Below are 227736 nucleotides of genomic sequence, written 5' to 3'. Positions count from 1 at the left end.
GATCGGTACGCGGGTTTCGGGGCTGATCACGCGCAAATTCGGCATGAAGGAGCTTCCGGAAGGCCAGCTCACGCTGTCGTTGCGTGGGTCTGCCGGGCAGTCGCTGGGCGCATTCGGCGTGCAGGGACTCAAGATCGAAGTCGAGGGCGATGCCAACGACTATGTCGGCAAGGGGCTTTCGGGGGCGACAATCGTTGTCCGCAAGTCACCGGCGGCGCAGTGGGCGTCCGAGCAGAGCGCGATCATCGGCAATACGGTTCTGTACGGAGCGACGGCGGGGACGCTGTTTGCGGCCGGGCAGGCGGGTGAGCGCTTTGCAGTGCGAAACTCGGGTGCGACGGCGGTGGTCGAAGGCTGTGGCTCGAATGGCTGCGAATACATGACTGGCGGGACGGTCGTGATCCTTGGGGAGACGGGCGACAATTTTGGTGCCGGTTTCACGGGGGGCATGGCTTATGTGCTGGACGTGAAGGGGCGGTTCGAGGCGCAGATCAACCCCGATACGGTGATCTGGAGCCGTGTGCAGGCTGGCAGCCGCTGGGATCAGGAGCTTCGGGCGCTGGTTGAGCGGCATGTGGCGGAGACCGGCAGCACCTATGCCGAGGATCTGCTGCATTGCTGGGAGCGGACGCTGGAGCGCTTCTGGCACGTCGTGCCGCGCGATTATGCGCGGATCATCGGCTATGTTCAGGAAGATCTGTCCCAGCTTTCGGCCTGAAGACGGGAGTAAGGAAGATAGTTGATACTTCAGGTGATCTGACGTTGACCTGTGATGAGATGGCTTCGTTGAGGAGTTATCTCATCGCAACGGTTTTTGAATTTTCTAATAGTATTGAAATATCAATACTGGGAATGTTCGGCGCAAATGAAATATTATTAATGGCAAATAAGGTATATTCTTTTATGATGGGAGATAAAAAAGAATATACGAATATATTCTCTAATGATGATTATAAAATAATAAGTAGTTGTATTTTTCATGGAGAGATGGCTCTCGGCATTTACTTAACCTACAAAAAATACATCGACTATGAAACCTGTGATTTTGAAATCACAAAAGATAAAATTCACAATTATATTCTTGAATATCGGAAAAATTCCGGCTTCTGACCTGATTAAGTTAGAGACTGAACGGGACGGATTTTCAGGCAGGGGCGCTCCACGAAGCGCCATGACAGGATCGCGCCACCGATCGTGGTGAGGAGCGTGAAGATCACGGCATGTCTGCGGCCGAGGCCGTAGCGGGCCTGAAGGTCGCCAGCCATCATCACCAGCGGGAGATGGCACAGATAAAGCCCGTAGCTGTGGGTGCTGAGGCTGCGGACCGCCGGGCCGATCAGGGGCGGCAGGGTTCGCAGGCGCATCATCGCGGGCATGCAGAGTGCGTAGCCGAAGCCCACGACATCGAAAATCGCCATGGTCTGAAAATGGTGTGTCCAGAGCGGGATGGGCAAAAGGTCTGCCAGCCATGTCGTCAGGACAATCCCCGTGCCGATGAGGGCCAGTGGGATGTGCAGGCGGGAAACGGTTTTCGCGTATCGGGTGAGGCACGTAGCAGTAATGCCCCATGCAATCGAGTCGAAACGGCAGGGAACGATCTTGCTGGTGACCTCGTCCCAGTTGACGTCTGCGGGCAGAGATAGCCGCCAGCAGAGCGGCACGATGAAGAAGGCTGCAAGCGTGCTTCCAAAGGCCAGGGCCGGTTTGACGCGGCAGGCGAGAAGGGTGAGCAGCAGGGCGGGGAAGGTGATGTAGAACCATTCCTCCACGCAGAGTGACCATGTGACGCCATACCAGTTCGAGACCATGGGCCAGCCGAGATTTTGCGTCAGGGTCAGGAACCAGGGCAGGACGCGGCGGGCTTCGTCCCAGACCACGCCATAGGGGCCGAAATAAGCGAGCGGGATCAGCAGGACGAACAGCCAGACATAATAGGCCGGGAGGGTTCGCATCCATCGGCGGATAAGGAAAATGCCCCAGCCTTTCAGGGAGGTTCCGCGTTCCAGCAGGTCCAGCATGATCGTGCCGATCAGGAAGCCGCTGAGGACGAAGAACAGCATCACGCCGTAGAAGCCCAGCACCGCAAGATGGAACGGGAGTGCGCGGTGCCACCAGTCCAGAAACAGGCTACCGTCGTGGCAGATCAGAACATCGAGAATGGCGACCGAGCGCACCAGATCGGGGCCTGCGATTCGCTCCCGAAGATTTTCAAAGGATGTCAGGCGCTCATATGCCTGGGGGGGGTATTTCTGCATGAAGTGGCGGAAGATCCGGGGTTGCGGGCTGTGTTGCGGTTGGGCGGCGGTTTTACACTACGGATTTGTCATCAACATCCCGTTTGACGGCGGGGATTGTGGCTCTAAGGTCAGGGTATGACCATGCTCTTTTCTGCCGCTGACGGCACGCCCAATTCGTCCTCCGGGGAGCAGATGCCGCCCCGCTGGGACCTCTCCGATCTCTATGCTTCGCCGGAAGATCCGGTGCTGGCGGCGGATTTTGATCGCTGGGCGGGGGAGGCGCGCCGTTTCTGTGAGACGTATAAGGGGCGTCTGGACAGTCTGAGTGGTGTGGAGCTCGCGGCAGCTTTCGCGGACTATGAAGCGATTGAAGAGGGCCTAGGCAAGATCGGGTCGTTCTCCAGCCTTGGCTTTGCGGCGCATACGACCGATCCGGTCTGGGGGCGGTTCGCGCAGGGTGTGCAGGAGCGGATGACGGAGGTGGCCTCCGACCTGATGTTCTTCACGCTGGAGCTGAACCGGATCGCGGACGAGGATCTGGCACAGATCTGCGAAGCGCCGGAAATGCGCAAATGGGATGCGTATCTGCGGGATCTGCGGATGTACCGGCCCTATCAGCTTTCTGATGAGGTCGAGCAGGTGCTGATGGACAAGTCGGTGACGGGGCGAAATGCCTGGAACCGGCTGTTCGATGAAACCATGGCGACGCTGAGCGTCACGATCGACGGTGAGGAAAAGCCGCTCGGTGAGGCGTTCAACCTGCTGACGAATGCGGACCGTGCCAAGCGTGAGGCTGCGGCGCAGCAGATCAGTGCGGTTCTGGGTGAGAACTCGCGCCTGCTGACGATGATTACCAACACGCTCGCCAAGGACAAGGCGATCGGGGACAAGCTGCGGAGTTATCAGCGCCCGACGAGTTCGCGCAATCTGGCGAACATGGTTGAGGACGAGGTCGTTGATGCGCTGGTGGGCGCAGTGGATGAGGCCTATCCGCGACTGGCACACCGGTATTATGCGCTCAAGGCCAAGTGGCTCGGGCTTGAGAAGCTGGAGCACTGGGACCGCAATGCGCCGTTGCCGGGTGTCGAGGTGCGGAAGATCGACTGGGAACAGGGCAAGGAGATTGTGCGCACGGCCTATGCCGGGTTTGATCCGGGTCTGGGCGAGATCGTGAACCGGTTCCTGACGCATCCTTGGATTGATGCGGCACCCGTGGCGGGCAAGTCTTCGGGGGCGTTCTCGCATTCCTGCGTGCCGTCAGTGCATCCCTACATCCTGATGAACTATCGCGGGCAGCCGCGGGATGTCATGACGCTGGCGCATGAGCTGGGACATGGCGTGCATCAGACGCTGGCGGGGCAGAAGCAGGGCTATCTGAACGCCGATACGCCGCTCACGCTGGCGGAGACGGCGTCGGTGTTTGGCGAGATGCTGACGTTCCAGTCATTGCTGGATGCGGAGAGCGATCCGAAGCGCCGTCGTCACATGCTGGCGGCGAAGGTCGAGGATATGCTGAACACGGTTGTCCGGCAGATCGCATTCTATCAGTTTGAAGTGAAGGTTCATGACGAGCGGGCGAAGGGTGAGCTTTCGCCAGAGCGTCTGGGAGAAATCTGGCGGGAGGTTCAGGTGCGGAGTCTGGGGCCCGTGTTCCACTTCACGCCGGATTATGACCTCTACTGGTCGTATATTCCGCATTTCGTGCATTCCCCATTCTATGTTTATGCGTATGCTTTCGGGGACTGTCTGGTGAACGCGCTTTATGGTGTTTATCAGGAAAAGCCTGAGGGTTTTGCTGCGAAATACCGCACCATGCTCGAAGCGGGCGGGACGCTGCGACACAAGGAACTGCTCGCGCCGTTCGGACTTGATGCGACAGATCCGGGTTTCTGGCGTAAAGGACTGGATGTGATCTCGGGGCTGATTGATCAGCTCGAGCAGGAGGACTGAGGAGCATCATGGCGAGGGATCTCGACAACACCGGCCTTATGGGGGAACTGCGTCGCATGGCGCGGACTTCCGGCGCGGTCGGCGGTATTGCGGCGCGGATGGCGGGCAACCGTCTGGGCTTCAAGACGGACAAGGGCGTTCATGCAGAGGGCCTGAAGTCGGCGTTGGGAAACCTCAAGGGCCCGCTGATGAAGGCGGCCCAGCTTCTCTCCACTATCCCGGGTGCGCTTCCGGATGAATATGCGGAAGAACTGGCGCATCTGCAGTCCAACGCCCCGCCGATGGGCTGGAGCTTTGTGCGCCGTCGGATGCAGGCGGAGCTTGGGGCGGGGTGGGAAAAGCATTTCCGCTCCTTCAGCCATGAAGCCGTGGCGGCAGCGTCGCTCGGACAGGTGCACCGGGCGCGTCTGGTCGATGGGCGCGAGGTGGCGTGCAAATTGCAGTATCCGGATATGCAGGCTGCTGTGGATTCGGATCTGCGGCAGTTCCGGGCGGCTTTGGGCATTTACAAGCAGTTCGAGACGACGATCCGGCAGGATGAGGTTTATACAGAACTCGCGGACCGACTGCGCGAAGAGCTGGATTACCGGCGGGAAGCGAGCCATTTGCGGCTGTATCGGGACATGCTTTCCGAGACGTCCGAGGTGACGGTTCCGGCGCCGGTGGAGGAACTGTCCACCGGACGGCTGCTGACGATGGATTGGGTGAGCGGCCGAAGCATGCGGGCCGTTCTGGGCGAAAACCTGCCGCTGGAAGATCGCAACGCGATGGCCACGGCACTGTTCAAGGCCTGGTACACGCCGGTCTATCGCTATGGTGTCATTCACGGTGATCCGCATATGGGCAACTTCACCGTGCGGGACGACTATGGTCTGAACCTGCTGGATTTCGGAGCTGTGCGGATCTTCTCGCCGCGTTTTGTGGAGGGGATCATTGATCTGTTCACGGCCCTGCGTGAGAATAACGAGGAAATGGCCTTCCATGCCTACAGCAAGTGGGGCTTCGTCGGAATCTCGCGTGAGACGGCGGGTATTCTGAATGAATGGGCACGCTTCTTCTATCGTCCGCTGATGACGGACCGGGTTTGCTCCATGCAGGAGAGCAACGATCCGGCGGAAGCGCGTCAGGTTCTGGAGAAGGTCTATGACGGGCTCAAGCGCACGGGAGGTGTGAAACTGCCGCGTGAGTTTGTGCTGATGGACCGCTCCGCGATCGGACTGGGCAGCGCGTTCCTGCGCCTGGAGGCGCGGCTGAACTGGCACAATATGTTCGAGGAACTGATCGAGGGCTTCGATGTGAATGTGCTGGCAGCGCGGCAGAAAGAGGCTCTGGCGAAGGCGAAGGTGCCTCCGGCGCTGTCTTCGCTCTGAGGCAAAACGGCCCACCTTCCTGCTGTTCAGATGGTGCTGAGGAGCAGGCTGGTTTCTGAGTTGAGAATGCCATCCGTCATGCGGACGTCGCGCAGAACGCGGTCGAAGTTCTGAAGTGTATCTGTGCGGATTTCGGCGATCAGGTCCCACGCGCCGTTCGTCGTGTGAAGGGCGTGAAGCTCGGGGATGGCGCGCAGGGAGCGGATAACCGCCGTCGTGGATTTTCCAGCGACTTCGATCAGCATGATGGCGCGGATTTCGTCGTGATGTTCGCGCGCTCGGACTGTGAAGCCCAGAATGGCACCACTTTGCAGCAGGCGATCCAGCCGTGATTGTATGGTCGCACGGGACACGCCCGCGATGGTGGCGAGTTTTGCGACGGGCGCGCGGCCATCTTCTCGCAGGACGGCAATCAGTTTGCGGTCGAGATCATCGAAAATATGCATCTGACATTATGATATTTCAGAATTGACGATCTGTCATAAGAATCCTGAAAGACTGTACAGATTGTGCATTCAAACCGCTTATTCGTGACGGCACCATTTTCCTGTAGCAGCAAGCAGGAGAGATCATGGTCCAGTATGTCGGTGTCGGGAACCTCATCAGTCTGGTGCGTGCGGTCGGGGTAGAAACCTTTTTGAGCGAACTTGCCGGGTTTATCGAAAACGATTTCCGGCGCTGGCCGGAATTTGACAAGACGCCGCGTGTGGCCAGCCATTCTGCCGAAGGCGTGATCGAACTGATGCCGACCGCTGATGCTGCGCTTTATGGCTTCAAATACGTCAACGGGCATCCCGGAAATACGCGGCAGGGTCTCCAGACCGTGACGGCATTCGGGGTGCTGTCGGATGTGGCGTCGGGGTATCCCCTGCTGCTGTCGGAAATGACGCTGCTGACGGCCCTGCGGACTGCGGCGACGTCTGCGCTGGCTGCGCGCTATCTTGCACGCCCCGACAGCAGAGTGATGGCGATGATCGGACTGGGCGCGCAATCCGAGTTTCAGGCGACGGCGTTCAGGGTGCTGCTGGGGATCACACATGTGCGGGTGTATGATGTCGATCCGGCTGCAGCTGAAAAATTCTGCCAGAACATGGCGGAAAGCGGGCTGGAAATTCTGGTGGCGCGGAGCAGTCAGGAGGCGGTGCTGGGCGCAGATGTGATTACCACCGTGACGGCCGACAAGCTGAAGGCGACCATCCTGTCAGACAACATGATTGGCGCCGGTGTTCATATCAACGCCGTGGGAGGCGACTGTCCTGGCAAGACGGAGCTTCAGGCAGATATTCTCAGGCGCGGGCGTGTTTTCGTGGAATATCCTGAACAGACGCGCATCGAAGGCGAGATCCAGCAGATGCCGGAAGATTTTCCGGTGACGGAGCTGTGGCAGGTCATCACCGGAGAGGCGGAGGGGCGTCGGTCTGGTCAGGAGATCACGATTTTTGATTCGGTCGGCTTTGCTACGGAAGATTTTTCGGCGCTGCGATATCTGCGCGACAAGGTTCAGGGAACCGGATTCTATACGGAGATCGACCTTGTGGCCGAACCGGAAGATCCCCGGAACCTGTTTGGTCTTTTGCAGCAAAACTGAATTTTTCTGGTCCATGGGAATACAGTGATGACGTCTTTCTCAATTCAGGCCCCCAGAGCGGTTGTCATGATCCGGCCACATCATTTCCACCCCAATCCGGAGACGGAAGGGGACAATCTGTTCCAGACCCGTGATGGCACCCGGACGGGTGTAGAGATTGCGGAGCAGGCTTATGCCGAGGTCAGCCGGGCTGCGGAAAGCCTCGAAAAGGCGGGGGTTCAGGTTCATCTGTTTGAGGATGAGGGCCGGGAGACGCCTGATTCCGTGTTTCCGAACAACTGGTTCTCGACGCATGCGGGCGGTCACGTCGCCATTTATCCGATGTTTTCACCGAACCGGCGGCGGGAGCGGCGTTCAGATGTGATTGAGATGCTGAAGCAGCAGTATCGCGTTCAGGATGTCATTGATTATTCAGGGCTGGAGCAGGATGGCCTGTCGCTGGAAGGAACGGGGGCCATGGTTCTCGATCATATCAGCCGGATTGCGTATGCGGCGAAGTCCAACCGGACCAACGAAGTGGCCATGGAGCGCTTTTGCACGCATTTCAATTTCGAGCCGATCGTTTTCGATGCCGCAGATGAGGGCGGACGACTCATTTACCACACCAATGTCCTGATGTGTGTGGGAACGGAGTTTGCGCTGATCGGCCTGGAGACGATCGGTAATCCCGTCCGCCGTCGGGAGGTGCATGACAGGCTTGCAGAGAATGGTCGGGAGATCGTTGATCTTTCCCTTGGGCAGATCAACGATTTTGCAGGAAATGCTCTGGAGCTTTCGGGCGCCGGAGGGCGCGTTCTGGCGTTGTCACGCCGCGCCCTGACGGCGCTCCGGCCACAGCAGATCCGGGCGATCGAACGTTCGGCCACGCTTCTGCCGCTCGACGTACCGACCATTGAACTGGCCGGTGGGTCTGTGCGCTGCATGATGGCGGGCATTCATCTGACCCGGCGCCCCTGAGGGAAGGGTCTTGAGGAAAATCAGAAGATTTCCTTGATGAGATCGTTGCCGATGCTGAATCCGGCACCGGCTTCGACAGAGCGGGCGAAGCCGGAATTGAGAATGTTCGAGATGAAGTTGTTGTCGGGCACGGACTGCACCGGCTGGACGGGGATCTGCTGCGTCGGAGCCTGATAGGGGTTTTGTGTGCCGTAATCGGGCTGCGCGTTGGCGAGGGCCGCGTGGAGCTGTTGCAGGAGGTTCGTGACCTGCTGCTGTTCAGCCTGAAAGGCGAGGGCGAGTTCGCGCAGGTCGAGAGACCATTCGCGGGCCTGCATGTCACCGGTCTGGGCAGCAACCTGCATCTTGGAGCCGAGAGCCTGAAGCGCCTGCGCGGATTGCTGGGCCTGCTGCTGGAGCTGGGTGTAGGTCTGCTCGATCGTCTGGACGTCCATGACGGTTTTTCCTTCAAAGAGACATGGCTGTTGATACCGCCGGGCTGCGAGTCTCTCCATCCCTTTCAGCAATAAAATGTCATAAAGATACGTAGGCGGAATGCTGTCCGTCCGGATGTGTGTGCAGATGCCTCTTGCCCTGTGTCACGGGGTTTCCCATCTTGCGATGATGGCCACAAAACCGACCTCTTCCGTGCGCAATGCCGCATCCATGCCCCTGACGCAGTTTCTTCCCGAGAGGCAGCCCGTCAAACCCAAGACGCGTAAACTCGTCGTCAAGTCGGACTATGATCCGGCAGGCGATCAGCCGACAGCGATTGCGGAGCTTGTGCAGGGCGTTGAGGGCGGCGAGCGGGATCAGGTTCTGCTGGGCGTTACGGGGTCTGGTAAGACGTTCAGCATGGCGAAGGTGATCGAGGCAACGCAGAAGCCGACGCTTATCCTCGCGCCAAACAAGACGCTGGCGGCGCAGCTTTACGGGGAGATGAAGCAGTTCTTTCCGGACAATGCGGTCGAGTATTTCGTGTCCTACTACGATTACTACCAGCCGGAGGCGTATGTGCCACGGTCGGACACGTATATCGAGAAGGACAGCCAGATCAACGAGCAGATCGACCGGATGCGCCATGCCGCCACACAGGCGCTGCTGGAGCGTAATGACGTCATCATCGTTGCATCAGTCTCCTGCATTTACGGTATCGGGTCGGTCGAGACATATTCGAAAATGGTGGTGCGGCTTGAGGTCGGCGGGTCCATTGACCGGGAACGGCTGATCAAGGCGCTGGTGGAGTTGCAGTACCGGCGCAATGACGCGGCGTTCGAGCGCGGGACGTTCCGCGTGCGGGGTGAGCAGATCGACATCTTCCCGGTGCAGAACGAGGACCGGGCCTGGCGTGTGTCGCTGTTTGGCGATGAGATCGACCAGATTGTCGAATTTGATCCGCTGACGGGTAACAAGACGGCGGATCTGGCGGAAATCAGCGTCTATGCGAACTCGCATTACGTGACGCCTCGTCCCACGCTCAATCAGGCGATGATCGGGATCAAGAACGAGCTTCGCGGGCGGCTGACGCAGTTTACCGAAGAGGGCAAACTGCTGGAGGCGGAACGTCTGTCGCAGCGGACCACGTTCGATCTGGAAATGATCGAGACGACGGGTGCGTGCAAGGGGATCGAGAACTACTCGCGCTATCTGTCGGGGCGTGGCCCCGGTGATCCGCCGCCGACGTTGTTTGAATATCTGCCGGAAGATGCGCTGCTGATCGTGGATGAAAGTCATGTCACGGTGCCGCAGATTGGCGGGATGGAGCGGGGGGACAGGGCGCGTAAAAGCGTGCTTTCGGATTACGGGTTCCGTCTGCCGTCCTGCATCGACAACCGTCCGCTGGCATTTGGGGAGTGGAATGCCTTCCGGCCACAGTCGATTTTTGTCTCCGCGACGCCTGGTCCCTGGGAAATGGAGCAAACGGGCGGTGTGTTTGCCGAGCAGATCATTCGTCCGACGGGGCTGATTGATCCGGTGACGGATGTGCGCCCGGTTGAGGGGCAGGTGGATGATCTGCTGCACGAATGTCGGGATGCGATCAGCAAGGGCGGCCGTGTGCTGGTCACGACGCTGACCAAGCGGATGGCCGAGGATCTGACGGATTATCTGGGCGAAGCGGGCGTCAAAGTCCGGTATCTGCACTCGGATGTGGATACGCTGGAGCGGATTGAAATCATCCGCGATCTGCGACTTGGGGCCTTCGATGTGCTGGTGGGAATCAACCTGCTGCGTGAGGGGCTGGATATTCCGGAATGTTCGGTCGTGGCCATTCTCGATGCGGACAAGGAAGGGTTCCTGCGGTCCAAAACTTCGCTGATCCAGACGATCGGGCGTGCGGCGCGTAACGTCGATGGGCGTGTGCTGCTTTATGCGGACAAGATGACGGACAGTCTGAAATACGCGATCGAGGAGACGGCGCGACGTCGGGCCAAGCAGACGGAATGGAACGAGGCGCACGGGATTACGCCGATGACGGTGCGCTCGAAGATTGGCGATGCGCTGTCGTCGGTGTTCGAGCAGGATTATGTGACCGTGGCGCCGGATGGCTCTGGCGATACGGAACAGTTCGTCGGCAAATCGTTGCCTGCTACGATTCAGGATCTGGAAAAGCGGATGCGGGAGGCCGCGGCCAATCTGGACTTCGAGCAGGCAGCCCGGTTGCGTGACGAGGTCAAGCGCCTGGAAGCTATTGATATGGGGCTTGAGCCGCCGCCGATTGCCAACTCGACCGCTGGAAGACCTGGTGCGCGTAAGGCTCCGAAGACGCCTGTGCCTTTGGGGCCGGGTGGGGGCGGGTATGATCCGGCCAAGAAGAAACGCGGTCGGGGAGGCCGCTGATATGGCTGAAAAGACGCCGCTTTCGCATTATCTGTCGCCGAAAGGTGCGGCGGTGATGCGCGCTGAACTGAAGGAACTCGCGCAGAAGGAACGGCCGCGCATTGTGGAGATCGTGTCCTGGGCGGCGAGTAATGGGGACCGTTCGGAGAACGCGGATTATCAGTATGGCAAACGCAGGCTGCGGGAAATCGACCGGCGGATGCGGTTTCTGGGCAAGCGTCTGGAAAATGCGGTGATCGTCGATCCCGCCGGTCAGACGACGCGGGACCGCGTGTTTTTTGGCGCGACCGTGACATATGTGGACGAGGATGACGTCGAGCATACGGTAACGATCCTTGGCGTGGACGAGTCCGATCTGGCGCGCGGCGAGGTCAGTCTGGTCTCGCCGGTGGCGCGGGCACTGATGCGGACGCGCGTGGGCGATGTTGCGATGTTGCAGACGCCGCGCGGGCCGGTTGAGATCGAGATTTTGAAGATTGTCTATCCCATGGCGGTGGCGGCGGCTTGATTGCTCATGGCAGGAGCGTGCGGTCGCGCAGGCGTTCGGCTGTTTCCCAGAGTGCCGTGCGGTTGGAGTCCCAGGTCAGGTGCTGGCGGGCGTCTTCGTAAGAAAACCAGCCACAGGTTGTGTGTTCGGCGGAAAGAGACAGGGTTTGACCCGTGGCATCGGCTGCGAAGCAGTGTTCCGGGATAGCGTAGAGCCGCGGTGACCATGTGGCGCGGGCTGCAAAATGGCTGACCGGGATGGTGGCGCTGGCCTGTAGCGGAAAAAGGGGTGTGTCGGCCGAGAGGCCGCTTTCTTCCTGCATTTCGCGTCTGGCGGCTTGCAGGGGTGTTTCGCCGTCGTCACCGCCGCCTGCGATGGGTTGCCAGTCCCCGGAATCGCTGCGGCGGAAGAGGGCGTATTCGGTGCCGCGATCGGTTTTGCGGAACGGCAGGACGAGAACCTGAAACGGAGCGCGACGTGGGGTAGTCATTTAGGAAACTCCGGGGTGCGGGATTTTGAAAAACCGGGTCATGCGGTTACAGAGGACTGGACCACTCCCCTTTCTCCCTGCCGGAGTTTTCCGATGTCCCGTTCTCTTCGTGTTGCTGTTCAGATGGACCCGCTGGAGTACGTCAATATTGATGGCGACTCCACGTTTGCGATGATGCTCGAAGCGCAGGCGCGCGGCTATGAGCTGTGGGTCTATCCGGTGACGACGCTGAGCCTTGTCGAAGGGCAGGGTCAGGGTGGCCGTGTGCAGGCACGGGCGCGACGGGTCGAGGTGCGGCGCGAGCGTGGCAATCACGCGACGTTTGGTGAAGAGCAGGTGCTGGATCTGGGGCAGACGGATGTGATCCTGATGCGTCAGGATCCACCGTTCGACATGGGATATATCACGGCGACGCATATGCTTGAGCACGTGCATGGTGTGGGCGAAGGTCGCTCGCTGGTGGTGAACGATCCGGTGGCTGTGCGCAATGCGCCGGAAAAGCTTCTGGTGACGCATTTTCCGCATCTGATGCCGCCTACACTTGTGACATGGGATACGCGCGAAATTCTGGCGTTCCGTGAGAAGTATCAGGACATTATCGTCAAGCCGCTGTTCGGCAATGGCGGTGCGGGGATTTTCCGGATCAAGCCGGATGATGAGAATCTGGGGGCGCTGCTGGAGATGCACTTCGCACGTTCGCGTGAGCCGCTCATGATTCAGCGTTATGAGCCGGCCGTGCGTCAGGGCGACAAGCGCATCATTCTGGTGGATGGCGAGGCCATCGGTGCGATTAACCGGGTGCCGGCAACGGGAGAAGCGCGCTCGAACATGCATGTTGGAGGCAGGGCCATGAGCGTCGAACTGACGGCGCGTGATCGGGAGATCTGTGAGTCGATCGGGCCCTATCTGCGCGAACATGGCCTGATTTTCACCGGGATCGACGTGATCGGGAACTGGCTGACGGAAATCAATGTCACGTCGCCAACGGGTTTGCAGGAACTGGATCGTTTTGACGGAATCAACAGTGCGGGGTTGATCTGGGATGCGATCGAAAGACGCGTTCTGGCCTGAGGGAAAGTTGTAATGGGCTGCCCGGAAGGGCGGCCTGTCAGGGCGTATCCTCGTCTGAAGAAGGCATGTGGGCGAACGATGTCCGGGGTTCATCCGGAGCAAGTTCTTTTATTTCGGGAGTGCTTTCCCGGCCGAAACGATTACCGAACCAGTCCTGAAGAGGTATGCGGAAATACAGGAAATAGACGGCGCCCCAGGCGCCCAAAGTGACCGCAACAAGGAAATAGATCAGCACGTTTGTTCTCCTGAGCCCGTTTTGAGGCATGGGTTTGAAACGTCATGCACACTGCGTGTCTTGCCAGATGCCTATCGGGGAGGGCAAGAAGGTGCGAATTGAACATGTTCCGGATAGCTCTGGCCTGTGAAGGCCGGGCGGACAAAGAAGGTCGCATATCACAATGTCCTCAACCCTTTCCCCGCGTTCGGCACTGGACGCGGAAGCCGTCAAAACGGCTTATCGTCGTTGGGCCCGTGTTTATGATACTGTTTTTGGCGGTATCTCGGGTTACGGGCGCAAGAGAGCAGTGGCTGCAGTCAATGCCCTGCCAGGAGAAAGGGTTCTGGAGGTCGGCGTCGGGACGGGGCTGGCTCTGCCGGCTTATTCCCAGAGCAAGCGCATCACGGGAATCGATCTTTCCGAAGACATGCTGGAGCGTGCACGGATGCGGGTGCTTCAGGAGCATCTGACGAACGTGGACGATCTGCTGGAAATGGATGCGGAAGCCACGACGTTCGAAGACGACAGTTTCGACATTGCGGTGGCGATGTTTGTGGCTTCCGTTGTTCCGCATCCTGACCGCCTGCTGGCCGAGCTCAAGCGTGTTGTGAAGCCCGGTGGACATATCCTGTTCGTCAATCATTTTCTGGCAACCGGTGGCGTGCGTCTGTCTGTTGAGCGTGGAATGGCGCGGGCATCGCGTTCGCTGGGCTGGCATCCGGATTTCGCCATTGAGTCGCTTCTGCCGCCGGAAGATCTGCGTCGTGCCACGCTGACCCCGGTTCCTCCTGCAGGGCTGTTTACACTCGTGACATTGCCGCAATGCGAGAGTAAAAGCGACGCAGCAGCCCTGGTCGCCTGATCGGCGTTTGGTTCCGCACGTGTGTCGGCGCCGAGTATTCCGACGCTCGCTGCGGTATTCCTAGTTCAGGGACCGACTACGCGATCATGACTTATCAGGCCGTCGATACTGCTCCGGATACTGCCTCGGCCCGCTCCGGCCGCCGAGTCGGAACATCCTTCATTCTGCTGGCCTTGTTTGCGGGCCTGCTGGGTGGGTCGCTGGCCCTGCCAATTCTTCAGACACACCCCACGAGCGGGCAGGCCTTCTGCCACGGTATTCTCATGACGTTCTTCGTCATGTGTCCTGCGGCGCTTGGTGGTTTCGGGCAGTGGCTTCTGCCAGTCGCCCTCGGGACCGACCAGACGGTGCTCCGGGGGCTGACACTGGCCGGTTTCGGTTTTCTGTCAGCTGGTGTGGTTCTGTTACCGGTTCTGCCATTTGTAGCACTGCTGCTCTGGTCGGTCGGTATTCTGGCGGTAGCGATTGATGTTATCACTACCTGCCTTGAAGGGCGCACCTGCCGCTTCCGGGACATGCCGCCGCTGGCCTGGTCGCTTTTGGCCACAGCGTGCAGCGTTGTGCTGGTCGCGCCTGTTCTGGCTGCTGTCGTCACGCGCGGCATGATGGACGGACTGACCACCGACGTCCTGATTGAGACGCTCCATCTGCCTGAAATGGCACTGATGCTGACCCCGGCACTCGGGCTGGTCACGTCGGCGCTGCTCTCGCGTACGGTTCGTGGCGGAATGTCTTGGACGGTTGCGCCTTACGTGTTCGGTGTGATGGGGATTGGCGGACCTCTGTTCTGGATGGACGGGTTGTATGGCTCTCTGGCGTCCGGAGTGGGGGCCAGCCTTGTCCTGATGACGCAGATCGTGCCGTCAGTGGTGCTGATTGGAGCGCTGTGCCGGGATGTGTGGCAGCAGAAGCGCGATCTGGATGGCGCCGCGCTGTGGGCGATTGGCAGCATTCTTCTCTTCGCTGCGGGTTGGCTGTCTGATGGGTTGCCCGGGCATTCCGGCGATCATACGGCCGTGGCGTTTGGCGGGATCATGGCGTTGTGTGGCGGGTTCTATGCCTGGGTCGAGAGGCTTCTCCCCGGTCGTGTTCCTGTTTTGCTGAGCCGGGTTCATGCGGGTCTCATGCTGGGGGGGGCGTTCTGTTCGATCGTACCGGGCGTGATGATCTATGGTGAGATTTTGATGGGTGTCAGCCTGTTGGCCTTTGGGCTGGTGGGGCTGTTTCTGTTGAGGGAGACCGGGCGTGCCCGGGTCTCGGCATGAGCGATACGGCGACACCTCTGGCCCCTTCGGGGGTTTTTTCCATTCCGGGGAAGGATGGTGATCCCTCCCTGCGTGAATGGCTGGCGCTTCTCAAGCCGCGCGTGATTTCGCTGGTGGTGTTTACGGGCGCTGCGGGTATGGCCGTGGCGCCGCGCTGGCCGTCCATTCCCATCGGGCTGATTACCATTCTGTGCATCTGCATCGGGGCTGGTGCCGCTGGTGCGATCAACATGTGGTATGACCGCGACATTGACGCGATTATGAAGCGGACGGTCGTACGCCCCATCCCCGACGGTCGGATGCCAGAGCAGGCGGCGCTGGTTTATGGTGTCGTGCTCTCGGTTCTGTCCGTGATTGTGCTGTGGCTGGCGACGAATGCGCTGGCGGCCGGGATCCTGGCGTTCTCGATTTTCTTCTACAGCGTCATTTACACGATGTGGCTCAAGCGAAGCACGCCGCAGAACATCGTGATTGGTGGGGCTGCGGGGGCGTTTCCGCCGATGATCGGCTGGGCTGCAACCATGAATTCCATGGACGTGCTGCCGGTGGCGATGTTTGCGATCGTGTTCCTGTGGACGCCGCCGCATTTCTGGTCTCTGTCGCTCTATGCGTGCAAGGATTACGGCAAAGCGGGCATACCGATGCTGCCGGTCGTGAAGGGTGCACGCCATACGCGCTGGCAGATCCTGATCTACACGTTCATTCTTGCGGCAGTGTCGCTGGTGCCGAGCTTCGTGCATGAAGTCGGGCTGACCTATACGGTTGTGACCAGCCTGCTGGATCTGGGCTTCATTCTGTGTGCGTTCCGGGTTCTGACGGACCAGCAGGATGCGGAAGGGGTGAGCCTGACGAAGGACAAGCCGGCGCGGTTCGCGTTCCGCTATTCGCTCGCTTATCTGTTCCTGCTGTTCTGCGGGCTTCTGGTTGACCGGGTGCTGATCGGATGAGCATGACCACTGATATTGATCTGGCTCGTAAACGGCGACTGAGTCGGATTACGGGGATTGTTGGCGGCGTGGTGCTGCTGGCCGTCATCTTTTATGTGATTACTCTGACGCGGCTTTAAGAAGCGTTCAGGCAATAAAAAAGGCCCGGGGGTTTCCCGGGCCTTTTTCTGTTTTGGGGTTTGTCAGCCAGCCTGCTGGATGGCGGAGAGGATCCAGTTGCCGCGGCCGTCGGCGCGGACGAAGGTCCAGAGTTCGGTCACGGTGACGGGCTCGGTGGAACTGCCGTCGATGACGTTGCCCATGGAGTCCGTGGTGACGTCCGTCATGGAGTAGCGCATGGCGACGGTTGCGTAGGTGAGGTTACCTTCGCGCCAGGCTTCGGAGAGGTCTCCGCGCTGGAACTGGACGTTGGACACGATGTTCCGTGCGCCACGGCTCGCCAGATCGGAAAGCTGGGCGTTGAAATAGCCCGTCATTTCCGGAGTGGCCATGTTGGAGAGCGCGCGCATGTTCTGTGCGCTCCAGGCGGCCTGGATGTCGAGCAGGAGCCTCTGGAAGCTCGTGTAGTCGTCGTTGGTAAGCGTCACGGGGGTGCTGCCGCCATTATTGCCGAAAGGCGGTGCCGCGCCAGCAGATGACGGCATGCCCATCGGGCTTCCGCTCATCTGGTTCTGGCGGCGGTTGCCGAACATGCGAAGCACGAACGCGATCAGGCCACCGATGATAAGGACCTGAAACAGGAAGCCAAAGAAGGACGTGCCGCCTGTCATGCCGCCCATCATGCCGTGACCGCTCAGCAGACCGAAGAGGCCCGCGCCCAGAAAGCCACCTGCGAAGCCGCTCAGGAACGGATGGCGGACAGGGTAGGAGGGCCTGTATGCCGGAGCGCCGTAACTGGGCATAGGACGGGCCGGAGAGGCATAGCCGGGTGCGCCGTAATTGGGCGACGGACGCGGGGTGGCCGACTGGTCCATCGGGCGGGCCCAGCCGGGCGTGATGGATGTGCGCGGGGGCGCGCTCCAGGTGTGGGAGCCACGGCTTCCGATGGAGCTGCCGCCGCCTGGCCGTGCGTCTGCGGTTCCGAGGACGCAGAGAAAGGCAAAGGCGATCGGGAGAAGTCGAAAATTACGCATCAAAGTCCTGCAATGTTCATGCCGTCGATCCGGATACTCGGAGCATTAACGCTCTGCCGGAACATTAGATCACTGCCCGGAATCATGCGGGCAAACATGTCTTTCAGGTTGCCTGCCACCGTGAGTTCGGCGACGGGCTCGGCGATCTCGCCGTTGCGGATCATGAAGCCCGAAGCGCCACGGCTGTAATCGCCAGTCAGCATGTTGACCGATGAACCCATGAGTTCGGTGATCAGAATCCCTTCAATAATATTGGAACGCAGGGCCTCGGAAGAAAGGGTTCCGGCTGCAAGATGAAGGTTTGTCACACTCGGGGAAGGCGGCGAGGCGACGCCGCGGCTGGCGCGGCCGTTCGTGGGCATGTTGAGCTGGCGGCCGCTGCGGGAGTCGAGCAGCCAGGTCTGGAGGACGCCGTTTGCGATCAGATCCAGCGGAAGAGCAGCACAGCCTTCGGCGTCGAAGGGGCGGGATGCCGCGCCCCGGATGCGGCGCGGATCGTCATGCACGGTCAGGCCCGAGGAGAGGATCTGCTTGCCGAGGCTGTCCTTGAGGAAAGATGTGCCCCGTGCGATGGCCGCACCGTTGATGGCGCCGACCAGATGGCCGAGCAGAGATGCGGAGACGCGCGGGTCATAAATGACGCTGTAAGTGCCGGTGCGGGGGCGGCCGGGATTGATGCGTGCCAGCACCCGCTCGGCGGCTTCACGACCGATAATGTCCGCGCTTTCGAGGTCTTCGAGATGCACGGCGCTGCGATAGGCGTAGTCGCGCTGCATCGTGGCACCTTCGCCGGCGAGGACGCTGGCGCTGGTGGAGTGTGCGGTGCGGCTGTAGGCGCCGAAGAAGCCTGCCGAGGTGCCGAGTGCGACCGAGGTGCGGCCGTGACCGGCGGAGGCGCCGTTGGTGTTGGTGATGCCTTCAAAGGACAGGGCGGTATCCTCGGCTTCGCGGGCGCGGGCGAGCAGGTCGTCCATGCTTGGGGCGGAGCTGCATTCGATGTCCAGTCCGGCGGCGTCGAAACGGCCCTGAAGGGCGGCTTCGGCGAGGCCGGCATACTGGTCTTCGGGGATGACGAGAGCCATGGCGCAGGCCTGTTCGGCGAGACGGTCGAATTCGGCCTCGTTCAGAACGCTGGTCGAAACCGTCGCTGCGCGTTTGCCGCGAAAGACACGTAGTCCGAGGGCGACGCTTTCGGAGCGCTCGATACCTTCGGGGACGCCCTTGCGGACGAGCGCGGATTCGGACTCGTCGCGGACAAGAATGGCATCCGCATGGTCTGCGCCGTGGCGGCGGGCTGCGGCGAGGAGGGCTTCGACGGGCGTTGTGGTCATGCGGCGAGCCTTGCTGTGATGTCCTCCAGGGAGGGCATGTTGCCGACGGGGCCGATGGCGGTGAAGGTCGGCGTGCCGGAGAAAATGGTGCGGGCGACGCGCAGGATGTCGTCTTCCGTCACCGCATCAATCTTGCCGACCGTTTCGGCCGTGGGGATCGGGCGGTTATGGACCTGGATCTGGCGGGCGAGCTGTTCGCAGCGGCTGCCGGTGCTTTCCAGCGACATCAGGAGTGAGGATTTGAGCTGGGCGCGGGCGCGGGAGAGTTCCGCTTCGCTCAGGCCATCCTGAAGGCGCTTGAGTTCGTCGATCATGACGGGGACGAGTTCGGCAGCCTGCTCCTCGCCTGTGCCAGCATAGAGGCCGAACAGGCCGCTGTCGCTGAAGGGGGAGGCGAAGGAATAGACGCTGTAGACCAGACCGCGGCGCTCACGGATTTCCTGGAACAGGCGCGAAGACATGCCGCCGCCGAGGAGCGTCGAGAGAATCATGACCGCGTAATGGTCAGGATGCATGTAGCTAACGGACGGGAAGCCCATGACGAGATGGGCCTGATCCAGTTCGCGGGTTGTGCGAAGTTCGCCGCCTTCATAGGCCGCGCCGCGGGGACGGGGTGTCTGATGGGAGGGAAGGTCGCGGAAATGCTCCTTCACCAGATCCACGACGTCCTGATGGTGCAGGTTTCCGGCGGCGGCGATGGTGATGTTGTGGGTCGTGTAGTGCTCGCGCATGTAGGACATGAGCGTGTCGCGCGTCATGGTCGAGACGAGGTCTTCCGAGCCCAGCGTGGGGCGGCCCATGGGCTGTTCGGGGAAGGCGCGTTCCTGGAACTGGTCGAAGATGATGTCGTCCGGGGTGTCGTTGGCCTGACCGATTTCCTGAAGAATCACGCCACGTTCGCGCTCGATTTCGGCGTCCAGAAACGTGCTGTGGGTCAGGATGTCGCCGATGATGTCCACGCCGAGGGCGAGGTCGTTCTTCAGCAGCTTGACGTAATAGGCTGTGGTTTCGCGGGCGGTATAGGCGTTGATATAGCCGCCAACATTCTCGATGTCTTCGGCGATCTGCGCCGCTGAGCGGCGTTCGGTGCCCTTGAAGGCCATGTGTTCGAGGAAGTGGGAAACGCCGTTATTGGCGGCAGTCTCGTCGCGCGTGCCGATGGAGACATAGGCTCCGAAAGACACGGTTTCAACACGGTCCATTCGTTCGGTGATGATGGTCAGGCCGTTATCGAGTCTGGTGACTTCAATCGTATCGGGCATGAGGTTCCGTAATGTCGAAGGAAGGCAGGCTTCCCGGATGGGAAGCCTGTGTTTTTCTGAAGATCAGGCGCGCTTGATGTGGGCGCGAACGGCGTCCTGAAGGCCTGCAATCTGGCTGTCCATGCATTCGTAACGCTCGGTGCGTTCGAACAAGTCTGACAGATGCGGCGGGAGTTTGGGGTGGATGCCGGTGGCGGCAATCACGGCATCCGGGAACTTGGCGGGATGGGCCGTGGCGGCCGCGACCATGGGGGTGCCGGGTTCCTGGAAGCGCCTGCCGACGGCGAGGCCGATCGCAGTGTGCGGGTCCGCGAGATAGAGGCTCTCGTTGTAGAACAGGCGCATGGCTTCGCTGTTCTGCTCGTCGGTGAGGGTCATGCCCTCGAAGACGTCCTTCATGCGGGTCCAGGCGTCATGCGGGACGGCCATGCGGCCGGTCTCGCGGAATTCGCGCATGATGGCGGCGCAGCGTGTGGCGTTGCGGTCCAGCAATTCGAATAGCAGACGCTCGAAATTGGACGAGACTTGGATGTCCATCGACGGTGACAGGCTGGGCTCGACCGTACGCACGCTCATATCATTGTCGATGACGAAGCGCGTGAGGATGTCGTTGCGGTTGGAGCCTATGCAGAGCTTTTTGATAGGTAGGCCCATCTGCTTTGCAGCCCAGGCAGCGAGGACGTTGCCGAAATTGCCGGTCGGGACCGAGAAGGAGACTTCGCGGTCCGGCGCGCCGAGGGCGAGGGCTGCGCGGACGTAATACGGGATCTGGGCTGCGATGCGGGCCCAGTTGATAGAATTGACGGCAGAGAGCGAGACTTCGTCACGGAAGGCATGGTCAGCGAACATCGCCTTGACCAGATCCTGACAGGTGTCGAAATCGCCTTCGACGGCAATGTTGAGGATGTTGTCATCCTGAACGGTCGTCATCTGGCGGCGCTGAACGTCCGAGGTGCGGCCCTTGGGGTGCAGGATGACGACGGAGAGGCGTTCGCGGCCACGGCAGGCCTCGATGGCGGCCGAGCCAGTGTCGCCGGAAGTCGCGCCGACGATCGTGACATGGCGGTTGCGCTGGGTCAGGACGTGATCGAACAGGCGGCCGAGCATCTGCATCGCCATGTCTTTGAAGGCGAGCGTCGGGCCGTGGAACAGCTCGAGGGAGTAGAGATCCTGCTCGACTTCGATCAGGGGGACCACGGCGGCATGGTCGAAACCGGCATAGGCATCGCGGGTCATGTCGCGAAGAGTGTCGACGTCGATAGCGCCTTCGGTGAAGAGGGCGATGACTTCGGCGGCGAGGTCCGGATAGGAGAGCGTGCGCCACTCGCGCAGGGTCTGCGGGCTGATCTTCGGCCAGCTCTCCGGCATGTAGAGACCACCATCTCCCGCAAGGCCGGCGAGAAGGATGTCAGAAAAGTTCGGGGCGTCGGCGGTCAGCTCGCCGCGGGTCGATCGGTAGCGCATAAGGAAATTTATATCACGTCCTGTCAGGGCAAGGCGATGCGAAGAATGTGCGTTGTGCCATCTTCCGTGGCCAGCACGGCCATCTGGTGACTGTCGGGAACCGCGGGGGCGCCTGCGTCATAGAGGCGCGGGTCCCGGAGGATCCGCAGGGGAATCCGGTCACTGCCGAATTTCAGGATGCTGCCGACAGTAATGTCGGACAGGTAAAATATGTTGTCCGGGGTCAGGGTTTCCCCGCCAATGCTGGGGGTAGTCCGCCATTCGGTGATGCCGTCAAGCTGCTCGACGGGGGTGAAATCCGTATCGGTCAGCAGGGCGGTGTCAATGCGGGACATCGGGCCGCAGGCGGGCTGATAGAACAGCCACTGACCTTTTGTGTCCAGAAGCAGAAAGCGCACATTGCCACCAGCCATGGGGCGTCCGTCTGGTCCCATCCGGGGCTCGCTGGCACGCAGGAGCGGATGGCGACCGATAAGGGACATGTCATACGACAGGAAGCGCTTTGCGGTGCCAGTCTTGAGGTCAGCGACGACGAGGGCGGGCTTGCCTTCATCGGCCAGATAGGCCTGCGCGCCGTGAATCTGGAGCGCGACAAGATTGCTGCCCGTAACTGTAGCGCCTGTCAGTGCGAGGCGAGACTGGGCCGCTCCATCCATGGACATGCGGATGAGCGTGGGCATTTTTTCTGTCGAAAGCCCCCAGAGATCATTGCCTGATACCGTGAGGGACACCAGAGGCTCAGTGGGAACGTCGGGACCTGACAGGGGAGTCGAGGTGTTGGTGGCATCGATCCGGACGGGATGTCCACTGCTATCGAGGGCCAGATAAGTTCCGTTTTTGCCGGCTAAAAGTGTTGTGCTTCGAAGGCCGGGAAGTGCCGCGTCGGCTGTGATGGACGCCTGAGCGGGAGAGTCCTGCCAGGGGTGATCCGCTCTGGCGGGGGAGGCCGTGCAGGCCAGTGCCACCAGGCCTGTTAGGGCGGCGGCGTGCAGAAGACGGGTTTTCATAAGACTGACATTGCCTTGCCAGAGCTGTTTGGCAAGGATGAAGTGGACTCAGGAGTTCGCGTCGGTTTTCTGTTTGAGGGTTTTCTGAGGGGCTGGAACGGGCCCCTGGCCGTCAGCGATGGGGCTCTTTATCGGTCCAGCTGCGTTGCTGAGGGCGGACGGTGCAGGCTTCGGATTGGAAAGCCATGGAGAGAGTTCCTGTTCGATCGGGAACAGGACGGCGGCATGCATGAGCAGGGCGGCTTCGACAGTCAGGCATTCGATTGACCAGCGATTGTCGGGCATGCGGGAGATATAGTGTCCGGAAGCTGTGCGGCGCACTTCAATAGGAAATGTACGGGTGGTCATTCCCTGCCGGACAGTCGCGTACACCAAGCCCGGCACAGGGCCAGTTCGTTGCTCAAGATGCATTGCTGAAAAACCTCTGCTTCTGTCTCGGACTTACGATTTTGACCAAAGAACCGTGAAAACTTCGTTAACACCATCTTTGTGGATTTTTAGGATTTTTTGGAGCACGAAAAGTTGATGACTATGCCGTTTGCCCCTGATCCCACTGAATCCGCCTTCGCCTGTTTCGATGCAGGAGATCTTTCGGGGGCTGAGGATGCCTTTCGTGCCATTCTGGCGATGGAGCCGGGACAGGCAGATGCTTTGCACGGCATGGCATGTCTTGCCCGCGTCCGAGGGCAGAGTGGCATGGCAATTGCACTGGTGGGACGGGCCCTACAGAAGCCGGCTGTGTCTTCCGATCGCAAGGCGCGGATGCATATGACGCTGGGATTGGCCCTTTCCGAGCAGGGACATCTCGAGGCAGCACGGGCGGCATTGCATGTATCCGCGCTGTTGCAGCCTGCCGATCCGCGAGCCCATGCCGCTCTGGCGGAGGTGTGTGTCGGGCTGGGGCGTCGTGGGCAGGCGCGTGAGGCTTTGCAGAACGCGGCGGCTCTGCTGGCGGATGAAAGTAATGTGAGAACCCGAATCGGGGAACTTTTTCTGGATGACGGTCTGGTAGAGCTGGCTGTCGGAGAGTTTCGATGGGTTGTGCGTCACAGGCCTCGTGACGGAGCAGCACTGGCAAATCTGGGGGCGGCACTTTTTGCCGGGAATGCGTTTGATGAGGCGCACGGGGTTCTGGTGCGGGCCTGCGAACTCGGAGCCGGGACTGCGGAGACGCTCAACAGTCTGGGGCTCGTGGAGATGGCGCGGGGCGAACTTGCGGCGGCGGCCGAAACATTGCGGCGGGCGCTGGAGTTGCGGCCTTTGGATGCCCGGATTGCGAATAATCTCGGCACGATCCTGATGGAAATCGGAAGGGAAGACGATGCTGCAACTCTCTTCCGGACGATCATGGGGCGTGAAACGGGAGAGGAAGCCGAGCGGGCACGTTTTAACCGGGCAACCATTCTGCTGGGCCAGGGGCAGTTTGCGGAAGGCTGGCAGGACTTCGAGAGTCGCCGAACGATTCTGGGGCTGGTTTCGGAAAACCCGCAATGGAATGGCTCAGCGGGAGAGGACCCCGTTGCCATTGTAGGGGAGCAGGGACTGGGCGATGAGGTGCAGTTTCTACGCTTTCTGCAGCAGGCAGCGCGGCTTCGGCTGTTGCGTCTGCGGTTTCGGACAGCGGAACTGGCGGGATTGATGCCCGGGCTGGATCAGGACCGGATTTTGCCGCCCGAAGGGCCTGTAGCGGCGGAGATTAGTCTGCTGAGCCTGCCGAATGTTCTGGGGCTGGGGGAAATGCCTTCAGCCGAGCCGTATCTCGCGGTTAGGGAGACACCTGAAGCAGACCGGGTTGGGGTCTGCTGGTCGGGAAATCCGTCTTACCGGTTTGATCGCAGACGTTCGGTTCCGGTGGGATGTCTGGAGATATTGCGGCAGGTTTCAGGCGCCCGCTTTGTGGCACTTCAGCCTGGTGATGCGCCGGACTGGATGGAGCGGGTGTCTCTTAAGACGCCGCTGGATCTGGCGCGGGAAGTGGGGCTGTGCGCACTGGTCATCAGTGTGGATACGCTGGTGGCGCATATGGCGGGCGCACTGGGGCGGCCGCTCTGGCTGCTCAATCGGGAAGGGGGCGACTGGCGCTGGAAAGACGTAGACTGGTACCGGGATGTCCATCAGTTTCGTCCGCCCGCCGGAGCAGATGTTTCCAAAGGGTGGACGGTTGTTCTTCAGGAGGTTGCGGTGGCGCTTACTTTGCGGGGGCAGGAACCGGAGGGCTCGTGAGAGAAGCCAGCAGGGTTTCGCGCAGGCGGGCGAGACGGATCGGATCGGTGATTTTCAAGCCCAGCAGATCCCGAACATAGAACACATCGACGGCGCGCATGCCGTAGGTCGTGATATGGGCCGAGGAAATCTGGAGAGACTGGCTGCTGAGGGTTGATGTGATGTCGTGCAGCAGGCCGGGGCGGTCGCGTCCGTTGACTTCAATGACGGTGTGACGGTCCGAGGCCGTGTTGTCGATGACAACGCGGGGCGGAACGTGAATTGCGCGCATCCGGCGCGAGGTGCTGTGGTGGCTGGCGTCCTCGATACCTTTGCGGATGTCGAGGCGGCCCGAAAGCGCCTGTTCCACGAGATGGTTGAGGCGACCCAGTTGGTGAGGTTCCTCGAAGGAGCAGCCTTCGCCGTCCTGCACCCAGAAGGTGTCGAGCGCCATGCCGTCGCTCAGTGTGTGGATGCGGGCATCCACGATGGAGGCGCCTGCGACGGCGAGGGCACCGGCGATCTGGGAAAACAGGCCCGGATGGTCGGCGCAGAGAACGGTGAGTTCGGTGACGCCGCGTTCGGGGATCGGGAAGGCTTCGACCGTGACGGGGGAACGGTAGCGGTCCGAATCGTGGACCATGCGGGCATGGCGCATTTGAGTGTCGGTGTCGAAGCCGAGCCAGTAGCTCGGATAGCCGAGGTCCAGAAAGCGGTCGATGCTGCTTTCGGGCAAGGTGCCGGTGAGGCCATCCCGGGCCAGGTCTCGGGCGTGGTTGACGCGGCTGTCGCGTTCGGTGGCGGCCAGTCCGCCTTCCAGCACCTCGGCGACACGGGAGAAAAGCTCGCGGAGCAGGGTGGCTTTCCAGGCGTTCCAGACCTTCGGGCTGACGGCGCGCATATCGGCGATGGTCAGGAGAAGGAGGAGACGCAGGCGTTCGGGGGACTGGATGGTGTCGGCGAGGTCCAGGATCGTGCGGGGATCGTCGATGTCGCGTGTAAAGGCGGTCTGAGACAGCAGGAGATGATGCAGGACCAGCCAGGAGACGGTATCGGTTTCTTCGGGATCAAGGCCAAGCTGCGGGCAGATCGTGAGCGCGAGGTCGGCGCCGATTTCGGAATGGTCGCCGCCGCGTCCCTTGCCGATGTCGTGCAGCAGGACGGCGACGTAAAGCGCACGTCGGGACCGCAGGTCGCTGGCCAGCGTGTAGGCCAGGGGGATCTCGTCCGCCATGCGACCGGCTTCGATCTGGCCCATCATGCGCACGGCTTCGACGATGTGCTCGTCAACCGTATAGATATGATAGCTGTCGAACTGCATCTGCCCGACAACGCGGGACCAGTCCGGCAGGAGACGGCCGAGAAGGCCGGTTTCGTTCAGGATCGGGAGCCAGAACGGAACAGCTTTGGTTTCGTCTGCACTTGGCTCGCAGAGCAGATCCAGAAAGATTTTCGCGGTTTCGGGATCATCACGCAGGGCGACGGCATGGCGTTCGTTGCGGATGATCTGCTGCATCGCGATGGGATGCAGGGGTAGGTCGTGGCGCCGCCCGCAGTCCAGCAGGCGAAACATTTCGCGGGGCTGGGACGCAAAGGTGACAGGCTCGATCGGACAGATGCGCCCGGCGATCGTCTGGAATTCTTCAGGTCCGGTAACGATTTTGGGTGGCTCGCCGGTCGTCTGGTCCTGAAGATGCATCAGAACGACGGGTTGCAGCACGCTGGTAAGACGCATGACGTCGCGTGCGGTCAGAAAATAATGCCGCATGAAGCGCTCAACACCACGCTGACGGCCGTGTGTTGCATAGCCCATACGACCGCCGATGACGGGCTGGACGTCGAAGGTCAGGCGTTCTTCGGCGCGGCCGGTGATGTAGTGCAGGTGCAGGCGGACGGTCCACAGGAAGTCCCATGAGCGACGGGCACGGTGTGCTTCGCGTTCCGTCAGCAGACCGAAGGACGCGAAGGAGGGGGTCTGGGGTGCTTCGGCGGGTGCTCCGTTGCGGTCCGGTGTCGAGACGGCGCAGCCGAGGGCCGCACGGCCCATCCAGTTCAGGGTTTGCAGATCCCGCAGGCCGCCGCGGCCTTCCTTGATGTTGGGCTCGACCATGTAGGGGTTGTCGCCGAAGCGGCGGTGACGCTGCTCGCGTTCGCCGATCTTGCCCATGACGAATTCGCACAGGCGGTCGTTCTGAAGGTCTGCGCCCAGGGCGCAGCGCAGGTTTCGCGCCAGTGTGCGGTCCCCGTGGAGGAAGCGCAGGTCCAGCAGGGCGGTGCGGATCGTCAGATCGGTATCGGCGTCGCGGACGCATTCGGCGATGGAGCGCGTGGCGTGGCCAACGCGCAGGCCGAGATCCCACAGGGCGTAGAGAATAAACTCGATCCGGGCCGTCATGGCCGCGGAGGGATCGCCGGGGATCAGGAACAGGATGTCGATATCGCTGAAGGGGGCAAGCAGGCCCGCACCATAGCCGCCGGTGGCACAGAGACACAGGGATTCTTGAGGGGACGAGGCGGGGGATTCGTGTTTGCTGGCCGCGAGGTCGGCCAGTGCGCAGACCATGTCGTCGGCCTGACGGGCAAGAGCGCGGGCAGCATCGATTCCCGAAACCCTGCGCTTTTCGAACTGGTAACGGACTGAGGCGTTTCCGCTGCCCAGATGCCGCCGAAGGATGGAAAGCACGGCCTCGCGGCTCGTCTGCCCCTGTTCCGCGGCCGTATCGAGAGCGCTCTGCAGGGAGGAGGCCGGGTCATACGGGAGGGGGGCGGTTCGGTCAGACAGGGGCTTATCCGTATCGTCAGCGAAGGAAAGAGGGAGAGTTTCGCCCCAGAAAGAGTTTTCTTTCAAGTGCCGTTTCCTGAGGCAAGGCGTTTCAGATTGTATAACGCATCCAGCGCGTCCCGTGGAGAGAGATCATCGGGGTTCATGGCGTGTATTGCGTCTTCCAGCGGGGTAGGGGCGATGGGCGCGGCGGGAGCGGGCGACGCTGGTTCCGCAACCGCTTCAAACAGGGGCAGGGAGGAGCGGGAATCGGCCTGTTCGCGCTCGAACTGGGTCAGCAGGCGGCTGGCGCGGCTGATAACGGAGGCGGGGATTCCCGCCAGTTTTGCAACATGCAGGCCCCAACTCTTGCGAGCGGCACCGGGGCGGACTTCGTGCTGGAAGATGACCTCGCCGCGCCACTCTTTCACGGCCATCGTGTAAGGCGCCAGGCGGGGAAGGAACTCGGTCAGCGCGCCGAGTTCATGGAAGTGTGTTGCAAAGATTGTCCGTGAGCCAAGCTGTGTGTGAAGGGCTTCGAGCGTGGCCCATGCGATGGACAGACCGTCGAGGGTTGCGGTGCCTCGTCCGATCTCGTCCACGACCACGAGAGATTTTGGACCAGCCTGATTGAGAATCGCTGCGGTCTCGGTCATTTCGACCATGAAGGTCGAGCGTCCCCGGGCGAGGTCGTCCGCGCCGCCGACGCGGGAGAACAGTCGGTCCACAACGCCGATCTGGGCGGATTTTGCCGGAACGGGAAGGCCCGCCTGAGCGAGAATGACGGCGAGTGCGGTCTGTCGCAGGAAGGTGGATTTGCCCGCCATGTTCGGGCCTGTGAGCAGCATGGCGCGGTGTTCGGGCGGCAGGGCGCAGTCATTGGGAATGAAACGGGCATCCGCACTTCCCGATTCGGCTAGGGCGGCTTCGACGACCGGGTGTCGGCAGGCGACGAGGCTGAAATCCGTGCCGTCCGTGACGGTGGGACGGCACCATGAGCCGCCTTCTGCGAGCAGGCCGCAGGAGCGCAACACGTCGGCGAGGGCGAGGAACTCCGCCACCTCATCAAGGGCCGGGGTTTGGAGAATGCGGGCGCAGAGTTCGGCGAAAATGCGGCGTTCCAGCGCAGATGCTCTGTCGGCGGCTTCGAGGATCGCGCGATCCAGACCGGCAAGCTCTTCGGTCGAGAAGCGGGCGAGGCTGGCCGTGCCCTGCCGGAAAGACAGTTCGGGATTGTCGCGCAGTTTCGTGCCGGCAGCAGACGGGACTTCGATGACGTAGCCGAGTTGCGCGTGGTGTTTGATCTTGAGGTTCGAGAGGCCGAATTTTTCGGACAGTTCGCCCTGCATGGCGGCGATGATGCGGCGGCTTTCGTCACGCAGGCCGCGATAACGGTCCAGTTCCGCGTTGTAGCCGGGGGCGATGAAGCCGCCGTCTTCGATGCGGGCGGGAAGGGTTTCAGCGACGGCGGCCTGAAGCTGTTCCAGCAGGGTGTCAGCGCGTCCATACAGACCAGCGGTGAGCGTGCGGATCAGCGTGGGTGTGTTCGGGTCGCAGGCGGGCTGGAACAGGGCGGTGATGTCGTTGGCGGCGATCAGCGTGTCGCGGATGGCGGCGAGATCGCGCGGCTGTCCACGTCCGGCGGAGATGCGGCCCAAGGAACGGGCAGGATCGGGCGTGCGACGCAGAATGTCGCCGAGTGCGCTGGGCAGGCCGGGGATGGATTGCAGCCAGAGCCAGCCGTTCTGGCGATCCGTGATGGCGGTGGCGTCCGTCAGCGGAGAGGCCAGCCACTGTGCGAGGAGGCGGGAGCCTGCAGCCGTGGCAGTGCGGGTGACGGCACCGAGGAGGCTGTGTTTCGTCTCGCCGTCGCGGGTGCGGAGGATGTCGAGGCTGGCGCGGGTAGCGGGGTCGATGCCCAGAACGCCGTCCGTGCCCTGCGGAATGGGGCGGGAGAGGCGCGGGAGCGCTCCGGCCTGACTGCGCTGGACGTAGTTCAGCGCGATGGCGCAGGCAACGGCCTGTTCGGGCGGGAAGTCTCCGAGGGCATCGATCTGGGCGACGCCATAGGCGCGGGCGACGAGAGTACGGGCGCTGTCGAGCGTGGGCGGGACGGCGATGGGGGCCAGCCGGTTCACATAGTCGGGCGCGATGAGGTCGGGCTCGGACAGGATTTCGGCAGGGTCGAGCCGTGCCATCAGCTCCGGCAGGGCGGCATCGCTGACCGAAGCTGTTTCGAAAGCGCCGGTGGAGATGTCGATCCAGGCCGCGCCGATCGTTTTTGCGCGTTTTTCCGGGCTGCGGGCGAGGGCGAACAGGAGATTGGCGCGTCCGGCTTCGAGCAGTTCGTCTTCGGTCAGGGTGCCGGGGGTGACGACGCGGACGATGGCGCGGGAGAGCGGGCCTTTGAGGGGTTTTTCGCCCTTTTTCGGGGGTGCCTGCGTCTGTTCGGCGACGGCGACGCGAAAGCCGCGCCGGATCAGCCGGGACAGATAGGCCGGGGCGGCCGCGACCGGGACGCCGCACATGGGGATCGGCTCGCCCTGATGCGTGCCGCGGGCCGTGAGCGCGATGTCGAGCGCCATGGCGGCCGCCTGTGCATCGGCGAAGAACAGCTCGTAGAAGTCGCCCATACGGAAAAACAGCAGGGCGTCGGGTTCGCGGTGTTTGAGATCGAACCACTGTGCCATCGCGGGGCTGGCGTTTTCGGCGGTAGGCAGGGGCATGAAGGTGCCGATGGGTCCGGTCTCCGGGTTGTCAGGTCGGGGAAGGGGAAAGGAGTGCTTTGGCAATAACGCCTTCCTGCCGGTGTGTGAACCGGCAGGGCGGGGTCAGCGGGTGCGTCTGCGGTTCAGGCGTGACTGGAAAGCCACGGCGACGTCGCGCAGGCGCACCACCTTCAGCGCGTCGAGCGTTATGACATAGACCAGCATGCCAAAGACGATCAGGGCCATCAGCATGCCAAAGCGCCAGGCGCCTTGCCAGAACGGCAGGCCAGGCGCTGCGAGTTTTTCTGATGCTGCCACCCAGAGCGCCATCATGACGGCGGCGCCCGTAATCCGCAGGGCGCGGCCTTTGAGGAGCGGATCTGCGATGAAGAGGCCGCGCCGGTGCAGGATCACGACGAGCAGCGTGCAATTGACTAAAGCGGCGATCGTGCTGGCCAGCGGCGGTCCGATATGGCCAAGCGGGCGGTAGAGCAGGAGGTTCATGATGAGGTTTAGCCCCAGCGTGAAGAAGCCGATCCGTACGGGGGTGACGGTGTCGCCTTCCGCGAAGAAGGCCGGAGAGAGAACCTTGATGAGGACGAAAGCGGGCAGTCCGAGCGCATAGGCCTGAAGGCACTGACCGGAAAGGATGGCATCCGCGACGGTGAAATGGCCGTAGCTGAAAAGGGCGGCCATGATGGGGGAGGCAAGAACCATCATGCCGATCATGGCCGGCAGCGTCAGGAGCAGCGTATAGTCGATGGCGCGGTTGACGCTGGAATGGACGGCAGCGCGGTCGTTGTTCGCGATATGGCGGGTCAGGAGCGGCAGCAGGGCCGTCCCGGCGGCCGAGCCCAGAACGCCGAGGGGAAGCTGGTTGATGCGGTCCGCGAAATACAGGATCGACGGCGTTCCGACCGGGAGCTTGGTTGCGATGATCATGTCCACGGTCAGGTTGATCTGGGTGACGCCGGAGCCGACGAGGGCCGGTCCCATGCGGCGCATCAGGGCGCGCATGTCCGCGGACAGGCTCGGCCATGTCAGATGGGGCGCCATACCCGCGCGGTGGGCGGCCCAGTACAGCGCGCCGAACTGCACGACACCGGAGAGCGTGACGCCCCAGGCACTGACGACGGCGGTGTTGTGCCAGACCAGTGCGCCGAGGAGGATCGCCGCGATGCCGATGATGTTAAAAGTGACATAGGCTGCTGCTGCTGCGGTGAATCGTCCGAGGCCGTTGAGAATGCCAGAGACGAGGGCGGCGCCGCAGATCAGCATCATGTAGGGGAAAGTGATTCGTGACAGATGCACCGCGGTTTCGAAACGGGTGCCGCTGAGGCCCCAACCGACGAAGCTTACGACCAGAGGCATGAAGATTTCGGCCAGAACGGTCAGCAGGGCCAGCCAGAGCATCAGCCCGGACAGGGCCTGCCCCGCGAAACGCAAAGCGGGCTGGGGGCCTTTTGTTTCGTACCGCTCGGTGAACATCGGGACGAAAGCGGCGTTGAACGCCCCTTCGCCGAAGAGGCGCCGGAACATGTTGGGCAGCCGAAGCGCGATCAGGTAGGCGTCCTGAACGGGGCCAGCACCCAGGAACGCGGCGAGAATCTGGTCACGAACGAGGCCGAGGACACGCGAAAGCATGGTCCAGCTGCCGACTGTCAGGAAATTGCGAAGCATTTCCTGATCCTAGCCTATCATTCAGCGCCGCGACATATGCTCCGTGACAGGAAAAACACGCCGTGGCGGATTGGCTTCAGCGCAGGATCGTTTCGCGGTTGTACGGGGTCGTGGTGGTGCGCTGCGACTGGCCCATGCTGGGGCGGACCGCGGCGAGACCGATGCAGAGAAGCGTGACTTCCAGCATCAGCATGGCACTGGCCCAGAAAATGCCGGACAGGCCGAGGAATGTCGTGACGTGATGCGCCACGGCCGGGGTCAGCGCACCGAGGGCGGCGACCACCAGAAGGGGCAGGATCGGACGGAGTAGTGAGTCCTTCATAACGAATCTCCTGTCACATTTCTGACTTGAACTGTGACGGATTTCGATACGGGTATTCAAGGAAAAAAGACGCACCTCCGCATCTCTCCTGCGTGAGGGCGACGCGTCAGTTGCTCAGGATGACCTTGCGGATGGCTTCCTCGACCCGGTTTGAGGCGGGTTTGACCAGTGGGGTGAACCAGTTGGTGAGCTTGCCGTCGCGGTCGATCAGATATTTGTAGAAATTCCAGCGCGGGCGGGCGAGGAACCCTCCCTGTTTATCAAGCCATTGAAAAAGCGGTGTGATTCCGGAGCCGCGGACATGCTGTTTGGCGGCCATGGGAAAGGAGACGCCGTAGTTGCGGTAACAGAAAGTCTTGATGTCTTCCGCGGAACCGGGTTCCTGCTCGCCAAAATCATTGGAGGGAACGCCGATGACCATCAGGCCGTCGGAGGTGTCGCGACCATAGCGGGACCAGACATGCTGGAGGTCTTCATACTGCGGGGTAAAGCCGCATTTGGAGGCTGTGTTGACGATCAGCAGCGGTCGTCCGCGATAGGCCGAAAGGTCGATCGTATCGCCGGACAGGCCGGGGAGGCTGAAATCATAGGCACAGGTCATGGGGTGTTTCCCTATCAGTCGGGCGGCATTCTAGCGGCTTGAGCCCGTGCAGGCGAGAGAGGAGGGGTGGACAGAACGTGACATGATGGACAGGTTCAGGTCGTTTCAGGTTCAGTTCTACCTGTTTTTGTGAGGAGTTTGCCTGAGTGATCCTGCGCGTCCTTTTCGGCATGGCCGGTCTTCTGTTTCTGGGGGCGCTTCTGTCTACCAACCGCCGGGCCATCGACTGGGCTCTGGTGGGGCGGGCCCTGCTGTTGCAGGTGCTGATTGCGGCGGTCGTGCTGTGGGTGCCGGCGGGCGCGCAGGGATTGCACGTTGTCTCGGATGCGGTGACGAAGGTTCTGTCCTTCGGGGATGTGGGCAGTGCGTTTCTGTTTGGTGGTCTCGTCGGGCCGAAAATGGACGCGTTGTTCGGCAATGAGGGGTTCGTTTTTGCGCTGAAGGTGTTGCCGGAAATCGTTTATGTGGCTGCACTTCTGGGGCTTTTGCAGCACTGGGGCGTATTGCAGTTCCTCTCGAAGCTGATTGGCGGGGCGCTCTCACGGGTTCTGGGAACAACGGGGCTGGAATCATTTGCGGCGGTGCTGACGATTTTTCTGGGGCAGAGCGAAATTCCGATCGCGCTTCAGACCTGTCTGGCGGAAATGTCGGAAGGGGAGCTGGCGACGGTTCTGTGCAGCGGAACATCCTCCATCGCGGGGTCCGTGCTGGCGGGGTATGCGTCGCTGGGGGTGCCGATGGAAAACCTTCTGGCGGCGTCCTTCATGGCGATTCCGGGCGGGTTGCTGTTTTCGCGCATCCTGTTTCCGGGGCCACGCCGGTCTGATGCGCAGATTGCAGGCGCAGATCACGGGCATCACAGCATGTTCGAGGCCATTGCCGATGGTGCGATGAATGGTGCCAAGATCGCTGTGGCGGTGGGGTCCGTGCTGATTGCGTTTGTGGGGCTGATTGCGCTGGCGAACGGGCTTCTTGGTGCGGTCGGGCTGTCGCTGTCCTGGATGCTGGGGATGGTGTTTGCGCCGTTTGCCTGGCTTCTGGGCGTGCCCTGGAATGAATGCATCGTGGCCGGTGGACTGCTCGGGCAGAAGATCGCGTTTAATGAGTTCGTGGCCTATGTGAACCTGTCCCCATTGATCCACGCCCATGCGCTGTCCCAGCGGACAATCACGATCCTGTCTTTTGCGCTGTGCGGCTTTGCGAATATCTCGACGATCGGGATTTTGATCGGCGCATTCGGAAGTGCGGAGCCGCGCCGGCGGACGGATGTGGCCTCCCTTGCGGTCCGAGCGGTAGTAGCCGGAACGTTGTCCAATGCGATGAGTGCGGTGATTGCGGGGCTGTTCGTCTGATTTTTGGCGGATCACGAATCTCTGATCACGGGATAGGCTGGTTTCGGGTAAGATGCGAATAATTATCATCTGATTTTTAAAAGACTGTGAGCTCACCATGTGTCGTTCCGGATTTCTGACCCTTCTTCTGGCCTCCGTGATGGCCATTCCTGCGCTGGCCAGCGCTGCGGACAGTGTTTCGGGAGAACTGAAAGGGACGGATGGCACGTCTCATGGGATCGTGACGGTAACCGGGGCACCGAAGGGGGTTTTGTTGCGCCTTCAGGTGCAGGGGCTGACGCCCGGCTGGCACGGGATTCACTTCCATGAAAAAGGGAGCTGTGCGGCTCCGAAATTCACCAGTGCGGGCGCGCACGTCCATACAGTGACGCCTGTTGTACATGGTTTGCTGAAGGCGGATGCGAATGATGCCGGCGACCTTCCTAACCTGTATGTAGGAGCCGACGGGACAGCGACGGTGGAGCTTTATTCCACCTTGGTATCACTGAAAGGCGACCACGGTTTGCCCGCGCTGATGGACGCGGATGGAGCATCTGTGGTGGTTCATGCCAAGCCGGATGACTATCAGACCCAGCCGATCGGTGGTTCGGGAGACCGGGTGGCCTGCGCCGTTCTGCACTGAGGCGTCGTCATTATTCCCGGGTCGGGGGGCGGTCCAGCAGAAGGTGGCGCGCTTCCTCGATCGAGACACCCTCGTTGAGAAGTCGGGTCACGGTCTCGATGATCGGCACCCGCACGTTGTGTCTGCGGGCGAGGGCGAGCATGGCGGGGGCCGTCAGAACGCCTTCCGCCACAGTTGTGCGTGAGGCGAGAATGTCCGCGAGCGGGCGGCCTTCGCCGAGTTCCAGCCCCACACTGTAGTTGCGCGAGCCGCGTCCCGTGCAGGTCAGGATGAGGTCGCCCATGCCTGCGAGGCCCGCAAGCGTGCTGGCACGGCCGCCTGTAGCTTCGGCGAGGCGGCCGATTTCGGCAACGGCGCGGGTGATGAGAGCGGCGCGGGCGTTTTCGCCCAGGCCTGCACCGATCGTGATCCCTGCGCCGATGGCAATGACGTTCTTTGCAGCCCCTGCAAGCTGGACGCCCGCGGCGTCATCACTGGCGTAGAGTCGGAACGTTGAGGTGTTGAGCAGGGCTGTGAGAGACTGCGCGAGCACGAGGTCCGCGCAGGCAAGCGTTGCGGCGGCGGGAAGTCTTTTGGCGATTTCAATGGCAAAATTCGGTCCGGAGAGGACGCCTGTCGGACGGTTCGGCATGGTTTCAGCCAGAACGTCGAGCGGCAGGAGGGAGGTGGTCTGTTCCAGTCCCTTGCAGCAGGTCACGACTGGAACTGTGGGATCGAGGATGGACTGAAGACGCGTGGAGACGTCGCGGGCGGTCTGGACCGGGGTGACGAGCAGGGCGACGTCAGCACTACGGGGAAAGTCTCCGGTGATGATGACGTTTTCGGGCAGGATGATGTCTGGCAGGCGCGGGAGAGTGCGGGTTTCGGGCACGACGGGATTGCGCATCCAGAGTGTCACGTCCGCGCCGGTCGCTGCGGTGGCGCAGGCCAGCGCTGTGCCCCAGGCTCCGGCGCCGATGACGGCGATATGCGGACGTGTGGTCATGATTATTCTTCCGCCAGTCGTTCGATGTTGATCTGGATGCCTTCGGCGTCAGGGGAACGCAGGCCGGTGGCGAGAGCTTGCAGGATATTGCTGGCCTCGTCCTCAAAACCGAACGGGGCGTTAACGACCAGCAGGCCGCAGCCGTTCAGACGGGACGGATCAACGGGCGGCCGCAGCAGGAATTCGCAGGCGAGCATGTCCTGAATGCCTGCGTCCTGAAGCGCCGTGTAGAAGGTACGGACGGGGGTGCGGTGCTTGATCGGGTACCAGACGGCAACGATCCCGGCGCGGAAACGGTTGCGGATCAGGGCAATGGCATCGGCGCAGCGGGCGAAATCGTCCGTTTTTTCAAATGGCGGGTCGATGAGCACGAGGCCGCGCTTGAAGTCCTTGGGCGGCAGGAGCGCGCGGAGAGCTTCGTAGCCGTCACGGTGATGAACAGCGGCCTGCGGATCGGCGTGAAAGAGGCGACGCAGGGGGCGGACGTCTTCGGGGTGCAGTTCGCAGGCGATGAGCTGGTCCTGCGGGCGGAGTTCGGCGCGGGCGAAAGCGGGGGAGCCGGGGTAGCGGTGCCGCTCCTGCACGTTGGGTCGCACGGCGTCGAGATAATCCGCAAGGGCGGCCGCAGGTGGGCTGTTGAGGAGCTGACCGATGCCTGCACGCCATTCGCCGGTTTTTTCGGCTTCTTCAGAAGACAGGTCGTAGCGACCGCATCCGGCATGAGTGTCGAGGACGACGAAACCTGCGGGTTTGCGCTTGAGCGCCTTGATGAGTGCGAGAAGCAAAGCGTGCTTCATGCAGTCGGCGAAGTTTCCGGCGTGGTAGATGTGGCGGTAGTTCAAGAGACGTGTTCCGGGATGGCGGGAGTGCGTTCTGAGAGGGGCCAGCGGGGGCGGGCGGCAGTGTCGATTTCGTTGGGGGTCTCGCCCGCATGGAGGCGTTCGAGGGCGGCCCAGGCGACCATGACCGCATTGTCCGTACACAGGCGCAAAGGCGGGGCGAAGAAGGGGATGCCGTGGTCGGCGGCGACCTGTTCGAGGGCGTGACGGAGGGTTTTGTTGGCGGCGACACCGCCTGCGACGACGAGGGCCGTGGCGTTCGGGCTGAGGGTCAGGGCATGTTCGGCACGGTCGGCCATGACGTCTGCGACGGCGCGCTGGAAGGAGGCGGCGACATCTGCTGCGAACTGACGCGGAAGGGCGTCGCGGCTGCCGGTCGGGTCCTGTGTGTCGATCAGACGGCTGACGGCGGTTTTAAGGCCCGAGAACGAGAAATCGCAGCCCTCGCGGCCCTTGAGGGGGCGCGGGAGCGCATACGCGTCGTCCTGCCCTTCGGTGGCAAGTTTTTCCAATGCGGGGCCGCCGGGCCACCCCAGGCCAAGCATTTTGGCGACCTTGTCGAAGGCTTCTCCGGCGGCATCGTCGATTGTGCCACCAAGGCGCACATATCGGCCCGTTTCCTCGACCGAGACGCACTGGCAGTGGCCGCCCGAGACCAGCATCGTCAGGTAGGGGAAGTGCAGGTCTGCACCAAGGCTGGGGAGGCGCGGGGTGAGGATGTGGGCCTCGATATGGTTCACAGCCACAAAGGGGCGGTGCAGCGCCATGGCCAGTCCCTTGGCATAGGAGCTGCCGACAATTAGGCCGCCGATCAGGCCCGGGCCGGTTGTGCCCGCGAAGATGTCGATGTCGGCCAGCGTCAGGGAGGCTTTTTTCAGGACTTCCGACACGAGTGTCGGTAGCGCATCCAGATGCGCGCGGGCCGCGATTTCCGGAACGACGCCGCCGAGAATGGCATGGTCGGTCTGGGACAGCACGCCTTCAGCCAGGATCGTGCCATCATAAGCGAGGATGGCGCAGGCCGTATCGTCGCAGGAGGTTTCGATCGCGAGAAGGGGGCGCACGGATGTGGAGGGGCGTGTGGCGGGGGCTGGCATGGCTCTTATTATGGCCGAGTCTGTCATATCATGACAGTCCCGTGTGAATGGGCTAAAGCTGCCGTTCATGAATGCTCCCGTCCTGCCTTCCGATGCGCTCCAGCGAGTTGCCGCGGAAGCCGTCCGCCGATCCCATGCCGCTGCGCCGCCGACTGGCCGCAAGCTTCCTCTTCGTGTTGGGTCGCGGGCGTCTCCGCTGGCGCTGGTCCAGACGCGCAATTTCCTGACGCGTCTGACGCGGTTCTGTCCGGTCCTGCGCGACATGGGCGCATTTCAGGAATACCAGATCAGCACCGAGGGCGATCGTAATCAGGCGCAGCGCCTGGCAGAAATCGGCGGTAAGGGTCTCTTTGCCAAGGAAATCCACGAAGCGCTGGTGGCCGGGCGGATTGATTTCGCGGTGCATAGCCTCAAGGATCTGGAAACCAATCTGCCGCCGGGTCTCGTGCTGGCGTGTACGCTCAAGCGCGAGGATGCGCGCGATGCGCTGATCCTGCGGGACCGGACCGTAACCATTGATCCGGAGCGCCCCTATGACTGTCTGCCTGAAGGGGCGCTGATCGGATGTGCGTCCGTGCGGCGTCAGGCGCAGATGCTGCATGTGCGACCGGATCTGCGGTTTGGTCTGCTGCGCGGGAACGTGCAGACGCGTCTGGACAAGTTGCGGGCCGGAGCGTGCGACGCGACGCTGCTGGCGCTGGCCGGGCTGCGCCGTCTGGGCATGGAGGACCGTGTGGATGTGGTTTTCGAGCCGCATCAGATGCTGCCGGCTTCGGGGCAGGGCATTGTGGGCGTAACGGTTCGTGAGAGTGATCTGGAACTGCGCGAACTGCTGTCTGCGATCGAAGATCCGGAAGCACGGGCAGTTTCGACGGCTGAGCGCGCACTTCTGGCGGAGCTTGACGGCTCCTGCCGGACGCCGATCGGAGGCTATGCCCGGATCGAGAAGGGCGTGCTGAAGCTGACGGGCATGATTGCAAGCGAGGACGGGACGTTCCTGTTGCAGCGTGACATCGAAGGGGCGCCGCTTGAAGCTGCCCGTTTGGGCACTGAGCTTGCTGACGAACTGCGTCGCGATACGCCGTCCAACATTTTTGAAGACATGAGGCGTCCCTGACGCTTCCACCTGACCGCATCGTTCTGGTGACCCGGCCGGAGCCCGGACTGTCCGCCACCATGGAGCAGGTCCAGGCGCTGGGCTGGCAGGCGGTGGCGTGTCCGATGCTGGACATTACGCCACTGGCGGCAGTGGCTCCGGAAAATTTCCGTGCGGTTCTGGTAACCAGTGCAAATGCGCTGCCTGCGCTGCGGGACTGGCCGAGAGACCGGCTTGTGGTTGCAGTGGGTGCGCAGACGGCTGCGCGGGCCCGTCAGGCCGGGTTCGTGAATGTCGAGGCGGCTGAAGGAGATGCGCGGGCGCTGGCCGTATTCTGTCGGGCGCGCGGCATTACAGGCGTAGATGTGCTTCTGGCCAGTGGCGAAGGCTATGGCGTGGAGCTGGCGCGGGATCTGGGCGTGCAACGCGTCGAAGTCTACGCGGCCTGCAAGCGCGAGGCTCTGGCTACAGAAGCAGCTCAGGCGCTACAGGGCGGGCGAGTCGAGGCTGTTCTGCTGTATTCGGGGAAGACGGCGGAAGCGTTTCGGGAAGCGCTTGGAGCCGAAGACGTGACGGCGCTGTCGGCCGTGCGGGCGCTCTGTCTGTCAGAGGCCATTGCCGCGCGCCTGAACCACGGGGAATGGCGCGCGGTAACGTGGCCCGATCCGCTGGAGCAGCTCGGGCCGGCAGTGTGATCAGGCTTCGCCGGCGGGTTCCGGGAACTGCTGGGCGCGCTTGGCCTGCCACAGGGCAACGAAGTCGATCGGCTGGAGCACGACGGGCGGGAAGCCGCCGTCACGCGTGACATCGCTGACGATGGCGCGGACATACGGGAAGATCAGGCGCGGGACTTCGACCAGCAGGATCGGCTCGACCAGTTCCTGCGGCGGGTTGGTCAGCGTCACGACAGCGGCATAAGTCAGTTCAGCAATGAACACAGTGCGACCGGCCTGTCCACCTTCCTGTGCGGGCGGCTCGGCGGCTTCGGCGCGGACGGCCAGAGCGACTTCATAGACAGCCTGGTCTTCTTCCAGACGATTGGCCTGGACGTCGATGTTCACGGAAATCTGCGGGGCAGAGCGCAGCGTTGCAAAAATGGACGCGCCAGCCGGAACTTCGAAGGAAAGATCCTTCGTATATTGCAGGTTGATGGCGAGCGGCATTGCCGGCACGTTTTCCTGACCCATCACGGTGTTGTCGGCGGTGTTCTCTGACATGCGGTCTCCGGTTCCGCAGGGGCGAACCCCATGGCGGACATCGATTGAAACGATTGCGATCCCTCGGCGGTAGCATGATGTCTGCTGAACGCCAAGATACGCTTCTGGCCGACAGATGGTTGAGATCAGAGGGATTGCACCCTATCTGTAGGGCAACGGATCTTTAACCGGACACTTCGAAGTCCGGACAGTGAGAAACAGAGCTTCATGTCTTCTGACGACATTCATCTCCCCGCTGGCCTCATGGCACATGCTGGCCATTCTTTCCCCTGGGACCTCGTGGTCCTGTTCGTGCTCGCCGTCGTGCTGGGCGTGAGGCTGTACCGTGTGCTCGGCCGTCGCGTCGGAATGCAGGGCGTGCGACAGGAACGTCCGGGCGGTGGCCGTTTCGGGTTTGGCCCGCAGAAGGGCGGGGCTCCTGATACGGCACGTCCGGGTGCGCCGCCGCCACTGCCGGGGCAGACTTCGGCCACAGGGGGCAACGGTGTGTTCGCTCCTGCCGCCGCGCCGGAAGTCGAGTATGAAATTCCTGCGCCCGTGACCCGCGTCGGGGGTGTCCTGGCCGATATTGCGGGGGCATTTCCCGGTTTTTCGCCTTCAGGTTTCCTGAAAGATGCGGAAGATACGTTCCGGCAGGTGGTTCCGGCCTTTGCAGCCGGTGATCGGTCTGCGCTGGAGAAACTGCTGACGCCAGCCGCTCTGGACGGTTTTTCGGCGGCCATCGACGCGCGGACGCAGGCTGGTGAAACGCAGCGGAGCGATCTCCGCGGCGTTGAGAGCTTGTCTATTCTGGATGCGATGCTGGTGTCTGCGGAAGATGGCGTGCGGACGGGCCGAATCGAAGTCCGGGTCGTGTCGCGTCAGGTAAATATCCTGACCGATCGTCAGGGAGAGCCTGTGCTCGGGACCGAAGCCGTTACCGAATTCCATGATCTGTGGCTGTTCGAGCGCGTGGTCGGACAGTCCGATGCGCGGTGGCGCCTTGCGGCATCCTGCCCCGCCTGATCGTTTTTCGAGTTCTTTTCTGTTCGAGTTTTCTGCCTGTCCGATGAAAAAACTGCTGACCCTGATGACGCTCGGCGTGCTGTGTGGCTGTACGCAGCCGGAGGCGCCATCATCATTTTCGCTTTCTCCCGTGGGATATGATTCGCTTGCCGGATGGGGGCAGGAGGATTTTGCATCGCTGATGCCGCTGCTTCGGGAGGAGTGCCACCGGCTGACGCAGTTGCCGCCCGAAACGCTGCTCGGTGGAAGTGATGCCATCACTTATGGCCGTCATCCCGCTGACTGGGGCAATGCCTGCACGGCGCTGGCTACGGCAACGGATGCAAAGACGTATCTGGAGACGTGGTTCCAGCCATACGAGACCGGCACTCAGGCCTTCTATACCGGTTATTTCGAGCCGCAGATTCCTGCCTCCCTGACACGCGGCGGTGAGTATCAGACGCCGGTCTATGGCCGTCCGCATGATCTCGTCCGGGCGAAGGCGACCAATGGCCAGATGGTCAGCGGTCGCTGGGTGAACGGACAGTTTGAGCCCTATTACGACCGGGCCGCGATTGATGGCGGTGCGCTGGAAGGGCAGGGGCTCGAAATCGCCTGGCTAAAAAATCCGATAGATCTGTCGTTTTTGCAGATCCAGGGCTCGGGGCGGTTGATCCTGCCGGATGGCGGGCAGGTGCGTGTGAGCTATGACGGACGCAACGGACAGGCCTATGTGCCGCTGGGGCGTGTGCTTGTACAGCAGGGCGAACTGCCTGCGGATGGTGTCAGCATGGACAGCATCCGGAACTGGCTGGAGACACATCCGGACCAGATGATGTCCGTGCTTGAGCGCAATCCGAATTATGTTTTTTTCCGTCGCGACGACGGCAATCTGGCGCAGGGGCCGAAGGGGGCGTTCGGAATGTCGCTGACGGCCGGGCGCTCGGTGGCGGTTGACCGGTCTCTGGTGCCGTTTGCGATGCCGCTCTGGGTTGAGACGAAGCTGCCTTATGGCGCGGGGCAGCCCGCGACCTGGGATCATCTGGTGTTCGCACAGGATATCGGAACGGATATCAAGGGTGCAGGACGTGCCGATCTGTTCACCGGGTGGGGCGCGAGTGCACAGTCCATCGCCGGGAACCTGCATGAGCATGGCCGAATGGTACTGTTTCTGCCGCGACCGCCTGCGGAATCTGCCGCGCAATGATCCGCAGTCGCCGGGAAAAACTCGGTGTTCACACGCTGATCCGGGGGGACTGTACGACGGTCCTCAAACGGATGCCGTCGCAGAGCGTGGATGTGGTGGTAACGTCGCCGCCCTATAATCTGGGGGTGTCATACCGGACGTATCAGGACCGCCTGCCCGAAGATGCGTATCTGGACTGGCTGGAGGATGTCTGCACCAGTCTGTGTCGGGTGATGAGGGATGACGGGTCGTTTTTCCTGAACATTGCGGGATCGTCGTCCCAGCCCTGGCTGCCGTTCGAGCTGATGACGCGGTTGCGCAAGCTGTTCGTGCTTCAGAACCACATCACCTGGATCAAGTCGATTTCGGTTGGCGAGATTACGTACGGGCATTTCAAACCGCTGAATTCGGCGCGCTTCGTCAACCGCAATCATGAGCATGTGTTCCATCTGACCAAGACGGGAAACGTGCCGGTGCAGCGGCTGGATGCAGGTGTGCCGTTTACGGACAAGAGCAACATCGTCCGGCGTCAGCACATTACGGACCGGCGGTGTCGCGGCGATACATGGTTCATTCCTTACGAGACCGTGCGCAGCCGCAAGGAAAAGTTCAGCCATCCGGGCACGTTCCCGGTGGCGTTGCCCGAAGCCTGCATCCGGCTGCACGGGCTGCGGCCGGGCGGCGTGCTGCTGGACCCGTTCATGGGGTCGGGAACAACGCTGGTGGCGGCGGAGCGGATGGGCTGTGTGGGGATCGGGATTGATACCGACACATCTTATGTGAACGTCGCTCGCAAGAGGGTGCGGGCTGCGATTGATCATGAGGACGAAGATTAATCGACAACACCTGTTTTTCTGACAGGTTCAATCACTTTGACTTTGCGTGTCACTTTTCGACATTATCACGGCACCGTGATCATGAGGAGAAAAGTGGTGCGTTCCAGCACGATTACAAAGGGAATTGCCGGTCTGGTGGCGCTGGGCGTTGTCGCCTGGGGCGGGACTGTCACATATCTCGAGCATTTCGATCATGCTGGAGCACCGCAGCTTCCTGCGAGCAGCCCGACGCGACAGGACCCGACGGCCATGGCGGCGTTCGCGGCTCTGCGCGAAGTGCGATGCGATTACTGCCACACGCAGAATGCGAACCTGCCGTTCTATTTCAGCCTGCCGCTGGCCAACCAGATCATGAAGCGCGATCTGGTGCAGGGGCAGCGTCATTTTGAATATGCACCGGTTCTGGCCGCGTTGCAGGACGGCAAGCCGCCTTCGGTCGAGCAGCTTTCGCGTATCGAGGAAGTCATCACGCAGAACCGCATGCCGCCGGCTGCCTATCTGCTGATGCACCCGCATGCGCATCTGAACGAGAAACAGCGTGTGGACATCCTGAAATGGGTGCGTGAGCAGCGTGAGCGTTATTATGCGACGCCGGGTGTGGCGGCGCAGTTCCGTGGCGAGCCGATCCAGCCAATTCCCGAGAGTGTGGGCGTGGACTGGAAAAAGGCCGAACTCGGCCGGGCGCTGTTCTTCGACAAGGGATTGTCGGGCGACGGAGCGCTCAACTGCGCAAGCTGTCATGGTCTGAACAAGGGGGGCGTAGACAACCTGACGACTGCAACGGGTATTGGTGGACAGAAGGGGCCGATCAATGTTCCGACCGTCTATAATTCCGTGTTCAGCATGGCGCAGTTCTGGAACGGCCGCGCGAAGGATCTGGCGGAACAGGCGGCGGGTCCGGTCATGAACCCGCTTGAAATGGGCTCGCATGACTGGGCGACGGTGGCCGAGCATGTTCGGAGCACGCCGGGCTATGCCGGGCAGTTCGAGGCGGCTTTTGGCTCCGACCAGATCGACAAAGACACGATCACGGGCGCGATTGCAGAATATGAAAAGACGCTGATCACGCCGGACAGCCGCTTCGACCTGTATCTGAAGGGCGATCAGAAGGCAATTACGGCGCAGGAAAAGCGCGGTTACGAGCGCTTCAAGGAAATCGGCTGCTCAGGCTGCCATAGCGGCATTGCCGTGGGTGGGGACGCTTACGAAATTCTTGGTCTGGAAGGACCGTATTTCGAGAACCGTCACACGAAGCTGACGGCTGCGGACGAAGGACGTCTGGCTGTGACGCATGCGGAAGGCGATCGGGCGCGGTTCAAGGTTCCGAACCTGCGCAATGTCGAGCTGACAGGTCCGTGGCTGCATGATGGCTCGGCCACTACGCTGGAGCAGGTTGTACGTGAGATGGCCCGTTACGAGACGCCGGATACGGATATTGCCGATCAGGATGTCGCGGATATCGTGGCGTTCCTCAAGACCCTGACAGGCAAGTACGAAGGCATTCCGTTGAAGGATGTGCCAGCCGACCAGCCCTTACAGGCTCCGGCACCAGCTTCGAACTGAAGCTCTCGGAAAGTTCAGAAATGAAAACGGCCCCGGATCATCCGGGGCCGTTTTTTTGAGCGGTATTTGGGAGGCCTTATTGCGGAACGGGGTTGCACTGCGGCGGGACAGGCTGACCGGTCATGACTTCGTTGGTGAAGATCGCGGAATCGGCCAAAGAGCCGTTGACCGTCTCACTGTGGTTCAGACCCTTGTAGAGATGCGCCTGAACAAGCGATCCGGCAGCGCAGGCGGCTTTAACCAGCCCGAGCTGAAGTGCAGGCGGGACGTCACGGTCTTCTGTGCCCGTCCCGGTGAAGAGGGGCTGGGCCAGCTTGAGGGTTGGGAACTCCATACCCTTCAGAGCCGGGCTGATGGCCTTGAGAAAGGTCGGCTGGAGCGTGTTGTGCAATGTCAGGCCAGCGGCCTGCGTCTGCTGGGACAGGGATGTCAGGCATTCATGCGCCGCCTTGCGATAGAAGGGCAGCGCCTTGGGGGTGAAGGCTTCTTCGGGACGGAAATGCGGGTCGTGTCCTGCCAGTCCGGTGGCAAGGTAGAGGACGTAATCGACGAGCGGGCTGTAGCCTGCGTCGGGATGGGCGGCATTTTTGAGCAGATCCCCGAGAAGTTCGGGGGTGACGTAAGGGGCTCCCGTGGCCACGGTGCCGCGAATGTCCAGTTCGGGGGCGTAGGTCGGAGCATAGGCCGCCGTGGCCACGGCGGCGCCTCCGCCCTGTGACTGACCGACGATCATGATCTTGTTTTGCAGACCCTGCACGTTAGTCAGTGCAGCGCGGACACTGTCGAGGACGCTGTAGGCTTCGACGCGGGTGTCCAGATAGGCATGGGTGCCGGGACCACCCAGGCCCTGATAATCCGTGGCGACGATGGCGAAACCGCGCTTCATCCATGTCGTGAGATAGGTGCTGTTGCGATCGCTATAGGGATTGAGAGATGGTGCACAGCTGTCGTCCACGCCAACAGTGCCGTGTGCCCAGGCGACGATCGGCCAGCCGTCCTTGGGAGCAGGGCCGGGGGGAAGGATGATTTCGGCGGTGACGGGAACGAGGCCCTTGCCGGTAATGCCGTTCGTTGAGAGATAGGTGATGCGCAGGGCGCGTCCGGCGTCCGGAAGGCCGAGGGCTGCAGCGAGCGGCGCCGAAGCGGTGATTGTTCCGGGCTTCTGGACCCCTGAGGGTGCTGCGGCATGGGCTGCACTGGCGAGAGTGCCGATGCAGAGTGCCGTGCTGGCGAGAAGAGGGGCGAATTTACGTAAAAGAGGCAGGGGCATGAAAAATCCTAGGTCGGTCCTGGGCCGGTCTGGCGTTGCAGCCGAGACTGACGGCATGGTCCTTAACGTCAAGTGAATTTAAAATGGCGCGTTCTGGCACGAATGCGTCTGAAATGCTTCGGACAGGCTAATCATCCTGTGCAAGGCGGCGGTCGGCAGCCCTGTCGATCTGTTCACGCTCTTCCGCTGTGAGCAGGCCGCGTTCGTATTCCTGTGTGGCGCGGGCCTTGGCGTTACTGGCACGGGCACGGGTGTCGATGGGGTAGGCCCGTTTTTCAGGCAGGGCGAAGGCGCTGTCAGGAAGGCTGTCGCGCTCTTGCTGTGTCAGATGGCTCATGGGCCTGTTCTTTCCATAAATGGAACCTTGCCTGTGAACGCATCAGCGGGGGTAAAGTCCCGAAAGAACATTGTTCAATGGTGGTGGAAGCCGTTACATGCTCGGGGCCTGAATTTGCCTGATGGACATGGGCGGCCGGACAGGAAGTGAGGGCAGTGTGGCGAAGCGGGATCTGAGGGAGGAAGAGGCGACGCTGTGGCGGATGGTTGTCCGTGATATCAGGCCGTTGCGCTCTCCGCGTTCTCCGCGTCGCGTGGGTCTTGTGACGAAAGTCGAATCTCCTGCACCCGCTGCGGAGCTGCCGCGCTCCCTGCCTGTGGTGACGGGGCGGTCTTTCGTGCCGGTGCAATCCGCGAAGCCGAAGTCCCGTCCTGCGGAGTTGTCGGTCGGCGTACGGGCGCCGGGGCTGGATGATACGAGCTGGAAGCGTCTGTCACGCGGGCAGATGAAGGTTGATGCGCGGCTCGATCTGCATGGATACGTCGTGCAGGAGGCGTTTGAGCGGCTGTATGATTTCATGCAGCGCGCACGGGTGCGGAACTGGCGCTGTGTGGAGGTTGTGACGGGGCTCGGAAGCGGGGAGACGAGCGGCCTGATCCGCCGTGAACTTCCGTTGTGGCTCCAGCGTGGGGATCTGCGGTCCATGGTTCTGGCCGTCGTGCACCCCCATGCGGCCAATCATGGGTCGGTTCGCATCCTGCTGAAAACGCGCCGCCGCTGAGACTGTCAGAGGTGACGGGTTTCCTGTCCTTCGCGCCAGCGCGGCGTATTGACGGCGAGCCAGCGGCGCAGGGCCAGCGTGGCTCCCAGATCGGGAACGGCGCGTGAGAGGAACGGAGCGGCGTTGTCGCCCGTGACCAGCTTGAAATGATGCGTTTCGGCCCAGCGTCTGACGCCGGCATCCGCAGTGGCAGCCGTACAGGCATGGTTCCACTGTGTGACGATTTCCGGAGGCGTCAGCATGGGCAATGCGATGGCCATGGCAGTGTCGGCTGCTGCGGAGACGGCCTGCCAGGCGTGATAGAACGGGCCTTCGGGGGGGCGGTGACGGGCCTGCTGATAGGCTTCCATGAAAATGGGGATGGTCGTCGAATGCGTGTCGGTCAGGTCGCCGGTGGAATAGATCGCGCTCGTCCCTTCGGGCAGGTTGGCGAGCACATCATCCAGCGGTCGGTCGAGCGTGTATGGAGAAATCTGCACAGCATCGACGGTGCCTTCGTGCAGGGCGGTCAGGGCCTTTGACGAATCGACATAGCCGGGCACGGGAATGGGGCGCAGGCCCAGAAGAGAAAGGCCCATCAGCGCGTTGAGTTCCGGGCCCCCGATGCGGGAGACGGCGAGGCGGACAGGATGGTCGTGGAAGAACCCCGTCAGGCGGCTGCGCAGGGTTTTGTGCAGTTCGGCGCGGGCGATGACGACGGTCGTGGTGGATGCCACGAGGACCGGAGTCCAGCGTCCGAAGTCGTAGTGAACACGGGAATCGCCCGTCAGGGAGGCCAGAAGGGTAGCGCCCGGAAAAGCCAGGGCAGTGTTACCGTCGGGCGCACTGTTGGCGTCGAACAGGTTTGCGGCGCGAACGCCATCCTGCCCGATATCGGGGGTCAGTTCGAGAGGCGTCGCCAGATCCAGCGCGTGGGAGATGGCACCACTGGCGAGTTCTGCGAACTGACCGGGGATGGAGGCGAGCGTGCCGCCCAGAAGGAGCTGAACATCCGTCAGAGTCCCGGCGCGGGCCGGAAGGGTCAGGAAGGGAGCGGCTCCACCAAGGGCCGCCAGCCCCTTCAGCGCTGCACGTCGGGTCAGTCTCACGGCCAGCGCACTTCCGGCGGCATGCTCATGAGAATGGATTCGGTGTTGCCGCCCGTCTTGAGGCCGAACAGTGTGCCGCGGTCGTGAAGAAGGTTGAACTCCACATAGCGGCCGCGCCGGATGAGCTGGGCGTCACGGTCGGCTTCGGTCCAGGGCGTGAACATGCGGCGGCGTACGACAGCGGGGTACGCGTCGTGAAACGCCATGCCGACGTCCTTCGTGAAGGCGAAGTCGAGAGTTTCATCGCCAGTGAAGAACTGGTCGTAGAAGATTCCGCCCAGACCGCGTGGTTCGTTGCGGTGGTGCAGGTGGAAGTAGCGGTCACACCACTCTTTGAAGCGGGGATAGTGCTCCGGATCGTGGCGGTTGCAAGCGTCTTCGAAGGATTTGTGAAAATAATCCGCGTCAGACCGGGCTTCCGCACTGTCGGGGAACATGGGCGTGATGTCGCCACCACCGCCGAACCAGCCCTTCGTCGTGATGATCATGCGCGTGTTGAAATGCGCGGCGCTCACATGCGGGTTGCAGGGATGGGCGACGAGGGAGACGCCGGTTGCGAAAAAACGCGGGTCTTCATCGGCGCCAGGAATGTTCTTGCGGAACTCGGGGGAGAATTCGCCCCAGACGGTTGAAACGTTGACGCCGACTTTCTCGAACACGCGACCACGCATGACGGACATGACGCCGCCGCCGCCTTCGGGGCGGTTCCAGACGGTGCGTTCAAAGCGGCCGGGGGCGGTGCGGTCGCGCAGGACCTGCGAACCGCCTTCGGCTGCTTCGTCTTCGAGTTTTTCGTATGACGCGCAGATGCGGTCACGGAGGGTTTCGAACCAGGCTTTGGCGTCCTGCTTGAGGGCGTCGTGAGGTACGTCTGGACGAACGGTTTCGGCGAAACCGGGGCTGATCTGGTCCATTTTTTCTTCCCCCGTCTATACAGGACAAAACTTCGTTACGCGCAGTGTCCTAGCAAATCACGCCGTCGCCGAACAGTTGGCTGTTGCATGACGGACGCTCATTGGTGGCGGCCATCCGTGGCGGGACGATGGCGCAAAGACATTTTCATTTCGTAAAAACGTCGGGTTTTTATGAAAATGTTTCTCCGGAGGCAGGAGGGGACGTGCGTTGCGGGCAAGGCTTGCGCGCGGGGCGTTCTCGTGGTCCAGAACGGGCAGAGCGGATTAACCAACAGTCAGGAACAGACATGTCTTCGGAACAGGAAATCCAGCCCGTCATCGGTGTGATCGGTGGTTCGGGGCTGTATGATATCGACGGACTCGAAAACAAGGAATGGCGCCGGGTTGAAACGCCCTGGGGCGAGCCGTCCGACGAACTGCTGTTCGGGACGTTCGAGGGCGTGCAGTGCGTATTCCTGCCGCGTCACGGGCGGGGTCATCCCATTCCGCCGTCACGCCTGAATTTCCGCGCCAATATCGATGCGCTCAAGCGCGCTGGCGTGACGGATATTCTGTCACTTTCGGCTGTGGGTTCGCTCAAGGAAGAGCTGCCGCCGGGACATTTCGTGCTGGTGGACCAGTTCATTGACCGCAGCTTCGCACGTGAGAAGAGCTTCTTCGACACGGGCTGCGTGGCGCATGTCGGCATGGCGGACCCGGTTTCGGCACGCGTGCTGGATGTGGTGCAAGATGAAGCAGCTACGCTTGGTATTCCGTTCACACGGGGCGGGACGTATCTGGTGATGGAGGGGCCACAGTTCTCCACGCGTGCCGAGAGCGAGCTGTACCGGTCCTGGGGCTGTTCGGTTGTGGGCATGACGAACATGCCGGAAGCCAAGCTCGCACGCGAAGCGGAGATGAACTACGCGACCGTTGCAATGGTCACGGATTTCGACTGCTGGCACACCGAACATGACAGCGTGACAGTTGAGGCTGTCGTGAAGGTCATGACGGGGAATGCCGAAAATGCGCGCCGTCTTGTGAAGGCGGTCATTCCGGTGCTGGGCAAGAAGCGCGCTGTGGATCTGACGGCCGAGCGGGCGCTGGATCATGCGATCATTACGGCTCCGGCTGCACGCGATCCGAAGCTTGTGGCCAAGCTCGATGCTGTTGCCGGGCGTGTTCTGAAGCAGGGCTGAGGCTCTGCTGAACGCCGCGCCTGCGTGAAGCGGGCGCGGCGGATGTCATGGATCAGTCGAAATTATGGTTCGGGTCTGCGTTCAGGTCGATGCCTGCACGGGCATCGTCGATTTCAACGCCGTCCAGTTCTACCGGCGGCAGATCCTTGACCGGGGTGCCCTGCGGCACGCCTTTGATGGCGATCAGGTCGGCGGCTTTTTCGAGATAGCCTTCGGGGCCGCAGTCCGGTTTGCCATCGGCTTCCCACAGAAGACGCGCTTCGTGACGGATCGCGGCATCGTGCTTGGGGTCGTCTTTGAGCGGGTTGGTGCTCATCTTGAAACTCCTGTCTGATCCGGTGCGGTATTCGCCGGGCCTGTCGTCATTATAGACCCCTTCCACGGTTTTGCGACAGTCTGTGTCACCGTGTCGGGGGTGCGCTTCAGGCGAGATGTGTTTTCAGAAATTCGACGCTGCGGGACCAGGCGAGATCACGGGCGTCGCGGTTAAAGCTCGGGCGCTCGGGGCAGCCGAAACCGTGACCAGCGTCGTCGTAGACATATTCCTCGATCTCGGGACGGGTATCGCGGATCTTCTGGATTTCGGTATGCGGGATGGAGGAATCTTCGCCGCCGAAATGCAGTTCGACCGGACAATGCGGTGCGGTTTCGACATGGTTTCCGATGCTGCCGCCATACCAGCTGACGGCGGCGTCCACGTCCCGGGTCCGGGTCGCCGTCAGCCAGGCCAGAAGCCCACCCCAGCAGAAGCCGATGATCCCGACTTTTTCGTGTCCTGCATCGCGCAGGGCTTTCGCGCAGGCGGCGATGTCGGCGAGCGTCTTTTCTGACGGGATCTGGCTGCGGAGTTCAAGACCTTCCGTCACGCCGGCCTGTGAGTAAGGCAGAACGACGTTGGGTTTTGCCCGGTCGAAAACCGCTGGAGCGATGACGTGGAAACCCTCGGCCGCGAAGTCGTTGCAGACATTGCGGATATGGTCGGTGAGGCCGAAAATCTCCTGTAAAACAATAAGGGCGAGGGGCGACTCCGCCGAGCCGGATTCCCAGGCACCGAAGCTGTGGCCGTCCGTAGCCGTCAGCTTGACCATCTGGCCTGTCATGGGGGTTTTCTTGTCCGTTGGGCTGTGTTTCATGTCTGTATATCCAGTCCTGTCATGCCCGAAAGGCCATGAGCCATGAGCGACGTCATCAATCTCCGCCGGGAACGCAAACGCCGCAAGGGTGCCGAGGATGCAAAGGTCGCGGATGCGAACCGGCGTCTTTACGGGCGCACCAAAGGGCAGAAACTGGCGGAAAACATGGAAAAACAGCGGCTGAAAAGCCTGCTGGACGGACGGAAACTTTCTTCCGGAGCAGCCGGAGACAGCAGCGGAAAACCTTGACGGAAACGGGTTGGACGCCTATGTCTTTGGCACTCTCCATGTGAGAGTGCCAAATGCACTGCAGTCATTGAGTGCAGCAACCCGGTCATGCTGCTTTTTACAAGGGTGTGACCAATATATGGAGCGATCCATGACGAAGTTTCGTCCCCTTCACGACCGCGTGGTGGTCCGTCGCCTGACGGGCGAAGAGAAGACCGCCGGCGGCATCATCATTCCTGACACCGCCAAGGACAAGCCGACCGAAGGCGAAGTCGTTTCCGTCGGCCCGGGTGCCCGCAACGAGCAGGGCCAGATCGTGGCTCTGGACGTCAAGGCTGGTGACAAGGTGCTGTTCGGCAAGTGGTCCGGCACCGAGGTCAAGATCGACGGCGAAGAGCTGCTGATCATGAAAGAGAGCGACATCATGGGTGTGATCGGCTGATCAGCCGTCCCCGTTTCCTCTCGTAAAAACCTCATTCAGGAGTAAGAATTATGGCTGCCAAGGACGTAAAGTTCGGCGCTGATGCCCGCGAGCGTATGCTGCGCGGCGTTGATATCCTCGCAAATGCCGTCAAGGTGACGCTCGGCCCGAAGGGTCGTAACGTTGTTCTCGACAAGAGCTTTGGCGCACCGCGCATCACCAAGGACGGTGTGTCGGTTGCCAAGGAAATCGAACTGGCTGACAAGTTCGAGAACATGGGCGCCCAGATGGTCCGTGAAGTGGCGTCCAAGACGAATGACATCGCAGGCGACGGCACCACGACTGCAACCGTACTGGCCCAGTCCATCATCCGTGAGGGCGCCAAGGCTGTTGCCGCTGGCATGAACCCGATGGATCTCAAGCGCGGCATCGACAAGGCTGTTGGCGTCGTCGTTGAAGAGCTGAAGAACAACACGAAGAAGATCACGTCTCCGGAAGAGATCGCCCAGGTCGGAACGATTTCTGCCAACGGCGAGAGCGAAATCGGCGAAATGATTGCTTCTGCTATGCAGAAGGTTGGTTCCGAGGGCGTCATCACGGTGGAAGAGGCCAAGGGCCTGCACACCGAGCTCGACGTTGTCGAGGGTATGCAGTTCGACCGCGGCTACATCTCCCCGTACTTCGTGACGAACCCGGAGAAGATGACGGCTGATCTCGACAGCCCGTACATCCTGATCCACGAAAAGAAGCTGTCTTCGCTTCAGCCGATGCTGCCGCTTCTCGAGAGCGTTGTGCAGTCCGGCCGTCCGCTGGTGATCATCGCCGAAGACGTCGATGGTGAAGCCCTTGCCACGCTGGTCGTGAACAAGCTGCGTGGTGGCCTGAAGATCGCTGCCGTCAAGGCTCCGGGCTTCGGTGACCGTCGCAAGGCCATGCTGGAAGACATTGCCATCCTGACGGGCGGCCAGGTAATTTCCGAAGACATCGGAATCAAGCTGGAATCCGTCACGCTCGAAATGCTGGGTCGCGCCAAGAAGATCCACATCGAGAAGGAAAACACCACGATCGTTGAGGGCGCTGGCAACAGCGACGACATCAAGGGCCGTTGCAACCAGATCCGTGCGCAGGTCGAGGAAACGACGTCTGACTACGATCGCGAGAAGCTCCAGGAGCGTCTGGCAAAGCTGGCTGGTGGCGTTGCTGTCATCCGCGTCGGTGGCAGCACCGAGGTCGAGGTGAAGGAGCGCAAGGATCGCGTTGACGATGCCCTGCACGCAACCCGCGCTGCCGTTGAAGAAGGCATCGTTCCGGGTGGTGGCACGGCTCTGGCCCGCGCATCGTCCGCTCTGAAGGGTCTGACCTTCGACAACGATGACCAGCGCGTCGGTGGCGAGATCGTTCGCAAGGCTCTGCAGTCTCCGCTGCGCCAGATCGCTTTCAACGCCGGTGAAGACGGCGCTGTCATCGCTGGCAAGGTGCTCGAGAACGACAGCTATGTCTTCGGTTTCGATGCCCAGAAGGGTGAGTACAAGGACCTGGTTGCAGCCGGCATCATCGACCCGACGAAGGTTGTGCGTACGGCCCTGCAGGATGCCGCTTCGGTTGGTGGTCTGCTGATCACGACGGAAGCCATGGTTGCTGAACGCCCTGAGAAGAAGGCTCCGGCCGGCGCTCCGGGTGGCATGGGCGGCATGGGCGACATGGACTTCTGATCGAAGTCCGGTCCGTCTCCTGTCTCTTCCACGGAAGAGGCGGGAATGTCCTGACATGTTGCAAAAAAGCTTCTGGCCTGCGGGTCAGGGGCTTTTTAAATAACTATTTAGTTGCTGAATCAAAACGAAAAACCCGGGCTGGGTATAACTGTTGCATTTATCACACGTGTTGCATTCAAGTTCCCTCTGCAAGCATGGCAGGTATGTATTTTTCGTGACAGTAACGCTCCGAGATCTTTAGAGAGGGGACAACATTCTTTTGAAGGATCTTGTTCTTTGATGAGCACATCTCGTCGCCACCTGTTGCTGTGTGCATCAATTCTCGGAGTTGGGACCCTGTCCGGGACGGCTTTCGCCGCTTCCACGTCACAGCCGGAGCACCGTTCCCACAAGGCTGTGCATCACAAGGCCACCACTTCGACGGCTGCGGCCAAGACTGCAAAGCCTGCTGTTGCCGCTCCGGTTGCTGCCTCGTCCGTCGCCGTGCCGGTTGCCACGACGGCCCCGGCTTTCTCCAGCCGTCGTCGCGCTGAAGTTCTTGAAGCGCAGGGTGTCTCGGGTGGCAGCGAGCGCATGGTTGTTACGGGATCGGCTCTGGCCTCTTCCAACAACCAGAATGCCAACCCTGTTCAGATCGTGACTGCAAAGCAGATCCAGCAGACTGGTGCGACGACGCTTAGCGACTTCTTCGCGCGTATTCCGTCCATCGGTGGAACGGGTACGAACAACTCTGAAACCAACGGTACGGGCGGCGCCTCCTGCACCGATATCCGTAACCTTGGTTCGAACCGCGTACTTGTCCTGATCGACGGCAAGCGTGCGACGCTGAACGGTCAGACGAACTGTATCGATCTGAACGCCCTGCCGGTCCAGCAGATCGCCAGTGTCGAAATCCTGAAAGATGGTGGTTCCGAGCTTTACGGCGCCGATGCCGTCTCGGGCGTCATCAACATCAAGATGCGTCATGACTTGTCGGACGGTAACATCACCATCCGCGGTGGCATCACCGGTCATGGTGATAACGACACGGGTATGATCTCGGCCTATAAGGGCTGGAACTTCGATCATGACAAGGGTAACCTGACGCTGTTCGGTCAGTATATGACGCAGGGCGGCGTCCTGCAGCGTAATCGCGGCTGGGCTAACCCGGTGCAGCTGACGGATAATCCGGTAGGTTCAGGTGGTGAAACCTTCGGGTCCGGCTACTCTAATTATACGCATGTCCAGAACAGCACAACGAACCTGAATGCTGCTGTGGCACCGGATGGCAAGACAGTGAGCACTTGGGGTGCGAGCAATCGTTACCCGTATGGTGAGCACCAGAGCCTGATCAACCAGCTCCAGAACTCCAGCCTCTCGGGTGATTTCCACTACCAGTTCAACCGTCATGCCAATCTGTATTCCAATGTGATGTATTCACATCGGACCAGCTCCAGCTACATGGCAGCCGAGCCGTTTGACGGTTCTGTTCCTCCCAGCACGTTGCCGTCCGTGCTCACGGTGCCGGCGAATGATCCGAACAATCCGTTTGGTCAGGATGTCGATATCACGAAGCGTCTGACGGAGCTCGGTGACCGCCGTGATGAGAACGCTACCGATACTGTTACCGCCAAGGTGGGCGTGAACGGTGCGATCGCTTATGGCTGGGATTACGACGTGTCGTATACCTACGGTTCCAATATGTCGACGGACCATCTGGAGAATGTTGGGTCGTACACGAACCTGCTGAACGCCTATGGTCTGCAGCAGGTTGATCCGTCCAACTCGGCCAGTGCCCTGGTCTATAATCCGTCGGTCTGCCCGTCCTTCGGGTGCAGCAATCCGTTCGGAACGATGGGCAAGCAGGCAGCTTCCTACGTTAACTACAACACGAATACTCATTCGCATTACCAGCTTCGTGACTGGAACCTGCGCATCAACAACAACCATGTAACGACGATGCCCTGGAAGGGCGGCGGCGATCTGGGAATGGCGTTTGGTTTCGAACATCGTGGCGAACAGCTGACCAACACGCCTGACGAGCTGATCAGCAGCGGGCAGAGCCTGACCAACACGGTTCTTCCGACCAGCGGCGGCTTTGACGTGACGGAAGGTTATGCGGAAGCCAAGGCAACACTGCTGAAGAACGTTTTCCTTGCCAAGGATCTGACGATCGACGCGCAGGGTCGTGCGTCGGGCTACAGCACGACGTCTGATACGGCGAAGAACTGGAAGGCGTCCATCAACTGGGCTCCGACGCAGGACATCCGTTTCCGTGGTACGATCGGTACGTCCTATCGCCAGCCGAACGTCTATGAGCTGTATGGCGGTCAGTCGCTTAGCTACAACCTTGCCAACGATCCCTGTGACTCGGCTCAGGTTGGAACTTATGGAGCGGCTTCGGCAACGGTTGCAGCAACCTGCGCCAAGCAGGGGATCAACACCTCCACGTTCCATCAGTCTGGTACAGGTCAGGTTCCGACGCTGGGTGGTGGTAATGCGCATCTGGCACCTGAGATCGGGCGGACCTACACGTTCGGTACGATCATCACGCCGCGCTGGATCCCGAATCTCTCCATTTCCGGTGAGTTCTGGCACTACTCGGTCAACCACACGATCAGCGCGCTTCCGACGCAGTACATTCTGGATGGTTGCTACACGGGGACCAACTCCTCGCTTTGCAATACTGTGAACCGCCTGGCAAATGGTCAGATCAACACGGTTTCTGCGACGAACCAGAACACTGGCGCGCTGCATGAGAGCGGCGTCGATTTCGACTTCGACTATCATATCCGTGTTGCGCGTCACGACATCCTGTCAGTATCCAACAACTTCCAGTACCTGCTGAACTACACGCAGCAGCTGGTTCCGGGTGGGGCATTCACAAACTACACCGGCGCCCTGCTGTATGCTGGTGGTCCGAACAATGCCAATGCGTCCTATGGCATTCCGCGCGTTCGTGATTATGCGACGTTCGGCTGGACCCATGGTGCATTTACGGCGACTTACATGATGCAGTTCATCGGTGGGATGCGTTGGAACGACCAGTCCGAGTTCCTGACCTCCGCCACAGCGGGTCGTTACAAGACGCCGATGATGATCGAACAGGATCTGACGCTCGCATACCGCTGGAAGAAGTGGAACTTCGAGAGCGGCATCAACAATATCACCAACAAGAAGCCCCCTTTCGTAGCCAGCGGTGTGGATAACAGCGCCGGTGCGACCTATGGCAGCTTCTATCAGGGACGTTATTTCTTCCTGCAGGCAGGCATGAACTTCTGATCCTGTCAGTCTAAGTGACGCCCAGGACCTCTGGTCCTAAAAGGCCCCCGGTCATTGCGACCGGGGGCTTTTTTTTATGTGAACTTTTCGAAAGCGGAATTTCCTGATTGACGCGGCATGAAACCTGTCGAAGTGTAACAGGAATGTCGAAGAGGGGCTCATGACCGGGACGATCGATGACCTTGCGGCACTGATCCGGGAAGCGGAAGGCGGCCGGGAGCGGTTTTTGGAGAAGTTCGCCGCGTTTTGTGAGCAGGCCTTTCCACGGCAGGCAACCGTGACGCGCAGGGCACGAGGATGGCTGAAGCGAACGGTCGAGATCGAGGATCTTTCCCTCAGGTTTGAAACGCGGGTTTTCGTGCTCCGGCGAGACGGGGCCGGGGTCGTGGCCGAAATTGCCCACGAGGTGCGGGGCGTGATCATCAGCCGCAAGGCGGTTCCGGTCCGGGACTGGATTACGCAGTTGCGTCAGAAAATCCATGAGGCCGGGCTGGCCGTTTCCGGCGAAGGGCATGCGGCTGCGGAGTTGACGGATTTCCGGCCATGATGCGCCTGTTTCCGTGGTCTTCCAGTTCAAAGAAAGAGACTGAGGCACGGGCGTTTCACGAACTTGATGGCCGGGTGCGCCCTCTGGTGCGTCTGGGATCGGTGCGGCAGGCACTTCTGACGCCGTCCATGGCCATTGCGCCGCTGGGGAATGTTCATGCCGAAACCTGGTGGAAGTCCGGGATGGGCTGGCAGGGCGTGCATGAAGCCGGGTGGCGGACGGCGACGGACAGGATTCGCGAACAGGCGCGGGCGCTTGGTGCGGATGCGGTTCTAAACCTGCGGTACCGGCTTGAGCATCATGGCGGCGCGCTGGGGTTCATGCTGCATGGCGAGGCCGTACGGGTGCCACAGCTTGAACGCCTGGGTGTGCTGCCCTGTATGCCGTGGAATGCGGCGACGCTGGATGTGGCGCTCTCGGCGGGGATCGTGCCGGTGAGCTATGGCGTCGGGACGTGGGAAGAGGTCCGGTATACGGGGCTTCTGGAAGGTTTTTTCGATGCGATGAGCATTGGGGAGAGCACGCTTCTGACGCAGGCGAAGCGGGACGCGCGGGATGCGGCGACACAGAGCCTGCGGAACGATCCGATGTGTCAGAACTGGGATGGCGCACTGGGGCATGATGAGACGGTTGGACTGGTTGTTCGGTCGGAGAGGGGTGTTGTGCGGTCGATCCAGATCCGGGCGGCTGTGAGTATCCTCGGGTATCGGCGGATTGGTGGGCACGGTGCGGTTTCGCCCGCCATGGTCTGCGGGCTGGAGGATATTGTGCGGACCGGCATGCAGCACCGCCCCCTGTTCGCTGGAGTCTCCAACCGGATTGAAGTTGAGGACGAGGCGGGGGAAGGGCGCGTTGAAGCGGCCGTTCTCGGGCTTGAGGTCGGCGGTGAAGTCGTCAGCGAAGTCGCCGAGGGGCTTGGTGGCCTGTTTGACGGATTAAATGATCTTTTCTGAGGCGCTTTTTTAGCGGTCTCGTGTTCTTTTGGATTTTGCAGCGGGATTCCCATGGGCATCTTTGATCAGGTTCCGGGTTTTGACAGTCTTCCTCCGGGTTGGGGTGGGAGCGGTGCTTCCGAACCCGCGCAGGGTGGTGAAATGCCGCCTGTGAGGGCTGCTGGCGGGCGGGTTGCGACGTCGGATTTCAGCGTGCGCGAACTGCTGGTTGTCGAGCAGGCCGGGTTCCGGGCGCTGGGATTGTGTCTGGGGAACAGCATCTGGAAGGTGCAGGCCAATACGCAGTTCCGCAACACGTCCTATGAACTGACGGATCTGACGGGGGCCATGTATGGCGCGCGTGAGAAAGCGGTCGAAATCATGCGCGAAGAGGCCGAGCAGCTTGGCGCGGACGGGATCGTGGGGACGCGGCTGGAGATTTCGCAGCTTGCGGATAGCGGGATGCTGGAGTTCCGGGCGTTCGGAACAGCCATCGTGCATGCCGAGGGACATCCGGGATATCGGCGTCCGGACGGACGACCGTTCACGTCTGATCTGTCAGGGCAGGATTTTGCGTTGGCGCTGCGGTCCGGGCGGCGGCCGCTGGATCTGGTTCTGGGCTGTTGCGTACAGCATATTCCGCGCCGGAGCCTGATGACGACGCTCAAGCAGGCTATGCAGTGCGTGGAACTCGATCTGTTTACGCAGGCCTATTACACGGCGCGCGAGCACGCGATGGAGCGGATGTCGGCCCATGCGGCGGAGGTCGGGGCCAATGAGATCATCGGGACGACGTTGCGTGAGGAATCGCATGTCTGGGGCGACCATATCGTGGAGTTTCTGGCTATCGGAACGGCCATGTATGACACTGGAAAGCCGGACCCGAATTTCCGTATCGACCCCACCTTCACCCTGACGCTGGATGACTGACATGAGTGCTGACGAGACCAGACCTCTGGATCTGAGCGACCTCTATGCCGACGAGCCTGCGCCCGCTCCTGTGAAGGTTGAGGCTCCGGCTGCCACTGGGGCTGTGCCTGCGGTGCTGGAGCCGATGCCAGCTTTTCCGCGGCTGGTGGAGATCAGTCGTCTGCCGGCGGATATGGTTGAAGAGGCGCATCGACGAGCCGGGACGATTGATTTTGCGGATCTGAATACACTTCTGTCGCATGGCATGGGTGCGCTGGGGGAGCTGGCGAAGGTTTCGGACCGGATGCTTGCGGGGCGGACGCTGGGTGAAAGCGATGCGGTCGGAGAAATCGCGGCAGGTGTTCTGGATGGTGTGAAAATCCTGCGGATCGGCGATCTGCAGAAGCTGGCGCGGGGCGAAGGTGGGGCTCCGGGTGGGTTTCTGGCGAAAATGGGTGGACTGCTGGGTGGCGCAAAAGATGCGCTCGGCGGTTTTGCCGAGAACCGCAAGAAGTTCAATGCTCTGATGGATCAGCAGGAAGCCAAGGCACGGGTCACGATTGCGGATCTCAAACGGAACATCACGTCGTTCGAGGATATGTATCAGGCGCTCCGGCATGGCGTGCGGGAGCTGAATATCGACATCGCGGCCGGCCAGCTTGCGCTGGAAGAGGGCGAGCGGAAAGTCGAGGCATTGCGGCAGCACGCAATGGAAACGCAGGACCCTGTGGATGCTGCCGAGGTCCTGGAACTGCGCGGGCGTCTGGCGAATTTCTCAGGGCATCTGAGCGAGCAGCGTGAAGGGCTGATGCGGGCTGCCCTGACCATTCCGATGATCAAGAGCACGCGTGAGGCGGCGGAGGCGCGGATTATGGCGCTGCATTCGGCGCTGACGAAGACCATTCCCAATCTGAAGGCGGCCTGTGCGGTGGCGGTGGGGCAGGTGGACAACCGCAATGCCGCCACCGCGCGTGATGCGCTGAATGAGGCGGACCGCAAGATCCTTGGGCTTGTGGCCGATGGTGCGCTGGATGCGGCGCGGACGACGGCTGCGAGCCGGGGTGTGGATCCGCGGCAGATGGAGGCGCTGGCGCAGGCAGCGGACAAGGTCACTCAGGCTCTGGGCGAAATGGCGCAGAACGACAGGCTCGCGGCCGAGCGGGCACAGGAGCAGGAAAAGGAATTGCACCAACTCCGGGACCGTCTGGCAACCAGCATGCGCAGCTTAGCGCAGCAGTCGGTTCAGCCCTGAAGGAGGGGCGGTTCGTTTTCCTGTTCCTCGGGGCGCAGGAAACGGGCGATGTCTTCCAGTGCTTCGGCCAGTGGCATGCGCCGGACCTCCACGCCGTCGGGGAAGGCGGAGAGCAGACGTGAGGGCATGCGGCGGTCCAGCATGACGAACACGCCGCGATCGCTGCCCTGACGGATCAAGCGCCCGAAGGCTTGGCGCAGGCGCATGCGGGTGATGCGGTCGTCGTAATCGCCGGGGTGGCCTTCGGAGAGCAGACGGCGGCGTTCGCGGTGCAGGATGTCGGGGCGGGGCCAAGGGGTCTTTTCGAACACCACCATGCGCAGGGCCTCACCGGGAACGTCCACGCCGTCGCGCATCGCGTCCGTTCCCAGCAGGCAGCTATGGGTTTCGGTGCGGAAGACGTCCACGAGGGTGGCGTTGTCCATGGCATCGACATGCTGGGCGTAGAGCGGGAAGCCCTGTGTTTCCAGCGGTTCGTGGATGCGGCGATGGACTTCGCGCAGGCGGCGGATGGCTGTGAAGAGGCCCAGCGCGCCGCCGCCTGCGGTTTCGAACAGGGCCCGGAAGGCATGGGCCAGTGACGGGATTTCGCCCGAGACATCCGAGATGACATAGGCGCGCGTCTGCGTGGCATAGTCGAACGGACTCATGACCGAAGCGCGGATGGGCGGCTTGAGGAAATGGGTGGCGCCCAGACGTAATTCTGCTGCGTGCCAGCTTGCTTCGTTCTGGGCGTCTCCATGGCCGGTCTGGTCGCGCAGAGTAGCGGACGTCATGAGCAGGCCGTGCGCGGGTGTCTGGATGGTCGAGACGAAGGGAATGGTCGGGTCCAGCCAGTGCCGGTACAGGCCGATGTCATGATCCCCTTGCGTGGCGCGGGTGCGGGGTAGGCGTTCGGTGCGGATGAAGTCCACGAAAGTGGGGGTGACGTCCGGTTCGGGAGGCGTCTGAAGCGCGTCCAGCATGCCGATCCAGCCGGACAGGCGGCTGATGGCGCGGCGGTGCAGGGTGCGGATCATGGCCTCGATGCGCTGGCGCGTCGGTGCGTCCATTTCCGCGTCGTCCTCGACCTGTGCGGCGAGGCGGTCAGTTAGAAGTTTCAGCGGATCGCGCAGGCGCGACAGGGCGCGGCTGAGGGTTTTGGAGGCGTTGGCGACGTCATCATTAACAGGGTGCAGGTCGCATTCCGCCGAAATATAGCCGTCGCGGCTGTCCTTGGTCTGTCTCGCGCGGAGCTGGTGATCCAAGGCGCGGAGGAAGACTTCGGACGGGTTTTCCGGTGCGGGTTCCTCGGGGATCAATAGAGCTGGCGTGCTCGGTGAGGGGATCAGACCGGGGTCTTCGTCAGCGGGGCTCTCGGGGCGCAGGCGCGTGCTCCAGCCGGGGGCGGGCAGGCTCCTTGCGGCCTGAAGTGCCGCGTGCAGCGGCGTGTCGATCATGGGCAGGCGTTCCAGCAGATCGTCCAGCCGGCGTTGCAGGCCACGGGCGCGGGAGCGGCTGCCCTCGGCACCGAGCAGCCAGCGCCGGAGTTCAGCGGCTTCGAGGCCCGAGAGGGCCGTGGCGAAGGCGCTGTCTGCTGCGTCGGGGATATGGTGACCTTCATCGAAGACGTAGCGCGTGGGCGTCGTGTCCTCGTCAGGCAGGCCGGGCGGGGCGAGTGCGGCCCAAGCGGCCTGTGAAAGGACGAGGGCGTGGTTGGCGACGACCAGATCGGCCTGACGGGCGCGGCGGATTCCGTGTTCGACGAAGCAGGTCTGATAATGCGGGCAGGCGGCGTGGATGCATTCGCCGCGTCGGTCGGCGATGCCAAAAAGCGTCCCATGCCCGAAGAGTTCGCCGAACCACCCGGGAAGATCGCCGCCCATGAGATCCCCGTCGCGGCTGGCCTCCGCCCAGCGGGCGAGCAGGGCCATCGGGAGGAGCGTTGAGTAACCGTCAGGGCCACGGGAACTGGCGACGTTGAGCAGGTCTTCCATGTTCAGCAGGCACAGATAGTTTTCCCGGCCTTTGCGGACGACGACTTTCTCCCGAAGAATCTTTTCACCCGGATAGAGACGGCGGAGTTCCTGTTCGATCTGGCGCTGGAGATGGCGGGTATAGGTGCTGATCCAGACGGCGCCGTCATTCTGCTCGGCCCAGAGGCTGGCGGGCGCGATATAGCCGAGTGTCTTGCCCGTGCCGGTTCCGGCTTCGGCGAGGACGACATTGGGGGAGCCAATGCTTTCGCGCGGCTCGAAAGCGGCCGTGGCGACAGAGGCGAAATCGGCCTGACCGGGGCGGATTTCGGCGTTTTCTCCAAGGATCTCACGCAGGCGCTGGCGGGCGGCGTTGGGTGAGACGGGCTGGCTTCCGGGCGCGGGACGCGGGGCGGTTTCTTCCCAGCGCGGCAGGCGCTTCCAGATGCGGATGGCTTCGTAAGGGTGGGCGCCCGTGGTGTCCCGCGGCGTTCCGAGAATGTCCGTGACCTCGCCGCTCCAGGCCCATCCGGCGCGGGTCAGAGGGACCATCAGGGCGCGCAGGCGGGTGCCTTCGGGCGTTTCGGACTTGTGGCGCAGTTCGTCGAGCAGGGTTTCGCACAGGATGGGGAGGAGGTCCGCGCCGATGGTTCCGGGCGGTTCAATTCCGAGGGCAAGGGCCAGTCCGCGCGGGGTAGGGGCGACGGTCGTGGCAGGGCGGACGAACAGGAACAGGTCCAGCAGGTCGAACCACGGTACGGGCTGGGACAGCGGGGAGAGGTCCAGCGCGCGAAGTGCAGCGGGGCCGTGAACAAGAAGAGGCGGGGGAAGCTGTGTGAGGCGCTCGCGCGTTTCTTCTGCCGTCAGGTCCAGCAACTCGCCATCCGGCGTCAGAAGGGACGACAGGCCACGACGGGCGACGAGGGCCGGAGCGTCGAAAGGCGACAGGAAGGTGGGGGCGCTGGGCATTGCGGCCAGTGTAGCGGGTAGGGAAAAATCCGGCGAGGATGTTTTGTGTTTTTTGCGAACGGAACGTGAAAGCTGGCTATCTGCAAGGAGTTAGAAAGCGTGGAAAAGTTATTGAAATATTTCGTAATACAATGGACGCCTCTGAGTGAAACCGCAATGTGTCGTATTGCTTGACCGGGAAGAGGTGTCTCCCTACCTTTTCCTGTAATCATGCAGAAATCCAAGACACCTATCGCCCCGTCCCTCTCTCCTGACGCGCCGCTTCCGAAAGCATGGCCGTTCGAAGAGGCGCGAAAAATCACTGCGCGCCTGGATGCGCGCGCGTCTGACGCTGCCGGAGAGGCTTCAGAACAGGCTCCGGCCCTTCTGGAAACGGGCTATGGCCCCTCGGGCCTGCCGCATATCGGCACGTTTGGCGAAGTGGCCCGTACGACCTGGGTCCGTCAGGCCTATGAGGCACTGACAGGCCGTCCGACGCGTCTGCTGGCATTTTCTGACGACATGGATGCTCTGCGCAAGGTGCCGACCAATGTGCCGCAGCAGGAGCTTCTGACGAAGCATATTGGCCTGCCGCTGACACGGGTTCCCGATCCGTTTGGCGAATATGACAGCTTTGCCGCGCATAATAACGCGCGTCTTCGCCAGTTCCTCGACAGTTTCGGTTTTGAATACGAGTTTGCGTCCGCCACGCAGTACTACACGAACGGTACGTTCGATGCGGCGCTGCGCCGTATGCTTGAAGTCCATGATGAAGTCGTGGCGACCATTATTCCGACGCTTGGTCCGGAGCGCCGCGCGACCTATTCGCCGGTTCTGCCGATCCATCCCGAAACCGGTCAGGTCATGCAGGTGCCGATCATCAAGGTTGATCCGGATGCCGGGACCGTCGTCTGGAAGGACGAGGCTGGCAAGACGTTCGAAACGTCCGTTCTGGGCGGTCAAGCCAAGATGCAGTGGAAGGCCGACTGGGCCATGCGCTGGTATGCTCTGGGCGTGGATTATGAAATGTCCGGCAAGGATCTGATCGACAGTGTGAAGCTGTCCTCGAAGATCTGCCGTATTTTGGGCAAGGAACCGCCTGCGGGTCTGACCTATGAGCTGTTCCTCGATGCGCAGGGACAGAAGATCAGCAAGTCCAAGGGCAATGGCCTGTCGGTTGAGGAATGGCTGCGTTACGGCACGCCGGAAAGTCTGGGGCAGTACATGTTCCAACAGCCGACGCGGGCCAAGCGCCTGTTCTTCGATGTCATTCCGCGCGCGACGGATGATTACCTGACGCTCGTGCAGAAAGCCGAGACGCAGGAAGGGCCGGATCTGCTGGCCAATCCTGTCTGGTTCATTCACGGTGGGACGATCCGTCCGGAAGACACCAGCCCAGTATCGTACACGGCGCTGCTGAACCTTGCGAACGTCGCCAATGCCGACAAGCCCGAGACGCTGTGGAAGTTCCTGCGCCGCTATGATCCGACGCTGTCGCCCGAGACGCATCCGTATGTGGATCGGCTGGTGCGCTGTGCGCTGACGTATTTCCAGGAGCAGGTTTACCCGAACAAGACCTATCGCGCGCCGACCGAGACCGAGCGCAAGGGGCTCGTGGATCTTGCGGACGAACTGGCAAAGCTCGCGCCGGAAACGCCGCCGGGCGACGTGCAGGATGTCGTGTTTGAAGTCGGAAAGCGCTATTTCGAGAAATCCGAGCTGCGGTCGTGGTTCGGGTGCCTGTATGAGGTTCTGCTGGGGCAGGCCGAAGGGCCGCGTTTCGGGATTTTCGCCTCCCTGTTCGGGCTGCCGGAAACGGTTGGCCTGATTAGGGAAGCTCTCGCGCGGCCTGTTGAAGAGCCTGTACAGGGCTGAGCCGTGGGCGCGCCCAAAGATAAAAGACCGGGGGACAAGAGGCTGGAACTCCGGTCGCCGGACGCCCAGCCCCCGTCTGTGAAAGACGCGGTATGCGCAGCGGTAGAGACGGATCCTGTAGACTGCGGGTGTGAGGACGCCAGCCTGTCGAAACGACGCTGGCAGGTTCTCCTGTCGCGCGCGCCGGCTCTTGTGGGGCTGGTTCTGCTGGTGGCGGCTGTGGTCGTCATCTGGCGGGAACTGCGACATCTTTCGCTGCATGACATCACCACGAGCCTGAGCGCCATTCCGGATTCCGCTCTGCTGGCCGGTGGGGCGGCGACGGTTTTGTCGTATTTCATCCTGTCCTTCTATGACCGGCTGGCGTGTCTGCATGTTCGGGCAGACGTGTCGTATCAGCGCTCCGCCTTTGCGGCGTTTTGCTCCTATGTGCTGTCCCACAACCTGGGTTGTGCGGCGATTTCAGGTGCGGCGGTGCGCTTCCGGCTTTACCGGAGCTGGGGTGTGGCGCCGGGTGCAATCGCGCAGATTATTGCTTTCTGCTCCGCGACCTATCTGCTCGGCACGATGGCGTTAATTGGGGGAATCCTGATTATCGAGCCGCACGCGGTGCCAGTTCTGATGCATCTGCCGACGTTTCTGCTGAGATTTGTTGGGCTCGGGCTGTGGGGCGTACTTCTGGCCTATGTGCTGGTGTCACGCGTTCGGCGGCATGTCCGTGTCTGGAAATACGAGATCGAGCTTCCGGGACCAGGGATTGCAATTGCTCAGATCGCGGTCAGTGCAGCGGACATGGCGGCAACGGCGCTCATTGCGTATTGCGTGCTGCCGCCTCTGCCGCCGGAAGCTCATTTTGGGTTCGGGACCTTTCTGGCGATCTATCTTGCGTCTTACACGGCCGGCCTGATGGCGAGCGTTCCGGGGGGGCTGGGCGTTTTTGATGGGGCCATGTTGCTGGCGTTGCAGGCTTATCTGCCGACGTCGCAGATCATGGGCGCGATCCTCGTGTTCCGACTTTTCTATTACATTATCCCCCTTCTGATTGCGGGGTTGATGTTCGCGGGGCATGAACTGTTCCTGCGGGGAGAGCAGGCTCTGGTCTCGGCCGGACAGACGCCGCGCAGGGTCAGGCCCAGTCAGGTCATTCGGGAATCGGAAGCAGATTTTTCGGTGGCGGTGGCGACGAGCGTGCAGGCTGTCGTCGGACTTCTGCTGCTGCTGTATGCGCTGGTGGCCGACCTGCCGCCTCTGCAGACGTCCTTCTGGGCAGCGGTGTCACAGATTGCAGATCTTCTGCTGACGGTGGTTGGCGTCGGGCTTGCGGCGCTCTCCTGGGGGCTGTCACAGCGTGTGGCATTGGCCTGGAAATTTTCCCTCGGGATGCTGGGGGCGGCGGTTCTGCTGCTGATCCTGCGTCATGCACCGTGGGAAGGACCGGTTGTCATAGCGCTCGTGATGCTGCTGCTGTTGCCGTTCCGGAACTGCTATTATCGCCGGGCACATCTTCTGACTGCCCCGCTGACGCCTGCTACGCTAGCGCCACTCTCGCTGTGGGGACTGGGGCTCATGGGGGTGGGCTGGGTTGCGGTGCAGCGGCATCTGGGGCCGATCTGGTGGCGCTCCATGATCTATGATGCCCATACGGCTGTCGGGCGCTGGTTTCTGGGTTTTTCGGCCTTGTGCGGATTCTACGTTCTGTGGCGCGGAATGCGCCGGACGCGGATCCGCTTCGAAGCCTGGACGGCCGAAAACGCCTGCCGCTACCACAGCCTGGCCCATGCGCTCCCTCAACTGGGCGCACGCCGTCCGACAGGGTTGCTGTTGGATGAAGCTGGGCGTGCGGCCATCCCGTTCCTGCGGACGGGGCAGTTCATTATCGGGCTGGGCGATCCCGCGGGCTCCGAACGGAACTGTGTGGCTGCCATCTGGCGACTGCGGGATCTGGCGTTGCAGGAAGGCTGCAAGCTCGCTTTCATACAGGTTGGCCAGTCTTTGATGGCCGTTTATAACGATCTGGGACTGACGGTCTGTCCAGACAGGACAGCCGGGACGGTATGCTGTTTTTCCGAGGATTATCGGATGCTGCGGGCTTTTTTGAAGGGTGAGGAACGGCTGGCACGCAAGCGCCAGCCTCAGGCTGTATCGGGGCTGACAGGCTCATGAGCATGACGCCCGGGCTGGGGAATACGCTCAGCAGCTGGCTGATTGCTTTTCCGGCGCTGTTCTCGATCATCAATCCGCTTGGAGCCTCGCTGATTTTCGCGCAGGCCACGGAAGGGCGTGAGCGCCGCGAAGTCGTTGAACTCGCGCGTCAGGTGGCGCTGAATTCTCTGGGCATCATGCTGGTGTCCATCTGGTTCGGAAGCTGGATTCTCGGGTTTTTCGGCATTTCGATCAATGCCCTGCGAATCACCGGCGGCCTTGTGGTGGCGTCCCGTGCCTGGGTGATGCTGTTGCAGCCCGAAACGTCCGAAGCCCGCAAGGAGAAACAGGCGCTTCAGGGCGGCCGGACCGTAACGACGCCGGATCTGCGGGAGCGGGCGTTTTTTCCGCTGGCAATGCCGTTTACGGTGGGGCCGGGCAGCATTTCCGTCGCCATTGCCCTGAGTTCGTCAACGCCGCCCCATATGCCGACGGCGGACTATTATCTCGGTGTGTCCGCTGCGGCCACGACCATGGCTGTCGTGGTGGCCATCGTTTATGCCTACGCCGAACGTGTTGTGGCGATGCTGGGTGTGACGGGCGCGCGGATTGTCAGCCGTCTCGCTGCCCTGATCCTGCTCGCAATCGGGGTGCAGATCCTCGCATCCGGCGTCGAAGGTTTTCTGATCGAGGCGCTGAAGCAGGCGAAAGCGGCCTGAGGGTCAGCGCTCCGCAAGGACGGCATGGACTCGTTCTCGCAGGGCGGGGATGACCTCCTGCTGAAACCACGGCGCTTTCTTTTCCCACACGCCGGTTCGCCATGACGGATGGGGCAGGGGGAAATATTCGGGCAGATAATTCCTGAAATTCCTGACACGTTCCGTGACCGAACCACGTCCCAGAACATGGTTCTGGGAATAGCTGCCCACAAGAAGGGTCAGGCGAACATCAGGCAGGAGCGACAGAATACGCTGGCGCCACAGGGGAGCACATTCGGGGCGCGGCGGTTTGTCGCCGCCCTGAGGCAGGCGCCCGGGATAGCAGAGGCCCATTGGCAAAATCGCGACGTGCCGGGTGTCGTAAAAAATGTCTTCCGGGATATCGAGCCAGCTTCTGAGGCGATTTCCGGAGGGGTCGAAAAACGATTTGCCTGCGATATGGGCCTTGGTGCCCGGTGCCTGACTTGCGATCAGGATTCTGGACGTTGCGGAGGCGTGGATCAGAGGGCGTGCGCCCAGAGGGAGGTGAGCCTCACAGACACGGCAGGCACGGACTTCCCCAAGAAGCGCGTCAAGGCGCTCCTCTGGGGAGAGAGCGGGTCGGGTCATTCTTCCTCGGGGATCAGGGGCATTTCCGGCTGCCAGGCATATTCAGCTCTCGGAATATAGACATGCTCTCCAAGGCTACGTAGGCTTTCAAAAAGCGTAACGTGCTCTACGGACATCGGTTTGCTGCGGAAGAGATTGTGTCGCTGCACCCACTGGATGGCGTCCGCCCGCTGGCTGGATGAGAAATGCCCCAGCGTGACAGCTGGCTGAAAGCGCCGTTTCGCGGGAGGGCATCCAGCCCGGCGAAGGACGCTTTCGACTTGGGACTGGAGCGTCTCAAGTTGTGGAGTGCGTTCGACCCCGATCAAAAGGCTGTCGGCATTGAGCCCCTCGCGGATGTCGGCCTGTGCGAGCGACAGATCGAATGGCTTCCAGGCCAGGCGGGAGAGAGCCAGGTCAATCTCCTCCAATCGGTGCCTGTCCGTGATTTCTCCGATGAAGCGGAGGGTGATGTGATGGTTTTGTGCAGGAACCCATTGCACGCCAGGCATGGAACCGCGCATCAGCGCAAGCGTTTCCCGGATGTCGACAGGAAGGTCGAGTGCGACAAAAAGTCTCAAGAGGTGCGTTTCCCATGAAAAATAAGTAAGGGATGGCGGAGTATTCTTGACCCCTCCGGCAAAACTCCCACATTCAGGTGGAGTGTACGGACGGCCCTCCCTGGTTCGTCAAGCGCCCTTTTCAGAAGGGCATCTCATTGGAAAAGGTGTCATGGCTTTTAATTCCAACTTCAGCAGAGCCGGTGTGCAGGCCGGAGCCGGCAGCCTTGATGCCGGACTTCGCGCTTATATGTGCAGGGTCTTCAACTGGATGGCGCTTGGTCTGGTGATCACGGGAGTGGTCGCCTATGGCGTCGCACAGACTTCCCTTCGCGCCCTGTTTTTCCATCTGGCAGAAACGCCGAACGGCGCGCTTGTCCTGCGGCCGACCCTTCTGGGTGGCATCAGCATCTTTGCGCCGCTTGTTTTCGTGATGGTTCTGTCTTTTGGCGTCAACCGTCTGTCCCGTCCTGCCGTGCAGGGAATTTTCCTGCTGTTCAGTGCCGCAATGGGCGCCAGCATGGCCAGCATTCTGCTGAGCTATACGGGTGTTTCCGTAGCCCGGACGTTCTTTGTGACGGCCATTACATTCGCCGGAATGTCGCTGTGGGGATACACGACCGGCGCCAATCTCGCTCGACTCGGTTCGTTCCTGTTCATGGGGCTGATCGGTATCGTTCTGGCCTCGGTGGTGAACATTTTCCTGCACAGTTCGCCGCTGGCCATGCTGGTTTCAGTAATAGGTGTGGGTCTTTTCACCCTGCTTGCGGCCTATGATACGCAGCGGATCAAGATCACGTACCAGCAGTACATGGCCTATGCTGGTCCAGACGAAGTAGCGAAGCTGAGCGTTTATGATGCGCTGACGATGTATCTCAATTTCGTGAACCTGTTTCAGTTTCTTATCCAGTTCATGGGTGTTCGTTCAGGTAACAGTGACTGACAGTACTGTCCGGACGATACTGGGCATCGGGAAAGGGGCGGCAGTTGATGCCGCCCCTTTCTGCTTTTTGGACCAATAAAGTCTTGAATTATTTTCGCGAATTCTAAAGAGACTTACATTAAAAATCTGTAATTTTATGGATTAATGAAAGTCTTAATTAGATCAAATGTGGCGAAAAACAGCCATTTCAACCTGAGAGTCATGTGGAGGAAAGGCTCACGAAATCCGTGATAAGCCTTGTCTTTGAGGCGATTCAGGCAGAAAAAACCTGAGGAACCGGGACAGCCGTGTCCCATGCTGAATGAACTTCAGGATCGGATCTTTGATCCGGTTCCTGACGTCAGGATACGAACGAGAAAGGTAGCAGACTATGGCAGCGTTCGGCGGCACTGATGCGGACCTTATCGTGTCAAACCGTTTCCCGGCGACTACTGCAAGCCGGAACGGATGATGAAAGCAGGACCGATGAAAAAACTCTGGCGATATCTCCCAGCGTTGCCGGCGCTGATGCTATCGGGTTGTACGGTTGATCTGCTTCAGCCGCGCGGCCCGGTCGCAGAAATGAACCGCGATGTCATGGTGGCGGAATTCGTCATCATGATGCTCGTTGTGGTTCCCACCTGCGTCGCGACGCTTTATTTTGCGTGGAAGTATCGTGCTTCCAACAAAGAGGCCGAATACCTCCCGACCTGGGATCATTCGACCGCAATTGAATATGTCATCTGGGGTGTTCCTGCCATTCTGATCGCCTTCCTTGGCGCCATCAGCTGGTGGAGTACGCATGCCTATGACCCGTACCGCCCGCTTCAGACGGATGACAATGTCAAGCCGCTGAACGTTCAGGTGGTTTCTCTCGACTGGAAGTGGCTGTTCATCTATCCGGACCTGGGGATCGCAACGATCAACCAGCTGGATGTGCCGACGAACACGCCGCTCGACTTCCAGATTACGTCTGATTCCGTCATGACGTCGTTCTTCATCCCCCGTCTGGGCTCGATGATCTACGCCATGCCGGGTCAGCAGACGCAGCTGCATCTGATTGCAAGCGCACCGGGGGATTACCTTGGTGAAGCATCGCAGTTCAGCGGTCGCGGTTTCTCGGATATGAAGTTCCGTACTCTCGCCATGGACCCCGCTCAGTTCAACGACTGGGTCGAGAAAGTGAAGAGCGGAAGCGAAAATCTCGACGATACCACATACCCGAAATATGCTGCACCGCAGGAAGCTGCACCGGTACAGTATTTCGCGCATGTCCAGCCGGATCTCTTCGACGGCATCGTAGCCAAGTATAACAATGGCATGGTGGTGGACAAGACGACGGGCAAGGTCATGCACATGCAGTCCGTTCTCAACGCTGCACCGTCCGACACTGGCATGAAGGAATAACCGACAGATGCTCGGAAAACTCTCCTTTTCAGCCATACCGTTGGATGTGCCGATTCTTGTCGGTACATTCCTTGGTGTTGCTGTTATCGGTCTCGCCGTACTGGGTGCTGTCACCTATTATGGCAAATGGGGCTATCTCTGGCGTGAATGGCTGACGACTGTCGACCACAAGCGTCTTGCTGTGATGTACGTCATTCTGGCGATCGTCATGCTGTTCCGTGGTTTTGCGGACGCCATCATGATGCGGACCCAGCTTGCGCTGGCCTATAATGGTAACCCCGGTTATCTGCCGCCGCATCACTACGACCAGGTCTTCTCCGCTCACGGCACCATCATGATCTTCTTCATGGCGATGGCGTTCATGACGGGCCTGATGAACCTGGTGGTTCCCCTTCAGATCGGTGCACGTGACGTGGCGTTCCCGTTCCTGAACTCGCTCAGCTTCTATATGACGCTGGTCGGAGCCCTGCTGATCAACATCTCGCTGTTCATCGGTGAGTTTGCACAGTGCGGCTGGCTGGTTTACCCGCCTCTGTCCGAGATGCAGTTCAGCCCGGGTGTCGGCGTTGACTACTATATCTGGGCTGTTCAGATCTCCGGTGTCGGTACGTTGCTGACAGGCGTGAACTTCTTCACGACCATTGTCAAAATGCGTGCGCCTGGCATGGGCTGGATGCAGATGCCGGTGTTCACCTGGACTGCGTTCTGCACGACCGTGCTGATCATGGTGTCCTTCCCGGTTCTGACGGTAACGCTGGCTCTGCTCAGCCTTGACCGTTACCTCGGCATGCACTTCTTCACGAATGATGCCGGCGGCAACGTCATGCTCTACCTCAGCATGATCTGGACCTGGGGCCATCCGGAAGTTTACATCCTCGTCATTCCGGCGTTCGGTGTGTTCTCCGAGGTCACGGCAACGTTCTCCCAGAAGCCGCTCTTCGGCTACAAGACGATGGTGTACGCCACGTGCTCCATCATGGTGCTCTCCTTCGTCGTGTGGGTGCATCACTTCTTCACCATGGGTGCCGGTGCCAACGTCAATACCTTCTTCGGTATCATGACGATGATCATCGCCGTCCCGACGGGTGTGAAGATCTTCAACTGGCTGTTCACGATGTATAAGGGCCGCGTGGAATTCACGGCTCCGATGTACTGGACGCTGGGCTTCATGATCACCTTCTCCATCGGTGGTATGACCGGTGTCATGATGGCCATGCCGGCTGCTGACTGGATCCTGCACAACTCCCTGTTCCTGATCGCCCACTTCCACAACGTCATCATCGGCGGCGTGTATTTCGGTTACATCGCGGGCATGGGCTTCTGGTTCCCGAAGGCTTTCGGCTTCAAGCTGAACGAAGCCTGGGGCAAGCGCGCTTTCTGGTGCTGGTTCGTCGGCTTCTATCTGGCCTTCGTCCCGCTCTATATCCTCGGTCTCGAGGGCATGACGCGTCGTATGAACCACTACGACAATCCCGACTGGTATCCGTGGATGCTGGTTGCTGAAGCCGGTGCAATCGTTATCGCCTGCGGTATCGTCTGCCAGCTGACGCAGCTCTACGTGTCCATCCGTGACCGTAACCTGCCCGAGAACCTTGATCTGACGGGTGATCCGTGGAACGGCCGTACGCTGGAGTGGTCCATTTCCTCTCCGCCGCCGGCTTACAACTTCGCGGTCATTCCTGACATTCATGGTCTCGACACGTTCCACACCGAGAAGCAGCTGGGTCTGAAGGCTCACGGCAAGCCGCTGGCTCCGATCCACATGCCGAAGAACACATCTGCTGGTGTCTTCATCGGTCTGTTCAGCTTCATCCTCGGTTTCGCTTCGATCTGGTACATCTGGTGGCTTGCTGCCATCGGCCTGATCGGTATCGTTGCAACCATGATCCTGCGCAGCGCAAACCGCGACGTCGACTACTACGTCCCGGTGAGCGAAATCGAGCACAACGAGGAAGTCTATTCTCGTCGTATCGCTGCGGCGCAGGCAGCAGAGTAAGAGGGGGGCATAAGACTTATGGCTCACGAAGCAACAATGTCGCCTCTGGCACACGCCGACGATCACGGCGGGGAACATCATCACGAGACCCCCAACGTGTTCGGCTTCTGGCTCTACCTGATGACGGACTGCGTCCTGTTCGGGTCGATCTTCGCTGCCTTTGCGGTCCTCCGGAACCAGTACGCCGGTGGCCCGTCGGGCAAGGAACTGTTCGACCTGACGAACGTGGGGATCGAGACGGCTATCCTGCTGTTCTCGTCCATCACGTACGGCTTTGCCTCGCTGAACGCGCTGGCGAAGAACAAGACGATGGTTCTGGTCTGGCTTGCCGTCACGTTTGTGCTCGGCGCTTCCTTCGTCGGTCTGGAGGTGAACGAGTTCACCTCCATGATCGCAGAAGGCAATGGTCCTGACCGTTCTGCATTCCTCTCCGCGTTCTTCACGCTGGTGGGAACGCATGGTCTGCACGTCACCTGCGGCCTGATCTGGATGGTCGTTCTGATGGTGCAGATGATGGGTCCGCAGGATCTGTCCGAGCGTATGATGAACAAGTTGGCCTGCCTCAGCCTGTTCTGGCACTTCCTCGACATCGTCTGGATCTGTGTCTTCTCGTTCGTCTATCTCGCAGGAGTGATGTAATGGCTCAGGCACATACAGCCCACGATGGTAGCCACGGCTCCTATTCGGCTTATCTGATCGGCTTCGTTCTGGCCGTGATCCTGACGGTGGCATCTTTTGCCGCCGTCATGACCCACGCCCTGTCTCCAGGGATGGCGCTGGCCGCACTGACGGTTCTTGCCGTCGTGCAGATCGTCGTCCACCTGGTGTTCTTCCTTCACCTGAACACCAGCAGCGAGCAGAGCTGGAACCTGATGTGCTTCATCTTTGCTGCGGCATCGGTGATCGTCATCATCGGCGGCACGATCTTCATCATGCATGACACTGCGATCAACATGATGTCCCGCTAAGGTTTCTTTCGAAATCTTGTGGGAAGGGCTGGCGGGAGAAATCCTGCCAGCCCTTTTTTGTGCTTTGTGTCGCTCCGGGGGCGTGGCTTCCATCCGGGCAGCAGGCATAAAAAAAACCCGGTCTCGTGAAAGACCGGGTGGGGTACGTCGGTTGTGTCGGAGGAAAATCAGCTCTGATGCGGTGCTTCGGACAGCATCGCAGCTTTGCCCGGCTTGTCTTTCCAATCTTCCGCATCTGGCATGGCGTCGATCTTGCGGGTCATGTTCGGCCATTGCGTCGAATATTTCGCATTGACTTCGATCCACGGTGCGGCGCGGTTGTCGCTGTCGGGGAAGATGGCTTCGGCCGGGCATTCCGGCTCACATACGCCGCAGTCGATGCATTCGTCCGGATTGATGACAAGGAAGTTCTCACCTGCGTAGAAGCAGTCTACGGGGCAGACTTCCACGCAATCCGTGAACTTGCAGCGAATGCAGTTTTCTGTGACCACATAGGTCATTGACGTCTCCGATCGTCTTGCTGGTCCGGCATCCGGCCGGTTTCATCCGAGCGGGATGATATGCGAAGGTTTGGCGTCAGACGCAAGCATCCTCAGCCGTCTTCTGTGATGACTTCATAAAGAAGTGCGGCTTCTTTTGCCGGACCGCGGCGTTCACCAAGATCCAAGACGCGCCACACGCGCACTTCTCCGCCAGAAACTGCGGGAAAAGTCAATATGTCCCCGATGTGAAGCCTGGCATGGGGCTTGCTGGTAGGCTGCCGGTTGATGCGGATGCGGCCTTTTCCGACGATGGCCGCGCAAAGCGGCCGTGTCTTGGCGATGCGGGCATAATAGAGCCACTGGTCCAGCCGCTGATAAGGCTCGCTCACGGACGGACTTTTTCCCTGAGGATGGCAAGGGCCGCGAAGGGGTTGTCAGTCCTCGGTGGGGAGGGGCGTCTGGGAGCAAAGCCATGTTGTGCGGATCTGGGGCGGCGTGAGGCGCGGGTCTTGCGGTCGTGGAGGATCATGAGAGGGCGCGGCGGACCGGAATGGCTTGGAGACGGGGTTTCTGCCGGTTGATGTGCGATTCCCAGACCTTTCAGGACGGCCGGCAGGGTGTCGGCCTTTACGCCAAGCCGCGAGGCCAGATCGGATGGCGCCGTATGGTCTCGGCGGAGTGTAAGCTGGTGCAGTTCCGCGATGCAGCGTTCTGCGATGTCGAGACGCAGGCCTGTATCCCCGGCGCGGATCCAGCCGAATTGACCCCCGATGTCAGACCAGGGAAGAGAGACGCGACCGGGGGCCGTCGGGCGGTGTGGAGTCTGCTGGTGCAGCGCATGTAGCAGTCCAAGAAGGTCCAGAGACCGCGTCCGGAACAGGGCGGGGCAGAAGATCGAGAAGCGTCCGATCTCGACCCCGCCTTTACGCAGTTTCCCGCGCAGGGCGGGGGAAAGCGCATGGTCCTCAGGCAGGGTCTCGGTGATGCCGCCATCATCCATGAGGCGGTGGAGGATGGCACGCAGTCCGGGTTCGCGTTCAGCGAGGGCCTGGGCGCGATAAAGAGCTTTGAGGTCCGTCTGGATGAGATGCACCACGAAAGCCAGAAGGCGGGTTTCGACGTGGCCTTTCTGGACAGTATCAGTGAACTCGGCGGGGAAAAGCTGGATGGCGGGACGGAGCAGGGAGGAACCTGCGCTGAGTCGGCCCAGAGGGATTTCGTCCCAGAAAATATGTCCCGTCGTGGCGTCCAGTCTGAGAGCGGTGTCCGGTGCGTCCTGCAGAAGGCGGATGCGGCGGGGGATTTCGTGGATGAGGGCTTTGCGACCGGCGCGCAGGATCATCTGACGGTCCGGGCCCGAGGCCACATCCGTGTCCAGCGTGAAGCCCCTGATACGTCCGATACTGTGACCTTCGACGAGAACTTCGCCATCGGGTTTCACGGCAGACAGCAGCGTGCGGTCGCCGTCGCTGTCGAGGCGGCGCAGAAGCGTGGTGGCGCGACGGTCTACAAAGCGGGCGGTAAGGCGTTCGTGCAGAGCGTCGGAAAGCTGGTCTTCGACTTCACGGGCGCGTTCCTGCCACATCGCGGAATGGCGGCTCCATTCTGTACGGGCGGCGACATAGGAGCAGACCCGCACACCGGTCAGGCGGTGCATGAGGGTGTCGATATCGCCTTCGGTTTTGGCCAGCCCACGGATATGGCCTTCCATCCAGTTGGCGGGAATGGACCCTTCCTTGACCAGATGGATATAGAGGCGCGCGCAGAGCCGGGTGTGGCTGTCATCGCCGAGCTTGCGAAAGTCGGGGATCTGGCAGACGTCCCAGAGCAGGGTTGTAGCGCGCTTGCCTCGGGCCATCTCGCGGACATCCGGGTCGAGCATCAGGGATTCGAGGGTGGTGACGTCCGAGGCCACGCGGCCTGCGGTCAGGCCGCGCAGCGGTGGCGGCCGGGTCAGGCTTTTGAGCAGGTTGGCCGGGTTGGTGAAGTCGAGTTCGTGGTTGCGCCAGTAGAGGCGCTGGATCGGATCGAAGCGGTGCTGTTCGACAGCTTCGACGAGGGCGCTGGACATCGGCGGACAGTCGGCTGTGGTGCCGAAGGTGCCGTCTTTCATGCCGCGTCCGGCGCGCCCGGCGATCTGGGCAATTTCCTGCGGGAACAGCGGGCGCGGCACAGTGCCGTCGAATTTGCTGAGTTGCGCCAGGGCGACGTGATCGACGTCCATGTTCAGACCCATGCCGATGGCATCGGTTGCGACGAGATAATCCACATCGCGGTTCTGATAGAGTTCGACCTGAGCGTTGCGGGTGCGGGGGCTAAGTTGGCCCATGATAACCGCACAGCCGCCACGGCGTCTGCGGATCACTTCAGCCAGCGCATAGACTTCGCTCATGGAGAAGGCGACGATGGCCGAACGTGGAGGCAGACGGGAGAGTTTCGTGTGTCCGGTGCTGGCCAGGCTCGAGAGACGGGTGCGGATGTCGATTTCGATGCCGGGCACGAGCCTCTGAAGCAGCGGGCGAATGGTCTCGGCGCCGAGGAACAGCGTCTCGACCGTGCCACGCGCGTGGAGCAGCCGGTCCGTGAAGACGTGGCCGCGGTCCGGGTCCGAGGCGAGCTGGATTTCGTCGATGGCGATGAACTCGGCCTTGCGGTCCAGCGGCATGGCTTCGACGGTACAGGAAAACCAGCGCGCGCCGGGAGGCACGATTTTTTCCTCGCCCGTAATGAGGGCGACGTGGCGCTCGCCCTTGATTTTCACGAGCCGCTCGTAGTTTTCCCGGGCCAGAAGGCGTAGGGGAAAGCCAATGATGCCGGACGCATGGGCCATCATGCGCGTCAGGGCATAATGGGTCTTGCCGGTATTGGTGGGGCCGAGGGCAGCACGGATGCTGGCTGGCATGGTATGGTCGCTGGACGAGGTTCCGTGGAATGCACCCTTCATGTCTGAATGGTCGGGTGCCTGCGGGGCAAAAGCAAGCATCTGAAGCCCTTCCGACGGATCTTTCTCGGGTGGGGCAGGTCTTTGAGGAAGAAAATCTCATGAATCCGCATTCCCAGCTTCCCTTCGTGACCTCTGCCGAAGCACCTTCGGCGCGTCTGGTTCATCTCGTGGCCTGTGAAGACCAAGCAGCGGTCATGACTCTTCTCGGAGAGCATGCTGCGTTTCTGCAGGAGCAGGGATTTTCGGCGAAAGACGGTGCTTTCACGCTGCTGCCGGATGAGGGCGGTGTCGGTGCTGCGCTTCTGTGTGTGGCCTCCGTACGGTCGAACGATCCGGATGCTTTCGGTATCCTGGGAACAGCACTGCCGGAAGGAGACTGGACGGTCGTGTTGCACGGGCTGGAGGCGCTTGCACTGGAGAGCGCGCTGCTCGGTTTCTGCATGGGGGCGTATCGGTTCGGTCTTGGTGAGGCAAAGCCACGCGCGACGCGGATGGTTGTTCCGGACGATGCGACGCGGCTTGTGGCGTTGTCGAAGGCCGTGTGGTTCGGACGCGATCTGATCAACATGCCGGCGAATCTTCTGGGGCCGCGCGAGCTTGCCGAGATGGCGGGCAAGGCGCTGGTGCATCGGGGGGCAAGTGTCAGCCTGCTCGAAGGAGACGATCTGCGCCGTGCGTATCCGTGTCTGGCAGAGGTGGGCGAAGGGTCCGAACGCAAGCCTGTTGTGGCCGTGGCACGGTGGAAAGCACGTGAGGGCGCGCCACGGATTTCCCTTATCGGCAAAGGCGTATGTTTCGACACCGGGGGATACGATCTCAAGGGCGCGGCGGGCATGCTTCGGATGAAGAAGGACATGGGGGGGGCGGCGCTGATGCTGGCCGTGATGTGCGCGGCGATCGACGTGGGGCTGGATGTGGATCTGGAGCTGCGTCTGGGGTGTGTGGAGAACAGCGTGTCCGGTCATGCCATGCGGCCGGGGGATGTTCTGAAGACGCGCAGCGGCAAAACGGTCGAAATTGGCAACACGGATGCGGAGGGGCGGCTGGTGTTGTGTGATCTCATAACGGAAGCGTCCGAAAACCGTCCGGATGTCATTCTGGATGCTGCAACCCTGACGGGTGCTGCGCGCGTAGCACTCGGTCCGGATGTGCCGGCATTGTTCAGTAATGACGATGAACTGGCCTCACTCATTCTCGAATCGGGAAAAACGATGGCCGATGTAATGTGGAGAATGCCGCTCTGGCATGGTTATGATGCATGGCTCGATAGTAAAATTGCCGACTTCGGAAACGTGACGTCAAAACCCATGGCCGGGGCGATCACAGCGGCACTTTATCTTCAGAAATTCGTGCCGGAGGGCCAGAAATGGGCGCATATCGACACTTATGCGTGGAATGACGGAGGGCGCCCGGGCCGTCCTGAAGGGGGAGAAGTGCTCGGTCTTCGGGCGATTCTGGAAACATTGTCACGAATTCATAATAATTCCTGAGCTTTCATGAAGCGTTTCACTCTGGGAACAGTGTGGCGGTGCGGAGGGCGGCTGAAAGATTAGGGTGTCAAATGCGTTTCAATGAGGCATATGCCCCTTATCGTTTCGATGCAGAGTCATCGTCTACTGGAATGTTTTGGAACCCGTATGCTTGCGTATGCGTTTCGAATCACCATCTGAGTGCAACTGACGTCTCTCCCTGGAAGGAGAGACAGAGACAATTTCATGTTGGCCCCCGTGCCGCCCCTCCCTGTTATGGGATCGGACAACAGGGGTCGAACTGTTTAGGAGAGAGATCATGCCCCAGGCTACCAATGATCAGATGCTCAATCTTCTGTGCGACACCATCGTTTCCATGGTCCGCCGCGACGGTCCCGACCTGTCGGCACGCCAGCTTGCCGTGTTCCTGACCTGCTATCTGCGCGACGGCGCCCACACGGTTCGTGGTCTGGCCCTTGAGCTCAAGGTTTCCAAACCCGCCATTACCCGCGCACTCGACCGTCTGGGTGAGCTGGATCTGGCCCGCCGCAAGGTCGATCCCCTGGACCGTCGTTCGGTTCTCGTACAGCGCACGCTGAAGGGCTCCACCTTCCTGCGCGAAATGCGTGCCGTCATGACGGAAGCCTCCGGCACCCGTTCGACGCGCACGGAACGCGCTTCGGCTTCCGTCGAGCGCCTGAGCAGCCGCCGCGCCGGCTGAACGATCTGCTGATTACCAGCGATCCTGCACGCGGGTTCTGGCCCGCGTGCAGATATATCCTGTCCACAGGATCTGTGGCAGGGCGATCATCACGATGGTTATGATGATCTGACCTGTGGCGAATGCCGCAGCGCCCCAAAGGGCAAACCCCCAATGAAAAAGACTGACGAGCGCCACGGGTAATCCCGAGCGAATGGCTAGTTGATAGAGATGGCCGCGATGAGCCTGTGCCAGTCTGTCGCCGGCGCGCGCGCGGCGTAGCAGCGTGAAGGTCACGTCCCACAGCACGCCCGAAAGCAGAGCGATCACGAGGACACCCCCACCTGCGCGAAAGCCTGTCATGCCCCCCCAGGCAATGGCGAGACCGATAGGCTGGCTGCCGACATCGCCCATGAAGATCCGGGCCTTTGGAAAATTATAGGGCAGAAAACCCAGCAGGCAGATGGCGAGCAACATGAACGTGGCGGGCATGATGCCGGCACCGGCCAGGAACAGGGCCGAGATGGCCATGACACCGGAAGCGAGACCGTTAATTCCGTCAATGAAATTCAGGGCATTCGTAATGAAGACGGTGGCGAGCACGAAGGGCACCAGCGTCCATAACGGACTATGCGTGCCGTAAATTGCTCCGAAGGCTGCGGCGATTGCGGCCAGAAACTGGGCTGCAAGTTTGTAGCGGGCGGGGAAGGGCCGCATGTCGTCGAGCCAAGACACAGCGCCGAGCACGATCATGCCGATCAGTAATCCAGTAATGGCAGGAATGATGGATGCCGGGGCATGGGCTGCGCGCAGGGCAGGGATCAGGCAGAGGACGAAGGCTCCGACAATGCCGATGCCGCCGCCTTTGGGCGTGGGCCGCGTATGGGAACTCCGCTCTACGGGATGGTCCAGAACGCCTGCGCGGATCATGAGCAGGATCAGGATATTGCACAGGACGACCGCGGCGGCGCAGGGGAGCGTAAGGCCGCTGTTAATGTTGTGGAAAGAAAAGGGCATCGAACGACTTTATGGGAGAGCGGCTTTTGGCGCTATAAGGAGCAGGTGATATCTGCTGATCCTACAGGCCCCGCCTCTCCGGCCTCAATGCCCCCCTCGGCGCCTTCTTTCAAGCCGCCTGCCGCATCGACCTCGCATACGTCGATGCGGGCGCGGCGCATTGCGCTCAATGTGGCGCTGGACGGAGTCGTCTCTGCCGCGGCGGCGCCTGTTGCGCGCTGGCTGGCGGATCCGGCCGGGGGATGGCTGCATCCGCTGTGGTTTATTGCCGGTGGTGGGATCACCCTTCTGGTGGGCGGGTTGCCGTTCCGTGTTCCGCAACAGTACTGGCGTTTCTCGGGTGTGGCGGACCTGTTCAACATTGCCTGTGCCTCGGTTCTGAGTGCGCTGCTGTTTGCGGGGCTGTTACACGTGGCGGGCTATCCGCTGCCGACGCCGACTTTCCCGATTATCCATGCGCTGGTCCTGCTGGTGTTTCTCGGCTCCGTCCGCATGATGTGGCGTCTGGCGGCGCGTCGTAAAAGCACGGCGCTGGCCAGTCAGCGCATCCTGCTGCTGGGCGCGGATCATGAAGCCGATCTGTTCATCAGGGCGATGGAGCGCGACAGCGAGAACAGTCGCAGTGTGGTGGGGATCCTGACCGGCGGTTCCCAGCAGGCCGGGCGGCGTATCCATGACTGCCCCATTCTTGGAACAATCAGCGAAACGCCCGCCATTCTGGAGCGGCTGTTTGCTGCGGGAAAGCTGCCGGATGCACTGGTTCTGACCGCGAGCGAAATCAAGGGGCGTGAACTGGCGCGAATTCTTGAAGCGGCGCGGGTCTATGACATCGACGTTCAGCGCACGCCGTCTCTGACAGCCTTGCAGCCGGCGGACCGGGTAGAGCTTCGGCCCATCGCAATCGAGGATCTGCTGAACCGTCCGCCCGTTGCGCTCGATTCGCAGGGTATGGCGCGGTTGATCTGCGGGCGCGTCATTGCCGTGACCGGGGCTGGCGGCAGCATTGGCTCCGAACTGGCACGGCAGATTGCATCGTTCCAGCCTGCTGTGCTTTTGCTGATCGAGAGCAGCGAATATGCGCTGTGGCAGATCAATCTGGATATTTCCGAGCGCTTTGGTGACGTGGCACGCCATCAGATCGTGGCGGATGTGCGCGACCGGCGACGCATGGCAGAGATTTTTGGAAAATACCGACCGCAGATCGTGTTTCATGCGGCGGCCCTCAAGCATGTGCCCATTGTCGAGGACAATCCGGTCGAGGGGGTCCTGACGAATGTGATCGGCACACGGATCGTTGCAGACGAGGCCGACCGGGCGGGCGCGCAGGCGATGGTCATGATTTCCACCGACAAGGCGGTCAATCCGTCCAGTCTGATGGGGGCCAGTAAACGCTGTGCGGAGGTGTATGGACAGGCGCTCGATATGCGGGCGCGGGCCGGGCAGGGCGGCATGCGGTGCGTGACCGTGCGGTTTGGCAATGTGCTGGGGTCTACAGGATCGGTTGTCCCGCTGTTCAGGCGGCAGCTTGAACATGGTGGGCCGCTGACGGTCACGCATCCGGACATGACGCGCTATTTCATGACAGTGCCGGAGGCCGTGGGGCTTGTGTTGCAGGCGGCCGTGCGTGGAACGCATGAGCGTGCGGAACATGACGCGACGGACCGGCGTCTCAAGCAGGGCGGGATTTTCGTGCTCGATATGGGCGATCCGGTGCGGATCATGGATCTGGCCTTCCAGATGATCCGGCTGGCGGGCTTGCGCCCCGAGACCGATATCGAGATCCGCTTCACGGGGCTGCGTCCGGGTGAAAAGCTGTTCGAGGAACTGTTCCACGGACGCGAGGCGCCGGTTCCGACCGACGCGCCCGGTCTGCGGATAGCCTCCCCGCGGACGGTCGATTTCAGAGTGGCGAGACTTGCGATGGACGAGCTGGAAATGGCCTGCCGCGCAAACGATCTGGGCGCGATCATGACGATCCTGTACAGGCTGGTTCCTGAATTTCTTCATAACCGTGACGGCGGACTGCCGGTCGCGGTCTCCCATCCCGATCCGGAGATGATAGCGCCATGACACGGCAGATTGCTTTTCTCGACCTCCCCGCCCAGCAGGCGCGCCTCGGTGGCAGCATCCAGAAGCGTGTGGATGCCGTCATGGCGCATTGCCGCTTCGTGCTTGGCCCGGAGGTTCAGGAACTGGAGCAGCGTCTGGCAGAATTCGGCGGAGCGAAACATGCGATTGGCGTGTCATCCGGGACCGATGCGCTGCTGATGGTGCTGATGGCCGAGGAAATCGGGCCGGGTGATGCGGTTTTCCTGCCGGCCTTCACCTATACGGCGACGGCGGAAGTCGTTCTGCTGTTGGGTGGGACGCCGGTTTTCGTGGATGTCGATCCGCAGACCTTCCAGATCAGTCTTGAATCGCTGAAAGCCCGGCTTGAGGCGGTCCGTCAGGCGGAGGATCTGGAGCCGCGTGTCGTGATCGGGGTGGACCTGTTCGGGCAACCTGCGCCGTGGGACGACCTGAAAGCCTGGACTGCGCAGGAGGGCCTGACGCTGGTGGCCGATTGTGCACAGTCTTTTGGGGCGACATATCATGGCCGCCGTCTGGGACATGAGGCGAAGGCGACCACATTGTCTTTCTTCCCGTCCAAGCCGCTGGGCGGTTATGGAGACGGTGGAGCGATTTTGACGGACGACGACGGTCTGGCGGCGCTGTATCATTCCCTTCGCACGCATGGCGAAGGCCGGACGCGCTATGAAGTCGAGCGGATCGGGATCAACGGGCGGCTGGATACGCTTCAGGCGGCTGTGCTTCTGGCAAAGCTTGATGTGTTTGACGGGGAGCTGAAACGCCGGGACGCGATTGCCACGGCCTACGATGCCGGAATGCCTGCAGGGATTGTATCGCCCGTGCGGGTGCCGGACAGCGAGAGTGCCTGGGCGATCTATACGATTCTGCTGCCGGATGCGGCAAAGCGGGATTCGCTCCAGGCGTTGCTGAAGAACGCAGGCGTTCCGACCGCCATTTATTATCCGAAGCCGCTACATCATCAGCCGGCCTATGCACCGCATCATGACGGAGCCGTGCTGCCAGTGGCCGAAGGGCTTGGCGCACGCGTTCTGGCGCTTCCCATCCATCCCGAACTGACGGACGATGACGTCCGCCACATCATTGCAGCCCTCAATCACTGGGCAGGAGAACAGGCGTGAGACGCGAGCAGAAACTTCTTCTGGTTTTCGGGGCGCTGGTCCTCATTCCCGTGGGCATTGTCTGGTTCGTGACATGGCCGCTGCTGCATGCCTGGAAGTTTCCACAGGTAACTGCGGGCCAGATGAGCGCGCCCATCAGCCGTAATCTGACGGCTGATGAGGTTCAGAAGGTCAATCTGTGGCTTCAGTCCCATGAGACGGCATGGGGCCCGTCGGGCGAGCGTCCGCCAGCGCCGGGACAGGTCATTCTTGAAATGGCTACGGCGCAGGGGCAGCCCGTGATTGTTTCCATCTGGAAGCAGAAGAAGCAGGACGATATCGTCGGCGTCCAGCTCGAGAAAAACGGTCCGTACCGGATGAATGCCTTCCCTGATGCGCAGCTTATGGCGTTACAGCCTGATGGCGCGCGGCCGCAATAATGAATGCCTGAACGTCCGGGCTGAAAGGCAGCTTTCGCTCGGACGTTTCCCAGTTGCTCCGCTCCAGATACATCCGGTTTGCCTTGCCCCAGAGTTCCGGGCCTGTCGCATCCTGAAGTGGTTTCTGGAGAATCTTCCAGTTTGCCAGCAGGGCCGCCGCTTCGTCGCTGGCTGGAGAGACATTCCGGCTCAGGGCGTCTTCGCATTGACCGATGAGCGTCTCCCACTGTTCAGCGTATTCCGTACGATTTTCCAGCGGGAAATGGCTGTTGGCCATGCTCTGCCAGCGCTGCTGTTCATCAGACGTGAAATACTGGTTCAACACGTCTTTCATGGAGGTGGGTGTCATATGATCCTGTCCTTTGCTGATGAGGGCGCAGAAAGACTTCAGATCCAGGACAGTCTCTCCTGAAATCGTAGCGCAGGCGGCCTTCATCTGGCCGATAACGGCGTCGAGTTCGGTACGCCGGGCTTCGAGAACGCGGAGCTGTGCCTGTAGCAGTCTCTCTGCATCGAGAGGTCCACGAGAAAGGGACGCAATTTCCCTCAGCGTGTAACCGGCCCGTTTCAGGAGCAGGATGTGCGTCAGGGTCCCGATATCGGTTGCTTCATAGGCGCGGCGACCATTTTCCGCGCGCTGCGGGCGAAGCAGTCCGGCTGCCTCGAAGTGCCGCAAAGCGCGGGGGGTGACGCCAGTCGCCGCCGCAAGTTCACCAATTGTCAGGGTTCGTACGTTCATCATCATGCTCCTGACGTCACATCAAGGATGATGACGTTACGTCAGGAGCAAGCGGAAATTTACTTCTGCTGTTTTTCTTCTTCTTCCGTGACTTCGCCGACGTCACGACGGGTCTGGTTTTCGTCCTCCAGCGGGGCCGTGGCCTTGTCGCCCATCGCCAGAAGGGCCGCGGTGATGGGGGAGGCAAGGATCAGGCCGGGAGCACCAAGGATGGAGCCGAAAACCGTCTGCGAAAGGATGGCCATTGCAGGCGGCATATGCACGGCGCGGCGCTGGATCAGCGGGGCAAGGACGTTGCCCTCGAAAAACTGGATCACACAATACAAAATGGCGACGAACAGGCCCTCATGCGTGCCGAGCGACAGGCCCAGCAGGATGGCGGGCACAGCGCCAAGAATGGCGCCGATATAGGGTATGAAATTGCAAAGACCCGCCACGACGCCGAGCGCCAGTGCGAGGGGCACGCCGATCAGTGACAGGCCAATGCCCGAGAGCATGCCGACTACAAGCATGTCCAGCGCCTGTCCGGCAGTCCAGGCCCAGAGGGTGGCCCCGGCGGTCAGCATCAGTTCGCGCGCGGCAGGACGGTGCTGCGTTGGGACGAGGCGGATCATCCCGTCGATATAGACAGCCGGGCTGAGGGCGAAATACAGGCCAGCGATCAAAATAACCAGCAGCGTTCCGATGATGCCGAAGACACTGCTGAGAAGACCTGTGACCGAGCCCGCAAGTCCTGATCCCAGGGAGCCGAGGCCTCCCGTTCCGGGGGCGTTTCCGCCGAGGGATGCTGGCAGGTGATCAAGAACCATCTGTCCGATCGTGGAGCCGGAAAGATGGGCGCGCAGTTCACCAGACTGGGTAATCAGCGCCTGTTTGAGGCGAATGAACTGGTCACTGATGGAAGGACCGCTGCTCCAGCCAAGGCCGATCATCGCAATGAGGATTACGACGGTCACGAGAGCGACCGCGCCCTGATATGGAATGATGGGAACGTGCCGCCGGAGCATGCGAGCCAGCCCGTGTAGAACTACGGCTACGAGAGCGGAGGCAAAAATCACAGCCAGAACGTCGCCGATCAGCCAGATGGCGAGCAGCATCAGGGTCAGAGCCAGTGTGATCCGCATCAGCCCGGCAATTTTGGACAGCTCCCGCGCGCGGGGTTCCGTTTCGCTGCGTTCTGCCGGATCGGAAAAAGAGATGCGCATGGGGTGTCAGTCCTGGGGTCAGTCGTTGGCAACTGGCTTATGGGGAGAGGGAAGGAGGGTCAATGGCTCCTTCCGATCATGTACTGTGTGGGAGACCCGTAAACGCTCAGGCGGTTGCGTCTTCCAGTTCGGCCTGCGCTTCAAGCCAGCTTTCCTCAACGGTTTCGAGTGTGGCGTTGAGCGCGGCCAGATGGACATTCAGGGACGTCAGTTCCGCAGCGTCGCCGGACTGGTAGAGAGCTGGATCAGCCAGTCGGGCCTCGATCTTTTTCTTTTCGCCGGAGAGCTGGGTCATTTTCGCTTCGGCATCGCGGATTTTCCGCCGCAGTGGGGCGAGGGCGCGGGTCTGTTCCTTGCGGTCGATGCGTTTCTGGGCAGAGGGTGTGTTGCCATCCGCAGAGGCTGTGGTGGTTTTACTGCGTTCGGCCATCTCGGCGCGGGCCTTGCGGGCGCGTTCGAGAAGCCAGGCACGGTATTCGGCCATGTCGCCGTCAAAAGGAGAGATCGTACCATCTTCGACCAGCCAGAAACGGTCGGCGACGGATTCCACGAGATGGCTGTCATGGCTGATAAGGACGACAGCGCCTTCGAAAGCAGAGAGCGCGCGGATCAGGGCGTCGCGGGCGTCGAGATCGAGATGGTTGGTCGGCTCATCGAGGATCAGCAGATGCGGGGCCTCGCGGGTGGAAAGGGCGAGCAGCAGACGGGCCTTTTCGCCGCCCGAAAGTTCTCCGACCTTTGTTTCTGCACGGTTTTCATCAAGGCCGAACCGGGCAAGTTGCGCGCGGACGGCGGGAGGAAGCGCGTCCGGCATGGCACGGCTCATATGTTCGATAGGCGTGTCGGTCAGGACAAGTTCGTCGCTCTGGTGCTGGGCGAAATAGCCGATTTTCAGTTTGGGCGAATGATTGTAGGTGCCCGACATGGGCTCCAGCCGACCAGCCAGAAGTTTGGCGAAGGTGGATTTGCCGCGGCCGTTCTGGCCGAGCAGGGCAATTCGGTCTTCCATGTCCAGACGCTGGTTTAACCCCTTGAGCACGACGCGCCCGTCATATCCGAGGCTGACATTGTTCAGGCTCAGCATTGGCGGCGGCAAAGGCTGCGGTTCAGGGAAAGAAAAGCGGGTGGGTGTGTCTTCCACGACGCTGTCGATCTGCGGCAGACGCTCGAGGGCCTTCAGACGGGCTTGTGCCTGTTTGGCTTTGGTGGCCTTGGCGCGGAAACGGTCCAGGAAGGATTGCATATGCGCGCGCTGGGCGGCGATGCGTTCGGCCGCGCGGTTCTGCTGAAGCGCCTGTTCCGTGCGAATGCGGACGAAATTGTCGTAGCCGCCCGGGGTGACGCTGATTTTCTGATGATCGAGATGGGCGATGGCATCCACGGTGTTATCGAGCAGGGAGCGGTCATGGCTGACGATGACCGCCGCACCGGAGAACTTCGCGAGCCAAGATTCCAGCCAGAGCGTGGCTTCAATATCGAGATGGTTGGTCGGTTCGTCGAGCAGCAGGAGGTCGGGGTTCAGGAAGAGCGCCGTAGCCAGCGAAACGCGCATCCGCCAGCCGCCCGAAAAATCCGAAACTGCCCGATTCTGCGCGTCCTGATCGAAGCCAAGGCCGGACAGGATGGCACCGGCGCGGGCGGGCGCAGTGTAGGCATTGATGGCGATGAGGCGCTCGTGGACGTCCGCGATGCGAACCGGATCAGTCGCGGTTTCGGCTTCCGAGAGCAGGCGTGTGCGTTCAAGGTCGCCTTCGAGGACCGTATCGAGAATGGACGTGCTGCCGGAGGGTGTTTCCTGTTTGACGCGGCCCATCGTGGCGCGGGCAGCGAGGGTGATGGTGCCGCCATCGGGCGCGAAATCACCGGCGATCGCCGCCAGAAGGGTGGATTTTCCGGCGCCGTTCCTGCCGATCAGGCCGATCTTGCGCCCCGGGTCCACACTGAGGGACGCATTGTCCAGCAGGGAGCGGCCCGCGATGCGGAGGGTCAGGTCGGTGATGGTGAGCAGGCTCACGGGCGCCTCGATCAGTCGGAAGAAAAGAAACAGGTCGGTTAAAATACTGCGACAGACCTATCAGGAACGATGAATTTGCTCTAGTGGAACGGCGGTATTGACCCGCTGGTCCAGCGAGGACCGGTCCTAACAGGAGAAGAAAGATGGCTCTTGAGCGCACGCTTTCCATCATCAAGCCCGACGCCACCAAGCGTAACCTGACCGGCAAGATCAATGCCGTGTTCGAAGACGCTGGCCTGCGTATCGTTGCCCAGAAGCGCATCCACCTGACCGAGAAGCAGGCTGGTGCTTTCTATGCGGTCCACAAGGAGCGTCCGTTCTACGGCAGCCTCGTGTCCTCCATGATTGCCGAGCCGGTTGTCGTGCAGGTTCTTCAGGGTGAAGGCGCTGTCGCCAAGAACCGCGAAGTCATGGGCGCCACCAACCCGGCCGACGCTGCTGAAGGCACCGTTCGCAAGCTGTTCGCCGAGAGCATCGAAGCTAACTCCGTGCACGGCTCCGACAGCCTCGAGAACGCGAAGAACGAGATCTCCTTCTTCTTCGCCGAGACGGAAATCCTGCCGTAATTTTCACGGCAGGCTCATTCTGTTTTATGAAAAGGCGCGGACTTCGGTCCGCGCCTTTTTTTGTCCCGGGAAGCTGAACGTCTTTTACTTCGCAAAAACGTCGCAGATCATTTCCAGTACGTCCGGGTAAAGAATGTGTTCCTGTTCCAGAACGCGGGCAGCGAGCGTTTCGGGGGTATCGGTTTCGAGGACGGGCACGCTGGCTTGTCCGAGGATAGGGCCTTCGTCCACGCCGGATGTTACCAGATGGACTGTGCAGCCATGTTCTTTTGCGCCAGCCTTGATGGCGGCTTCATGGGTGTGCAGGCCAGGGAATGCGGGCAGGAGGCTCGGATGGATGTTGAGCATCCTGTCTTCCCACGCATTGACCAGCCAGGGTGTCAGGACGCGCATATAGCCTGCGAGGACGACCAGCATGGCGCCGGAGGCTTGAAGTGCTGCGTCGACTTCGCGTTCGTGGGCTTCGCGGTCCTTGCCGAAAGGCTTGTGATCGATGACGAGGGTTTTCAGTCCCGCCTTTTCGGCGACTTCAAGGCCGGGCGCATCGGGACGGTTGCTGAGAACCAGCACGATTTCGGCGGGGTAGTCCGGCCGGGCGCAAGCCTCGATCAGGGCGCGCATGTTGCTGCCACGACCGCTGATGAGGACCGCGACGGGGACTTTTTCGGCCTTTTTGGCAGGGGTTTTGACAGGAGCTCGGGACTTGTTGCGGGAGTGCGGCTTCTTCATGCGAAGGAGACCGGCGTAGTCAGGGTGTAGGCGTCGTCGGAGCGGACGATCTGACCCATGAGGAAGCCGGTTTCGCCGCGTGCATCCAGTTCGGCCATGACCGTTTCGGGTTCGGACGTGACGAGCACCATACCGATGCCGCAGTTGAAGACGCGAAGCATTTCATCAGCGGGCACGTTGCCGGTTTTGGCCAGCCAGCGGAATACGGACGGAACAACCCATGCGGAGCCGTCAATGCGGACGCCAAGGCCTTCAGGCAGGACGCGGGGAAGGTTGCCGGGTAGACCGCCCCCAGTGATGTGGGCGCAGCCGTTCAGCAGGCCCTTTGCGTGCAGGTCGAGAATCGTGCGGACGTAGAGTTTCGTGGGCGTCAGCAGGGCTTCGGCGAGGGTGTGCCCTTCGGCGAAGGGGGCGGGGGCGTTCCAGCCGAGGCCCGAACGGCGCACGACTTCGCGGACCAGCGAGAAGCCGTTGGAGTGAACGCCGGAAGAGGGCAGGCCGATCAGCGTATCCCCTTCGGCGATGTTGGCGGGGAGCAGGCTGTTGCGCTCGGCAGCACCCACGCTGAAGCCGGCGAGGTCGTAATGGCCGGGGGCGTACATGCCGGGCATTTCAGCCGTTTCGCCGCCGACCAGGGCGCAGCCGGACTCGGCGCAGCCCTTGGCGATGCCCTTCACGACCGTAGCAGCGGCCTCGACAGAGAGCTTTCCGGTGGCGAGATAGTCCAGAAAGAACAGCGGGGTAGCGCCTTGTACGACGAGGTCGTTGACGCACATGGCGACGAGGTCGATCCCCACATCATCATGCTTGCCCGCCTCGATGGCGACCATCAGCTTCGTGCCGACGCCATCGGTGCAGCTGACGAGGACGGGATCGGTGAAGCCTGCGGCCTTCAGATCGAACAGGGCGCCGAAACCGCCGAGACCGCCCATGGTGCCGGGACGGTTCGTAGCCTTGGCTGCTGGCTTGATTGCATCGACCAGCGCATCGCCTGCGGCAATGTCCACGCCGGCCTGTGCGTAGCTTGCGCCGCCAGTTGTGCTGTGGCTCGTGCCCTGGCTCGATCCGGGGGCGATGTCAGGCTGATCGGTCATGGTCGAAGGTTCCCGCTGGTTGACGTGACGCCGTTCTAGAGCATCCTGCGCGCTGGCGGAACGCCTGTTTGACGGCGATACGGCATGAAAAAGGGGGCTGCGATGACGAAACGGGATGTGGGCGGGGCTTCCGGAAGGCCCGCGGCCACCCAGATGGCGTTTCCGCTACGCCGGGTGACGGCGATGACATCAGATCGTTTCATCAATGGTCCTTCGAATGTGGCGGCACGGGCATGGCTTGCGCGCAGTCAGTGGCCGGATGGGCGTTTGTGGCTCTGGGGGCCTTCAGGAACGGGAAAGACGCATCTCCTGACGGCCTGGGCGCATGAACATGACGCTACGGTACTGGATGCCCGGCTGTTCTCTAGGTCCTCTGCGGGAGGACGGATCCGGGTGCAGGGAAATCTTGCGATCGACAATGCCGATTCGCCGGGAGACGAGGCGACCATGCTTCACCTGCTCAATGATGCGTTGTCCCAGGGAGACCGGGTTCTGATGGCGGGGCGGCTGCCGCCGTCTCGCAGTCATTTCATGCTGCCCGATCTGGCCAGCCGTCTGCGGGCGACCGCTACGACTGCGACGGGTGAGCCCGAGGACGATCTGCGGGCGACGCTGCTGCTGTCGCTGCTGGCGGACCGGCAGCTTGTCGTGTCGCACTCGGTGACGGAGTGGCTGTGGCGCCATCTCCCGCGGACGGGAAACGCGCTGGTTTCGGCTGTGGAGCGGCTGGACGAGGCGGCGCTGGTGCGCAAGCAGCCCATTACGAGGGCGCTGGCGCTCGAGATGCTGCCGGATCTGCTGACGCCTGAGGAATAGGTGTCACGAACGTGACACAAAAACTCCGTTTGACATGCCTATCCCGTGGCATGACCCTTGAGGCGATTTGTAAATCCGTGTGTTCCGGAAGGCCCCATTGTGACGACTGAAGATTCCCGGCCCGTGCCGCGCCGCCGCTCCCCCCGCAAGCCTCGCAGTGCAGTGACCCCGGCCCAGAACCGCAGCCGTCGCCGACAGACCCCCGCTGTCCGGGCGGAAGATTACGCGCACATGTCGACATCGCCTGAACGCTTCCTGAACCGGGAACTGTCGTGGCTGGATTTCAACGAACGCGTCATTGACGAAGCTGAGAACGTCCGCAATCCGCTTCTGGAGCGGGTGCGGTTCCTGTCGATCAGCTCCAGCAATCTGGACGAGTTCTATTCCGTCCGTGTGGCCGGGCTTGTGGGACAGGTGCGTGAAGGCATGGTCGTGCGCAGCCCGGACGGGTTGACGCCTATCCAGCAGCTTGCGCAGGTGCGGCAGAAGGCGCGGCATCTCCTGGCAGAGCAGCAGCGCGTCTGGCATGTGCTGGAAGGGGAACTGAAGGACGCGGGGATCGTCATCCTGCCAACCGACTCGCTGGATGAGACGGATCTGGCGCAGTTGTCCACGCTGTTCGACGAGCGGGTCTTCCCGGTGCTGACGCCGATGGCGGTCGACCCGTCCCATCCGCTGCCCTTCATTCCGAATATGGGTCTGGCGCTGCATCTGCGTCTGAAGGATGCGGCCTCTTCGGCACATGTGATGGATGGGCTGATCCTGCTTCCTGCGCAGGTTCCGCGTTTTCTGCGCCTCCCGGCCCGTTTGAAGGAAGGGCAGGAGACGCCCGACCAGATCCGCTTCGTACTGCTTGAAGATCTCATCACACTGTTTGCCGGGCGTCTGTTCCCGGGGCTTGTGATCGGGGCGGCGGGTGTGCTGCGCGTAATCCGCGATACGGATGTGGAGTTTGAAGACGAGGCCGAGGATCTGGTCCGGTCTTATGAAACAGCGCTGAAGCAGCGTCGGCGCGGCGTGTGCATCCACCTCGCACTCGATCGCAAGCTGCCGGACACGCTGGGTCGCGAGATGGGCGAAGAGCTTGGCGTGGGCGAAGAGGACGTGGTCGTTCTGCCGTGTTTCGTCGGCGTGACGGACCTCAAGCAGCTGATCGTGGATGACCGGCCGGATCTGGTATTCCCGCCTTATACGCCACGCTTTCCCGAACGGGTTCTGGACTATGACGGCGACTGTTTCGCAGCGATCCGGGCGAAGGACATGCTGGTCCATCATCCGTTCGAGAGCTTCGACGTGGTGGTGCAGTTCCTGCGTCAGGCGGCGCTGGACCCGAACGTGTTGGCGATCAAGCAGACACTTTATCGGACGTCCCGTGACAGCCCGATCGTGCATGCGCTGATCGAAGCGGCAGAGGCTGGAAAATCAGTCACGGCCATGGTCGAACTGCGGGCGCGGTTTGACGAGGAAGCCAATATCCGCCTGTCCCGCGCGCTTGAAGCGGCGGGCGTGCAGGTCGTGTTCGGCTTCGCGCATCTCAAAACGCATGCCAAGCTGAGCCTTGTGGTCCGTCGCGAGAACGGCTCGCTCCGGTCCTATGCGCATTTCGGGACGGGCAATTACCATCCGATTACGGCGCGGATCTATACGGACCTGTCGTTCTTCACCTGTGACCCGAAGCTGGCCTCGGATTCGGCGCGTCTGTTCAACTACATGACGGGCTATGCCATCCCCGCGAAAATGGATGCGCTGGCCTTCTCGCCCATCACCATCCGCTCCACGCTGCAACAGCTCATCCAGGACGAGATCGACCACGTCAAGGAAGGGCGTCCGGGGCGGATCTGGCTGAAGATGAACAGCCTGGTGGACGCCGAACTGATCGACAAGCTCTATGAAGCTTCACAGGCCGGGGTGAAGATCATCGGGATCATTCGCGGAATCTGCTGTCTGCGGCCGGGTGTGCCGGGGCTTTCGGACAATATCGAAATCAAGTCGATTGTCGGGCGTTTTCTGGAGCATGCGCGGGTTTTCGCATTCGGAAACGGCCACCGGATGCCGTCCGCCAAGGCAAAAGTTTTCATTTCTTCGGCAGACTGGATGGTGCGGAACATGGACTGGAGGGTAGAAGCCATGGTGCCCATCACGAACCCGACGGTCCATGCGCAGATTCTTGGTCAGATCATGACGATGAACATCAAGGACAACCTTCAGAGCTGGACGCTCACGAGGGACGGCTACTGGCATCGGGTTTCGCCAGGCGCACATCCGTTCTCCGCCCACGAATACTTCATGAACAATCCGTCCCTGTCCGGCCGAGGCTCGGCCGCGCGGGAGAAGGTCCTTCCGGAGGCACACCGCCCCCGTGAGCGGCCCGACAGGATTCTGGAAGACTGACCTTCATGTCCTCATCTGCACAGCGTTCCGCCATTGTCGATCTTGGGTCCAACTCGGTCCGGCTGGTCGTTTTCGAGGGGGTGACGCGCAACCCCCTTCCGATCTTCAACGAGAAGGTCACGCTCAAGCTGGGGCGTGGACTGGATACGACGGGGCGCCTCAACGAAGAAGGTGTGACGCTGGCGATGGACGTGCTGGGACGGTTCCATACCGTTGCCCGCGCGATGGGGGCGGAGCCGTTTCAGGTTCTCGCAACCGCTGCCGTCCGGGATGCGACCAACGGGCCCGATTTCGTTGACGCCATCCGCGCACGGATGCCGGGCGTGCCGATCCGGGTTCTGGAAGGAACGGAAGAAGCCGATTACGCGGCTCGTGGCGTTCTGTGCGGTCTGCCGGAAGCAAACGGGCTGGTTGCGGATATTGGCGGGGGGTCGCTGGAACTTATCCATGTCGCGGACGGCCAGTATTTCGAGGCCGTGACGACCAAGCTGGGTGTGATCCGTCTGCATGACCGTGCCAAAGGCAGCATTGAGCGGGCGGCAGAAATCGCGGATGAACTTCTGGCGGAGGTGAACTGGCTGCCAGGCATGACGGGGCGGCCGCTTTACCTGGTCGGGGGCGCGTTCCGTGCGCTGGCGCGGCTTCAGATCGCGCGGACGCAGTATCCGCTGAATCTTGTGCATCTGTTTACCCTCTCGGAAGGGGAAGCGCGGGAAATGGCGGACTGGGTTATCACGTCCCCGCGCCGGACCCTTGAGAAAATGCCGGGTGCCCCGCGCAAGCGTCTGGCGGATGCGCCGTTTGCGGCGGTCGTGCTGCGCTGTCTGATGGAGCGTGTCCGTCCGTCCAAGGTCGTCTTCAGCGTCGATGGGCTGCGTGAAGGCTGGTACATGCGCCATGTGGCGTCTTCGGTTGCGGAGCTCGATCCAATGACGGATCTGGCGACGGAGATGGCCAATCGCCTCGCCCGCAGCGCTTCACTGGCTGAGCCGCTGGTGAGCTGGACGGCACCGCTGTTCCGCGACGAGACGCGGACCCAGAAGCGTCTGCGCGAACTGGCGTGCATGCTCTCCGATATCGGCTCCTACGATCATCCGGAATATCGGGTCGAACAGACCTATCGACGTGTAATGTATGGTCACGGCGTGGGTTTCGATCACAGTGCACGGGCCTTTATCGGGCTGACGCTCGCCGTGCGGTATGAAGTCTCGATGGACTCACCCCTTATTGAACCCTCCCGGCAGCTTCTGTCGCGTTCGGAGATCGAACGGGCGGTGAGGCTGGGCCTTGCGCTTCGGCTGGCCTATACACTCTGCGCGGGGACGAAAGTCCTTCTGGATGAGTGCAGGCTTCTCGTGGAAGACGGAACACTCGTGCTGGTTCTGGGCGCACGCAGCGTCCGGGCGGCGGGCAGTGCGGTCCGTCGTCGCTTCGAGAGGCTGGCGGCTGCAATGCAGCTTGAATGTCAGGTTAGGGAAGAATGATTTTGCGGGATTACGGAACGGCGGCCAGGTTTGGTCTGGTTGCGGCGGCAGTGGTTTTCGGACTGTCGGGCTGCGGAAAATCCCATGACCGGGGCGCGCTTTGGAAAGTCGTTCACGCGCGCTGCGCCGTGGATGCGGATCACAAGCCCTGCACGGTTTATGACGAGAAGGACGGCTATGCCCTTCTCAAGGATCAGACCGGGCGCGGCCAGTATCTGGTGATCCCGACGCAGAAGGTTCCCGGCGTTGAAGATCCCGTTCTGCTGAAGCCGGAAACGCCGAATTATTTCGCGGAGGCCTGGGGGCAGCGTGCCCATGTGGCGCAGTCCTACGGGTTCGAGATCCCTGACTCGCATATGTCGATGGCCATCAATTCGCGTCCGGGGCGCACGCAGGACCAGTTGCACATCCATCTGGACTGTCTGACGTCCTATGCCCGTGCCGAGCTCGACAAGAACATGATTACCGAGGCCTGGTCTCCGGTTTCGCTATACGGGCATCCCTATCGGGCGCGGATCGTGACATCACTGGATCCGTCACCGTTCCGGGTGATTGCCGCTGATGACATGTCCATCCACACGCTCGTCATCACGCCGGCAAAGCATGGCGGGTTCATCTTGCTCGATGACATGGCGCATGTCCTCGATCATGGATCGGGCGAAGAGCTTCAGGATCATGAATGTCATCTCGATGATCCGCACCACAAGGCCATGATCATGGATGGCATGGACATGGGCCAGCACCCCAACGGCATGATGTAAAACAGCTTTGGGTTGTTCCGGGATTCCGGGTGTGGCAGGGTTCGACCAATCTCGAACAATTGACATTCCCGGAGACCGGTCTTGAAACTGGCAGCGAAATCGTCCCCAAATTGGCCACTGCTTTCGCTCGCTGTTGGCGCCTTCGCCATCGGCACAACAGAATTTACACCGATGGGCCTGCTGCCCGTCATCGCGCATGGTCTCCAGGTCAGTGTGCCCAAGGCCGGTGGGCTGGTGACGGCCTATGCGGTGGGAGTGATGCTCGGGGCGCCGGTCATTACGCTCCTGATGGCGCGTTTCCGGCGCAAACTGGCCCTGATCCTGCTGATGGGCCTGTATGTGGCCGGAAATCTGCTGTCCGCGGTTTCCGGTAGTTATGAACTGCTTTTTGCCTCACGTGTCCTGACCAGTCTGGCCCATGGGGCGTTTTTCGGCCTTGGGGCCGTGGAGGCGTCTCTGTCTGTCGCGCCGTCCCGCCGGGCGAGTGCGGTGGCGTCCATGTTCATGGGACTCACGATCGCGAACATCATCGGCGTTCCGGCGATGACATGGCTTGGGTTGAATTTCGGCTGGCACAGTGCGTTTGGGGTGACGGCCATGCTGGGACTGGTGACCATGCTGGCCGTGCAGTTCGCCCTGCCGCAGCGTGAGATTGGTCCGGCGCCGGAGGTCGGGCGTGAACTGCGGGTTCTCGTGAAGGGCAATGTGCTTCTGGCCCTTCTGACGACGGCGATCGGCGCCGGGGCAATGTTCGTGCTCTACACCTATATCGCGCCGATTCTTGAACACATTACCCATGCCAGCCCGACCATCATTACTCTGGCGCTGATGCTGACCGGGGTGGGGTTCTCCATCGGGAACGCCATAGGCGGCCGGAGTGCAGACCGCTCTCTGGATGGGAGTCTGCTGATCTTTTTCCCCATCCTCGGCGTGATCATGCTGATCTTTCCGTGGATGGCGCAGAGCGTGCCAGGCGCGCTGTTCGCGTCACTGCTCTGGGGCGCCGCGACCTTCGCGCTCATGCCCGCGCTTCAGATGCGGGTCATGCAGGCCGCGCATGATGCGCCTGCGCTGGCGTCGTCCATGAATATCGGGGCGTTCAACCTTGGCAATGCAATCGGTGCCGCTCTGGGAGGGATCGCGCTGTCTATGGGGTTGGGCTATGGCGGTGTGTCCGTCATTGGTACGGCTCTGGCGCTGGTCGGGGTCGGGCTTGTTCTTGTGTCACGAAAGGTGGCTCCTCCATGATCCGTTCCCTCCTGCTCGCCACCAGCCTGTTTGTTGCGCCCCTCTCGGCGCTGGCCGCACAGCCTGCGAATGTTGGCGATGCCATTATGGCCGCCAGCGCCTATCACGACAGCGGCGATTACCAGCGCGACTTCGACGCCGTGGTTTCCCAGGCGCGCCTGTGGATCAACGAGACGGCGCCCAAGACGCGTCATCCTGCAATTGTGCTGGATATCGACGAGACCACGCTGTCCAACTGGGACGAGATCCGCGCCGATGATTTCGGGTATATTCCGGCGGGTCCGTGCGACGCTCTGCCCAAAGGGCCGTGTGGGGCCATTGCCTGGGAAAAGAGTGGCCGCGCGCCGGCCTTTGCGTCCATGCGGGCGCTGATTGAAGATGCACAGGCGCATCATGTTTCGGTCTTTTTCGTGACGGGGCGTCATGAAGATGAGCGGGATGCAACCGAGCACAACCTGCATCTGGCGGGAATCCGGCACTGGGACGGTCTGTATCTGCGTCCGATGACGTCTCACGGATATGCTGCGCTTTACAAGGCGCCGACCCGTGAGAGAATCGAGCGCAAGGGCTATACGATCATTGCAAGCCTCGGGGATCAGCCGTCCGATCTGAGCGGTGGTTTTGCGAAAAAGACTTTCCTGCTGCCGAATCCGTTCTATCGTATTCCGTAACACTATGTAATTTCGGAAACGGAAGACGGTATGCGCCCTCATTCAGTTCTTGCACTCCTTCTTGCCGGAATCTGGAGCGGGGCGGCTTATGCGGCTCCCACGCCTGTTGAAAAAGCGCGTCTGTTGTGGTCGGGTCCGGAAGGGCGTATCGACGCGCGGGCCTGTCAGGTCCCGGCGGGAAAACCGCAGTCGTTCTGTATCGTTTGGACCGGCAAGGCCGCCCCTGTTTCTGAAAACATTGAAGGGGCTCCCGGATCCATCGCGACTCTCTGGCGGCGGACGGCGCTGGCACCGGAGCCGGAATCCATCCCGGATCTGCTGTTTTATGTGAACTGGGACGGATCCGGACTATGCGGTGAATATGTCGCGTTACGGTTTGCGCAACTTCCGCATTTCCAGAAGCTCAGTGACTGCCGGCAACCTGAATATCCACCACAGGGTGCGCCTGCGACCGGGCCGTTCGGTTTCTGGCTGTCGATTCCTGTGATGATGCCGTTTGGAGCTTCGAATTCCGAGAGCGTATCCACGCCGGTTCCCGTGATCTGGCACAATGGAACATTCGCGCTGGATGAGGCAAGGCTGAAGCAGGACGCCTTGTCCATGGTTTCCCAAGCGTTCCAGGGGGCATCCATCGGGAATGAAACCGGAGCATTCCTGTGGGAGGTCCGGCATCATTTTCCCGGGCAGGGTCTGCCCACCACGACACAGATCATGCTGGATCTGATCTTCAAAGGGCATGCCGACCAGGCGCAGGAACTATTGCATAACAGTACCAATCCGCATTTCGATGCATCCCTCTACTGGAGTGATCTGTGCGCAATTCTGGTGGCAGATCCCAACTGGAAGATTTTGATGCACGGGGTTTTACCCGGTGCTGCACAGGTTGAGGCGGCGGCACAGACAGGAAAAAAGCTGCGTGACACATCGGCCTATGTTCACGACCTGTAAAAGCGGGATCTGAAAAAGCCCGGTGCCATAACGGCGCCGGGCTTTTTTGTCTCAGAACGATTTGAGAAGCCGTTCCAGATAGTCCAGTTCACTTTGTGGTCGCGTGCGGTCGGAGGCGCGGCGGCGGAGTTCGCGCTCGATGTCGCGGGCGCGGTCCCGGGCGCTTTTGTCCGGGATATGAGCGTCCGAATCCTTGCCCTTGTCGCCTTCACCCAGTTTGCGGCCCAGCGGATCCTGATCCTTCTGGTCCTCGTCGTCGCCGTCTTCATCGCCCGCCTGCGGCTGGTCACCATCATCGCCCTGCTGTCCCTTTGCGCCGTGCTGGGGTTTTCCGGAACCGCCTGCGCCATCGGAGGGAATGAAACTCAGGCTGCCGCCACCCTGTCCACCCTTGCCGGAACCGCCGGATTTCTGGTTCTGGCGCATCTGCTTTCCGGCTTCGGACAGGTCGGCCAGAACTTTCTGTTCGGCTGTCTGGGCGTCGGCGTCCTTGCGGTCCGCAAGGGCTTCGCGGGCGCTTTGCATATCCGTTTTCGCCTTGTCGAAGGCTGTGGCGGGCTTGCCGGTCAGATCCTTGACGCGATGGCTCAGGATATCGTTCACACGCTGCAGCGCACGTTGCAGGGCGTGGTCCGAGCGGCGTCCGTCGGACTGGGCCGCGACCGTGGCCGGATCGACCGGAGCGGGCGGTTTGTCGGCAGGCTGGTCCATGCCGGCAGGTGGCTGCATGCCAAGCTGGCGGAGCAGGTCTGCCGTCGACATCTGGCTGACATCGGGGGGATTGCCGTCATCGGGCGGTGCTGCGGCCTTACGGGCGGCGGAAAGGCGGGACTGTGTGTGGTCGAGCAGCGTCGTTTCGCGATGGACGAGATCATGCAGGGCGGCGCGCTGCGCCTGCGCTTCGGCCTGTGCTTTCATCTGGGCGGCGAGGGCCTTGAGGTCCTCGGGGCGCGCCTGACGCATGCGTTCGGCCATGTCTTCCATCTGCTGGAGACGCCGGAGGGCTTCGTCGCCATGCCCCTGATTGGCTTCGGACTGAAGGCGTCGCATTTCGTCGGAGAACGGATCGGCCGAGCTGGTGCCGGATTGTGGCATCATGATCCCGCTCTGGGCGGCTCGCGAGAACAGGAGTTGCATCCGGCGGTTCAGGGCATCTTTGAGGGCCTGTGTGCGGCGCTGGAGTTCTTCCTGTTCAGGAAGGGTATGACCCTTTTCTCCCAGATCGCGCATGTGGTCGAGCTGCTGCTGTACACCCTGTTGTGCGGCACGGACTTCGGCTGCGGCATCCGCGATTTCGGGACCGTCACGGCGCAGATCGTCCAGATAGAGCGCAAGTGCCCAGAGGTCGCCCGGGACGCGATCCGCAGAGCCTTGCGGGGCATCTTTGCGAAGAGAGGCGATTTCCAGCCCCAGCGCTGCGAGGATCGCGCGTTCGTCGGTTGTCTGTGTCAGGAGCGCGAGTTCGTCTGAGGCTTTTGAGGCGCGTTCCTGCCCAAGCATGAGGCGGCGGCGCAAAGCCACGAGGGCGCGGGCCAGCGGGTCTGTGAATTTGCGGGCTCCGATCTGGAATTTGACGGGATCGCTGCGGCTTTCGCGCCCCGAAACGCTTTTGGCATGTAAACGGCCTTCGACGTCCATTCCCGCAAAAGGATCGGAGGAGAGATCCGGCGTGGCGATCCCTTTTGCGTCTTTGGGATGACCGTCGAGGGGGATCGGAACGCGCAGGATCCGGCCGCGGGAGAGACCGGGCAGATGGATTTCGGCTTCCAGAGATTCGACACCGTAGGTCTGATGGATGAGCCAGGGCAGGCCAGTGCGCCAGTCGTCTTTCTGGGGGCCGGGTTTGCCGTCCCATGTGACGGTCGGGGGTAGGTCGGGTTCCACGGTCACACGCCATGCGCCGAGAGTACGGCCGCGAACGACGATGCGGACAGTTCCAGATTGTTGAAGCGTGCCGTGGCTGTTCCAGCTTCCCGCATCCAGCCGGCTCTGTGCGGGAGAGGCGATGCCGGACAGCGCGGGTTTGCCGTGAGCGCCGGTGATGGTGGCGTTCAGGATCGAACCCTGCGGCACATCAAGCGTGGTGCGGCCTGTTGAAGACAGGAAAATAGGCGCGCCAGGCGCATAAGACGGTCGGTCGATCCAGGCCTGAAGGGTCGGCAGCGGAACGCTGTCATCGTCCACGCCGGGGACTAGTCCGGCGTACAGACGCGACGGCGTGTGTGTACTCGCCAGCAGCGCGGCACCGATCAGGGCCAGAGGGACGGCGATAAGGCCAATGCGGTCCTGCAGGCTGGTCTCGGGATGCGGAAGACCGACGCGGAGTGTTCCGAGCGAGGCTGTAACGCGCTCGACATGGCGCGCCCAGATGGCGGACTGTTCGCCGTTTCCGGCAAAAGCCGGGCGGTCGGTCAGGCTGAGCAGTGGCTGGCGGGCGAGACGGGAATCGTGCTCGATCCTGCGGTCTGCTGCCGGGATGCCCACGGGGGCAACACGGCGCAGGCCGGTGACGGTCAGCCAGAGAGCCGCGCCGAGCACACCGATTTCGAGCAGCGCATGCAACCAGTCAGGCAGGGACTGTGGGATGCGTGCGAGGCATGCCAGACCGTAGAATGCGACCAGAAGCAGCGGCCAGCGCAGGGGCTCCCAGGCACGTTCCCACCACAAGACACGCTGGGCCCTGCGACGCAGGGTTTTGAGATGGAGGGCCGGGTTTGGCTCAGCCATGGTCATTCCTGGCTGCTGTCAGCCATTCGGGGACGGTTTCAGCAGCGATCAGATCCGCAACACTCTGGCGCTGGCGGATGATGTCCCATTTCCCATTGTCGATCAGGACCTGCGCTGCAAAGGGGCGGGAATTATAGGTAGAACTCATGACCGCGCCGTAAGCTCCGGTATCGAGCAGGGCGATCAGATCGCCGCGCTTCGTGTCCGCCGGGAGCGCACGGTCGCGGGCGAAGATGTCGCTGCTTTCGCAGACCGGCCCGACGATGTCCCAGAGCTTTGTTGGGCTGGTCAGCCCATTCGGGGCGACGGGCATGATGCCGTGCCAGGATTCGTACAGGGACGGCCGTGCGAGATCGTTCATAGCGGCATCGAGCACGACGAAGTCGGGGTTGCCAGCCTTGGTTTCAATGACGCGGGTTAGCAGGAGACCTGTCGGTGCAGAAAGCCAGCGGCCAGGTTCAATACTGAGGCGGACGTCAAGATCCCCCAGCGTCTCGGCAATAACGCCCGCGAGCATGTCGGGCGAGGGAGCGATTTCGTCACGATAGCGGATACCAAGGCCACCGCCACAGTCCACGGCTTCGACGGTGTGACCGGCAGCGCGGATTTCGCGGACCATGTCGGCAAGCCGCATATAGCCTTCCCGGAAAGGTCCAGCGGTGAGCATCTGGCTGCCCAGATGAACAGCGAGGCCAACGAGCCGGACATTCTTCAGGCGGGCCGCTTCACCATATAACGCCACGGCGCGGCGGTGTTCGATGCCGAACTTGTCTCCGGCGCGGCCCGTGGAAATCTTGTCATGGGTATCGGCGTCCACGTCCGGATTGACCCGGAGGGCCGCGCGGGCGACGCGACCGCAGGCCCGGGCGATCTCGTCGAGGCGATACAGTTCCTCGACGCTCTCGACGTTGACCTGTGCGATGTCGTGCTCGATGGCAGCCCGCAATTCAGCATCGGATTTTCCAACGCCGGAGAACACGATCCCGGAGGGCTGGATTCCGGCATGAAGCGCACGCTGCATTTCTCCGCCGCTGACGATATCCACGCCATAGCCGCACTGCCGCAGGATGGTCAGAGTCGCCTGATGGTCCTGCGACTTCATGGCGAAATGCAGGTTGACCGGAAGGTTCCGGGCCTCAAACGCAGCCCGGAGCGCTTTTGCGCGATGTCGCAGCGTTTCTGCCCCCGTGATCCAGCACGGCGTGCCGACGGCCGCCGCAATGACGTGCAGGGGCACGCCTTCGAACAGGAGGCCGTCCCGTGCGTCCATCGTCAGGGAAGGGCGGGTGTCCAGCATGTCGCGGAAGGACGGGTCAGTGGCGGGATCGGAGGGAAGCGGTGCACTCATGATGGTGATACCGTATCGCTCTTGGAAGCATGTTCCAAGCTGAACCCGCAGGGGATAGTATCACCGGCATGATACAGGAACTGATCCGCGAGGCCCTTGAGGCCCGTTCGCGTGCCTATGCACCCTATTCGCGCTTTCAGGTCGGCGCGGCCTTACGCTGTGAGGGTGTTGTGCATTCCGGCTGTAATGTCGAGAACGCCGCCTATCCGCTGGGAACATGTGCGGAAGCCGGTGCAATTGCCTCCATGGTCAGGGCTGGGGGCCGGCGTATTGAGGAAATCGTGGTCGTGGGCGGCGATGCGCCGTGTACGCCGTGTGGCGGGTGCCGTCAGAAACTGCGGGAGTTCGGTTTGCCGGATCTGCGGGTGCATATGATATCTCCGAAAGGAGACGTGCTTCTGACCCGGACGCTGGCCGAGCTGCTGCCTGATGCGTTTGGCCCGGATCATCTGGGATGAAAGGCGCCACCGCGCTGCTGATGTTCTGGCTGTACGGCACAGGCGCACTGGCGGCTCCGGCCGTGGCCCTGCCGGGACTCGGATCGGACAGCCATCGCAGCGTGGTGGATGTGAATACGGCGCCCTGGAAGATTCTGGGGCGCGTCCAGACGTCACTGGGGGGCCGATGCACGGGATTCGCCGTGGCGCCGACCGTGATGGTCACGGCGGCGCATTGTTTGTGGCTGTCTGCAACGCGGCATTATATCCCGCCTGCAGATGTTCACGTGCTGATGGGGTATCTGCTTGGGCAATACCGGCTTCATGCCCATGTGACACATTTTGTTATTGCGCCCGGTTATGACCCAGAAAATGAGGGCGGTACGGCGTCCGACGATCGTGCCACGCTGGTGCTGGACCGGAAGGTGATCGCGCCTGCCGACCTTGTTCCTTACGGCGTAGCACAGACGGGGGCGGCTGCGATGCTGGTCGGATATCCTCAGGATCGGCCGGAAGTTCCGTACGGGGATATAGCCTGTCAGATCAACGGGTTGGCAGTGAATGGACTGATTCATCACGACTGTGCGGCAACGCGCGGAGACAGCGGCGGCCCCCTGCTGGCGCGTCAGCCTGACGGGGAGTGGGGGATTGTGGGAATTGATGTTCTGGCGACGCCGGAACGGGGTGGATTTGCTGCGCCTTTACCGCATTGATGTCTGGCGCAGTTCAAGGGTTGCGAGACGTGGGCGCATGTCAGAAAAAATTCACTGATGCAAACATGGGCCCCATTGCCGCGTTGACCAGAAGACGACACCATAAAGGTGTTAAAGGTTTTTTAATCCCGGAAAGTGATTGCCATGTATGTCATGTCCATGAAGGGAGCATCATCCAGTGTCGTTCCGCAGGGAAACGCGCAGGGGGAAAGTAAAAAAAACGGCAGGAAGCATGTTCTTGTTGTCGAAGATCAGGCGCTGCTGCGATTCCTCGCTGCGGACATGCTGGAAGAGGCAGGTTACGAGACATCGCTAGCGGCGGATGCTGACGAAGCACTGGCTGTTCTCGAGCGGCGCCCGGACATCTGCACGATTTTTTCCGACGTTAATATGCCCGGTGACATGGATGGCGTGGATCTTGCGCGCGTGATTCGCGAGCAGCACCCCGATATTGGCCTTGTTCTGACATCAGGAACCCGGATTCAGGAACTCGGAGAGTTGCCGGGCGGCACAATGTTTCTGGCCAAGCCCTATGAATGGGACGAGGTCTATCGCTGCCTTGAGCGTGTTCGCCACTGAAACGTCAATGAATTGTCACGGGGAAAAGCAATGTGGTGCACCCGAAAGGACTTGAACCTCTAACCCCCAGATTCGTAGTCTGGTGCTCTATCCAGTTGAGCTACGGGTGCGGACACATTGTATAAAGTCTTCATCAGGAGAAGACTGGTGCACCCGAAAGGACTTGAACCTCTAACCCCCAGATTCGTAGTCTGGTGCTCTATCCAGTTGAGCTACGGGTGCGCTGTGAGGCGGGGTTTTACAGAGGCTTAGCTGACCTGACAACCCCGCTTTCGAAAAAATTTCAGTTTCGCGTCATGGTGATATGGGCGCGGCACGACGGTGAGCCGAAAATGCCGCCGATCGCCTGCCCGACAGGGTAGCCGTTGAACACGACGGCTGTGGGATGGTGGTCCAGATCCGTCATGGCGAGTTCTGCATGATAATGCTGGCTGCCGGGCGTGTAGGTGCCGTGAAGAACCTGCGAGCCATCCGCCGGTGTGAACAGGATCTCCCTGCCTCTTATGCGAAGGGTCGAAGAACGCCCGGTCGGACAGGTGCCCTGATCCGTGACGAGGGCACCAACCCATGAGCCCGTCGGATCCTTGCCCGGGTCGGGCGTACCCGCGCAGGCGGCGAGCAGGGCCGTGGCGGAGATGGCAAAAAGTGCTGGCAGGCGCATGTTGTTCCTGTTCGATGTTGCAGAATGGATGACGCAGACGACACAACACCTTATAGGAGAGCCTCAAAAGGCACCATGAAACCGGAACGCGAGGCCATGACATTGACCCAGCAGGACGCCAGCACCGTCGAAAAGCTCGACGAAACTCTTCACGAAGACCGTATCCTCATTCTGGATTTCGGCAGTCAGGTAACGCAGCTTATTGCACGCCGTGTCCGCGAGAGCGGTGTGTACTGCGAAATCTGGCCATACACGGCGACCGAGGAAAAGATCCGCGCTTTCAATCCGCGCGGCATTATCCTGTCCGGCAGCCCGGCCAGCGTCCATGACGAGAATGCGCCTCCGATTCCGGATGTTGTTTTTGCGCTCAACCGCCCTGTGCTGGGGATCTGCTACGGCCAGCAGGCGATGTGCCAGAAGCTGGGCGGCAAGGTCGAAAATCACGAGCACCGCGAATTCGGTCGCGCCTATATCGACATTGCCGAGGACTGCTCGCTGTTCCGGGGTGTCTGGGCGCGCGGCAAGCGTGAGCAGGTCTGGATGAGCCACGGCGACCGCGTGACGCAGCTTCCGCCGGGCTTCCGTGCCGTCGCCCATTCCGAAGGCGCGCCGTTCGCGATCATCGCGGATGAGGGACGTCGTCTGTACGGAGTGCAGTTTCATCCGGAAGTCGTGCATACGCCGCATGGTGCAGCCCTGATCCGCAACTTCACGCATAATGTTGCGGGTTGCAGTGGCAGCTGGACGATGGCCGGTTTCCGCGATCTGGAAATCGCGCGTATCCGCAAGCAGGTTGGCTCTGGCCGGGTGATCTGTGGTCTGTCGGGTGGTGTGGACAGCTCTGTTGCGGCCAAGTTGATCCATGATGCAATTGGCGATCAGCTCACCTGCATTTTCGTCGATCCGGGCATCATGCGCACGGGCGAAGCGGACGAGGTCGTCAAGACGTTCCGGGGCCGCTTCAATATCCGTCTTGTGCATCGTGATGCGTCAGAGCTGTTCCTGCGCGAACTGGCTGGTGTGACGGACCCGGAAACCAAGCGCAAGACGATTGGCCGTCTGTTCATCGAGGTCTTCGAGGAAGAAGCTGCGAAGCTGGGTGGTGCGCAGTTCCTGGCACAGGGCACGCTGTATCCGGATGTGATCGAGAGCGTGAGCTTCTCGGGTGGTCCGTCCGTGACCATCAAGTCCCATCACAATGTGGGCGGTCTGCCGGACCGCATGAACATGGAACTGGTCGAACCGCTGCGGGAGCTGTTCAAGGATGAGGTTCGCATGCTGGGCCGCGAGCTCGGGATTCCCGAGAGCATCGTGGGACGGCATCCGTTCCCGGGGCCGGGACTGGCGATCCGTATTCCGGGTGATGTGACGAAAGAAAAGCTCGACCTGCTGCGCAAGGTGGATGTGATCTACCTTGAGGAAATCCGCCGCGCCGGGCTTTACGATGCGATCTGGCAGGCTTTTGCGGTTCTGCTGCCAGTTCGAACAGTCGGTGTCATGGGCGATGGCCGGACCTACGATCAGGCCTGTGCCCTGCGTGCCGTGACCAGCACGGATGGTATGACGGCGGAAGTCTATCCGTTCGACTTCGCATTCCTGAACCGTGTTGCAGGTCGTATTGTCAACGAAGTGCGCGGCATCAACCGCGTGACCTACGACATCACGTCCAAGCCGCCCGGTACGATCGAGTGGGAATGATCTCACGTTCGGTCGCGGTTGACGCCATCCGGATCTGACCTACTGAAAACCCCGCAGTGATGCGGGGTTTTTTTGTGGTGCTTGCCGGGCGGTGCGGCGCAGTCGGGCTTGTGGACTTGCCCGTCTTTGCGGGGAGTGACAGGGTGGTTACATCTGAAAACAGGAGACTTGCGATGTCGATCCGGTTCATTTCCTCTTCCGCCCCTCTGCTTCTTGCCGCTCTGGCCGTGATGCCGCTGGGGATGGCTCCGCAGGCTATGGCGGCTGATACGGCTGAAAAGCCCTGCGAAACTGATCTGTGCCGGAGTGTGCGTCAGTCCTGGGCTGCGGTCCGTCATGACACGTCCGATGCAGCGCAGTGGACGAAGAAACAGAGCGTCAAGGGCTGGGACGCTACCAAGGATGGCGTTTCCGATGCGGCGCGCTGGACTGGCAAGGAAAGCAAAAAAGGTTGGAAGGCCACGAAGAACGGTACCAAGGACGCGGTGCACGACACCGGTGTCTGGACGAAAAAGGCCGTTCACGATCTTGATCCGGGACAGCCCGCCAAGGCCCCTGAGGCGAAAAGCCCGGCAGCAGGCGAGTAAAAATGCTTGCCTGACAGACTGGATCTGTCGCTCGTCCATGAAAAAGGCCTGTCCCTTACGGGGCAGGCCTTTTCTGGTTTTTTAGGATGAAAGGCTTATTCCGCGTGGTGACGGTGACCGGTCAGTTCCGTGGTGAGCTGGGCGCGGGCTTCTCCGTCCGGGAATTTTTCCGTGTGAAGATTGATATAGCTCCGCCCGGCCTGAACGTCCTTGACCTGATCGGGCGTAAGCTGGAGCGTGCCGGTCATGCGGGTGGTGTAGGGGCCGTTGATCGGGGCTAGAACACCGGCATCCTCATCCGCCGCCGCTGGGCCATGAAGATGGGCAGCCGTGACGGGGCCGGACAGACCATTGTCCTCGAAGCGATAGGTCAGGGTGTTCTTCGTGGTGTCCAGCATGGCGGATGCCGAACCCTTGATCGGAGCCGTGGCGCCGTGTTCGCCTTTGAACGGGCCGAAAAGATGCAGGGTTTCGGCGGAAGCCGGAAGAGCAGTGACGGAAAGGCCGAGGGCCAGCGTCGTCAGCAGAAGTCCTGTGCGCATGGAAGTCCATCCTTGCAGAAGCTGGCCAGAAATTGACCAGAACTTGGACTGACTGAACGTCTGCTCAGGTTTCGAGTTCGGTATTCCAGTACAGATAATCGCGCCAGCTTTCGTGAAGATAATGAGGCGGGAAGGTCCGGCCATTTTCCTGAAGGCGGCGGCTGCTGGGCTGGACCGGCTTGCGGTGTGGGTGCATGCCGAGCTCGCTTGGCAGTTTTGAGCCCTTGAGCAGGTTGCAGGGGCTGCACGCGGTGACAACATTCTCCCATGTCGTGCGCCCACCGCGGGCACGGGGGATGACGTGATCGAAGGTCAACTCATGCGTGGGCAATCGGTCATGGCAGTACTGACACGAAAAATTGTCCCGCAGGAAGACGTTGAAGCGCGTAAAGGCGGGTTTGCGGGCGGTGGGGATGTAGTCCTTCAGGGCGATAACGCTGGGCAGGCGCATGCTCTGGCTGGGGGAATGGACGACGGCATCTTCATATTCGGAAAGGACCGAGACGCGGTCGAGGAAGACGGCTTTGACGGCTTCCTGCCAGGACCAGAGCGAGAGCGGGAAATAGGACAGCGGACGGAAATCCGCGTTCAGGACAAGAGCCGGAAAATGCTGACCGCTGACGGACACCACACGCATCCTTTCTGCAAGGACGACACATGCGGGATTAGGCGCCGAATGAAAACGGGACAAACAGCGGGAAAACACGTGTCGTCGGCTTCTTTGAGGAAATTATTCCAGTAAACTGCGCGGACCGCAAGCAAACGCTGGTGACACATTCATGACGCCTCCCGCTACGACACGATTTGCGCCGAGTCCTACGGGGTTTCTGCATCTGGGACATGTGGTGTCAGGGCTCTATTCGCGGATCATGGCGGGTGAGGGCGGAAGGTTCCTGATCCGTATCGAGGATATTGATACGACGCGCTGTACGCCGGAGCTGACAGCGGCGCTGCGGGAGGATCTGGAATGGCTTGGACTGTCGTCAGATGAGCCGGTGCGGCGTCAGTCCAGACATTTGCCTGAATATCAGGTCGTTTTGAAGACTCTGCGGGAGCGGGGGCTGCTCTATCCGTGTTTCTGTACGCGACGGGAGATTGCCGAGGCCGCGACGCAGACCGCGCCGGATGGAAGCCTCGTTTATCCGGGGATGTGTCGGCACGGGCCAGTTCATGCGGGTCGGGAGCCGGGCTGGCGCCTCGATATGGCGCGCGCGCTGGAGGTGTTGCAGGGCGTGCCGGGTTGGCATGAGATCGGGCATGGCCGCGTTGCCGGAAAGGCCAATGCGTTCGGCGATATCGTTCTGGCGCGGCGGGATACGGGTGTGTCTTATCATCTGTGCGTGACGCATGACGATGCGCTTGAGGGCGTGACGACCGTCACGCGGGGGCGGGATCTGTATGAGGCGACGTCAGTTCAGCGGGTGTTGCAGGACCTGATGGGGTGGCCGGAACCGACTTATGCGCATCACGCGCTCATTCTCGATTCAGAGGGACACAAACTGTCCAAACGGGATGGCGCGGAAGGAGTGCGGGTTCTGCGGCAGGGAGGCTGGAGGGCCCGGCAGGTGCGGGAGCATCCGCTGGTGCGGCAGGCTCTGGAGGCGAGCCTGCCGACAGGCGCTTATTCCGGCGGATAAGTGCCCGGATAGGTGATGTCCTGCGCGGGGCCGGGGGCGTGCGGGGCGCCTTTTTTGCCGCAGGCGGTCAGGCTGAGAGCCATGACGGCCATGCTGACGAGCAGCAGTGTTTTCACGCGGTTTCTCCAAGTTTTGCGAGCCACGCTTCGGCCTGATGCTTCACATTGGCTGGCGCGGTGCCGCCTTCGCTGGTGCGGGAGGCCAGAGACGCTTCGACGGTCAGGACATCGAAGACGCCCTTGTTGATCTGTGGTTCGACGGACTGCATCTCTTCGAGCGACAGATCGGCCAGATCGCAGCCTTTCTGTTCCGCCATGCCGACCAGACGGCCGGTGACGTGATGGGCGGTGCGGAAGGGGACGCGCAGTTCGCGGACCAGCCAGTCGGCGAGGTCCGTGGCGGTGGAGAAGCCCATGCCCGCGACCTCGCGCATCCGTGGTGCGTTGGCTTTCAGGTCCCGGATCATGCCGTCCATGGCCGCCAGCGAGAGCGTCATGGCCTCGGTCGCGTCGAAGACAGGTTCCTTGTCTTCCTGCGTGTCCTTAGCATAGGCGAGGGGCAGGCCCTTCATGACTGTGAGCAGGCCTACGAAATCGCCCATGATGCGGCCGATTTTGGCGCGCACCAGTTCGGCGGCGTCCGGGTTGCGCTTCTGCGGCATGATGGACGAGCCGGTCGTGAAGGCATCGGACAGGGTGACGAAACCGAAGGGGGCGGAGGCCCACATCACGATTTCCTCGGCCAGACGCGACAGGTGCATGGCCTGAAGCGACAGGGCGGAGAGGAATTCGAGCGCGAAGTCACGGTCTGACACGGCATCGAGGGAATTGGCGGTCGGGCGGTCGAAATCCAGCGCTGCGGCGGTCATGCGGCGGTCGATCGGGAAGGACGTACCGGCAAGGGCGGCCGAACCGAGCGGACATTCGTTCAGACGGGCGCGGGCATCGCGCAGGCGACCGCGGTCCCGCGACAGCATCTCGACATAGGCCAGAAGATGGTGGCCGAACGTGACCGGCTGGGCGACCTGAAGATGGGTAAAGCCCGGCATCGGCGTTGCGGCATGCTCCAGCGCACGGGTGGCGAGGGAGCGCATCAGGGCGGCGGTCTGGTCCTGAAGGCCGTCGATGGCGTCACGCACCCAGAGGCGGAAATCGGTGGCGACCTGATCGTTGCGCGAGCGTGCCGTGTGCAGACGTTTGCCAGCCTCGCCGATGCGCTCGGACAGGCGGGCCTCGATGTTCATGTGAATGTCTTCGAGGGCGGGGGAGAACTCGAAGCGGCCTTCGCCGATTTCCTGCGCGATGTCGCCAAGGCCCTGACGGATTTCGGCCAGTTCGGTCTCGGTCAGCAGGCCGACTTTCTGAAGCATGGCGGCATGGGCGAGGGAGCCGCGGATGTCCTGTCGCCACAGGATTTTGTCAAATCCGATGGAAGCGTTGATCTCACCCATGATGGCGGCCGGTCCTGAGGCAAAGCGGCCACCCCATTGCGGATTGGCGGCTGTGCCTTCAAAGGACATGGCGGCATCTGATTGTGTGTCGACAGGAGCGTTTTTCATGATAACCGTAAACAGATGATTCGGAAGCAGATCGACCGGCGAACCCTTCTTGGAGGAGCGGCCAGCCTAGCTGCGGCAGCCTCCCTCTGCAATTGCGGGCTGGGGAATTCCGCCAAGGCGGCGGACGGGGTGCAGCCTGTGCTCCCCTCGCTTACGCCCGGCGCGCCTCGGCTGGAGCCCGTAAATTTCCAGCTCAAGGGGCCCGATGGTACGACGCTGGCGCTTTCCTCGCTGAGGGGACGCCCCTTCATTCTGCATCTGTGGGCGACGTGGTGTCCGCCGTGCAGGCTGGAACTTCCGGCGCTGAATGCGTTCCTTGAGAAAACGGGATCCAGCATTCCTGTCATTCCGGTCGCCGTGGCGAGTCCGCTGCCGAAGGTGATGATCTTTCTGGCGCAGGGTAATCTGCCGCATATCGCGCCCTGGACGCTGGGGCAGCACGAGTTTTCCCAATGGTTCACATCCGGCGAGCCGAGCCTTCCCATGACCTGCGTGATTGATGCGCAGGGACGGCTGCGCGCCAGCGTTGAAGGGGACATGGCGTGGGGCGCGCCGGACAGTCAGGCGTCCTTTGAAAAGATCCTCTCGGGCCTTCAGCCATCCAAACCCGCGTGAAGGCAGGGCTGGTCAGCCGGCGGAACGTTGTTGCTGGCACGGCTGGCCTTGCCATTCTTGTTGGTGTGGGGGCCGCGAAGCTGGCGGGGACGGTCGTGCGTCGCGGCATGCCGGTTGGTCGGCTGATGCCGGGGCAGGCGATGTCGGAGCCCGTTACCCTTGGACTGTCGGGCCCTGAAGGTTCGCAGTCCACACTTGCCTCGCGACGGGGAGTGCCTTTCCTGCTCCATGTCTGGGCGACGTGGTGTCCGCCCTGCCGCCATGAACTTCCGGCTCTGGCGGCGTTCACTCGGGCATGGGGGCCGGATTGTCCTGTTGTTCCGGTTGCGGTTTCAAGCGGATCACCAGACGACGTCCATGCGTTCCTGAGCCGTAATGGTATCGTGGGCTTGCCCGCATGGACGGTGGACGGGATCGCTTTGAAGGCCTGGTATGGGGCCGCGGAGCTTGCCATCCCCGTAACATTCCTGATTGATGGTAAAGGGCGCATTCGCGCGACGGCGGCGGGTCCGCTGGACTGGGGGGCTTCCGGTGCCGCGGATGCGCTTCGCCGGGTGCTTGCCGCCACGATCGTCTGAGCCGCGATGGGACAGACCTGTTTGTAATGAAAGAACGGATTTCCAACATGACTTTTCCCCTGACACGCCGTCATCTCCTGGGCGGAGCCGGTGCCCTTCTGGTTTCGGGACGGGCCATCGCTGCAACGGCTGCAAAGGAAGAGGCCGGAAAGGGGCTGGCTTTCGAGCCGAACTCTTTCGGTAAGCTGGCCGCGCCGAAAGTGTTGCCGCCACTGAGCGTGAAGAACGAGCAGGATCAGGACGTGCCTCTGTCGCACTGGTACGGCAAACCGTTCATCCTGCATTTCTGGGCGACATGGTGCCCGCCCTGCATCCGTGAACTGCCTTCGGTGAACGCGACGGCCAAGGCGCTGGGCGCCGAAGGGCCGCAGATCGTCGCCGTGGCTGTGCGTGGAAGCACGATTCCCAAGGTCAGGGCATTTTATGACAGCCACGGGATCGACGCCCTGCCGCTTCTGGTCGATCCGCTGTCAGCCGTGATGATGGAGACGGCGGATCAAACCGCGCTGATCCAGTCGGTCCGGCAGGTGCGTCCCGATGATCTGAAGAGCCTGAAACCGGATGTCATGTCCCTGCATGGCGTACCCCGGTCGCTGATCCTGAATGCGAAAGGCGAGGTTGTGGCGGAATCCATCGGGAACATGGACTGGTCTGCGGACGCCGTGAGGCATACTGTGCAGGCTCTGGCTGGATAGTAAGAGTAAAGTCCTGATGTCTGCTCCCCTTCTTGGTGCCAATGACCCGGTGCCCTTCCTTCTTTTCCCGGAAAAGATGCCGTCCCCGTTCGTGCTCGTGAGCGATCACGCAGGGCGGGCGGTTCCGGATGCGCTGGGGGATATGGGGGTACGGACCGAGGACTGGGAGCGGCACATCGCCTGGGACATCGGCATTGTCGGCGTGGGGCGCGTGCTGCACGAAATGCTGGGCGCGGCGTTGATCGAGCAGGTCTATTCGAGGCTCGTGATCGACTGTAACCGCGCGCCCGGCCACCCGACGTCGATGCCGCTCGTAAGTGACGGCACGGCGGTTCCCGTCAACCAGGCGGCGCAGGAGGCGTGCCGGGCGAAGCGGGAGCGGGAGATCCTGCATCCGTATCATGACACGATCGCGGAAGTCCTGACCGAGCGCGACCCGCGTCCGACAGCGCTGATCGCGCTTCACAGTTTTACACCGCAGATGAACGGGAAAGATCGCCCCTGGCAGATCGGCATTCTGCACAATTCGGACAGCCGCATGGCGTCGATCGCGCTGGACCTGCTGCGAGAAGACAGTGCGCTGTGCGTGGGCGATAATGAGCCTTACGTCCTGACTGATACGTCCGACTACACGGTGCCGCGCCATGCGGAGGCCGGTGGTCTGCCTTATCTTGAAATTGAAATCCGGCAGGATCTGATCGCGGAAAAGACCGGACAGCGGGAGTGGGCCGAGCGTCTGGCGGTCCTTCTGCCGAAAGTCTGGGAAAGGCTGGCGGCATGATTGACGGGCATACGAAACTCGCAGGCGTCATGGGCTGGCCCGTCGAACATTCGCGCTCTCCACTGATGCACAATCACTGGTGCCGGGTGAATGGCGTGAACGGCGTCTATGTGCCGCTGCCGACGCGGCCGGAAGGCTTCGATCAGGCGTTGCGCGGACTGGCAGCGGCGGGTTTTCAGGGCGTGAATGTCACGATTCCGCACAAGGAAGCCGCGATGCGCGCCTGTGACGAACTCACTCCGACCGCGAAACGGGCTGGAGCGGTGAATACGATCTGTTTTGTGGCGGGACGCATCATCGGCGACTGTACGGACGGGACGGGATTTTGCGACAATCTGAGCGCGCATGATGTCGCGATTGGTGGCCGCGCCCTGATCCTCGGCGCGGGTGGGGCGGCGCGGGCCGTGGCGGCAGCGTTGCTGGACCGGGGCTGCGAAGTTGTGATTGCGAACCGGACGCTGGAACGGGCCGAGGCTCTGGTCGAAGCGCTTGGTGGCGGTGAGGCCGTGGCCTGGTACGACTGGCCGTCTCTGCTGTCGGGCTGTTCGCTTCTGGTGAACGCCACGTCCATGGGGATGGGCGGGAAACCCGGAATGGATTGGGATTCTGCCCTTCGGGAGGCTGCACCCGGACTATGTGTGACCGATATCGTCTACACGCCGCGCGAGACGCCGCTTCTGTTGGCCGCTCAGGCGCGCGGACTGCGGACGGTGGATGGTCTGGGGATGCTCGTTCATCAGGCTCGGGCGGGTTTTCGGGCGTGGTTCGGTGTTGATCCTGAGGCAGACCGGACGACGTTCGACCTTCTGGCGGCGAGCCTGCGCTAGAGCGTGCGGATTATTGGCCTGACGGGCGGGATGGCGGCCGGGAAAAGTACGGTTGCGACACTGTTCCGCAGGGCCGGGGTGCCGGTTTTTGATGCGGATGCGTGTGTCCGGGTGCTTCAGGGCGAAGAGGGGAAGGCGCTCCCTCTGATTGAAAAAACATTTCCGGGCACGGTGGCTGACGGACATCTGGATCGGGTGGCCCTGCGGGAGGTCGTCAGGGCGCGCCCTGACGCGCTTAAGCGTCTCGAAGCCATCATGCATCCGCTGGTGCGGACTGAACGGGAGCATTTTCTGAAGCAGTGCCGGGCGCGGAAAGAGCGGTTCTGCGTGCTGGATATTCCGCTGCTCATGGAAATCGGGGAAGATCGGCGCTGCGATCTGGTCGTGGTTGCGCAAGCCCCTATGAATACACGGCTTGCGCGTATCCGACAGCGCGGGCGCAGTGGTGGCCGCATGAGCGTGGCGGATGCGAAAGGACTGCTGGCCCGTCAGATAAATGACCATGAACGCAGACGCCGGGCCGACATCGTGATACGAACCGGCCTGTCACGTGGACACGCCGCCCGGCAGGTCCATGCCCTGCTGCACCGGCTTCGTGAGGCGTCATGAAACGATCCATCCTGTTCGATACGGAAACCACGGGATTTGACCCGGATATGGGCGACCGCATCATCGAGATCGCGGCTCTCGAACTGATCGACGACCTGCCGACGGGGGAGGTCTATCATGTGCTGATCCATCCCGAGCGTGATATCCCGCCCGAAGCGACCAAGGTGCATGGGTTCCGGATCGAGGATCTGGAGGGAAAGCCGAAATTTTCCGAGGTTGCGGACGGTTTTCTGGAGTTCATTGGAGACAGCCCGATGATCGCCCATAATGCCCGCTTCGATTTCAAGTTCGTCAATGCCGAACTGAAGGCCTGTGGGCGCGAGCCGCTCGACTACGCCAGCCGGGCCATCGACACGGTGGAAATGGCGCGGAAGAAGTATCCGGGCCTTCCGGCAAGCCTGGATGCGCTGTGTCGCCGTTTCGGCATCGACTTGTCCCAGCGCGGCACCCATAACGCGCTGCTGGACTGCAAACTTCTGGCGGAAGTGTATGTCGAGCTGATGGGGGGGCGACAGCGTGGGCTTGGTCTGGCAGGTCCGTCCCGCAGTCGCAGCATGACGGACGGGATCAACGCGCTGGCCAGCCGGCTTCCACGGAAAATGGCCCCGCCGACCGCGGAAGAGCTTCAGGTGCATGAGGCGTTCGTGAACACCATCAAGGACGCGGTGTGGCATCGCGAATGATGCGGATCCTGTTCATTACGTCCAACCGTCTGGGCGATGCGGTGATTTCCACGGGCGTGCTGGATGCGTTGCAGAAGCGTTATCCGGCGGCGATGTTCACAGTGGTCTGTGGCCCTGTGGCGGCGGGGCTTTTTGAAGCGGACCCGCGATGCGAGCGCATCATTACCATGGAAAAGCGCCGCCATGACCGGCACTGGATTGATCTGTGGCGGGACTGTTTTAGGACGCGATGGTTCATGGTTGTGGATCTGCGGGGGTCGCTGATCGGGCTGACACTGCGGGCACGGCGTCGGATCATCGTGCGGGGTGGCCGTCGGCCCGGCCGACGGATCGAGCAGCTTGGGGAAGCACTCGGCTATCGCCGCACGCCCATGCCGCGTGTCTGGACGTCCAGGGCGCAACGGGCGAATGCGGCTGTGGCATTGCCCGAAGGGCGCTGGCTGGCGCTGGGGCCGACGGCGAACTGGGATGGCAAGATCTGGCCACCCGAGCGGTTCGTGGCGCTGGCGCAGGCCTTACGGTCGGAAAACCTGCGTCCCGTCGTGTTTTATGGGCCCGGTGAGGATGAGCGGGCGCGGGCGGAGCCGGTGTTGAAGGGGCTTCCCGATGCGCTGGATCTGGGCGGCAATCATACACTGGGTGATGTGGCGGCGCTTCTTCAGCGTTGCGCGCTGTTTGTGGGCAATGATTCCGGCCTGATGCATCTGGCTGCGGCCGCGGGCACGCCGACGCTGGGACTGTTCGGGCCGTCACGGGCATCGGAATACGCGCCGGCCGGTCGTCTGGCACGGTTCGTGGAAGCGCCGGGGCCGGAAGGTCATGCGCCCATGACGGGGCTGGATGTGGCGCAGGTTCTGAAGACCGCGACGGACATCCTGAATGAAAAAAACGTGTTTGCTCCGAACCTTGGAGCAGACTGACTTGATGCCCTGTCGGTCATGGCCGATAGAAGAAGGATGATTTCTGCATCGTCCAACGAAGACCGGGGTCGTGTGGCCCATGTGATGGCGGGGGCCCCAAGAGGGGGCGCAGAGCTGTTCTTCGAGCGCCTGACCATGGCCCAGATGCGGGACGGGCGCGCCGTTCAGGCCCTCATCCGTCAGGATGAAGGAAGGTGTGGACGGCTGGAGGAAGCCGGGGTTGATACCCGGACATTCCGGTTTGGCGGTCTGCTGGATCTGCGGACCCGACCGGGGCTGCGGCGCAGCCTGAATGCATTCAGGCCAGATATCGTGGTGGCGTGGATGAGCCGGGCGGCGCGTCTGGTACCCTCGGGGCCGTGGCAGATGGCCGGGCGCCTGGGCGGATATTACGACCTGTCGAACTATCGCCGCTGCGATCATCTGATCGGCAATACGCGGGGTCTGGCGGACTGGATGAAAACGCAGGGCTGGGCTGCCGATCGGGTGCATCATCTGCCAAATTTCGCGACGGATTTTTCGGACGTGGCGCCGCAACGGCCCGGTTTTCTGCCGCAGGGTGTGCCGTTTGTACTCGCTCTGGGCCGTCTGCATGAAAACAAGGCCTTTGATGTGCTGATCCGGGCGATGACGCATCTGTCGGGTGTGCATCTCGTGATCGCGGGTGAGGGGCCGGAGCGTGGCGCACTTGAGGCGCTGGCGAAAGCAGCGGGTGTTGCGGAGCGTGTGCATCTTCCCGGCTGGATCGGGCAGAGTGGCCCGTGGCTGCGGGCCTGTGATGTTCTGGTCTGCCCGTCCCGCATCGAGCCACTGGGCAATGTTGTGATCGAGGCGCTCTCCGCCGGAGTGCCGGTCGTGGCAAGCCGTATTCAGGGCCCGCAGGAAATTCTTGAAGGCACGCAGGACGGACTCTTGGCAACCGTTGAAGACGAAAAGGACCTTGCCGCGCAGATCGGCAGTGTTCTGGAAAGCTCCGTACTAGCCCAGAAACTTGCCGCGAACGGTCGGACGCGGTTCGAGCGGGAGTTCTCGCAGAACGTGGTCATGGCGCGATGGTCCGCATTTCTGGACGGGGTGCGCGCCTGATGTGTGGCATCGCAGGCCTGTCCTGTCTGCCGGGACATCGTCCAGACCAGGCGGCTCTGGCGCGCATGTCGCAGGCAATTTTCCATCGTGGACCGGACGGAGAAGGGCGGCTGGATCTGGCGGGAGCCGCCCTGCGGCACCGGCGCCTGTCCATCGTCGATATCGCAGGGGGCGCGCAGCCGTTCCGGCTTGGCGCGGCGGCCCTGATCGCGAATGGCGAAATCTATAACGACCCGGCCATCCGCAGGCGTTTTCCCGCAACCTGCTTTCAGACACACAGCGACTGTGAGCCGCCATTGCATCTGTGGTTGCAGGATGGTGCGGGCTATACGCATGAATTGCGGGGTATGTACGCCATTGCGATCGTGGAGAATGAGCAGGGGCGTCATGAAATGGTGCTCGCGCGTGATCCGTTCGGGATCAAGCCGCTCTATATCGCGGCTTACGAAGGGGGCATCGCCTTCGCGTCCGAAGCGCAGGCGTTGCTTGCGGGCGGCTTTGGGAGACGAAGCGTTCGCGAAGGCGCGCGTGACGAACTGATGCAGCTTCAGTTCACAACCGGGCAGGACACCATTTTCGAAGGTATCCGGCGCCTCCTGCCGGGTGAGACGCTCAGGATCGTGGACGGACGAATCGTGGAGTCGCGCCGTCGACACGTTCTGCACGAGGCACGCGATACGGTCCCGGCCGGTCTGACGGATATGGACGCGCTGGCGCGGCTGGACACGGCGCTTCTCGACAGCGTGGAGGCGCATCTGCGGGCAGACGTACCGCTTGGGCTGTTCCTGTCGGGCGGGATCGACAGTTCGGTCATTCTGGCGGCGGCTCATCGGCTGGGACTGCCGCATCCCAAAACATGGACGGCGCGTTTCGATGCCGGCGCGGCGGATGAATCCGCCCAGGCCGCCGCGCTGGCTGCCTCCGTCGGGGCGGAGCATCATGTGCTTACCGTCACCGAAGACATGGTCTGGCGCGATCTGCCGGCCATTGTGGCCTGTATGGACGATCCGGCTGCGGATTATGCCATCATCCCGACATGGTTTCTGGCACGCGAGGCAAGAAAGGATGTCACCGTCATTCTCAGTGGTGAAGGCGGGGACGAGCTTTTTGCAGGCTATGGTCGCTATCGGCGGGTCATGAAACCCTGGTGGAAGGGTGGTCGTGCGCCGTATCGCTCAGGGGCGTTCGGCAGACGTTTCCCACAGCGAGGACGGCAGTGGCGGCACGGGATCGCCATGACGGAACTCGCTCTGGGACTATCCGGGCTCGAAGCGGCGCAGGCGCTGGATATCGCGGAATGGCTGCCCAATGATCTGTTGCTCAAGCTGGATCGCTGTCTGATGGCCCATTCTCTGGAAGGACGCACCCCGCTCCTGGACCCGGTTGTGGCCAAAGCGATCTGGTCGCTGCCTGGGACCTTCAAGGTACGTGACGGTTATGGGAAATGGCTTCTGCGTCGCTGGCTTCAGGATGCTTTGCCTCAGGCCCGGCCTTTTGCACCCAAGCAGGGATTTACGGTGCCTATGGGGCCCTGGATCGAGAAACAGGCGCAGCGTCTTGGGCCGCTGGTCGCCCGTCAGCCCTGCATCCGTGCCATGATGCCGGAGCAGGACGTGGAGCGTCTTTTTGCCCGCGCCAGCCAGCGCGGTGTCGCACGGCAGGCCTGGACTTTGCTGTTTTATGCGCTGTGGCACCGCCATCATATCGAGGGTGTTCCCGTTGACGGGAATACATTCGAAACTCTCTCGCGCGCTTCATGAGTAGCTTACTGATTTGCAAGGACGGAACATGCATTACGATCTGATCATCCGCGGTGGACTCTGCGTTTTTCCCTGGGGCGAAGCTGAAGCGGATATCGGTGTACGCAACGGCAAGGTGGCGTCGCTGTCCGTTGCAGCGGCGGATGAGGCAGACCGGGTGATCGATGCGCGGGGCCTGCATGTTCTGCCTGGGCTGATCGACGCGCATGTTCATCTCCGCGATCCGGGCAAGCCAGAAGTTGAAACACTGGAAACCGGGACACGGGCTGCGGCGCTGGGCGGCATTGCAACGGTTTTCGACATGCCCAACACGTCTCCGAGCGTGACGGACGTGACGATGATTGACTGGAAGCGCGATCATATCCGCAAGACGGCGCACGTGGATGTCGGGATGTATGTTGGCGCGACGCGTGAGAACACGCCGGATCTGGCGCTGCTGGAGCAGCAGCCGGGCGTGTGTGCGGTGAAGGTTTTCGCAGGATCGTCCACCGGCAATCTCATGATCGAAGATGATGCGGGACTGGAAGCGGTCATGCGCTCTGGCCATCGCCGCGTGGCCTATCATTCGGAGGACGAATACCGCCTTCAGGCGCGCAAGCCGATGTTCCATGAAGGTCAGCCTTACGAAACGCACAGCGTATGGCGGGATGTGGAATGTGCGTTCCTCGGCACCCGCCGCATCATGGCGCTGGCCCGCAAGACCAACCGTCCGGCGCATATCCTGCATGTCTCGACAGGGGAAGAGCTGGAATATCTGGCGGATTATCGCGATATTTCCACAGTTGAGGTTCTGGTGAACCATCTCACGCAGGTCGCGCCGGAATGTTATGAGAAGCTTGGTGGCCTGGCTGTCATGAACCCGCCGCTGCGGGATCGGTCGCACTGGGAAGCAAGCTGGAAGGCCGTTCAGGACGGGCGGGTGGACGTGGTCTCCTCCGACCATGCGCCGCATCCGTTTGAGGCCAAGCAGCTTCCCTGGCCAAAATGCCCGGCTGGCCTGACGGGGACGCAGACGATCGTGCCGGTCATGCTCGATCACGTGAACGCGGGCCGCCTGTCGCTGGCGCGTCTGGTGGATCTGATGGCCGCTGGGCCGGCGCGTGTTTACGGGTTGCAGACCAAGGGGCGGATGGCCGTTGGATTCGATGCCGATTTTACCCTCGTGGACATGAAGGCAGAGCGTGAAATCACCAATGACTGGATCGTCACGCCTGCGGGCTGGACGCCGTTCGATGGCACGCGTGTCACGGGTTGGCCGATGGCGACGATCGTCCGTGGAACGGTCGTGATGCAGGACAATGAGGTTTCGGGTACGCCGACGGGAAAGCCTGCCAAATTTGCGCCTTGATCTGGGCGTAGGGCGCGCAACACTTCAATCAGGAAAGGGAGCTGTATGAGACGTTGCGTTGCCGCCAGCCGTAAGGCGGTGCTGTTTGGACTGGTTTTTGCAGGGATCGTCGGTGCCGGGACGGCGCGTGCGGCTGAGGCGGCATGGACCGCTCCGAAATGCGGTGCCGAGCCTCAGGCCCCTGCCGTCAAGGCCGGGACGGTCGCGCAATACAATGAGAGCGTTGATCGTGTGACGGCTTATGAAAAGGCTGCCCGCGTTTATAACGCCTGTGTTGCGGCTCAGGCCAATCGCGAGGAAACGGCCATCAGCCAGGACGCCAGTGCGCGGATCGCGCATGTCCATGCCGGAAGTGCGGCCGTTCAGTCTCATATCGCAGCGTCATTCCAGACGCTCTCCACCACCCTGGCGACAGCGGGACGCAAGCTCGGTCACCACTGACCCCCGTATGGGCCCGTCTGCGAATCTTATTGCCCCATGCGTTCCTGATTCTGGAGTGGCGTCAGGGTCGTTGGACCTTCATAGGTCTGGCGGGCAACATTGGGCATGAGGTCGGGGCGCGCCCAGCAGGTCGTGCCCTCAAAGCTTGTCGTGCAATAGGGCTGCGGCGGTGGCGGCCCGATGGGGCGTGCGCAGAAGCTCTCGTCGTCATACAGATACGCCGTGTTGCAGTCCTTTCCGGTGATGGCGGACGCGATGCGGTCCGGCGCGCAGCCGTCAAGGACGCAGAACACCAATGGAAACAGCAGGAGCGGGACGGGCTTTTTCATGGCCGTCAGGATGCTTCGGGGGGCGTTAAGGAAGTCTGAATGTCGGTCGGATTTTCTGACGTGAAGCGGTTTTTCACCAGAGTGCCCTGCGCGAATATCTGTCCGTGTGTGTGAAGCGTTTGCCGCGACGGTTCGGCACCTGTATGGTCATGCAAACAGTTTGAAGACCGATCCAGCAGGGGACCAGGTGGCAGACGATTTCATCACGCAGATTGACGAAGAAATGCAGGCGCAGCGGTTGCGGGCCATGGCACGGCGGATTGGCGCTGTGGCCGGCGTCGTCGTGCTCGCCGGCGCCATTGGGGGCGGTGTGTGGGGCTGGAACAGCCACGCACGCCATGTCGCGCAGAAGGCGGCCTCGGCGCGCTATTTCACCGCCATGACAGCCCTGTCCGATCCAAAGCGGGATTCCGCGGCTCTCGATAAGGCCACCGCGACCTTGAAAGATCTGGCAGATCATGGCCCTGCGGGTGTGCGCTCCTATGCTGCGCTGCGTCTGGCCGACCTTCAGGTTCAGGCACATCAGAACGCTGCCGCTCTTCAATCCTGGAAGAGTGTTGCGGATGATTCCGCGGCCGAACCGTCTCTGCGGGACATGGCGCGTTACATGGGCCTGAATGCCCAGACGGCGTCTCCCGCTGATCCGAAGGCGATCCGTTCAGGCTATGAAGCTCTGGCACAGGGCGGCGGGGCGTGGGCACCTCTCGCCCAGGAAGGTCTTGTGGCTCTGGATCTGCGATCCGGTGCAACGGCTGACCAGCAGAAGGAAGCCCGGCGTATCCTGACGCAGATCGTCAGCAGTGCAAACGCGACCGAAGGGGTGCGTGCGCGTGCGCAGGCCCTGCTCGAGACATTTGGAGACGCCGGTTGATGCGCCGTCCTGTTCTTTCCCGCTCCTCTTTTTCCCGCGCTTCGCTGTCCATGAACCGCCGGAGCCTGCTACGGACGGCCTGTTCGGGAAGTGCGCTCGCAGTCCTCGGCGGGTGCAGCCTGTTTGAAGACGACAAGAAGCCGCCATTGGCCGGACACCGTGTGGATGTGCTGTCCACGGGTGCGGGACTGACGGTTGATCGTGACGACCATACGCCGATCAATCTCGGTCCGGTGCAGCCGGTCCGGGAATGGTTGCAGGAGGGCGGTCGTCCGTCCCATGTTTCGGTGAATGCGTCCTGGAATGGCCCGGATCTTGCCTGGAGCCAGACGATCGGCGCGCCCACCGATCCGTCCAGTTTCCTGTCCATGATTGCCATCATGCCAACCAACCGGGGCGCCATCCAGTCTCCTCCGGTAATTGGAAATGGTCATCTCTACACGACGGATGCACAGGGCGTGGTGAAGGCCTGGACATGGCCGGAACGCCGTCTTGTCTGGACCCGCCAGCCGGCATCTTCTGGCAGCCGTTCAACCAATATCGGCGGTGGCCTCGCCCTTGACGGGGATACGCTCTACATCGTGGACGGCGTGGCTCAGGCCCTTGCGGTCGAGGCGCTGACGGGTAAGGTAAAATGGCGGGTGAGTACGGGAACACCGGGTCGTTCCGCCCCCACGATCGCGGAAGGCCTGATGGTCTTCGGAACCATTGACGAGCGTCTGATCGCGCTGAACGCCAATACGGGTCATCAGGTCTGGGCTTATCAGGCAACGGCGTCCGACACGGTCATTTTCGGCCAGTCCGCTCCGGCCTTTGTGGACGGTGTCATTCTCGCGGGCTTTGGCAGTGGCGATCTGGTCGCACTGCGTGCGGCTTCGGGCGAGATGGTCTGGAGCGACAGTCTGGGCGGCACCAATGGCATGGGCGCCATGCTGGACTTCTCCTGCATTCGTGGCGCGCCGGTCATTAAGGACGGCACGGCCTATGCCGTGTCCATGTCCCGCGTATTGGTGGCGATCGACATGCGCTCGGGCCGTCGCCTGTGGGAACGTGAAGTCAGTGGGCAGAGTCCTCTGGCGATCTGTGGCGACTGGATGTATGTGCTGTCCACGGATCAGCAGATCGCCTGTCTGGATCGTCTGTCCGGGCATGTCCGCTGGATCACGCAGCTTCGTCGTTTTATCCGCGAAGACGTGGAAAAGGACGCCATCGCCTGGGTGGGACCGCTTCTGGTGAATGGCAAGCTGGTCTGCTTCTCCACCTTTCCAAAAGAAGGCATGGCGGTCGTGAACGCCGTGACCGGGAAACTTGAACTGACCCGCAAGACCGTTGCCCCGTGTCAGGTTCAGCCGATCGTCTGTGACGGTCATGTGCTGAGCCTGTCTCAGGATGCCGTTCTGCGGGCCTATGGCTGAACGAATGACCTCTGAGAACCTGCCCGTTGTTGTTATCGCCGGGCGCCCGAATGTCGGGAAATCCACTCTGTTCAACCGGCTTGTTGGCCGCCGTCAGGCGATTGTCTCCGACATGCCGGGCGTTACGCGCGATCGCAAGGAGGGTGAAGCCCTGCTGCGTGGCCGGCGTGTCCGGCTGATTGATACAGCCGGCCTTGAAGAAGCGGCCCCTGACACGCTGTACGGGCGAATGCGCGCCTCGTCCGAATCTGCTGTTGCGATGGCGGATCTGGTACTGTTTTGCATTGATGCGCGCTCTGGCATCACGCCTGCGGATGCGCATTTTGCAAGCTGGCTGCGGCGGCAGAACCGTCCTGTCCTGCTGATTGCCAACAAGGCGGAAGGGCAGGCCGGGACGAATGCGGCCCTTGAAGCCTATTCCCTTGGTCTGGGCACGCCGCTGGCACTGTCAGCCGAGCATGGCGAGGGTATTGCCGATCTTATGGGTGAGATTGCCGAGCGTCTGCCCCCGGCTGAAAAGCAGCGTCGTCGGGAAGCTCCGAAAAGCGAAGGCGAGGAGGGGGATGACGAGGACGAACGTCCGGCCGGTCCGCTGCGTCTGGCCATTATCGGGCGTCCGAATGCGGGCAAATCCACGCTTCTGAACTGTCTGCTCGGTGAAGAGCGGATGATTACCGGCCCCGAGGCTGGACTGACGCGCGATTCCATTGCTGTCACGCTTCATGACGATCAGGGCGAGATCCGGCTCGTTGATACGGCCGGGATGCGCAAGCGCGCCCGCGTCGAGCAGCATCTTGAGCGGATGTCCGTCTCGGCCTCCATCGAAGCCCTGAAAATGGCAGAAGTGGTCGTGCTGGTGATTGATGCGACGCTTGGCGTGCATGAGCAGGATCTCCAGATCGGCCGTCTGATCGAGCGCGAGGGGCGGGCCTGCGTCATTGCGCTGAATAAGTGGGATGCCGTCGAGGATCGGAACGCGACGAAAAAAGCGATTCTGGACCGTCTGGAAATTTCTCTGGCGCAGGTCCGGGGAATTCCGGTCGTGACGTTCTCTGCCCTCACGGGGGCGGGCGTGCATCGTCTTCTTCCGGCGGTGCGGGAAGTTTACGAGATCTGGAACTCGCGTGTCTCAACGGGTGAACTGAACCGCTGGTTCGAGGATGCGCTGGAGCGTCATCAGCCGCCTCTGGTGGATGGTCGTCGTCTCAAGCTGCGTTACATGACGCAGGTAAAGGCACGGCCGCCGACATTCCTTCTGTTTGGTACACGTGCGGAACAGCTTCCCGATTCCTACAAGCGTTATCTCGTTAACGGCCTGCGTGAAACGTTCCATATGCCGGGTGTTCCGGTGCGTGTGCAGTTGCGCGGAACGAAAAATCCTTACGCGGAAAAGTGATTTTCTGTTGGTTTCGATATAGACCACACCCCTGATTGATCATTAATACAGGACCGTCTGTTTCCGGTTTCGGAACGTTCGGTTCTGCTCCCCTTGCCGGTATGAGGGGATATGTTTGGGGTGACTGAGGGTATGGTTGGGATTGCTGCGTCTTCCAGCGAAGGTTTGTCCACAGGACCGACCCGCAGCACCGCACGGGCGACAACCCTTGGTATTCTGGCCGCTCTGGCGGGTCTGATGTTCGGCCTTGATACCGGCGTCGTCGCAGGGGCACTTCCATTCATCGCCACCGATTTTCATGCGGGCGACGTCCTGCAGGGGTGGATCGTATCCTCGATGATGGCAGGGGCGGCCGTAGGCTCGCTGTTTGCAGGCCGGATTTCAGTCCGGTTCGGCCGAACGGGCGCGATGCTCGGAGCTGCGATCCTCTTCCTGATCGGAACCCTGCTCTGTGCTCTGGCTCCGGGCGTTGCGATCATGATCGTAGGCCGGGTTTTTCTGGGGCTTGCGGTCGGTGTGGCAGCGTTTGCAGCCCCGCTCTATATTTCCGAAATCACAGTTGAGTCCGTTCGCGGCGCCATGATCTCGTTTTACCAGCTCATGGTCTCCCTCGGAATTTTCCTCGCCTTCGTTTCGGACAGCCTGTTGGCGTCCGGTGGGCACTGGCGCTGGATGCTGGGCATCATGGCCGTGCCTGCCAGCATTTTCCTGGGGATCGTGCTGATCCTTCCGCACAGCCCGCGCTGGCTGATGATGCGGGGAGAAAAAGAGCATGCGCGGCGGGTTCTGCAGAGTCTGCGATCCGATGAGGAAGTGGCTGAAGCGGAACTGATCGACATTCAGTCGCGTCTTCAGAAAAGCAGCGATGCCGGTGTGGGCCTCTTCAAAAGCAACCCGAATTTCCGGCGGACGGTCTTTCTGGGCATGCTGCTTCAGATCATGCAGCAGCTCTCGGGGATTAACGCGCTTCTGTATTATGCGCCCCGCGTGTTTCAGGCGGCTCATTTCGGAACAAATGCCGCTATCTGGGCCACAACCCTCGTCGGGCTGACGAACATGGCGCTGACCGGGGTTGCCATTGCCTGTGTGGACCGTTGGGGCAGACGGCCGCTGCTGATTCTGAGCTGTGCGATCGCGGCTTTCTCTCTGGCCGGAGTCGGGACGCTGCTTGCCATCGGGGCGAACAGTTTTACCTCCCAGCTTCTGCTGTGCGGGTTTGTCCTTCTGTTTGTCGCCGGATTTGCCATTGGTGAAGGGCCACTGGTCTGGACGCTTTGCTCTGAAGTGCAGCCAACGCGGGGCCGCGATTTTGGAATTGGTTGCTCGACCGTGACGAACTGGGCTGCGAACTGGGCCATCTCCAACGTGTTCCCACTGGGTATGGCGATGATGGGGGCGTCGGTTACCTTTTTGATGTTTGCCCTCTTCAATGGTCTTTTCATCGTTGTGACCGTATTGTTCGTCCCCGAAACGAAAGGCGTCTCGCTCGAAAAGCTGGAGGCCAACCTTTTTGCAGGCATGCGCCTGCGTGATCTGGGACGCTGAGACCATGACGGCTACGACGGAAGACGGCCCGCAAGAAGAATACGACTCCAAACGCCATGCCGGGCTCTACGGAGCGCAAAGGGTCAAGGCGATGTCGGCGGTTCTTCTGGCACTTCTCCTGTCAGTGCTGGACTACGCGATTGCCAATGTGGCCCTGCCGCTGATCGCGGTCGATCTTCATGCGTCATCGTCGCGGGCCATTTGGGTCGTAAATGCCTATCAGCTTGCAAACCTGTCCTGTCTGTTGCCGCTGGCGTCTCTTGGCGCCCGCGTGGGATTCGGACGACTAAGTCAGTTCGGGATTTTCCTGTTCCTGATTGCTTCCGTGGCCTGCGCTCTCTCGCAAAACCTTCTGGAGCTGACTCTGGCACGCGCCCTGCAGGGCGTGGGCGGAGCCTGCATCATGAGCGTGAACATCGCGCTCGTCCGCTTCATTTACCCACATAAGGAACTGGGCCGCGGCATTGCGCTGAACGGCTTGTTCGTGGGGCTGGGCGTGGCGCTTGGACCGTCTTTGGGGTCACTGATTCTGTCCGTGGCAAGCTGGCCCTGGATTTTCTGGGTCAATCTGCCACTGGCTCTGGCGGCTCTGGCGCTGGCCCATGCGGCCCTTCCCGAGACGCCGCGCAGTGATATCCCAACCGATGTGGTCGGTTCGCTTCTGACTGTGGCGTCCTTTGCCCTGACCGGCGTGGGGCTTGATGGGTTGATGCACGCCGATTTCCTGTCCGGGGCGGCGGTCACGGTTGCGGGTGTGCTGTGCTGGGCGATGCTGCTGCATTATCAGCGCGAGAGGCTTGAGCCGATCGTGCCAGTCGATCTTCTGGCGCGGCGTCCGTTTCTGCTGGCCTGTATGGTTGGATTTCTGGGTTTCGTGGCATCCAATCTCTACATTGTGGCGATGCCGTTCACACTGGCTTCGGCCTTTCACCGCGGGCCGGGGACGATTGGCCTTCTGATCGCACCCTGGGCTGTGGGTGTGGCAACGATGTCCTTTGTGGTCAGTCGCCTGGCCGACCGTTTTCCGGCGTCGGTTCTCTCGTCGATCGGGCTGTTCATTACGGCGAGCGGATTCTGCCTGCTCTGGTTTCTGCCGACGGACGCGAGCAACTGGGACATCGCCTGGCGGACGCTTTTTGCCGGATGTGGTTTTGGACTGTTCCAGCCGCCCAATAACCGCGCCATCATGGTTACGGCGCCTGCCGGACGGGAGGGCGGGGCGAGTGGCATGCTGTCTGTTGCGCGGCTCGCAGGACAGACGACGGGCGCGCTTTTCGTGGCGGCGCTGTTCACGATCTTTCCCCATCCAGCCTTCATCTGCCTTGGGGCTGCCATGACCGTGGCGCTGACGGGATCAATCCTCAGCCTTGGACGGAAATATCTCGCAGCCTGAAGAGTGTGGTGGCGCGCTGCTCCACGCTTTCCAGTTCCTGCGTGACGGACACGGATCGCCGGACCAAAACTTCGAGCGGCATTGATGGCGCATAATGCCGACCCGGATCGCAGAGCCAGACTTCGCAGGTTTTCGAACATTCCAGAAGCCACGGAATGATCCGTGAGGCCATGGCTTCGTTGTAACAGACGTCTCCGATGACCAGCAGGTCACAGTCCGGGACCGTGCCGATCAGATCGCCCGGAAGTGGCGTGACTGTCGCGTGGTTCAGGCCCGCGTTGAGGGACGTTGCTTCAAGCGCCATGAAGTCGATGTCGTTGGCCTGAACGGATGCCGCGCCGGACAGGGCCGCGGCGATGGCGGCCAGTCCGCATCCGCAGGCCACATCCAGAACCCGGCGTCCCTGTACAAGCTCCGGGTTGTCGAGGATGAAGCGGGCGATGAGCTGGCTTCCCGGCCATGCGAAGGCCCAGAAAGGCGGTTCTATGCCGACCTGTTCGAGATAGGCCTCGCTGGCCTGCCAGATGGGGGTGATTTCCGTCGCCAGATGCAGGGAAATTTCGGGAACCAGCGGCGCCTTTTCAACAAGGGTATTGTCGCAAATGAATCTGACAGGATCGCCGAGGGTCGTGATCATCCGAAAAATCTTGCGGCGACAAACCCTGCAGCCAGCACGAACCCGATGGGCACGTTGCGGCGGAACTCCCTGAGACATGCCGGAGCATCATACGGATTCAGCACCCGGACCTGCTGGAGTAGCATGCCCGTTGCGATGGCGAGGAACGGCCAGAATGTCCAGTGCAGATGCGCATGGATGCCGACGAGCGCCAGAGCCAGAATCATGAGGCTGTAGCAGGTGCCGATGAAAGAGCGGGCGTTCTTTTCCATCAGGCGCGAGGTGGAGCGTACGCCGATGCGGGCGTCGTCGTCCATGTCCTGAAAGCCATAGATCGTATCGAATCCGAGCTGCCACAGGATGACAGCGCCATAGAGCAGAAGCCCGTTGCCATCGAGCGTCCCGGCCGCTGCGGCATATCCCATGGGAGCGCCGAATCCGAAGGTGAACCCCATGACGAGCTGCGGCCACCAGGTGACGCGCTTGGCCGCCGGATAGAGCGCGACGAGCAGGAGCGCGAGCGGGGCAAGCGCCCAGCAGACAGGCGGCAGGCAGACCAGAACGCCAAGCCCCATCAGGAGCAGCACTGCCAGAAGCAGCAGGCCCTGTTTCAGGGACAGCGCGCCGCTGGCAAGGGGGCGGCCTGCGGTCCGGGCGACTTTTGCGTCGATGTCGCGGTCCCAGATGTCGTTCACGACGCAGCCGGCCGAGCGCATGACAAGAGAGCCAAACGCAAACAGCGCCATGTCGATCAGCCGCGTCTGGAGAGAGGCGCCGGGAGCAAGGAACAGGCCCCATACGCCCGGCAGGAACAGAAGCCATGTCCCAACCGGGCGGTCGAGACGGGCAAGCAGCGCGTAAGAGCGCCACGGCTCGGGGAGCCGGGCGATACGGCCGGTCAGATGGATATCGGTATGGGCGCGGGTCTGGCTCATGGGAAGATGTGATGCTGTGTGGACGTGCTTCCGTCAATGGCCGAGGCGCGCTATCGGAAAAGGATGAGCCGATCCGATCCCCGTCTTTATGTGCCTGCGTCTGAAACAGCTTTCGTGGAAGGCCAGACTGTGCCGCTTCTACCGGGGCAGGCGCATTATCTGGGCAACGTCATGCGTCAGGGCGTGGGAAGTCCCGTGCATGTGTTTAACGAGCGCGACGGGGAGTGGAGTGCCGAGATTGCGGCTCTGAAGAAAGACCGTGGAAGCATCCTGCTGCAACACCGCGAGCGGGAACCCATGCCGACGCAGGGCGTGGAACTGCTGTTTGCGCCGCTCAAGCGGGATGCGACAGAGCTCGTGATCCGCATGGGCACGGAACTCGGAGTGACGCGTTTTCGACCCGTCGTGACGGAGCGCACCAATACGCACCGGCTCAATCTGGAGCGGCTGGGGGTGATTGCGACGGAAGCGGCCGAACAGTGTGAACGACTGGATGTTCCTGAAATTTTGCAGCCTGAGACGCTGCGTGTCGTGCTGGCGGAGTGGCCTGAAGATCGCCCGCTGTTTGCCGCGCTGGAGCGCCGTCCCGGCGAGGAGGCGGGCTTGCGGGCCGCTGCTCTGCTGATCGGGCCGGAGGGCGGATTTTCTGATGCCGAAGTGGAGATGCTCCGGCGGCATAGCGCCGTTCATGCGCTCAGTCTGGGGCCGCTCGTGCTACGGGCGGAAACGGCCGTGTGCGCGGGGCTGGCCCGTCTTGCGGCGGGAGCCGAGGGCGATGCCTGAGGGTGACAGAACCGTCGGACATGCTACAGTTCAATCATTATCGAACAACGAATTCAGACCGAGGCCAAACGTCATGTCCAATCCCGGCACGTCCAATACTGCGTCGATCGAAAGCCGGGCGCAGCTCGTCGAGGCGATCTCACGGGGTTGCAAGCCGAAATCTGAATGGAAGATCGGGACCGAGCACGAAAAATTCGGCTTCATTCTTCCGCACGATGTTGACGGACGCGATCCTCTGTCGCCGCCGCCTTACGCGCCGCGTGGAATCGGGGCATTGCTGGAAAAGCTTCAGGGGCCGGATTGGTCGCCGATCATGGACGGCGAAAACCTGATCGGATTGAAAGGGCAGAACGCACAGGCTGGTCGGGCAATTTCGCTTGAACCGGCCGGACAGTTCGAGCTTTCGGGTGCGCCGGTCGTGTCGCTTCAGGAAACGGAAGCGGAGATGCAGGAGCATTATGATCAGGTCCGTGGTCCGGCTGCAGAACTGGGGCTGGGCTTCCTGCCGTTCGGCTTTCAGCCGCTCTGGTCGCGCGACGCAATGCCGTGGATGCCCAAGAGCCGCTATGCGATCATGCGCAACTACATGCCGAAAGTTGGCACGCTTGGCCTCGATATGATGACGCGGACCTGCACGGTTCAGGTCAATCTCGATTTCAGCGACGAAGCCGATATGGCGCGCAAAATGCGCGTATCGCTCGCGCTTCAGCCGCTGGCCACCGCGCTGTTTGCGAACTCCCCGTTCGTTGAGGGCAAGGCCAACGGGCTTCTGTCCAACCGTGCGCGGATCTGGACCGATACGGACAACCAGCGTTCGGGGCAGCCTTCGGTGTTCTTCGGGGACGGGTTCGGCTTTGAGCAGTATGTGGACTGGGCGCTGGACGTGCCGATGTATTTCGTCTCCCGCGACGGAAAGAACCTCGACGTGGCAGGCTGCTCGTTCCGTCGCTGGCTGGCTGGCGACATTCAGGAACCGCTGAAGGGCCTGACACCGACGGTTGGGGATTTTGAAGACCATCTGACGACGGTCTTCCCGGACGTGCGCCTCAAGCAGTTCCTTGAAATGCGTGGCGCGGATGCGGGTAAGCTGGAGATGATGGTGGCGCAATCGGCCCTGTGGGTCGGCCTGCTATACGATCCGGCAACGCTGGAAGCTGCGGAAAAGCTGGTGCGCGAACAGCCCTGGAGCGCCTATCAGCAGCTTCGGGCCGACGTGCCGCGTCTGGGGCTGGATGCTGCATTTCCGGGTGGGCTGAAGCCGTTGGCCAAGCGCGTGGTCCAGCTTGCGGAGCAGGGGCTGCGGGCGCGCGTGCGGAACGAGGCCAGCTATCTCGATCCGCTGCATCTGATTGCCGATGCTGGTCCGAATCAGGCGCAGCACTGGCTGGATCTGTATAATGGTGCCTGGGGGCAGAGCGTGAAGCCGCTCTTTACCGAAGCCGCCATCTGATTTTTATGAGACAGGACCTGCTGCCTACGTGACGAAACTTTCCGAGCTGACCGAACGCGAAATCCTTGCACTGGCGATCGCCAGCGAAGAAGAGGATGGTCATATTTACGCGGATTTCGGCCAGATGCTGGCGGAAGACTATCCCGACAGCGCCGCTATTTTCCAGGATATGGCGGAAGAGGAAAACCATCACCGCCGCGCACTGATCGACCTGTTCGTCCGGCGTTTTGGCAATCACATTCCGCTGGTCCGGCGGCAGGATGTGCAGGGCTTTCCGTCCCGCAAATCGGCCTGGCAGATGCAGAATCGCGGAATTGAGGCGATCCGGGCGCAGGCTGCCGACATGGAGCGACAGGCGGCAAGGTTTTACCGTCAGGCCGCCGGACAGACCAATGATGCCGAAATCCGCAAGCTGCTGGGCGATCTGGCGACGGAAGAAGACCGGCATCAGCGCGAAGCGCGACGCCTTGAAGACGCGCATCTGAATGACAATTCCCGGGATCGCGAAGACGAACACAGCCGCCGCGATTTCGTGCTGCGGATCGTCCAGCCGGGTCTGGTCGGGCTTATGGACGGCTCCGTCTCGACGCTGGCGCCCGTTTTTGCAGCAGCGTTTGCAACGCACAGCCCCCATGCGGCTTTTCTGGTCGGGCTTGCAGCGTCTCTCGGGGCCGGGATTTCCATGGGGCTGGCAGAAGGGCTGGCCGATGACGGCAAGCTGTCAGGACGGGGCGCGCCACTTCTGCGCGGGCTGATCTGTGGTGCCATGACGTTTGGCGGTGGCATCGGCCATACGCTGCCGTTTCTGGTGCCGGATTTCCGTCTGGCCTTTGGCGTTTCGATTATTGCCGTGGCGATTGAGCTTCTGCTGATTTCCTGGGTGCGCTGGCGGTATCAGGACACACCGTTTGGCTCGGCCATGGTTCAGGTTTTCCTGGGTGGCGCTCTTGTTTTTGCAACCGGCGTACTGATTGGCAGTTCCTGAGACATGATGAACCGTTCCTTTTTCCGCGCGGCTGTTCTGGCGGCGCTGCTCCCTTCAGCCCTGCCTTGCGTGGCCTTTGCACAGACGGCTCCTGTGCAGCTTCGCCCTGCGGATCAGGGCTGGGTGTCCCGGATCGAGGACACGCTGGGCAAGGTCACCACGCTTCAGGCGCGCTTCCGTCAGACGGCGGCGGATGGCAGCGTGACGGCGGGAACGGCGACGCTGGATCGGCCCGGTCGGATGCGCTTCGATTATGACAAGCCAAGCCCGCTTCTGCTGGTTGCCAATGACGGGCGCGTGGTGTTTCAGGACCGCAGTGTCGATCAGGTCACGACCCTCCCGCTCGACCGCACGCCGCTTGGCCTGCTGCTGCGCCCTGAGTTCAAGCTCTCAGGCGATGTGACGGTGACGGGATTCGAGCATCGGGACGGGCAGATCCGGGTTCAGCTCGTTCGCACGCAGAGCGCCGGGGAAGGCAGCCTGACGCTTGTGTTCTCCGATGCGCCGCTGGCTCTGCTGGGATGGAGCGTGGTGGACGCACAGGGGCGTACGACAACGATTGCGCTGTCCGATGTGCATCTGGGCGGGACCGTATCGCAGTCCCTGTTTGTGTTGCCCAAAGCGGACTGAGGATTTCAGTCCTTCAGTTCGCGTGAGAGTTCCAGCGCGCGGGCATAGACCGTGCGCTTTGGAAGTTTGACAATTCCGGCCACCAGCGTGGCCGCGTCCTTGACCGAATGGCTCGTGAGAGCTTCACGCAGATGCGTGTCCAGATCGGCGGCTCCACTGTCATCTTCGGCAGACGGGCCGATGAGGAGCGTGATCTCGCCGCGCGGGGCCTTCGTGCGGAAATGCTCCAGAACCTCGATCAGGCTGCCGCGCACCATTTCTTCAAACCGCTTGGTGAGTTCGCGTCCCACGGCGGCTTCGCGTTCAGGGCCGAAAACGTCAATCAGGTCTTCGAGGCTTTCGATCAGGCGATGCGGGGCTTCGTACCAGATCAAGGTTGAGTGCAGTCCGGCCTGTTCGGCCGCGCGCAGGGCCGCGAAACCGGTCTTGCGGGCTTCGCTGCGAGGTGCCGGAAAGCCCAGGAACATGAAGGGCAAAGGCGGTAGACCCGAGAGCGTCAGGGCCGTGATGACGGCGTTCGGGCCGGGAATGGCCGTGACGTGGATGCCAGCCGCGATGGCCGCACGGACCAGCCGGTATCCGGGGTCGGACACCAGAGGCGTGCCCGCGTCCGAGACAACGGCATAACGTGCGCCCTGCTGAAGCTTTTCGATCAGGAACGGAGTGCGGTCCTGTTCGTTATGATCGTGCAGTGTTCGGGTCTGTGTGGCAATATTGCGCGACAGAAGGAGCTTCGCCGTGACGCGCGTATCCTCGCATAGGATTGCATCCACGGTGCCGAGGACTTCGATTGCGCGTTCGCTGATATCGGCCAGGTTGCCGATTGGCGTTGCAACCAATATCAGACATCCACCTTCGGCCTGGCCCTGCGCTGGCAGGGGGGCGGCCGGTAACGTTTCAGCCGCATCGCTCAAGGGAGTTTCAGCGGAACATGACTTTTCGGACATCTGCATCCTCGGTGACAAACTCAGGGACGTATTGTCGCCCCTTGAGCCGTCTGCGCAAGGGTGTAAGCACCGGCCTTGCCGCAGGAACCTTCCTGACCCTTGCTGCCTGCTCGGGTGGCGGGTCATCTTCCGTGCCGGGTGTGGGCGGTATTCCGGGTGTTTCTGCGGGGCCTGGCGCCCATGATGTCGGGCTGATCCTGCCGCTGACGGGCCGCAATGCGTCCTATGGCACGCGGATGCGCGACGCGGCGAAACTGGCTCTGGCCGCCAAGGGATCGCCCGCGCTGGACGTGCATGACACCAATGGCCCCGGTGGAACGGAGCAGGCCGTACGCGATGCCCTTGCACGAGGTGACGCCATTCTGCTGGGGCCATTGACCGCCACCGAGACTGCCGCCGCAGCACCACTTGCGGTCAATGCGGGCAAGCCAGAGCTTGCGTTCACCAGCGACTCGACACAGGCCCGTCCGGGCGTGTGGGTCATGGGCCTGACGCCGGAGCAGCAGGTGCGTCGGATGGTGGATGCAGCTCGCGCAACGGGTCGCAAGACTTTCGCGGCTTTCCTGCCGGATAATGCTTTCGGACATGCCATGGGTGACGGGCTTGCGCGGGCCTGCCGGGATGCCGGGCTGAGGGATCCGCAGATCGTGTTCCATACGATGGATGCACAGAATATCGAGGATGGGCTGAAGTCGCTCTCCGCCATTGACGCCCGTCAGCCTGCTGCGCCTGTGGTTGCGGAGGCATCGTCCGGTCCTTCCGCGATTGATCCGACGGGTGAGACGGCTCCGGACTCTGCTTCTTCCTCCGGCACAGCAGCAGCTGGCCCAGCACCTGCGGTACAGCCTGCTCCCATCGCTCCGCCGCCGTTTGATGCTCTGGTGCTGGCCGATACGGGGCTCGAACTCGGACGGATCATCACAGCGCTTCAAACCGACCATATCGATTCGTCGCAGGTCCAGATCATGGGGCCCGCGCTTTGGAAGGCGTTTGACGGCAAGCTCGGGGCGCTGCATGGCGCCTGGTATGCAGCGCCCGACGCGCATGACCGGCTGGGATATGTCGCGCAGTATCGGGCTCTCTATAAACAGGCTCCGTCACCCGTCAGCGATTTCGCTTATGACGCTGCGGCTCTGGCGGGCAGCCTGATCCGTCAGAGCGGCGTTACGGTCGATGCCCTGACGCGGCCGGATGGCTATATGGGTGTGGACGGACTGTTCCGTCTGCGTCCGGACGGACACGTGACGCGGGCACTGGCGATCTACCAGATCCAGCGTGGCGGTGGTGCACGAATTGTGGTTCCGGCTTCCCGGGACGTGGCGATCCGTCCGAGCTGAGGTTCTTTATTTTCAAAAGAAAAAGCGCGCTTGCTCTTTTGAGGGGCGCGCTTTTTTTTGTGTCTGGTCGAGAAAACCCGGGCGCAGGTTCAGGCGGCGCAGGTCTCGGCCAGCGGCAGGACCGGGCGGATGACGTGCAGGGCAAGTTCGAAGCTGGCATAACTGCCCAGTTCATGACCGCGGATCTGGTCGATCAGCACCCAGCGCATGCCCTGCGGCCGCAGCATGTAAGCAGGATCGGGATTTTCACGGACCCAGACCAGAACATGATCAACAGGTGCACTTCCGTCCACATTGATGGCGTCGTGAGAGGCATCCGCAATTTCGGCATCGAAAACGCCCATCCGCTGTCCTGCTTCAAGCCAGCGCAGCAGATATTCGCGGTGACGCGGCAGCAGGCCCTGTCGCAGGGGCACGATATTGCTCGCGCTGCGGCTGTGAGAAAGGTCGTGAAGGTGAGCCACCTGCGCCATCAGGGAGTCCTCATCAAAAAGCCGGGCAGGGCACCCGGGTCGTGGTGATGAGTTCAGGCTAGGGTTCAAAAGGGACGTTTCACAATCTTTAATAACGTCTGAAGAAGGTTTTGCGACACAAACCATCCCCACTGTGGCAAATCTGCCATGCTCTAAATGCATAGCTCAACAGGGTGTTGTCATATTCCGGTACAGCGCCTTGTCCCAGCGGCGGTGCAACCAAAGCCAAGCCCCCGGAATTTCGCGGATCCAGGACTCGAGACGGTCGTTGAAAAGCTGCGTCAGGGCGAGGACGTCTTTTGCGCGATCATCCGTCTTTTCAGGCAAAAAAGGTGCATCCACCACCAGCACGAGTCTGGCAGGTCCGTCACGGCGCACATGGCCTGTGACAATCAGGGCGTCATGCCTCAGTGCGAAGACTGCGGCGGCGGACGCTGTCATGGCGGGACGCCCGAAGAGGCGGGCTTCAATCCCGTCATTCATTTTCTGGTCGCCCAGAACACCCAGATGCCCGCCTCTGGACAGGTATTTCAGGGCCGAACGTGCGCCTTTGGCCCCTTTAGGAAACATTGGTACGTCCTGCCCCATAGCCTCCTGACGCAGGCTATGGATCAGGCTGTCGACGCCGGGGTTGCTGGCAGCCCGGTAGAAAGATGCGAACGGCATGCCGTATCGGGCGACAACCGGCGGCATGAGTTCCCAGTTGCCGATATGCCCTGAAAAGAAAATGACCGGCCGCCCCGATGCCTTCGCGGTTTCAAGATTCTCCGCGCCTTCAACGCTCCATCCCGCACCGGAAGGCGTGTTGTGGGGCAGGCGGGCGATATGGGGGAATTCGCCAACCGTCCGGCCCAGATTTTCCCAGCAGTCCCGCACGATACGTCGCCGGGCCGGGGCGTCGAGTTCGGGCATGGCAAGTTGCAGGTTCCGGTCCGCTATTTTCGAGACGGGCAGCGGTGGCCCGATCGTGCGGGCGACAATGCCTCCAAGGTTCGAGGCCGCAGCTGCGGGAAGGGCGCGGATGAGCGCCAGAAGGCTGCGGACCAGCAGGGTTTCCGCACGGTACAAAAAAGACGTCATGGAGCGCTGAACAGTAGATCGAGAAGGCGTTCGGGGGCTTTCGGATCGGTCCAGAGCAGCTCAACCCTGATGACTTTAACCTGCGTGCGGAATGGGAAAGGCAGTTTCACGGCATCCTTGGCGGTTGTGACCAGTGTGGTGCCCGATTCCCGGCTGAGGGCTTCAAGGCGCTGAAAATCGCGGGCCGTATAGACATGATGATCGGGGAACGGGAGTGAGCGGATGGGCGTGACGCCAGCGTCCCGCAGCATGTCGAAAAATTTTTCCGGGCGTCCGATCCCAGCGAAAGCCACGATCCGCCGTCCCTGAAGGGTGCGGATTTCGGGGCCCGGCACCAGTCTGGCCTGCGCGGTCAGAAGATGGCGGGGGAAAGTCGGGAGCAGGTTGTGCCTGTCGTCTCCGATGACAACGATGGCCTGGGCGCGGGACAGAGCGTCTGAAAGAGGTTCGCGGAGCGGACCTGCGGGAAGAACGCATCCGTTGCCGAAGCCCGTGATGCCGTCCACGACCAGAATGGAGACGTTCTTGTGCAGCGTTGCGTTCTGCAAACCGTCGTCCATGACAAGGCAGTCCGCCCCCTGACCAATGGCAAGACGGGCGGTCTCGGCCCGGTTTGCGCCAATCCAGGTCGGCGCGGACTGTGCGAGGAGGAGGGGTTCGTCGCCCACTTCACGGGCGGTGCTGCGTCCGGGGTTGACGTCGATGGGGCCGCGTTCGCGTCCGCCGTGACCCCGGCTCAGGATGTGGGGGTGATGGCCACGGTCCCTGAGGCGCTGCACGAGGTCGAGGGCGAGCGGGGTTTTGCCTGTCCCTCCGGTGGTGATGTTGCCGCAGCACAGGACCGGAACAGGAGCATGAAATGTGGGCCGTCTGAGGCGGCGGCGGGTAAGGGTCGTGGCGATGAAAGAAAACGGCCTGAGGAGGCGGGCGGCAAGACTGCGCGTGGGATGGAGCCAGAAACGGGGCGGGCGACCTCTCATCGTTCAACCGTTCTGAGGATGCGGTCTCGCAGAACGCTCACGACCGAGCGCTGTAATCCCTTGGTCCTGACGGGTGGGAGAGGGGATTCGAGCCATCGTGTCAGACACTCCACATCGTTCACGGTGTGGATGGTATCAGAAACCGTGGCCATTGCCTCCCGCCAGTTCTCCATTTTCGGGCCTGTGGCCGTTGGAACCCCCAGACGCAATGGTTCGAACGGATTGTGACCTCCGCCTTTTCCGGTCAGGGAATTGCCCAGAAAACAGCGGTTCGCCAGTCTGTAGAACAGGCCAAGTTCGCCGAGCGTGTCGGCCAGCCAGACAGGAGTCTGTGGTGTTGGGTCCTCTCCTGCGGAGCGGCGCGGGAGGCTGAAGCGTTCTGCCAGTTCCGCGCCACGGGCGGGATGGCGCGGGACAAGGATGGTCAGCAGGTCGGGCTGGGATTTCCGGGCGCTTTCTGCGGCCTGAAGGACGAGTTCCTCTTCTCCGGGATGAGTGGATGCCGCAACAAAGATCGGGCGTTCTGTCAGCAGGGACTTGAGACGGTCATATTCCGCCTCGTCATAGGGAAGCGCGGGCGCATCCTGTTTGAGATCGCCGTCCTCGTAAACCGGAGAGGCTCCAAGCGTACGGAAACGGGCTGCATCTTCAGGCCCCCGGGCAGCCACCCAGGAGAGGCGTGACATCATGCGTCGTGCGGGGCCGTGCAGCCGGTTCCAGCGTCGTGAAGAGCGGTCCGACAAACGTCCGTTGACGAGCATGACAGGAATGTCCCGCTCCGAACAGGCTGCGATGATGCCCGGCCAGAGTTCGCTTTCAACGAAAATGGCGCCCTCGGGCTGCCAGAGGTTGAGGAAGCGCCTCAGCCAGCGGGGAACGTCATGGGGAATGAAGCGATGGAGAATCCGTTGTCCGGAGAGCGGGTGCCGCGCGACGATTTCGCTGCCCGTGACTGTGGCGGTTGTGAAAAGAAGTGTCAGCTCCGGTCTGGCGTCCAGCAGGGCTTCGGCCATCGGCAGGGCACAGAGGGTTTCGCCAACACTGGCGGCGTGGAGCCAGAGAATCCGGCCTGCGGGGCGGTGTGCTCTCCCGAGCCCCATACGCTCGCGCAGGCGGTCAGGGAGTTCCCGCCCCTTGTGCAGCCGGACTCGAAGCATGACGGTCAGGGCCGGAGCAAGCAGGGTTCCGGTCATGCGCCACAGACGGTCGCTCACGCTGGACTGACGGTGTCGCACGCTGCTTTCAGCGCGGCTGGAGAGAGTGTTCAGAGCGGTCTGGAGGGTCGGGGCGTCGGGCTGGAACAGCGGCTCGCCCATGATGAGCGCGCCGCGCCCGAAGGGAAGCGGGAAGGCCAGACCGTCCCATGAGGGCAGACGCAGACTGGTGCAGGCCATGCCGAGGGGCACTACAGCACATCCGGCAAGGCGCGACAGGACGATGGCCCCGGGTTGGACCTGTTCGGCTGGTCCACGCGGGCCGTCAGGGGTGATGCCAACGATTGATCCGTTCCGGATCTCTTTCAGAGCCGTTCGAAGAGCCGCTGCTCCGCCCTTGTCCTTTCCCTTTTTGCTAGAGGAACCATGAATGCCCATGATGCCCCAGGAGCGGACGATCTTTGCGATCAGCACACCATCCGGATTGCGAGAGACCAGAAAGCGGAGTGCCAGCCGTGGCTGCAATGGGCGGGCCCAGAACCAGAGCGCCGGGCTGAGCGCAAGGGACCGGTGCCAGAAGGCGACCACGACCCCGTTTTCGGGCGTGAGCAGTGTTTCGACCGCACGGGGAGAGCCGCTGACCTGCCAGCGCGTGGAGCGCAGGCAGATCCCAAGCCACAGGCGGAGCAGGCGTGGAGACAGGGTCATGTCGCGTCGGGTAGCACGCGACGTTACAGGGGGCAAAGACAGGGCATTTCGACAGGCAGAGCCATCAGGTTGCCGGATGATTCATCTCAAGAGACGTGAAGGTCACACGTGCTGAATCGCTGTGGCAGGGCATGTGCCAGCCGGTCTGTCCCGCGACGGCTTCGAACCACATGGCGGGGGCGGTTGCGGCCGCGGGCATGGCAAACACATTGCGGGTTCCATTCACGACGACAAGCAGTGTTCCGTCGGGACGGGAAGAGAGGCCGTAGCTGATGCTGCGATCGGGATAGATGGTTCCAGCAACGACGCGATGTGTTTCGGTTCCATTATGAATGACAGCAATGACCTGCGAACGCTTGCCATCCGCGACCAGCTGCACGACCGGCGCATGCGCGCTCTGGATCCGGCCGATAATGACGCGCTGATTACTGGGCCATGTGTCGATGTGCAGAGTGGCAGTCATGGCCGCCGGCGTCTGCTGGAAATACCATGCCGTGCCTTCGCGCAGAACAGTCGCGGGGGCCGTCTGGCCGCGAATGGACGGCTGAAGCGCATCCGTTCGCAGGGTCATGGCGCCGGTCGCGGGGTTGCGCTCATAGAACGGGCTGCGATAGCCGGCAGCAAGCGTGCTGCCGGGAACGAGGCGTAATTTGAGGCGCGCCTGCGGTTCCTGAAGGGTGAAGCTACCCGCCTCCGGTAGGGCCTGCGTGTCCATGGCCGATGCGGGAGCCAGCGCGGTGCCTGCCAGCGTGAGGGTCAGGCAGGTGGCGCAGAGGAGGCGGGGCAGGGACATGGAACGGTTCCTTCAGGTCAGCAGGCAAAAAGTGGCAACAGGCGTGTTCAGCGGCTCATGAGAACCGTGATCTGGGCGTGCTCCAGAATGTGACGGGTAACGCCGCCCAGAATCATCTGGCGCAGACGCGAATGGGAGTAGGCGCCCATACCGAGCATGTCGGCATTGAACTCCGTGGCAGCCTGAAGCAGGCCCACGCCGATGTCCCGGTTCACGGCTTCGAACTCGCGGGATGTGGCGGAAATACCGTGCATCCGCAGATAGGTCACGACCTCGTCCGCACCCGGACCGCGACGCTGATAGTCCTGACAGGTCAGGACCTGCACGGCTTCGGCCTTGTGGGCCCAGGGCAGGATGCAACGCAGGGCCAGCGAGGCTTCGGGCGTTCCGTTCCAGGCGATGGCGATCCGCCTGCCGACCGTCTTCGGCGGGGTCGGCGGTGCGATCAGCAGAGGACGTCCGCTGTCGAACAGGATGGCATGGAGCGTTTCGGAGGCGCGCGGGTCGCCGTCCTTGGCAAGATTCGGAACCAGCGTCATGTCGGCCAGACGGGAGCGCCATGTCAGGGAGTCGTGCTCCGTTCCGTTGAGGACGTCGAGGCTTGCGCTGACGCCTTCTCCGGCCGAGGAGCCGATTTTCGAAGGCTCGATGCGACGGATGCCATGCTCGTGGACAAAAGCGTCGAAAGCCCTGCGGATCTTGATGGCCCGGTGCTGCGCTTCGGTTATGGCGGTATCGATCATTTCATTGACCATGCCCGCCGAGATGCCTTCACCGGCCAGCGTTGCGACTTCGGACGGATCCGAACCGACCACGACAGCGGAAAGATGAGCGTCGAACCGGCGCGCGAAATCCAGCGCGACCGACATGACGGCGTCCAGCTCATAGGTGCCGTTCAGGGGGAGAAGGATGTTCTTGATATCGATAAGCATGGGTGAAGGCTCCCCGGCCGTAATTTTGTGACGTCGTTATGATGTATTTACGGATAAAGTCGTGTGACGTTCCATTGGTTTCCATCACGCGTCCACACGGCACGATCATGCAGGCGATAGGGACGGTCCTGCCAGAATTCGATGGCCTGGGGCAGAACGCGGAAACCCGACCAGTTGTCAGGACGGGGGATCGGGCCGTCTCCGTATTTTTCGTCTGCGGCCTTCAGGCGTTCCTCGAACGTGCTGCGTTCGTCGAGCGGGCGCGACTGGTCTGAGGCAATGGCGCCGAGGCGCGACATGCGGGAACGGCTTGCGAAATAGGCATCGGCTTCGGCGGCCGTAACGGCTTCGACCGGGCCTTCGATCCGGACCTGACGGCGGATGGATTTCCAGTGAAACAGCAGGGCCGCGTGCGGGTTGGCGCGCAGTTCGCCGCCCTTGCGGCTGTCCAGATTGGTATAGAAAACAAAGCCCCTGTCATCCACGCCCTTGAGTAACAGCATCCGCACGGACGGGTGCCCGTCAGACGTGGATGTGGCCACGGCCATTGCGTTGGGGTCGTTCGGTTCGGCAGCTTCCGCATCTGACATCCAGGCAGCGAACAGGGCGAAGGGATCAGCCTTCAGATCAATCAGGGGGAGGTCGGACATCGGAGAATCCTTGAAACAAGATTGGCGTGGCAGGAACGATGTCGTCCCGCTCGCCAGTGCCGGGATCATAACGCGGCTGGACCGTTCCAGCCATCCGGCCAGCTATCCAGCCAGTTTATACGCCGCGCTCGCATCGCGCCTTGATCTGGGACAGCATGCGACGCCGCAGCAGACCGCTGACGGGGCGGATCACGAGCCAGTAGGGCAGGAAACGACGCCAGACATGGGGCGTGGGACACAGGACATGTGTTTGCGTGACGAGGCGCATTCGACCCTTCGTGGCCGGCTCTGTCACGAAAGACAGGATCAGGGTTGCAACAGACGCATCCCTGTCACCGAGAAACGCCATAGGTGTGTCAAAACGATGCAGTCCGTAATCCGTCTGCCAGAAGGCCCCTTTCAGCCCATAGGCCAGACTGCGATCGGTCTCCGACAGCAGGGTGAAGTCTTGGAGCTCAAGAGGCGGTGCTGATGGGCTTCGCAGCAGTCGGGCAGGCAGTCCACGCAGGTAAAGGGCTGGGCGGATGAGAGCATCCTCATCCAGACGGTAGTGCCGGACGCAGTTCAGGATGGTGCCGGGCAGGGCGTGAATGAGAATGGAATGGCGTTCGGAAAAATCGAACGGGCCGATGGAAGTATGAGCGGATTTCGAGCGCATGGGAGGAAATTCCTCAGTGTCGGAGTGATGCCTTAATGTCCCGTCAGAAGGCAAAAAACCGGGCAATCGTCGCAAAGTCTTGTCTGTAACGGACGCTTGTGCAACCACGACCCTCAATACGCCAACGCGATTCAGGAAATCACCATGTCTGAAACGGAAGACAATATCCCGGCACCCGTGACCGGAACCCTCATGAAGGGCAAGCGCGGTGTGATCATGGGTGTTGCCAACAAGCACTCCATTGCCTGGGCCATTGCCAGCGCCTGTGCGGCACAGGGTGCGGAACTTGCTTTCACCTATCAGGGCGAGGCCCTGGGCAAGCGCGTTCGTCCGCTGGCCGAGAGTGTCGGGTCTGAACTCGTCATCTCCTGTGACGTCAGCGATGACGACGCCATCAACACCACGTTCGACGAGATCGAGAAGGTCTGGGGTAAGATTGACTTCGTGCTCCATGCCATCGCTTTTGCGGACAAGCAGTATCTCCGCGGCCGCTATATCGACACGCCGCGCGATGCCTTCCTGCAGGCCATGGACATCTCCTGTTATTCCTTCGTCGCCGTCGCACGTCGTGCGTCTGCCATGATGAATCCGGGCGGGTCCTTCCTGAGCATGACCTATCTCGGCGCCGAGCGCGTCATGCCGCACTATAATGTGATGGGTGTGGCCAAGGCGGCTCTGGAAGCCTCGGTGCGCTACATGGCTGCCGATCTGGGCCGCGACGATATCCGCGTCAACGGTATCTCTGCCGGTCCGATCATGACGCTGGCCGCCAACGGGATAAGCGATTTCCGCTACATCCTGCGCTGGAACCAGCTCAACGCTCCGATGGAGCGCAACGTGACGCTCAAGGATGTCGGCGGTTCGGGCATGTACCTGCTCTCCGATCTGTCCAGCGGCGTGACGGGCGAGATCCATCATGTGGACTGCGGCTACCACACGGTCGGCATGAAGAACCCGGACGCTCCGGACATCGCAGCGGTCGGCTCCGGGAACTGACATGTCGGACAACAGCTTCGGGAAGCTCTTTCGCGTCACCACCTGGGGTGAAAGCCACGGGCCGGCCATCGGCTGCGTCATTGATGGCTGCCCACCCCGCCTGAAGCTGTCCGAAGAGGACATCCAGCCCTGGCTTGATCGTCGTCGTCCGGGGCAGTCCCGCTTTACCACGCAGCGCCGGGAGGCGGATCAGGTCCGGATCCTGTCGGGCGTGTTTGAAGGCCAGACGACTGGCACCCCCATTTCGCTGATGATCGAAAATACCGATCAGCGGTCGAAGGATTACGGCGATATTGCAACCCGCTATCGCCCCGGTCATGCCGACATCGCCTATGACATGAAATACGGCATCCGCGATTATCGCGGGGGCGGGCGCTCCTCGGCGCGGGAGACGGCCATGCGGGTTGCCGCAGGAGCCGTGGCGCGCGTACTGCTGAAGACACTGGTGGGCGAGAGCGTGAAGATCCGTGCCGCCCTGACGGGCATTGGAGGGCAGACCATCGACCCCTCCCGCTGGGACTGGGACGAGGTTGAGCGCAATCCGCTGTGGTGCCCGGATGCGGACTCCGTGGCGTCCTGGGAGGCGCTGCTCGATTCCGTTCGAAAGGATGGTTCGTCCATCGGTGCGACCGTTGAAGTCGTTGCGGAAGGTCTGCCAGCCGGACTCGGTGCGCCGGTCTATGGCAAGCTGGATGTCGATCTGGCAGGCGCCATGATGGGGATCAACGGCGTCAAAGGTGTCGAGATCGGGGATGGTTTTGCCGTGGCAGCCCTTCGTGGCGAGCAGAACGCCGATCCGATCGCGCCGGGCCCGCAGTTTGCGTCCAATCATGCCGGTGGCATTCTGGGCGGTATCTCAACGGGACAGCCTATCGTGGCGCGCTTTGCGATCAAGCCGACCAGTTCAATCCTTACACCCGTTCCGAGCATCACCCGCGATGGCGAGTCTGTCGAGGTGATGACAAAAGGGCGTCACGATCCCTGCATTGGTATCCGGGCCGTTCCCGTAGCCGAGGCGATGATGGCCTGTGTGCTGGCCGATCATCTGCTGCGCGATCACGCCCAGTGTGGCTGGGGTCGCTAGACCCCCGCCAGCCGGCGCCTCAGCCTTCGAACGTGGCGTCCAGCGTAATCTTGGCCTTGATGACCTGTGATAGCGGACAACCTTCCTTGGCCTTGTTCGCAATCTCAAGGAACTGCGTCTCGGAGGCTCCGGGGACCTTGCCGCGCAGCGTCAGGTGAGACTGGGTGATGGCAAAGCCTTCGCCGGACTTGTCGAGCGAGACGATCGCTTTCGTTTCCAGTGATTCGGCTTTGAAACCGGCCTGTTCGAGCATCATGGACAGCGCCATGGTGAAACAGCCTGCATGAGCCGCACCGAGCAGTTCTTCGGGGTTCGTGCCGGGCTTGTCTTCAAAGCGCGTATTGAAGCCATAAGGCTGCTCGTGCAGGGCGCCGCTCTGGGTGGAAATGGTGCCTTTGCCGTCCTTGAGACCGCCGGTCCAGTGTGCCGAAGCTGTCTTTTTGATGGTCATGATGCGCTCTTTCGTTTTGTGGGCTTGGATCCCCAAACGCGGTGTTGTCCGGATCGTTGCCCGACGCGATGTTCACGAAATTTCCCAATTCTGTGACCGGTATCACACACCGGGAAAATGCCCCGGGGGAAAACTCTTGGGATAACAACGCTTAGGGGCGGTTTTCTGCGATCAGTACTATATCTAGGGGAATTAACGAATTCCTTCCCTAGATATGGGATGGTTCAAATTCACAGCTCGTCCGATTTTGCAAGCGAACTTCGTGCTTGCGATCGGGTTCGGAGTGATGGAAATGAGTGCTCGAGATACCAGAAATAGATGCCCGGCGGAGACAACGAATGACCCTTCATGACGTGACGATGGACGTGTCCGACAAGGCCGATCGTGCCCATGATGTGCGTCCGCCTGTTGACCATCCCATTGGAGAAGCACCTCTTTCGGCCGATGCCGATTTCGGGGACATGTTCGACGATGTCGTGCAGCTTCCGGGTCATCACGCCGTGCGGGTGGATCGTTCGCGCGATTCCCTGCTGACGGATTTCGGCAAGGCGACTCTGAACAACCGATACCTGCTGCCGGGCGAGGACTATCAGTCGCTTTTCGCGCGTGTGGCGTCCTATTACGGTGCGGATGCGGGCCATGCGCAGCGGATTTATGACTATATTTCCCGCCACTGGTTCATGCCCGCGACGCCCGTTCTGTCCAATGGCGGAACCGAGCGCGGACTGCCGATTTCCTGCTTCCTGAACGAGGCTGAAGACAGCCTTTCGGGAATCGTGGGATTGTGGAACGAGAACGTCTGGCTGGCGTCCAAGGGCGGCGGCATCGGGTCTTACTGGGGCAATCTGCGCTCCATCGGCGAAAACATCGGCCGCAATGGCAAGACGTCCGGCGTCATTCCCTTCATCCGCGTGATGGACAGCCTGACGCTGGCGATCTCGCAGGGCTCGCTCCGTCGCGGCTCGGCGGCGGTGTATCTGCCGGTCTGGCATCCGGAAGTGGAAGAATTCGTCGAGATGCGCCGTCCGACGGGCGGCGATCCGAACCGCAAGGCGCTGAACCTCCATCACGGCGTACTCGTGACGGATGCGTTCATGCGTGCGGTCGAGGCAGACGAGGAATGGGCGCTGCTCTCGCCGAAGGATCACAGCACGATCCGCAAGGTGTCGGCGCGGGGTCTGTGGATCCGCATTCTGACGGCCCGGATGGAGCAGGGCGAGCCCTACATCATCTATTCCGACCATGTGAACCGCGCCCGTCCGGAGCATCACAAGCTGGCCGGACTGGAGGTGAAAACCTCCAATCTTTGTGCCGAGATCACGCTGCCGACCGGTATCGACCATCATGGCAAGAATCGTACGGCCGTGTGCTGCCTGTCCTCGCTCAATCTCGAGACTTGGGACGAGTGGAAGGATGATCCGCAGTTCATCGAAGACGTCATGCTGTTCCTCGACAACGTGCTGCAGGATTTCATCGACCGCGCTCCCGATGACATGGCGCGCGCCAAATATGCCGCCGCGCGTGAGCGTTCTGTGGGCTTGGGCGTGATGGGCTTCCATTCCTTCCTGCAGGCCCGGATGATTCCGTTCGAGTCCGTGATGGCGAAGGTCTGGAACCGGAAGATTTTCGAATATATCCGCAAGCAGGCCGATGCCGCGTCAAAGCATCTGGCGGAAGTGCGTGGTCCGTGCCCGGATGCCGAGGAATACGGCTTCATGGAGCGCTTCTCGCACAAGCTCGCCATCGCCCCGACGGCCTCGATTTCCATCATCACGGGCAATGCCAGCCCCGGAATCGAGCCGATCAGCGCAAACGTGTTCCTGCAGAAGACGCTTTCGGGCTCGTTCTCGGTGCGCAACCGCCATCTGAAGACGATTCTGGAAGAGCGCGGTTACGATACGGACGAAGTCTGGTCTGCAATCACGCTGAACAAGGGCTCCGTGCAGAACCTCGACTTCCTGACGCAGGACGAGAAGGACGTGTTCAAGACGGCGTTCGAGCTCGACCAGCGCTGGGTTGTGGAACATGCCGCCGACCGTGCACCGTTCATCTGTCAGGCGCAGTCAGTAAACCTGTTCCTGCCGGCCGACGTTCACAAGCGCGATCTGCATCAGATTCATTTCCAGGCGTGGAAGAAGGGCCTGAAATCCCTTTACTACTGCCGCTCCCTGTCCGTGCAACGCGCCGATGCGGTGTCCACGCTGGCGGTGAAGAGCGACATTCTGGAAGACGAAAAATACGAAGCCACGGCTCAGGCCGCCCCGCGCGGCGAGATGAGCAGCGGCGATTACGAAGAGTGCCTGTCCTGCCAGTAATGGTGGGATGCGAAAGGACGAGATCATGAGCGACACGACCCCGACGACCGGTCATCAGGCCGAGCAGCATTTCGACCTGATGACCGCCAACCCGGTCTACAAGCCCTTCCGCTACCCCTGGGCCTATGACGCCTGGCTGACCCAGCAGCGCGTCCACTGGCTGCCCGAGGAAGTGCCGCTGGCCGATGACGTGAAGGACTGGCACCGGACGCTGACGGCAGCAGAACAGCATCTGGTGACGCAGATTTTCCGCTTCTTCACGCAGGCCGACGTGGAAGTGAATTCCGCGTACATGAAGTACTACAGTCAGGTTTTCAAACCGACCGAAGTGCTGATGATGCTGTCGTCGTTTTCGAACATCGAGACGATCCACATCGCTGCGTATTCCCATCTTCTTGATACCATCGGAATGCCCGAGACTGAGTATTCGGCTTTCCTGAAGTACAAGGAGATGAAGGACAAATACGATTTCATGCAGTCGTTCAACATCGACAACAAGCGTGAAATCGCCAAGACGATGGCGGCTTTCGGGGCGTTCATGGAAGGACTTCAGCTTTTCGCGTCCTTCGCGATCCTGCTGAACTTCCCGCGATTCAACAAGCTCAAGGGCATGGGGCAGATCGTGTCCTGGTCGGTGCGTGACGAGACGCTGCACTGCCTGTCCATGATCCGCCTGTTCCGGACGTTCATCCGCGAAAACCCGGAACTGTGGACAGCCGATTTCCGCGAGGAACTCACACAGGTCTGCCGCACGACGGTCGAGCACGAAGATGCGTTCATTGATCTGGCGTTCGAGATGGGGCCGGTTGAGGGTATGTCGTCCAACGACGTGAAGGCGTATATCCGCTTCATCGCCGATCGCCGCCTGACACAGCTTGGTCTGGACCCGATCTATGGGCAGGAAAGCAATCCGCTGCCGTGGATTGATGACATGCTCAACGCCGTCGAACACGCCAACTTCTTCGAAAACCGTTCGACCGAATATTCCCGTGCCTCCACCTCCGGCACATGGGAAGAAGCGTTTGAAGGCAACGTTTTCAGCTAAAAACAGGGTCTGGAGAGGTTCTGACTTTCAGGCAGGGCTTCTCCGTCTCTCAGAACACGCTCTGCAGCAGCGGTGAAACGCCCGTCCGTCTCATGCAGAACCAGTCCGGCCCGAAGCCGGAAAATTCCCCGTCCGCCATAGACGGCGCGGACCAGAACCAGCTTTGCTTCGCGGCCCGCTCGTGGCCAGAAAGGATAAAGCTGGATCGAACCACACCCATTTTCCAGTAAAGTCCGGCAGATCCTGTCCGCGCTGGCGACTGACAGGACGAATGTCAGCGTTCCGCCCGGAAGAACCCATTTCGTCAGAGCGCGGGCCCAGTCTTCCGGTGCGGTCGTCTCCGCACTCAGGGCGAGGCGGCGTCGGCTGTCGGGAGAAGGCGTACCGTGCGCGCTATGCCAGGGCGGATTGGCCATCACATGATGAAAACGACCATTGGCGGTTGGTGTGAGGGCGCGCAGGTTTTTGGGGATGTCGGGCAGATGGGCGTGGACCACCTGAATCCGCGTTTCACCGTCGGGATCAGCATTGGCGCGGATATTGCGCTCGGCCAGTGCCAGAGTTTCCGGATCGGATTCCAGCCCGACTCCACGAACCCCCGGAAGGCGCGCGGTGAGGCACAGCAGGGCTGCTCCCGCCCCGCAACCGGCTTCCAGAACTGTTTCGCCAGTTTTTGCCGGAATGGAGGCCGCCATGAGAACAGGTTCCAGACCCGTCCTGTAACCTTCGGTGAACTGGTCGTAGCGCACACGCCCTCCCAGCAGCGATCCTTCTTCGCGGGCCGGACCAGGACCGGAAAATGCATGACCGGAAAAGATGTTCGGAGGGGGCAATGGGTTGACCGTCTTCCTGCTGCCGCTCATATGGTCTTTCCAACCTGTCGTCCGGCGTTACATGGTCCGTTCGTTCTTGTCGCGACAGGAGAGAAAGAACGGGCTACGCCACATCATATCGTGCCCGTGCGCTCCTGGGCCAGCCCCCGGAGCCGTTGCGGGAACTGGAGTAATGACCCTTGGATTCTGCCGCACCGGACGTTTCTGCGACCGTTGATAAAGCTGTGCTCAGGGATGCAGGGAGCGAGAGCGCCCTTTCCGCTCTGTCCGCCTATCTGGAACAGGACATGCAGGCCTGCAACCGCGCCATTATCGCGCGGATGGAGAGCCCGGTTCCGCTCATTCCGCAGCTTGGCGCCCATCTTGTTGCAGCGGGTGGCAAGCGCCTGCGGCCACTGCTGACGCTCGCCGCCTCCCGCCTGTGTGGCTATCAGTCGACTCCTGAAAATCAGCGTCATGTCGGACTGGCAGCCTGTGTGGAGTTCATCCACACCGCAACGCTGCTTCACGATGACGTGGTCGATGAAAGCAATCTGCGTCGTGGGCTGGCGTCGGCCAATGCAGTTTTTGGCAACAAGGCGTCCGTTCTGGTGGGCGACTTCCTGTTCGCACGCTCGTTCCAGCTCATGACGGCCGATGGCTCGCTCAAGGTCATGGCGATCCTGTCCGATGCTTCGGCGACGATTGCCGAGGGCGAAGTCCTTCAGATGGTGACGCAGAACGATCTCTCCACACCGGTTGAGCGGTATCTGGAAGTCATTCACGGCAAAACGGCGGCTCTGTTCGCAGCGGCCTGTCGCGTCGGCGCGGTCGTTGCCGATCGCCCCGAAGCGGAAGAAGTCGCACTGGACCGTTTCGGGACCAATCTGGGCATGGCGTTCCAGCTCGTTGACGACGCGCTCGATTATGCTGCCGATCAGCAGGTTCTGGGCAAGACCGTTGGCGACGACATGCGGGAGGGCAAGATCACGCTGCCGGTTCTGGCAGCCTATGAAGCCGGCTCTCCCGAAGACTGTGCTTTCTGGGAGCGTGTCATTGAAAAGGGCGAGCAGACGGACGCTGACCTGCCACATGCGCTGGCCCTGATCGAGAAGACAGGTGCCATTGCCACGACTATTGCCCGTGCACGGGTTTACGCCGCCGAAGCCGTCGAAGCGCTGTCCATTTTCCCGGACAGTGAATTGCGGCGTCTGATGGCAGAGACGGTCCAGTACACCGTCGACCGCGCCCGCTGAAGCGTGTTAGCCCCTGCCTGATCGGGCGGGGGCTTTTCAGTTTGCCGCTGTCATGAGCGGAATGGGAGCGGTGAGCAACTCCCACCCTCTGAAGCCGAGCCTTGCGGCGGCGGCTTCAAGCCCCGGCGCTGTATGCGGCAGCCGGGTCATCAGGAAACGGCCTTTCTGCGCTGTTTCTGCTCCGTGAGACAGCGTTTGAAGGACAGTTCCGACCTGTCGGGCAACGGCGGAAGCCGGGTCCAGCCAGCGCACCCCGGATGGCGACATGCGTTCGAAGGCGTCCATCAGAAATGTATAGTGGGTGCAGCCGAGCCCGACCGTATCAATCTCGCTGCCATGAGGCTGTCCGAATAGGCAGTCCAGTTCGTGCTGAATGTCCGCATCCGCAATGACCTCACCCAGAAAAGCACGTTCCGCCAGATCGGCCAGTCTGCGCGCGCCATGGGTAATCAGACGGCAATCCGCAGCGAACTCCTGATGCAGCCGGAGTGTATAGGGGCGCCGTGCGGTGGCGGAGGTCGAAAGCAGGCCGATGACGCGGCTTTCTGAAACACGCCCGGCCCAGCGGATCGGGGGGACGCATCCGACCACCGGGATGTTGAGTCGTTCACGCAGGGCGGGGAGGGCGATCGTACTGGCGGTATTGCATGCAATAACCAACACATCGGGGCGTAGATTGTCGCAGGCCGCGACCAACAGATTGACGATACGCGCTGTCAGCAGGTCGTCCGGCTGTTCGCCGTAGGGAAAGAGCGCCGTATCGGCGAGGTAGTCGATATGAAGGGCGGGAAGGAGGGCGCGCAGGGCCTGCACGACGCCCATCCCCCCGATGCCGGAGTCAAAAACCAGACTCCGGCCTGCTGGCACGGATGCGCCAGTCTCCATCAGGCTTCAGCTTTGGCCTTGAGAGCCAGCGCCTCTTCCGCGCTGCTCACACCGCCATGCTTCTTCGACCAGCCACACGGATCTTCGAGGAAGCGGCGGACTTCGGCGCTGTCTTTTTCAGAGAAGTAGTTCGCCCCCGCACAGGCTTCCAGCACGTCCCACCAGGTGCACAGCGCATGGAGAGAAATGTCCATATCCGCCAGCGTTTTGTGAGCACCGGGGAAGACGCCATAGAAGAAGACAACGAAGGTGTGGTTCACGATGGCACCCGCATCACGCAGGGCATTTGCGAATCGGATCTTGGACGCGCCGTCCGTCGTCAGGTCTTCGACCAGCAGGGTACGCATGCCTTCGGGCACATCGCCTTCGATCTGCGCGTTGCGACCAAAGCCCTTGGGCTTTTTGCGGACATAGGCCATCGGCGTCATCATCCGGTCCGCGATCCAGGCGGCGAACGGAATACCGGCGGTTTCGCCACCCACGACGGCGTCGATGCTTTCATAGCCGATATGGCGGCCGATCTTTTCAACGGCCAGTTCCATGATCTTGGTGCGCGCACGCGGGAAGAAAATGATCTTGCGGCAGTCGATATAGACCGGGGACTTCCAGCCTGACGTCAGGGTGTAGGGGTCTTCCGGGCGGAAGTTGATGGCCTTGATCTCAAGCAGGATACGGGCCGTGGCGAGGGCCGCGTCGCGGTCCCACTGGGTGCGGCCCGCCATCGGGCTCTCGGCGAACTGGGTCATGCTTGTCTCCGCTGACGTCGTTTTCTCGTGGTTTACCGGCCTGTCGCCGGGAAGGGTAGGGGCAATATCGCCCGCTTTTGGACTGTGTGAATTTTATCCGCTGCCTGTCAGTGTCACAGGCTGTTCCGATCTTCCTGCTTGCATGGGAGGCTCGGGAGTTCTAGGGAGAGGTATCGATATTCATTCTCATTTACGGCAGGATCAGAAGTGAGCATAGAGACCAGCCGGATCGGCCGGAAATGCGAACGCGCTGTTGTGACGGCCTATCAGGAACTGCGGGAGGTCGGTCAGCCGGACATGCAGGCCTTCGCCGCCTGCACGACGCTGTACCGCATCCATCACCCCGAATCTTCCGTCAAGGAAGCCCGTCGCCTCGTGGCGGAATGGATCGACCACCACGTCGTCCGTCAGGCCAGAGGCCAGACGCCGGGCTGCGACTGCTGAAGTTTGAAGAGGAGCCTCAGCTCCTCTCGCTCATCGGGATGAAACTCCGCTCCGCCGCACCGATATAAAGCTGCCGGGGGCGGCTGATGCGAACGGATGGTTCCTCGATCATTTCCTTCCATTGACTGACCCAGCCAACCGTCCGCGCGACAGCGAACAGGACGGTGAACATGCTTTTGGGAATGCCCAGAGCCTTGAGGATCAGCCCGGAATAAAAATCCACATTCGGATAAAGGCGACGGCTGACGAAATAGTCGTCCTCGGTCGCCACACGCTCCAGCTCCATCGCCAGATCCAGAAGCGGGTCGCGCTTGAGGCCCAGCTCTTCAATGACTTCATGGCAGGTCGCCTGAAGGATTTTCGCCCGCGGGTCGAAATTCTTGTAGACGCGATGGCCGAAGCCCATCAGGCGCACGCCGGAATTGCGGTTCTTGACTTCATTGAGGAATGCCGGAATGCCGTCGCGGCTTCCGATGGATTCCAGCATCCCCAGAGCCGCCTCGTTCGCGCCGCCATGTGCAGGCCCCCAGAGGGCGGCTATGCCTGCCGCAATGCAGGCGTAAGGGTTCGCGCCGGTCGAGCCGACAAGCCGCACCGTCGTCGTGGAAGCGTTCTGCTCATGGTCGGCATGCAGCAGCAGGATGCGATCCATCGCACGCGCCAGAACCGGATTGACGCGGTAATGGTTACCGGGCCGGGCAAACAGCATGTGCAGGAAGTTCTCAGAGAAGGACATCTCCTCATCGGGATAGATAAACGGCTCGCCGATGGAGTATTTATAGGCCCAGGCTGCGATGGTCGGAACCTTGGCGATCAGACGCCGGGCGGAAAGATCCCGCGCCTCGGGCTGGGAGATGTCCAGTCCGTCATGATGGAATGCGGATAGAGCGCCGACGGTCCCGCACAGGATCGCCATGGGATGCGCGTCGCGGCGGAAGCCGTTGAAGAAGTTCCGGATCTGCTCGTTGAGCAGCCGGTGGGTGTTCATGTCTTTGCTGAAGGTCTGATACTGCGTGGCCGTTGGCAGTTCGCCATAAAGCAGCAGATAGGCGGTTTCCGTGAAGCTCGCGTTGAGGGCCAGATCTTCGATCGGATAGCCGCGATGCAGGAGGACGCCTTTGTCGCCGTCAATATAGCTGATGGCGCTGGTGCAGGTGGCGGTGCTGCCCAGTCCGGGATCGAAGGAAAACACGCCCGTTTTCTGGGACAGGGCGCGCATGTCCATGACGTCCGGACCGATCGTCGCTTCCAGCAGCGGAAACTGGCGGCTGAGGCCATTGAGGCAAAGGGTCGCGGAACGATTTTCGGACATGCAGAAGATAACCCGCCTGAAATGTAAGGATGTTGTTCTGTTTTATCTCCGAAAGGTTTTTTATGTCCAGAGAGCCCCTCTGGACGGATCTTTCAGGGAAGAAGGAGTGTGGCCGGTTGAATGGTCGACGGACGGACGTCCAGCCACTCTCCCGGAATATCGAGAATCGTCAGGCCCGCGAGCGGATACCCCCGATAAATAGCCGAGAAGTGCGTGCTCTGAAGGGCCGGGCCGAGAAGGTCGCAGGCGAACTCGCCAATGGTCGGGTTATGCCCGACGATCAGAAGCGTTCGTACCGCTTCGGATGTGGCATGTACGAGGCCGTAAAGCGTGTCCGGGGTTGCCGCATAGAGACTGTCTTCGATCGTGAATGCAGGCATCTGATCCAGTGCATCCAGCACACCCTGAGCCGTCTGTCGGGTGCGGGTGGCGGGGCTGCAAAGGATCTGTATCGGATCGGACAGATCGCGCGACGCAAGCTGTCTGCCGATGCTTGCGGCCTGTTCGCGTCCTCTGGACGTCAGGGCGCGGCTACGGTCGCCACCTTCCGTCAGGACATGCGGGACGGCTTCCGCATGGCGCAGAAGCAGAAGGCGGCGCAAGGGCATCAGTTCCGGATCACCCGCTTTGGGCCATCAGCCTTCCGAAGCCCTGCGCGCGCTGGCGGCGATGGCTTCGTGATGGCGGATGACTTCGTGAATGACGAAGGCCAGAAATTTTTCGGCAAAGTCAGGATCGAGATGAGCATCGCGAGCAAGCTGGCGCAGGCGTTCGATCTGCCGTGTTTCGCGGGACGGGTCTGCAGGCGGAAGATGGGCACGGGCCTTGAGCTGTCCGACTTCCTGCGTGCAGCGGAAGCGTTCCGCAAGCATGTGGATCAGGGCAGCGTCGATATTGTCGATGCTGCCGCGCAGGCGTTCGAGTTCAGCCAGAGCGGGATCGGGAGTGCGGGATGTGGAAGACACAGGCTCAGGGCTCATTCAGATCAATCCATGCAAGATGGCCGCCTTTTCCGGCACCAAGATCGGTAAAGACGGCCGTGCCCCCCAGGCGTCCCGTCCGGCGCCAGGGGCGTCCGTCGGTCGAGCGGCGGTCATGGCCGACATAGACCGTCATCCCTTCGGGGATGCGGTTGATCCAGGTCAGGCGGCGTTCGGGATAGCCATCCGGCTGCATGCGGCCGGTGGTTTCTCCAAAAAGGGCGCGGGACAAAGGCGCGGACATCTCGCCCAGACCCGGCACGGAAGAGTGGGACAGCATGGCAGTGTGAAAACCGCCATGCACAAACAGGGAGCGTCCGATCCGCAGCCAGGTCGGGGCCTGGTCGATCGCCCTGTAAATGCGTTCGGGGAGACCTTCGTACTCAGGCAGCGAAATCTGGCGCAGGGTTTCCTCAAGCGGAGGATCGCGTCTCAGACGGCGGCCTTCAAGGGCACGACCGAGTTTGCGGTCATGATTGCCGAGAATGAAAAGCCCGCGCTGCTGTTCCAGAAGATCAAGCATCAGCTCCATCACGCCCGCGCTGTCAGGTCCGTGATCGACGAGGTCTCCGAGCTGGATGACGAAGCGTTCCGTCGCCGTTGCATGCCGGAAAGCGTTCAGATCGCCATGCACGTCCCCCACCACGCGGATGCCGTGTTCACGGATTCGCGTCATGACGGGGTCGGGAAGGGGAGGATCAACGAAGATGGCGCGTGCTTTCTGGTTTTCCTTCTATCAAAGGGCCAGAACGGTCCAAGGTCAATTTATCTGTTTGAGAAAATTGACCTCAGCCGTCCATCAACGCGGCTGCGCGCCCCAGATCGACTGACAGCACCCGGCTTACACCACGCTCCTGCATCGTGACACCATAAAGACGATCCATATGCGCCATTGTCAGCTGATGATGCGTCACCACCAGAAACCGCGTTCCGGCTTCCCTGGTCATGTCGGACAGCAAAGAGCAGAACCGCTCCACATTGGCATCATCAAGCGGGGCATCGACTTCATCGAGCACGCAGATCGGGGCCGGATTGCATCGGAAGGTTGCAAAGATCAGTGAAAGTGCGGTCAGGGCCTGTTCGCCACCCGACAGCAGGGACAGCGTGGAGAGCTTCTTGCCCGGAGGCTGCGCGAAAATTTCCAGCCCGGCTTCCAGCGGATCATCGCTGCCGACCATACCCAGATGGGCGCGTCCGCCGCCGAACATCCGGGCGAACAGGGACTGGAAATGCCGGTCCACTTCCGAAAAGACTGCCAGAAGGCGCTCGCGTCCCTCGCGGTTGATCGTGCCGATCCCGCCGCGCAGCCTGTTGATGGCAGCCGTCAACTCCGCATGTTCGCGGGCAATGGTTTCCGCCGTCTCGCGGGCTTCCTCGAATTCGGCTTCGGCCCGCAGATTGACCGCACCAAGGTCTTCGCGCTCGCGCGTCAAGCGAGAGAGGCGCCGGCGGGTCGCGGTCTCGGCCTGTTCAGACAGGTCGGACGGATAGGCTGCGCCTTGTGCGCCGCCTTCTGGCGGTTCGCTGTCGGCCAGCAGGCGCTCACGGGCGGCAACGGCCTGCTCCGCGCGCTCGGTCAGGCGTGCGATTGCCTCGCGCCCCGCGGCCAGCGCCAGATCGGCGTTGCGGCGCTGCTCCTGTGCTTCAAGCCCGGCTGCTCCAGCGGCCTCATCAGCGGCCCGTGCCGCATCGTAAGCGCTCTGGGCATCCGTCAGGATCTGGTCGTGGCCGGCGAGTTTCCGCTCCAGTTCGGCAGGAACTGCACTGACGGTCTGGAAGCTGTTGTGCAGTTCGTCCCGCCGGCCCCGCAGATGCGCAAGGCTGGCTTCTCCGGCCGCGATCTGGGTTCCCAGTCCTTCAAGTCTGGCACGGATCGCAGTCAGGGCGCCGGTAAGGCGAACGTCTTCGAGGGAAAGGCGCGCGCTTTCGGTGCGGGCAATTTCCAGAAGATGCCGCGTTGCATGGAGAGGAGCCGTGGCGTCCTGAACCGCCTGTTCCAGCCGTACGGGTTCAGGACGCTCCGCCAGTTCGGCCATCCGTTTCGCATGGTCGTCCCGCAGACGGGTGACGAGGGCCTGAAGCTCCGTCTGACGGGGTTGCAGTGCGGAGCGGCGGGCGAGGGTCGTTGCGGCAGTCTGGTCCAGCGTCTGGAGTTCGCGGGTCAAACGCTGGGCGTCTTCACGGCTATTTCGCGCGGCTTGTGTCGCTGTATCCGCCGCAGAGCGTGCCAGATCGAAAACCTGCTGCGACGTTTCGGCGGCGGTCCTCAGGGCGAAAATGTCAGGACGGTTTTCCTGCTGTTGAAGAGAGGCACGCTGTTCTGCAAGACGGGCCTGTTCCGCTTCCAGCCGCGCTATGGCTTCATCCAGGTCCCGCAGACGCGCCAGCGTGGTGTCGTGGCGCAGAAGAGCCTGATCCAGCGTCCGGGCGGCGGTATCGGCGGCATTCCGGGCGTCCTGAAGTCTCATTCCCGCCACCCGGAGCGTTTCGCGGGCGGCTTCGGCATCCTTTGTGCTGTTTCGGGCCTGCGCCTGAAGGTTCTCGGGATCGGGATGGGCGGCCAGTTCGGCTTCTGTCTGCGTGACGCTGGTCTGTGCGGCTGTCAGCGCGCCTTCCGCGTCTTTCAGGCGTTCGCTGGCCTGTTCCCAGTGGGCGAGCGCAAGGGCCGCTTTCTGTTCCATCCGCGACGAGACGGTCCGGGCTTCGGCCAGTTGGGGTTCGAGTGTCGCGCGTTCCTGTCGCAGGGCGGTGAGAGCCACCTCCGCCCGCTCGCGGGCTTGCAAGGTTGCGGCACAACTTTCTTCCAGTGCGGGCTGTGACGCAAGATGGGACTGAAGCAGCGCGCGGGCGTCCGCCAAGCGGCGACGCTGCTCCAGCCGTGCCGCACCGGAATCCGGGGCGTCGGCCGAGCGGATAAAGCCGTCCCAGCGCCAGAGCGCCCCGCTGCGACACACCAGAACCTGCCCCGGATGGAGGGTCTTTTGCAGTTCGGGCCCCGCAGCGTCGTTATCCAGCAGGAATGCGGCGTCCAGACAGCGCTGCAGTGCTTCAGGCGCCTGAACAAGCGTCGAAAGCCGGACGCAGTTTTGCAGTTCTGCGGGCGCAAGCCGCTCCAGCGGCCGCCAGCGCCGATCGGCTGGAACACTGTCCGGAGCAAGAGAGGCATCTAGCCCGTCTGCCAGAACTGCCGCGACGGCCCGCGCCATATCTGCGGGAATGTCCAGCACATCTTCGAGTGGGTCGGGCTGTGCGGCCACGGCATTGAGGCTCTGCTCCAGCCCTTCACATTCGCCCTGCGCGCGCAGGATCAATGTCTCCAGCGCGGAAAGCGCCTGGCTGGTCTGTGCTTCCCGCTCACGGGCGGTCGTGAGGGTGGCGTCCGCGTCCGCAAGAGACTGCTGAAGGGTTGTCAGGCGGTCTTCAGCCTGCGTCACGGTATCGCGGACGTCCTGAACCGTCTGCTCAGGAACGAGAGCGGTTCGGGCCGTAGCCTCCGCCGTTGCGGCGAGCTGCACTTTCTGGCGCGCCTGATCGCGTGTGTGGCGGCTCTGCTCGACGGCGCGGAGCAGCGTTTTATGGCGCTGTGCGCCTTCCTCGGCCGCCGCACGGGCTTCCAGCCAGATCGTGCCGAGGCGTTCCTGCTCCTGCCTTGCCTGTGCTTCCTGAGCGTGGGCGTCGCTCTGGGCCTGTGCCGTGACGGCGCGGGTTTTTTCAAGATCCGTGCGGGATGCTTCGGTCAGGAGCCCGGCCCGGGCAGTCTCACGCGTGGTCCGGTCCTGCGTGATCTGGGCCTGTGTCGTCTGAAGGCGTCTGTCCAGATCGGCTTCCGTGGCTTCCAGCGCCTGAAGGCGATTTCTGCCATCCGTCAGCGCCTGTCCATCCAGTTCCGCTTTCAGCCGCGCGTCCTGCAGAGCCGTTATGCAGTCCTGTTCCCTGCGGCTGTCGGCTTGGGACTGTTCCTGCATCGAGGCGACATTCCGGCGCAGCCCAGTCAGCGTTGCATCATCAGGTGTGGCCGCGTCCAGCGCTGTAATTTCGGCCTGAACTGCGTCGAGCGCGCTGGCTTCCGCATCGAGCCGCAGCGTCAGGGCATCGAGCCCTTCCATCATCGCATCCCTGCGGATGGCTTCGGCATCCCGCAGACGGGTCGCGTCTTCCAGCGTGAGCGCCTGCTCCTTTTCGAGCACATCAAGGCGCTCGCATTCGGCGCTACAGGCTGAACGGAGTTGCGGCAGGGCCGCCATCTCGGATTCAAGGTCCGTACATTCCCCGACTGCGATGCCTCGCGCAGTCTGGTCCGCCGTCAGGCTGGCATCACTTCGGGCCAGATCGCCTTCTGCCTGTTCGAGGCGCAGGCGTGTTTCGGCTTCAGTCTGCCGGGCGCGGTCGAGATCCTGTCTCAGGGTCTCGGACTGGACTTTCAGGCGTTCAAGCGTACTGCGCAGACGGTCCGTTTCCTCGCGCGCCTGCGGGGCGGCCTTGCGGGCTTCGAACTCGGCGATGGCCGCGGTTTCGGCGGCAAGTTCGGCTTTCTTCAGATCCTCGCGCGCCTTGGCCAGATCGTCCCGGCTGCGCTGTACGGCCAGATTGGCGCGGGCATGAAGCAGGGCGTGCAGCGCGGTTTCCGTCTCGCGGATCTTTTCCGAAAGCTCACGGTATTTCCGGGCCTGAACCGTCTGGCCTTCGAGGCTCGCAAGCCGCTCTTCAAGTTGCAGACGCAGGTCTTCGGCGCGGGAGAGGTTGGCTTCGGTCTGGCGGAGTTTGAGTTCGGCGTCGTGGCGTCTGGCGTGCAGACCTGTGATGCCTGCAGCTTCTTCAAGCAGCAGGCGCCGTTCCTCGGGCTTGGCGGCGATGAGTTGGCCGACGCGGTTCTGGCTGATGATCGCGGAGCTTCGTGCGCCGGAAGCCAGATCGGCAAACAGGGTCTGAACGTCACGCGCGCGCATGACGCGACCGTTGATGCGGTATTCGCTGCCCGATCCGCGTTCGGCGCGGCGGCTGATTTCCAGCTCCTCCGCGTCCTGAAACGGCGAGGGCGCCAGACCTGCCGCATTGCTGAGATGCAGCGTGACCTGTGCGATATTGCGGGCCGAGCGTGCGCCCGTACCAGCAAAGATCAGATCATCAAGCTCTCCGCCCCGCAGGGCGCGGGCGGAGGTTTCGCCCATCGCCCATCGCAGGCCTTCGACGACATTGGACTTGCCGCAGCCGTTTGGCCCGATGATCCCCGTCAGACCCGGAAGGATATCGAGACGCACCTCATCGGCGAAACTCTTGAAACCGCCGATGCTCAGGCGGTCGATCGTCGTGGTACGGCTCGACATCAGGGTATGGAAATACTGGTCCTAAGGTTGGCGGATCAGGACGCCTTGGCGACGAGATCGGCGAATTTTTCGTAAGTTTCAGGGTCCTGGTCGTAATGCGTATTGTTGAAGCGGAAATACGGCGTACCCTGGATGTTGTATGTGTCCGCGTCCTTCTTGACCTGATCGAACAGCGCCTCGGCGAAGGCATTGTCCTTGCTGATGGCGTCGAACTGGGCTGCGGAGACACCGGCGAGAGCAGACATCTGCTGAAGGCGCTGCATCGGGTCGCCGCCTGCGGCGAAAGCCCACTGCATCTGGCTGGAGAACAGGGCCTCGATAAAGGGAACGTAACGTTCTTCGGGCAGGGAGCGGGCCACCATGGCCGCCGTCAGGCCAACACGATCACCGCAGAAATCATGGAACTGATAGCGGATCTTTCCCGTGTCGATCAGCTTTTCCTTGATCTTGGGGAATTCTTCCGTCGCGAAATGCGCACAATGCGTGCAGGTGAGCGAGAACCATTCCTGCACCAGAACCTTGGCGTTCGGGTTGCCAAGAATACGCGGGCTCAGTCGGGCGTCGCTCGAAGTTGCATCGGCGGCACGGGCCGTACCGACGGCGGTTCCCGCAACGGCGAGGGCCGGGGCGGCAGAGACGAAAAAGCGGCGGGAAAGGGAAAGACGGGTCATTCAGGAGGCCTTTGCGACTGCTTTGGCGAAATCATCATAGCTCCCGACCACGGTGGGCGCGGGAACATCATTGATGCGGAAATATGGCGTGCCCGGGATCTGGAGGAAAGCGCCGTCGTGATCCTGTTTGTTGATAATGGCTTCACGCAGGGCATTATCGGCGTTGATCCGGTCGAATGCTGCTGCGTTCACCCCGAACAGGGCCGCGCGTTTCTTCAGTTCGGCAACCGGGTCAATGTTCTGTGCGAAAGCCCATTCGTCCTGATGGTCGAGCAGATCCGTTACAAAGGCTGCGTATTGGTCCGCCGGCAGGGAGCGGGCCACCATGGCGGCCAGCAATGCAACCTGATCAATCGGGAAATCATGGAACCGATAGCGGATCTTTCCCGTGTCGATGAGGTTCTTGCGAACCTGCGGAAAAATCTCCCGCGAGAAATGCGCGCAGTGCGAACAGGTCAGGGAGAACCATTCGTCCACTATGACCTTCGCATCCGGCGAGCCGATGAAGCGTGGCCCCATGCGCTGATCGTTGGCGGGTACGTCGTCCGCGTGGGCGAAGGGCGCGGCCGCAGTGGCTATGAGAGCCATTCCGGATGCGAGAAGGGTACGGCGGCCGAGAAGCTGGGCGGCAGGCATGAACGGGGCTCCGCTGGAAACGATGGTGATACTCGAACGACGAACGGGGGGCTCCGTCAAGAGCCCCGATCGTCTTCCTGTGTCTTGAGAGCGGGAAGAGGCTTGTTTTCCCAGCCTTCCGGAACCCTCATGCGCAGGGCGCGGATATGCCGGGCGTCGGCGTCCAGAACGCGGAATTCGAGGCCGCTTTCATGGGTCAGAACCTCATCCCGGGCAGGAACATGTTCGGCCAGACGGAACACCAGCCCCCCCACCGTCTCGATTTCGGCCTCCCGTTCGGCCTCCGTCAGGACGGCGCCAAGCCGTTCTTCAAGCTGCCGGACCGGAAGGCGGGCGTCGATATCGAAAGAACCGTCCGGACGCTCCACCCACATGGTCGTCACCGGATCGTCATGCTCGTCCGAAATATCGCCGACGATGGTTTCGATCAGATCTTCGATCGTCACGAGCCCGTCGATGCTGCCATATTCGTCAATGACGAGGGCCATGTGCATCTGGCGCTGACGCATCTGGAGCAGCAGGTCCAGCACGGGGATCGTTGGTGCGATCATCAGGGGCTGACGCAGAAGCGGACGGATGTCGAAGGCTTCCGGCTCGCCGACATAGGCGATCAGATCCTTCACATGGATCATGCCTGCGATGTCGTCGAGCTGGTCGCGATAGACTGGAAGGCGGGAGTGGTTTTCCCGACGCATCAGGTCCAGCGCTTCACTGAACGGGAGAGCCTCGGGCATGGCAATAATGTCTGCGCGTGGGATCATGACGTCATCAGCCGTGATGTCGCGCAGGCGCAGCACGTTCATGATGAGGGCGCGTTCCTGCCGGTCGAGTTCAGGCTCGTCGCTGGAATCCTCGGTCGGCTGGCTGGCTTCGTGAACGAGGGTCGCGATGGATTCGCGCAGGCCCTGATCGCGGTTGCGACGGTTGAAAAGTCCGAAAAGTCCGCGCGACGAGCGGCTTTTGCCCGACTCTTCCGATGAGCGGTCGTTTGTATCGTCACTCATATCCGGACACTCCCCGCCATCTGCCCGTTGCCCTGCTGCCATGGATCGCCAAAGCCGAGGGAGCGCAGCGTCCGGGTCTCGATCCCCTCCATTTCCCTGGCTTCACCGGGGTGGTGATGATCATAACCGGCAAGATGCAGCGCGCCATGCACAACAAGATGCGACAGATGCGCCTTCAGTGAGCGTCGTGCGGCGTCTGCTTCCCGGCGGACGGTCTCATAGCCCAGCACGATATCTCCGCCATGCTCCGGCGAAAGTGGCTCGAACGTCAGGACGTTCGTGGGCTTGTTCTTGTCCCGGAAGCGCGCATTGAGGCGCTTGACGATCCTGTCCGTTGCCAGAAGGATCGAAGGGGCCGGAGACTGTGTGAAATCGGGGCCACCCTGGCGGGCGACCGCGACGAGAGCGCGCCGGATTGCGCGCTCCGTTCCCGGCACCGAGGCGCGCCAGCGCGCGTCCTCGATGATGATGTCAGTGCCGGCGTGTCGACTTGGAGGTTCCATTGTTTTCCCGGCGCAGCCTGTTCCGGAAGACGTCCCGGGGGGCTGGCGCTTTCTGTTCATAAGCATCGACGATACGGGCAACCAGCGGATGGCGCACCACATCTTCGGAAGAAAAACGCGTTATGCCGATTCCCTTGATGCCTTCGAGGGTCTCGACCGCTTCGCGCAGACCGGATGATACACCATTTGGCAGGTCGATCTGACTTAGATCGCCCGTAATGGCCATGCGTGTGCCTTCGCCCATGCGGGTGAGGAACATCTTCATCTGGGCTGCGGTCGTATTCTGGGCTTCGTCCAGAATGACGTAGGAATGAGCGAGCGTGCGTCCGCGCATGAAAGCGAGTGGCGCCACTTCGATCTCACCCGTCCCCATGCGGCGCACCACCTGATCGCCCGGCATCATGTCATGCAGGGCGTCGTAAAGCGGGCGCAGATAAGGGTCGATTTTTTCGCGCATGTCGCCAGGCAGGAAGCCGAGGCGCTCTCCAGCCTCCACGGCCGGGCGGGACAGTACGATCCGGTCCACCTGTCCGGCGAGCAGCATGCCGACGGCCTGCGCCACTGCGAGATAGGTCTTGCCAGTGCCCGCCGGGCCAATGCCAAACACCATGTCGGTATTGGCCAGCATTTCCATATAGGCAGCCTGACCGTGCGAACGCGGCGCGATGACGCCGCGCTTGGTCCGGATGGCGGGCAGATCCCCGAACGGAGTGGCGGGCAGCGTCTGCGGTTTGCCATAACCCTTTTCCGGACGGCGCTGGCCATTGCCGCGCGGAGGAGGCTCCTGCGCAGCAGCCGGACGGGCCTGTCGTGTATCGACCGGACGCTCCGGACGGCTGGGGAGGGCGGTCAGGCGAATGACGCCATCGACCTGCGAGGCATCAATCGTGCCGCCCTGTTCGAGCTGGTTGTACAGGGCGATGATGGCCGCCTGTGCGCGCCCGACCGAGTCCGTTTCGCCAGAGATGGCAATCTTGTTGCCGCGACAGGACAGCTTGACGTTGAACCCTTCCTCCAGCCGGACAAGATGCCGGTCATGGTCTCCCAGCAGGCGCTGGAGCAGGATGTTGTCGTTAAAACGCAGGGCAACGGTGCGGTTGCCTTCGGAGCCACTGCTGGTGGCGACGGGACGGGTCGGGTGCGTTGTCAGCAAGCGGAGGCTGTCTCCCGGATCAGGGTACCGCCCAGGGAATTGGTGCGGCGTGTGGTGATGGCGACCTTGACGGTGGAGCCGATCAGATGGTCGGGGCCGTCGAAGTGAACGGGTTGCAGATAAGGCGAACGCCCGGCAATCTGCCCGGGCTTGCGGCCCCGGTTCGTCACCAGGATTTCCTGCACCGTCCCGACCATGTCGGCATTGAAAGCGTCCTGCTGTTCGCGCAGAAGCGCCTGCAACTCGGCCAGACGGCGATCCTTCACGTCCTCAGGTACCTGCATCGGCTGACCGGCGGCGGGTGTGCCTGGACGGGGGGAATATTTGAAGCTGTAAGCCATGGCGAAACCGATATCGCGCACGAGCTGCATGGTCGCTTCGAAATCTTCCTCCGTCTCGCCGGGATGACCGACGATGAAATCGGAAGACAGGGCCAGATCCGGCCGGGCCTCACGCAGCTTTCGAACGCTCTCGCGGTATTCATCCGCCGTATGGCCGCGGTTCATGGCCTTGAGGATCCGGTCCGAGCCGCTCTGCACCGGGAGATGCAGGAACGGCATGAGGGCCGGGTTGTCCCGGTGCGCGTCGATCAGGCTCTGGTCCACGTCGCGGGGATGGGACGTCATGTAGCGGATGCGGCCCAGACCCGGGATCTGCGCGAGCTGTTCGACCAGCCCCGCCAGCGTGGCACTTCCGCCTTCACCGTCATCACCGTGATAGGCGTTGACGTTCTGCCCGAGCAGCGTGATCTCGCGGACGCCGCTTTCAGCCATCCGACGAGCCTCGGCGAGAACTGAAGCAACCGGGCGGCTCGTCTCCGCGCCACGGGTATAGGGTACCACGCAGAAGGAGCAGAACTTGTCGCAGCCTTCCTGAATGGTGAGGAATGCCGTGAGATTGCCCTGCGTCTGCGGCGCCGCATCCGTGGGCAGGAAATCGAATTTTTGCTCGACCGGGAAGTCCGTCTCGATCACGGCGCCACCGGCACGGGCGGCGCGGGCCACCATTTCGGGCAGCTTGTGATAGGTCTGCGGACCGAGCACCAGATCCACGTAAGGCGCGCGAGAGAGGATGACCTCTCCCTCGGCCTGCGCCACGCACCCGGCAACAGCGATGATGGTGCGATCCTGACCGTTTCCGATGCGCTCGTCGCGGATCTTGCGAAGGCGTCCGAGCTCGGAAAAAACCTTCTCCGTCGCCCGCTCGCGGATGTGACAGGTGTTGAGAATGACCATGTCCGCGTCTTCGGGGCGCTCGACCGGTCCATAGCCCAGCGGGCGCAGGACATCGGCCATGCGCGCGCTGTCATACACGTTCATCTGGCAGCCCCATGTGATGACATGAAGGCCGCGCGGTGCCTGCACGGTGGGCATGGGGTCGGAAGAAGCGGGCATGGCTGGGAAATTCGGGGTGGTGGTCAAAGTTTCGGTCCGGGAATGGCAGATTCAGGCACACACATCGGGGCAGGCATCCTCGGGGTCAAGCCTGTCCCGGGAAACGGCATGCCGAACGCAAGGGGCCGACGGATGATCAGACGGTCCTGAATGGGTAATACCACCTCCGGACACGAAGGCCGGGTTGCCGCCGTGTCATGATCCGAAAGTGACGTGGGAGCGGGCTTCAAGTCAAGACAAACCTGATGTCAGTCCCCGCTATGGAGCGCATTTCAGGCTTTCACAGCTTTCGGTCGACCCCGGCGGAGGTCTGCCGCACCGCTGTTGACGGCTTCGAAGGTCGCGCGCGAGAGGTCTTTGCGGGACAGGAAGCCATCCGGTGTGATGGGCTCGTGCAACATAAGGGACGCCCCCATGGAGCGCCACTGCCCGAAGGACCACAGATGCGGCGCAAGATCCATGTCGCCGTACCAGGAGAACACATTCCGTCGTCCGCGACCGACCGGCAGCCCTTCAAGGCTGTCATAAACCACGGAAACCGGCTGGATCAGGACAGGCGGTGCCTTGGGCAGGCCCACCTTCTCCAGGCGTCCGGGCTTGGCGACCGCGAAGAACGAGGACAGGAACGGTAGAACGCGTGAGCCGTCCGACGACGTGCCTTCGGGGAAGAGCACGATATCGTCGCCGTCCCACAGATGCGCGGCCATTTCCTGAAGTTCGCGGCCGGTATCCTGACGGTTGCGGCTGACGAAAATGGTGCGGCCCAGACGTGACGCCGTACCGATGAGTGGCCATTTGCCGACTTCGCCCTTGGCCACGAACACGACGGGAAGTTCGCTGCCAATGATGGCGATGTCCAGCCAGGAACAGTGATTGGCGACGAACACGACCGGGCGTTCGCCGTTACGGACGTCCCTTGCGGTCCGTACGCCACCCGCGCTGCGGCCGATGACTTTTGTCTTGATGCCCAGAATCCGGCACACGCCTCTCCAGTAAATGCGCGGCATCATGATTTTCAGTCGTCCGGGTAACCGCACCAGAAGAGCCTGCAGACTGCACGCCCAGAACGTCCAGATCAGGACGAGGGACAGGCGCAGCGCACAGCGCAGACGGCTGTAGAGCGATGTGGACGTTGTTGGCTGCAAAGCCGGAAAGGCGGCATTTCCATCCACGACGGGACGGTTGTGACCGCGTCGGCCGTTCGGGGTCTGGGCATCACGATTGGACATGGGTGCTGAGTGATACGGTTTTCGAAGGGACGACACAATCTTGTTTGTCTCCGCGGCCTTCATTTGTGTTAGTCGGTACGGAGCGTTTTTCCGGCGTGTCCCAGCGGGAGAGGGCTTGACAGGGAGCGCCGTGCAAGGTTCCTCGGACATAGCAGCCCTGTCGTTCGGTCTGCCCGCCCGTATCCGGCTTTCACAAGGCCGGAAATGCTCTCAAGACAGATTTTTCAGGACGCACGGTGAAGTCAGGCCGCCGCTCAGTTTCTTATTCTGTGTCAGTCGCTTCGATGTCCTGCATGCTGGGTGTCGTAACGGTGTTCTGCGCGCCGGTGCCCCTGCATGCGAAGGCATCCAAAGCACCTGCGACCGCTCAGCCGGTTTCGGATGGCACCTCCGATCCCGCCATTCCCTATACCGTGACCCTGACACCGACGAAGCATCCGGAGCTGGATGCCGCGATCAGCGCATCGTCCCAGCTTCAGTCGCTCCAGACGTCCCATTCCGTCGGAGCCTATGCGCTCGCCGGGCGCATCCGCAGCGATTATGACCGTGTGAATATCGCGCTGGAATCGCAGGGATATTATGCAGGATCCGTGCAGATCAGCGTCAAGGTCGGGACGCGGCTCGTGGACGGCAAGGATCCCTCCCTGCCGGATGTTCTCAAGGCGGTGGAGAAAAACCAGAAAGTCGCCATCACGATTTCCACCACGCTCGGGCCGCGCTTCAGTCTGGGAAGCATCGCGCTGCTTGCACCGCCCGAAAAGGTTGACGCAGCAGATCCTCAGGCAGCAGCTGCGGTCGTAAAGACCCCTGCTGCAAAGACCCCCACCGCGAAGGCTCCCGCGTCCAAAGACACTCAGGTGCCAACACCTGCGGCGAGTGCCCCGGTAACGTTCGCACAGGCCGTCGAGCAGTCCCGGCCCGTCAGTCTCACGCCGGATGAGCGCAAGGCGTTCAACCTCTCTGCTGGGCAGCCTGCGGTGGCGGAAACCGTGCTGGCCGCACAGAACACGCTGCTCAACCAGCTTCAGGAAGACGGCTACGCGACCGCAAGCGTCTCGACGCCCCTGGCCTATCTGGAACCCCAGGCACAGAAACTCGACATCGTGTTCCGCGTCCAGCGCGGGCCGCGGGTCGTGATCGGTCCGATCGGGATGACAGGACTGGTTCACACCAACCAGAGCTTCCTGCGCAACCGGCTGGAACTCAAGGAAGGCGAGCTGTATCGTCCGTCACGGATCGAGGCCGCGCGTCAGGATCTGGTGAGTACGGGGGTGTTCGCGTCCGTGCAGGTTCGCAATGCCCCGCCCATCATTACCCTGCCGCCCAGTCGCACCCTGATGCCGGGTATTCTTCAGGCCATGCCCATCGAATTCAGCTTCAAGGAGGCCAAGCGGCGGACGCTGTCGGCCGAAGTCGGATATTCGACCGATCTCGGCGGCCGTCTGGGCGCAAGCTGGACGCATCACAATCTGTTTGGTGATGCCGAACAGCTGAAACTGACGGCTCTGGTCACGGGGCTTGGTGGCTCCGCACAACAGGGGCTGGGCTATGATGTCTATGCGGATTTCATGAAGCCGGATTTCCTGTCGAAGGGACAGAACCTGAGCGTGCGCCTCGAAGGGGTGCGTCAGCTTCTCTATTCGTACCACCAGACCGCCATCATCGCGCGGGCCGGGTTGAACCGGCATGTGGGGAAATACTGGAACCTCTCGGGCAGCCTGATGGGCGAGCAGGAACAGATCAAACAGTTTGGCGACACACGCAGCTATTTCATTGTCGCAGCCCCCCTGAACGCGACATTCGACAATACGCGCCTGTCCAATCCGATCGACCCGGCCACGCACGGCGTGCGGGCATCGCTATCCATCACCCCCTCGGAATCGCTGGAAAGCGGATCGACGTTCTTCACGCTTCTCTCCGCACAGGCTTCGACCTATTTCGATCTGCACCATCTCGGGATTTCCAGACCCGGCCGCAGCGTGATTGCAGTCAGGGGTATCGTCGGTTCCGTGCAGGGCGCGTCGACCTATCAGATCCCGCCCGATCAGCGGCTCTATGCCGGTGGCCCGGCAACGGTGCGCGGCTTCCGCTATCAGGGCGTGGGGCCGCAATACGGCCGCACAAAATATGCGATCGGCGGGACGTCCATGGATGCGGGCAGTGTCGAATTCCGTCAGCGTCTACCAATGAATCTGGGTTTTGCCGGCTTTGTGGATGCCGGGCAGGTCGGGACAGGATCGCGGCCGGGGCAGGGAACGCTCCGGGTCGGATATGGTGGTGGGGTGCGATATTTCACGCCGATCGGTCCGATCCGCGTTGACGTGGCGCTTCCGATGAACCGGCCGCCGCAGGGCGATAAATGGGAACTGTATTTCGGCCTCGGGGAGACGTTCTGATGCGGGTTCGCAAAGTTCTTCTCCGTGTCGCGGCCGGTCTGGTCATCGTCCCTGCGGGGCTGGTGGCCGTGGCGGTCACGGGGGTTCTGATCGGGATCAACCTGTCGGCCGGCCAGCGGCTGATCGAGCGGAAGATTGGCCCGCTGACAGGGGGCATGGTCGAGATTTCGGGGCTTTCGGGCTTTCTGCCGCAACATCTCGCGGTGACGAAACTCCTCATCAAGGATGAGAGAGGCCCCTGGATCGAACTGGACAACGCGGACCTGCGCTGGTCGCCGCTGTCGCTGGTGCATCTGGATGCGAAAATTACCAGTCTGAGCGCATCACGTGTGGCCGTTCTGCGCAAGATGGTGTCGTCTCCGGACACCACACCCGCGCAGCCCACACCCGCCAGTACTGCGCCGTCAAAGCTGCATCTGCGGGTCGATCTGGCATCGCTGCATGTCGGGCGGCTGGAAGTCAGCCCGGATTATACTGTCACCCCGACCGTCTTCTCGGCGGACGGACACGCCCATATCCACAGCATCGCGCCGTTTCTGGACGGTGTGACGATGCGCACGCTCCCGGTCATGGACATCGCACTGGCCCTGAAGCGACTGGATCAGCCGGCAAATCTGGCCCTCAATGTCCAGACGCCCAGGGATCGTATCGCGTTGGGCGTGCGATATCAGGAAGGCGAAAACGGCTTCGCCACCACGCTGGGCCAGATGCCGCAGCTTGATCCGCTGGATCTGCATCTGAATCTCAACGGACCGCGCACGGCGGCGGTGCTGGATTTCGGTCTGGGTGCGGGGCCGGTGAAGGCCGTCGCCAGCGGAACGATGAACCTGCTGAGCATGGTTGCGGACCTGCATGTGAAGGCGTATGCGCCGTCCATGACGCTGCGTCCGGGCATTGCGTGGAACAGCATCGCGCTGGACACGGATCTGCATGGTCCGCTCATGGCGCCGAACGGTCAGGGGGTGCTGGATATCGACGCCCTGACCGCAGCAGGGGCCGGGATCGGGCATCTGCATGCGCGGTTTGACGGTGTGGAAGGCGCACGGCCGGAGGACACGACCGCCCATTTGGCGGCTGTGCTGGATGGTTTGCGCATTCCGGGTTCACAGCCCACGCTTCTGGCGTCCGCGCCGCTGACGCTGGACGTTCTGGCACATCCGCTCGCGGCTTCCGTCCCGGTCGTGGCCAAGCTGGATCATCCGCTTCTGCACGCGAGCGCAACGGCGGATCTGAAGCCTGCTGCGAAAGGCCAGCTGGATCTTGCTTTGCCGGATCTGCACCCGCTGGCGGCGATGGGCAGTACGGATCTCAGCGGCACAGCCGGGCTGCATGCCGATTTTGCCATGCCGGTGACAAAACAGGATGACCTGACGCTGAAAAGCACGGGAACGCTTGCGATCACGGGCGGGCAGCCACAGGCCCTGAATCTGGTCGGAAAAAATGGCACATTCTCGCTCGATCTGGCGAAATCTCCGGCCAATATCCTGACGCTGAAAAGCTTCGCGCTGGATGGGGCGGCGCTGCATCTGCTGGTGTCGTCCGTGATCGACATGGCGCATGGCAACCGGATGCAGACGAAGGCTTCTGTTCAGCTTCCGGACCTTGCAAAGGCCAGCCCGGCCATCCTTGGCAACACGACGCTGACCGCCACGGCCGATGGTCCGACGGACGATCTGGCGGTCAAGGCCGATCTGAGCGGGGAATTCGGCACGAAAGACGTGGCGAAAGGCCCCGTGGCGCTTCATGCCGATGTCCAGCATCTGCCGTCTCATCCGGCAGGCGTTCTGACGGCCAAGGGGACGCTCGATCATGCGCCGCTGGTGCTTGATACCGCGTTTCATCAGGATGACGCAGGTGCGTATCATCTGGATCTCAACACGCTGGACTGGAACAGCCTGAGCGGCAAAGGCAAGCTGCGCCTCCCCAAAGGGGCGAAAGTGCCGCTCGGCGATCTGGACGTCTCGATCCGCAATCTGGGCGATTTCCGCCGCCTGATCGGGCAGGCGATTTCCGGCCATCTGACGTTGGGACTGCACACGACGGAGACCGAGGGCGCGCCGCCTGTCGTGAAGCTCGGACTGGACGGAATGCTGGGGATGGCGCAGGCCGCCGTCCAGTCTCTCAAGGTCAGCGGAACCATCGCGAACCCGATTGATGCACCCGAACCCTCGCTGGTGCTGGATCTCGCCGGGCTGCGCTATCAGGCCATGACGGGCAGGGCACATGCCACGATCAAGGGGCCCCAGACCGCAATGGCGGTCGCGCTGAACGCGGCCTTCCAGAACGTGATGGATGCCCCGGCCAATATCGACACCGCACTTGTCCTGAACGTCCCCGAAAAGACGGTGCGCCTCGGGCGACTGGCGGCTCTGGTCAAGGGAGAGAGCCTGCGTCTGAGCCGCCCTGCGGTGGTGTCGTTTGGCGATACGATGGGTGTGGATCACCTGGTGGCGACCCTCGCACCTCAGGGTGTAGCGCCCGCAACGGTCGATATTGCGGGCACGTTCAAGCCCGCACTTGCGCTCACGGCGCGTCTGGATCACCTCACACCCGCCATCGCAAAACCTTTCGCGCCAGATCTGTCAGCCACCGGCACGATCTCGCTTGCGGCGAAACTGGGCGGCACGCTGGATGCTCCGACCGGAACGGTCTCGCTGAACGGGCGTGATCTGCGGATGAAGACCGGTCCGGCGGCATCCCTTCCAGCGGCGCAGATTCTGGCGAATCTCGGCCTTGCGGGACATTCCGCGAAGGTGGATGCAACGTTTGGTGCAGGCCCGTCCGTCGCGCTGGCCGTCCACGGAACCGCGCCGCTTTCCAAAACGGGTGCGATCACCCTTGCAACCACGGGTCATGTCGATCTGTCGGTTGCAAATGCCGTTCTGGGCGCGAACGGCATGGCTGTGGCCGGGAAAATCGGCATCAACCTCAACGTCGCAGGAACAGCCGCGCAGCCGCGGGCATCAGGCCAGATCGGGCTGGAAAACGCCTCTTTCGACAACTATGCGCAGGGCGTGCATCTCAGCCGGATCAACGGGGCACTCGTTGCCTCGGGGGATACGATCAACGTCAACCACATCATCGCCCATGCAGGGCCTGGCACGATCACGCTCGACGGCACTGTCGGAGCCTTCCGGCCCGACCTTCCCGTTGATCTGCACATCACATTCGACAAGGCCCGTCCTGTATCCAGCGAACTGCTGACCGCCACGATCAATACCGATCTGCATATCCACGGTCAGGCCACGACACGGCTGGATGTGGACGGGAAAGTCAATATTCCCAACGCGACAGTCAATATTCCGAATTCCATGCCCGCTTCCGTGCCCCAGCTCGACGTGATCCGTCCGGGGCAGAAGCCGGCTTCCGGGACGGGATCGAGCCTGGTCATCGGATTGGGTGTGGACGTGATTTCGCCCGGCGAGTTTTTCGTGCGCGGTCACGGTGTGTTCGCCGAAATGCAGGGAAGGTTGCGGGTGCGCGGTACGAGTGCGGAGCCTCTGATCAGCGGAGGCTTCGATCTCAAGCGCGGCAATTTCAATCTGGGCGGGATCAACCTCAACTTCACGAACGGGCGGGTGGCGTTCAACGGCTCGGGCGTAAACCACAAGCTCGATCCGACGCTGGATTTCCGGGCGGACCGCAATGCCAGCGGCACGCTCGCAAGCCTTCTGGTGACGGGCTACGCCAGCGCACCGAAACTGGATTTCGTCTCCTCGCCCAGCCTGCCGCGCGATCAGGTCCTGTCTATCCTGCTGTTCGGAACAGACACGCATTCGCTGTCTACGACGCAGCTTGCGGAGCTGGGCGCAGCGGTGGTGCAGCTTGCGGGTGGCTCGGCATTTGATCCGCTGAGCAAGGTTCAGAACCTGCTGGGGCTGGATCGTCTGGCGGTCGGCGGGGGCAGTGGTGTCGACAATGGGGGCACCAGTGTCGAGGCGGGAAAATACGTCATGAAGGGCGTCTATGTGGGTGCCAAACAGGCGACATCCGGCTCGGGCACACAGGCTCAGGTACAGATCGACCTGACGAAACGGCTGAAATTCAATACGACGGTCGGAACCGGGGGGCAGGTCACGGGCTTTACGACGCCGGAAAACGATCCGGGGTCGAGCATCGGCCTGTCCTATGGCTACAGTTACTGAGGTCCGGGTCTCCGGGCAGCGACGGCGTCTTCGAGAAGCCGCTGGACCCGTTCCACGACGTCCGACCAGTCCTGAAACCGGGTCTGGCGGACGATCCGCATCTGTGGATACCAGGGGGTGTCATCCCGTCCGTGCAGCCAGCGCCAGCAGTTGTTGATGCGGTCCATCATAATGACGGGCTTGCCCAGCCCTCCGGCCAGATGAACGGCTGACGTATCGACCGAGACGATGATGTCGAGGTTCACCATTAGGGCCGCCGTGTCGTCCATCGTATGACAATCTGGCATAACGTTCACCAGCGGGGCCGGAAAATCCGGGATCTGTTCGGCCGGTGTATCTTTCTGAAGGGAATAGAAGCTCGCACCTTCGATCCCTGCCAGAGGTGCAAGCTCCGAGAGCGGCATGGAGCGCTGACGATCCACCATAAGAGCCGCCGTATCTTCGGGGCGTGCGGCACCGGCCCAGACCAGCCCGACCCTCAGCTTGTGATCGTCCTGAAACTGCTGGCGCCATGCTTCGGCCTTCCGGCGATCGGCGCTGAGATAGGGGACGGGCGCCCCCATTGCGTCCGGCGTTCCCGAAAAGGCGCGGGGCAGGCTGATAAACGGGCAGTGATAGTCATAGTCGGGCGTCTCACCACCGAACTGCACTTCCGAGGCCCCGGCCACGCGTTCGCAGATCGCAGCCAGCGTTTCCGTGCCCCAGATATGAATGATGGCGCCCGTGCGGGCGAGGGGCGGGATGTAGCGCAGATACATAAGCGTATCGCCCAGACCTTCCTCCTGCGTGATGAGAACGCGCTTGCCCCTCAGGTCCAGTGATGGAGAAATGTTGGGCAGCAGGCGATCCAGCGGCATGCTGGTATGGCCGGGCAGTCCGAAACGCCATTCATGCTCGACCCACCCCTGAGCCATGCGGCCGCTCTTGAGCATGGTGATGGAATGGTTCAGGCGCAGGCGCGCGTTCTGGGGCGCCATGGGAACGGCCTGTCGGTACAGATTGGCGGCTTCTTCCATCCGGCCCATGCTGCTGAGGATACAGGCCATGTTGCAGAGCGGCTCCCAGTCCTGCGGATCCGCGTCTCGCAGACCGGCCATGACCGAAAGCGCGCCTTCGAAGCGACCTGTTTCCGTCAGGAGCAAGGCGAGCAGATTAAGGGTATTGGGCTCTTCGGGGCAGCGTTGCAGGCTCAGGCGCAGAAGAAGTTCGGCCTCATCAAACCGCGCAAGCTGGATCAGCACCGCCGCCCCGGCGTTCATCAGGCGGAAGTCGTCAGGTTTGCGTTTGCGACAGATTTTCAGGAGAGGGAGAAGATCGTCCCGCCGTCGCATGGAGACGGCTTCGTCCAGCAGCAGGGAGATGGCATGAGGCCCTGCATTCGTGCTGGCCCGCTCAAGCTCAACTGCGCAGTCCTGATAGCGGCGAAGATGAAAATATGCCCGCGCCCGAACATAATGCAGGGCCGGAATTTCGGGCGTTCCATCAGGGGTAGGGCGCGCTATGGCAAGTGCTTCTTCCGGGGCGCCACGCATCATGGCGTCCTGTGCCCGTTTCAGGCGGTCCGACGGGTCAGACTGGATGTCCTCGATCTTCGGGGATGACTTTTCGAGAACGGGTCTGTCCAGACTGTCGGACATATGGATCTCCTAGTCCGAGGCCGCTGATGTCATGTCCTCAAGAGCCTCCAGAATACTGGCTAGCGTATAAGGCTTTGAGATGAAACGGTCCCGGGCCGGGTCACCGGAGGTTTCGCCCCGGCGCAGATCTCCATGGCCGCTGATATAAATGACCGGAAGGTCCGGCCAGCGTTGGCGGGCCGGATGGACAAGGGTCATGCCGTCCCCGTCCGGAAGGGTCATGTCAGCCACAAGGGCATCGAGCTTCGGCTCCGCGTCGATGATGGCGCGCGCCTCGGCACAATGATCCGCTTCCCTGATTGTCAGGCCGTTGTCCAGCAGGAATTCCGCCAGACAGGTCCGGATGAGGAAATCGTCTTCGATCAGCAGGACGGTCAGGGAAGAAGGCATCTGGATTACGAGGACCAGTTCTTTTCAAAGTCGCCGTAGAGGGTCAGGCCACCGTCAACATACAGGGTCTGGCCCGTGATGTAGGTGCTGTCCTCGGCGGCAAGGAAGGTGATGGCATCCGCGATTTCGCGGCTTTCACCGGGACGCTTCATCGGGATATGGCTTGAAACGGCCTTGTACTGCTTCGGATCGTTGATCCACGACATGTTGATCGGCGTTACGATGGCGCCTGGTGCCACAGCATTCACCCGGATACCACGACCGGCATATTCCAGCGCCAGCGTCCGGACGATGTTGCCAACAGCACCTTTGGAGGCAGAATAGCCAAGATAATGCGGTTTGGGGATGATCTGGTGAACGGAGGAGTTCACGATGATCGCGCCCTCGATGCCATTTTCCAGCCAGTAGCGGATGACTTCGCGGCACGGCAGCATCACACCTGTGACGTTGACCGCCATCACACCTTCAAAATCTTCGAGCTTGATGTCTTCGGAAGGAGACGGGATCTGATAGCCTGCGTTGCAGACCAGAACGTCCAGACCACCCATGGCCTTGATGCTGTCGGCGACCAGGCGTTTGACGTCGTCTTCCTTGGAAATGTCACCCGTGGCGATCGGGTGTTCTCCGCCAGAAACCTTGGGCAGCTTGTCGCGGACGGCGATCAGCTTGTCTTCCTTGCGGCCGTTGAGGGCGACCTGCGCGCCTTCTTCGGCAAAACGAAGCGCGGTGGCCTCGCCAATTCCCTGGGATGCCCCGGTGACGAGGACTTTCTTGCCGGCGAAACGGTCTTTGTAAGGGGCAGGCATATGGCCTCACCTCTCCTTTGGAATGCAGGTTTGAAACCGTGACTGAAAACACATCACGGAAAAGGTTTCTCGTGTCGCCAACGCGAGAAACCCCGTCCGGGATGCGAAGAAAACCACATCCTGATCCATATTGAAGAAATGCAGGCTTTTCAAACCGCATCCCAGGCCGCTTTTCAGGCGGCCTTCATCGTCTTGGTCAGATTTTCCAGAACCTGCGCCGGATCGACGTTTTCCAGAACCGCAACCTCGGCCACGAAGCGCTCCTGCGCAGCTTCGAACAGTTTGCGCTCCGAGAAACTGCCATCGAGGCTGTCAACATTGCGGCGCAGGTCACGCAGCACTTCGGCAATCTGGATCAGGTCACCGGAGTTGATCTTTTCCTGATAGGCCACGGCGCGACGGGCCCACATGCCCTTACTGACATGCGGCTTGCCCTTGATGACGGTCATCGCCTTGTCGACGATATCGCGCGTAACGATCTTGCGCAGACCGGCCTTGCGGGCCTTGGCGAGGGGGATCCGCAGCATCATCTGGTTGCCGGGGAAAGAGATCTGGATCATCTCGATCACGGTATCGGCGACTTCGACCATACCGATCTTTTCCACGCGTCCAACGCCATGAGCGGCGTAGACAATGGAGTCACCTTCGTGGAAAGGGTCAGCATCCTGCTCGGGATCGGTCTGGCGGGCCGTGTTGTTGGCTGCGACACGAGCCATTTCATCGGTCATGCCGCCCTTCTGGGGGCTTTTGAACGTGTTCATAGGCCCAGTTCATAGCAGAAAAACCCCTTGCTGTCTTGTCTGATCGCAAGAGGTATTTTCGTTCCCGGAGTGCTTTTTACTGCCGTCTCAGGGTTGGACGCCGTTGCTGGCCTGAATGGCCGGGGGCGGTGTATCGCCGATTGGCTGGAGCAGGTCGCGCTCGATCGTGCGCGCCATGGTGAGCATGGGCAGGGCGTGAACACTCTTTATAAATGGCTCCTGAAGGTCACGGCCGCTGCGGTCGAGCATCTGGAACAGCATGCCGATGATGCTTGAGCCCAGCGGCGTGATCCAGCCGAGGGTCTGTACGGCGGAGAGCGGCAGGATGATGCAGAACAGATGCGTCGCGATTTCGGGCAGCATGGAATACTGCGCGGGCAGGGGCGTGTTCTTGATGCGCTCAAGGCCGCCCTGCGCGTTGGCGATATCGGACAGGATGCGGTCCACCGTGCCGTGAACAGCGCCGTCGATTCCCTTGAGCTCCACTTCATCCCGCACGCCAAGGCCGATCTGGTAGAGCAGCATGTTGGCGGTGTTCGAGCAGGAAAAGACCTTCTCGTACAATTCGGGTGACAGGAGGCGCTTGGTGTCCTCATTGGGCGGGTCGCCTCTGAGGGCGGCGCGCAGAACGTGCGGATACGCGGCCATGGCGCGGGCCAGGTCCGGGCGTCCTCCCAGTAGCGTTGCGGCTTCACGACCGAAGGAGCGGCAGTTGTTGGTGATCGCGCCCCACAGGGTGCGGCCTTCCCACCAGCGGTTATAGGCGGCGTTGTTGCGCATGCTCAGGAAGATGGCCAGCGCCGTACCCATCAGGGAAATCGGCAGGGAGGGCTGCTCCATCCAGTCCTGATGATAGATCTGGAACAGGATGACCACCACGAAATCCCACAGCGTCAGGATGAACAGCGGGGGAAGGGATTCCCGGAAAAGAATGGCCAGTCCATGTGGACGGTTGACGATCAAACGGCTGTCTCCTCGGATGGGCGGAATACGCAGACAAGTCCATGGTGAGCGTAGCGGCGAACAGTCTGTCCGGCCAACAGCAAAGGGTGTCTGTCTTTTTACTTTCTTTTGCAGCCGCACCTCTTGCCGCCATGCCTTCCGATACGACACCCTGTCTCCACTGCTTCAGAGGAGAGTGATGTTATGGACGTGACCGCAGCTATTGCGTTTGAGGCCGGTCGGCCGCTGGAAATCGATACGGTTCAGCTTGAAGGCCCACGCGACGGGGAAGTTCTGGTCGAGATTATGGCCACAGGGCTATGCCATACCGACAAATACACGCTGTCCGGTCAGGACCCTGAAGGTCTGTTCCCGGCCATTCTGGGCCATGAAGGAGCGGGCATCGTTCGGGAGGTCGGGGCCGGGGTGAAGCATCTCAAGCCCGGCGATCATGTCATTCCGCTCTATACGCCCGAGTGCCGGGAATGTCCGTCCTGCCTGTCGCGCAAGACCAATCTGTGTACGGCCATTCGCAGTACGCAGGGTAAGGGGCTGATGCCGGATGGCACCTCTCGTTTCTCTTACAAGGGACAGCCGATCCATCACTATATGGGCTGCTCGACCTTCGCGAATTTTACGGTGCTACCGGAGATTGCACTGGCGAAAATCCGTTCTGACGCGCCATTCGACAAGGTCTGTTACATCGGATGCGGCGTGACGACGGGTATCGGGGCCGTGCTGTTTACGGCTCAGGTCGAGGCCGGAGCGACGGTTGGCGTTTTCGGACTCGGTGGCATCGGGCTCAATGTCATTCAGGGTGCCAAAATGGTCGGGGCGAACCGGATCATCGGCATTGACATCAACCCCGAGCGCGAGGCGATTGCGCGCCAGTTCGGCATGACGGACTTCGTGAACCCGAAAGAACTGGGTCCGAACGCCGATCTCGTCGGACATCTGATTGAGATGACGGGCGGTGGTCTGGACTACACGTTCGAGTGTGTCGGCAATCCGACCCTGATGCGTCAGGCGCTGGAGAGCGCGCATCGCGGCTGGGGCGTGTCGTGCGTCATTGGTGTCGCCGGTGCCGGACAGGAAATCAGCACGCGGCCGTTCCAGCTCGTGACGGGACGCCGCTGGATCGGCTCGGCCTTTGGTGGTGCACGCGGGCGGACCGATGTGCCGAAAATCGTGGACTGGTACATGGACGGCCGGATCAACATCGACTCCCTCATCACGCACAAGCTGAAGCTGGCGGACATCAATCTGGGCTTCGACATGATGAGCCGGGGCGAGAGTATTCGTACCGTCGTGGAGTACTGAGCATGTCGGATGTTGAAGCGTCGGGCGACGTTCCGGGTCTCGAGGTTCTGGCGCATCACGCCTGTTTCGACGGCTCCCTGCGGTTCGTGCGGCATCATTCGGATGCGCTCGGCGTGCCTGCAACGTTTGGAGTATTTCTACCGAAAGAGGCGCTGGCGGGGCAGAAAGTTCCAGTCATTCATGTGCTCGCCGGACTGACGGCCACGCAGGAGACGTTCCTCATCAAGGCTAATGCCCTGCGTTTTGCCGCCGAACACGGCATCGCGCTGGTCGCTCCCGACACCTCCCCACGCCATACGGGGATCGAAGGTGAGGATGATGTCTACGATCTGGGGTCGGGGGCAGGGTTTTATATCGACGCCACGTCCGCTCCGTGGAGCCGTCACTATCGTATGGAAACCTATATCGGGGAGGAACTGCCCGCGCTGACCGAGCGGCTTTATGCACTGGATGGCACCCGACGCGGCATCATGGGGCATTCAATGGGAGGTATGGGCGCGCTGATTCAGGCGCTGAAATATCCCGGTCGCTGGAAGACGGTTTCGGCCTTCGCACCGATCTGCCATCCGAGCACCATTCCGTGGGGCCAGAAGGCGTTCGATGCGTATTTCGGCGGCGATCCGGCGAAATGGCAGAGCTGCGATCCCACGCTTCTTCTGCGGTCAGGGCACACACACCCTTCCACTATCCTCGTTGATCAGGGGCTGATGGACCAGTATCTGGCGGATCTGTGCCCCGACGCTCTGGAGGGGGCCGCGAAGGAGGGCAAACAGGCTCTCGAACTGCGTCGCCATGCCGCCTATGACCATTCCTACTGGTTCGTGCAGAGTTTCATTGCGGACCATCTGACCCATCATGCCAGGGGGCTATCCGCGTGAAGCGTTCCGTTCTTGTTGCTCTTTTCCTGCTGGGAGGCTGCGTCTCGCAGGTTCCGACGGGGCCTTCGCTCACGCCCACGGCCCATACCGATTTCCGGCACGATACTCTGGCTCTGACCTGGCAGCCGGGGTTCTGCGCTACCGGCGGCGGGTGCGAGTGGGACCAGACGCATCGGATCTCGATCGGTCTGCACGGGCTGTGGGCTTCAGAACCGCACAGTCTGGAAGCGCAGGGTGTGCCGGTGCAGGAATGGTGGTCGAAGGGTTGCGATCTCTATGACCATAACGACACCCCGCCGCAGCTTCTGCCAACGACGGTGGAGGCACTGCGGGGCGTCGTGCCACATCTGAAAAAGCCGCTTTATGTGCATGAATACACCAAACATGCCCGTTGCTTCGGCTATGATGCAGACCATTTTTTCGTCACGTCCATGCAGATGCGGGACCGGCTTGCGGCGTCGGCATTCGGACTGTGGCTGTCGCAGCAGGTGGGCTTTCAGGTCAACCGAGATGACATGCTGGCCACTTTCGCGCGTCTGATGAATGTTCGGGACAGCCGCGCTCTTCAGGTCCGCTGCGAGCCCGCGCATAATGGACAGATGGTCCTGACGCAGCTCTGGTTCACGCTGGACCCGAAGAAGCTGTCGCGCTTCCCTTATGAGGGCGCTTATCTGTCTTCACCAGACGACCAGAATGGCTGCCCGGCCACGTTCCTCGTGCCGGGCTGGACCCTGTCCGGTCAGGCTGCTCAGCGGCCGTAAAGCTCTTCGGCGCTGATTTCGGGCTGCGACGTGTCACGCAGCCCGTCCGGCGTGACGCCGTGATAGAAACAGCTCCGGCGACCGGTGTGACAGGCCACGCCGGTCTGATCGACGATCATGAGAACGGCGTCCATGTCACAGTCGAGCCGCGCTTCGATCAGTTTCTGCTGCTGGCCCGAAGTCTCGCCCTTGCGCCAGAGCTTCTGGCGGCTGCGGGACCAGTAACAGACACGACCGGTCAGAAGCGTCTCGCGCAGGGCGTCCGCGTTCATCCAGGCGAGCATCAGCACCACGCCGTCCGGCGCCTGCGCAAGGGCTGAAATCAGGCCGTTCGCATCGAATTTCACTTGAGCGATGATGTCATCGACAGTGGACGGGGCAGGGGCAATATAGGTCACGAACGCATCTCCTCAACGCATTTCCGGTGAGAACCAGGCGGGCCAGACGACAGAAAGCGGTTGTCCGTTGCAGGTCAGTTCGGGGGACGACCATGCGTCCCGCCGCAGCATAGCGAGCGCCCGGTTGCCGCTGCGCGAGCGGATGTCTCCAACCTCGCGCTCTCCCGCGATGATCGTTCCGCCTTCATCGGAAAACGTTCCGTCCGACAGGACAACGGGCAACAGGCGACGTTTGACAAGGCCACGGTAATGGGTGCGGGCGGTCAGTTCCTGCCCCATGTAGCAGCCTTTTTTCCATGAGACGCCGTTCAGAAGGTCCATGTCCGCTTCAAGCGCCAGTGTCTGCTCGCTTTCGAAATCCATCACGTCCGGCAGGCCCATCGTGAGGCGGCGCTCCAGAAATTCGACAGGTGTTTCACCGCCTTGCCCGGTTCCGGTGACGATGGCCCGCCAGCCCGCGCCATCATAGCGCGGGTCCGGGGCATGCGTGATCGCATCGACTGGAAAGGGTCGGTTCTCTGCGCCAGTGACCACGTGCAGATCTGTTTTTTCGATCTGCACGTCCGCGCGGAGACGGAAGCGGGAGAGGCGTTTGACGAGCATGTCGGCATGGTCGTCCGCACAATCCATCAGAATGCGGTCGGATGCGTCATAAAGAAAAAATTCGCTCAGCCAGCGGCCCTGCGGCGTCAGAAGCGCACTCCAGACAGAGGTCGCGGGCGTGAGGGCGTGGGCGTCATTGGTGATGAGGCCCTGAAGAAAGCTGGTCCGGTCCGCCCCTGTGAAGGACAGGACGGCGCGGTGGGATAGAGAGTGATTCATGGGACAGACCGCAGTTCCGACAGCTTCCAGCAAAACCATCCTGCCGGAAAAACGTCTGACCATAACGACGAACCCTGTAAACCGCCAGTTCGGGAAAGTGAGGGTATTTTCGGGAATGGGGCTGTTTCAGTCCGTGACGGCGGGTTGCAGTCTCGCAATACTCGGAGGATATTGACCCATCGCGGCAGTATGGTCCTGTTCCGCGACCCCGTGCCTGTCCGGAGAGGAAAGACCTTGTCAGCCGCAGAAATCGTGGACCCGACGCAGAGCCCCGCCAGTGATCGTCGCCGGATCTTTCAGATCCTGGGGCCGTTCGTGGGCGTTCTGCTGGTCATTGCCGCGATCACGGGCATCAGTCTTCACAATTACCAGACGACCCGCAGGGGCGCGATTGCGCTGTCCAACGATCTTCTGCGCAGCCAGCAGCGCTATGTGACGCAGGAAGTGAGCGACTATCTGGCTCCGGCCTCCGTCGGCGCCATGATCGCGCGGGACATGTTCCGCGATCCGCTGACGAATACTACCCCTTCTACGTTCATGCTCTACGGACGCTCCATTCTGGCCCATGCGCCTCAGGTGGACAGCTTCTATATTGCGAACGATCAGGGGCAGTTCTGGATGATCACGCGGCATGGAAAGGACGGTTTCGAGCAGACCCATTTCCAGACCGACGATGGCAAACAGGTCTATCACCACGTCTATACGGATCGTGACGGCAATATTACGGGAGAGGCGGCGGACCCGGCTGACGGCTACAATGTTGTGGTGCGTCCATGGTTCGCCAAGGCCGTCAAGCATCAGAACGATCCGGGCCGTCAGCTTCACTGGACGGATCCTTACGCCTTTGTTTCCACGCGTCAGTTCATCATTACGGCGTCGCTCGCCTATGACGGGCATGACGGGCACAAATCGGTCTTTGCAATCAATGTCTCGCTGAATCAGCTCACGTCGTTTCTGAACAAGCTTCAGGTCGGGCGCAGCGGGCAGGCCGTGATCGTGGACATGCATGGCCGGATCATCGCCGGGCATAATCTGGCCCCCGGACAGGACCCCAAGACTTTCGATCCGGGGAATGTCTTCCTTGATCCCAAGACACAGCCGGTCTTCACGCAGGCGCTCAACCGGTATCGCATCGAAGGGCCGGGAACGGGCGTGGTGCATGCGCGGGGGAAGAACTACGTTACGATTGCCTCTGAACTGCCGTTCGTACACCGGCAGTGGGTTCTGCTGCTGAATGCACCCGAAAGTGATTTCGCCGATTTCGCGCAGACGGCGCGGCGACAGAATATCGGGTTTTCACTGCTGATCGTCATGCTGGCTTCCGTTCTGGCGTTTGCGCTGGTGGCGCAGGGGCGGCATGTGGAGCGTCTGCGAAAGCGGATCCAGCGGGGCCGGGAGCAGATCAGGGCGGAAAATGCCTCACTACTGGAAATCGCCAGCACGCCGGATCTGTTCGATCCCGCTCATGAAGTGCCGATCCTGACGGAAGCCCTGACCGCGCGGACCAGCGCGCGTCGCGCCAGCCTGTGGCGGCTGCTGCCGGATGGCGACCGTCTGTTGTGTGAGGATGCGTTCGATCCATCGCGCGATGTTCACAGCACGGGCATCGAAATCAGCCGCCGCGAAAACGGCAAGCTGTTCGAGGCTCTGGACGAAGGACATACACTGTCGATCGCGGATGCCTCGCAGGACGAGCGGACGCAGAACTTCCAGCGCGTCATCATGCGGGCCGTGGGCGCCAGCACACTGCTGTTCCAGCCGGTCCGCAATGCTCACCGGACGGTCGGCGCCATTGTTCTGGAAGATCCGGGGCAGCCGGAGACGATGGAGCATATCATTGCCATTGTCGGCTCCGTGGTCGCCCTGCGCTTTGCCAAGCCTTTCGATGCGGCGGCCGACGGCACGTCCGGCTTTGCGGTCGCGGCCGAGAAATACGAGACGCGCTTTGGCGAAGGCTTCCTGCTGGAGCCGTCGCCCACGGCGGAAGAGCCGGTTGCGGCCGGGTTCTACCCGCAGGTTCCGGTCATGGTCATTTCCTTCGTAGACCCTTACGCGCCGGATCGCGACAGCATCACGCGCGCCATGACCGTTATCCGCACGCTCAGTATTGAAATCCAGAAAATCGCCCGCGACAGCGGGCTGTTCTCCGTGCAGGTGGTAAGCAACAGGCTCGTTCTCGTGGGCGGCTGCTCGCAGACGCCGGACCCGTCTGCCGCCGTGCGTCTTGCGGATGCGGCGGTGTCGATCCGTGAGGCCTGCCTGTCGTCTCTGGCGGCGGCGGATCTGGACCCCGTGTTCCGGATCGGGATGGATGTGGGATCTGTCATGGCCTCCGAACTGGGCGAGGCGCCCTCCGTCTTCAACATCTGGGGCGATGCGCTCAACGGGGCCGAACTCCTGACCGGGAGCGCACCGGATGCCGGGACGATCCAGGTGTCCGAACAGGCCTATCTGATCCTGCGGGAGCATTTTCTCTTCCGGGCCCGCGGGATGTTCTACCTTCCCAATAGCGGCATTACCCGCAGCTTCATTCTGGCTGGCCGCCGATGAAAGGACTGCGCAATCTCGACCGGATCACGATGGTCCGGACCATGCTGGTCCATCTGGGATATTTTTCCCGCACGCAGATGCGTTTCACGCTGATGATGATCGGGGCCGGCTGGGGAATCATGCGGGAGGCGACCCGCCTGACGACATGGCGGCGGACGGTGCGGATCGAATTCTGGGCATCCCTGCATCAGGCTGTGGGCGGAGGCCTGCTGAGTACTCTGGTGACGGCGGCGCTGACAGGTTTCGGAATCGTGGCGCAGACTGTCTACTGGCTCGGCTTTGCAGGTATGGCACAGATGACGGGGTCCATCCTGTCCACTGTTCTTGTGCGTGAAATCGCGCCGGTTCTGGTGGGCGTGATCCTGTTGGGGCGTTCGGGGATGTTGATGCTGACCGAACTCGGAACCCTCACGACTGGCGGTCAGATGCGCGCCATGACCGGAATGGGGGTCGATCCCTTTATTTCGTTTCTTGTGCCGCGCAGTCTCGCCATGACGATCAGCGGCTTTACGCTGGGCATCATCTTCAGCCTGACGGCGCTTGTCGTGGGTTATGCAGTCTGCCGCGTGGAAGATGCGATCACGATGCCGATCTGGGCGTTCATGGATCAGGTCGCGGGGAGCGTAAAACCGATCGACTATTTCGTGATTCCGGCGAAGTTCGTTTTCAGCGGCTATGCGGTGGGCGTCTGTTCATGCCTCTCGGGCATGGATGTGACCACCGAAGACGATCTGGCAAGCATGCTTCCGCGCGGGTTTGCACGCGGAATGCTGTCGATCATGGTCATCAATGTCGTTTTCAGCGTGTGTTTCGATGGCTGAAAACGACGACGTCCTGTCCGATGCGCTGGAAGCCCGGCTCGAATTAGTGGACGCGCGTCCACGGTTTGATGAGAGCGGCTTGGTGTCGAGCCGCTATAATCTGCGTCTCAACCCCGGCGAGTGCGCGCTGATCGAGTGTCGGGACATGGGGCAGGCGGCACTGTTCGCCGATATGTGCGTGGGTCTTATTCCGCTTGATGACGGCCATGTGCGTTGCATGGGCATGGACTGGGCCGATCTGGACGAGCGGCGCGCCAACGCATTGCGGGGACGGATCGGACGGATCGTGGTTACGGGAGGATGGGTGGACCTGTATGGGACGCATATGAATATCCTGTGGCCGCAGCTTCATCACACGCGCACGCCCATCGAAAAACTTCAGGCACAGGCCGTGCATCTGGCGGTCACGCTGGGTCTGCCGGGCCTGCCGGTGGTGCCACCGGGACGCCTGTCGGCGATGGACCGGCAGCGCGCGGCCTGTGTGCGGGCCATGCTGGGGGAACCGGCGCTCCTGCTGCTGGAACACCCGATGGAAGGGGTTTCCGCTAGCCGGATGAATGCGTTTCTGTCTCTTGTGACCGATCTGCGGGACCGTGGCTGCGCGGTGGTGTGGATGGCTCCGGATGAAAGCGGGTGGGGAGATTATGCGTCCGATGCCACGATCCGCCTGAGACTGTACGATGATGGACTGTTTTCGATGCGAGGTTCCTGATGTTCCGCCTGCGCCAGACCGAGACCGCCCGCCCGCTCTTTCAGAACCGCTATGCGGATGAATGGGTCGGGCTGCTTGTCCTTGCTGCGATCGTCATGTTCGCGGTTGCGGTCGTAGAGGCCGGATTCCTGCGTCAGTGGCTGACACCGGAAAAGAAGCTGCATTTCATTCTACCCGAAAGCGGCGTGGCAGGGCTTGCGATCGGCAACGATATCGAAGTCATGGGCGTCCACGCCGGTGAAATCCGGCGCCTCAAGCTTAATGAAACGGGCCGGATGTATGCGGAAGGGGACCTGGACCCGCAATTCGCAAATTTCATCCGTCAGGACAGTACGGCCGTCATCCGCCATCGCCTGATCGTGGCGGGGGCGAGTTACATCGAACTCGGGCGGGGTAAGGGCAAGCCGCTGGACTGGGACTATGCGGTCCTTCAGGCCACGGTAGAGGCGAACCCGGCAGATGTGATTACCCAGACCGTCATGGATCTGCGCAGCAAGCTGGTGCCGGCGATGAATAACGTCCAGCTCATCACGGCGCAGGTGAACGACATGATGACCGATATGCGCAAGGGGCAGGGCACGATCGGCGGCCTGCTGGTGAAAGATGACGTTCTGGACAAAGCCAATGCGGCCCTGGCACATCTCGATACCGTCATTGCGGATCTGAAGCCCATTGAAAAACAGGTCGGGGGAGTCATGACCAAGGTGGATGGAACGATGGACAACGCGCGGGCCGCGACTGCGGGTCTGCGTCAGAGCATGCCTCAGATCCAGCAGACCATAGGACATGCCAACACCGCGACCGCCCAGCTTCCGGCCCTGCTGGCGCAGGCCGAAGCGAGCGCGAGCAGTCTGCGCAAGCTGACGGATCAGCTCCGGGGCCTGTGGCTGCTGGGCGGCGGGGGGGCGAAGCAGGAGCCTTCCCATCGTCTTCCGGCACAGGCAGTGCGCCCATGAAGCGCGGTCTTCTGGCCTGTACGGCTCTGATCGTCCTGACGCTGGACGGTTGCTCTTCTTCCAATGCCACAAAAGGCGCAAAGCCCGATCAGCCTTATGAGGACGCCATGGATACGGGAAAGACCGTCTACGGTATCGGTCAGGCGGCTCAGGCCGAGGCACAGTACCGGACGGCCATGGACCGTGCGTTGATGCGGGACGATGCCGTCGCCATTCATGAAGCCGGCTTCAATCTCGCGACGGTGCTCCTGGTACAGGACAAGCCCCGGAAGGCCCTCCAGAGCCTTGGCGAAACCGAGACCGCGCTAAGCCTGCGCAATGTCTCTGATACGTCCGATCTGGCGGTGATCCGTGCGGCTGCCCTGTACAGACTGCATGACATGATGTTCGCGTCACAGGCCGTGGATCGCGCGTTGCAATCCCCTGATATGGGCATTCGCGAAAGAGCTCTGTATCTGTCCGGCCTGATTGCCGCAGACCAGAAGCGGGACGCTGTTCTGGCGCAACGCGTAAACGATCTGGCGGCTTTTCATGAAAATGGCGCGAGCGTTGACCGGCAGGAACTCCTGGCCCGTCTGGAGCTGTTGCAAGACCAGCCCGAACTCGCCTCTGACGGAGCACTCTCGGTCGTGAAAAGCCGTCGGGATGCTCTGGATTATCGCGGGATGCGTCGTGCGCTCACGCTGGCAGCCGATGCTGCAGAGGCCGCGGGCCATCCGCGTCAGGCCGCAGCCCTGCGGCAGCAGGAAAGCGCCAGCCAGCAGGTGGAGGCCAAGAAGGCGGAAGAGAGCGGTTCGGCAGAAACCCCCTGAACGCTCAGAACTGGCCGCGGGTATTGCCGGCCCGCTTGGCGTCGTCTTCGCACATATAGGTTCCGTGGGCCGTGGCGCCGTACCAGAAGCTGCCCTGTACATGATAGACATGGGTCACCGTGTTGACCCAGACCTGAGTGCAGGTCTCGCTGTTTCTGGTGTCTGCAATTTGTGTGACCGGAGCTTTTCCGTCCGAAGGGACGGTGATGGCAGCGTTTTCGACCTTGGGGACCTGTGCGAGTGCCGTTCCACCCAGAAACCCGAGAACCAGAAAAGAAGCGAGCAACGTTTTCATTTGGAAAATCCTCTGTCAGCGATCCTTGTCTGCTGTGAGGTTATGTAAATAAATATTTATGCCAAAATCACGAACGGGTAATTCCGGCATCCGGAGATAACGTTCCTGTTAAATCACAAATAACAGATCGGTTATCTGTGATTTATTATTATAGGTTTCCAAGAACCTTGAGTCCGATCAGTGTTGCATTTGGAATGATGGACGTTTCGCCGGGGCGCATCATGTATTCGAACTCAGGCTGCACCACGAGGCCGGGATGGATGGGAATACCGTAATAGGCTTCCAGAATGGCGGAATGGGTCTGCGGGCCGTTGACGAACGCGCCCATGGACATGCCTGCAAGCTGTCTCAGGCGCTGCCCCAGCGTAATGGCGGGGCTCATCTGGTAGTAGGAATACATCACGCCGAAACGGTCGAACGGTCTGCGTGGAATAATACCCAGAAGCGAGGCCCCAACATAGACCTGATCGGAGAATGTCGAGACGCTGGGCGTATTGTGCACATAGCCCGCAAGAACGTATCCGCCCGCCATTAGCCCGCAAGAACGTATCCGCCCGCCATCTGATGCTGGCCACCCTTGCGATAAACCATCTGGTCGGCCTCGATATAAAATGTATCCCGGGGTTTGTTGGCATCGTGAAATACGTCATGCGCGAACATTGCCGGAATTGTCCCCAGACGGTCGGCATAGGGGGAGGTGTCGTGTCCGAAGCCAAGTTTGTAATGACCTGGCAGATTATCTTTACCGATAAAGGGCTCCCAGGTCAGCTCGATGGGAAGCATGACGCCTGTGGAGGTTTCACTGCCCCAGGCCCAGCCGCTCGGATTTTCCGTCAACGGGCCGACCTTGTAGACGCCGGTGCGCAACGTCAGGTCGCGGGTGGGCTTGATTCGCAGCGTGCCGCCCCATGTGGCTTTCGGATAGACGCTCCAGCCTTCATCGGCCTTGATTGCAGGCGGCGCGGAACACTGCACCATGAACGTGCAGAGCAGCACCGACGTCGCATAGGTATGCGTCAGCGTGATGCGACCGATATTGATGTTGACGCGGTTGTTGAAGAACGACTTCTCAACGTAGATATCTGCCAGATGCGCGGCGGCATGGCCCGAAAGGCTGTAGACTTCGCTCAGCAGGATGCGATGCTCCCCGACATGGTCGTAGGAGATCTGACGGCCCGCACGTTCCATCATTACGGCGTGCAGGATCCAGCCATCCAGCCCCAGCAGTCGCCCGAGATCCCAGCGCGTGTTGAAGGTCAGTTCATGGGCGTAGGACATCCCCTTGCTGATGCCGCCCCCGACATTCGCCATCGACTCTCCCTTGTAGGAGAATTCAAAGCTGAAGCCGCGCTCCGCCAGCCAGTTCCGGTAAGGCGAAAGCTGGGGCACGAGATGGCCGAAGGCTTCGGCCGGAACGTAATAACCGGCCGTCAGGTCACTGCGGCGCAGGGCATCGTTGTTGCGGTTGAGGAGTGAGGAAATGCTTTCCGTATCGAAGATCGCGCCCAGGTGGTCGGCGGAAGGGGCGGCCGGATGAGACTTTCCGGTGGCTGTGTGCTGTGCTGTGCTGGCCGGATGCGAAACGCCGGCTGAGGTTGACGGCAGCAGGCGTACCATTGGCTGGTGCGGAGCCTGCTGAAGCACTGGCGCCGTGCCCTGTGCATGAACGGTTAGTGGAAGTGTGGTGAATACTGAAAGGATATTGATCTGCAGGAGTATTTTCAAAAAACGCGGGCGAGACATGTCTGCTTTTCTTTCCTGCGATCATGGGCTGCATGATGCATGACTGTAAATCTGGTCTGTGAAAGCAGAACGCTCAGGGAATCCCATGGTGCGTTTCTGGTTCTCCAAGGAAAGATAAAATCCGTAATGAAGAAAATTCCCAATCACATAATCCGGAACTTTCTTCACTAAATAAAAAAGTACAATATATTGTACTGATTCCGGGTCTATTTTGTATCGTCCCGGACAGGGGTATCTTTTGACAGTATAGAGGCAGGTTCAGCTCAGGTGGCGCTCACGTTCAATCAGAGCCAGCCCTTCGGCAACGGACACGAACTCCGATCCTCCGTCCACGCGTTCCGCACCGAAACGCCGGTCGAACAGGTTGCGGACCGCGGGGACGAAAGAGGTGCCCCCGGTCAGGAAGACCCGGTCGATATCGTCTGGTCCCAGACCGGTCTGGCGCATGGAATCTTCGATGGCGCCGTCCAGACGTTCCAGGTCGGGGGCGATCCAGCTTTCGAAATCGGCACGGGTGATGGTCTCTTCGATTTTCAGATCGCGATGGACGAAGCGCAGGACGGTACTGTCCTGACGCGACAGGTCGCTTTTGGCCTGGCCAACCGCACGATAAAGATTCTGGCCTTCCTGATCCTCGATCAGTCGTAGCAGGCTCCGCAGCTTTTCCGGCTCGGACGATGTCTTGGCGACGTCTGCGATGTCGCGCAGCGTCTGAGGCGTGCGCATCAGGGACAGGCGATGCCAGCGGCCAAGGCTTGCGAACCATTCGGCCGGGACGGGCAGGGGCTGTCCGCCCATGACGCGATAGGTCGCATCCCGGCCCAGTGCCGGGGCAACGGCATGGCTGATGATGCGGTAGTCGAACTGGTCGCCTGCGATACCAACGCCCGAATGGCCCAGTGTCGTGACGCGCTGACGGGCCTGCGGGTCAAAGCGCATGATCGAGAAATCGCTGGTGCCGCCACCGAAATCGCCAACAAGAACGGTCGCCGGGCGGTCGAGGCGTTGCATGAAGCGCCAGCCCGCGCCCTCGGGTTCGAGCACGATATTCGGTTCGGGGAAACCTGCTTCCAGAAAGCTCTCGCGCAGACGAGCAACGCCGAGCGAATCATCGGCCAGTTCGCCCGCAAACCGCACTGGGCGGCCGATCGTGGCACTCACATCGGATGGGTTCAGCCCGGCCTTGTCCATCAGCGACGTGAGGAAACGGGCGATCAGGGCTTCGAGCGTCATGACACTGCTGAAAACCCGCGTTTCGCGAAAGGATCCCTGCGCAAGGTAGGTTTTCATGGACATGATGAGACGGCTCTCGGCCGGATCGTCGAGATAGGCCTCGATGGCGTCCAGCCCGATCGCGTCTTTCATGACGCGGCGTCGTCCGTCCTGATCCATCCACAGACAAAGCAGGGTGCGGCAGGTTTCGCTGGTGGCGTGGTCCGTAAAGACGAAGCGGGCAGGGTGGGTATTGCCGTTTTCATCCGCAATTACGACCACGCTGTTGGTGGTGCCGAAATCAATACCGACGCGGATTTTGGTCTGGTTGTGTCCGGGCGTCGTCATTGGTTCTGCTTTCTTCCGGTTTGGGCAAAGGGCGTGGGTTTAGGGAAGAAGCCGTCAAAGGCCAAGCATAAAAAAGGGGAAGCACCCTTTCAGGTCCTTCCCCTTCTTGTGCCTCGGCTGAGATCAGGACGCGGCCATCTCGCAGACGGCTTCTTCCGTCACGGCCGGACGCATCGTGCCCATCTCGGCTTCGGACTGCACCATGGGTGACATTCCAAGCGCGGAGAGGAGTTGGCGATCACGGTGTTCAGCCGGGTTCGGCGTGGTCAGGAGTTTCTCGCCACAGAAGATCGAGTTCGCACCCGCGAGGAAGCACAGTGCATGGGCTTCGTCGGTCATGTTTTCGCGCCCTGCGGCAAGGCGGACATGACTTTCCGGCATCATGATACGCGCCGTTGCAATGATGCGGACGAAGGTGATGGGATCGACGGCTTCGGCCTCGCCCAGCGGGGTGCCTTCAACGCGGACAAGCAGGTTGATGGGCACGCTCTCGGGGTGCTTGGGCAGGTTGGCGAGCGTCATCAACAGACCGGCACGGTCGGACAGGTCTTCACCCATGCCCACGATTCCACCACAGCAGACATTGATGCCTGCGTCGCGCACGTTCGAAAGCGTGTCGAGACGCTGCTGGTAGGTGCGGGTGGAAATGATGGAGCCGTAAAACTCTTCGGACGTGTCGAGATTGTGGTTGTAATAATCCAGCCCCGCCGTCTTCAGGCGCTCCGTCTGCTGCGCATCGAGCATGCCGAGCGTCACGCAGGTCTCCAGCCCCAGCGACTTCACGCCTTCGATCATCTCGCAGACGGTTTCGAGGTCATGATCCTTCGGCGTGCGCCAGGCGGCTCCCATGCAGAATCGGCCCGCACCGGCTTTCTTGGCAGCGCGTGCTTCCTTCAGAACGGATTCCACGGCCATCAGGCGCTCGGCCTTGACACTTTTTTCGTGAAGCGCGCTCTGCGGACAATAGGCACAGTCTTCCGGGCAGCCGCCCGTCTTGATCGAAAGAAGCGTGGAAATCTGCACTTTCGTGGGGTCGAAGTAGCGACGGTGCAGGGTCTGCGCACGGTACATCAGCTCCGGGAAAGGCAGGCTGATAAGGGCTTCGACTTCGTCGCGGGTCCAGTCGTGGCGGACGTCTGGGTGGGGCGTATGGGTGGCCGTCACGGATCAATCTCCAAGGGTTGCTGCATCACACCTACCCAAAATTGTCCCACCGTGTCATCTGATCGTCACTATTGGTGAGCCGGAAAACGGACGAGGTTGCAGAATGAAACACTGGCATATTGATCAGATGGACTGGAACTCCTTTGATCCGTCCCGCGTGGACCCCGAGATCATCCCCCTCGTTAAGGCCGCTTCCGTGGTGGAAAAAAACGGTCTCGACTATGCCGAATATCTGCGTCGCGTCTTCGTCGGAGACCCGGATTTCAGCGCGGCTGCCGCGAACTGGGCGGTCGAGGAAGTGCAGCACGGTGATGCTCTTGGCCGCTGGGCCATGCTGGCCGATCCGTCCTGGAACTATGAAAAGGCGTTCGACCGCTATCGCGCATCGTACAAGATCGACGCCGATGTGGACGCTTCCATCCGCGGCTCCCGCACGGGCGAGCTGATTGCGCGCTGTATGGTCGAAACCGGTACGTCGTCCTTTTATACGGCACTCGCGGACGCGACGGACGAGCCATTGCTCAAGGCCATCTGCAAGCAGATCGCAGCGGACGAGTACCGGCATTTCAAGCTGTTCTACGATCACATGCACCGGTATCTGAAGCGCGAGAAACTAAGCGTCTGGGCGCGGACGCGCATTGCGCTGGGTCGTGTGACGGAGAGCGAGGACGACGAACTGGCCTCGGCCTATCACACGACCAACGAGCCGCCAGGCATGGCTTATGACCATCAGCGCTGCATTGCGGCCTATATGTCCAAGGCAATGGGCTTCTATCAGCCCAAACATATCGACCGCGTGACGGCGATGATTTTCAAGACGATCGGCTTTACGCCGCATTCGCGCTGGCAGAAGCTGGCATCTTCGCTGGTCTACCGGTTGATCCAGTGGCGCCGGAAAGTCTTCAGGAGGCAGGTTCAGGCCTGAGGACTTCCACGCAACATCCGGAAACTGGAAAAAAGAAGACGAAACCGGGCGTCTGTGCCATGAAAGGCACCTGATTCTTTCGCCTGCGTCCGGAGATTTCGATGACCGTTTCCGCCATTTTCTCCCGTCGTGCCGTCTACGGCGCAACCCTGTCCCTCTGTGCCGCCGGGCTGTATCAGTTTCCGACAGCGAAAGCGGATCCCTATTCCCTGCCGATCGCATCGTCCGGTCCGGTCAAAACCGATACGGTGAGCCCCGCCACCCTGTCCGCGCAACAGTTGGCCAAGCAGGTCGGTTACGCGCAGTTCACCGCGCCGGACTGGCATGTCGGGCCGGTCCGGCACATGGTGATGTTCCGCTACACCAAGGATTCCACAACGGCCCAGCGTGCCGAAGTGTCGGGACGTTTCCTGCATCTCGCGCAGGACAGCCGTCGTGCGGACGGCAAACCGGTTGTCGCCAGCATCGAAACCGGCTTCCAGAACAGTGGAGAAGGGGCGGATGCCGGCCTTCAGCAGGCATTTCTTGTGACGTTCCGCTCCGAAGGAGACCGGAATTATTACGTCGGCAAACCTGTCGTGACAGACGTGGCGTTCATTGATCCCGCCCATGAGGCCTTCAAGGAATTTGCCGGGCCGTATCTCGAAAAAGTTGTTGTCTTCGATTACCCGGTCGCAGCTGCCGTGACACCGGAAGGCACGGGCGCAAAGATCAAAAAAGCCCGCAAGGCCCACTGAGCGCAGCGCGGGCATTTTGTCCTTTTGACGAAATGATACTTTATACCTCATTCTAGGGGCACCACTCTGGAATGAGGTACATTGTGAAACGATTCCTTACGTCGCGACATACTCTGAAACATGGTGCCAGCCTTGTCGCCCTTGCCGCGGGTCTGATGGTCTCCGGCGCACAGGCTGCCGGTTACAACGCGGGCTGGGGTTTTGACGAAGCCGGAATGGACCGTGCCGTTCAGCCGGGAAACAATTTCTTCGAATACGCCAACGGCACTTATCTCAAGAACCTCAAGATCCCCGGAGACATGAGCAGCTACGGCCCGTTCCGTATCCTGTATGAACTCTCCCTGTCGCGTCAGAAGACCATTCTGGACGAGGCCGCGAAGAAGGTTGCCCAGCAGCCCACGGACGACATGGGCAAGATCGGCACCTATTACGCCAGCTTCCTGGACCAGAAGGCCGTGGATCGTCTGGGTGGCAAGCCGCTCGCAGCTGATCTTGAAACGATTCGGAACGTGAATGATGGCAAGTCTCTTGCCGCAGCGTTCGGTGCGTCCCTGAAATCCATGATGTTCTCCACTTTCCAGATCGGTGTGGAGCAGGACCAGAAGGACCCGGAACGCTACATGCTGATGCTCGATCAGGGCATGAGCATCGGTGTGAGCGGCGGCCTCGGTCTTCCGGACACGAGCTACTACACAAATCCCAAGCTGGCGGACAAGAAGAAGGCCTATCAGGCCTATGTCGCCAAGATGCTGACGCTTGAGGGCTGGCCGGATGCTGCGAAGAACGCGCAGGCGGTGGTCGATCTCGAAACGGCTCTGGCCAAGGTTGAAGTGCCGCGCGACCAGACCCGCGATCCGCTCAAGATCTACAACCCGATGCCGGTGTCCGAGCTTCAGAAGCTTGCGCCGGACTTCGACTGGGTCACGTGCCTGACCAGCGCCGGATTGCCCGCAGAGGGGCTGGAAAGCCGCAAGATCGACGTGCGCGAGCCCGCCGGTATCAAGGCGATGACGGCAGTTCTCAAGGCTGCAGACCCTGCGACGCTGCGCGCGTGGCTGGCGTTCCATCTCGGGGACAATGCGGCCGGTTATCTGTCCAGCACGTTCTATGATGCGTCCTTCGACTTCAACAGCCATACGCTGTCGGGCGTGGCGCAGCAGTCTCCGCGCTGGAAGCGTGCCGTGCGCGTGACGAACGGTGCACTGGGCTGGGCACTGGGCCGCGAATATGTCGCGCGCTACTTCCCGCCTTCCGCACAGGCGCAGATCACGGATCTGGTGCAGAAAGTGAAGGCGTCCTTCCATGATCGTCTCGAACACAACAGCTGGATGGACGAGCCGACCCGCAGGGCCGCTCTGAACAAGCTCGACCATTTCGCCATTCAGGTCGGTTATCCGAAGAAGTGGTGGGATTACAGCAAGCTCGACATCCGCAAGGGCGACGTCTACGGCAATGCCGTGCGTGGTGCGGCGTTCAGCTGGCAGCACGATCTGGACAAGCTCGACAAGCCGGTGGACCGCGACGAATGGGGTATGACGCCGCAGACGGTGAACGCCTACAACGATCCGACCATGAACGAGATCGTGTTCCCGGCTGCCATTCTCCAGCCGCCATTCTTCGACCCGAAGGGCGATCCTGCCGTCAATTACGGCGGTATCGGTGGCGTGATCGGTCATGAAATGAGCCACGGCTTCGACGATCAGGGCCGTCATTATGACGAACATGGCCGTCTGAGCGACTGGTGGAGCAAGGCATCCACGGAGGCGTTCCAGAAGCTGGCTGACCGTCTGGGTGCGCAGTACGATGCACAGGAAGTCCTGCCGGGCGTATTTGTGAACGGCAAGATGACCATGGGCGAAAACATCGCGGATTCCGGCGGCTTGAACCTTGGTCTTCAGGCCTATCATGACTCGCTGCATGGTCAGCCTGCGCCGGTTGTGCATGGTCTGACGGGTGACCAGCGTGTTTTCTTCGGCTGGGCTCAGGTCTGGCGTGAAAAGGATCGTCCGGATGCGCTGCGTCAGCAGGTGCTGTCGAACGAACACGCCCCGGCCGTGACCCGCGTCAACATCCCGGCTCACAACATTGATGCCTGGTACGATGCGTTCGACGTGAAGCCGGGCCAGAAGCTCTATCTGGCACCGGATCAGCGCGTAAAGATCTGGTAAGGTCGTGACAAACTGGAACGTGGGGCCTAATCACGGTCTCACGTTTCAATTTTCTGCCTGACGGACCCATTCTCATGACACAAATGACGATCGGCCATCTGTACACCTCGTTGCATGCGGGATGTGCCAGCGCGGTCGCGCGCGTGCTTGAGGCCTACGAGGTCGAGGTCGAGTACGTCGATCTGGACCCCGATGACGTCGAAGAGGCCCTGGATCAGGGGGAAGTCGATCTTCTCGTCTCCGCCTGGTTCCCACGGGATGAAAACCTTGCCGGGCCGGGTCGCCGGGTTCTGGGTGATCTGTATCAGCCTGTCGTCAGCTTTGCAGCCCTGACGTCTCTGGGCGCCGTCGGGACCCTGACTGCAACAGATGTGGACCGGATCATCGTAACCGATGACAGCCGTCAGGCTCTGGAAGAGGCGCTCAAGCAGCTTCCGGCGCTTTCGGTCCTGTCCATTGAAACCATCGGTGAGGGCGCTCTGATCGAGCGGCTTGAAAAAGCCCGCGACGCCGGGGAGAAACCGCTGGTGGTCGCAACGCAGCCGCATGCAGTGTTCCATACCGATCTGCTGACCGTGCTCGAAGACCCGTCGCGTCTGCTGGGGAGCGAGATGTCTGCCCGCATGATTTTGCGTGAAGATGTAGCACGTCAGGCAGACAGCGATCTGCTGGATGAACTTTCGGAAATGATGCTGGGCAACAAGGTCATGAGCGCCCTGGATTATGTCATTTCCGTTGACGGGCAGGATCCTGAAGGCGCGGCTGAAGCCTGGCAGCGCGGCCGTCTGATCGGGCGCTGATACATCAGGGGGCGCGGGAAACCGGCCCCCTTTTTTTCTGGCCTCAGCGGAAGACGAGGCCACCATCGATCAGGACGGACTGACCGGTCATGTAATCGGCGTCGCTGCTGGAGAGATAGGCGACGAAACCCGCGACATCATCGGCGGTCTCCACCCGTCCGAGAGCGATTCCCTCGACATATTTCTTGTAGGTCGCGCCGACTTCCGTGCCGGTAATCTCGGCCATGCGCTGGTCGATCGTGACCCACATATCGGTTCCGACAATGCCCGGGCAGTAGGAATTGACCGTAATCCCCGAAGAAGCCAGTTCCTTGGCAGCGGACTGCGTCAGGGCGCGGACGGCGAACTTTGTTGCCGAATAGGCGCCCAGAAGCGGGTAGCCTTCATGTCCGGCAATCGAACAGGCATTAATGATTTTGCCCTTCGTGCCTTTTTCCTTGAAAATTTTCGCAGCGGCCTGAATGCCCCACAACACGCCCTGCACGTTGATGCTGAAGATCTTTTCGATCTCCGCAGGCTCGATCTCCAGAACCGGTTTGACCTGACAGATTCCGGCGTTGTTGACCATAATGTCCAGCCCGCCCAGCGTCTCCGCGGCTTCGCGCAGGGTTGTGGCGAACTGGTCGCGGTTGCTGATATCGGCCGTAAGCGCGACTGCACGACGTCCAAGCGCTTCAACTTCCTTGGCGGTCTGGGCGAGAATGTCCTGTTTGACGTCCAGCAGAATGACGTCCGCGCCATCCTTGGCCAGACGAAGTGCAATGGCCTTGCCGATACCTTGGGCGGCACCCGTGACGGCAGCTACTTTTCCAGAAAGGGACATTGAAAAAAGATCCTTCGATTGTCCGTCATCCGCATGTGAATGCCATGACGGCGCAAACCATCCGTTCTTTATTTTTGCGATTCCACAAAAAACCGCCTGTTTTCCAAAAGTTACACGGAATTGTGTCAGACGGGGCCGACGCCGACTGGAGATGAAGGCAGGGTTGCGATTTTCCTGAAGCGGCTCTGGTCATGTATTTCCGGGACTGCAAGAATGCGTTAAATAAACGTTACGACACGGCTTCGGCGGGAATTAATGAGCCATTCTGAAAGCATTAGCGCCGTCTTCGAGACATTCGGCGGCATCAGCGACGAGGAATGGCTTCAGGTTCTGGTGTCGTCCGTCCGTATTCCTGAAATTCACGGTGTGAGGATGCCAACCTTTCCGCCGGATGATCTTCAGCGGGAAATCCATGGACATCATGGGGAAATTTCCGTCCATGAGGCGCACGTCTTCTTCCGGGAAATCAAGGCGTACTGCGCCTATGCCGGGCGTCCGGTCCGTCCCGAGACGCGGCTGCTGGATTTTGGGTGTGGCTGGGGGCGCATTGCCCGGCTGTTCATGAAGGATATCCGGCCTTCCAACCTGTATGGCGCGGAAACCACGGACCGTTTTCTCATGGCTGCGCGGCGCAGCAATCCCGCGCTGAATTTTCTGGGCTGCGATCTCGTGCCGCCCATGCTTCTGACATCGGAAAGCTTTGACCTGATTACGTCATGGTCGGTGTTTTCGCATCTCGACGAGTTCCTTGCGGGGCACTGGATCAGGGAGTTTCACCGTCTGCTCAGACCAGGCGGGATTCTTGTCATGACAACGCAGAGCCGTCGGTTCATCGCCTTCTGCGCCGAACAGAGGCTTAAACGCGTCTCCGGCATCCGTCTGGAGCATCCCTGGCATGAGGCCTGTGCCGACAGTTTCACGGATGAAGCGCGTGCGAATGCGGAATTCGAGGCCGGGCGCTTCCTTCACGCGGCGTCCTCGAAACCTCCTCAGCCCCAGTCGCATTATGGCGAGGCGATCATCCCGCGAAATTACATCATCAAGGCATGGGGCGGACTGTTCCGCCTGATCGAATACATGGACAATCCCGTCCGGTTGCCACAGGTCCTGATTGTGATGCAGAAGATCGGATAGTCATCGTTTGTCATGAAGATCTGACAGAGCGGGAGGGGAAGGGGCTTGAAAAAAACTGGCATCAGTATGAGATTGCTCGCAGTTCTTCTGGCCGCACCGTTTTCCAGCGTTTCTGCCGAACCGGAAGAAACTGTCACCGTTACCGGCCAGCACGCCATGCGTGTCGGGAGCTACAAGGGTATTTACCGGGTCTATGACCGGTTTGACCGCCTGCCGGAGAAGGCGGGGAAAAATCTGTCTCTGCACTTTCTGGGGGATATTTTGCCCGACCATGCCGTGCCGTCCGAAGCGCGGGTCGTGCTGCATGCCAAAGAGGGCGATATTCCGCTTTTCACTGGTCAGGACCGGGAGATGCACTTCCCGCGTTCAGAGGCCCTTCTGGCGGAAAATCCTCCGGTTCTGCTGACCTTGCCGTCCAACCGGAAGGTCCAGCTTGAGCTGGCGATCGAGGTCGATCCTCTCCCGACGCCGTCTTTTACGAAAGAAGAGGCTGCGGGGTGGCTTGGCCAGATCAATGCCGCAATCCGCGATTTTTTTGGCGTGATTCTCGCCTTTCTGGCGCCTGATGCGCACCGGTTGAAGGTTGATGTCGCCCCTGGAGCGCGTTTTGAAGCCGTGGAAAACGGAACGCCGAGGCTTCTGGTCGATAATCAGGGTGTCGTGCCCTATACATTCATTCTCCGCCCGCAGGATTATCAGGACGGAACCGTGTTCCGCTCCGACAGGCCGTTTTCCATGATCCGCGTGAAGATTCCGACTGATGAATTTTTTACGCTCAAGCGTAAAAACTGACGCGGGATTTGACAGATGGACCGTGAGGACGCATCACGCAAAACCTTAAATTCACTGCCAGCAGGGGGATCCATGTCGGTTCACGCGTTCGTCTTTCCGGGACAGGGGAGCCAATCCGTCGGGATGGGGCAGGCCCTTCACGAGGCTTTTGCATCCTCGCGCGCCGTTTTTCAGGAAGTGGATGAGGCGCTTGGTGATCATCTGTCGCGCCTGATGTTCGCTGGTGATGCGGATGAACTGACACGGACCGAAAACGCCCAGCCCGCTCTCTTCGCGGTCTCGCTGGCTGCCGTGCGTGCTCTGGAAAGCGAAGGCGGCTTCAAACTGGCGGACAAGGCGGCTCTGCTGGCTGGGCATTCGCTGGGTGAGTATTCCGCGCTGGCCGCTGCTGGCACGCTTGGGATTGCGGAGGGTGCGCGTCTGCTGCGTCTGCGTGGGCAGGCCATGCAGCGCGCCGTTCCGGCCGGGGAGGGCGGTATGGCGGCTCTTCTGGGTGTGGATGCGTCTCAGGCCCGTGCGATCTGTGACGAGGCCTCCCAAGGCGAGACGCTGGAAATCGCCAACGACAATGGCGGTGGTCAGATCGTTGTGTCCGGTGTGATGAGCGCAATCGACCGTGCCATTACCGTGGCCAAGGAACATGGCATCAAGCGCGCCGTGAAGCTGCCGGTCTCCGCACCTTTCCATTCGTCGCTGATGGCGCCTGCCGCACGCGAGATGGAAGATGCACTGGCGACCGCGACACTGAACGCACCGTCCGTTCCCGTCATTGCCAATGTCACGGCAGCCAAAGTGACCGATCCGGCAACCATTCGCGAACTTCTCGTGAAGCAGGTGACGGGCACCGTGCGCTGGCGCGAGAGCGTGCAGGCGATGGTGGCAATGGGTGTGACGAACATGCACGAGCTTGGTGCGGGCAAGGTCCTGTGCGGTCTGGCACGTCGTATCGCTCCCGAGTTGGCCGCAAGCAATGCCGGAACGCCTGCCGAAATCGAAGCCCTGCTCAAGACCCTTTAAGGACAACCGATCATGTTCTCTCTTACCGGCAAGACGGCCCTCGTAACGGGCGCATCAGGCGGCATTGGTGCCGCGATCGCCCGCCAGCTTCACGCGCAGGGCGCGACGGTCGTGCTCAGCGGCACGCGCGAAGCGGCTCTTCAGGAACTGGCCGACAGCCTGGGCGAGCGCGCCCATATCGCCGTCGCCAACCTGTCCGATCCCGCCGAAGCCGACGGTCTCGTGGCCAAGGCCGAAGCCGCTGCGGGCGCTCCGCTGGACATTCTGGTCAACAATGCCGGTCTGACGCGCGATACGCTGGCCATCCGCATGAAGGACAGCGACTGGTCGCAGGTTCTGACCGTCGATCTGGAAAGCCCGTTCCGTCTGGCCCGCGCTGCGCTCAAGGGCATGCTGCGCCGTCGTGCGGGGCGGATCATTTCGATCGCCTCCGTGGTGGGAACGACGGGCAATGCCGGTCAGGCCAACTACGCCGCCGCCAAGGCCGGTATCGTGGGTATGAGCAAATCTCTGGCGCAGGAAGCCGGTCCGCGTGGTGTCACGGTCAATGTCGTGGCACCCGGTTTCATCGAAACGCCGATGACGGATGTGCTGCCGGAAGCGGTCCGCGAAAAGCTGGTTGGCTCCATTCCGCTCGGTCGGATGGGGAATACTGGTGACGTGGCGTCCGCAGTGGTATATCTGGCTTCCGAAGAGGCAGCATGGGTCACGGGTACGACCCTGCATGTCAATGGTGGCATGGCGATGGTGTGAATGCTTGGCCTTTTTGGTTAAAGCATGCTAATCGCGCGCTGCTTTGCCCGGCCTGCTGAAGGCTGATGTCCGGTTCTTCCGGTGGCAACGCCTCCCCTTCAACGGGGGCGGCCCTGCTCTGGAGGAACCACTGGGCTTCCGGACTGGCAGGCGGCAGTACGAGTTTTGATGTAACGCACCGGACGGGCAACAGGGTCCCGGATGGGCATAAGGAACGAACAGATGAGCGACATTGCTGACAAGGTAAAGAAGATCGTTGTCGAGCACCTCGGTGTGGACGAAAGCAAGGTAACGCCGGACGCGTCGTTCATCGACGATCTGGGCGCAGACAGCCTCGACACGGTCGAGCTGGTCATGGCTTTCGAAGAAGCCTTCTCCGTCGAGATCCCGGAAGATGCAGCCGAGAAGATCGCAACCGTCAAGGATGCCATCGACTACATCGAAAAGCAGAAAGCAGCCTGAGGCCAGTCCTCAAGCTGACCGGGGACGGTTTTTCGGCCCCGGATTCCCACCCCCTTCAGGGGTGGAAGACCAGCCGGGTCCTGTCATGAGGCCCGGCTGCAAGACCCGGACATAACGTGAGACAAGAGGCATCGATGAGCGGGACTGCAACTAACGGGCGGCGTGTCGTCGTAACCGGTATCGGTGTTGTCAGCCCACTGGCTGTGGGCGCGGAACTGACCTGGAAGCGGCTGATCGAAGGGCAGTCCGGCATTGGCCGGATCACGCATTTCGATCCCTCCGAACTTCCTGCCCAGGTCGCCGGACAGGTTCCGGATGGCCCGACGGCGGAAGGTGGTCTCACGTTGTCCGACTGGGTGCCGGTCAAGGACCAGAAGAAGATGGATCGCTTCATCCATCTGGGCCTTGCCGCAGCCATTCAGGCTGTCGAGGATTCAGGCTGGAAGCCTGAGGACGAGGACGATCGCTGCGCCACGGGCGTGATGATCGGCTCGGGGATCGGCGGTCTTCAGACGATTTATGACGGCTCCCTGACGGTTTCGAGCGGCAAGGCCCGCCGTCTGTCGCCGTTCTTTATTCCCTCGGCCCTGATCAATCTGATTTCCGGTCATCTTTCGATCCGTTACGGCTTCAAGGGACCGAACCATGCGGTCGTGACGGCCTGCGCGACGGGCGTTCACGCCATCGGCGACGCCTCGCGTCTCATCCAGTATGGTGATGCGGATGTCATGATTGCCGGCGGTGCGGAAGCTGCGATCTGCTCGCTCGGCATTGCCGGGTTCTGCTCGGCACGTGCGCTGTCCACCGCTTCGAACGATGATCCGACCAAGGCCTCGCGGCCCTGGGACAAGGACCGCGACGGCTTCATCATGGGTGAGGGTGCCGGTGTAGTCGTGCTTGAGGAACTTGAGCATGCCAAACGCCGTGGCGCGAAAATCTATGGTGAAATCGGCGGCTACGGCATGTCCGGTGATGCCCATCACATTACGGCTCCGGCTGAAGGCCATGAAGGTGCGTTCCGTGCCATGAAGGCCGCGCTGCGCAACAGCGGAGGCCTGACCACGGCCGATATCGACTACGTTAACGCCCACGGCACCTCCACCATGGCGGATGACCTTGAGCTGGATGCAGTCGAGCGCTTCTTCGGCGAAGACGCCAAGCGTCTGGTCATGTCCTCCACGAAGTCGGCCATTGGCCATCTTCTGGGGGCGGCCGGTGCGGTTGAGGCGATTTTCTGCCTTCAGGCCATCCGTGACGGCGTCGTGCCGCCCACGTTGAACCTGGACAACCCCGCGCGTGAAAGCGTGATCGACCGCGTGGCGCATGTCGCCCAGCAGCGCAGGATCGACGTCGCCCTGTCCAACAGCTTCGGCTTTGGCGGGACGAATGCGAGCATCATCCTCAAGCGCTTCAAGGACTGAGGAAGGGTTCGTTTTCCATGTCTGAAGGTCAGTCTGACGGCGAGGAACCGCGGAAGCTCGTTCTTCCTCCAAAGGCTGGCCGCAAGCTGGCGCTCTTCGGAGCGCCGCTGCTCCTCGTGGCCGGACTGGTCGCGGGATATGGTCATTACACCGATCCCGGTCCGCTACAGGACCAAAAGACTTTCGTTATCCCGCACGGCAACAATGCCCGTGTGACAAAAGCCCTTCAGGATAATGGGATTCTTTCCCCGACCTGGGCCTCCGGTACTTTTTTCCGGATTGCCGCTTTCCTGACACATCGCAACGGCCAGATTCATGCGGCGGAACTCCAGTTTCCCTCTCGCGTCTCGGTCGCGCATGTTCTTGAGATCCTGCGTCACGGCAAGCCTGTTTCCCACCAGGTAACAGTGCCTGAGGGACTGACGGCGCTTAAAATTACAGCTATTCTGGACAAGGCCCCGGCCCTGAGTGGTGATCTACCGGCATTGGCGGAAGGGACGGTTTTTCCGCAAACTGTCTCCTATGTCTGGGGCACGTCGCGTCAGACCTTGGCCGAAAAATTGCAGAAAATGATGGCGACCAGGCTGGCCGCAGCATGGGACGGGCGCAATGTCGAGGCGCTGGACGGACTGATCCAGTCTCCGCAGGAGTTGCTGGTTCTGGCATCCCTGATCGAGCGTGAGACGGCAGTACCGTCCGAGCGGCCCATGGTGGCGCGTGTGTTCCTGAACCGTCTGAAGCTGGGAATGCGGCTGCAGACGGACCCCAGCGTGATCTACGGGCTCAGCAACGGTGTGGGAACGCTTGATGCGCCTCTGACGCATGAGGACCTGCAAACGCCGGGGCCGTATAATACCTATCTTCAGGCCGGATTGCCCCCTGGACCCATCTGCTCACCCGGGCAGAGTTCTCTGGATGCGGCGGCGCACCCGGCTGATGGCAAAATGCTGTATTTCGTGGCGACAGGATCGGGCGGGCATAATTTCGCCGAGACCCTTGCCGATCAGGATAAAAATATCCGCGCCTATCGCGCACATCTGACTGCGACACCGCAGAACCCGGACTGAAGTCCCGCCCTCCATACAAGAGGACGGGACGGCGTATCAGTGCTTCAGCGGGGCAAGGCTCTGGCTCTGGACACCTGCGGCCTGCGCCGAATAGGGGCGGGAGGCATCATAGGTCGTGGGATAGGGGCTGTTGCCCACAACGTCCTGCGCGGCCGTGTTACGGGCTGTAGTGGCCGCCTGCGTCACACGGGACGAGACCGTGGAAGCTGCCGGAGTCTGGGCAACCGACATCAGGGCGCGGCGTAGCGGGTCGGCAGACGGGTTGTTGACGCGCATCGTCACGACGATGTCCTCGGGACCGACCGTCTGGTTGTAATAGGCGCGGTTTGCACCGCTATCGACGGTCAGTTTCGAGCCGCCCAGAGCCGCACCGGCATAGAGACCCTCGTTTTTCTGAGCGGCGTAAATGTCGGTGTTGTGCGCGCCGGCCGTACTGTTTTCCAGACCCGTGCCAATGCTGGCGAAAGAGGCGGAGGCGGAGGCATCAAACTTGAACTGGCTGTCCAGAATGGCCTGAATGCCGCGCTGGGACATGATGAACAGGATGGTTTCAGCGCTCTGGACGCCGACCTGTAATCCCAGCGACGCCGTGCTCAGGCGATAGAAAGCCGGATCGGACCAGGACCCGCGGGCATCGCGGCTGAGCAGCAGGCAGCGACCGCCGGAGCCGCCGATCCCGAATGACATGTTCAGCACGGACGGGCAGACCATGACGGCCTTCGCTTCCGCGAGGAGTTTCTGCGAGCGCGACTGGGGGGTGGTCCCCGCGAAGAGATCCTGAACAGCCAGTGTGGCGCGATCAACGATAAGCTGCTGCTGGCTGGCAGTGGTCTGGGGTGCGTCGGAGCAGGCCGACAGGGCAATGCAGCCCGAAGCGACGAGCGTGGTGGTACGCAGGAGACCGGACAGGGTCATGGAAGATACCTTCTGCAGTCATCGAAAAGATGTTTCCCGCACTATGCGCCAAATACGGCCAAATCACGAGTGCGGGGGGAGGGAGATGTCAGATTTCCACGTCAACGGCGGCTGAAAGAGCCTGTGCCACGCCGGGTGCGGCTGCAAGGATTGTCGCCCCGCCCGTCAGGCCGCCAGTCTGGAGGAAGGGCGAGACGGCCGCGCCGGACTCCGCGAGAATGGCCAGTGCGGCGGCCACATCCCAGAGCTGGATGACAATTTCCAGATAGCCGTCAGAGCGACCGCACGCCACATCCGCCAGAGCCAGCGCGCCGGACCCGCCCGAGCGCGGCATGGCACCCAGCGCCATGATGGCAGCGATCTTTTCGTTGAAAGTTTCGGCCGGAACGCGGGAAGACCAGCCCATCTCGATCATGGCCTCCTGCGTGTTGGTGATGGGAGACGTCTTGATGGGCTTGCCGTTCAGGAACGCGCCCTTGCCTTTGCTGGCCGTGAAGACTTCACCCAGCGCCGGGGCTTCAATCACACCCGCAACAGGTTCGTCGCCTTCCAGAAGGCCGAGGGAGACACACCAGCGGTCCCGGCCACGGGCGTAGTTCGATGTGCCGTCGATCGGGTCCACGACCCAGCGGAAGCGGCCCTGGCGGGTGGCGCCGTTTTCTTCGCCCTGAAAACCGTCTTCGGGGAAAAGCTCCTGAATGCGGCGGCTGACGAGGGCTTCGACGGCGCCGTCCGCTTCGGTCAGATAGTCCTGCCGTCCCTTGAGAGTTCCGCTCGGGCCACCGGGGGCCGGGCGCAGGGAGAGGGCCAGCTGGGCTGCGTCGCGGACGACGCTGCGGGCGGCTTCTAGGCGGACGGCAATCGGATCAAAGGTCATGGAACAGTCCTATTCAGCGCGTCGTGCGGCGCGGAGGGATGAGGTGATGGCGGGGTCTTCAAGGCTCATGAGACGGCTGGCGGCTGTTGTCGCGAACAGATGCAGCAGCGTCCGCCTCCGGGCAGGAGCGAGTCTGTGGAGCGCGGGTTCGCGGATGATCGTGCATTCTGCCAGAACGCCATCGCGCAGGGCAGGGGGGACGGCGCTGACGCTGACGACGATCAGACCCACGTCCGGGGGGATAAGCGCCACGGGAAAAGCATCATCCACAGCGAAAAACAGACGGTCGGACCAGTCGCGGTATTCGGGCCATTTCTGATCGGTCTGAAAATCGCGCAGGCCGGACTTGATCTCGATACAGGTCAGGGAGTGGTCGGGCAGAAGCGCCATCACGTCTGCGCGACGGCCTGCGGCGGGAAGGGAAAATTCATTGATGGCCGCCCAGTTCATCGTCCGGCACAGGCCGAGAACGGCGCGCCGGATGGCCAGTTGCGTTTCGGGCAGACCGCAGGTGATGTCTGCGGGAATTGCGGAAAGAGCCTCACTCATGGTTCCATCCTGCCCCGATCTGCGCTCTACGTCTGCCCCGGCAGATATTTTTTGAAGCTGTATTTTTGCGGAAGGAGTGCCTCATGCCGTTTCTGCGGACGGATCACTGGCGATGCGCCATCGTTCATGCGCCTCTGGCGGAGCTTGTCGAAGCGGCCAGCCTGAACGGTTTTCCCATCACGACACTGCCTGACATCGGAGACCATCGTTTTCTGGCGGACCCTTTCGGCCTGTGGCGGGATGGAAAGCTGCATGTCTTTGCCGAAGCCTTCGATTATCGGCATCCGAAAGGCACGATCGACGTTCTGATCTATGACGGTACGGGGCGGATGCTGTCGCGCGAGAGCGTTCTGGAAGAGCCCTGGCACCTGTCTTACCCATTCGTGTTCGAGCATGAGGGCGAGGTTTTTATGTTGCCCGAAGCAAGCGCTTCAGGGCGTCTCTCGCTCTACCGTGCGAAGTCGTTCCCGCGGGAATGGGAGCGGGTCGAAGCGTTCGATTTCCCCGAAGCGGCAATCGACGCAACCCCTCTTCATTATGCCGGTCGCTGGTGGATGTTCTGGACTCCTGCGGGCAGCAAGGTCGAACGTCAGAGTCTGCTGAACATTTCCGTGGCCGATACGCTGACGGGGCCATGGAAAAACCTCGGACTTTTCCTGAACGACCGTGCGGGAGCACGTCCGGCGGGGACGCCGGTCGTGATGGATGGAAAGATCATCCTGCCGACGCAGGACTGTCAGGGCACCTATGGGCGGGGCATTCGGCTGCTGGAAATTGAGGGGCTGGAGCGTGAACTGCCGAAAGTCACGCCCGGGCTTACGGTTTCCATTCCAGCCACCCTGCGCCGACGCTTTCCGGACGGCATGCACACGCTCTCTGCAGCCGGGCAGGTGACGCTGATCGACGTCAAGAAAATCGGACTTGGCCCGAAACGGGACCTTCTGAACATGAAGCGCCGGATTTTCGGCGCCTGACGAACACGCATTCCGGGTGTTCAGAAGCCCGGAATGCGATCCAGTACGGCGTTCCCATTGCGGGTGAAGGCTTCCGGCCCGAAGCGTTCCAGAACCCGTTTGCGGGAGCGTTCGCCCATTGCTGCCAGATCGGCGGGTCTGCCGATCAGGTCCGCCAGAGCGGCTGCGAGGGCCGGGGCATTGTCGAATGGCACGATGCGTCCCGTCTCTCTGTCGAGAATGCTTGATGGCAGCTCCCCGGCAGGAGTTGCGACAACCGGCAGTCCGCAGGTCATGGCTTCATGCCCTGCGACACACATCCCTTCCCAGTGCGACGACTGGACGTAGAGGTGCAGGGTTTTCAGGAAATCCATGGGCTTTGACGTATAGCCCGGAAGATCAATCGGCAGATTGCCAGCCGTGATGCGGGCCTGTAGCGCGGCGTGCAGAGGGCCGTCGCCTGCAATCTGAAGACGAAACGGTGGCAGGTCGGGGTGATCCTTCAGCAGGGCCACAGCCTCGCAGAGGATGTCATAGGCCTTGACCGGATTCAGTCTTCCCAGTGAGCCGACGCGTACGATTTCGCCCTCTCTCCATGGTGTTGCGATGGGCGCATCCGGATCAGCGCGGAAAATGGGCCAAGCCACGAAATTATCGTTGAGGCCGAGCTCTTTTGCAGCGAAGGTGATGACAGACTGGGAGTCTGCGACCCAGAGCGTGGTGTAGGGACGGCACAGCCGGAGAAGAAACGCATTCGCCTTCTTGAGGCGTCCGCAATGCTGCCAGTGGACCGTCGGGGTCTTGCGGCGCAGGGCGACGAGTTGTCCCAGAAGCGTGGCGCGGCTCAGCGACGTCCAGATCAGGTCAGGCTGAAACGCCTCCATCTCGTCGCGCAGCCAGCGATATGCCACGATATGGTCGCGCGTCGTGCCTTCACGGACGCGGACGGGAATGCCTGCGGCTTCGAGCAACGGAATGGCGAGGCCGTCCTTGCGGGCCAGCGCGAAGACGGTCACCTCTCCGCCGCGTGCTTTCAGCACGGATACGATATCCGGAATGGGAAGCTGTGCGCCGCCACATTCGAGCGAATTGATGATGTAGGCGATTTTCATGGGGTCGTCTGGGCCAGAATCTGTTCAGCCAGCGTCAGGTCGGAGGGTTTGTCCACATCGACCGCTGCACGGCCGTCCGACAATGTCACCAGCCGGACATTGGCTCCGGTAAGTGTCTGGATGCGACGGCACAGGGCTGTGGAGTTGAGCGTGCGCGTCACGGCGCGCAGCAGCGTGCCGAGGCCCAGCGTCAGAGCCATCCGGAGCGGGCGCTTGCGGTTCTGCTGAAGGCGCTTCCACAATTCGATGACGTTCCGGCCTTTTGGGGTGCCGATCAGGAACAGGTTGCAACCTGAAAAACTCATGTCCGACAGGTGGATGTAGGTGCGTTTCGTACCGGGAACGTCACGCTCAACCGTCGCGCGGAGTGCGACACCAGCCGCCAGATCGCAGCCCTGTGCCTTGGCGAGAAATTCCTGGATCCATTCCGGCCGCAGGAGCGCATGATCGGCCGTCGTCACCAGGCAGGGCGTGCCAATCCGTTCTATGGCTTCGGCAACGCTTTCGCTTGGAGAAGAGGCGGAGCGCAGGATCGTGGCATTGCCTGCGAGGTCCCTGATGCAGTCCGGTTTTTCGATGCTGATCGTAACAGGGCCGAGGCCGGGCGTGCGGACGATGGTGTTGAGCACGCGGGCCAGCATGGGCTGACCTGCGACGGGAAGAAGCGCCTTGTGAGAAACCCGCCCGAGTTTTGCGAGAACATCATTCTCGCCGTCCCGGGAGCCGGCGAGGACCAGAACCGGAAAGCTCATGCCGCGCGGTTACGGTCTGGTGTCGTGCGGGATGCGGCCGGGCGGGCCCCGTCCGGGCGATCTTTCGGCGGCGAGCCGGTCAGGTCCATGACCCACGGATAGCGGTGTGCTTCTTCAATGTCGTAGCCGAGATTGAACACATGCTTGCTGCGGGGCCGGTCGCGCGCTTCACGGTAGAAGCTGCTGAACAGACGGTCAGGCACATAGTTCGTGATACCGTAATTGCCGTCTTCGTCATGGAAATGATGCAGGACGTGCAGCTGCTTGATGTCCGCTACCCATTTCCAGCGTGGCTTGTAGGCCAGATGCTGGATGCAGTGGAAGAATTCATAGATGCAGGTCATGATCAGCGCGGTCGAAAGGGCGCAAAACGCACCGCTCCACCCTGCGATCAGACCACCGATCGGCATCGTGATGATGGCCATCGTCGGCACTGTGTTCAGCGGGGAGCCGAACAGAACGTCCAGAAGATGCGGGTCCTGATGATGGTCGAAATGGATGCGCTTCCACAGGGAGGCGGTCCAGTGGTTGCGATAGAGCCAGCGTCCGTGAAGGATGAAACGGTGGATCGCATACCAGGCCAGCGGGTAGACCACGATCACGACGGGGACGGGGATGAGCGTCATCCACAGACTGGTCGAGAAATGTATGGCCGCCCAGGCAGCGCCCGTGATCAGGGCGAAATAGAGCAGGATCGTCGGATAGGTCAGATAGGCGAACCAGAGCTGGGAGAGGTTCATCTTCCCCAGATCAAAGCTGCGGCCAGTCCGGATGGCGGACATGTTGCGCCACGGTGCAGTGAAAGTGCTCATCGTTCCTCCATCCGCAGGATCCAGGTCAAACCCAGAAGGGCGCCAAGCAGCGGCCCGACGCTGACAGCCAGCGGTGCTGGCAGCGTGCCTGCGTTTCCAAGTGCGGAAATCATTCCCTGCAGGATGACGAAGCCCATTCCGGCGCCAAGAACATACACCGGAAGCGGATTTCGAAGTCCTGCCCGAGGAGGGATATAGATCACCGGCAGCGTCAATAGAAGCATTACTGCAATTTCAAGCGGTAAAATCATGCCGCCAAAGAGGGCCATACGGTATGTGGCCCGTGGCAGACTTGCAGGAGCGCCCCTGTGCAGAATGGCGCTGATCTGACCCGGGGTGACGAAAGCCCCGTTCTGGGACAGCGTCATGATGGTGGACGGGGTGGCGGGGATGATGAAGGTGCTGTCGCCTCTTGTGACATTCACGAACGACTTGTCTTCGGAAAGGGAAAGATCCTGGGCCCCATCCGGGTGCCACCGGCCCTGTGTATAGGTCAGGGTATTCGTATGTTCGGTTCCGGTCAGTAGTCCTGTGGCATCACGGTGATAGATTGTCACATCCCGCAGGAAATATCCGCCCTGGGCGATCTGTCCGATCCGCACCAGCGTTGGCCCTGCGCGAAACCACAAAATGTCGTCTTCAGGCTGTCCGTCCTGCCCGGCCAGAGGGTCTGTCCTGTTCCACCATGTGGTGAGGGCATTTTCACAGGCGGGGACCAGCCAGTACTGGGCGCAGGTTCCGCAGAGACCGACAACCAGGACGGCGGGCAGAAGCAGGCGATACAGCGCAGGTGTCGAAAGTCCGGCCGCACGCAGGGCGGAAATTTCGCTCGACAGCGTCATCTGCGTGAGGAGAAAAAGCGCGCCAACCATGAAGGCCAAAGGCAGGATGTCGATGCTCAGCGCCGGCAGATGCAGGAACGCAAATGTCAGGATCCCCCGGATCCCGAGATGCCGGTTCAGGATCGGCGTCGTCTTCTCCATGAGGGCCAGAATTTCCAGCAGGGAGACGAGCACGACACCGCACAGTACGAACCGGCCCAGCAGGGCCCGGTTAAGCGCCTTGATGAGCACGAAGCGCGGCATGGAAGACTGGGAGCCGCTCATGCTACAGCCCGTTTCAGCAGGCGACGGCGCCAGGAACCGCGGGACCGACGCAGCAGGGCCGCGAGACAGCCCAGACAGAACAGCGCTTCAGGCACCCAGATTGCCAGCCAGATCGGCAGACGGCCCGTTGAGGCGAGGCTGTGACCGAACATCAGGGTCTGGTCAAACCCGATCAGGATGACGGCAACTGCGATCAGACCCCAGACGGATTTGCGCCGTCGTGCGCTGATGGCCAGCGCGACCGCCAGTGGAGGAATGAAGGGAATGGCGATGGCGCGGGCCATGCGGAAGTCCATTTCAGCCCGGAGCGTACGGTATTCGATACCCGGCAGGCCGTAGCGCAGATCATGGGCCAGTTCGAGCAGCGTCAGTTCACGTTCGTCCGCTCCGCGTGAGCGGAAAGCGGTTTCCTTGTCTGGCCGGTCGATGACGCGGACAACATGCTCGAAATGCGTGACCGTCGGCTTGTGGGGATGGGTAGCCTGAAACGGATCGTCCACGATTTCTCCGTTCCACAGGTCGAGGCGCGTGCTGCGCGTCTTTTCCGAAATGGTCAGCGCGCCGGTCTGTGCCGTGATGATGTGGGCGACGCCACTGGCACTGACTTCGCGGATAAAGACCCGTCTGAGTCGGGTGCCGGCATGGCTGACGCTGTCTGCGGTCATGACGGCTTTGCTGGAGGTGGAGGCGAACATTCCGGCCTGAAGATGGGGCGCCCAGCCGGTATGTTCCGCGAAATAGAAGCCCGCGCGATAGTCATACCGGGCAACGGGCTGGATATAGCCGTACAGGAACACGCTTGCCGCCCCAAGAAGCAGGCCGACGATCATGAAGGGACGGCTGATCCGCATGAGCGAGACGCGACCGGCCTGCAGGGCGTCGATTTCGTTGTTGTCACTCATGCCGCGAACGGTGAGGAACACTGCGATGCACAGCGCCGCAGGCAGGGCGATGCCAAAATAATGAGGCAGCAGATCGGTCAGAAGCGCAATGCAGGTCGCAAGTGAACTGCCTGCGGAGGCGAGATAATCGAAAAGCGACAGCAGGCGCTCGAGAAGCAGGGCGACCAGCATCGCCAGAAGCGCGATCGCAAACGGCGGCGCCATCTGTGTCAACAGATAGCGGTCCAGAATATGGGCCCGCTGTTTCACGCGTCTGTCCTTCCTGCCTGTTTCCGCCCGGAGCGTTCTTGCCTGGACCGTTTCCAAGAGGCCCGTTCGCTGACCGAACCATCCAGCCGGTGACGGGCCAGATCAATGTGCCAGCCCCCTTCATATGGGTGGATTGTCAGATGATTCCAGCAGGCCTGCCGGTGAGGGCGTTCATCCGTAAGGGAGGCCGAGGCCACGCCCAGCAGGGGAATGTCCGTTCCGGCGATATGGGTCAGCGTCGCATCATGGGAATGACCATGCAGGACGATCTCCGCTCCGGTCCGCCGCAGGAGGGCGGCAACCTCACGATGGTCCAGCAGGGATTTGCGCCAGGGGACGAGGCCGCGCTTCGGCGGATGGTGGATCATCACGACCCGGCACAGTCCCTCCTGTCCAAGGTGCTCCAGCAGGGCTTCGAGGCGCTCCCGCTGCCTGCGGCCGACGCGGCCATACGCCATGAAGGGCGCTGTGGGTATGCCGGAATTGACACCGACAATCGCAATGCCGTTCTGGATGCGCACATACGGGTATTGCCGCGCGGACCAGTGTTCCCACTGGCTCAGCCCCACGGAAGCTGGTTGCCGGACCATGCAGTCATGATTGCCGGGGATCACAAGGGCCGGAGCGGGCAGCGCTTCCAGCCAGCGGGCGGCCTCGGCAAATTCGTCAGGCGTCCCGAAATTGGTCAGATCCCCGCTCACGAGGATCGTATCCACGCCGGTGTGTCCGATATCCTTCACTAGGGCCGCGCAGGTCTGCGCAAGATGGACGTACTGGCGGTGTTTCTTCCAGGACAGGAGGCTCAGGGCGCGCTTGTTGAGCGCAGCGCGCCAGTGAACGGGCGGCGGGGGCAAATGCGGGTCTGAAATATGGGCCAATGTGACATGAGGCGTTGTGACAGGGGACGTGGGCCGCGATGCGAGGGGATCTGCGGGCAGGTCAGGGGTCATGATCAGAAAGAGGCCTTGTCAGTATCCACGCCATGAACCGGCGCCCGGGACTGCCGGAATGTGCCGTTCTGGCAGTTCCATCATAGCCGTGCTAGACCCGCCCGCATAGCCGAACGCCATATGAAGATTGCCTCCCCAGTGCGCATAGCCTTGATCCATAATGCCCGTAGCCGGAGAAACCGCCGGAACGGTTCCAGTTTTGCTGTCGAGGCCCAGGCCCTTCTGGGGAAGGATTTCGTTCCCTCCGACAGCCGGGAAGGGACCACTGACCATGTCCGCCAGCTTTGCGAGCGGGGGATCGACACCATCATTATTGATGGCGGAGACGGGACGGTCAGCACAGCCCTGACCGCTATTGCGCGCGCTTATCCCGCAGACCGCCTGCCAGATATCGTGGTTCTGGCGTCTGGTAACACGAACCTGATTGCCAGCGACGTGGGGTTTGGTCTGCGTGGCATGGACGCAATCCGCCGCCTGAAGGCAGGCGCCCTGCGCTCCAGCATCCGCACGCCGGTTCGCCTGTCCTGGCCCGGAACCGACCGCATGCCCGTCCTCGGGCTTTTCGGGGGATGTGCCGGATTTGCGCGGGCCGTCCGCATCGCCCATTCGCCAACGGTGCTGCGTTTTGCACCGCATGATCTGGCCGTAGGGATCACCCTTCTGACCACGTTCGTCAGTCTCATGTTCCGCAAAAGCCGCGAAGCCTGGCTCCGGGGAGATCCGCTGCGGATCGAAACAGGCGGACATGTCTATGACGGGCAGAGCTTCATGTTTCTGGTGACGGGGCTGTCGTGCCTGTCACGCGGGATCTGGCCGTTCTGGGATGCCGAACCCAATGTGGAGGGGCTTCGGTATCTGGATGTCGGCGCACAGCCTGACAGTCTTTTGCGGGCCACATGGGCGCTTTTGTGCGGTCGTGCGCCACGCTGGCTGCGTCGTCACCCCGATTATGTCAGTGGTCGTACGGACGATATGACACTGGTAACGGAAAGCGATTTCGTACTCGACGGAGAGGTTTTCAGTGCCGCGCCGGATGGCGTATTGAGACTGGAGCGTGCGCCCAGCTTCCGGTTCCTTCATGCCTGATGCGCTCGAACAGCGCCTGATCGCTGAACTGACCACTCCTGTCGATCCGGGTGTCAGCGCCTTCGCTGATGCTTTAGCCCGTGCCTGCCCCGAACTGCCTCTTGGCGTGCTGTTTTACGGCTCGCTTCTGCGCAATGCCGATCCGGATGGCATTCTTGACTTCTATATTGTCACCGAAAATGCAGAAGGATTTTCAGGCGGACTGATCGCCCGGACCGGAAACCTCGTGCTGCCGCCCAATGTGCGGTATTCGGAATTCCGGTATCAGGACCGCGTTCTGCGTGCAAAGATCGCAGTGCTCTCCCGTGAGCAGTTCGCTGCCCGCACCACTCTTGGAGCCTTGGACACGACGATCTGGGCCCGTTTCTGCCAGCCGGTCCGGCTGGTCTGGGTGCGCGGACCGGAGAGTGCGGACAGTCTTCTCACTCTCATTGCGGGATGTGTGACGACGGCGTCATGCTGGGCTGCTCTTCTGGGGGCGCCTTCCATGACGGCGCTGGAGTTCTGGAAAACCCTGTTCGCCCATACCTATGCGTCCGAACTTCGGGTTGAAAAGAAAGGGCGCGGCAACAGCATTCTGGAAGGACAGGAGGTGCGTTATGCGGCCCTGTTGCCGCTGGGATGGGCAAAGGGAGGGCTTCAGTTCTCCGTTTATGGCGATATCCTAGAGCCTGTTCTGAGCGCGGCCCTGCGTCGAAAAGCCGCCCGTCGCTGGGCGCTGGTACAGACATCCGGTCGTCCGCGGAACGTCGCCAGGCTGCTGAAAGCAGCTTTCACCTTTGAAAACGGCGCGTCCTATCTTGCTTGGAAAATACAGCGCCATACGGGCTTTGACATGAAGTTGTCGCCCTTTGAGAGACGGCATCCGCTCGTGATGCTGCCACGGCTTCTGTGGCGTGCCCGAAAGCTGTTGGGCCGCCCGAAAGCATAAAAAAGGGGGATCCATCGGATCCCCCTTTTTTATGAATTACAGCCCAAAATGTCTGGCGACTTCGCCGAAGACAACAACCGCGCGGTCGATTTCCTCAGGCGAATGGGCGGCCATGACCGAACAGCGCAGCAGGGGCCGGTTGTCAGGCGTTGCCGGCGGCAGCGAGAGGTTCACATAGACGCCGTTTTCCAGAAGCGCGTTCCAGAAGGCCACGGCCTGATCCACGGTCTCAAGCGTCACCGCGACGACTGGGGAAACATGTTCGCCGGTCTTGAGGCCGGCTTTCTGAAGCCCGGCATGCAGACGCGCCGCATTGTCCTGCAGCTTCGTCCGCAGTTCCGGACGCTCCTGCATGTCCTCGAGTGCTGCCATGGTGGCGGCAATGATCTCGGGGGGAAGAGACGCCGTGAACATGTAAGGCCGTGAGCACAGACGCATCAGGTCCACGCCATCGTGGTTTGTGACGCAGTAGCCGCCGACGGTGCCAAGCGACTTGGAGAAGGTGCCGACCACGAAGTCGATTCCGTCCTCGCAGCCTTGAACTTCCGCAACGCCACGGCCATTCGCGCCCATGACGCCGAACGAATGGGCTTCGTCAGCCATCAGATAGGCGCCGTGGCGCGTCTTGATGTCGACGAATTTATCCAGCGGGGCAACATTGCCCGTCATGGAATAGATGCCCTCGGCGACGATCAGCTTTGCGCCCGGATGATCCTTCAGGCGCGCCAGGCGCTTCTCCAGATCGACCGGATCGTTGTGGCGGAAGCGGATGACCTGTGCGCCCGACAGTTTTGCGCCGTCATAGATGCTGGCATGGCTGTCCGCATCGAGCAGCAGGATGTCATCCTTGTTCACAAGCGCCGAAATCGTGCCGAGATTGGCCTGATATCCGGTGGAGAACACCATGCAGTGCTTGCGACGGAAGAATTCGGCCAGGCGGGCTTCCAGCTTGCGATGCAGTCCAAAAGTGCCGTTTGCGATGCGCGAGCCCGTCGTGCCGACGCCCATCGTCTCCGCCGTTTCCACGGCGGCTTTGATGGCTTTTTTCGACTGGCTGAGACCAAGATAGTTGTTGGTCCCGAACAGGAGCGTTTCGCGGCCTTCGATGATGCCGACGCTGGCGGAAACCGGCCGCTCGATCACGACTTCGAACGGATTGCGCGGTGACGTCGCCGTCAGGGCGCCATAAGCTTCGCGCAGTCCCGCATGTTTGGCGAAAATATCGATCACGCCTGGGCGACCTTCAGCGCATGCAGGCAGCCGGCCAGATCATTGATGGTACGGATATCAGCCAGTTTGTCGAGAGGGACGGAGACGTCGATTTCGTCTTCGATTTCCATAACGAAATTCATGACGGCCAGGCTGTCAAAGGCAAGATCTTCGACAATCTTGCTGTTGCCATCGATGTCCCGGGGAACTTTCGGGTTGGCAAGCAGTTTCTCAATGATCATTGCGGAAATGTCGGTGACGCTGTCAGTCATGGACTTCAACTCTCGATGTCTGTGCAATCTTGGGCAAGCCTTATGCTCCAAACCCGTCCCGTTCGCCAGCCCTCTGTCTTTTCAGGCAGTCTGGCAATCGGGAACGGACAGGATTCAGGCGGCCGAAGACGTGGTTTCGGGCTGCTGGTCAAACTGCCCGGAGAGCAGCATGGTCTTGGCCCTGGCACGGGTCAGCTTGCCGGAGGATGTCTGGGGCAGCGTACGGGGCGGAACGAGGATGACGTCGACATCCACCCCGTGCTGACGACGGAACAGACTCGTAACCTCGTCACGAAGCTGGTTGCGGCTCGCATCCTCGCTCGCGCGACACTGGACGAGGGCTACGATTTTTTCGCCTTCCTCGCCATCCACGGAGAACACGGCCACGTCACGCGAACGCAGGGTCGGAATTTCGCTTTCGGCGGACCATTCCAGATCCTGCGGCCAGATATTGCGGCCATTGATGATGATCAGGTCCTTGGCGCGTCCTGTCACGACGATCTGACCATTGAGGTGATAGCCAAGGTCGCCGGTATTCAGCCAGCCATCTGCATCGAGAACTTCTCCGGTCTCGTCAGGGCGGCGGAAATAACCGCACATCAGGCTTGGTCCACGGACATAGACGGTTCCGACCTGGCGGTCCGCCAGATCATGGCCTGCTGCATTCCGGACCTCGATCTGGTGATCGGGCAGAGCTGCACCACACAGTACAAACGTCCGCAGCGGGTGGGACGGGTCGTTGGAAGGCTCGGCAATGCCATCCTTCTCGAGACGGCGCAGATCAATGGTATCGGTCTGGATGCCGGTGTCGAGCGGTGCGAAGCTGATGGCGAGGGTCGCTTCCGCCATGCCGTAACTTGCAACAAAAGCGCTGGCCCGGAACCCGTTGGACGCAAAACGCTCTGCAAAGCCCTCAAGGATATGATGGCGGATCATGTCGCCGCCGATGCCGGCGATGCGCCAGCACGACAGGTCCAGATCGGCCTGACCGCTACGGCGGGAGCAGAGTTCGTAGCCAAAAGACGGGCTGTAGGCGATCGTCCCGCGATTGCGCGAGATCAGGTCCAGCCAGACATGTGGACGGCGGGCGAACTCACGGGTCGGCAGCAGGTCCACGGAAAGCTGGCAGGTCAGGGGCGTCAGGAAGAAGCCGACAAGACCCATGTCGTGATAGAGCGGCAGCCACGAGACGCAGCGGTCATCACGCGGGTCTTCGGCCGGATGAACGTGAAGGCCGTCCCGGGCAATGGCGCGGGCGTTGGCCATTCCGGCCGCCTGCGTGACCGAAACACCCATCGGAAAGCGCGTGCTCCCCGAGGAGAACTGGAGATAGGACAGGGCCGTCGGGGAGATTTCCGGCAGCTCTACACGGGCCTCGGCATGTCGGTTAAGATCGGCAGGAGAGCCGCCGAACACCAGATCCAGCCCCTCCACGATGTCGCCGGTCCAGCTTCCGATCACATCGGGCACCACGACGGCACGGGCCGCAGCGCTCTGGATCATGCCACGCAGGGTCGCCACATAGCCGTCCTTGCCGCCAAAGGCGACAGGGAGGGGAAGTGGCGCCGGAACGAGGCCGGCATACTGGCAGCCAAAGAAAATCCGGGCGAAATCGCCGTCGCTTTCCGCAACGATCGCAACACGGTCGCCGGGCGTGAGGCCAAGACCCAGCAGACGACAGGCCATGGAGCGCGCCTGGTCGCGAAGCACACGGTAAGGCAGAGCTTCGAGAAGCTGTCCCCGGCCGGAATAGATGTTAAATCCGCTCTCACCCTGCGCCGCGTAGTCGAGTGCGGCTGCAAAGCTGGGGAAATCTCCGTAACGTCGTTCCAGACCGGATCGGCTGGGCGTCGGGACGGGATTGGCGGTTGGGTTCTGGTTGGCCTCGGTCAAACCTGGACTAGCTCCGTTTGGATCACCTGACATCAGGCAGCCCTTTTCAGAAAATCGACGATTGCGTCCGCCGCAGCGGGAGCAGTGGGTTCATCACCCAGTGTTTCGAATGTCTCTAATACATATTGGCGCTGCGCCTCAAGAAAACGAGGATGCGTTTCGAAGGCATTCTTGATCCTGTCGCCCAGATCCAACACATTTTCTGTCACCGGCCCCAGCGTCCAGAACTGATAATCCGGATCTCCGTGCCATTTTACGTGGTGGGCATTGAGAAACAGACAAGGACGTGGGCGGATCATGAATTCGGCCACCTGACTGCTGACATCCCCCAGATAGAGGTCTGCCCCCATCGTATAGGTCATGTCGATGCTCCGGTGGCTTCCGGGGTCGATCAGCATGTGCGGGAGATGCCCATACTGACGCTGCAATGCCTCGCCTTCCTCGCGACGGTTGTCGAAAAGACGGAAATGAGGCGCGAAAACAAGGTTATAGCGGTCCTGTCCGGCAAAGAACTTCAGAATCTGATGTCCCATTCCGGGCCAGGAAGACAGACGGCGTACGAAATGCGGATTATACAGGACTGTGGGCCGGTTGTTATTAAAAAGCTTCGGCCGCTTTGCATCCATGCGCCTCACGAGATCAAATTTGGCATAGGTGCCACGGTGATAGGCGCCGGGACGGATGATCCCTTTTTCCAGCATGCGCTGTTCCACCTTGCGTCCGGGAACCAGAAGGAAATCGAACCTGCCAAGATGGCTGGCAAATCCGATGGCCCGATCTCCGGCCCCATGTCCCGTCCAGATCATCTTCGGACGTCGTACTCCCATGCGGCGAAGTTGCAGGGACGTCGCTTCCGGCACGATGATGGCGTCAAACCCCCGGAAATAATGCCGGGATGCGAACAGTCCGATCAGCCGGTCCACCACCCGCAGGCCATGCTTTTCGATGCGACGGCGGAGTTTCTGGGAGATGGGCAGCAGATCGAACTGGACGCGCGCCTCAGGATAGAGGGTTGCGAGGGAGCTGGCCAGTTCGAGATGGCTGACGGTCAGGCAGGACACATGGACCGCCACGTCTGGATGGCGCGCAGAAATCTCCAGAGCAACGGGCAGGGCGTGCAGGGTCTGGTGGCGCTGGCCGATGAGGGGGAAGGCCACCTTCATGCTGCAAGCCCATCGGGGCTGCGGGCCGCGCGGATCACGAGGACCAGCTGAATCGTGATCAGTAATGTCACGCCGCAGAACGTCGCCGGCCCCACCCCACTCAGCCCGTACTGGCGGACCATCATGACGAGTGCCGGGAGAAAGAACAGGCATTCGAGAATGCGTGCGCCGATCGCGGCGCCAGAACGATTTGTCGTAAACAGAAGCGGTTCCAGTGGCAGGCCCCAGACAGTCACGACTTCGGCGGCGAGCAGCCACAGCGTGACGGGAAGGGCTTCCGTTGCTCCGGTGTGTCCGATGTAAAGCTGAAGCAGCGGGCGTCCTGCGAACAGTGTCAGCAGGAGCAGGCCCGTCCCGATTCCCCCGGCCATCAGGGCGATCTGTCCCGTCATGCGATACAGGCGGTTCATGGCCCGATCACGCCATAGCCGGGCCATTTCCGGATAAACGGTCGTCTGGATCAGCGTGGCGGGTTTTGCGATTCCCGCGGCGATCTGGCTTGCAATCCGGTAATAACCCGCGCTGGTCGGACCAACGAATGCGCCGACCACGAGCGTGCCGATATGTCCGAAGGCAAGGGCAAGCGTGGAGTTGAGGTTCGTGTTCAGCGCAAAACGCCAGATCCCGGGATAGGTGCGAAAAAACTGTCCGCTCAGGAGTTCGGGGATAATGCCGCGCATTTCCTGAAAAAGTCCGCGGATCAGGTCGCGGCGATACATTTCCCGGGCTGCCATGAAGAAGATCGTGCCCCAGGCGGCGGCTTCGGCGGCAATCCAGACGCTGGCGAGTACTGTCACCGAAGCCCAGCCCAGAGCCATCGAGGCCGTTCCGATGACCCGGACGATGGTGGCGACGGTTCCCTGAACGGCCAGCAGATCGTAGCGGTCGAACACCCGCAGCAGACCGGTCGCGGTCGCGGACGCCATAAAGAGAATGGAAACGCAGTAGACGACGCCGATGATATGGATCTGGGGTGGCCATCCCAGAAATTTCATGGCCAGAAGACTGATGAGAACGCCGCCACCAAAGCCCAGAAGCCCTCCCGAAGTGTCCAGAAGAAGGCTGAAGGAGACGATTTTCTGGAAACTGCTACGGTCCCCCTGCGTCAGGGGTTTCAGACCGTAATGCAGAACGGTCTGCCAGGACTGGAAGTCAACGATATCACCCATCGTCCGCGCGAAGGCATACATCATCGCAACGAGCCCAAAGCCGTAGCTGCCCAGCAGATGGGTCGCAAGCCAGATGTGAAGAAGGCTCAACGGAGCGTTCACGGCGCGCCCCCCCAGAAGAACGCCCAGATTGCTCATGACACGCTGGATACCGCCGGGTCTCGCTGCCTGGGAAGACGATGAGTCGTCTGACATCAATTTATGGAAACTTTCGTGACAGTCTTGTCGTTAACGCCGGTCTGGAACAGAAATAGGCGTTTCCCCGGAAATCTGAACTCACTTTTTGTGACGGAAAATTGCGTCAACAGGAATCCCTATCAAGCCATTGAAAATAAATGCTTTTTTTGATGTTTTTGGGCAGCAAAAAAAGTATGCCTGTTTTATGTTTGAAAAATACGGTTACGTAAAGCGTTCACAAACACGTTGTGTCGTCGGTAGGGTGGGACGTATCAAGAACGCTGGTCAGGAACATGATATGAATGAATATGACCGGGATTAATCCCGGTCATATTGGTCATTTTTCAAACAATTTGCATTTGGCGATATGTTTGTCGTTGGTTCCATATTGGATCACGGTTTGAATAAACGTTTGGTTTGATCTGGTTATTTTTTGATTTTGGAATATCAAATCGCGTAATTGTTCATCCGTGGTTGTTTGATACACCACACACTGGACCGATTTTGCACGATCACTGGATAATTTTTGACGATGTGAATCATTCCCATATCGTGCAACGGCTTTACGAACATCACAATGTTTGTCATGAACCAACACGTCACGGATTTTATTCGATCCATACATTGCAGCCCGTATCCGCCAGAATTGGTCAGGATTGGTGGAAAATGTATCCATGATTTGTGGAACATGTTTCATATGGGTAAGATAATCACCATCCATTCCGGGAACATGATTATCAAAAAACACCCGTAATACATCACATATTGTTCGATTTTGTCCGAAAACGGTTTTCGATTTTGATCGAACAAATTGGTTTGTTTGATAATCGACCATGTTCAAAAACACATCGTTTGGATACATTGACGAAAATTTATAATTCCAAAACATAAGAATGCAACGGGTTTTATATTGTTGTTCATCATCGCATATGAATGGCGTGTTTTTGAATTTAAATGTATTTGTCGCAAATTCAACCACACGTTTGTTTTTATAAGAATCAATTTGTGTTTGCGTTGGTTTTGGTATGGAATCGCCATATGTTTTCATCGCATAATATAATGCAATATCGTTTATATTATCATCATGATATCCACCGTAAACAATACCATTAATTAATGAATCAAAAGTTGCATATGATGATTCATTGATGATTTTTGTTATATGTGGTGGCGTTATATGTACCGCCGTTGATACAACGGCAGGTATGACGTTAATTTGTTTGTTTAATGATTTATAGGTCATACATTATCCAATCATAATTTTATGTATCCATGTTTTGAATCCATATCGGTTGAAAGAAACGGACATTCGTTTCCATTGACGTTAAGATATCAGATCGTTTCTTGAAATAAAAATGTTTTATTTAGGTCAATACAAAGCCCGTAATTGCTTCATCATGCTTATATTATTTTTGACTATGGTTTGTGCTTTCCCCAATAATATATGCCTGTACGGGCCAGATATCGGCTTACGGCGCATATGAAGTGATCCAATGTAGGGAATTGGGCTGTCTGCTGATCCTGCGGGCTGTCATCGCGTCTGAAGGGCAGGGCAGGGGGGTAGATGAAGAAAAGAAGGCCAGGGTGATAAGCCCCGGCCTTCTGCGTTGGTCGTTATGGCGGTTAGGCCAATAGGAAGTCGGTGAATGACTTCTGGACAAGCTTTCCATCAACCAGTTCCTGAACACTGGTTATGAACGGCTTCATGGCTGACCAAGGGATATTGATGGTCTGGCCGGTGTTTAACGTCATACCTGTATAACTTACGTTATTCTGGTTGGACATGGGGTAATTACAATTTACTTCTGCATATCTTATATCAGCATGGGATGCATTATATCGAAGGTTTAGACTGGAACGTAATTTGTCAAAATCAATGGTTATATAGAAATCATTGTCACCAAACGTCTGAACGATATAATCCACGTTTTCGGTGACAAGCCATCCCGGTTTGTATCCGTAATTGGACCAGATTTCTGCATAGAAGCTTTTGTACTTCTTGCGTCCGAATTTCATATCATATGTGCGAACATCACCATTCTTGAAGGTAAAGGTTACATCACCTGTCTTCTGTTGTTTCTTGGTGTCATGGATGGTGATGTATTCTAAAGCGTTAAGATGATATTCGCCCATATGTATAATGGCAGCCCATTCGGCATCTTTGCCTAGTGTGTGGTCTTGATTGAAATTTTGTGTCTTCATTTTCTTTTCCCAAAATAAATTTGATAAAACTATTTATCAGGGAAGAAATCCGATTAACTGTGGTGTTAAAAAACTAGCGATGCATATTAAAAACGAATTAAAAATATCTTGTTTTTATTAACAATATAGTTTATAACTACGTTAATGTTATAAATACATTTGTACGAAACGGACCCGATCAAATTACCGTTTCAACAATGGTGATTTGATTATCCGTTTTATACTTATAATCTATATCTTTTTTCTATTTTTAAATTTGAAAACCCATTGTGAATCCTTTGATCGGGTCCATTCACAATGGGTTTTTTTTATGACCTGATTTCAGAAATAGGATTAAAGAATGAATACAAAAATAGATTTTAATGAAATATATAAGTTATACAAAGAAGTTGAAAATGTTAAAATGTTGGCCAGTGATATGGTTTTGATGTTGTATCGCCAATATCCTGACAACATAAAAGAAATAACAGATGCAGTTTCGAAGTATAAAGAAATATCTGCCATTGATATTAAAAACGCAAAGAAGCAGTTGATCAAAAACAAAACAAAGGCGATAGAAGCGAAAACGCTTCCTGAATTTATAAAAACATATTTTTCATTAAACGGGATTGATATCGACATTCAGGGTGGCTTAAAAAATAAGCCACATGACATATCAGACAACGATGATGTGGAAATGGAATTAATTCTTCGCGCAAGTAATAATGCGAAAATTATGTTCGTATCGGATATCGCAACCAACATTCAGAATGAAATCATTGAAAACGATTATCCTAAAGAATGGCGTCCATATGATTATATCCAAAGAAATATAATTTCACATATGAACGATACGACCCAAGAAAAGCGTTTAGAAGTTATCCAGCCATTGATGATGTCGAAGGGCGGATTTAAAGATTACACGGCGTTTCTGGACGCGGCGCGTATTATATCGAACGACAACCCTGATTATGTGGCTGCTGTTTTATACCATTTCATATGGCAGGCCAAACGTAAGATGACGGGCTTCAATGTTGATAATCACATGATGCCAATTTTCACAGGAAAACAAAACTGCGGTAAATCACGCTTCGTAAATGACTACCTGTTGAAACCAATTACTGGCCTTTTCACCGAAGCAAACTTTACGCAAGTTGGTGATGATAGAAATGTTGCATTATCAACAAACAACTATGTGTTGTTCTGTGATGAAATGATTGGTTCAAACAAAACTGAAAACAACATTATTAAAAATGCGATATCAAGAAAAGACATTCAATATAGACCAATGGGAACGAATGCGTCATTGAACGTTCCAAACAATGTTACCTTCATTGGTTGTACGAATGAATCACTTGCGGATTTGATTAAAGATGACACAGGCGCAAGACGTTTTCCAATTATCAATTATGGTGACGTAGGGGGATATGAATCACCTTGGATGAACCCAAAATTTAATGAAATCGACTGGTTCAAGTTGTGGTGTAACGTTAATCCTAAAGAAGAATGTGTATTCAAGCGCCACCCTAACTTGTTAGGTTTGACGATGGATAACATAAACGAAAACAAATACATATCACCGTTACAACACTGGTTTATGGATATGGATGATAAGCCAAAATCCATATCACCAAAAGACGGGAAGGCGATGTATCTATTATATGCTGAATTCATTAAGACATTTCATCAGTCATCCAAGCCAATATCATCAACAAAGTTCTTTCGTGAATTATCCAACTATGCAGACGAACATAATGATTTAATAACAAAACACACGGACAGACTTAGAAATAAAACATATTACTGGAATCAGTGACCAAGAAAGGATAGACGAACAATCTATCCCAAAGCAATAACCAACAAACAAAGAAAGGGATCATATGATCCATTTTTCTTTATGTTCAGCAGATACATCATCAGCGCAAAGATAATGCGTCAGCATAATAAACGGCTGTTTCTGTAGCACTGTAGCCAGTTTGCTGACG

General features: G+C 61.0%; 212 protein-coding genes, 2 tRNA genes and 1 pseudogene (1 of these 215 only partly in view). 112 read left to right on the top strand and 103 right to left on the bottom strand.

Going from position 1 to position 227736, the window contains the following annotated elements; all coding sequences use genetic code 11:
- Together gltB and GAL01_RS15420 are read left to right on the top strand one after the other, a co-directional pair.
- Window positions 1–718: the 3' portion of a glutamate synthase large subunit gene (gene gltB / locus GAL01_RS01060; RefSeq protein ID WP_062033430.1), read on the top strand. Its footprint begins 3803 nt before the window's first position; 718 of the gene's 4521 nt are visible here — the last part of the coding sequence; its start codon lies off the left edge, out of view; its stop codon occupies window positions 716–718.
- Window positions 616–1110, top strand: coding sequence for a hypothetical protein (locus GAL01_RS15420; protein WP_145995590.1), 495 nt, complete (start codon window positions 616–618; stop codon window positions 1108–1110). Before gltB ends, GAL01_RS15420 begins: the two co-directional genes overlap by 103 nt.
- A gap of 5 nt (window positions 1111–1115) precedes the next feature.
- On the opposite strand, the gene GAL01_RS01055 is transcribed toward GAL01_RS15420, so the two are convergent.
- On the bottom strand, window positions 1116–2255 hold the full coding sequence (locus GAL01_RS01055) for an acyltransferase family protein (RefSeq protein WP_062033428.1): 1140 nt from the start codon (window positions 2253–2255) through the stop codon (window positions 1116–1118).
- Window positions 2256–2378: 123 nt separating this feature from the next.
- On the opposite strand from GAL01_RS01055, the gene GAL01_RS01050 reads away from it, so the two are divergent.
- Window positions 2379–4187: a M3 family oligoendopeptidase gene (locus tag GAL01_RS01050; protein ID WP_062033423.1), complete on the top strand. Its 1809-nt coding sequence runs from the start codon at window positions 2379–2381 to the stop codon at window positions 4185–4187.
- Window positions 4188–4195: 8 nt separating this feature from the next.
- The gene (locus GAL01_RS01045; RefSeq protein ID WP_062033419.1) at window positions 4196–5557 is read left to right on the top strand and encodes an ABC1 kinase family protein; all 1362 of its coding nucleotides are present in this window, start codon (window positions 4196–4198) and stop codon (window positions 5555–5557) included.
- 26 nt (window positions 5558–5583) lie between these two features.
- On the opposite strand, the gene GAL01_RS01040 is transcribed toward GAL01_RS01045, so the two are convergent.
- The gene (locus GAL01_RS01040; protein WP_062033416.1) at window positions 5584–6003 is read right to left on the bottom strand and encodes an Lrp/AsnC family transcriptional regulator; all 420 of its coding nucleotides are present in this window, start codon (window positions 6001–6003) and stop codon (window positions 5584–5586) included.
- Between the two features lie 125 nt (window positions 6004–6128).
- Here GAL01_RS01040 and GAL01_RS01035 point away from each other — a divergent pair, with 125 nt between their 5' ends.
- Window positions 6129–7145, top strand: a complete 1017-nt coding sequence (locus tag GAL01_RS01035; RefSeq protein WP_062033413.1) for an ornithine cyclodeaminase — start codon at window positions 6129–6131, stop codon at window positions 7143–7145.
- 27 nt (window positions 7146–7172) lie between these two features.
- A complete protein-coding gene (gene ctlX / locus GAL01_RS01030) occupies window positions 7173–8102 on the top strand; it encodes a citrulline utilization hydrolase CtlX (RefSeq protein ID WP_082790815.1) in 930 nt (309 codons plus the stop codon).
- A gap of 20 nt (window positions 8103–8122) precedes the next feature.
- Here ctlX and GAL01_RS01025 read toward each other — a convergent pair whose 3' ends face one another.
- Window positions 8123–8536: a hypothetical protein gene (locus GAL01_RS01025; RefSeq protein ID WP_062033408.1), complete on the bottom strand. Its 414-nt coding sequence runs from the start codon at window positions 8534–8536 to the stop codon at window positions 8123–8125.
- A 169-nt stretch (window positions 8537–8705) separates the two neighbouring features.
- On the opposite strand from GAL01_RS01025, the gene uvrB reads away from it, so the two are divergent.
- Together uvrB and greB are read left to right on the top strand one after the other, a co-directional pair.
- Entirely contained in the window at window positions 8706–10919 is a 2214-nt protein-coding gene (gene uvrB, locus GAL01_RS01020; protein ID WP_062033866.1) for an excinuclease ABC subunit UvrB, read from the top strand.
- A 1-nt stretch (window position 10920) separates the two neighbouring features.
- Window positions 10921–11427, top strand: a complete 507-nt coding sequence (greB, locus tag GAL01_RS01015) for a transcription elongation factor GreB (protein ID WP_062033406.1) — start codon at window positions 10921–10923, stop codon at window positions 11425–11427.
- A gap of 4 nt (window positions 11428–11431) precedes the next feature.
- On the opposite strand, the gene GAL01_RS01010 is transcribed toward greB, so the two are convergent.
- Window positions 11432–11896, bottom strand: coding sequence for an NUDIX hydrolase (locus GAL01_RS01010; protein ID WP_062033403.1), 465 nt, complete (start codon window positions 11894–11896; stop codon window positions 11432–11434).
- A gap of 93 nt (window positions 11897–11989) precedes the next feature.
- Between GAL01_RS01010 and gshB the strand changes: the two genes are divergently transcribed.
- A complete protein-coding gene (gene gshB, locus GAL01_RS01005; RefSeq protein ID WP_062033400.1) occupies window positions 11990–12967 on the top strand; it encodes a glutathione synthase in 978 nt (325 codons plus the stop codon).
- Between the two features lie 37 nt (window positions 12968–13004).
- Here gshB and GAL01_RS01000 read toward each other — a convergent pair whose 3' ends face one another.
- Window positions 13005–13202: a hypothetical protein gene (locus GAL01_RS01000; protein WP_062033395.1), complete on the bottom strand. Its 198-nt coding sequence runs from the start codon at window positions 13200–13202 to the stop codon at window positions 13005–13007.
- A gap of 163 nt (window positions 13203–13365) precedes the next feature.
- On the opposite strand from GAL01_RS01000, the gene GAL01_RS00995 reads away from it, so the two are divergent.
- The 3 genes from GAL01_RS00995 (at window position 13366) to GAL01_RS00985 (ending at window position 16258) form a co-directional block, all read left to right on the top strand.
- The gene (locus GAL01_RS00995; protein ID WP_062033393.1) at window positions 13366–14046 is read left to right on the top strand and encodes a class I SAM-dependent methyltransferase; all 681 of its coding nucleotides are present in this window, start codon (window positions 13366–13368) and stop codon (window positions 14044–14046) included.
- An 86-nt stretch (window positions 14047–14132) separates the two neighbouring features.
- On the top strand, window positions 14133–15311 hold the full coding sequence (locus GAL01_RS00990; protein WP_062033389.1) for a cbb3-type cytochrome c oxidase subunit I: 1179 nt from the start codon (window positions 14133–14135) through the stop codon (window positions 15309–15311).
- Window positions 15308–16258, top strand: a complete 951-nt coding sequence (locus GAL01_RS00985; RefSeq protein ID WP_082790814.1) for a heme o synthase — start codon at window positions 15308–15310, stop codon at window positions 16256–16258. Before GAL01_RS00990 ends, GAL01_RS00985 begins: the two co-directional genes overlap by 4 nt.
- A gap of 182 nt (window positions 16259–16440) precedes the next feature.
- Here GAL01_RS00985 and GAL01_RS00980 read toward each other — a convergent pair whose 3' ends face one another.
- The 6 genes from GAL01_RS00980 to GAL01_RS00955 all read right to left on the bottom strand — a co-directional run bounded on the left by GAL01_RS00980 (window position 16441) and on the right by GAL01_RS00955 (window position 22803).
- Complete coding sequence (locus GAL01_RS00980) at window positions 16441–17391, bottom strand: Tim44 domain-containing protein (protein WP_062033387.1); 951 nt, start codon at window positions 17389–17391, stop codon at window positions 16441–16443.
- Window positions 17391–18722: a TldD/PmbA family protein gene (locus GAL01_RS00975; protein WP_062033384.1), complete on the bottom strand. Its 1332-nt coding sequence runs from the start codon at window positions 18720–18722 to the stop codon at window positions 17391–17393. The genes GAL01_RS00980 and GAL01_RS00975 overlap by 1 nt, the downstream gene beginning before the upstream one ends.
- Complete coding sequence (locus tag GAL01_RS00970) at window positions 18719–19984, bottom strand: M16 family metallopeptidase (RefSeq protein WP_062033381.1); 1266 nt, start codon at window positions 19982–19984, stop codon at window positions 18719–18721. The genes GAL01_RS00975 and GAL01_RS00970 overlap by 4 nt, the downstream gene beginning before the upstream one ends.
- 63 nt (window positions 19985–20047) lie before the next feature.
- Complete coding sequence (thrC, locus tag GAL01_RS00965) at window positions 20048–21448, bottom strand: threonine synthase (RefSeq protein ID WP_062033377.1); 1401 nt, start codon at window positions 21446–21448, stop codon at window positions 20048–20050.
- A gap of 23 nt (window positions 21449–21471) precedes the next feature.
- Window positions 21472–22455 carry a hypothetical protein gene (locus tag GAL01_RS00960; protein ID WP_062033374.1) on the bottom strand — a complete coding sequence of 328 codons (984 nt, stop codon included), beginning with the start codon at window positions 22453–22455 and terminating at the stop codon, window positions 21472–21474.
- Between the two features lie 48 nt (window positions 22456–22503).
- The gene (locus GAL01_RS00955) at window positions 22504–22803 is read right to left on the bottom strand and encodes a hypothetical protein (RefSeq protein WP_231865435.1); all 300 of its coding nucleotides are present in this window, start codon (window positions 22801–22803) and stop codon (window positions 22504–22506) included.
- 177 nt (window positions 22804–22980) lie between these two features.
- On the opposite strand from GAL01_RS00955, the gene GAL01_RS00950 reads away from it, so the two are divergent.
- On the top strand, window positions 22981–24678 hold the full coding sequence (locus GAL01_RS00950) for a tetratricopeptide repeat protein (protein WP_062033368.1): 1698 nt from the start codon (window positions 22981–22983) through the stop codon (window positions 24676–24678).
- Here the strand turns inward: GAL01_RS00950 and GAL01_RS00945 are convergent.
- The 5 genes from GAL01_RS00945 to GAL01_RS00925 all read right to left on the bottom strand — a co-directional run bounded on the left by GAL01_RS00945 (window position 24644) and on the right by GAL01_RS00925 (window position 32729).
- Window positions 24644–27505, bottom strand: coding sequence for a [protein-PII] uridylyltransferase (locus GAL01_RS00945; protein ID WP_062033365.1), 2862 nt, complete (start codon window positions 27503–27505; stop codon window positions 24644–24646). The genes GAL01_RS00950 and GAL01_RS00945 overlap by 35 nt on opposite strands.
- On the bottom strand, window positions 27502–30144 hold the full coding sequence (mutS, locus tag GAL01_RS00940; protein ID WP_062033362.1) for a DNA mismatch repair protein MutS: 2643 nt from the start codon (window positions 30142–30144) through the stop codon (window positions 27502–27504). The genes GAL01_RS00945 and mutS overlap by 4 nt, the downstream gene beginning before the upstream one ends.
- Before the next feature lie 105 nt (window positions 30145–30249).
- Window positions 30250–31806, bottom strand: a complete 1557-nt coding sequence (gene murJ, locus GAL01_RS00935) for a murein biosynthesis integral membrane protein MurJ (RefSeq protein ID WP_062033359.1) — start codon at window positions 31804–31806, stop codon at window positions 30250–30252.
- Between the two features lie 76 nt (window positions 31807–31882).
- A complete protein-coding gene (locus GAL01_RS00930) occupies window positions 31883–32128 on the bottom strand; it encodes a hypothetical protein (protein WP_062033356.1) in 246 nt (81 codons plus the stop codon).
- Window positions 32129–32234: 106 nt separating this feature from the next.
- The gene (locus tag GAL01_RS00925; RefSeq protein ID WP_062033353.1) at window positions 32235–32729 is read right to left on the bottom strand and encodes a glutathione peroxidase; all 495 of its coding nucleotides are present in this window, start codon (window positions 32727–32729) and stop codon (window positions 32235–32237) included.
- Window positions 32730–32875: 146 nt separating this feature from the next.
- Here GAL01_RS00925 and GAL01_RS00920 point away from each other — a divergent pair, with 146 nt between their 5' ends.
- Together GAL01_RS00920 and sodC are read left to right on the top strand one after the other, a co-directional pair.
- Window positions 32876–34081, top strand: a complete 1206-nt coding sequence (locus tag GAL01_RS00920; RefSeq protein WP_082790813.1) for a NupC/NupG family nucleoside CNT transporter — start codon at window positions 32876–32878, stop codon at window positions 34079–34081.
- A 97-nt stretch (window positions 34082–34178) separates the two neighbouring features.
- Complete coding sequence (sodC, locus tag GAL01_RS00915; protein ID WP_062033349.1) at window positions 34179–34703, top strand: superoxide dismutase[Cu-Zn]; 525 nt, start codon at window positions 34179–34181, stop codon at window positions 34701–34703.
- A 10-nt stretch (window positions 34704–34713) separates the two neighbouring features.
- Here the strand turns inward: sodC and GAL01_RS00910 are convergent, their stop codons facing one another.
- From GAL01_RS00910 to tsaD, 3 genes are read right to left on the bottom strand one after another with little or no spacing between them, the layout of a single operon-like run.
- The gene (locus tag GAL01_RS00910; protein ID WP_062033346.1) at window positions 34714–35688 is read right to left on the bottom strand and encodes an NAD(P)H-dependent glycerol-3-phosphate dehydrogenase; all 975 of its coding nucleotides are present in this window, start codon (window positions 35686–35688) and stop codon (window positions 34714–34716) included.
- A gap of 2 nt (window positions 35689–35690) precedes the next feature.
- Entirely contained in the window at window positions 35691–36530 is an 840-nt protein-coding gene (locus GAL01_RS00905) for a 23S rRNA (adenine(2030)-N(6))-methyltransferase RlmJ (protein WP_062033343.1), read from the bottom strand.
- Complete coding sequence (gene tsaD, locus GAL01_RS00900; RefSeq protein ID WP_373317720.1) at window positions 36527–37651, bottom strand: tRNA (adenosine(37)-N6)-threonylcarbamoyltransferase complex transferase subunit TsaD; 1125 nt, start codon at window positions 37649–37651, stop codon at window positions 36527–36529. The genes GAL01_RS00905 and tsaD overlap by 4 nt, the downstream gene beginning before the upstream one ends.
- A 40-nt stretch (window positions 37652–37691) precedes the next feature.
- On the opposite strand from tsaD, the gene hemC reads away from it, so the two are divergent.
- Both hemC and GAL01_RS00890 read left to right on the top strand, forming a co-directional pair.
- Window positions 37692–38741, top strand: a complete 1050-nt coding sequence (gene hemC, locus GAL01_RS00895) for a hydroxymethylbilane synthase (RefSeq protein WP_062033337.1) — start codon at window positions 37692–37694, stop codon at window positions 38739–38741.
- A gap of 59 nt (window positions 38742–38800) precedes the next feature.
- The gene (locus GAL01_RS00890) at window positions 38801–39415 is read left to right on the top strand and encodes a uroporphyrinogen-III synthase (protein ID WP_062033333.1); all 615 of its coding nucleotides are present in this window, start codon (window positions 38801–38803) and stop codon (window positions 39413–39415) included.
- Here the strand turns inward: GAL01_RS00890 and secB are convergent, their stop codons facing one another.
- Entirely contained in the window at window positions 39416–39937 is a 522-nt protein-coding gene (gene secB, locus GAL01_RS00885; RefSeq protein ID WP_062033330.1) for a protein-export chaperone SecB, read from the bottom strand.
- Between the two features lie 207 nt (window positions 39938–40144).
- On the opposite strand from secB, the gene GAL01_RS00880 reads away from it, so the two are divergent.
- The 4 genes from GAL01_RS00880 to GAL01_RS00865 all read left to right on the top strand — a co-directional run bounded on the left by GAL01_RS00880 (window position 40145) and on the right by GAL01_RS00865 (window position 44506).
- Complete coding sequence (locus tag GAL01_RS00880) at window positions 40145–40942, top strand: Tim44/TimA family putative adaptor protein (RefSeq protein WP_062033327.1); 798 nt, start codon at window positions 40145–40147, stop codon at window positions 40940–40942.
- Window positions 40943–40985: 43 nt separating this feature from the next.
- A complete protein-coding gene (mltA, locus tag GAL01_RS00875; protein ID WP_062033856.1) occupies window positions 40986–42128 on the top strand; it encodes a murein transglycosylase A in 1143 nt (380 codons plus the stop codon).
- A complete protein-coding gene (locus GAL01_RS00870) occupies window positions 42125–42943 on the top strand; it encodes a DNA-methyltransferase (RefSeq protein WP_062033324.1) in 819 nt (272 codons plus the stop codon). Before mltA ends, GAL01_RS00870 begins: the two co-directional genes overlap by 4 nt.
- An 81-nt stretch (window positions 42944–43024) precedes the next feature.
- The gene (locus GAL01_RS00865; protein ID WP_249208263.1) at window positions 43025–44506 is read left to right on the top strand and encodes a cytochrome-c peroxidase; all 1482 of its coding nucleotides are present in this window, start codon (window positions 43025–43027) and stop codon (window positions 44504–44506) included.
- A 76-nt stretch (window positions 44507–44582) separates the two neighbouring features.
- On the opposite strand, the gene GAL01_RS00860 is transcribed toward GAL01_RS00865, so the two are convergent.
- Together GAL01_RS00860 and GAL01_RS00855 are read right to left on the bottom strand one after the other, a co-directional pair.
- A complete protein-coding gene (locus tag GAL01_RS00860) occupies window positions 44583–45776 on the bottom strand; it encodes a lipase family protein (RefSeq protein ID WP_062033319.1) in 1194 nt (397 codons plus the stop codon).
- Window positions 45777–45903: 127 nt separating this feature from the next.
- Complete coding sequence (locus GAL01_RS00855; RefSeq protein WP_062033316.1) at window positions 45904–46113, bottom strand: hypothetical protein; 210 nt, start codon at window positions 46111–46113, stop codon at window positions 45904–45906.
- A 157-nt stretch (window positions 46114–46270) separates the two neighbouring features.
- Between GAL01_RS00855 and GAL01_RS00850 the strand changes: the two genes are divergently transcribed.
- Window positions 46271–46834, top strand: a complete 564-nt coding sequence (locus GAL01_RS00850; protein WP_062033851.1) for a Smr/MutS family protein — start codon at window positions 46271–46273, stop codon at window positions 46832–46834.
- Window positions 46835–46839: 5 nt separating this feature from the next.
- Here the strand turns inward: GAL01_RS00850 and GAL01_RS00845 are convergent, their stop codons facing one another.
- The gene (locus tag GAL01_RS00845) at window positions 46840–47922 is read right to left on the bottom strand and encodes a type 2 periplasmic-binding domain-containing protein (protein WP_062033313.1); all 1083 of its coding nucleotides are present in this window, start codon (window positions 47920–47922) and stop codon (window positions 46840–46842) included.
- Complete coding sequence (hemF, locus tag GAL01_RS00840) at window positions 47919–48836, bottom strand: oxygen-dependent coproporphyrinogen oxidase (RefSeq protein WP_062033310.1); 918 nt, start codon at window positions 48834–48836, stop codon at window positions 47919–47921. Before hemF ends, GAL01_RS00845 begins: the two co-directional genes overlap by 4 nt.
- A 287-nt stretch (window positions 48837–49123) precedes the next feature.
- Here hemF and GAL01_RS00835 point away from each other — a divergent pair, with 287 nt between their 5' ends.
- Window positions 49124–50014: an S-methyl-5'-thioadenosine phosphorylase gene (locus GAL01_RS00835; protein ID WP_062110497.1), complete on the top strand. Its 891-nt coding sequence runs from the start codon at window positions 49124–49126 to the stop codon at window positions 50012–50014.
- A gap of 52 nt (window positions 50015–50066) precedes the next feature.
- Here the strand turns inward: GAL01_RS00835 and GAL01_RS00830 are convergent, their stop codons facing one another.
- Both GAL01_RS00830 and GAL01_RS00825 read right to left on the bottom strand, forming a co-directional pair.
- Window positions 50067–50330 (bottom strand): hypothetical protein, encoded by a 264-nt coding sequence (locus tag GAL01_RS00830; protein ID WP_228125344.1) that lies wholly within the window; start codon window positions 50328–50330, stop codon window positions 50067–50069.
- 106 nt (window positions 50331–50436) lie between these two features.
- Window positions 50437–51147: a dienelactone hydrolase family protein gene (locus GAL01_RS00825; protein ID WP_231865197.1), complete on the bottom strand. Its 711-nt coding sequence runs from the start codon at window positions 51145–51147 to the stop codon at window positions 50437–50439.
- Window positions 51148–51189: 42 nt separating this feature from the next.
- On the opposite strand from GAL01_RS00825, the gene GAL01_RS00820 reads away from it, so the two are divergent.
- The 8 genes from GAL01_RS00820 (at window position 51190) to GAL01_RS00785 (ending at window position 60409) form a co-directional block, all read left to right on the top strand.
- Window positions 51190–51396, top strand: coding sequence for a DUF4169 family protein (locus GAL01_RS00820; protein WP_062027126.1), 207 nt, complete (start codon window positions 51190–51192; stop codon window positions 51394–51396).
- Between the two features lie 130 nt (window positions 51397–51526).
- Window positions 51527–51817 carry a co-chaperone GroES gene (groES, locus tag GAL01_RS00815; protein ID WP_062027127.1) on the top strand — a complete coding sequence of 97 codons (291 nt, stop codon included), beginning with the start codon at window positions 51527–51529 and terminating at the stop codon, window positions 51815–51817.
- Window positions 51818–51867: 50 nt separating this feature from the next.
- Complete coding sequence (gene groL, locus GAL01_RS00810) at window positions 51868–53508, top strand: chaperonin GroEL (protein WP_062027129.1); 1641 nt, start codon at window positions 51868–51870, stop codon at window positions 53506–53508.
- Window positions 53509–53787: 279 nt separating this feature from the next.
- Window positions 53788–56769: a TonB-dependent receptor domain-containing protein gene (locus tag GAL01_RS00805; protein ID WP_174694412.1), complete on the top strand. Its 2982-nt coding sequence runs from the start codon at window positions 53788–53790 to the stop codon at window positions 56767–56769.
- Between the two features lie 160 nt (window positions 56770–56929).
- Window positions 56930–57316, top strand: coding sequence for a hypothetical protein (locus GAL01_RS00800; protein ID WP_062030798.1), 387 nt, complete (start codon window positions 56930–56932; stop codon window positions 57314–57316).
- The gene (locus GAL01_RS00795; protein WP_062030800.1) at window positions 57313–58269 is read left to right on the top strand and encodes a hypothetical protein; all 957 of its coding nucleotides are present in this window, start codon (window positions 57313–57315) and stop codon (window positions 58267–58269) included. Before GAL01_RS00800 ends, GAL01_RS00795 begins: the two co-directional genes overlap by 4 nt.
- A 51-nt stretch (window positions 58270–58320) precedes the next feature.
- Window positions 58321–59178, top strand: a complete 858-nt coding sequence (locus GAL01_RS00790) for a heavy metal-binding domain-containing protein (protein WP_062030802.1) — start codon at window positions 58321–58323, stop codon at window positions 59176–59178.
- Between the two features lies 1 nt (window position 59179).
- Window positions 59180–60409, top strand: a complete 1230-nt coding sequence (locus tag GAL01_RS00785) for a toxic anion resistance protein (RefSeq protein ID WP_062030804.1) — start codon at window positions 59180–59182, stop codon at window positions 60407–60409.
- Here the strand turns inward: GAL01_RS00785 and GAL01_RS00780 are convergent.
- Window positions 60400–63333, bottom strand: a complete 2934-nt coding sequence (locus GAL01_RS00780) for an ATP-dependent DNA helicase (protein WP_062030806.1) — start codon at window positions 63331–63333, stop codon at window positions 60400–60402. The two genes, GAL01_RS00785 and GAL01_RS00780, sit on opposite strands and share 10 nt — an antisense overlap.
- A gap of 210 nt (window positions 63334–63543) precedes the next feature.
- On the opposite strand from GAL01_RS00780, the gene GAL01_RS00775 reads away from it, so the two are divergent.
- From GAL01_RS00775 to GAL01_RS00765, 3 genes are all read left to right on the top strand, one after another.
- Complete coding sequence (locus tag GAL01_RS00775) at window positions 63544–65187, top strand: lysine--tRNA ligase (RefSeq protein WP_062030808.1); 1644 nt, start codon at window positions 63544–63546, stop codon at window positions 65185–65187.
- 144 nt (window positions 65188–65331) lie between these two features.
- Window positions 65332–67350 carry a lysylphosphatidylglycerol synthase domain-containing protein gene (locus tag GAL01_RS00770; protein WP_373317727.1) on the top strand — a complete coding sequence of 673 codons (2019 nt, stop codon included), beginning with the start codon at window positions 65332–65334 and terminating at the stop codon, window positions 67348–67350.
- The gene (locus tag GAL01_RS00765; protein WP_062030812.1) at window positions 67347–68048 is read left to right on the top strand and encodes a MarC family protein; all 702 of its coding nucleotides are present in this window, start codon (window positions 67347–67349) and stop codon (window positions 68046–68048) included. The genes GAL01_RS00770 and GAL01_RS00765 overlap by 4 nt, the downstream gene beginning before the upstream one ends.
- Before the next feature lie 3 nt (window positions 68049–68051).
- On the opposite strand, the gene GAL01_RS00760 is transcribed toward GAL01_RS00765, so the two are convergent.
- Both GAL01_RS00760 and thpR read right to left on the bottom strand, forming a co-directional pair.
- Entirely contained in the window at window positions 68052–68657 is a 606-nt protein-coding gene (locus GAL01_RS00760; RefSeq protein ID WP_062030814.1) for a uracil-DNA glycosylase family protein, read from the bottom strand.
- Complete coding sequence (gene thpR / locus GAL01_RS00755) at window positions 68654–69217, bottom strand: RNA 2',3'-cyclic phosphodiesterase (protein ID WP_062030816.1); 564 nt, start codon at window positions 69215–69217, stop codon at window positions 68654–68656. The genes GAL01_RS00760 and thpR overlap by 4 nt, the downstream gene beginning before the upstream one ends.
- A 151-nt stretch (window positions 69218–69368) precedes the next feature.
- Here thpR and GAL01_RS00750 point away from each other — a divergent pair, with 151 nt between their 5' ends.
- From GAL01_RS00750 to cyoD, 5 genes are all read left to right on the top strand, one after another.
- Complete coding sequence (locus tag GAL01_RS00750; protein ID WP_062030818.1) at window positions 69369–70139, top strand: Bax inhibitor-1/YccA family protein; 771 nt, start codon at window positions 69369–69371, stop codon at window positions 70137–70139.
- A 447-nt stretch (window positions 70140–70586) separates the two neighbouring features.
- Entirely contained in the window at window positions 70587–71525 is a 939-nt protein-coding gene (cyoA, locus tag GAL01_RS00745; RefSeq protein WP_062030820.1) for a ubiquinol oxidase subunit II, read from the top strand.
- Between the two features lie 7 nt (window positions 71526–71532).
- The gene (gene cyoB / locus GAL01_RS00740; RefSeq protein WP_062030822.1) at window positions 71533–73521 is read left to right on the top strand and encodes a cytochrome o ubiquinol oxidase subunit I; all 1989 of its coding nucleotides are present in this window, start codon (window positions 71533–71535) and stop codon (window positions 73519–73521) included.
- Window positions 73522–73539: 18 nt separating this feature from the next.
- Window positions 73540–74160 (top strand): cytochrome o ubiquinol oxidase subunit III, encoded by a 621-nt coding sequence (gene cyoC, locus GAL01_RS00735; RefSeq protein ID WP_062030824.1) that lies wholly within the window; start codon window positions 73540–73542, stop codon window positions 74158–74160.
- Window positions 74160–74489 carry a cytochrome o ubiquinol oxidase subunit IV gene (gene cyoD, locus GAL01_RS00730; RefSeq protein ID WP_062030826.1) on the top strand — a complete coding sequence of 110 codons (330 nt, stop codon included), beginning with the start codon at window positions 74160–74162 and terminating at the stop codon, window positions 74487–74489. Before cyoC ends, cyoD begins: the two co-directional genes overlap by 1 nt.
- A 167-nt stretch (window positions 74490–74656) precedes the next feature.
- Here cyoD and fdxA read toward each other — a convergent pair whose 3' ends face one another.
- From fdxA to GAL01_RS00715, 3 genes are all read right to left on the bottom strand, one after another.
- The gene (gene fdxA, locus GAL01_RS00725) at window positions 74657–74989 is read right to left on the bottom strand and encodes a ferredoxin FdxA (protein ID WP_062030828.1); all 333 of its coding nucleotides are present in this window, start codon (window positions 74987–74989) and stop codon (window positions 74657–74659) included.
- Window positions 74990–75081: 92 nt separating this feature from the next.
- Window positions 75082–75360, bottom strand: coding sequence for an RNA-binding S4 domain-containing protein (locus tag GAL01_RS00720; RefSeq protein ID WP_062030830.1), 279 nt, complete (start codon window positions 75358–75360; stop codon window positions 75082–75084).
- Window positions 75357–77954 (bottom strand): helicase-related protein, encoded by a 2598-nt coding sequence (locus GAL01_RS00715; protein WP_099253026.1) that lies wholly within the window; start codon window positions 77952–77954, stop codon window positions 75357–75359. Before GAL01_RS00715 ends, GAL01_RS00720 begins: the two co-directional genes overlap by 4 nt.
- 59 nt (window positions 77955–78013) lie before the next feature.
- Between GAL01_RS00715 and GAL01_RS00710 the strand changes: the two genes are divergently transcribed.
- Together GAL01_RS00710 and GAL01_RS00705 are read left to right on the top strand one after the other, a co-directional pair.
- Window positions 78014–79405, top strand: coding sequence for a M17 family metallopeptidase (locus tag GAL01_RS00710; protein WP_062030924.1), 1392 nt, complete (start codon window positions 78014–78016; stop codon window positions 79403–79405).
- A gap of 298 nt (window positions 79406–79703) precedes the next feature.
- Entirely contained in the window at window positions 79704–80105 is a 402-nt protein-coding gene (locus GAL01_RS00705; protein ID WP_062030832.1) for a MarR family transcriptional regulator, read from the top strand.
- 12 nt (window positions 80106–80117) lie between these two features.
- Here GAL01_RS00705 and GAL01_RS00700 read toward each other — a convergent pair whose 3' ends face one another.
- The gene (locus tag GAL01_RS00700) at window positions 80118–81101 is read right to left on the bottom strand and encodes a glycosyltransferase family 4 protein (protein WP_062030834.1); all 984 of its coding nucleotides are present in this window, start codon (window positions 81099–81101) and stop codon (window positions 80118–80120) included.
- Window positions 81102–81188: 87 nt separating this feature from the next.
- Between GAL01_RS00700 and GAL01_RS00695 the strand changes: the two genes are divergently transcribed.
- From GAL01_RS00695 to GAL01_RS00685, 3 genes are read left to right on the top strand one after another with little or no spacing between them, the layout of a single operon-like run.
- Window positions 81189–83171, top strand: a complete 1983-nt coding sequence (locus GAL01_RS00695; protein ID WP_062030836.1) for a polysaccharide biosynthesis protein — start codon at window positions 81189–81191, stop codon at window positions 83169–83171.
- A complete protein-coding gene (locus GAL01_RS00690) occupies window positions 83168–84310 on the top strand; it encodes a DegT/DnrJ/EryC1/StrS family aminotransferase (protein WP_062030838.1) in 1143 nt (380 codons plus the stop codon). Before GAL01_RS00695 ends, GAL01_RS00690 begins: the two co-directional genes overlap by 4 nt.
- Window positions 84307–84729, top strand: a complete 423-nt coding sequence (locus GAL01_RS00685; protein WP_062030840.1) for a hypothetical protein — start codon at window positions 84307–84309, stop codon at window positions 84727–84729. The genes GAL01_RS00690 and GAL01_RS00685 overlap by 4 nt, the downstream gene beginning before the upstream one ends.
- Here GAL01_RS00685 and GAL01_RS00680 read toward each other — a convergent pair.
- From GAL01_RS00680 to GAL01_RS00670, 3 genes are all read right to left on the bottom strand, one after another.
- Complete coding sequence (locus GAL01_RS00680; RefSeq protein WP_062030842.1) at window positions 84692–85468, bottom strand: MerR family transcriptional regulator; 777 nt, start codon at window positions 85466–85468, stop codon at window positions 84692–84694. The genes GAL01_RS00685 and GAL01_RS00680 overlap by 38 nt on opposite strands.
- Before the next feature lie 59 nt (window positions 85469–85527).
- Entirely contained in the window at window positions 85528–86673 is a 1146-nt protein-coding gene (locus GAL01_RS00675) for an AI-2E family transporter (RefSeq protein ID WP_062030844.1), read from the bottom strand.
- Window positions 86674–86779: 106 nt separating this feature from the next.
- Window positions 86780–88687 (bottom strand): ABC-F family ATP-binding cassette domain-containing protein, encoded by a 1908-nt coding sequence (locus GAL01_RS00670; protein ID WP_062030846.1) that lies wholly within the window; start codon window positions 88685–88687, stop codon window positions 86780–86782.
- Between the two features lie 143 nt (window positions 88688–88830).
- Between GAL01_RS00670 and ndk the strand changes: the two genes are divergently transcribed.
- Window positions 88831–89253 carry a nucleoside-diphosphate kinase gene (ndk, locus tag GAL01_RS00665; protein ID WP_062030848.1) on the top strand — a complete coding sequence of 141 codons (423 nt, stop codon included), beginning with the start codon at window positions 88831–88833 and terminating at the stop codon, window positions 89251–89253.
- A gap of 84 nt (window positions 89254–89337) precedes the next feature.
- Here ndk and purN read toward each other — a convergent pair whose 3' ends face one another.
- Both purN and purM read right to left on the bottom strand, forming a co-directional pair.
- Entirely contained in the window at window positions 89338–89982 is a 645-nt protein-coding gene (gene purN / locus GAL01_RS00660; RefSeq protein ID WP_082790745.1) for a phosphoribosylglycinamide formyltransferase, read from the bottom strand.
- Window positions 89979–91076 (bottom strand): phosphoribosylformylglycinamidine cyclo-ligase, encoded by a 1098-nt coding sequence (gene purM, locus GAL01_RS00655; protein ID WP_062030850.1) that lies wholly within the window; start codon window positions 91074–91076, stop codon window positions 89979–89981. Before purM ends, purN begins: the two co-directional genes overlap by 4 nt.
- Before the next feature lie 102 nt (window positions 91077–91178).
- On the opposite strand from purM, the gene GAL01_RS00650 reads away from it, so the two are divergent.
- The 7 genes from GAL01_RS00650 (at window position 91179) to GAL01_RS00620 (ending at window position 99395) form a co-directional block, all read left to right on the top strand.
- Entirely contained in the window at window positions 91179–91892 is a 714-nt protein-coding gene (locus GAL01_RS00650) for a DnaA/Hda family protein (RefSeq protein ID WP_062030930.1), read from the top strand.
- Between the two features lie 99 nt (window positions 91893–91991).
- The gene (locus GAL01_RS00645) at window positions 91992–94283 is read left to right on the top strand and encodes an RNA degradosome polyphosphate kinase (RefSeq protein WP_077802490.1); all 2292 of its coding nucleotides are present in this window, start codon (window positions 91992–91994) and stop codon (window positions 94281–94283) included.
- Window positions 94284–94288: 5 nt separating this feature from the next.
- Window positions 94289–95767, top strand: a complete 1479-nt coding sequence (locus GAL01_RS00640) for a Ppx/GppA family phosphatase (protein ID WP_062030852.1) — start codon at window positions 94289–94291, stop codon at window positions 95765–95767.
- Window positions 95764–96528 carry a CDP-diacylglycerol diphosphatase gene (locus GAL01_RS00635; RefSeq protein ID WP_062030854.1) on the top strand — a complete coding sequence of 255 codons (765 nt, stop codon included), beginning with the start codon at window positions 95764–95766 and terminating at the stop codon, window positions 96526–96528. Before GAL01_RS00640 ends, GAL01_RS00635 begins: the two co-directional genes overlap by 4 nt.
- 81 nt (window positions 96529–96609) lie before the next feature.
- Window positions 96610–97776 carry an MFS transporter gene (locus GAL01_RS00630; RefSeq protein ID WP_174694411.1) on the top strand — a complete coding sequence of 389 codons (1167 nt, stop codon included), beginning with the start codon at window positions 96610–96612 and terminating at the stop codon, window positions 97774–97776.
- Complete coding sequence (locus GAL01_RS00625; RefSeq protein ID WP_062030856.1) at window positions 97773–98447, top strand: HAD family acid phosphatase; 675 nt, start codon at window positions 97773–97775, stop codon at window positions 98445–98447. The genes GAL01_RS00630 and GAL01_RS00625 overlap by 4 nt, the downstream gene beginning before the upstream one ends.
- Window positions 98448–98477: 30 nt before the next feature.
- On the top strand, window positions 98478–99395 hold the full coding sequence (locus GAL01_RS00620; protein WP_062030858.1) for a hypothetical protein: 918 nt from the start codon (window positions 98478–98480) through the stop codon (window positions 99393–99395).
- A gap of 51 nt (window positions 99396–99446) precedes the next feature.
- Here the strand turns inward: GAL01_RS00620 and GAL01_RS00615 are convergent, their stop codons facing one another.
- Window positions 99447–102122, bottom strand: a complete 2676-nt coding sequence (locus tag GAL01_RS00615) for a DUF4175 domain-containing protein (RefSeq protein WP_062030860.1) — start codon at window positions 102120–102122, stop codon at window positions 99447–99449.
- A complete protein-coding gene (lysA, locus tag GAL01_RS00610; protein ID WP_062030862.1) occupies window positions 102115–103470 on the bottom strand; it encodes a diaminopimelate decarboxylase in 1356 nt (451 codons plus the stop codon). Before lysA ends, GAL01_RS00615 begins: the two co-directional genes overlap by 8 nt.
- 68 nt (window positions 103471–103538) lie before the next feature.
- Here lysA and GAL01_RS00605 point away from each other — a divergent pair, with 68 nt between their 5' ends.
- The 3 genes from GAL01_RS00605 to GAL01_RS00595 all read left to right on the top strand — a co-directional run bounded on the left by GAL01_RS00605 (window position 103539) and on the right by GAL01_RS00595 (window position 105199).
- Window positions 103539–103928, top strand: coding sequence for a cytidine deaminase (locus GAL01_RS00605; RefSeq protein ID WP_062030936.1), 390 nt, complete (start codon window positions 103539–103541; stop codon window positions 103926–103928).
- Complete coding sequence (locus GAL01_RS00600) at window positions 103925–104620, top strand: trypsin-like serine peptidase (protein ID WP_062030864.1); 696 nt, start codon at window positions 103925–103927, stop codon at window positions 104618–104620. Before GAL01_RS00605 ends, GAL01_RS00600 begins: the two co-directional genes overlap by 4 nt.
- A gap of 144 nt (window positions 104621–104764) precedes the next feature.
- The gene (locus GAL01_RS00595; protein WP_062030866.1) at window positions 104765–105199 is read left to right on the top strand and encodes a response regulator; all 435 of its coding nucleotides are present in this window, start codon (window positions 104765–104767) and stop codon (window positions 105197–105199) included.
- A 33-nt stretch (window positions 105200–105232) separates the two neighbouring features.
- Here the strand turns inward: GAL01_RS00595 and GAL01_RS00590 are convergent.
- The 3 genes from GAL01_RS00590 to GAL01_RS00580 all read right to left on the bottom strand — a co-directional run bounded on the left by GAL01_RS00590 (window position 105233) and on the right by GAL01_RS00580 (window position 105860).
- Window positions 105233–105309, bottom strand: a tRNA-Arg gene (locus tag GAL01_RS00590).
- A gap of 35 nt (window positions 105310–105344) precedes the next feature.
- A tRNA-Arg gene (locus GAL01_RS00585) sits at window positions 105345–105421 on the bottom strand.
- 61 nt (window positions 105422–105482) lie between these two features.
- Entirely contained in the window at window positions 105483–105860 is a 378-nt protein-coding gene (locus GAL01_RS00580) for a hypothetical protein (protein WP_062030868.1), read from the bottom strand.
- A gap of 96 nt (window positions 105861–105956) precedes the next feature.
- Between GAL01_RS00580 and guaA the strand changes: the two genes are divergently transcribed.
- Window positions 105957–107558, top strand: coding sequence for a glutamine-hydrolyzing GMP synthase (gene guaA / locus GAL01_RS00575; RefSeq protein ID WP_062030938.1), 1602 nt, complete (start codon window positions 105957–105959; stop codon window positions 107556–107558).
- A 173-nt stretch (window positions 107559–107731) separates the two neighbouring features.
- Window positions 107732–108145, top strand: a complete 414-nt coding sequence (locus tag GAL01_RS00570) for a hypothetical protein (protein ID WP_062030870.1) — start codon at window positions 107732–107734, stop codon at window positions 108143–108145.
- Window positions 108146–108240: 95 nt separating this feature from the next.
- Here GAL01_RS00570 and GAL01_RS00565 read toward each other — a convergent pair whose 3' ends face one another.
- Window positions 108241–108687, bottom strand: coding sequence for a CHRD domain-containing protein (locus tag GAL01_RS00565; protein ID WP_062030872.1), 447 nt, complete (start codon window positions 108685–108687; stop codon window positions 108241–108243).
- 64 nt (window positions 108688–108751) lie between these two features.
- On the bottom strand, window positions 108752–109324 hold the full coding sequence (locus GAL01_RS00560; RefSeq protein WP_062030874.1) for an HNH endonuclease: 573 nt from the start codon (window positions 109322–109324) through the stop codon (window positions 108752–108754).
- A 142-nt stretch (window positions 109325–109466) separates the two neighbouring features.
- Here GAL01_RS00560 and gluQRS point away from each other — a divergent pair, with 142 nt between their 5' ends.
- Complete coding sequence (gluQRS, locus tag GAL01_RS00555; RefSeq protein WP_062030876.1) at window positions 109467–110324, top strand: tRNA glutamyl-Q(34) synthetase GluQRS; 858 nt, start codon at window positions 109467–109469, stop codon at window positions 110322–110324.
- On the opposite strand, the gene GAL01_RS15910 is transcribed toward gluQRS, so the two are convergent.
- Together GAL01_RS15910 and argH are read right to left on the bottom strand one after the other, a co-directional pair.
- On the bottom strand, window positions 110309–110440 hold the full coding sequence (locus GAL01_RS15910) for a hypothetical protein (protein ID WP_255308560.1): 132 nt from the start codon (window positions 110438–110440) through the stop codon (window positions 110309–110311). The genes gluQRS and GAL01_RS15910 overlap by 16 nt on opposite strands.
- Window positions 110437–111882, bottom strand: coding sequence for an argininosuccinate lyase (argH, locus tag GAL01_RS00550; protein WP_062030878.1), 1446 nt, complete (start codon window positions 111880–111882; stop codon window positions 110437–110439). Before argH ends, GAL01_RS15910 begins: the two co-directional genes overlap by 4 nt.
- Window positions 111883–111897: 15 nt before the next feature.
- Here argH and GAL01_RS00545 point away from each other — a divergent pair, with 15 nt between their 5' ends.
- The 12 genes from GAL01_RS00545 to GAL01_RS00490 are packed head-to-tail and all read left to right on the top strand — an operon-like array spanning window position 111898 to window position 122225.
- Complete coding sequence (locus tag GAL01_RS00545; RefSeq protein ID WP_062030880.1) at window positions 111898–112497, top strand: TlpA disulfide reductase family protein; 600 nt, start codon at window positions 111898–111900, stop codon at window positions 112495–112497.
- Window positions 112494–113075 carry a TlpA family protein disulfide reductase gene (locus GAL01_RS00540; protein WP_062030882.1) on the top strand — a complete coding sequence of 194 codons (582 nt, stop codon included), beginning with the start codon at window positions 112494–112496 and terminating at the stop codon, window positions 113073–113075. Before GAL01_RS00545 ends, GAL01_RS00540 begins: the two co-directional genes overlap by 4 nt.
- Window positions 113076–113122: 47 nt before the next feature.
- On the top strand, window positions 113123–113770 hold the full coding sequence (locus GAL01_RS00535; protein WP_062030940.1) for a TlpA disulfide reductase family protein: 648 nt from the start codon (window positions 113123–113125) through the stop codon (window positions 113768–113770).
- A 16-nt stretch (window positions 113771–113786) separates the two neighbouring features.
- Window positions 113787–114551 (top strand): N-formylglutamate amidohydrolase, encoded by a 765-nt coding sequence (locus tag GAL01_RS00530; RefSeq protein WP_062030884.1) that lies wholly within the window; start codon window positions 113787–113789, stop codon window positions 114549–114551.
- Window positions 114548–115378, top strand: a complete 831-nt coding sequence (locus tag GAL01_RS00525; RefSeq protein WP_062030886.1) for a shikimate dehydrogenase — start codon at window positions 114548–114550, stop codon at window positions 115376–115378. The genes GAL01_RS00530 and GAL01_RS00525 overlap by 4 nt, the downstream gene beginning before the upstream one ends.
- 3 nt (window positions 115379–115381) lie before the next feature.
- Window positions 115382–115987 (top strand): dephospho-CoA kinase, encoded by a 606-nt coding sequence (coaE, locus tag GAL01_RS00520; RefSeq protein ID WP_062030888.1) that lies wholly within the window; start codon window positions 115382–115384, stop codon window positions 115985–115987.
- Window positions 115984–116670: a DNA polymerase III subunit epsilon gene (gene dnaQ, locus GAL01_RS00515; protein ID WP_062030890.1), complete on the top strand. Its 687-nt coding sequence runs from the start codon at window positions 115984–115986 to the stop codon at window positions 116668–116670. Before coaE ends, dnaQ begins: the two co-directional genes overlap by 4 nt.
- The gene (locus GAL01_RS00510; RefSeq protein WP_062030942.1) at window positions 116670–117590 is read left to right on the top strand and encodes a glycosyltransferase family 9 protein; all 921 of its coding nucleotides are present in this window, start codon (window positions 116670–116672) and stop codon (window positions 117588–117590) included. Before dnaQ ends, GAL01_RS00510 begins: the two co-directional genes overlap by 1 nt.
- Window positions 117591–117626: 36 nt before the next feature.
- Window positions 117627–118676 carry a glycosyltransferase gene (locus GAL01_RS00505; protein ID WP_062030893.1) on the top strand — a complete coding sequence of 350 codons (1050 nt, stop codon included), beginning with the start codon at window positions 117627–117629 and terminating at the stop codon, window positions 118674–118676.
- Complete coding sequence (asnB, locus tag GAL01_RS00500; RefSeq protein WP_062030944.1) at window positions 118676–120436, top strand: asparagine synthase (glutamine-hydrolyzing); 1761 nt, start codon at window positions 118676–118678, stop codon at window positions 120434–120436. Before GAL01_RS00505 ends, asnB begins: the two co-directional genes overlap by 1 nt.
- Window positions 120437–120464: 28 nt before the next feature.
- The gene (locus GAL01_RS00495) at window positions 120465–121784 is read left to right on the top strand and encodes a dihydroorotase (protein ID WP_062030895.1); all 1320 of its coding nucleotides are present in this window, start codon (window positions 120465–120467) and stop codon (window positions 121782–121784) included.
- 45 nt (window positions 121785–121829) lie between these two features.
- Window positions 121830–122225: a hypothetical protein gene (locus GAL01_RS00490; RefSeq protein WP_062030897.1), complete on the top strand. Its 396-nt coding sequence runs from the start codon at window positions 121830–121832 to the stop codon at window positions 122223–122225.
- Window positions 122226–122251: 26 nt separating this feature from the next.
- Here the strand turns inward: GAL01_RS00490 and GAL01_RS00485 are convergent, their stop codons facing one another.
- On the bottom strand, window positions 122252–122554 hold the full coding sequence (locus GAL01_RS00485) for a hypothetical protein (protein WP_062030899.1): 303 nt from the start codon (window positions 122552–122554) through the stop codon (window positions 122252–122254).
- Window positions 122555–122741: 187 nt separating this feature from the next.
- Between GAL01_RS00485 and GAL01_RS00480 the strand changes: the two genes are divergently transcribed.
- The 5 genes from GAL01_RS00480 (at window position 122742) to GAL01_RS00460 (ending at window position 129174) form a co-directional block, all read left to right on the top strand.
- The gene (locus tag GAL01_RS00480; protein ID WP_231865375.1) at window positions 122742–123425 is read left to right on the top strand and encodes a tetratricopeptide repeat protein; all 684 of its coding nucleotides are present in this window, start codon (window positions 122742–122744) and stop codon (window positions 123423–123425) included.
- Window positions 123425–124840 carry a PQQ-binding-like beta-propeller repeat protein gene (locus tag GAL01_RS00475; protein WP_062030901.1) on the top strand — a complete coding sequence of 472 codons (1416 nt, stop codon included), beginning with the start codon at window positions 123425–123427 and terminating at the stop codon, window positions 124838–124840. The genes GAL01_RS00480 and GAL01_RS00475 overlap by 1 nt, the downstream gene beginning before the upstream one ends.
- A 4-nt stretch (window positions 124841–124844) precedes the next feature.
- Window positions 124845–126236 carry a ribosome biogenesis GTPase Der gene (der, locus tag GAL01_RS00470; RefSeq protein ID WP_082780253.1) on the top strand — a complete coding sequence of 464 codons (1392 nt, stop codon included), beginning with the start codon at window positions 124845–124847 and terminating at the stop codon, window positions 126234–126236.
- A 132-nt stretch (window positions 126237–126368) separates the two neighbouring features.
- Window positions 126369–127781, top strand: a complete 1413-nt coding sequence (locus tag GAL01_RS00465) for a sugar porter family MFS transporter (protein WP_062030905.1) — start codon at window positions 126369–126371, stop codon at window positions 127779–127781.
- A gap of 4 nt (window positions 127782–127785) precedes the next feature.
- A complete protein-coding gene (locus tag GAL01_RS00460) occupies window positions 127786–129174 on the top strand; it encodes an MFS transporter (protein WP_062030948.1) in 1389 nt (462 codons plus the stop codon).
- Here the strand turns inward: GAL01_RS00460 and GAL01_RS00455 are convergent.
- Complete coding sequence (locus tag GAL01_RS00455; RefSeq protein ID WP_062030907.1) at window positions 129143–129811, bottom strand: class I SAM-dependent methyltransferase; 669 nt, start codon at window positions 129809–129811, stop codon at window positions 129143–129145. The two genes, GAL01_RS00460 and GAL01_RS00455, sit on opposite strands and share 32 nt — an antisense overlap.
- Complete coding sequence (ubiA, locus tag GAL01_RS00450) at window positions 129808–130725, bottom strand: 4-hydroxybenzoate octaprenyltransferase (protein ID WP_062030909.1); 918 nt, start codon at window positions 130723–130725, stop codon at window positions 129808–129810. Before ubiA ends, GAL01_RS00455 begins: the two co-directional genes overlap by 4 nt.
- Before the next feature lie 36 nt (window positions 130726–130761).
- Between ubiA and GAL01_RS00445 the strand changes: the two genes are divergently transcribed.
- The 4 genes from GAL01_RS00445 to GAL01_RS00430 all read left to right on the top strand — a co-directional run bounded on the left by GAL01_RS00445 (window position 130762) and on the right by GAL01_RS00430 (window position 134573).
- On the top strand, window positions 130762–131508 hold the full coding sequence (locus GAL01_RS00445; RefSeq protein ID WP_062030911.1) for a 16S rRNA (uracil(1498)-N(3))-methyltransferase: 747 nt from the start codon (window positions 130762–130764) through the stop codon (window positions 131506–131508).
- Window positions 131509–131581: 73 nt separating this feature from the next.
- Window positions 131582–132958 carry a glutamate--cysteine ligase gene (locus tag GAL01_RS00440; protein ID WP_062030914.1) on the top strand — a complete coding sequence of 459 codons (1377 nt, stop codon included), beginning with the start codon at window positions 131582–131584 and terminating at the stop codon, window positions 132956–132958.
- Between the two features lie 28 nt (window positions 132959–132986).
- Window positions 132987–133943, top strand: coding sequence for an iron exporter MbfA (mbfA, locus tag GAL01_RS00435; RefSeq protein WP_062030918.1), 957 nt, complete (start codon window positions 132987–132989; stop codon window positions 133941–133943).
- Between the two features lie 3 nt (window positions 133944–133946).
- Window positions 133947–134573: a LolA family protein gene (locus tag GAL01_RS00430; protein WP_062030920.1), complete on the top strand. Its 627-nt coding sequence runs from the start codon at window positions 133947–133949 to the stop codon at window positions 134571–134573.
- Between the two features lie 5 nt (window positions 134574–134578).
- Here the strand turns inward: GAL01_RS00430 and rsmI are convergent, their stop codons facing one another.
- Window positions 134579–135412 (bottom strand): 16S rRNA (cytidine(1402)-2'-O)-methyltransferase, encoded by an 834-nt coding sequence (rsmI, locus tag GAL01_RS00425; protein WP_062030950.1) that lies wholly within the window; start codon window positions 135410–135412, stop codon window positions 134579–134581.
- 149 nt (window positions 135413–135561) lie between these two features.
- On the opposite strand from rsmI, the gene GAL01_RS00420 reads away from it, so the two are divergent.
- A complete protein-coding gene (locus GAL01_RS00420; protein ID WP_099253024.1) occupies window positions 135562–136857 on the top strand; it encodes a penicillin-binding protein activator in 1296 nt (431 codons plus the stop codon).
- A gap of 89 nt (window positions 136858–136946) precedes the next feature.
- Here the strand turns inward: GAL01_RS00420 and GAL01_RS00415 are convergent, their stop codons facing one another.
- From GAL01_RS00415 to GAL01_RS00380, 8 genes are all read right to left on the bottom strand, one after another.
- Window positions 136947–137330 (bottom strand): hypothetical protein, encoded by a 384-nt coding sequence (locus GAL01_RS00415; protein WP_062030307.1) that lies wholly within the window; start codon window positions 137328–137330, stop codon window positions 136947–136949.
- Between the two features lie 165 nt (window positions 137331–137495).
- Window positions 137496–138410, bottom strand: a complete 915-nt coding sequence (locus GAL01_RS00410) for a lysophospholipid acyltransferase family protein (protein WP_062030305.1) — start codon at window positions 138408–138410, stop codon at window positions 137496–137498.
- Window positions 138407–139390: a tetraacyldisaccharide 4'-kinase gene (gene lpxK / locus GAL01_RS00405; protein ID WP_062030303.1), complete on the bottom strand. Its 984-nt coding sequence runs from the start codon at window positions 139388–139390 to the stop codon at window positions 138407–138409. Before lpxK ends, GAL01_RS00410 begins: the two co-directional genes overlap by 4 nt.
- Entirely contained in the window at window positions 139387–141252 is a 1866-nt protein-coding gene (locus GAL01_RS00400) for a glycosyltransferase N-terminal domain-containing protein (protein WP_062030301.1), read from the bottom strand. The genes lpxK and GAL01_RS00400 overlap by 4 nt, the downstream gene beginning before the upstream one ends.
- A gap of 64 nt (window positions 141253–141316) precedes the next feature.
- Window positions 141317–142045, bottom strand: a complete 729-nt coding sequence (locus GAL01_RS00395; protein ID WP_062030299.1) for a polysaccharide lyase family 7 protein — start codon at window positions 142043–142045, stop codon at window positions 141317–141319.
- A 47-nt stretch (window positions 142046–142092) separates the two neighbouring features.
- The gene (locus tag GAL01_RS00390; protein WP_062030297.1) at window positions 142093–142977 is read right to left on the bottom strand and encodes a universal stress protein; all 885 of its coding nucleotides are present in this window, start codon (window positions 142975–142977) and stop codon (window positions 142093–142095) included.
- A 47-nt stretch (window positions 142978–143024) separates the two neighbouring features.
- Window positions 143025–143627 (bottom strand): pyridoxamine 5'-phosphate oxidase, encoded by a 603-nt coding sequence (gene pdxH / locus GAL01_RS00385; RefSeq protein ID WP_062030295.1) that lies wholly within the window; start codon window positions 143625–143627, stop codon window positions 143025–143027.
- A gap of 115 nt (window positions 143628–143742) precedes the next feature.
- Window positions 143743–144285, bottom strand: coding sequence for a hypothetical protein (locus GAL01_RS00380; RefSeq protein WP_062030293.1), 543 nt, complete (start codon window positions 144283–144285; stop codon window positions 143743–143745).
- A gap of 144 nt (window positions 144286–144429) precedes the next feature.
- Here GAL01_RS00380 and fabI point away from each other — a divergent pair, with 144 nt between their 5' ends.
- Together fabI and aroC are read left to right on the top strand one after the other, a co-directional pair.
- Window positions 144430–145281 (top strand): enoyl-ACP reductase FabI, encoded by an 852-nt coding sequence (gene fabI / locus GAL01_RS00375; protein ID WP_062030291.1) that lies wholly within the window; start codon window positions 144430–144432, stop codon window positions 145279–145281.
- Between the two features lies 1 nt (window position 145282).
- Window positions 145283–146365, top strand: a complete 1083-nt coding sequence (gene aroC / locus GAL01_RS00370) for a chorismate synthase (protein ID WP_062030289.1) — start codon at window positions 145283–145285, stop codon at window positions 146363–146365.
- A 19-nt stretch (window positions 146366–146384) separates the two neighbouring features.
- On the opposite strand, the gene GAL01_RS00365 is transcribed toward aroC, so the two are convergent.
- A complete protein-coding gene (locus tag GAL01_RS00365) occupies window positions 146385–146816 on the bottom strand; it encodes an OsmC family protein (protein WP_145995589.1) in 432 nt (143 codons plus the stop codon).
- A gap of 461 nt (window positions 146817–147277) precedes the next feature.
- Between GAL01_RS00365 and GAL01_RS00360 the strand changes: the two genes are divergently transcribed.
- Both GAL01_RS00360 and GAL01_RS00355 read left to right on the top strand, forming a co-directional pair.
- On the top strand, window positions 147278–149131 hold the full coding sequence (locus tag GAL01_RS00360; RefSeq protein ID WP_369827204.1) for a ribonucleoside-diphosphate reductase subunit alpha: 1854 nt from the start codon (window positions 147278–147280) through the stop codon (window positions 149129–149131).
- A gap of 25 nt (window positions 149132–149156) precedes the next feature.
- Window positions 149157–150176, top strand: a complete 1020-nt coding sequence (locus GAL01_RS00355) for a ribonucleotide-diphosphate reductase subunit beta (protein WP_062030285.1) — start codon at window positions 149157–149159, stop codon at window positions 150174–150176.
- Here the strand turns inward: GAL01_RS00355 and GAL01_RS00350 are convergent.
- Window positions 150173–151039 (bottom strand): tRNA1(Val) (adenine(37)-N6)-methyltransferase, encoded by an 867-nt coding sequence (locus GAL01_RS00350; RefSeq protein ID WP_062030283.1) that lies wholly within the window; start codon window positions 151037–151039, stop codon window positions 150173–150175. The genes GAL01_RS00355 and GAL01_RS00350 overlap by 4 nt on opposite strands.
- A 149-nt stretch (window positions 151040–151188) precedes the next feature.
- Between GAL01_RS00350 and GAL01_RS00345 the strand changes: the two genes are divergently transcribed.
- Complete coding sequence (locus GAL01_RS00345) at window positions 151189–152244, top strand: polyprenyl synthetase family protein (RefSeq protein ID WP_062030281.1); 1056 nt, start codon at window positions 151189–151191, stop codon at window positions 152242–152244.
- 36 nt (window positions 152245–152280) lie between these two features.
- Here the strand turns inward: GAL01_RS00345 and murI are convergent, their stop codons facing one another.
- Both murI and GAL01_RS00335 read right to left on the bottom strand, forming a co-directional pair.
- Window positions 152281–153129 (bottom strand): glutamate racemase, encoded by an 849-nt coding sequence (gene murI, locus GAL01_RS00340; RefSeq protein ID WP_082790724.1) that lies wholly within the window; start codon window positions 153127–153129, stop codon window positions 152281–152283.
- The gene (locus tag GAL01_RS00335; protein WP_062030279.1) at window positions 153129–153875 is read right to left on the bottom strand and encodes an orotate phosphoribosyltransferase; all 747 of its coding nucleotides are present in this window, start codon (window positions 153873–153875) and stop codon (window positions 153129–153131) included. The genes murI and GAL01_RS00335 overlap by 1 nt, the downstream gene beginning before the upstream one ends.
- Before the next feature lie 207 nt (window positions 153876–154082).
- Between GAL01_RS00335 and GAL01_RS00330 the strand changes: the two genes are divergently transcribed.
- Window positions 154083–154319, top strand: coding sequence for a hypothetical protein (locus GAL01_RS00330; RefSeq protein ID WP_024716776.1), 237 nt, complete (start codon window positions 154083–154085; stop codon window positions 154317–154319).
- 16 nt (window positions 154320–154335) lie between these two features.
- Here the strand turns inward: GAL01_RS00330 and GAL01_RS00325 are convergent, their stop codons facing one another.
- The 12 genes from GAL01_RS00325 to GAL01_RS00270 form a co-directional block, all read right to left on the bottom strand.
- Window positions 154336–155631: a citrate synthase gene (locus GAL01_RS00325; RefSeq protein ID WP_062030277.1), complete on the bottom strand. Its 1296-nt coding sequence runs from the start codon at window positions 155629–155631 to the stop codon at window positions 154336–154338.
- Window positions 155632–155723: 92 nt separating this feature from the next.
- Window positions 155724–156239: a SixA phosphatase family protein gene (locus tag GAL01_RS00320; protein WP_062030275.1), complete on the bottom strand. Its 516-nt coding sequence runs from the start codon at window positions 156237–156239 to the stop codon at window positions 155724–155726.
- Between the two features lie 27 nt (window positions 156240–156266).
- A complete protein-coding gene (locus GAL01_RS00315) occupies window positions 156267–156611 on the bottom strand; it encodes a chorismate mutase (protein ID WP_062030273.1) in 345 nt (114 codons plus the stop codon).
- Window positions 156601–157287: a metallophosphoesterase gene (locus GAL01_RS00310; protein WP_062030271.1), complete on the bottom strand. Its 687-nt coding sequence runs from the start codon at window positions 157285–157287 to the stop codon at window positions 156601–156603. The genes GAL01_RS00315 and GAL01_RS00310 overlap by 11 nt, the downstream gene beginning before the upstream one ends.
- Window positions 157288–157399: 112 nt before the next feature.
- Entirely contained in the window at window positions 157400–161935 is a 4536-nt protein-coding gene (locus tag GAL01_RS00305; RefSeq protein WP_062030269.1) for an AAA family ATPase, read from the bottom strand.
- A 35-nt stretch (window positions 161936–161970) separates the two neighbouring features.
- On the bottom strand, window positions 161971–162606 hold the full coding sequence (locus GAL01_RS00300; RefSeq protein WP_062030267.1) for a thioredoxin domain-containing protein: 636 nt from the start codon (window positions 162604–162606) through the stop codon (window positions 161971–161973).
- Complete coding sequence (locus GAL01_RS00295) at window positions 162607–163242, bottom strand: thioredoxin domain-containing protein (RefSeq protein WP_062030320.1); 636 nt, start codon at window positions 163240–163242, stop codon at window positions 162607–162609.
- Window positions 163243–163298: 56 nt separating this feature from the next.
- Window positions 163299–164246: a hemolysin family protein gene (locus tag GAL01_RS00290; protein ID WP_062030265.1), complete on the bottom strand. Its 948-nt coding sequence runs from the start codon at window positions 164244–164246 to the stop codon at window positions 163299–163301.
- Complete coding sequence (gene ybeY / locus GAL01_RS00285; protein WP_062030263.1) at window positions 164243–164749, bottom strand: rRNA maturation RNase YbeY; 507 nt, start codon at window positions 164747–164749, stop codon at window positions 164243–164245. Before ybeY ends, GAL01_RS00290 begins: the two co-directional genes overlap by 4 nt.
- Window positions 164718–165902, bottom strand: a complete 1185-nt coding sequence (locus GAL01_RS00280) for a PhoH family protein (protein WP_062030261.1) — start codon at window positions 165900–165902, stop codon at window positions 164718–164720. Before GAL01_RS00280 ends, ybeY begins: the two co-directional genes overlap by 32 nt.
- Window positions 165896–167296: a tRNA (N6-isopentenyl adenosine(37)-C2)-methylthiotransferase MiaB gene (gene miaB / locus GAL01_RS00275; RefSeq protein ID WP_231865338.1), complete on the bottom strand. Its 1401-nt coding sequence runs from the start codon at window positions 167294–167296 to the stop codon at window positions 165896–165898. Before miaB ends, GAL01_RS00280 begins: the two co-directional genes overlap by 7 nt.
- A 272-nt stretch (window positions 167297–167568) precedes the next feature.
- Complete coding sequence (locus GAL01_RS00270) at window positions 167569–168525, bottom strand: lysophospholipid acyltransferase family protein (RefSeq protein ID WP_062030316.1); 957 nt, start codon at window positions 168523–168525, stop codon at window positions 167569–167571.
- A gap of 293 nt (window positions 168526–168818) precedes the next feature.
- Between GAL01_RS00270 and GAL01_RS00265 the strand changes: the two genes are divergently transcribed.
- Together GAL01_RS00265 and GAL01_RS00260 are read left to right on the top strand one after the other, a co-directional pair.
- Window positions 168819–170921 carry an autotransporter assembly complex protein TamA gene (locus GAL01_RS00265; protein ID WP_408735352.1) on the top strand — a complete coding sequence of 701 codons (2103 nt, stop codon included), beginning with the start codon at window positions 168819–168821 and terminating at the stop codon, window positions 170919–170921.
- Complete coding sequence (locus GAL01_RS00260) at window positions 170921–175066, top strand: translocation/assembly module TamB domain-containing protein (RefSeq protein WP_062030259.1); 4146 nt, start codon at window positions 170921–170923, stop codon at window positions 175064–175066. The genes GAL01_RS00265 and GAL01_RS00260 overlap by 1 nt, the downstream gene beginning before the upstream one ends.
- Here GAL01_RS00260 and GAL01_RS00255 read toward each other — a convergent pair.
- The 5 genes from GAL01_RS00255 to GAL01_RS00235 all read right to left on the bottom strand — a co-directional run bounded on the left by GAL01_RS00255 (window position 175060) and on the right by GAL01_RS00235 (window position 179623).
- Window positions 175060–176703 carry a tetratricopeptide repeat-containing glycosyltransferase family protein gene (locus tag GAL01_RS00255; protein WP_082790723.1) on the bottom strand — a complete coding sequence of 548 codons (1644 nt, stop codon included), beginning with the start codon at window positions 176701–176703 and terminating at the stop codon, window positions 175060–175062. The genes GAL01_RS00260 and GAL01_RS00255 overlap by 7 nt on opposite strands.
- Window positions 176704–176712: 9 nt before the next feature.
- Complete coding sequence (locus GAL01_RS00250) at window positions 176713–177093, bottom strand: response regulator (RefSeq protein ID WP_062030258.1); 381 nt, start codon at window positions 177091–177093, stop codon at window positions 176713–176715.
- Between the two features lie 5 nt (window positions 177094–177098).
- Window positions 177099–177899 (bottom strand): SDR family NAD(P)-dependent oxidoreductase, encoded by an 801-nt coding sequence (locus GAL01_RS00245; RefSeq protein WP_062030257.1) that lies wholly within the window; start codon window positions 177897–177899, stop codon window positions 177099–177101.
- Window positions 177900–178072: 173 nt separating this feature from the next.
- Window positions 178073–178660, bottom strand: coding sequence for a CarD family transcriptional regulator (locus GAL01_RS00240; RefSeq protein WP_062030256.1), 588 nt, complete (start codon window positions 178658–178660; stop codon window positions 178073–178075).
- 87 nt (window positions 178661–178747) lie between these two features.
- A complete protein-coding gene (locus GAL01_RS00235) occupies window positions 178748–179623 on the bottom strand; it encodes a bestrophin family protein (RefSeq protein WP_062030254.1) in 876 nt (291 codons plus the stop codon).
- Between the two features lie 183 nt (window positions 179624–179806).
- On the opposite strand from GAL01_RS00235, the gene GAL01_RS00230 reads away from it, so the two are divergent.
- The 3 genes from GAL01_RS00230 to GAL01_RS00220 are packed head-to-tail and all read left to right on the top strand — an operon-like array spanning window position 179807 to window position 182561.
- A complete protein-coding gene (locus GAL01_RS00230) occupies window positions 179807–180922 on the top strand; it encodes an S-(hydroxymethyl)glutathione dehydrogenase/class III alcohol dehydrogenase (RefSeq protein WP_062030253.1) in 1116 nt (371 codons plus the stop codon).
- 2 nt (window positions 180923–180924) lie between these two features.
- A complete protein-coding gene (gene fghA / locus GAL01_RS00225; protein ID WP_062030252.1) occupies window positions 180925–181800 on the top strand; it encodes an S-formylglutathione hydrolase in 876 nt (291 codons plus the stop codon).
- The gene (locus GAL01_RS00220) at window positions 181797–182561 is read left to right on the top strand and encodes a ribonuclease T2 family protein (protein ID WP_062030250.1); all 765 of its coding nucleotides are present in this window, start codon (window positions 181797–181799) and stop codon (window positions 182559–182561) included. The genes fghA and GAL01_RS00220 overlap by 4 nt, the downstream gene beginning before the upstream one ends.
- Here the strand turns inward: GAL01_RS00220 and hisI are convergent.
- Together hisI and ygfZ are read right to left on the bottom strand one after the other, a co-directional pair.
- Window positions 182549–182959: a phosphoribosyl-AMP cyclohydrolase gene (gene hisI, locus GAL01_RS00215; RefSeq protein ID WP_062030248.1), complete on the bottom strand. Its 411-nt coding sequence runs from the start codon at window positions 182957–182959 to the stop codon at window positions 182549–182551. The genes GAL01_RS00220 and hisI overlap by 13 nt on opposite strands.
- Window positions 182960–182971: 12 nt before the next feature.
- Complete coding sequence (ygfZ, locus tag GAL01_RS00210; protein WP_062030309.1) at window positions 182972–183781, bottom strand: CAF17-like 4Fe-4S cluster assembly/insertion protein YgfZ; 810 nt, start codon at window positions 183779–183781, stop codon at window positions 182972–182974.
- Here ygfZ and GAL01_RS15620 point away from each other — a divergent pair.
- The 6 genes from GAL01_RS15620 to GAL01_RS00185 are packed head-to-tail and all read left to right on the top strand — an operon-like array spanning window position 183780 to window position 189632.
- Entirely contained in the window at window positions 183780–183956 is a 177-nt protein-coding gene (locus tag GAL01_RS15620) for a hypothetical protein (RefSeq protein WP_156474575.1), read from the top strand. The genes ygfZ and GAL01_RS15620 overlap by 2 nt on opposite strands.
- Before the next feature lie 59 nt (window positions 183957–184015).
- On the top strand, window positions 184016–186331 hold the full coding sequence (locus tag GAL01_RS00205) for a cache domain-containing protein (RefSeq protein WP_062030246.1): 2316 nt from the start codon (window positions 184016–184018) through the stop codon (window positions 186329–186331).
- Window positions 186328–187152, top strand: coding sequence for an MlaE family ABC transporter permease (locus GAL01_RS00200; protein ID WP_062030244.1), 825 nt, complete (start codon window positions 186328–186330; stop codon window positions 187150–187152). The genes GAL01_RS00205 and GAL01_RS00200 overlap by 4 nt, the downstream gene beginning before the upstream one ends.
- A complete protein-coding gene (locus tag GAL01_RS00195; RefSeq protein ID WP_062030243.1) occupies window positions 187145–187864 on the top strand; it encodes a P-loop NTPase family protein in 720 nt (239 codons plus the stop codon). The genes GAL01_RS00200 and GAL01_RS00195 overlap by 8 nt, the downstream gene beginning before the upstream one ends.
- A complete protein-coding gene (locus GAL01_RS00190) occupies window positions 187864–188820 on the top strand; it encodes an MlaD family protein (RefSeq protein WP_062030242.1) in 957 nt (318 codons plus the stop codon). Before GAL01_RS00195 ends, GAL01_RS00190 begins: the two co-directional genes overlap by 1 nt.
- Window positions 188817–189632, top strand: coding sequence for a tetratricopeptide repeat protein (locus tag GAL01_RS00185; RefSeq protein ID WP_062030241.1), 816 nt, complete (start codon window positions 188817–188819; stop codon window positions 189630–189632). The genes GAL01_RS00190 and GAL01_RS00185 overlap by 4 nt, the downstream gene beginning before the upstream one ends.
- A 4-nt stretch (window positions 189633–189636) precedes the next feature.
- Here GAL01_RS00185 and GAL01_RS00180 read toward each other — a convergent pair whose 3' ends face one another.
- The 4 genes and pseudogenes from GAL01_RS00180 to bioB all read right to left on the bottom strand — a co-directional run bounded on the left by GAL01_RS00180 (window position 189637) and on the right by bioB (window position 194394).
- The gene (locus GAL01_RS00180; protein WP_062030240.1) at window positions 189637–189927 is read right to left on the bottom strand and encodes a hypothetical protein; all 291 of its coding nucleotides are present in this window, start codon (window positions 189925–189927) and stop codon (window positions 189637–189639) included.
- Between the two features lie 148 nt (window positions 189928–190075).
- Window positions 190076–191670, bottom strand: a pseudogene (locus GAL01_RS00175) (carbohydrate porin).
- Between the two features lie 258 nt (window positions 191671–191928).
- A complete protein-coding gene (locus GAL01_RS00170; RefSeq protein ID WP_062030239.1) occupies window positions 191929–193230 on the bottom strand; it encodes an Hsp70 family protein in 1302 nt (433 codons plus the stop codon).
- A 123-nt stretch (window positions 193231–193353) separates the two neighbouring features.
- Window positions 193354–194394: a biotin synthase BioB gene (gene bioB / locus GAL01_RS00165; protein ID WP_062030238.1), complete on the bottom strand. Its 1041-nt coding sequence runs from the start codon at window positions 194392–194394 to the stop codon at window positions 193354–193356.
- Window positions 194395–194497: 103 nt separating this feature from the next.
- On the opposite strand from bioB, the gene GAL01_RS00160 reads away from it, so the two are divergent.
- The 4 genes from GAL01_RS00160 to GAL01_RS00145 all read left to right on the top strand — a co-directional run bounded on the left by GAL01_RS00160 (window position 194498) and on the right by GAL01_RS00145 (window position 199024).
- On the top strand, window positions 194498–195319 hold the full coding sequence (locus GAL01_RS00160) for an acyl-ACP desaturase (protein ID WP_062030236.1): 822 nt from the start codon (window positions 194498–194500) through the stop codon (window positions 195317–195319).
- A 101-nt stretch (window positions 195320–195420) separates the two neighbouring features.
- Complete coding sequence (locus GAL01_RS00155; protein WP_062030234.1) at window positions 195421–196056, top strand: Dabb family protein; 636 nt, start codon at window positions 195421–195423, stop codon at window positions 196054–196056.
- Window positions 196057–196139: 83 nt separating this feature from the next.
- Complete coding sequence (locus GAL01_RS00150; protein WP_231865337.1) at window positions 196140–198224, top strand: M13 family metallopeptidase; 2085 nt, start codon at window positions 196140–196142, stop codon at window positions 198222–198224.
- A 74-nt stretch (window positions 198225–198298) separates the two neighbouring features.
- Entirely contained in the window at window positions 198299–199024 is a 726-nt protein-coding gene (locus GAL01_RS00145) for a glycine betaine ABC transporter substrate-binding protein (protein ID WP_062030230.1), read from the top strand.
- Between the two features lie 43 nt (window positions 199025–199067).
- Here GAL01_RS00145 and GAL01_RS00140 read toward each other — a convergent pair whose 3' ends face one another.
- Window positions 199068–199847, bottom strand: coding sequence for an acetoin reductase (locus tag GAL01_RS00140; RefSeq protein ID WP_062030228.1), 780 nt, complete (start codon window positions 199845–199847; stop codon window positions 199068–199070).
- A gap of 255 nt (window positions 199848–200102) precedes the next feature.
- On the opposite strand from GAL01_RS00140, the gene GAL01_RS00135 reads away from it, so the two are divergent.
- The 7 genes from GAL01_RS00135 (at window position 200103) to mltG (ending at window position 206493) form a co-directional block, all read left to right on the top strand.
- Window positions 200103–200981, top strand: a complete 879-nt coding sequence (locus tag GAL01_RS00135) for a class I SAM-dependent methyltransferase (protein ID WP_062030226.1) — start codon at window positions 200103–200105, stop codon at window positions 200979–200981.
- 66 nt (window positions 200982–201047) lie between these two features.
- Window positions 201048–201773 carry a hypothetical protein gene (locus GAL01_RS00130; RefSeq protein ID WP_099253021.1) on the top strand — a complete coding sequence of 242 codons (726 nt, stop codon included), beginning with the start codon at window positions 201048–201050 and terminating at the stop codon, window positions 201771–201773.
- A gap of 72 nt (window positions 201774–201845) precedes the next feature.
- Window positions 201846–202790 carry an ACP S-malonyltransferase gene (gene fabD / locus GAL01_RS00125; protein ID WP_062030222.1) on the top strand — a complete coding sequence of 315 codons (945 nt, stop codon included), beginning with the start codon at window positions 201846–201848 and terminating at the stop codon, window positions 202788–202790.
- Window positions 202791–202802: 12 nt separating this feature from the next.
- Window positions 202803–203543: a 3-oxoacyl-[acyl-carrier-protein] reductase gene (gene fabG, locus GAL01_RS00120; protein WP_062030220.1), complete on the top strand. Its 741-nt coding sequence runs from the start codon at window positions 202803–202805 to the stop codon at window positions 203541–203543.
- 222 nt (window positions 203544–203765) lie between these two features.
- Complete coding sequence (locus GAL01_RS00110) at window positions 203766–204005, top strand: acyl carrier protein (protein WP_011253554.1); 240 nt, start codon at window positions 203766–203768, stop codon at window positions 204003–204005.
- Between the two features lie 134 nt (window positions 204006–204139).
- Window positions 204140–205426 (top strand): beta-ketoacyl-ACP synthase II, encoded by a 1287-nt coding sequence (gene fabF / locus GAL01_RS00105; protein WP_062030218.1) that lies wholly within the window; start codon window positions 204140–204142, stop codon window positions 205424–205426.
- A gap of 17 nt (window positions 205427–205443) precedes the next feature.
- Window positions 205444–206493, top strand: a complete 1050-nt coding sequence (gene mltG / locus GAL01_RS00100; RefSeq protein WP_062030216.1) for an endolytic transglycosylase MltG — start codon at window positions 205444–205446, stop codon at window positions 206491–206493.
- Between the two features lie 36 nt (window positions 206494–206529).
- Here the strand turns inward: mltG and GAL01_RS00095 are convergent, their stop codons facing one another.
- The 3 genes from GAL01_RS00095 to GAL01_RS00085 form a co-directional block, all read right to left on the bottom strand.
- Window positions 206530–207408 (bottom strand): lipid-binding SYLF domain-containing protein, encoded by an 879-nt coding sequence (locus GAL01_RS00095; RefSeq protein WP_062030214.1) that lies wholly within the window; start codon window positions 207406–207408, stop codon window positions 206530–206532.
- An 88-nt stretch (window positions 207409–207496) separates the two neighbouring features.
- Window positions 207497–208285, bottom strand: a complete 789-nt coding sequence (locus GAL01_RS00090) for an inositol monophosphatase family protein (protein WP_062030212.1) — start codon at window positions 208283–208285, stop codon at window positions 207497–207499.
- Window positions 208286–208294: 9 nt separating this feature from the next.
- Window positions 208295–208834 (bottom strand): MmcB family DNA repair protein, encoded by a 540-nt coding sequence (locus tag GAL01_RS00085; RefSeq protein WP_062030210.1) that lies wholly within the window; start codon window positions 208832–208834, stop codon window positions 208295–208297.
- 83 nt (window positions 208835–208917) lie between these two features.
- Here GAL01_RS00085 and GAL01_RS00080 point away from each other — a divergent pair, with 83 nt between their 5' ends.
- The gene (locus tag GAL01_RS00080; RefSeq protein WP_062030208.1) at window positions 208918–209808 is read left to right on the top strand and encodes a glucosamine inositolphosphorylceramide transferase family protein; all 891 of its coding nucleotides are present in this window, start codon (window positions 208918–208920) and stop codon (window positions 209806–209808) included.
- 20 nt (window positions 209809–209828) lie between these two features.
- On the opposite strand, the gene GAL01_RS00075 is transcribed toward GAL01_RS00080, so the two are convergent.
- From GAL01_RS00075 to GAL01_RS00050, 6 genes are read right to left on the bottom strand one after another with little or no spacing between them, the layout of a single operon-like run.
- A complete protein-coding gene (locus GAL01_RS00075; protein ID WP_062030206.1) occupies window positions 209829–210899 on the bottom strand; it encodes a glycosyltransferase in 1071 nt (356 codons plus the stop codon).
- On the bottom strand, window positions 210896–211651 hold the full coding sequence (locus GAL01_RS00070) for a nucleotidyltransferase family protein (RefSeq protein WP_099253016.1): 756 nt from the start codon (window positions 211649–211651) through the stop codon (window positions 210896–210898). Before GAL01_RS00070 ends, GAL01_RS00075 begins: the two co-directional genes overlap by 4 nt.
- Window positions 211648–212463, bottom strand: a complete 816-nt coding sequence (locus GAL01_RS00065; RefSeq protein ID WP_062027590.1) for a sterol desaturase family protein — start codon at window positions 212461–212463, stop codon at window positions 211648–211650. The genes GAL01_RS00070 and GAL01_RS00065 overlap by 4 nt, the downstream gene beginning before the upstream one ends.
- Window positions 212460–213569 carry an LptF/LptG family permease gene (locus tag GAL01_RS00060; RefSeq protein ID WP_082790613.1) on the bottom strand — a complete coding sequence of 370 codons (1110 nt, stop codon included), beginning with the start codon at window positions 213567–213569 and terminating at the stop codon, window positions 212460–212462. Before GAL01_RS00060 ends, GAL01_RS00065 begins: the two co-directional genes overlap by 4 nt.
- Window positions 213566–214720 (bottom strand): LptF/LptG family permease, encoded by a 1155-nt coding sequence (locus GAL01_RS00055; protein ID WP_062027588.1) that lies wholly within the window; start codon window positions 214718–214720, stop codon window positions 213566–213568. Before GAL01_RS00055 ends, GAL01_RS00060 begins: the two co-directional genes overlap by 4 nt.
- Complete coding sequence (locus GAL01_RS00050) at window positions 214717–215670, bottom strand: metallophosphoesterase family protein (protein ID WP_062027585.1); 954 nt, start codon at window positions 215668–215670, stop codon at window positions 214717–214719. The genes GAL01_RS00055 and GAL01_RS00050 overlap by 4 nt, the downstream gene beginning before the upstream one ends.
- A 120-nt stretch (window positions 215671–215790) precedes the next feature.
- Between GAL01_RS00050 and GAL01_RS00045 the strand changes: the two genes are divergently transcribed.
- The gene (locus tag GAL01_RS00045; RefSeq protein ID WP_231865217.1) at window positions 215791–216756 is read left to right on the top strand and encodes a diacylglycerol/lipid kinase family protein; all 966 of its coding nucleotides are present in this window, start codon (window positions 215791–215793) and stop codon (window positions 216754–216756) included.
- The gene (locus GAL01_RS00040; RefSeq protein ID WP_062027583.1) at window positions 216749–217687 is read left to right on the top strand and encodes a hypothetical protein; all 939 of its coding nucleotides are present in this window, start codon (window positions 216749–216751) and stop codon (window positions 217685–217687) included. Before GAL01_RS00045 ends, GAL01_RS00040 begins: the two co-directional genes overlap by 8 nt.
- 36 nt (window positions 217688–217723) lie before the next feature.
- Here GAL01_RS00040 and spt read toward each other — a convergent pair whose 3' ends face one another.
- From spt to GAL01_RS00010, 7 genes are all read right to left on the bottom strand, one after another.
- The gene (gene spt / locus GAL01_RS00035) at window positions 217724–218917 is read right to left on the bottom strand and encodes a serine palmitoyltransferase (RefSeq protein ID WP_082790612.1); all 1194 of its coding nucleotides are present in this window, start codon (window positions 218915–218917) and stop codon (window positions 217724–217726) included.
- Window positions 218914–219168 carry an acyl carrier protein gene (locus tag GAL01_RS00030; RefSeq protein WP_062027581.1) on the bottom strand — a complete coding sequence of 85 codons (255 nt, stop codon included), beginning with the start codon at window positions 219166–219168 and terminating at the stop codon, window positions 218914–218916. Before GAL01_RS00030 ends, spt begins: the two co-directional genes overlap by 4 nt.
- A 114-nt stretch (window positions 219169–219282) precedes the next feature.
- The gene (locus tag GAL01_RS00025; RefSeq protein ID WP_174694410.1) at window positions 219283–221094 is read right to left on the bottom strand and encodes a fatty acyl-AMP ligase; all 1812 of its coding nucleotides are present in this window, start codon (window positions 221092–221094) and stop codon (window positions 219283–219285) included.
- Window positions 221094–222224: a hypothetical protein gene (locus tag GAL01_RS00020; protein WP_062027576.1), complete on the bottom strand. Its 1131-nt coding sequence runs from the start codon at window positions 222222–222224 to the stop codon at window positions 221094–221096. Before GAL01_RS00020 ends, GAL01_RS00025 begins: the two co-directional genes overlap by 1 nt.
- Entirely contained in the window at window positions 222221–223588 is a 1368-nt protein-coding gene (locus GAL01_RS00015; protein WP_062027574.1) for a lipopolysaccharide biosynthesis protein, read from the bottom strand. Before GAL01_RS00015 ends, GAL01_RS00020 begins: the two co-directional genes overlap by 4 nt.
- Before the next feature lie 319 nt (window positions 223589–223907).
- Window positions 223908–224813 (bottom strand): hypothetical protein, encoded by a 906-nt coding sequence (locus GAL01_RS15415; RefSeq protein WP_145995588.1) that lies wholly within the window; start codon window positions 224811–224813, stop codon window positions 223908–223910.
- Between the two features lie 380 nt (window positions 224814–225193).
- Window positions 225194–225772, bottom strand: coding sequence for a hypothetical protein (locus GAL01_RS00010; RefSeq protein WP_062027573.1), 579 nt, complete (start codon window positions 225770–225772; stop codon window positions 225194–225196).
- A 340-nt stretch (window positions 225773–226112) separates the two neighbouring features.
- Here GAL01_RS00010 and GAL01_RS00005 point away from each other — a divergent pair, with 340 nt between their 5' ends.
- Window positions 226113–227567: a VapE domain-containing protein gene (locus GAL01_RS00005; protein ID WP_062027572.1), complete on the top strand. Its 1455-nt coding sequence runs from the start codon at window positions 226113–226115 to the stop codon at window positions 227565–227567.
- Window positions 227568–227736: the final 169 nt, after the last annotated feature.

It is taken from the genome of Gluconobacter albidus, from assembly GCF_002723915.1.
Lineage (GTDB): Bacteria > Pseudomonadota > Alphaproteobacteria > Acetobacterales > Acetobacteraceae > Gluconobacter > Gluconobacter albidus.
This window is presented reverse-complemented; position numbering and strand designations above follow the sequence as displayed.

What these genes read in the sequence shown, in the direction of transcription:
- GAL01_RS01055 (WP_062033428.1), bottom strand. Translation starts at nt 2,255, where the DNA reads ATGCAGAAATACCCCCCCCAGGCATATGAGCGCCTGACATCCTTTGAA.
- GAL01_RS01050 (WP_062033423.1), top strand. Translation starts at nt 2,379, where the DNA reads ATGCTCTTTTCTGCCGCTGACGGCACGCCCAATTCGTCCTCCGGGGAG.
- GAL01_RS01045 (WP_062033419.1), top strand. Translation starts at nt 4,196, where the DNA reads ATGGCGAGGGATCTCGACAACACCGGCCTTATGGGGGAACTGCGTCGC.
- GAL01_RS01040 (WP_062033416.1), bottom strand. Translation starts at nt 6,003, where the DNA reads ATGCATATTTTCGATGATCTCGACCGCAAACTGATTGCCGTCCTGCGA.
- GAL01_RS01035 (WP_062033413.1), top strand. Translation starts at nt 6,129, where the DNA reads ATGGTCCAGTATGTCGGTGTCGGGAACCTCATCAGTCTGGTGCGTGCG.
- ctlX (WP_082790815.1), top strand. Translation starts at nt 7,173, where the DNA reads ATGACGTCTTTCTCAATTCAGGCCCCCAGAGCGGTTGTCATGATCCGG.
- GAL01_RS01025 (WP_062033408.1), bottom strand. Translation starts at nt 8,536, where the DNA reads ATGGACGTCCAGACGATCGAGCAGACCTACACCCAGCTCCAGCAGCAG.
- uvrB (WP_062033866.1), top strand. Translation starts at nt 8,706, where the DNA reads ATGGCCACAAAACCGACCTCTTCCGTGCGCAATGCCGCATCCATGCCC.
- greB (WP_062033406.1), top strand. Translation starts at nt 10,921, where the DNA reads ATGGCTGAAAAGACGCCGCTTTCGCATTATCTGTCGCCGAAAGGTGCG.
- GAL01_RS01010 (WP_062033403.1), bottom strand. Translation starts at nt 11,896, where the DNA reads ATGACTACCCCACGTCGCGCTCCGTTTCAGGTTCTCGTCCTGCCGTTC.
- gshB (WP_062033400.1), top strand. Translation starts at nt 11,990, where the DNA reads ATGTCCCGTTCTCTTCGTGTTGCTGTTCAGATGGACCCGCTGGAGTAC.
- GAL01_RS00995 (WP_062033393.1), top strand. Translation starts at nt 13,366, where the DNA reads ATGTCCTCAACCCTTTCCCCGCGTTCGGCACTGGACGCGGAAGCCGTC.
- GAL01_RS00990 (WP_062033389.1), top strand. Translation starts at nt 14,133, where the DNA reads ATGACTTATCAGGCCGTCGATACTGCTCCGGATACTGCCTCGGCCCGC.
- GAL01_RS00985 (WP_082790814.1), top strand. Translation starts at nt 15,308, where the DNA reads ATGAGCGATACGGCGACACCTCTGGCCCCTTCGGGGGTTTTTTCCATT.
- GAL01_RS00980 (WP_062033387.1), bottom strand. Translation starts at nt 17,391, where the DNA reads ATGCGTAATTTTCGACTTCTCCCGATCGCCTTTGCCTTTCTCTGCGTC.
- GAL01_RS00975 (WP_062033384.1), bottom strand. Translation starts at nt 18,722, where the DNA reads ATGACCACAACGCCCGTCGAAGCCCTCCTCGCCGCAGCCCGCCGCCAC.
- GAL01_RS00970 (WP_062033381.1), bottom strand. Translation starts at nt 19,984, where the DNA reads ATGCCCGATACGATTGAAGTCACCAGACTCGATAACGGCCTGACCATC.
- thrC (WP_062033377.1), bottom strand. Translation starts at nt 21,448, where the DNA reads ATGCGCTACCGATCGACCCGCGGCGAGCTGACCGCCGACGCCCCGAAC.
- GAL01_RS00960 (WP_062033374.1), bottom strand. Translation starts at nt 22,455, where the DNA reads ATGAAAACCCGTCTTCTGCACGCCGCCGCCCTAACAGGCCTGGTGGCA.
- GAL01_RS00955 (WP_231865435.1), bottom strand. Translation starts at nt 22,803, where the DNA reads ATGACCACCCGTACATTTCCTATTGAAGTGCGCCGCACAGCTTCCGGA.
- GAL01_RS00950 (WP_062033368.1), top strand. Translation starts at nt 22,981, where the DNA reads ATGACTATGCCGTTTGCCCCTGATCCCACTGAATCCGCCTTCGCCTGT.
- mutS (WP_062033362.1), bottom strand. Translation starts at nt 30,144, where the DNA reads ATGCCCCTGCCTACCGCCGAAAACGCCAGCCCCGCGATGGCACAGTGG.
- murJ (WP_062033359.1), bottom strand. Translation starts at nt 31,806, where the DNA reads ATGCTTCGCAATTTCCTGACAGTCGGCAGCTGGACCATGCTTTCGCGT.
- GAL01_RS00930 (WP_062033356.1), bottom strand. Translation starts at nt 32,128, where the DNA reads ATGAAGGACTCACTACTCCGTCCGATCCTGCCCCTTCTGGTGGTCGCC.
- GAL01_RS00925 (WP_062033353.1), bottom strand. Translation starts at nt 32,729, where the DNA reads ATGACCTGTGCCTATGATTTCAGCCTCCCCGGCCTGTCCGGCGATACG.
- sodC (WP_062033349.1), top strand. Translation starts at nt 34,179, where the DNA reads ATGTGTCGTTCCGGATTTCTGACCCTTCTTCTGGCCTCCGTGATGGCC.
- GAL01_RS00910 (WP_062033346.1), bottom strand. Translation starts at nt 35,688, where the DNA reads ATGACCACACGTCCGCATATCGCCGTCATCGGCGCCGGAGCCTGGGGC.
- tsaD (WP_373317720.1), bottom strand. Translation starts at nt 37,651, where the DNA reads ATGACAGACTCGGCCATAATAAGAGCCATGCCAGCCCCCGCCACACGC.
- hemC (WP_062033337.1), top strand. Translation starts at nt 37,692, where the DNA reads ATGAATGCTCCCGTCCTGCCTTCCGATGCGCTCCAGCGAGTTGCCGCG.
- GAL01_RS00890 (WP_062033333.1), top strand. Translation starts at nt 38,801, where the DNA reads ATGGAGCAGGTCCAGGCGCTGGGCTGGCAGGCGGTGGCGTGTCCGATG.
- secB (WP_062033330.1), bottom strand. Translation starts at nt 39,937, where the DNA reads ATGTCAGAGAACACCGCCGACAACACCGTGATGGGTCAGGAAAACGTG.
- GAL01_RS00880 (WP_062033327.1), top strand. Translation starts at nt 40,145, where the DNA reads ATGTCTTCTGACGACATTCATCTCCCCGCTGGCCTCATGGCACATGCT.
- mltA (WP_062033856.1), top strand. Translation starts at nt 40,986, where the DNA reads ATGAAAAAACTGCTGACCCTGATGACGCTCGGCGTGCTGTGTGGCTGT.
- GAL01_RS00870 (WP_062033324.1), top strand. Translation starts at nt 42,125, where the DNA reads ATGATCCGCAGTCGCCGGGAAAAACTCGGTGTTCACACGCTGATCCGG.
- GAL01_RS00865 (WP_249208263.1), top strand. Translation starts at nt 43,025, where the DNA reads ATGAGGAGAAAAGTGGTGCGTTCCAGCACGATTACAAAGGGAATTGCC.
- GAL01_RS00860 (WP_062033319.1), bottom strand. Translation starts at nt 45,776, where the DNA reads ATGCCCCTGCCTCTTTTACGTAAATTCGCCCCTCTTCTCGCCAGCACG.
- GAL01_RS00855 (WP_062033316.1), bottom strand. Translation starts at nt 46,113, where the DNA reads ATGAGCCATCTGACACAGCAAGAGCGCGACAGCCTTCCTGACAGCGCC.
- hemF (WP_062033310.1), bottom strand. Translation starts at nt 48,836, where the DNA reads ATGGACCAGATCAGCCCCGGTTTCGCCGAAACCGTTCGTCCAGACGTA.
- GAL01_RS00835 (WP_062110497.1), top strand. Translation starts at nt 49,124, where the DNA reads ATGTCTTCGGAACAGGAAATCCAGCCCGTCATCGGTGTGATCGGTGGT.
- GAL01_RS00830 (WP_228125344.1), bottom strand. Translation starts at nt 50,330, where the DNA reads ATGAGCACCAACCCGCTCAAAGACGACCCCAAGCACGATGCCGCGATC.
- GAL01_RS00825 (WP_231865197.1), bottom strand. Translation starts at nt 51,147, where the DNA reads ATGAAACACAGCCCAACGGACAAGAAAACCCCCATGACAGGCCAGATG.
- GAL01_RS00820 (WP_062027126.1), top strand. Translation starts at nt 51,190, where the DNA reads ATGAGCGACGTCATCAATCTCCGCCGGGAACGCAAACGCCGCAAGGGT.
- groES (WP_062027127.1), top strand. Translation starts at nt 51,527, where the DNA reads ATGACGAAGTTTCGTCCCCTTCACGACCGCGTGGTGGTCCGTCGCCTG.
- groL (WP_062027129.1), top strand. Translation starts at nt 51,868, where the DNA reads ATGGCTGCCAAGGACGTAAAGTTCGGCGCTGATGCCCGCGAGCGTATG.
- GAL01_RS00805 (WP_174694412.1), top strand. Translation starts at nt 53,788, where the DNA reads ATGAGCACATCTCGTCGCCACCTGTTGCTGTGTGCATCAATTCTCGGA.
- GAL01_RS00800 (WP_062030798.1), top strand. Translation starts at nt 56,930, where the DNA reads ATGACCGGGACGATCGATGACCTTGCGGCACTGATCCGGGAAGCGGAA.
- GAL01_RS00795 (WP_062030800.1), top strand. Translation starts at nt 57,313, where the DNA reads ATGATGCGCCTGTTTCCGTGGTCTTCCAGTTCAAAGAAAGAGACTGAG.
- GAL01_RS00790 (WP_062030802.1), top strand. Translation starts at nt 58,321, where the DNA reads ATGGGCATCTTTGATCAGGTTCCGGGTTTTGACAGTCTTCCTCCGGGT.
- GAL01_RS00785 (WP_062030804.1), top strand. Translation starts at nt 59,180, where the DNA reads ATGAGTGCTGACGAGACCAGACCTCTGGATCTGAGCGACCTCTATGCC.
- GAL01_RS00780 (WP_062030806.1), bottom strand. Translation starts at nt 63,333, where the DNA reads ATGCCCAGCGCCCCCACCTTCCTGTCGCCTTTCGACGCTCCGGCCCTC.
- GAL01_RS00775 (WP_062030808.1), top strand. Translation starts at nt 63,544, where the DNA reads ATGCAGAAATCCAAGACACCTATCGCCCCGTCCCTCTCTCCTGACGCG.
- GAL01_RS00765 (WP_062030812.1), top strand. Translation starts at nt 67,347, where the DNA reads ATGAGCATGACGCCCGGGCTGGGGAATACGCTCAGCAGCTGGCTGATT.
- GAL01_RS00760 (WP_062030814.1), bottom strand. Translation starts at nt 68,657, where the DNA reads ATGACCCGACCCGCTCTCTCCCCAGAGGAGCGCCTTGACGCGCTTCTT.
- GAL01_RS00750 (WP_062030818.1), top strand. Translation starts at nt 69,369, where the DNA reads ATGGCTTTTAATTCCAACTTCAGCAGAGCCGGTGTGCAGGCCGGAGCC.
- cyoA (WP_062030820.1), top strand. Translation starts at nt 70,587, where the DNA reads ATGATGAAAGCAGGACCGATGAAAAAACTCTGGCGATATCTCCCAGCG.
- cyoB (WP_062030822.1), top strand. Translation starts at nt 71,533, where the DNA reads ATGCTCGGAAAACTCTCCTTTTCAGCCATACCGTTGGATGTGCCGATT.
- cyoC (WP_062030824.1), top strand. Translation starts at nt 73,540, where the DNA reads ATGGCTCACGAAGCAACAATGTCGCCTCTGGCACACGCCGACGATCAC.
- cyoD (WP_062030826.1), top strand. Translation starts at nt 74,160, where the DNA reads ATGGCTCAGGCACATACAGCCCACGATGGTAGCCACGGCTCCTATTCG.
- fdxA (WP_062030828.1), bottom strand. Translation starts at nt 74,989, where the DNA reads ATGACCTATGTGGTCACAGAAAACTGCATTCGCTGCAAGTTCACGGAT.
- GAL01_RS00715 (WP_099253026.1), bottom strand. Translation starts at nt 77,954, where the DNA reads ATGCTTGCTTTTGCCCCGCAGGCACCCGACCATTCAGACATGAAGGGT.
- GAL01_RS00710 (WP_062030924.1), top strand. Translation starts at nt 78,014, where the DNA reads ATGAATCCGCATTCCCAGCTTCCCTTCGTGACCTCTGCCGAAGCACCT.
- GAL01_RS00705 (WP_062030832.1), top strand. Translation starts at nt 79,704, where the DNA reads ATGCCCCAGGCTACCAATGATCAGATGCTCAATCTTCTGTGCGACACC.
- GAL01_RS00700 (WP_062030834.1), bottom strand. Translation starts at nt 81,101, where the DNA reads ATGCCCTTTTCTTTCCACAACATTAACAGCGGCCTTACGCTCCCCTGC.
- GAL01_RS00695 (WP_062030836.1), top strand. Translation starts at nt 81,189, where the DNA reads ATGCCCCCCTCGGCGCCTTCTTTCAAGCCGCCTGCCGCATCGACCTCG.
- GAL01_RS00690 (WP_062030838.1), top strand. Translation starts at nt 83,168, where the DNA reads ATGACACGGCAGATTGCTTTTCTCGACCTCCCCGCCCAGCAGGCGCGC.
- GAL01_RS00680 (WP_062030842.1), bottom strand. Translation starts at nt 85,468, where the DNA reads ATGAACGTACGAACCCTGACAATTGGTGAACTTGCGGCGGCGACTGGC.
- GAL01_RS00675 (WP_062030844.1), bottom strand. Translation starts at nt 86,673, where the DNA reads ATGCGCATCTCTTTTTCCGATCCGGCAGAACGCAGCGAAACGGAACCC.
- ndk (WP_062030848.1), top strand. Translation starts at nt 88,831, where the DNA reads ATGGCTCTTGAGCGCACGCTTTCCATCATCAAGCCCGACGCCACCAAG.
- purN (WP_082790745.1), bottom strand. Translation starts at nt 89,982, where the DNA reads ATGAAGAAGCCGCACTCCCGCAACAAGTCCCGAGCTCCTGTCAAAACC.
- purM (WP_062030850.1), bottom strand. Translation starts at nt 91,076, where the DNA reads ATGACCGATCAGCCTGACATCGCCCCCGGATCGAGCCAGGGCACGAGC.
- GAL01_RS00650 (WP_062030930.1), top strand. Translation starts at nt 91,179, where the DNA reads ATGACGAAACGGGATGTGGGCGGGGCTTCCGGAAGGCCCGCGGCCACC.
- GAL01_RS00640 (WP_062030852.1), top strand. Translation starts at nt 94,289, where the DNA reads ATGTCCTCATCTGCACAGCGTTCCGCCATTGTCGATCTTGGGTCCAAC.
- GAL01_RS00635 (WP_062030854.1), top strand. Translation starts at nt 95,764, where the DNA reads ATGATTTTGCGGGATTACGGAACGGCGGCCAGGTTTGGTCTGGTTGCG.
- GAL01_RS00625 (WP_062030856.1), top strand. Translation starts at nt 97,773, where the DNA reads ATGATCCGTTCCCTCCTGCTCGCCACCAGCCTGTTTGTTGCGCCCCTC.
- GAL01_RS00620 (WP_062030858.1), top strand. Translation starts at nt 98,478, where the DNA reads ATGCGCCCTCATTCAGTTCTTGCACTCCTTCTTGCCGGAATCTGGAGC.
- GAL01_RS00615 (WP_062030860.1), bottom strand. Translation starts at nt 102,122, where the DNA reads ATGGCTGAGCCAAACCCGGCCCTCCATCTCAAAACCCTGCGTCGCAGG.
- lysA (WP_062030862.1), bottom strand. Translation starts at nt 103,470, where the DNA reads ATGAGTGCACCGCTTCCCTCCGATCCCGCCACTGACCCGTCCTTCCGC.
- GAL01_RS00605 (WP_062030936.1), top strand. Translation starts at nt 103,539, where the DNA reads ATGATACAGGAACTGATCCGCGAGGCCCTTGAGGCCCGTTCGCGTGCC.
- GAL01_RS00600 (WP_062030864.1), top strand. Translation starts at nt 103,925, where the DNA reads ATGAAAGGCGCCACCGCGCTGCTGATGTTCTGGCTGTACGGCACAGGC.
- GAL01_RS00595 (WP_062030866.1), top strand. Translation starts at nt 104,765, where the DNA reads ATGTATGTCATGTCCATGAAGGGAGCATCATCCAGTGTCGTTCCGCAG.
- GAL01_RS00580 (WP_062030868.1), bottom strand. Translation starts at nt 105,860, where the DNA reads ATGCGCCTGCCAGCACTTTTTGCCATCTCCGCCACGGCCCTGCTCGCC.
- guaA (WP_062030938.1), top strand. Translation starts at nt 105,957, where the DNA reads ATGACATTGACCCAGCAGGACGCCAGCACCGTCGAAAAGCTCGACGAA.
- GAL01_RS00570 (WP_062030870.1), top strand. Translation starts at nt 107,732, where the DNA reads ATGTCGATCCGGTTCATTTCCTCTTCCGCCCCTCTGCTTCTTGCCGCT.
- GAL01_RS00565 (WP_062030872.1), bottom strand. Translation starts at nt 108,687, where the DNA reads ATGCGCACAGGACTTCTGCTGACGACGCTGGCCCTCGGCCTTTCCGTC.
- GAL01_RS00560 (WP_062030874.1), bottom strand. Translation starts at nt 109,324, where the DNA reads ATGCGTGTGGTGTCCGTCAGCGGTCAGCATTTTCCGGCTCTTGTCCTG.
- gluQRS (WP_062030876.1), top strand. Translation starts at nt 109,467, where the DNA reads ATGACGCCTCCCGCTACGACACGATTTGCGCCGAGTCCTACGGGGTTT.
- argH (WP_062030878.1), bottom strand. Translation starts at nt 111,882, where the DNA reads ATGAAAAACGCTCCTGTCGACACACAATCAGATGCCGCCATGTCCTTT.
- GAL01_RS00545 (WP_062030880.1), top strand. Translation starts at nt 111,898, where the DNA reads ATGATTCGGAAGCAGATCGACCGGCGAACCCTTCTTGGAGGAGCGGCC.
- GAL01_RS00535 (WP_062030940.1), top strand. Translation starts at nt 113,123, where the DNA reads ATGACTTTTCCCCTGACACGCCGTCATCTCCTGGGCGGAGCCGGTGCC.
- GAL01_RS00530 (WP_062030884.1), top strand. Translation starts at nt 113,787, where the DNA reads ATGTCTGCTCCCCTTCTTGGTGCCAATGACCCGGTGCCCTTCCTTCTT.
- GAL01_RS00525 (WP_062030886.1), top strand. Translation starts at nt 114,548, where the DNA reads ATGATTGACGGGCATACGAAACTCGCAGGCGTCATGGGCTGGCCCGTC.
- dnaQ (WP_062030890.1), top strand. Translation starts at nt 115,984, where the DNA reads ATGAAACGATCCATCCTGTTCGATACGGAAACCACGGGATTTGACCCG.
- GAL01_RS00510 (WP_062030942.1), top strand. Translation starts at nt 116,670, where the DNA reads ATGCGGATCCTGTTCATTACGTCCAACCGTCTGGGCGATGCGGTGATT.
- GAL01_RS00505 (WP_062030893.1), top strand. Translation starts at nt 117,627, where the DNA reads ATGATTTCTGCATCGTCCAACGAAGACCGGGGTCGTGTGGCCCATGTG.
- asnB (WP_062030944.1), top strand. Translation starts at nt 118,676, where the DNA reads ATGTGTGGCATCGCAGGCCTGTCCTGTCTGCCGGGACATCGTCCAGAC.
- GAL01_RS00495 (WP_062030895.1), top strand. Translation starts at nt 120,465, where the DNA reads ATGCATTACGATCTGATCATCCGCGGTGGACTCTGCGTTTTTCCCTGG.
- GAL01_RS00490 (WP_062030897.1), top strand. Translation starts at nt 121,830, where the DNA reads ATGAGACGTTGCGTTGCCGCCAGCCGTAAGGCGGTGCTGTTTGGACTG.
- GAL01_RS00485 (WP_062030899.1), bottom strand. Translation starts at nt 122,554, where the DNA reads ATGAAAAAGCCCGTCCCGCTCCTGCTGTTTCCATTGGTGTTCTGCGTC.
- GAL01_RS00475 (WP_062030901.1), top strand. Translation starts at nt 123,425, where the DNA reads ATGCGCCGTCCTGTTCTTTCCCGCTCCTCTTTTTCCCGCGCTTCGCTG.
- der (WP_082780253.1), top strand. Translation starts at nt 124,845, where the DNA reads ATGACCTCTGAGAACCTGCCCGTTGTTGTTATCGCCGGGCGCCCGAAT.
- GAL01_RS00465 (WP_062030905.1), top strand. Translation starts at nt 126,369, where the DNA reads ATGGTTGGGATTGCTGCGTCTTCCAGCGAAGGTTTGTCCACAGGACCG.
- GAL01_RS00460 (WP_062030948.1), top strand. Translation starts at nt 127,786, where the DNA reads ATGACGGCTACGACGGAAGACGGCCCGCAAGAAGAATACGACTCCAAA.
- GAL01_RS00455 (WP_062030907.1), bottom strand. Translation starts at nt 129,811, where the DNA reads ATGATCACGACCCTCGGCGATCCTGTCAGATTCATTTGCGACAATACC.
- ubiA (WP_062030909.1), bottom strand. Translation starts at nt 130,725, where the DNA reads ATGAGCCAGACCCGCGCCCATACCGATATCCATCTGACCGGCCGTATC.
- GAL01_RS00445 (WP_062030911.1), top strand. Translation starts at nt 130,762, where the DNA reads ATGGCCGAGGCGCGCTATCGGAAAAGGATGAGCCGATCCGATCCCCGT.
- GAL01_RS00440 (WP_062030914.1), top strand. Translation starts at nt 131,582, where the DNA reads ATGTCCAATCCCGGCACGTCCAATACTGCGTCGATCGAAAGCCGGGCG.
- GAL01_RS00430 (WP_062030920.1), top strand. Translation starts at nt 133,947, where the DNA reads ATGATGAACCGTTCCTTTTTCCGCGCGGCTGTTCTGGCGGCGCTGCTC.
- GAL01_RS00415 (WP_062030307.1), bottom strand. Translation starts at nt 137,330, where the DNA reads ATGGCGCAGGTGGCTCACCTTCACGACCTTTCTCACAGCCGCAGCGCG.
- GAL01_RS00410 (WP_062030305.1), bottom strand. Translation starts at nt 138,410, where the DNA reads ATGACGTCTTTTTTGTACCGTGCGGAAACCCTGCTGGTCCGCAGCCTT.
- lpxK (WP_062030303.1), bottom strand. Translation starts at nt 139,390, where the DNA reads ATGAGAGGTCGCCCGCCCCGTTTCTGGCTCCATCCCACGCGCAGTCTT.
- GAL01_RS00400 (WP_062030301.1), bottom strand. Translation starts at nt 141,252, where the DNA reads ATGACCCTGTCTCCACGCCTGCTCCGCCTGTGGCTTGGGATCTGCCTG.
- GAL01_RS00395 (WP_062030299.1), bottom strand. Translation starts at nt 142,045, where the DNA reads ATGTCCCTGCCCCGCCTCCTCTGCGCCACCTGCCTGACCCTCACGCTG.
- GAL01_RS00390 (WP_062030297.1), bottom strand. Translation starts at nt 142,977, where the DNA reads ATGCTTATCGATATCAAGAACATCCTTCTCCCCCTGAACGGCACCTAT.
- pdxH (WP_062030295.1), bottom strand. Translation starts at nt 143,627, where the DNA reads ATGTCCGACCTCCCCCTGATTGATCTGAAGGCTGATCCCTTCGCCCTG.
- GAL01_RS00380 (WP_062030293.1), bottom strand. Translation starts at nt 144,285, where the DNA reads ATGCGCTCGAAATCCGCTCATACTTCCATCGGCCCGTTCGATTTTTCC.
- fabI (WP_062030291.1), top strand. Translation starts at nt 144,430, where the DNA reads ATGTCTGAAACGGAAGACAATATCCCGGCACCCGTGACCGGAACCCTC.
- aroC (WP_062030289.1), top strand. Translation starts at nt 145,283, where the DNA reads ATGTCGGACAACAGCTTCGGGAAGCTCTTTCGCGTCACCACCTGGGGT.
- GAL01_RS00365 (WP_145995589.1), bottom strand. Translation starts at nt 146,816, where the DNA reads ATGACCATCAAAAAGACAGCTTCGGCACACTGGACCGGCGGTCTCAAG.
- GAL01_RS00360 (WP_369827204.1), top strand. Translation starts at nt 147,278, where the DNA reads ATGTTCGACGATGTCGTGCAGCTTCCGGGTCATCACGCCGTGCGGGTG.
- GAL01_RS00355 (WP_062030285.1), top strand. Translation starts at nt 149,157, where the DNA reads ATGAGCGACACGACCCCGACGACCGGTCATCAGGCCGAGCAGCATTTC.
- GAL01_RS00350 (WP_062030283.1), bottom strand. Translation starts at nt 151,039, where the DNA reads ATGAGCGGCAGCAGGAAGACGGTCAACCCATTGCCCCCTCCGAACATC.
- murI (WP_082790724.1), bottom strand. Translation starts at nt 153,129, where the DNA reads ATGGAGACTGGCGCATCCGTGCCAGCAGGCCGGAGTCTGGTTTTTGAC.
- GAL01_RS00335 (WP_062030279.1), bottom strand. Translation starts at nt 153,875, where the DNA reads ATGACCCAGTTCGCCGAGAGCCCGATGGCGGGCCGCACCCAGTGGGAC.
- GAL01_RS00325 (WP_062030277.1), bottom strand. Translation starts at nt 155,631, where the DNA reads ATGTCCGAAAATCGTTCCGCGACCCTTTGCCTCAATGGCCTCAGCCGC.
- GAL01_RS00320 (WP_062030275.1), bottom strand. Translation starts at nt 156,239, where the DNA reads ATGCCCTTGCGCCGCCTTCTGCTTCTGCGCCATGCGGAAGCCGTCCCG.
- GAL01_RS00315 (WP_062030273.1), bottom strand. Translation starts at nt 156,611, where the DNA reads ATGAGCCCTGAGCCTGTGTCTTCCACATCCCGCACTCCCGATCCCGCT.
- GAL01_RS00310 (WP_062030271.1), bottom strand. Translation starts at nt 157,287, where the DNA reads ATGACGCGAATCCGTGAACACGGCATCCGCGTGGTGGGGGACGTGCAT.
- GAL01_RS00305 (WP_062030269.1), bottom strand. Translation starts at nt 161,935, where the DNA reads ATGTCGAGCCGTACCACGACGATCGACCGCCTGAGCATCGGCGGTTTC.
- GAL01_RS00300 (WP_062030267.1), bottom strand. Translation starts at nt 162,606, where the DNA reads ATGACCCGTCTTTCCCTTTCCCGCCGCTTTTTCGTCTCTGCCGCCCCG.
- GAL01_RS00295 (WP_062030320.1), bottom strand. Translation starts at nt 163,242, where the DNA reads ATGCCTGCCGCCCAGCTTCTCGGCCGCCGTACCCTTCTCGCATCCGGA.
- GAL01_RS00290 (WP_062030265.1), bottom strand. Translation starts at nt 164,246, where the DNA reads ATGAGTGACGATACAAACGACCGCTCATCGGAAGAGTCGGGCAAAAGC.
- ybeY (WP_062030263.1), bottom strand. Translation starts at nt 164,749, where the DNA reads ATGGAACCTCCAAGTCGACACGCCGGCACTGACATCATCATCGAGGAC.
- miaB (WP_231865338.1), bottom strand. Translation starts at nt 167,296, where the DNA reads ATGCCCGCTTCTTCCGACCCCATGCCCACCGTGCAGGCACCGCGCGGC.
- GAL01_RS00270 (WP_062030316.1), bottom strand. Translation starts at nt 168,525, where the DNA reads ATGTCCAATCGTGATGCCCAGACCCCGAACGGCCGACGCGGTCACAAC.
- GAL01_RS00265 (WP_408735352.1), top strand. Translation starts at nt 168,819, where the DNA reads ATGCTGGGTGTCGTAACGGTGTTCTGCGCGCCGGTGCCCCTGCATGCG.
- GAL01_RS00260 (WP_062030259.1), top strand. Translation starts at nt 170,921, where the DNA reads ATGCGGGTTCGCAAAGTTCTTCTCCGTGTCGCGGCCGGTCTGGTCATC.
- GAL01_RS00255 (WP_082790723.1), bottom strand. Translation starts at nt 176,703, where the DNA reads ATGTCCGACAGTCTGGACAGACCCGTTCTCGAAAAGTCATCCCCGAAG.
- GAL01_RS00250 (WP_062030258.1), bottom strand. Translation starts at nt 177,093, where the DNA reads ATGCCTTCTTCCCTGACCGTCCTGCTGATCGAAGACGATTTCCTCATC.
- GAL01_RS00245 (WP_062030257.1), bottom strand. Translation starts at nt 177,899, where the DNA reads ATGCCTGCCCCTTACAAAGACCGTTTCGCCGGCAAGAAAGTCCTCGTC.
- GAL01_RS00240 (WP_062030256.1), bottom strand. Translation starts at nt 178,660, where the DNA reads ATGAACACGTTCAAAAGCCCCCAGAAGGGCGGCATGACCGATGAAATG.
- GAL01_RS00230 (WP_062030253.1), top strand. Translation starts at nt 179,807, where the DNA reads ATGGACGTGACCGCAGCTATTGCGTTTGAGGCCGGTCGGCCGCTGGAA.
- fghA (WP_062030252.1), top strand. Translation starts at nt 180,925, where the DNA reads ATGTCGGATGTTGAAGCGTCGGGCGACGTTCCGGGTCTCGAGGTTCTG.
- GAL01_RS15620 (WP_156474575.1), top strand. Translation starts at nt 183,780, where the DNA reads ATGGGACAGACCGCAGTTCCGACAGCTTCCAGCAAAACCATCCTGCCG.
- ygfZ (WP_062030309.1), bottom strand. Translation starts at nt 183,781, where the DNA reads ATGAATCACTCTCTATCCCACCGCGCCGTCCTGTCCTTCACAGGGGCG.
- GAL01_RS00200 (WP_062030244.1), top strand. Translation starts at nt 186,328, where the DNA reads ATGAAAGGACTGCGCAATCTCGACCGGATCACGATGGTCCGGACCATG.
- GAL01_RS00195 (WP_062030243.1), top strand. Translation starts at nt 187,145, where the DNA reads ATGGCTGAAAACGACGACGTCCTGTCCGATGCGCTGGAAGCCCGGCTC.
- GAL01_RS00190 (WP_062030242.1), top strand. Translation starts at nt 187,864, where the DNA reads ATGTTCCGCCTGCGCCAGACCGAGACCGCCCGCCCGCTCTTTCAGAAC.
- GAL01_RS00185 (WP_062030241.1), top strand. Translation starts at nt 188,817, where the DNA reads ATGAAGCGCGGTCTTCTGGCCTGTACGGCTCTGATCGTCCTGACGCTG.
- GAL01_RS00180 (WP_062030240.1), bottom strand. Translation starts at nt 189,927, where the DNA reads ATGAAAACGTTGCTCGCTTCTTTTCTGGTTCTCGGGTTTCTGGGTGGA.
- GAL01_RS00170 (WP_062030239.1), bottom strand. Translation starts at nt 193,230, where the DNA reads ATGACGACGCCCGGACACAACCAGACCAAAATCCGCGTCGGTATTGAT.
- GAL01_RS00160 (WP_062030236.1), top strand. Translation starts at nt 194,498, where the DNA reads ATGAAACACTGGCATATTGATCAGATGGACTGGAACTCCTTTGATCCG.
- GAL01_RS00155 (WP_062030234.1), top strand. Translation starts at nt 195,421, where the DNA reads ATGACCGTTTCCGCCATTTTCTCCCGTCGTGCCGTCTACGGCGCAACC.
- GAL01_RS00145 (WP_062030230.1), top strand. Translation starts at nt 198,299, where the DNA reads ATGACACAAATGACGATCGGCCATCTGTACACCTCGTTGCATGCGGGA.
- GAL01_RS00140 (WP_062030228.1), bottom strand. Translation starts at nt 199,847, where the DNA reads ATGTCCCTTTCTGGAAAAGTAGCTGCCGTCACGGGTGCCGCCCAAGGT.
- GAL01_RS00135 (WP_062030226.1), top strand. Translation starts at nt 200,103, where the DNA reads ATGAGCCATTCTGAAAGCATTAGCGCCGTCTTCGAGACATTCGGCGGC.
- GAL01_RS00130 (WP_099253021.1), top strand. Translation starts at nt 201,048, where the DNA reads ATGAGATTGCTCGCAGTTCTTCTGGCCGCACCGTTTTCCAGCGTTTCT.
- fabD (WP_062030222.1), top strand. Translation starts at nt 201,846, where the DNA reads ATGTCGGTTCACGCGTTCGTCTTTCCGGGACAGGGGAGCCAATCCGTC.
- fabG (WP_062030220.1), top strand. Translation starts at nt 202,803, where the DNA reads ATGTTCTCTCTTACCGGCAAGACGGCCCTCGTAACGGGCGCATCAGGC.
- GAL01_RS00110 (WP_011253554.1), top strand. Translation starts at nt 203,766, where the DNA reads ATGAGCGACATTGCTGACAAGGTAAAGAAGATCGTTGTCGAGCACCTC.
- fabF (WP_062030218.1), top strand. Translation starts at nt 204,140, where the DNA reads ATGAGCGGGACTGCAACTAACGGGCGGCGTGTCGTCGTAACCGGTATC.
- mltG (WP_062030216.1), top strand. Translation starts at nt 205,444, where the DNA reads ATGTCTGAAGGTCAGTCTGACGGCGAGGAACCGCGGAAGCTCGTTCTT.
- GAL01_RS00095 (WP_062030214.1), bottom strand. Translation starts at nt 207,408, where the DNA reads ATGACCCTGTCCGGTCTCCTGCGTACCACCACGCTCGTCGCTTCGGGC.
- GAL01_RS00090 (WP_062030212.1), bottom strand. Translation starts at nt 208,285, where the DNA reads ATGACCTTTGATCCGATTGCCGTCCGCCTAGAAGCCGCCCGCAGCGTC.
- GAL01_RS00085 (WP_062030210.1), bottom strand. Translation starts at nt 208,834, where the DNA reads ATGAGTGAGGCTCTTTCCGCAATTCCCGCAGACATCACCTGCGGTCTG.
- GAL01_RS00080 (WP_062030208.1), top strand. Translation starts at nt 208,918, where the DNA reads ATGCCGTTTCTGCGGACGGATCACTGGCGATGCGCCATCGTTCATGCG.
- GAL01_RS00075 (WP_062030206.1), bottom strand. Translation starts at nt 210,899, where the DNA reads ATGAAAATCGCCTACATCATCAATTCGCTCGAATGTGGCGGCGCACAG.
- GAL01_RS00070 (WP_099253016.1), bottom strand. Translation starts at nt 211,651, where the DNA reads ATGAGCTTTCCGGTTCTGGTCCTCGCCGGCTCCCGGGACGGCGAGAAT.
- GAL01_RS00065 (WP_062027590.1), bottom strand. Translation starts at nt 212,463, where the DNA reads ATGAGCACTTTCACTGCACCGTGGCGCAACATGTCCGCCATCCGGACT.
- GAL01_RS00060 (WP_082790613.1), bottom strand. Translation starts at nt 213,569, where the DNA reads ATGAGCGGCTCCCAGTCTTCCATGCCGCGCTTCGTGCTCATCAAGGCG.
- GAL01_RS00050 (WP_062027585.1), bottom strand. Translation starts at nt 215,670, where the DNA reads ATGACCCCTGACCTGCCCGCAGATCCCCTCGCATCGCGGCCCACGTCC.
- GAL01_RS00045 (WP_231865217.1), top strand. Translation starts at nt 215,791, where the DNA reads ATGAAGATTGCCTCCCCAGTGCGCATAGCCTTGATCCATAATGCCCGT.
- GAL01_RS00040 (WP_062027583.1), top strand. Translation starts at nt 216,749, where the DNA reads ATGCCTGATGCGCTCGAACAGCGCCTGATCGCTGAACTGACCACTCCT.
- GAL01_RS00030 (WP_062027581.1), bottom strand. Translation starts at nt 219,168, where the DNA reads ATGACTGACAGCGTCACCGACATTTCCGCAATGATCATTGAGAAACTG.
- GAL01_RS00025 (WP_174694410.1), bottom strand. Translation starts at nt 221,094, where the DNA reads ATGTCAGGTGATCCAAACGGAGCTAGTCCAGGTTTGACCGAGGCCAAC.
- GAL01_RS00020 (WP_062027576.1), bottom strand. Translation starts at nt 222,224, where the DNA reads ATGAAGGTGGCCTTCCCCCTCATCGGCCAGCGCCACCAGACCCTGCAC.
- GAL01_RS00015 (WP_062027574.1), bottom strand. Translation starts at nt 223,588, where the DNA reads ATGTCAGACGACTCATCGTCTTCCCAGGCAGCGAGACCCGGCGGTATC.
- GAL01_RS15415 (WP_145995588.1), bottom strand. Translation starts at nt 224,813, where the DNA reads ATGACCTATAAATCATTAAACAAACAAATTAACGTCATACCTGCCGTT.
- GAL01_RS00010 (WP_062027573.1), bottom strand. Translation starts at nt 225,772, where the DNA reads ATGAAGACACAAAATTTCAATCAAGACCACACACTAGGCAAAGATGCC.
- GAL01_RS00005 (WP_062027572.1), top strand. Translation starts at nt 226,113, where the DNA reads ATGAATACAAAAATAGATTTTAATGAAATATATAAGTTATACAAAGAA.